This window comes from Kribbella sp. ALI-6-A, assembly GCF_001984195.1.
Taxonomy (GTDB): Bacteria; Actinomycetota; Actinomycetes; order Propionibacteriales; family Kribbellaceae; genus Kribbella.
Genome location: NZ_MTQN01000009.1, coordinates 1 through 227628 on the forward strand (window position 1 = coordinate 1; position 227628 = coordinate 227628).

General features: G+C 70.2%; 216 protein-coding genes, 8 tRNA genes and 2 riboswitches (1 of these 226 only partly in view). Of the genes, 81 read left to right on the forward strand and 143 right to left on the reverse strand.

Annotated elements, in window-relative coordinates:
• Positions 1 to 124: integrase core domain-containing protein (locus BWI15_RS08955; protein WP_143465395.1), on the forward strand; the 124-nt coding region annotated here is incomplete at its 5' end.
• Here the strand turns inward: BWI15_RS08955 and BWI15_RS08960 are convergent.
• The 3 genes from BWI15_RS08960 to BWI15_RS08970 are packed head-to-tail and all read right to left on the reverse strand — an operon-like array spanning position 121 to position 2683.
• A complete protein-coding gene (locus BWI15_RS08960) occupies positions 121 to 1368 on the reverse strand; it encodes a tetratricopeptide repeat protein (protein ID WP_077013882.1) in 1248 nt (415 codons plus the stop codon). The genes BWI15_RS08955 and BWI15_RS08960 overlap by 4 nt on opposite strands.
• Before the next feature lie 2 nt (positions 1369 to 1370).
• Complete coding sequence (locus BWI15_RS08965) at positions 1371 to 2240, reverse strand: tetratricopeptide repeat protein (protein WP_077013883.1); 870 nt, start codon at positions 2238 to 2240, stop codon at positions 1371 to 1373.
• Positions 2237 to 2683, reverse strand: coding sequence for a hypothetical protein (locus BWI15_RS08970; RefSeq protein WP_077013884.1), 447 nt, complete (start codon positions 2681 to 2683; stop codon positions 2237 to 2239). Before BWI15_RS08970 ends, BWI15_RS08965 begins: the two co-directional genes overlap by 4 nt.
• A gap of 165 nt (positions 2684 to 2848) precedes the next feature.
• Between BWI15_RS08970 and BWI15_RS08975 the strand changes: the two genes are divergently transcribed.
• From BWI15_RS08975 to BWI15_RS08990, 4 genes are all read left to right on the forward strand, one after another.
• The gene (locus BWI15_RS08975; protein ID WP_077013885.1) at positions 2849 to 3253 is read left to right on the forward strand and encodes an HIT family protein; all 405 of its coding nucleotides are present in this window, start codon (positions 2849 to 2851) and stop codon (positions 3251 to 3253) included.
• Positions 3254 to 3340: 87 nt separating this feature from the next.
• Complete coding sequence (locus BWI15_RS08980) at positions 3341 to 4600, forward strand: MFS transporter (protein ID WP_083750638.1); 1260 nt, start codon at positions 3341 to 3343, stop codon at positions 4598 to 4600.
• Positions 4601 to 4604: 4 nt separating this feature from the next.
• A complete protein-coding gene (locus tag BWI15_RS08985) occupies positions 4605 to 5243 on the forward strand; it encodes an RNA polymerase sigma factor (RefSeq protein ID WP_077013886.1) in 639 nt (212 codons plus the stop codon).
• Entirely contained in the window at positions 5240 to 5476 is a 237-nt protein-coding gene (locus BWI15_RS08990; protein WP_077013887.1) for an anti-sigma factor family protein, read from the forward strand. Before BWI15_RS08985 ends, BWI15_RS08990 begins: the two co-directional genes overlap by 4 nt.
• Before the next feature lie 28 nt (positions 5477 to 5504).
• On the opposite strand, the gene BWI15_RS08995 is transcribed toward BWI15_RS08990, so the two are convergent.
• Genes BWI15_RS08995 through pgsA form a run of 3 tightly spaced genes read right to left on the reverse strand, consistent with a single transcriptional unit; the run spans position 5505 to position 8304 of the window.
• Entirely contained in the window at positions 5505 to 6599 is a 1095-nt protein-coding gene (locus tag BWI15_RS08995; protein WP_077013888.1) for a glycosyltransferase family 4 protein, read from the reverse strand.
• A gap of 4 nt (positions 6600 to 6603) precedes the next feature.
• Positions 6604 to 7470: a phosphatidylinositol mannoside acyltransferase gene (locus BWI15_RS09000; protein WP_077013889.1), complete on the reverse strand. Its 867-nt coding sequence runs from the start codon at positions 7468 to 7470 to the stop codon at positions 6604 to 6606.
• A gap of 3 nt (positions 7471 to 7473) precedes the next feature.
• Positions 7474 to 8304 carry a phosphatidylinositol phosphate synthase gene (gene pgsA, locus BWI15_RS09005; RefSeq protein WP_083750741.1) on the reverse strand — a complete coding sequence of 277 codons (831 nt, stop codon included), beginning with the start codon at positions 8302 to 8304 and terminating at the stop codon, positions 7474 to 7476.
• A 150-nt stretch (positions 8305 to 8454) separates the two neighbouring features.
• On the opposite strand from pgsA, the gene BWI15_RS09010 reads away from it, so the two are divergent.
• Entirely contained in the window at positions 8455 to 9438 is a 984-nt protein-coding gene (locus BWI15_RS09010) for a hypothetical protein (protein ID WP_237771200.1), read from the forward strand.
• A 49-nt stretch (positions 9439 to 9487) separates the two neighbouring features.
• Here BWI15_RS09010 and BWI15_RS09015 read toward each other — a convergent pair whose 3' ends face one another.
• Both BWI15_RS09015 and thrS read right to left on the reverse strand, forming a co-directional pair.
• Positions 9488 to 10027: an HIT family protein gene (locus tag BWI15_RS09015; protein ID WP_237771275.1), complete on the reverse strand. Its 540-nt coding sequence runs from the start codon at positions 10025 to 10027 to the stop codon at positions 9488 to 9490.
• 182 nt (positions 10028 to 10209) lie between these two features.
• Positions 10210 to 12231 (reverse strand): threonine--tRNA ligase, encoded by a 2022-nt coding sequence (thrS, locus tag BWI15_RS09020; protein WP_077014784.1) that lies wholly within the window; start codon positions 12229 to 12231, stop codon positions 10210 to 10212.
• 222 nt (positions 12232 to 12453) lie between these two features.
• Here thrS and BWI15_RS09025 point away from each other — a divergent pair, with 222 nt between their 5' ends.
• Genes BWI15_RS09025 through BWI15_RS09035 form a run of 3 tightly spaced genes read left to right on the forward strand, consistent with a single transcriptional unit; the run spans position 12454 to position 14827 of the window.
• Positions 12454 to 13374: an ATP-binding cassette domain-containing protein gene (locus BWI15_RS09025; protein WP_077013892.1), complete on the forward strand. Its 921-nt coding sequence runs from the start codon at positions 12454 to 12456 to the stop codon at positions 13372 to 13374.
• Entirely contained in the window at positions 13374 to 14027 is a 654-nt protein-coding gene (locus BWI15_RS09030; protein ID WP_077013893.1) for a DedA family protein, read from the forward strand. Before BWI15_RS09025 ends, BWI15_RS09030 begins: the two co-directional genes overlap by 1 nt.
• Positions 14024 to 14827 (forward strand): ABC transporter permease, encoded by an 804-nt coding sequence (locus BWI15_RS09035; protein ID WP_077013894.1) that lies wholly within the window; start codon positions 14024 to 14026, stop codon positions 14825 to 14827. Before BWI15_RS09030 ends, BWI15_RS09035 begins: the two co-directional genes overlap by 4 nt.
• A gap of 49 nt (positions 14828 to 14876) precedes the next feature.
• On the opposite strand, the gene BWI15_RS09040 is transcribed toward BWI15_RS09035, so the two are convergent.
• The 4 genes from BWI15_RS09040 to BWI15_RS09055 all read right to left on the reverse strand — a co-directional run bounded on the left by BWI15_RS09040 (position 14877) and on the right by BWI15_RS09055 (position 20212).
• On the reverse strand, positions 14877 to 16394 hold the full coding sequence (locus BWI15_RS09040) for a MinD/ParA family ATP-binding protein (RefSeq protein WP_077013895.1): 1518 nt from the start codon (positions 16392 to 16394) through the stop codon (positions 14877 to 14879).
• Between the two features lie 212 nt (positions 16395 to 16606).
• Entirely contained in the window at positions 16607 to 17269 is a 663-nt protein-coding gene (locus BWI15_RS09045; protein WP_077013896.1) for a response regulator, read from the reverse strand.
• A 48-nt stretch (positions 17270 to 17317) separates the two neighbouring features.
• Complete coding sequence (locus tag BWI15_RS09050) at positions 17318 to 19021, reverse strand: sensor histidine kinase (protein ID WP_077013897.1); 1704 nt, start codon at positions 19019 to 19021, stop codon at positions 17318 to 17320.
• A gap of 69 nt (positions 19022 to 19090) precedes the next feature.
• The gene (locus tag BWI15_RS09055) at positions 19091 to 20212 is read right to left on the reverse strand and encodes a GntR family transcriptional regulator (RefSeq protein ID WP_077013898.1); all 1122 of its coding nucleotides are present in this window, start codon (positions 20210 to 20212) and stop codon (positions 19091 to 19093) included.
• A gap of 129 nt (positions 20213 to 20341) precedes the next feature.
• Between BWI15_RS09055 and BWI15_RS09060 the strand changes: the two genes are divergently transcribed.
• Both BWI15_RS09060 and BWI15_RS09065 read left to right on the forward strand, forming a co-directional pair.
• On the forward strand, positions 20342 to 21064 hold the full coding sequence (locus BWI15_RS09060; protein WP_077013899.1) for an SDR family NAD(P)-dependent oxidoreductase: 723 nt from the start codon (positions 20342 to 20344) through the stop codon (positions 21062 to 21064).
• A 39-nt stretch (positions 21065 to 21103) separates the two neighbouring features.
• Positions 21104 to 22588, forward strand: a complete 1485-nt coding sequence (locus tag BWI15_RS09065) for an ArnT family glycosyltransferase (protein WP_077013900.1) — start codon at positions 21104 to 21106, stop codon at positions 22586 to 22588.
• Here BWI15_RS09065 and BWI15_RS09070 read toward each other — a convergent pair.
• The 5 genes from BWI15_RS09070 to BWI15_RS09090 all read right to left on the reverse strand — a co-directional run bounded on the left by BWI15_RS09070 (position 22582) and on the right by BWI15_RS09090 (position 26697).
• A complete protein-coding gene (locus tag BWI15_RS09070; RefSeq protein ID WP_077013901.1) occupies positions 22582 to 25314 on the reverse strand; it encodes an ABC transporter substrate-binding protein in 2733 nt (910 codons plus the stop codon). The genes BWI15_RS09065 and BWI15_RS09070 overlap by 7 nt on opposite strands.
• Positions 25315 to 25406: 92 nt before the next feature.
• On the reverse strand, positions 25407 to 26240 hold the full coding sequence (locus BWI15_RS09075) for a phosphotransferase enzyme family protein (RefSeq protein ID WP_077013902.1): 834 nt from the start codon (positions 26238 to 26240) through the stop codon (positions 25407 to 25409).
• A gap of 177 nt (positions 26241 to 26417) precedes the next feature.
• A tRNA-Val gene (locus BWI15_RS09080) sits at positions 26418 to 26489 on the reverse strand.
• A gap of 31 nt (positions 26490 to 26520) precedes the next feature.
• Positions 26521 to 26591, reverse strand: a tRNA-Cys gene (locus BWI15_RS09085).
• A 33-nt stretch (positions 26592 to 26624) separates the two neighbouring features.
• Positions 26625 to 26697: transfer RNA gene (locus tag BWI15_RS09090), tRNA-Gly, on the reverse strand.
• Positions 26698 to 26888: 191 nt separating this feature from the next.
• Here BWI15_RS09090 and BWI15_RS09095 point away from each other — a divergent pair.
• Positions 26889 to 27713: an aminotransferase class IV gene (locus tag BWI15_RS09095; RefSeq protein WP_077013903.1), complete on the forward strand. Its 825-nt coding sequence runs from the start codon at positions 26889 to 26891 to the stop codon at positions 27711 to 27713.
• A gap of 203 nt (positions 27714 to 27916) precedes the next feature.
• Here the strand turns inward: BWI15_RS09095 and BWI15_RS09100 are convergent, their stop codons facing one another.
• Positions 27917 to 28477 (reverse strand): CGNR zinc finger domain-containing protein, encoded by a 561-nt coding sequence (locus tag BWI15_RS09100; protein ID WP_077013904.1) that lies wholly within the window; start codon positions 28475 to 28477, stop codon positions 27917 to 27919.
• Positions 28478 to 28595: 118 nt separating this feature from the next.
• On the opposite strand from BWI15_RS09100, the gene BWI15_RS09105 reads away from it, so the two are divergent.
• Positions 28596 to 28667 (forward strand) — tRNA-Val (locus BWI15_RS09105).
• A 339-nt stretch (positions 28668 to 29006) separates the two neighbouring features.
• On the opposite strand, the gene BWI15_RS09110 is transcribed toward BWI15_RS09105, so the two are convergent.
• Together BWI15_RS09110 and BWI15_RS09115 are read right to left on the reverse strand one after the other, a co-directional pair.
• Positions 29007 to 29627 (reverse strand): response regulator, encoded by a 621-nt coding sequence (locus BWI15_RS09110; protein WP_077013905.1) that lies wholly within the window; start codon positions 29625 to 29627, stop codon positions 29007 to 29009.
• Positions 29624 to 30814: a sensor histidine kinase gene (locus BWI15_RS09115; protein WP_077014785.1), complete on the reverse strand. Its 1191-nt coding sequence runs from the start codon at positions 30812 to 30814 to the stop codon at positions 29624 to 29626. Before BWI15_RS09115 ends, BWI15_RS09110 begins: the two co-directional genes overlap by 4 nt.
• Before the next feature lie 145 nt (positions 30815 to 30959).
• On the opposite strand from BWI15_RS09115, the gene BWI15_RS09120 reads away from it, so the two are divergent.
• Complete coding sequence (locus BWI15_RS09120) at positions 30960 to 31913, forward strand: SMP-30/gluconolactonase/LRE family protein (protein ID WP_077013906.1); 954 nt, start codon at positions 30960 to 30962, stop codon at positions 31911 to 31913.
• Positions 31910 to 33148 (forward strand): ankyrin repeat domain-containing protein, encoded by a 1239-nt coding sequence (locus BWI15_RS09125; RefSeq protein ID WP_237771201.1) that lies wholly within the window; start codon positions 31910 to 31912, stop codon positions 33146 to 33148. The genes BWI15_RS09120 and BWI15_RS09125 overlap by 4 nt, the downstream gene beginning before the upstream one ends.
• A 10-nt stretch (positions 33149 to 33158) precedes the next feature.
• Here BWI15_RS09125 and BWI15_RS09130 read toward each other — a convergent pair whose 3' ends face one another.
• Entirely contained in the window at positions 33159 to 33611 is a 453-nt protein-coding gene (locus BWI15_RS09130; RefSeq protein WP_077013908.1) for a pyridoxamine 5'-phosphate oxidase family protein, read from the reverse strand.
• A gap of 96 nt (positions 33612 to 33707) precedes the next feature.
• On the opposite strand from BWI15_RS09130, the gene BWI15_RS09135 reads away from it, so the two are divergent.
• The 4 genes from BWI15_RS09135 to BWI15_RS09150 all read left to right on the forward strand — a co-directional run bounded on the left by BWI15_RS09135 (position 33708) and on the right by BWI15_RS09150 (position 34743).
• A tRNA-Gly gene (locus BWI15_RS09135) sits at positions 33708 to 33780 on the forward strand.
• A gap of 29 nt (positions 33781 to 33809) precedes the next feature.
• Positions 33810 to 33880 (forward strand) — tRNA-Cys (locus BWI15_RS09140).
• A 30-nt stretch (positions 33881 to 33910) separates the two neighbouring features.
• Positions 33911 to 33982, forward strand: a tRNA-Val gene (locus tag BWI15_RS09145).
• 203 nt (positions 33983 to 34185) lie between these two features.
• Entirely contained in the window at positions 34186 to 34743 is a 558-nt protein-coding gene (locus BWI15_RS09150; RefSeq protein ID WP_077013909.1) for a GNAT family N-acetyltransferase, read from the forward strand.
• Here the strand turns inward: BWI15_RS09150 and BWI15_RS09155 are convergent.
• From BWI15_RS09155 to BWI15_RS09165, 3 genes are all read right to left on the reverse strand, one after another.
• A complete protein-coding gene (locus BWI15_RS09155; RefSeq protein ID WP_077013910.1) occupies positions 34728 to 35471 on the reverse strand; it encodes an SDR family NAD(P)-dependent oxidoreductase in 744 nt (247 codons plus the stop codon). The genes BWI15_RS09150 and BWI15_RS09155 overlap by 16 nt on opposite strands.
• A 259-nt stretch (positions 35472 to 35730) precedes the next feature.
• Entirely contained in the window at positions 35731 to 36804 is a 1074-nt protein-coding gene (gene rsgA, locus BWI15_RS09160) for a ribosome small subunit-dependent GTPase A (RefSeq protein ID WP_077013911.1), read from the reverse strand.
• Positions 36805 to 37056: 252 nt separating this feature from the next.
• Positions 37057 to 38331, reverse strand: a complete 1275-nt coding sequence (locus BWI15_RS09165) for a YihY/virulence factor BrkB family protein (protein ID WP_237771202.1) — start codon at positions 38329 to 38331, stop codon at positions 37057 to 37059.
• A gap of 72 nt (positions 38332 to 38403) precedes the next feature.
• Between BWI15_RS09165 and BWI15_RS09170 the strand changes: the two genes are divergently transcribed.
• A complete protein-coding gene (locus BWI15_RS09170; protein WP_077013912.1) occupies positions 38404 to 40035 on the forward strand; it encodes an acyl-CoA dehydrogenase family protein in 1632 nt (543 codons plus the stop codon).
• Positions 40036 to 40052: 17 nt separating this feature from the next.
• Positions 40053 to 40134: riboswitch (ZMP/ZTP riboswitch) on the forward strand.
• A gap of 24 nt (positions 40135 to 40158) precedes the next feature.
• On the forward strand, positions 40159 to 41607 hold the full coding sequence (locus BWI15_RS09175) for a glycine hydroxymethyltransferase (protein WP_077013913.1): 1449 nt from the start codon (positions 40159 to 40161) through the stop codon (positions 41605 to 41607).
• A gap of 141 nt (positions 41608 to 41748) precedes the next feature.
• Here the strand turns inward: BWI15_RS09175 and BWI15_RS09180 are convergent, their stop codons facing one another.
• On the reverse strand, positions 41749 to 42315 hold the full coding sequence (locus BWI15_RS09180) for an ArsR/SmtB family transcription factor (RefSeq protein WP_077013914.1): 567 nt from the start codon (positions 42313 to 42315) through the stop codon (positions 41749 to 41751).
• A 408-nt stretch (positions 42316 to 42723) separates the two neighbouring features.
• On the opposite strand from BWI15_RS09180, the gene BWI15_RS09185 reads away from it, so the two are divergent.
• From BWI15_RS09185 to BWI15_RS09205, 6 genes are read left to right on the forward strand one after another with little or no spacing between them, the layout of a single operon-like run.
• Positions 42724 to 44427, forward strand: a complete 1704-nt coding sequence (locus tag BWI15_RS09185) for a nitrite/sulfite reductase (protein ID WP_077013915.1) — start codon at positions 42724 to 42726, stop codon at positions 44425 to 44427.
• Positions 44424 to 44573: a hypothetical protein gene (locus BWI15_RS39275; protein WP_166665480.1), complete on the forward strand. Its 150-nt coding sequence runs from the start codon at positions 44424 to 44426 to the stop codon at positions 44571 to 44573. Before BWI15_RS09185 ends, BWI15_RS39275 begins: the two co-directional genes overlap by 4 nt.
• Complete coding sequence (locus BWI15_RS09190; RefSeq protein ID WP_077013916.1) at positions 44570 to 45256, forward strand: phosphoadenylyl-sulfate reductase; 687 nt, start codon at positions 44570 to 44572, stop codon at positions 45254 to 45256. The genes BWI15_RS39275 and BWI15_RS09190 overlap by 4 nt, the downstream gene beginning before the upstream one ends.
• Positions 45253 to 46179, forward strand: a complete 927-nt coding sequence (cysD, locus tag BWI15_RS09195) for a sulfate adenylyltransferase subunit CysD (RefSeq protein WP_077013917.1) — start codon at positions 45253 to 45255, stop codon at positions 46177 to 46179. Before BWI15_RS09190 ends, cysD begins: the two co-directional genes overlap by 4 nt.
• Positions 46179 to 47552 (forward strand): sulfate adenylyltransferase subunit 1, encoded by a 1374-nt coding sequence (locus BWI15_RS09200; RefSeq protein ID WP_077013918.1) that lies wholly within the window; start codon positions 46179 to 46181, stop codon positions 47550 to 47552. The genes cysD and BWI15_RS09200 overlap by 1 nt, the downstream gene beginning before the upstream one ends.
• On the forward strand, positions 47549 to 48331 hold the full coding sequence (locus tag BWI15_RS09205) for a sirohydrochlorin chelatase (protein WP_077013919.1): 783 nt from the start codon (positions 47549 to 47551) through the stop codon (positions 48329 to 48331). Before BWI15_RS09200 ends, BWI15_RS09205 begins: the two co-directional genes overlap by 4 nt.
• A 147-nt stretch (positions 48332 to 48478) precedes the next feature.
• Here BWI15_RS09205 and solA read toward each other — a convergent pair whose 3' ends face one another.
• From solA to zapE, 7 genes are all read right to left on the reverse strand, one after another.
• Positions 48479 to 49636 carry an N-methyl-L-tryptophan oxidase gene (gene solA, locus BWI15_RS09210; protein WP_077013920.1) on the reverse strand — a complete coding sequence of 386 codons (1158 nt, stop codon included), beginning with the start codon at positions 49634 to 49636 and terminating at the stop codon, positions 48479 to 48481.
• Positions 49637 to 49649: 13 nt separating this feature from the next.
• Positions 49650 to 50414, reverse strand: a complete 765-nt coding sequence (locus BWI15_RS09215) for an aminoglycoside 3'-phosphotransferase (RefSeq protein WP_237771203.1) — start codon at positions 50412 to 50414, stop codon at positions 49650 to 49652.
• A gap of 12 nt (positions 50415 to 50426) precedes the next feature.
• Positions 50427 to 51287 (reverse strand): PPK2 family polyphosphate kinase, encoded by an 861-nt coding sequence (locus BWI15_RS09220; RefSeq protein WP_077013922.1) that lies wholly within the window; start codon positions 51285 to 51287, stop codon positions 50427 to 50429.
• Positions 51288 to 51349: 62 nt separating this feature from the next.
• Positions 51350 to 52081, reverse strand: coding sequence for a hypothetical protein (locus tag BWI15_RS09225; protein WP_077013923.1), 732 nt, complete (start codon positions 52079 to 52081; stop codon positions 51350 to 51352).
• A 148-nt stretch (positions 52082 to 52229) separates the two neighbouring features.
• The gene (locus tag BWI15_RS09230) at positions 52230 to 52955 is read right to left on the reverse strand and encodes a hypothetical protein (protein ID WP_077013924.1); all 726 of its coding nucleotides are present in this window, start codon (positions 52953 to 52955) and stop codon (positions 52230 to 52232) included.
• 148 nt (positions 52956 to 53103) lie between these two features.
• The gene (locus BWI15_RS09235) at positions 53104 to 53835 is read right to left on the reverse strand and encodes a hypothetical protein (RefSeq protein WP_077013925.1); all 732 of its coding nucleotides are present in this window, start codon (positions 53833 to 53835) and stop codon (positions 53104 to 53106) included.
• Between the two features lie 145 nt (positions 53836 to 53980).
• Positions 53981 to 54991, reverse strand: coding sequence for a cell division protein ZapE (zapE, locus tag BWI15_RS09240; protein WP_077013926.1), 1011 nt, complete (start codon positions 54989 to 54991; stop codon positions 53981 to 53983).
• A 201-nt stretch (positions 54992 to 55192) separates the two neighbouring features.
• Between zapE and BWI15_RS09245 the strand changes: the two genes are divergently transcribed.
• From BWI15_RS09245 to BWI15_RS09270, 6 genes are read left to right on the forward strand one after another with little or no spacing between them, the layout of a single operon-like run.
• Positions 55193 to 56524, forward strand: coding sequence for an ABC transporter substrate-binding protein (locus tag BWI15_RS09245; protein ID WP_077013927.1), 1332 nt, complete (start codon positions 55193 to 55195; stop codon positions 56522 to 56524).
• Positions 56525 to 56528: 4 nt separating this feature from the next.
• A complete protein-coding gene (locus BWI15_RS09250; RefSeq protein WP_083750642.1) occupies positions 56529 to 57503 on the forward strand; it encodes a carbohydrate ABC transporter permease in 975 nt (324 codons plus the stop codon).
• Entirely contained in the window at positions 57500 to 58378 is an 879-nt protein-coding gene (locus BWI15_RS09255; RefSeq protein WP_083750643.1) for a carbohydrate ABC transporter permease, read from the forward strand. Before BWI15_RS09250 ends, BWI15_RS09255 begins: the two co-directional genes overlap by 4 nt.
• 22 nt (positions 58379 to 58400) lie before the next feature.
• Entirely contained in the window at positions 58401 to 59171 is a 771-nt protein-coding gene (locus BWI15_RS09260; RefSeq protein ID WP_077013928.1) for a VOC family protein, read from the forward strand.
• 38 nt (positions 59172 to 59209) lie between these two features.
• A complete protein-coding gene (locus tag BWI15_RS09265) occupies positions 59210 to 60166 on the forward strand; it encodes an aldo/keto reductase (protein WP_083750644.1) in 957 nt (318 codons plus the stop codon).
• A complete protein-coding gene (locus tag BWI15_RS09270) occupies positions 60163 to 61554 on the forward strand; it encodes a GH1 family beta-glucosidase (RefSeq protein WP_077013929.1) in 1392 nt (463 codons plus the stop codon). The genes BWI15_RS09265 and BWI15_RS09270 overlap by 4 nt, the downstream gene beginning before the upstream one ends.
• 57 nt (positions 61555 to 61611) lie before the next feature.
• Here BWI15_RS09270 and BWI15_RS09275 read toward each other — a convergent pair whose 3' ends face one another.
• Entirely contained in the window at positions 61612 to 62841 is a 1230-nt protein-coding gene (locus BWI15_RS09275) for an ROK family transcriptional regulator (protein WP_077013930.1), read from the reverse strand.
• 130 nt (positions 62842 to 62971) lie between these two features.
• On the opposite strand from BWI15_RS09275, the gene BWI15_RS09280 reads away from it, so the two are divergent.
• The 3 genes from BWI15_RS09280 (at position 62972) to BWI15_RS09290 (ending at position 65382) form a co-directional block, all read left to right on the forward strand.
• Positions 62972 to 63946, forward strand: a complete 975-nt coding sequence (locus tag BWI15_RS09280) for a zinc-binding dehydrogenase (protein WP_077013931.1) — start codon at positions 62972 to 62974, stop codon at positions 63944 to 63946.
• Between the two features lie 144 nt (positions 63947 to 64090).
• Positions 64091 to 64540 (forward strand): hypothetical protein, encoded by a 450-nt coding sequence (locus tag BWI15_RS09285; RefSeq protein ID WP_077013932.1) that lies wholly within the window; start codon positions 64091 to 64093, stop codon positions 64538 to 64540.
• A gap of 8 nt (positions 64541 to 64548) precedes the next feature.
• On the forward strand, positions 64549 to 65382 hold the full coding sequence (locus tag BWI15_RS09290; RefSeq protein ID WP_077013933.1) for a PIN domain-containing protein: 834 nt from the start codon (positions 64549 to 64551) through the stop codon (positions 65380 to 65382).
• Between the two features lie 34 nt (positions 65383 to 65416).
• On the opposite strand, the gene BWI15_RS09295 is transcribed toward BWI15_RS09290, so the two are convergent.
• Positions 65417 to 65950 (reverse strand): DUF1707 and FHA domain-containing protein, encoded by a 534-nt coding sequence (locus tag BWI15_RS09295; protein WP_077013934.1) that lies wholly within the window; start codon positions 65948 to 65950, stop codon positions 65417 to 65419.
• A gap of 229 nt (positions 65951 to 66179) precedes the next feature.
• On the opposite strand from BWI15_RS09295, the gene BWI15_RS09300 reads away from it, so the two are divergent.
• On the forward strand, positions 66180 to 68438 hold the full coding sequence (locus tag BWI15_RS09300; RefSeq protein WP_077013935.1) for a glycoside hydrolase family 3 C-terminal domain-containing protein: 2259 nt from the start codon (positions 66180 to 66182) through the stop codon (positions 68436 to 68438).
• A gap of 54 nt (positions 68439 to 68492) precedes the next feature.
• On the opposite strand, the gene BWI15_RS09305 is transcribed toward BWI15_RS09300, so the two are convergent.
• Positions 68493 to 69557 (reverse strand): ATP-dependent DNA ligase, encoded by a 1065-nt coding sequence (locus BWI15_RS09305; protein WP_077013936.1) that lies wholly within the window; start codon positions 69555 to 69557, stop codon positions 68493 to 68495.
• A gap of 67 nt (positions 69558 to 69624) precedes the next feature.
• Between BWI15_RS09305 and BWI15_RS09310 the strand changes: the two genes are divergently transcribed.
• Entirely contained in the window at positions 69625 to 70125 is a 501-nt protein-coding gene (locus BWI15_RS09310; protein WP_077013937.1) for a hypothetical protein, read from the forward strand.
• A 94-nt stretch (positions 70126 to 70219) separates the two neighbouring features.
• Here BWI15_RS09310 and BWI15_RS39280 read toward each other — a convergent pair whose 3' ends face one another.
• From BWI15_RS39280 to BWI15_RS09325, 4 genes are all read right to left on the reverse strand, one after another.
• Entirely contained in the window at positions 70220 to 70396 is a 177-nt protein-coding gene (locus tag BWI15_RS39280; protein WP_168197282.1) for a hypothetical protein, read from the reverse strand.
• 98 nt (positions 70397 to 70494) lie between these two features.
• Positions 70495 to 72381: an ABC transporter ATP-binding protein gene (locus tag BWI15_RS09315; RefSeq protein WP_083750645.1), complete on the reverse strand. Its 1887-nt coding sequence runs from the start codon at positions 72379 to 72381 to the stop codon at positions 70495 to 70497.
• 47 nt (positions 72382 to 72428) lie between these two features.
• On the reverse strand, positions 72429 to 73199 hold the full coding sequence (locus BWI15_RS09320; protein WP_143465458.1) for an enoyl-CoA hydratase/isomerase family protein: 771 nt from the start codon (positions 73197 to 73199) through the stop codon (positions 72429 to 72431).
• 64 nt (positions 73200 to 73263) lie between these two features.
• Entirely contained in the window at positions 73264 to 74862 is a 1599-nt protein-coding gene (locus BWI15_RS09325) for an ABC-F family ATP-binding cassette domain-containing protein (RefSeq protein WP_077013940.1), read from the reverse strand.
• 117 nt (positions 74863 to 74979) lie between these two features.
• On the opposite strand from BWI15_RS09325, the gene ypfJ reads away from it, so the two are divergent.
• A complete protein-coding gene (gene ypfJ / locus BWI15_RS09330) occupies positions 74980 to 75888 on the forward strand; it encodes a KPN_02809 family neutral zinc metallopeptidase (protein WP_077013941.1) in 909 nt (302 codons plus the stop codon).
• A 96-nt stretch (positions 75889 to 75984) separates the two neighbouring features.
• On the opposite strand, the gene BWI15_RS09335 is transcribed toward ypfJ, so the two are convergent.
• The 13 genes from BWI15_RS09335 to BWI15_RS09395 form a co-directional block, all read right to left on the reverse strand.
• Positions 75985 to 78975, reverse strand: a complete 2991-nt coding sequence (locus BWI15_RS09335) for a hypothetical protein (RefSeq protein WP_077013942.1) — start codon at positions 78973 to 78975, stop codon at positions 75985 to 75987.
• A 24-nt stretch (positions 78976 to 78999) separates the two neighbouring features.
• The gene (locus BWI15_RS09340; protein ID WP_077013943.1) at positions 79000 to 79911 is read right to left on the reverse strand and encodes a hypothetical protein; all 912 of its coding nucleotides are present in this window, start codon (positions 79909 to 79911) and stop codon (positions 79000 to 79002) included.
• Positions 79912 to 80017: 106 nt separating this feature from the next.
• Positions 80018 to 80665 (reverse strand): hypothetical protein, encoded by a 648-nt coding sequence (locus tag BWI15_RS09345; protein WP_237771204.1) that lies wholly within the window; start codon positions 80663 to 80665, stop codon positions 80018 to 80020.
• A 35-nt stretch (positions 80666 to 80700) separates the two neighbouring features.
• On the reverse strand, positions 80701 to 81582 hold the full coding sequence (locus BWI15_RS09350) for a pilus assembly protein TadG-related protein (protein ID WP_077013944.1): 882 nt from the start codon (positions 81580 to 81582) through the stop codon (positions 80701 to 80703).
• Entirely contained in the window at positions 81566 to 82000 is a 435-nt protein-coding gene (locus BWI15_RS09355) for a TadE/TadG family type IV pilus assembly protein (protein ID WP_083750646.1), read from the reverse strand. Before BWI15_RS09355 ends, BWI15_RS09350 begins: the two co-directional genes overlap by 17 nt.
• 8 nt (positions 82001 to 82008) lie before the next feature.
• Positions 82009 to 82455, reverse strand: a complete 447-nt coding sequence (locus BWI15_RS09360) for a TadE/TadG family type IV pilus assembly protein (RefSeq protein ID WP_083750647.1) — start codon at positions 82453 to 82455, stop codon at positions 82009 to 82011.
• 42 nt (positions 82456 to 82497) lie between these two features.
• On the reverse strand, positions 82498 to 82716 hold the full coding sequence (locus BWI15_RS09365) for a hypothetical protein (RefSeq protein WP_077013945.1): 219 nt from the start codon (positions 82714 to 82716) through the stop codon (positions 82498 to 82500).
• 100 nt (positions 82717 to 82816) lie between these two features.
• Complete coding sequence (locus tag BWI15_RS09370) at positions 82817 to 83737, reverse strand: type II secretion system F family protein (RefSeq protein ID WP_077013946.1); 921 nt, start codon at positions 83735 to 83737, stop codon at positions 82817 to 82819.
• Entirely contained in the window at positions 83734 to 84639 is a 906-nt protein-coding gene (locus BWI15_RS09375; protein WP_077013947.1) for a type II secretion system F family protein, read from the reverse strand. Before BWI15_RS09375 ends, BWI15_RS09370 begins: the two co-directional genes overlap by 4 nt.
• A gap of 9 nt (positions 84640 to 84648) precedes the next feature.
• Complete coding sequence (locus BWI15_RS09380; RefSeq protein WP_077013948.1) at positions 84649 to 85959, reverse strand: CpaF family protein; 1311 nt, start codon at positions 85957 to 85959, stop codon at positions 84649 to 84651.
• Positions 85956 to 86753: a hypothetical protein gene (locus BWI15_RS09385; RefSeq protein ID WP_077013949.1), complete on the reverse strand. Its 798-nt coding sequence runs from the start codon at positions 86751 to 86753 to the stop codon at positions 85956 to 85958. Before BWI15_RS09385 ends, BWI15_RS09380 begins: the two co-directional genes overlap by 4 nt.
• Positions 86753 to 87475: a hypothetical protein gene (locus BWI15_RS09390; RefSeq protein WP_077013950.1), complete on the reverse strand. Its 723-nt coding sequence runs from the start codon at positions 87473 to 87475 to the stop codon at positions 86753 to 86755. The genes BWI15_RS09385 and BWI15_RS09390 overlap by 1 nt, the downstream gene beginning before the upstream one ends.
• 63 nt (positions 87476 to 87538) lie before the next feature.
• Positions 87539 to 88012, reverse strand: a complete 474-nt coding sequence (locus tag BWI15_RS09395; protein WP_077013951.1) for a hypothetical protein — start codon at positions 88010 to 88012, stop codon at positions 87539 to 87541.
• A 177-nt stretch (positions 88013 to 88189) separates the two neighbouring features.
• Between BWI15_RS09395 and BWI15_RS09400 the strand changes: the two genes are divergently transcribed.
• Genes BWI15_RS09400 through BWI15_RS09410 form a run of 3 tightly spaced genes read left to right on the forward strand, consistent with a single transcriptional unit; the run spans position 88190 to position 96435 of the window.
• A complete protein-coding gene (locus BWI15_RS09400; protein WP_143465459.1) occupies positions 88190 to 95326 on the forward strand; it encodes a hypothetical protein in 7137 nt (2378 codons plus the stop codon).
• Positions 95323 to 95865, forward strand: coding sequence for a hypothetical protein (locus BWI15_RS09405; RefSeq protein WP_083750648.1), 543 nt, complete (start codon positions 95323 to 95325; stop codon positions 95863 to 95865). The genes BWI15_RS09400 and BWI15_RS09405 overlap by 4 nt, the downstream gene beginning before the upstream one ends.
• 24 nt (positions 95866 to 95889) lie before the next feature.
• On the forward strand, positions 95890 to 96435 hold the full coding sequence (locus tag BWI15_RS09410; protein ID WP_077013953.1) for a hypothetical protein: 546 nt from the start codon (positions 95890 to 95892) through the stop codon (positions 96433 to 96435).
• 6 nt (positions 96436 to 96441) lie between these two features.
• Here BWI15_RS09410 and BWI15_RS09415 read toward each other — a convergent pair whose 3' ends face one another.
• From BWI15_RS09415 to BWI15_RS09455, 9 genes are all read right to left on the reverse strand, one after another.
• Positions 96442 to 97059 carry an acVLRF1 family peptidyl-tRNA hydrolase gene (locus BWI15_RS09415; RefSeq protein ID WP_237771205.1) on the reverse strand — a complete coding sequence of 206 codons (618 nt, stop codon included), beginning with the start codon at positions 97057 to 97059 and terminating at the stop codon, positions 96442 to 96444.
• Between the two features lie 72 nt (positions 97060 to 97131).
• On the reverse strand, positions 97132 to 97515 hold the full coding sequence (locus BWI15_RS09420; protein WP_077013955.1) for a metal-sulfur cluster assembly factor: 384 nt from the start codon (positions 97513 to 97515) through the stop codon (positions 97132 to 97134).
• Entirely contained in the window at positions 97508 to 97966 is a 459-nt protein-coding gene (sufU, locus tag BWI15_RS09425) for a Fe-S cluster assembly sulfur transfer protein SufU (RefSeq protein WP_077013956.1), read from the reverse strand. The genes BWI15_RS09420 and sufU overlap by 8 nt, the downstream gene beginning before the upstream one ends.
• Before the next feature lie 2 nt (positions 97967 to 97968).
• Positions 97969 to 99225, reverse strand: coding sequence for a cysteine desulfurase (locus BWI15_RS09430; RefSeq protein WP_077013957.1), 1257 nt, complete (start codon positions 99223 to 99225; stop codon positions 97969 to 97971).
• A complete protein-coding gene (gene sufC / locus BWI15_RS09435; RefSeq protein WP_077013958.1) occupies positions 99222 to 99986 on the reverse strand; it encodes a Fe-S cluster assembly ATPase SufC in 765 nt (254 codons plus the stop codon). The genes BWI15_RS09430 and sufC overlap by 4 nt, the downstream gene beginning before the upstream one ends.
• Before the next feature lie 21 nt (positions 99987 to 100007).
• Complete coding sequence (locus BWI15_RS09440) at positions 100008 to 100343, reverse strand: non-heme iron oxygenase ferredoxin subunit (RefSeq protein ID WP_077013959.1); 336 nt, start codon at positions 100341 to 100343, stop codon at positions 100008 to 100010.
• A 2-nt stretch (positions 100344 to 100345) separates the two neighbouring features.
• Positions 100346 to 101536: a Fe-S cluster assembly protein SufD gene (gene sufD / locus BWI15_RS09445; protein ID WP_077013960.1), complete on the reverse strand. Its 1191-nt coding sequence runs from the start codon at positions 101534 to 101536 to the stop codon at positions 100346 to 100348.
• On the reverse strand, positions 101536 to 102948 hold the full coding sequence (gene sufB / locus BWI15_RS09450) for a Fe-S cluster assembly protein SufB (RefSeq protein WP_077013961.1): 1413 nt from the start codon (positions 102946 to 102948) through the stop codon (positions 101536 to 101538). Before sufB ends, sufD begins: the two co-directional genes overlap by 1 nt.
• Positions 102945 to 103655: a helix-turn-helix transcriptional regulator gene (locus tag BWI15_RS09455; RefSeq protein ID WP_077014792.1), complete on the reverse strand. Its 711-nt coding sequence runs from the start codon at positions 103653 to 103655 to the stop codon at positions 102945 to 102947. The genes sufB and BWI15_RS09455 overlap by 4 nt, the downstream gene beginning before the upstream one ends.
• 166 nt (positions 103656 to 103821) lie before the next feature.
• Here BWI15_RS09455 and BWI15_RS09460 point away from each other — a divergent pair, with 166 nt between their 5' ends.
• The 3 genes from BWI15_RS09460 to BWI15_RS09470 are packed head-to-tail and all read left to right on the forward strand — an operon-like array spanning position 103822 to position 106303.
• Positions 103822 to 104547: an ABC transporter ATP-binding protein gene (locus BWI15_RS09460; RefSeq protein WP_237771206.1), complete on the forward strand. Its 726-nt coding sequence runs from the start codon at positions 103822 to 103824 to the stop codon at positions 104545 to 104547.
• Positions 104544 to 105329 (forward strand): ABC transporter permease, encoded by a 786-nt coding sequence (locus BWI15_RS09465; RefSeq protein ID WP_077013963.1) that lies wholly within the window; start codon positions 104544 to 104546, stop codon positions 105327 to 105329. The genes BWI15_RS09460 and BWI15_RS09465 overlap by 4 nt, the downstream gene beginning before the upstream one ends.
• Before the next feature lie 44 nt (positions 105330 to 105373).
• The gene (locus tag BWI15_RS09470) at positions 105374 to 106303 is read left to right on the forward strand and encodes a COX15/CtaA family protein (protein ID WP_077013964.1); all 930 of its coding nucleotides are present in this window, start codon (positions 105374 to 105376) and stop codon (positions 106301 to 106303) included.
• A gap of 63 nt (positions 106304 to 106366) precedes the next feature.
• Here the strand turns inward: BWI15_RS09470 and BWI15_RS09475 are convergent, their stop codons facing one another.
• On the reverse strand, positions 106367 to 107470 hold the full coding sequence (locus tag BWI15_RS09475; protein ID WP_077013965.1) for a ScyD/ScyE family protein: 1104 nt from the start codon (positions 107468 to 107470) through the stop codon (positions 106367 to 106369).
• 188 nt (positions 107471 to 107658) lie between these two features.
• The gene (locus BWI15_RS09480) at positions 107659 to 108633 is read right to left on the reverse strand and encodes a heme o synthase (RefSeq protein WP_077014793.1); all 975 of its coding nucleotides are present in this window, start codon (positions 108631 to 108633) and stop codon (positions 107659 to 107661) included.
• Between the two features lie 402 nt (positions 108634 to 109035).
• Here BWI15_RS09480 and tkt point away from each other — a divergent pair, with 402 nt between their 5' ends.
• The 7 genes from tkt to BWI15_RS09515 all read left to right on the forward strand — a co-directional run bounded on the left by tkt (position 109036) and on the right by BWI15_RS09515 (position 118407).
• A complete protein-coding gene (gene tkt, locus BWI15_RS09485; protein WP_077013966.1) occupies positions 109036 to 111213 on the forward strand; it encodes a transketolase in 2178 nt (725 codons plus the stop codon).
• A gap of 30 nt (positions 111214 to 111243) precedes the next feature.
• On the forward strand, positions 111244 to 112353 hold the full coding sequence (gene tal, locus BWI15_RS09490; protein ID WP_077013967.1) for a transaldolase: 1110 nt from the start codon (positions 111244 to 111246) through the stop codon (positions 112351 to 112353).
• The gene (locus tag BWI15_RS09495) at positions 112350 to 113987 is read left to right on the forward strand and encodes a glucose-6-phosphate isomerase (RefSeq protein ID WP_077013968.1); all 1638 of its coding nucleotides are present in this window, start codon (positions 112350 to 112352) and stop codon (positions 113985 to 113987) included. Before tal ends, BWI15_RS09495 begins: the two co-directional genes overlap by 4 nt.
• Positions 113977 to 115527 (forward strand): glucose-6-phosphate dehydrogenase, encoded by a 1551-nt coding sequence (zwf, locus tag BWI15_RS09500; protein ID WP_077013969.1) that lies wholly within the window; start codon positions 113977 to 113979, stop codon positions 115525 to 115527. The genes BWI15_RS09495 and zwf overlap by 11 nt, the downstream gene beginning before the upstream one ends.
• Positions 115524 to 116714 carry a glucose-6-phosphate dehydrogenase assembly protein OpcA gene (locus BWI15_RS09505; RefSeq protein WP_077013970.1) on the forward strand — a complete coding sequence of 397 codons (1191 nt, stop codon included), beginning with the start codon at positions 115524 to 115526 and terminating at the stop codon, positions 116712 to 116714. The genes zwf and BWI15_RS09505 overlap by 4 nt, the downstream gene beginning before the upstream one ends.
• Complete coding sequence (gene pgl, locus BWI15_RS09510) at positions 116711 to 117448, forward strand: 6-phosphogluconolactonase (protein ID WP_077013971.1); 738 nt, start codon at positions 116711 to 116713, stop codon at positions 117446 to 117448. The genes BWI15_RS09505 and pgl overlap by 4 nt, the downstream gene beginning before the upstream one ends.
• Before the next feature lie 137 nt (positions 117449 to 117585).
• On the forward strand, positions 117586 to 118407 hold the full coding sequence (locus BWI15_RS09515; protein ID WP_077013972.1) for an isocitrate lyase/PEP mutase family protein: 822 nt from the start codon (positions 117586 to 117588) through the stop codon (positions 118405 to 118407).
• Between the two features lie 103 nt (positions 118408 to 118510).
• Here BWI15_RS09515 and BWI15_RS09520 read toward each other — a convergent pair whose 3' ends face one another.
• From BWI15_RS09520 to whiA, 6 genes are all read right to left on the reverse strand, one after another.
• Positions 118511 to 118870 carry an RNA polymerase-binding protein RbpA gene (locus BWI15_RS09520; protein ID WP_077013973.1) on the reverse strand — a complete coding sequence of 120 codons (360 nt, stop codon included), beginning with the start codon at positions 118868 to 118870 and terminating at the stop codon, positions 118511 to 118513.
• A gap of 11 nt (positions 118871 to 118881) precedes the next feature.
• Entirely contained in the window at positions 118882 to 119115 is a 234-nt protein-coding gene (gene secG, locus BWI15_RS09525; RefSeq protein WP_077013974.1) for a preprotein translocase subunit SecG, read from the reverse strand.
• Complete coding sequence (gene tpiA, locus BWI15_RS09530; protein WP_077013975.1) at positions 119112 to 119921, reverse strand: triose-phosphate isomerase; 810 nt, start codon at positions 119919 to 119921, stop codon at positions 119112 to 119114. Before tpiA ends, secG begins: the two co-directional genes overlap by 4 nt.
• Positions 119922 to 119928: 7 nt before the next feature.
• Positions 119929 to 121131 carry a phosphoglycerate kinase gene (locus tag BWI15_RS09535; RefSeq protein ID WP_077013976.1) on the reverse strand — a complete coding sequence of 401 codons (1203 nt, stop codon included), beginning with the start codon at positions 121129 to 121131 and terminating at the stop codon, positions 119929 to 119931.
• A gap of 89 nt (positions 121132 to 121220) precedes the next feature.
• The gene (gap, locus tag BWI15_RS09540) at positions 121221 to 122228 is read right to left on the reverse strand and encodes a type I glyceraldehyde-3-phosphate dehydrogenase (RefSeq protein ID WP_077013977.1); all 1008 of its coding nucleotides are present in this window, start codon (positions 122226 to 122228) and stop codon (positions 121221 to 121223) included.
• A gap of 208 nt (positions 122229 to 122436) precedes the next feature.
• On the reverse strand, positions 122437 to 123420 hold the full coding sequence (gene whiA, locus BWI15_RS09545) for a DNA-binding protein WhiA (RefSeq protein WP_077013978.1): 984 nt from the start codon (positions 123418 to 123420) through the stop codon (positions 122437 to 122439).
• Positions 123421 to 123573: 153 nt separating this feature from the next.
• On the opposite strand from whiA, the gene BWI15_RS09550 reads away from it, so the two are divergent.
• Positions 123574 to 124116, forward strand: a complete 543-nt coding sequence (locus BWI15_RS09550; protein WP_077013979.1) for a SigE family RNA polymerase sigma factor — start codon at positions 123574 to 123576, stop codon at positions 124114 to 124116.
• Complete coding sequence (locus tag BWI15_RS09555; protein WP_077013980.1) at positions 124113 to 124946, forward strand: hypothetical protein; 834 nt, start codon at positions 124113 to 124115, stop codon at positions 124944 to 124946. Before BWI15_RS09550 ends, BWI15_RS09555 begins: the two co-directional genes overlap by 4 nt.
• 47 nt (positions 124947 to 124993) lie before the next feature.
• On the opposite strand, the gene BWI15_RS09560 is transcribed toward BWI15_RS09555, so the two are convergent.
• The 4 genes from BWI15_RS09560 to uvrC form a co-directional block, all read right to left on the reverse strand.
• Positions 124994 to 125923, reverse strand: coding sequence for an NAD-dependent epimerase/dehydratase family protein (locus tag BWI15_RS09560; RefSeq protein WP_077013981.1), 930 nt, complete (start codon positions 125921 to 125923; stop codon positions 124994 to 124996).
• 80 nt (positions 125924 to 126003) lie between these two features.
• Positions 126004 to 126957: a gluconeogenesis factor YvcK family protein gene (locus tag BWI15_RS09565; RefSeq protein WP_077013982.1), complete on the reverse strand. Its 954-nt coding sequence runs from the start codon at positions 126955 to 126957 to the stop codon at positions 126004 to 126006.
• Between the two features lie 7 nt (positions 126958 to 126964).
• Complete coding sequence (gene rapZ, locus BWI15_RS09570; protein ID WP_077013983.1) at positions 126965 to 127831, reverse strand: RNase adapter RapZ; 867 nt, start codon at positions 127829 to 127831, stop codon at positions 126965 to 126967.
• The gene (uvrC, locus tag BWI15_RS09575; protein WP_077013984.1) at positions 127831 to 129882 is read right to left on the reverse strand and encodes an excinuclease ABC subunit UvrC; all 2052 of its coding nucleotides are present in this window, start codon (positions 129880 to 129882) and stop codon (positions 127831 to 127833) included. Before uvrC ends, rapZ begins: the two co-directional genes overlap by 1 nt.
• A gap of 95 nt (positions 129883 to 129977) precedes the next feature.
• Here uvrC and BWI15_RS09580 point away from each other — a divergent pair, with 95 nt between their 5' ends.
• Together BWI15_RS09580 and BWI15_RS09585 are read left to right on the forward strand one after the other, a co-directional pair.
• Positions 129978 to 130388 carry a DUF6194 family protein gene (locus BWI15_RS09580; protein WP_077013985.1) on the forward strand — a complete coding sequence of 137 codons (411 nt, stop codon included), beginning with the start codon at positions 129978 to 129980 and terminating at the stop codon, positions 130386 to 130388.
• Positions 130389 to 130516: 128 nt separating this feature from the next.
• Positions 130517 to 132094, forward strand: a complete 1578-nt coding sequence (locus BWI15_RS09585; protein ID WP_083750745.1) for a S8 family peptidase — start codon at positions 130517 to 130519, stop codon at positions 132092 to 132094.
• Here the strand turns inward: BWI15_RS09585 and BWI15_RS09590 are convergent.
• From BWI15_RS09590 to eccCa, 6 genes are all read right to left on the reverse strand, one after another.
• Positions 131994 to 132527 (reverse strand): Rieske (2Fe-2S) protein, encoded by a 534-nt coding sequence (locus BWI15_RS09590; protein ID WP_077013987.1) that lies wholly within the window; start codon positions 132525 to 132527, stop codon positions 131994 to 131996. The genes BWI15_RS09585 and BWI15_RS09590 overlap by 101 nt on opposite strands.
• 144 nt (positions 132528 to 132671) lie before the next feature.
• Positions 132672 to 134243 carry a MinD/ParA family ATP-binding protein gene (locus tag BWI15_RS09595; protein ID WP_143465460.1) on the reverse strand — a complete coding sequence of 524 codons (1572 nt, stop codon included), beginning with the start codon at positions 134241 to 134243 and terminating at the stop codon, positions 132672 to 132674.
• Positions 134244 to 134252: 9 nt separating this feature from the next.
• The gene (eccD, locus tag BWI15_RS09600; protein WP_077013989.1) at positions 134253 to 135578 is read right to left on the reverse strand and encodes a type VII secretion integral membrane protein EccD; all 1326 of its coding nucleotides are present in this window, start codon (positions 135576 to 135578) and stop codon (positions 134253 to 134255) included.
• 52 nt (positions 135579 to 135630) lie between these two features.
• Positions 135631 to 136677 carry a DUF6177 family protein gene (locus BWI15_RS09605; protein WP_077013990.1) on the reverse strand — a complete coding sequence of 349 codons (1047 nt, stop codon included), beginning with the start codon at positions 136675 to 136677 and terminating at the stop codon, positions 135631 to 135633.
• Positions 136670 to 137104, reverse strand: coding sequence for a hypothetical protein (locus BWI15_RS09610; protein WP_077013991.1), 435 nt, complete (start codon positions 137102 to 137104; stop codon positions 136670 to 136672). Before BWI15_RS09610 ends, BWI15_RS09605 begins: the two co-directional genes overlap by 8 nt.
• A gap of 1 nt (position 137105) precedes the next feature.
• Complete coding sequence (gene eccCa / locus BWI15_RS09615) at positions 137106 to 141125, reverse strand: type VII secretion protein EccCa (protein WP_077013992.1); 4020 nt, start codon at positions 141123 to 141125, stop codon at positions 137106 to 137108.
• Between the two features lie 101 nt (positions 141126 to 141226).
• Here eccCa and BWI15_RS09620 point away from each other — a divergent pair, with 101 nt between their 5' ends.
• A complete protein-coding gene (locus tag BWI15_RS09620) occupies positions 141227 to 142114 on the forward strand; it encodes a hypothetical protein (protein WP_077013993.1) in 888 nt (295 codons plus the stop codon).
• A gap of 10 nt (positions 142115 to 142124) precedes the next feature.
• On the opposite strand, the gene BWI15_RS09625 is transcribed toward BWI15_RS09620, so the two are convergent.
• The 16 genes from BWI15_RS09625 to uvrA form a co-directional block, all read right to left on the reverse strand.
• On the reverse strand, positions 142125 to 142652 hold the full coding sequence (locus tag BWI15_RS09625; protein ID WP_077013994.1) for a hypothetical protein: 528 nt from the start codon (positions 142650 to 142652) through the stop codon (positions 142125 to 142127).
• Between the two features lie 36 nt (positions 142653 to 142688).
• Positions 142689 to 143003 carry a hypothetical protein gene (locus BWI15_RS09630; protein ID WP_077013995.1) on the reverse strand — a complete coding sequence of 105 codons (315 nt, stop codon included), beginning with the start codon at positions 143001 to 143003 and terminating at the stop codon, positions 142689 to 142691.
• A 1-nt stretch (position 143004) separates the two neighbouring features.
• The gene (locus BWI15_RS09635) at positions 143005 to 143529 is read right to left on the reverse strand and encodes a hypothetical protein (protein ID WP_077013996.1); all 525 of its coding nucleotides are present in this window, start codon (positions 143527 to 143529) and stop codon (positions 143005 to 143007) included.
• A gap of 256 nt (positions 143530 to 143785) precedes the next feature.
• Positions 143786 to 144343, reverse strand: coding sequence for a hypothetical protein (locus BWI15_RS09640; RefSeq protein ID WP_143465461.1), 558 nt, complete (start codon positions 144341 to 144343; stop codon positions 143786 to 143788).
• Positions 144336 to 144959 (reverse strand): HD domain-containing protein, encoded by a 624-nt coding sequence (locus BWI15_RS09645; RefSeq protein ID WP_077013998.1) that lies wholly within the window; start codon positions 144957 to 144959, stop codon positions 144336 to 144338. The genes BWI15_RS09640 and BWI15_RS09645 overlap by 8 nt, the downstream gene beginning before the upstream one ends.
• Positions 144956 to 145222 (reverse strand): hypothetical protein, encoded by a 267-nt coding sequence (locus BWI15_RS09650; RefSeq protein WP_143465462.1) that lies wholly within the window; start codon positions 145220 to 145222, stop codon positions 144956 to 144958. The genes BWI15_RS09645 and BWI15_RS09650 overlap by 4 nt, the downstream gene beginning before the upstream one ends.
• A 39-nt stretch (positions 145223 to 145261) precedes the next feature.
• The gene (locus BWI15_RS09655) at positions 145262 to 145591 is read right to left on the reverse strand and encodes a hypothetical protein (protein ID WP_077014000.1); all 330 of its coding nucleotides are present in this window, start codon (positions 145589 to 145591) and stop codon (positions 145262 to 145264) included.
• Positions 145584 to 145865, reverse strand: a complete 282-nt coding sequence (locus tag BWI15_RS09660; protein WP_143465463.1) for a hypothetical protein — start codon at positions 145863 to 145865, stop codon at positions 145584 to 145586. The genes BWI15_RS09655 and BWI15_RS09660 overlap by 8 nt, the downstream gene beginning before the upstream one ends.
• A gap of 219 nt (positions 145866 to 146084) precedes the next feature.
• The gene (locus BWI15_RS09665) at positions 146085 to 146408 is read right to left on the reverse strand and encodes a hypothetical protein (protein WP_077014002.1); all 324 of its coding nucleotides are present in this window, start codon (positions 146406 to 146408) and stop codon (positions 146085 to 146087) included.
• Complete coding sequence (locus BWI15_RS09670) at positions 146405 to 146935, reverse strand: hypothetical protein (protein WP_077014003.1); 531 nt, start codon at positions 146933 to 146935, stop codon at positions 146405 to 146407. The genes BWI15_RS09665 and BWI15_RS09670 overlap by 4 nt, the downstream gene beginning before the upstream one ends.
• Positions 146929 to 152175 carry a toxin glutamine deamidase domain-containing protein gene (locus BWI15_RS09675; RefSeq protein ID WP_077014004.1) on the reverse strand — a complete coding sequence of 1749 codons (5247 nt, stop codon included), beginning with the start codon at positions 152173 to 152175 and terminating at the stop codon, positions 146929 to 146931. Before BWI15_RS09675 ends, BWI15_RS09670 begins: the two co-directional genes overlap by 7 nt.
• A gap of 18 nt (positions 152176 to 152193) precedes the next feature.
• Positions 152194 to 152607 carry a DUF6507 family protein gene (locus BWI15_RS09680; RefSeq protein WP_077014005.1) on the reverse strand — a complete coding sequence of 138 codons (414 nt, stop codon included), beginning with the start codon at positions 152605 to 152607 and terminating at the stop codon, positions 152194 to 152196.
• A gap of 144 nt (positions 152608 to 152751) precedes the next feature.
• Positions 152752 to 153060 carry a hypothetical protein gene (locus BWI15_RS09685; RefSeq protein ID WP_077014006.1) on the reverse strand — a complete coding sequence of 103 codons (309 nt, stop codon included), beginning with the start codon at positions 153058 to 153060 and terminating at the stop codon, positions 152752 to 152754.
• A 19-nt stretch (positions 153061 to 153079) separates the two neighbouring features.
• Positions 153080 to 153400 (reverse strand): hypothetical protein, encoded by a 321-nt coding sequence (locus tag BWI15_RS09690; RefSeq protein ID WP_077014007.1) that lies wholly within the window; start codon positions 153398 to 153400, stop codon positions 153080 to 153082.
• 133 nt (positions 153401 to 153533) lie between these two features.
• On the reverse strand, positions 153534 to 153881 hold the full coding sequence (locus tag BWI15_RS09695) for a hypothetical protein (protein WP_077014008.1): 348 nt from the start codon (positions 153879 to 153881) through the stop codon (positions 153534 to 153536).
• Between the two features lie 143 nt (positions 153882 to 154024).
• A complete protein-coding gene (gene uvrA / locus BWI15_RS09700; protein WP_077014009.1) occupies positions 154025 to 157048 on the reverse strand; it encodes an excinuclease ABC subunit UvrA in 3024 nt (1007 codons plus the stop codon).
• Positions 157049 to 157262: 214 nt separating this feature from the next.
• Here uvrA and BWI15_RS09705 point away from each other — a divergent pair, with 214 nt between their 5' ends.
• On the forward strand, positions 157263 to 157922 hold the full coding sequence (locus BWI15_RS09705; RefSeq protein WP_077014010.1) for an MBL fold metallo-hydrolase: 660 nt from the start codon (positions 157263 to 157265) through the stop codon (positions 157920 to 157922).
• A 61-nt stretch (positions 157923 to 157983) separates the two neighbouring features.
• On the opposite strand, the gene BWI15_RS09710 is transcribed toward BWI15_RS09705, so the two are convergent.
• The 16 genes from BWI15_RS09710 to BWI15_RS09785 all read right to left on the reverse strand — a co-directional run bounded on the left by BWI15_RS09710 (position 157984) and on the right by BWI15_RS09785 (position 172562).
• Positions 157984 to 158056: transfer RNA gene (locus BWI15_RS09710), tRNA-Pro, on the reverse strand.
• 72 nt (positions 158057 to 158128) lie between these two features.
• On the reverse strand, positions 158129 to 159508 hold the full coding sequence (der, locus tag BWI15_RS09715) for a ribosome biogenesis GTPase Der (protein WP_077014011.1): 1380 nt from the start codon (positions 159506 to 159508) through the stop codon (positions 158129 to 158131).
• Complete coding sequence (locus BWI15_RS09720) at positions 159501 to 160229, reverse strand: lysophospholipid acyltransferase family protein (protein ID WP_083750649.1); 729 nt, start codon at positions 160227 to 160229, stop codon at positions 159501 to 159503. The genes der and BWI15_RS09720 overlap by 8 nt, the downstream gene beginning before the upstream one ends.
• 46 nt (positions 160230 to 160275) lie before the next feature.
• A complete protein-coding gene (cmk, locus tag BWI15_RS09725) occupies positions 160276 to 160962 on the reverse strand; it encodes a (d)CMP kinase (RefSeq protein ID WP_077014012.1) in 687 nt (228 codons plus the stop codon).
• A 10-nt stretch (positions 160963 to 160972) separates the two neighbouring features.
• Positions 160973 to 162070 (reverse strand): prephenate dehydrogenase, encoded by a 1098-nt coding sequence (locus tag BWI15_RS09730; RefSeq protein WP_237771207.1) that lies wholly within the window; start codon positions 162068 to 162070, stop codon positions 160973 to 160975.
• 8 nt (positions 162071 to 162078) lie between these two features.
• Positions 162079 to 162447 (reverse strand): chorismate mutase, encoded by a 369-nt coding sequence (gene aroH / locus BWI15_RS09735; RefSeq protein ID WP_077014013.1) that lies wholly within the window; start codon positions 162445 to 162447, stop codon positions 162079 to 162081.
• Between the two features lie 184 nt (positions 162448 to 162631).
• A complete protein-coding gene (locus BWI15_RS09740) occupies positions 162632 to 163525 on the reverse strand; it encodes a bifunctional 5,10-methylenetetrahydrofolate dehydrogenase/5,10-methenyltetrahydrofolate cyclohydrolase (RefSeq protein ID WP_077014014.1) in 894 nt (297 codons plus the stop codon).
• A gap of 32 nt (positions 163526 to 163557) precedes the next feature.
• Positions 163558 to 163660, reverse strand: a riboswitch (ZMP/ZTP riboswitch).
• Between the two features lie 124 nt (positions 163661 to 163784).
• On the reverse strand, positions 163785 to 166361 hold the full coding sequence (locus BWI15_RS09745; protein WP_168197284.1) for an FtsX-like permease family protein: 2577 nt from the start codon (positions 166359 to 166361) through the stop codon (positions 163785 to 163787).
• On the reverse strand, positions 166358 to 167152 hold the full coding sequence (locus tag BWI15_RS09750) for an ABC transporter ATP-binding protein (RefSeq protein ID WP_143465464.1): 795 nt from the start codon (positions 167150 to 167152) through the stop codon (positions 166358 to 166360). Before BWI15_RS09750 ends, BWI15_RS09745 begins: the two co-directional genes overlap by 4 nt.
• A gap of 147 nt (positions 167153 to 167299) precedes the next feature.
• Entirely contained in the window at positions 167300 to 167947 is a 648-nt protein-coding gene (locus BWI15_RS09755) for a GNAT family N-acetyltransferase (protein WP_077014015.1), read from the reverse strand.
• 61 nt (positions 167948 to 168008) lie between these two features.
• On the reverse strand, positions 168009 to 168608 hold the full coding sequence (locus BWI15_RS09760) for an NUDIX hydrolase (RefSeq protein WP_077014016.1): 600 nt from the start codon (positions 168606 to 168608) through the stop codon (positions 168009 to 168011).
• On the reverse strand, positions 168605 to 169462 hold the full coding sequence (gene prcA / locus BWI15_RS09765; protein WP_077014017.1) for a proteasome subunit alpha: 858 nt from the start codon (positions 169460 to 169462) through the stop codon (positions 168605 to 168607). Before prcA ends, BWI15_RS09760 begins: the two co-directional genes overlap by 4 nt.
• A gap of 29 nt (positions 169463 to 169491) precedes the next feature.
• Entirely contained in the window at positions 169492 to 170331 is an 840-nt protein-coding gene (gene prcB / locus BWI15_RS09770) for a proteasome subunit beta (RefSeq protein WP_077014018.1), read from the reverse strand.
• Between the two features lie 8 nt (positions 170332 to 170339).
• Positions 170340 to 170549 carry a ubiquitin-like protein Pup gene (locus tag BWI15_RS09775; RefSeq protein WP_077014019.1) on the reverse strand — a complete coding sequence of 70 codons (210 nt, stop codon included), beginning with the start codon at positions 170547 to 170549 and terminating at the stop codon, positions 170340 to 170342.
• Positions 170550 to 170618: 69 nt separating this feature from the next.
• The gene (dop, locus tag BWI15_RS09780; protein ID WP_077014020.1) at positions 170619 to 172139 is read right to left on the reverse strand and encodes a depupylase/deamidase Dop; all 1521 of its coding nucleotides are present in this window, start codon (positions 172137 to 172139) and stop codon (positions 170619 to 170621) included.
• A gap of 57 nt (positions 172140 to 172196) precedes the next feature.
• Positions 172197 to 172562: a MerR family transcriptional regulator gene (locus tag BWI15_RS09785; protein ID WP_077014021.1), complete on the reverse strand. Its 366-nt coding sequence runs from the start codon at positions 172560 to 172562 to the stop codon at positions 172197 to 172199.
• Between the two features lie 86 nt (positions 172563 to 172648).
• Here BWI15_RS09785 and BWI15_RS09790 point away from each other — a divergent pair, with 86 nt between their 5' ends.
• Genes BWI15_RS09790 through BWI15_RS09805 form a run of 4 tightly spaced genes read left to right on the forward strand, consistent with a single transcriptional unit; the run spans position 172649 to position 175317 of the window.
• On the forward strand, positions 172649 to 173275 hold the full coding sequence (locus BWI15_RS09790) for an SDR family NAD(P)-dependent oxidoreductase (protein ID WP_077014022.1): 627 nt from the start codon (positions 172649 to 172651) through the stop codon (positions 173273 to 173275).
• Positions 173276 to 173285: 10 nt separating this feature from the next.
• Positions 173286 to 173783, forward strand: coding sequence for an NUDIX hydrolase (locus BWI15_RS09795; RefSeq protein ID WP_077014023.1), 498 nt, complete (start codon positions 173286 to 173288; stop codon positions 173781 to 173783).
• Between the two features lie 35 nt (positions 173784 to 173818).
• Positions 173819 to 174448: an RNA polymerase sigma factor gene (locus BWI15_RS09800; RefSeq protein ID WP_237771208.1), complete on the forward strand. Its 630-nt coding sequence runs from the start codon at positions 173819 to 173821 to the stop codon at positions 174446 to 174448.
• Positions 174448 to 175317, forward strand: coding sequence for a hypothetical protein (locus BWI15_RS09805; RefSeq protein WP_077014024.1), 870 nt, complete (start codon positions 174448 to 174450; stop codon positions 175315 to 175317). The genes BWI15_RS09800 and BWI15_RS09805 overlap by 1 nt, the downstream gene beginning before the upstream one ends.
• A gap of 31 nt (positions 175318 to 175348) precedes the next feature.
• Here BWI15_RS09805 and BWI15_RS09810 read toward each other — a convergent pair whose 3' ends face one another.
• The 12 genes from BWI15_RS09810 to BWI15_RS09865 all read right to left on the reverse strand — a co-directional run bounded on the left by BWI15_RS09810 (position 175349) and on the right by BWI15_RS09865 (position 188799).
• Positions 175349 to 175702 carry a hypothetical protein gene (locus tag BWI15_RS09810; RefSeq protein ID WP_077014025.1) on the reverse strand — a complete coding sequence of 118 codons (354 nt, stop codon included), beginning with the start codon at positions 175700 to 175702 and terminating at the stop codon, positions 175349 to 175351.
• A 261-nt stretch (positions 175703 to 175963) separates the two neighbouring features.
• Positions 175964 to 176728 carry an SDR family NAD(P)-dependent oxidoreductase gene (locus tag BWI15_RS09815; protein WP_077014026.1) on the reverse strand — a complete coding sequence of 255 codons (765 nt, stop codon included), beginning with the start codon at positions 176726 to 176728 and terminating at the stop codon, positions 175964 to 175966.
• A complete protein-coding gene (locus tag BWI15_RS09820) occupies positions 176728 to 177297 on the reverse strand; it encodes an ester cyclase (protein WP_077014027.1) in 570 nt (189 codons plus the stop codon). The genes BWI15_RS09815 and BWI15_RS09820 overlap by 1 nt, the downstream gene beginning before the upstream one ends.
• Positions 177298 to 177459: 162 nt before the next feature.
• Positions 177460 to 179202 (reverse strand): proteasome ATPase, encoded by a 1743-nt coding sequence (gene arc / locus BWI15_RS09825; protein WP_077014028.1) that lies wholly within the window; start codon positions 179200 to 179202, stop codon positions 177460 to 177462.
• 154 nt (positions 179203 to 179356) lie between these two features.
• Positions 179357 to 180283, reverse strand: coding sequence for a tRNA (adenine-N1)-methyltransferase (locus BWI15_RS09830; RefSeq protein WP_077014029.1), 927 nt, complete (start codon positions 180281 to 180283; stop codon positions 179357 to 179359).
• 63 nt (positions 180284 to 180346) lie between these two features.
• A complete protein-coding gene (locus tag BWI15_RS09835; RefSeq protein ID WP_237771209.1) occupies positions 180347 to 181498 on the reverse strand; it encodes a site-2 protease family protein in 1152 nt (383 codons plus the stop codon).
• Between the two features lie 35 nt (positions 181499 to 181533).
• Entirely contained in the window at positions 181534 to 182364 is an 831-nt protein-coding gene (locus BWI15_RS09840) for an intradiol ring-cleavage dioxygenase (protein WP_077014031.1), read from the reverse strand.
• A gap of 83 nt (positions 182365 to 182447) precedes the next feature.
• The gene (locus tag BWI15_RS09845; RefSeq protein WP_077014032.1) at positions 182448 to 183323 is read right to left on the reverse strand and encodes a carbohydrate ABC transporter permease; all 876 of its coding nucleotides are present in this window, start codon (positions 183321 to 183323) and stop codon (positions 182448 to 182450) included.
• A complete protein-coding gene (locus BWI15_RS09850; RefSeq protein WP_077014033.1) occupies positions 183320 to 184315 on the reverse strand; it encodes an ABC transporter ATP-binding protein in 996 nt (331 codons plus the stop codon). The genes BWI15_RS09845 and BWI15_RS09850 overlap by 4 nt, the downstream gene beginning before the upstream one ends.
• Positions 184312 to 185598: an ABC transporter substrate-binding protein gene (locus BWI15_RS09855; protein WP_237771210.1), complete on the reverse strand. Its 1287-nt coding sequence runs from the start codon at positions 185596 to 185598 to the stop codon at positions 184312 to 184314. The genes BWI15_RS09850 and BWI15_RS09855 overlap by 4 nt, the downstream gene beginning before the upstream one ends.
• Positions 185595 to 186362 carry an ABC transporter permease subunit gene (locus BWI15_RS09860; protein ID WP_237771211.1) on the reverse strand — a complete coding sequence of 256 codons (768 nt, stop codon included), beginning with the start codon at positions 186360 to 186362 and terminating at the stop codon, positions 185595 to 185597. Before BWI15_RS09860 ends, BWI15_RS09855 begins: the two co-directional genes overlap by 4 nt.
• A gap of 82 nt (positions 186363 to 186444) precedes the next feature.
• Positions 186445 to 188799: a WD40/YVTN/BNR-like repeat-containing protein gene (locus BWI15_RS09865; RefSeq protein WP_083750652.1), complete on the reverse strand. Its 2355-nt coding sequence runs from the start codon at positions 188797 to 188799 to the stop codon at positions 186445 to 186447.
• 117 nt (positions 188800 to 188916) lie between these two features.
• On the opposite strand from BWI15_RS09865, the gene BWI15_RS09870 reads away from it, so the two are divergent.
• The 7 genes from BWI15_RS09870 (at position 188917) to glpK (BWI15_RS09900) (ending at position 197825) form a co-directional block, all read left to right on the forward strand.
• Complete coding sequence (locus BWI15_RS09870; RefSeq protein WP_077014035.1) at positions 188917 to 189420, forward strand: hypothetical protein; 504 nt, start codon at positions 188917 to 188919, stop codon at positions 189418 to 189420.
• 67 nt (positions 189421 to 189487) lie between these two features.
• Positions 189488 to 190375, forward strand: coding sequence for a RecB family exonuclease (locus tag BWI15_RS09875; protein WP_077014036.1), 888 nt, complete (start codon positions 189488 to 189490; stop codon positions 190373 to 190375).
• Between the two features lie 111 nt (positions 190376 to 190486).
• A complete protein-coding gene (locus BWI15_RS09880; RefSeq protein ID WP_077014037.1) occupies positions 190487 to 192172 on the forward strand; it encodes a ribonuclease J in 1686 nt (561 codons plus the stop codon).
• 28 nt (positions 192173 to 192200) lie between these two features.
• Positions 192201 to 192965, forward strand: coding sequence for an ABC transporter ATP-binding protein (locus BWI15_RS09885; protein WP_077014038.1), 765 nt, complete (start codon positions 192201 to 192203; stop codon positions 192963 to 192965).
• Positions 192965 to 195484: an ABC transporter permease gene (locus tag BWI15_RS09890; protein WP_077014039.1), complete on the forward strand. Its 2520-nt coding sequence runs from the start codon at positions 192965 to 192967 to the stop codon at positions 195482 to 195484. Before BWI15_RS09885 ends, BWI15_RS09890 begins: the two co-directional genes overlap by 1 nt.
• 45 nt (positions 195485 to 195529) lie before the next feature.
• On the forward strand, positions 195530 to 196288 hold the full coding sequence (locus BWI15_RS09895; RefSeq protein ID WP_077014040.1) for an IclR family transcriptional regulator: 759 nt from the start codon (positions 195530 to 195532) through the stop codon (positions 196286 to 196288).
• A 22-nt stretch (positions 196289 to 196310) separates the two neighbouring features.
• Positions 196311 to 197825: a glycerol kinase GlpK gene (gene glpK, locus BWI15_RS09900; protein WP_077014041.1), complete on the forward strand. Its 1515-nt coding sequence runs from the start codon at positions 196311 to 196313 to the stop codon at positions 197823 to 197825.
• A 1-nt stretch (position 197826) separates the two neighbouring features.
• Here glpK (BWI15_RS09900) and BWI15_RS40015 read toward each other — a convergent pair whose 3' ends face one another.
• Positions 197827 to 198096: a GNAT family N-acetyltransferase gene (locus BWI15_RS40015; protein WP_237771212.1), complete on the reverse strand. Its 270-nt coding sequence runs from the start codon at positions 198094 to 198096 to the stop codon at positions 197827 to 197829.
• A gap of 54 nt (positions 198097 to 198150) precedes the next feature.
• Between BWI15_RS40015 and BWI15_RS40020 the strand changes: the two genes are divergently transcribed.
• Positions 198151 to 198411 carry a hypothetical protein gene (locus BWI15_RS40020; RefSeq protein ID WP_237771213.1) on the forward strand — a complete coding sequence of 87 codons (261 nt, stop codon included), beginning with the start codon at positions 198151 to 198153 and terminating at the stop codon, positions 198409 to 198411.
• Positions 198412 to 198713: 302 nt separating this feature from the next.
• On the opposite strand, the gene BWI15_RS09910 is transcribed toward BWI15_RS40020, so the two are convergent.
• Both BWI15_RS09910 and BWI15_RS09915 read right to left on the reverse strand, forming a co-directional pair.
• Positions 198714 to 199523, reverse strand: coding sequence for a hypothetical protein (locus BWI15_RS09910; RefSeq protein WP_077014042.1), 810 nt, complete (start codon positions 199521 to 199523; stop codon positions 198714 to 198716).
• A gap of 113 nt (positions 199524 to 199636) precedes the next feature.
• Positions 199637 to 200188 (reverse strand): TetR/AcrR family transcriptional regulator, encoded by a 552-nt coding sequence (locus BWI15_RS09915; protein WP_077014043.1) that lies wholly within the window; start codon positions 200186 to 200188, stop codon positions 199637 to 199639.
• Between the two features lie 73 nt (positions 200189 to 200261).
• Between BWI15_RS09915 and BWI15_RS09920 the strand changes: the two genes are divergently transcribed.
• Positions 200262 to 201257: a saccharopine dehydrogenase gene (locus tag BWI15_RS09920; protein WP_077014044.1), complete on the forward strand. Its 996-nt coding sequence runs from the start codon at positions 200262 to 200264 to the stop codon at positions 201255 to 201257.
• A gap of 66 nt (positions 201258 to 201323) precedes the next feature.
• On the opposite strand, the gene BWI15_RS09925 is transcribed toward BWI15_RS09920, so the two are convergent.
• The 3 genes from BWI15_RS09925 to BWI15_RS09935 are packed head-to-tail and all read right to left on the reverse strand — an operon-like array spanning position 201324 to position 205472.
• On the reverse strand, positions 201324 to 203036 hold the full coding sequence (locus BWI15_RS09925) for a glycerol-3-phosphate dehydrogenase/oxidase (RefSeq protein WP_237771214.1): 1713 nt from the start codon (positions 203034 to 203036) through the stop codon (positions 201324 to 201326).
• A 48-nt stretch (positions 203037 to 203084) separates the two neighbouring features.
• On the reverse strand, positions 203085 to 204602 hold the full coding sequence (gene glpK / locus BWI15_RS09930; RefSeq protein ID WP_077014045.1) for a glycerol kinase GlpK: 1518 nt from the start codon (positions 204600 to 204602) through the stop codon (positions 203085 to 203087).
• 27 nt (positions 204603 to 204629) lie between these two features.
• Positions 204630 to 205472: an MIP/aquaporin family protein gene (locus BWI15_RS09935; protein WP_077014046.1), complete on the reverse strand. Its 843-nt coding sequence runs from the start codon at positions 205470 to 205472 to the stop codon at positions 204630 to 204632.
• Between the two features lie 210 nt (positions 205473 to 205682).
• Between BWI15_RS09935 and BWI15_RS09940 the strand changes: the two genes are divergently transcribed.
• The 3 genes from BWI15_RS09940 to BWI15_RS09950 all read left to right on the forward strand — a co-directional run bounded on the left by BWI15_RS09940 (position 205683) and on the right by BWI15_RS09950 (position 207518).
• Positions 205683 to 206204 (forward strand): sigma-70 family RNA polymerase sigma factor, encoded by a 522-nt coding sequence (locus tag BWI15_RS09940; protein ID WP_083750653.1) that lies wholly within the window; start codon positions 205683 to 205685, stop codon positions 206202 to 206204.
• A complete protein-coding gene (locus tag BWI15_RS09945) occupies positions 206201 to 207133 on the forward strand; it encodes a hypothetical protein (protein ID WP_077014047.1) in 933 nt (310 codons plus the stop codon). The genes BWI15_RS09940 and BWI15_RS09945 overlap by 4 nt, the downstream gene beginning before the upstream one ends.
• Positions 207134 to 207248: 115 nt before the next feature.
• Positions 207249 to 207518 carry an RNA polymerase sigma factor gene (locus BWI15_RS09950; RefSeq protein ID WP_077014048.1) on the forward strand — a complete coding sequence of 90 codons (270 nt, stop codon included), beginning with the start codon at positions 207249 to 207251 and terminating at the stop codon, positions 207516 to 207518.
• A 71-nt stretch (positions 207519 to 207589) separates the two neighbouring features.
• Here BWI15_RS09950 and BWI15_RS09955 read toward each other — a convergent pair whose 3' ends face one another.
• From BWI15_RS09955 to BWI15_RS09985, 7 genes are all read right to left on the reverse strand, one after another.
• Positions 207590 to 208681: an ABC transporter ATP-binding protein gene (locus BWI15_RS09955; protein ID WP_077014049.1), complete on the reverse strand. Its 1092-nt coding sequence runs from the start codon at positions 208679 to 208681 to the stop codon at positions 207590 to 207592.
• 23 nt (positions 208682 to 208704) lie between these two features.
• The gene (locus tag BWI15_RS09960; protein WP_077014050.1) at positions 208705 to 209763 is read right to left on the reverse strand and encodes an ABC transporter ATP-binding protein; all 1059 of its coding nucleotides are present in this window, start codon (positions 209761 to 209763) and stop codon (positions 208705 to 208707) included.
• Positions 209760 to 210773, reverse strand: a complete 1014-nt coding sequence (locus BWI15_RS09965) for an ABC transporter permease (protein ID WP_077014051.1) — start codon at positions 210771 to 210773, stop codon at positions 209760 to 209762. Before BWI15_RS09965 ends, BWI15_RS09960 begins: the two co-directional genes overlap by 4 nt.
• Before the next feature lie 97 nt (positions 210774 to 210870).
• The gene (locus BWI15_RS09970; protein WP_077014052.1) at positions 210871 to 212658 is read right to left on the reverse strand and encodes an ABC transporter substrate-binding protein; all 1788 of its coding nucleotides are present in this window, start codon (positions 212656 to 212658) and stop codon (positions 210871 to 210873) included.
• Between the two features lie 55 nt (positions 212659 to 212713).
• On the reverse strand, positions 212714 to 213706 hold the full coding sequence (locus tag BWI15_RS09975) for an ABC transporter permease (protein ID WP_077014053.1): 993 nt from the start codon (positions 213704 to 213706) through the stop codon (positions 212714 to 212716).
• 180 nt (positions 213707 to 213886) lie between these two features.
• Complete coding sequence (locus BWI15_RS09980) at positions 213887 to 215458, reverse strand: ABC transporter substrate-binding protein (RefSeq protein WP_077014802.1); 1572 nt, start codon at positions 215456 to 215458, stop codon at positions 213887 to 213889.
• 59 nt (positions 215459 to 215517) lie between these two features.
• The gene (locus BWI15_RS09985) at positions 215518 to 216168 is read right to left on the reverse strand and encodes an HAD family hydrolase (RefSeq protein WP_077014054.1); all 651 of its coding nucleotides are present in this window, start codon (positions 216166 to 216168) and stop codon (positions 215518 to 215520) included.
• Positions 216169 to 216351: 183 nt separating this feature from the next.
• Between BWI15_RS09985 and BWI15_RS09990 the strand changes: the two genes are divergently transcribed.
• On the forward strand, positions 216352 to 217197 hold the full coding sequence (locus tag BWI15_RS09990) for a PAC2 family protein (protein WP_077014055.1): 846 nt from the start codon (positions 216352 to 216354) through the stop codon (positions 217195 to 217197).
• A 96-nt stretch (positions 217198 to 217293) separates the two neighbouring features.
• A complete protein-coding gene (locus BWI15_RS09995) occupies positions 217294 to 217938 on the forward strand; it encodes a hypothetical protein (protein ID WP_083750655.1) in 645 nt (214 codons plus the stop codon).
• Positions 217939 to 217955: 17 nt separating this feature from the next.
• Here BWI15_RS09995 and BWI15_RS10000 read toward each other — a convergent pair whose 3' ends face one another.
• Positions 217956 to 218318: a MerR family transcriptional regulator gene (locus tag BWI15_RS10000; RefSeq protein ID WP_077014057.1), complete on the reverse strand. Its 363-nt coding sequence runs from the start codon at positions 218316 to 218318 to the stop codon at positions 217956 to 217958.
• Between the two features lie 61 nt (positions 218319 to 218379).
• Between BWI15_RS10000 and BWI15_RS10005 the strand changes: the two genes are divergently transcribed.
• The 3 genes from BWI15_RS10005 (at position 218380) to BWI15_RS10015 (ending at position 221009) form a co-directional block, all read left to right on the forward strand.
• Entirely contained in the window at positions 218380 to 219246 is an 867-nt protein-coding gene (locus tag BWI15_RS10005) for a polysaccharide deacetylase family protein (RefSeq protein ID WP_077014058.1), read from the forward strand.
• Between the two features lie 63 nt (positions 219247 to 219309).
• A complete protein-coding gene (locus BWI15_RS10010) occupies positions 219310 to 220086 on the forward strand; it encodes a L,D-transpeptidase (protein ID WP_077014059.1) in 777 nt (258 codons plus the stop codon).
• Between the two features lie 23 nt (positions 220087 to 220109).
• The gene (locus BWI15_RS10015; RefSeq protein WP_077014060.1) at positions 220110 to 221009 is read left to right on the forward strand and encodes a choice-of-anchor P family protein; all 900 of its coding nucleotides are present in this window, start codon (positions 220110 to 220112) and stop codon (positions 221007 to 221009) included.
• Between the two features lie 12 nt (positions 221010 to 221021).
• Here the strand turns inward: BWI15_RS10015 and BWI15_RS10020 are convergent, their stop codons facing one another.
• Entirely contained in the window at positions 221022 to 221723 is a 702-nt protein-coding gene (locus tag BWI15_RS10020) for an SDR family oxidoreductase (protein ID WP_077014061.1), read from the reverse strand.
• Between the two features lie 120 nt (positions 221724 to 221843).
• On the opposite strand from BWI15_RS10020, the gene BWI15_RS10025 reads away from it, so the two are divergent.
• Positions 221844 to 222797, forward strand: a complete 954-nt coding sequence (locus BWI15_RS10025) for an AraC family transcriptional regulator (RefSeq protein ID WP_077014062.1) — start codon at positions 221844 to 221846, stop codon at positions 222795 to 222797.
• Between the two features lie 72 nt (positions 222798 to 222869).
• On the opposite strand, the gene mshC is transcribed toward BWI15_RS10025, so the two are convergent.
• Together mshC and BWI15_RS10035 are read right to left on the reverse strand one after the other, a co-directional pair.
• A complete protein-coding gene (mshC, locus tag BWI15_RS10030; RefSeq protein WP_077014063.1) occupies positions 222870 to 224090 on the reverse strand; it encodes a cysteine--1-D-myo-inosityl 2-amino-2-deoxy-alpha-D-glucopyranoside ligase in 1221 nt (406 codons plus the stop codon).
• Positions 224091 to 224209: 119 nt separating this feature from the next.
• The gene (locus BWI15_RS10035; protein ID WP_077014064.1) at positions 224210 to 225046 is read right to left on the reverse strand and encodes an NAD(P)H-binding protein; all 837 of its coding nucleotides are present in this window, start codon (positions 225044 to 225046) and stop codon (positions 224210 to 224212) included.
• Between the two features lie 111 nt (positions 225047 to 225157).
• Between BWI15_RS10035 and BWI15_RS10040 the strand changes: the two genes are divergently transcribed.
• On the forward strand, positions 225158 to 226057 hold the full coding sequence (locus tag BWI15_RS10040; protein WP_077014065.1) for an AraC family transcriptional regulator: 900 nt from the start codon (positions 225158 to 225160) through the stop codon (positions 226055 to 226057).
• Between the two features lie 11 nt (positions 226058 to 226068).
• Here the strand turns inward: BWI15_RS10040 and BWI15_RS10045 are convergent, their stop codons facing one another.
• The 3 genes in view from BWI15_RS10045 to BWI15_RS10055 are tightly spaced (at most 10 nt apart) and all read right to left on the reverse strand, a layout consistent with a single transcriptional unit that may run on beyond the window.
• Complete coding sequence (locus BWI15_RS10045; RefSeq protein WP_077014066.1) at positions 226069 to 226857, reverse strand: SCO1664 family protein; 789 nt, start codon at positions 226855 to 226857, stop codon at positions 226069 to 226071.
• 7 nt (positions 226858 to 226864) lie between these two features.
• Positions 226865 to 227440, reverse strand: a complete 576-nt coding sequence (locus BWI15_RS10050; RefSeq protein ID WP_077014067.1) for a DUF3090 domain-containing protein — start codon at positions 227438 to 227440, stop codon at positions 226865 to 226867.
• Between the two features lie 10 nt (positions 227441 to 227450).
• Positions 227451 to 227628 carry the final stretch of a histidine phosphatase family protein gene (locus BWI15_RS10055; protein ID WP_077014068.1) on the reverse strand. Its footprint extends 530 nt past the window's final position, so only the last 178 of its 708 coding nucleotides appear in the window; its start codon lies beyond the right edge, outside the window — the gene reads right to left on this strand; its stop codon occupies positions 227451 to 227453.

Genomic DNA, 227628 nt, shown 5'->3' on the forward strand with positions numbered 1-227628 from the left:
ACAAGCCCGCCGCGACGCCCTCCCCGCCTGGCTCCACCACTACAACCACCACCGACCCCACACCGCCATCGGCCAACTCCCACCCATCACCCGCCTAACCAACCTTCCTGGGCAGTACAGCTAGGACAGCCGGCGGCGGACGTCCTTCGACTTCAGGTACGCCGCGGCGTCGTCGTACCGCTCGGACTGGTTGGCGAACTCGATGTACGAGCGGACCCGGTGCAGCCAGTCCAGCGTCGACGGCTTGACCGCGGGGAGCGCTCTCTCGAGGTGCTGCATCGCGAGCGGCGGCTCGCCGCCGGTCGCCAGCGCCTCGTCGATCACGGCGTCCACCCCGCGCTCGACCAGCGCTCGGAGATCCGCGCCGCTGAACATCGGCGTCCGCGCGGCCAGCGACTTCAGATCCAGCCCGGCCGACGGCACGTCCTTGAGCACGACGGACAGGATGTCGGCCCGCGCCTGCTCGTCCGGCGGCGGAACGAAGATCACGCGGTCGAAGCGTCCCGGCCGCAGCATCGCCTCGTCGACGTCCCACGGCGCGTTGGTCGCGGCCATCACCAGCAGGCCGTCGTTGTCCGAACCGATCGCGTCCAGTTCCTGCAGCAGTACGTCGACCAGCCGCCGCGCCTCCGACCCGCCGTGCTTGTGCCGCGCGAACGCCAGCGCGTCGAGCTCGTCGAGGAACAGCACGCACGGTGAGTTCGCCCGTGCTCGCTCGAAGGCCGCGTGCAGGTTGCGCTCGGACACGCCGAGGTAGGGGTCCATCACGTCCTCGATCCGGACGTTGACGAACGGCAGCCCGCACTCCCCCGCGGTCGCCCGGGCCAGCAGCGTCTTGCCGCAGCCGGGCGGGCCGTAGAGCAATACGCCACCGCCGGAACGCCGGCCGTACTTCTGATACAGCTCCGGACGGCTCAGCGGCAGGATCACCATCCGGTGGATCACCCGCTTGATCTCGTCCATGCCGCCGACCTGGTCGAAGGTCGTCGCCTCCTTCGGCGCATCGCTGACGAAACCGTCGCCGGTCTCCTCCGGCCCGACCTTCACCTTGACGCCGGTCCGGGTCGAGATCATCTCGTCGACCAGTTGCTGGAGCCGGCCGGTGCCTTCGACGACTCCGGCCTGACGCGCCGCCTCGAGGCAGCTGCGCAGCAACGCGAGCCGGCCGTTGGCCGCGGCGAGCTCGCCGACCACGGTGAGCTGGTCCTCGGGCATGCCCTGCTGATCCAGCAGTACGACGTACTGGTCGAGCGCCGCCTCGGTCTCGCCGGCGGCAACGAGGGTCTCGGCCAGCACGAGCCGGAGCAGGACGTCGTCGGGGTTGGCCTCGACCGCCTTGCGCAGCGCGGAGATCCGGTCGTTCGTCATCGTCACCAGTTCCGGTTGATCCAGCGGCGCAGCAATGGCGGCGCCACCCACGAGTAGACACAGAAGGCGAACCAGCCGACGGCGGCGACCGCGGCGAGCGGCCACAGCCCGGCCAGGCGCAGCCCGTAGATGACGGCGACCGCACCGATCCAAACCACGAGCGGGTTGAACCGCTGGAACGGCCGGAGCGGACGCATCAGCGGGTGGTTCGCGAGCCGGGCTTCGCGGGCCGCCTCGCGCAGGTCGGCGTCGCCGGGATCGGCGGCGGCCGCGGACGCCAGAGAGCGGTATCCGGCGTTCGGGTCGCCCGTGAGCATGGCGGACGTGCCGTGCAGAGCCCGCGCGGCGGGATCCTCGGGATCGGCAGAGAGCGCTTTCTCCGAGTGCCGGTGCATGTCGCGGTCCTTGCCCAGGGCAAACGCCACCTGCGCGCGAGCAGCCGACACCTGGGCGCTCTCGGGAGCCTGCGAGGCGGCGCGCTCTACCAGTGCGCTCGCCTTCTCCGCCTGACCGGCCGACAGGCAGACCATCGCGTAGCCGAGCAGGAGGTCGGGGTCGTTCGGGTTCAGGCTGAGGCCCTGCAGGAGCGCTGCCTCGGCTTCGGGCAGCCGGCCCTCCGCGCGCAGCGCCGCCGCCAGGATTTGCAGCAGCGGCAGGAACGGGCCGTGGTGGCTGAGGCCGTCCCGCAGTACGTCGATCGCTTCGGTGTTCCGGTCGAGCGCGTGCAGGGCCGCGCCGCGGAAAAGGTAGGCCCGGTAGTCGAGGGCGCCGTCGCCCCAGAGGCTCTGCAGCTCCGCGAGAGCGCGTTCCGGGTGCCCGATCTGGAGCCAGTGGCCGGCCATCTGGAGCCGGGCTTCGGTCGGTTCGCTCACAGCGCCATCCCCAGGCCGGCGAGCAGTACGAGCTCGAGGAGGCCGAGACCGATCACCGCGGCGATCCCTGGTCCCCACAGCGACTTGTAGTCGGCGCCACGCAGCTGGAACGCGCGGTCCATCGGCCGCTGCAGCCGGAGCTGCACCAAGCAGCACAGGACCGCGACGATGCGGGTCGCGACGCGCAGCCCGCTGTCGGCGTCGTCGTCGGTCAGCAGCACGACCACGGCCGCGGAGACGACCAGGGCGATCCCGCCGACACCGAGGATCAGCCGCTGCTGAGCCGCACCGACGCCGAGCCGGCGGGCGTTGAGCCAGGCGATCACCGTCACCGCGATCACGCCGCCGAAGAACGCGACGTACGCCTGCGACATCAGCCGCCAGGGCCGCACCGACAGGTCGACGTTCGCCACGATCGTCGGCCGCAGCAACTCGTCCGCCATCCCATCCCCTTCTCCGCCTCACCCCGCCAGACCCAGCCGGCCACTCGACCAGCCTGGACCCCGGCCCGCGCAGTCTAAGCCAGCCCCAGTCCGCCTGTCGTCGGTCGTCCGGGCCGCCTCGTACAGGTGCACCGGGCCGGTGACGGGCGGCTCTAGGGTGGGGGCATGACCGAGAACTGTCTTTTCTGCGGGATCGTCGCGGGTTCGATCCCGTCGCAGCAGGTGGCCGAGAACGAGCGGGCCATCGCGTTCATGGACATCAACCCCGCGACGCGCGGACACCTCCTCGTCGTCCCGCGGGCGCACTCGACCGACCTGCGCGAGACCGACCCGGAAGACCTCACCGCCGCCACGCTGCTCGCCCAGTCGCTGATCAGCCGGGTGATCGACCGCCTGGACGCCGACGGCGCGAACCTGCTGAGCTGCATCGGCGCCGACGCCTGGCAGAGCGTCTTCCACACCCACCTGCACGTCGTACCGCGCTACAAGGACGACCCGCTCCAGCTCCCCTGGCACCCGGCGCCCGGCGACGCGGACAACATCGCGGCGACCGCAGCCGAACTCCGCTGACCGCTGACCGAACACCGCTGTAACGCCTCCGGGGTCTCCTGACACTGCACCGGTGACAGGAACTCTCGAACCCACCCCGGGGGCGTCATGCCGACCGCGACCAGCAACGCACCGACCGAAACCGTCAGCCGGACACGGCCGGAGAGCGCGATCTCCCGTTCTCTGCGGCGGCGCCTGATCCCGCTGCGGGTGATGGCGTTCCTGCAGGGGATCGCGTTCTGGGTCCCGGTCGAGAAGCTGTTCATGACCGAGATCGGCTTCGACGCGGCGACCATCGGCGTGATGGCCGCCGCGTACGCCGGACTGATCCCGGTCGCCGAGGTGCTGTCCGGCGTCCTGGCCGATCGCTGGTCACGCCGGGGAGTGCTCGGCCTGGCCGGGATCGCGCTGCTGGTCGCGGTCCTGATCGGCGCGCTGAGCCAGAACGTGGTCACCTACATCGTCGCCGCGCTGGTGCTGGGCCTGTACTTCGCGCTCTACTCCGGCACCGTCGAGGCGATCGTCTACGACACCGTGCTCGAGGAGACCGGCACCAGTACGGCGTACGAGCGGGAGATCGGCCGGATCCGCCTGATCGAGAGCGCCGCCCTGCTCACCAGCGCGCTCGCCGGCGGCTGGATCGCGGCCGCGGCGTCCACCCGGCTGACCTACTTCGTCACGCTCCCCTTCGTGCTGGCGTCAGTGATCGCGCTCTCCCGGTTTCACGAGCCGCGGCTGCACCAGGCGGGTGAGCGCTCTGGGCTGCGCGAACACCTCCGGACCACGGTTCGCGCGATCGTGCACCGTGGCCGGCTGATCCCGATCGCGGCGGCCGCGGTGACGGCGGCGGTGATCCTGCAGGCGATGTACGAGTTCGGGCCGCTGTGGTTGATCGAACTGTCCGCGCCGGCCGGGTTCTACGGGCCGTTCTGGGCCGGTGTCGTCGGCGCGCTCGGCCTCGGCGGGCTGCTGGCCGGGCGGCTGCACCTCCACAAACGTTTGCCAGCAGCAACAGTCGCGGCCGTGATGGTGGGTTGCTCCGTCGTGCTGCTGACCAGTGGCAGCCTGGCCGCACTGACCGCGGCGATCACAACGTTGACCCTGCTTGTCGTCGTGATCGGGATTCACGTCAGCCGCCTGGTGCACGACGCGGTGGACTCGACCATTCGCACCGGCGTCGCGTCCGGTATCAGCGCGGTCTCGTGGATCCTCTTCCTCCCGTTCGCGCTCGGCTTCGGCGCTGTCACGCAGCAGGTCAACGTGTACGCCGCCGGGTGGCTGCTGGCCGGCGTCGTACTGCTGGCGGGCGCAGCGCTGATCTGGGTCGCGCTCTCCCGGTCTCGTCCGGCCGCTCGGACACTAGCCTGAGTCGATGGACGACCTCCCCGTGGACAGCGTGCTGGTACGCCGGCTGTGCGACCGGGACGAGAGCGCGTTCGCACTCGTTCTCGACCGCTGGTCCGGCGGCATGCATCGCCTCGCCCGCAGCTACGTCTCCACGGAGGAGTCCGCCGCCGAGGTCGTGCAGGAGACCTGGCTCGCGGTGATCGAGGGCATCGACCACTTCGAGGGCCGCTCGTCGCTGCGGACCTGGATCTACCGGATCCTCACCAACACGGCCAAGCGCCGAGGTGTCCGGGAGCACCGGATGATCCCGTCCGACGAGGTGCAGGACACCGGTTCTGGCGAGCCGACGGTCGATCCGCGACGGTTCCAGTCGGCGGGCGATCCGTTTCCGGGGCATTGGTGGGAAGCCCCGGCGGTGTGGCCGGCCCCGGAGAGCGGGGTCCTGGGACAGGAAGTTCGCGAACTGCTGCTCGCGGCGCTGGCCGAACTGCCCGAGCGGCAGCGGATCGTGATCGCGCTGCGGGACGCCGAGGGCTGGCCGGCGGAGGAGGTCTGCGAGTTGCTGGGCATCACGGCGGCGAACCAGCGGGTTCTGCTGCATCGGGCTCGCGCGTTCGTGCGGGGCAAACTGGAGAAGTACTACACGCAGGAGGCGACGTCGTGAACGAACTCGAGTGCCGGCAGGTCGTCGAGCAGGTGACGGCGTACCTGGAGCGCGCTCTCACCCCGGCCGAGGAGCAGGCGTTCGTCGACCACCTGGCCGACTGCGACGGCTGCGACCGCTATCTCGACCAGATCCGCCGAACCGCCCAGGCGCTGGAGGCGCTGCCCGCCGACGCCCTCACTGCGGAGTCCCGGGCCGCGCTGCTCGAAACCTTCCGCACCCGCCCCAGCTGAGCTCGCACCCGGGCTCCCCCGAAGCCGGTCAGCGGGCAACGAGTTCGTAGACCGCGAGGATCTCCTCGGTGACGGTGGACCAGTCGTAACGCCGTACGGCGGCGAGGCCGGAGGCCCGGAACTTCTCGCGCTCCTCGGGCGCGGCGAGCAACCGGATACACGCGGCCACCAGCGCGTCCGGCGATCCGGGCTCGAAGAGTTCACCCAGCCGTCCCCCGTCGAGGACCTGCCGGAACGCCGCGAGATCACTCGCGACCACCGGCGCCCCCGCGGCCATCGCCTCCAGCAGCACGATCCCGAAGCTCTCGCCGCCGAGATGCGGCGCGACGAACAGATCCGATCCGGCCAACATGTCCGCCCGCGCCTCGTCGTCGATCGCGCCGAGAAAGATCACGTTGTCCCGGCAGTACGGCGGCAACGACCGCCGCGCCTCGTCCCCCTGGCCTGTTCCCGCGATCAGCACCTTCAGGTCGCGCCACCGTGTCACCAGCGCCGGCACCGCCGCGAGCAGCACAGCCAGTCCCTTGCGCGGCTCGTCCATCCGCCCGAGGAAGCTGATCGTGCCGTCCGCGCCCTGCCACTCCGGCCGGGCCCGGCCCGCGAACCGGTCGACGTACAGGCCGTTCGGGATCACGACGGCCTCGCCACCGATGTGCTGCACCATCATCGAGCGCGCGTTCTCCGACACCGCGATCCGGGCGTCGATCTTCTCCAGCGCCGGCCGCAGCAGTCCGGAGGCGGCACTCATCGCCCGCGAGCGGACCTGCCAGGTGTGGAAGGTCGCGACGAACGGTCCGTCGCCGGCCCACAGCGCGATGATCGACGCGCTCGGCGTGGTCGGTTCGTGCACGTGGACGACGTCGAAGTGGCCGTCGGCCAGCCAGCTCCGCACCCGGGCCGCCGTCCGCGGACCGAAGGTCACCCGCGCGACGGACCCGTTGTAAGGAACCCCGACCGCGTGCCCCGCCGACACCACGTACGGCGGCGCCTGGTCGTCGTCGACCGGCGCCAGCACGGACACCTGGTGACCCCGCGCGAGCAACGCTTCGGCCAGGTCGCGGACGTGGTTCTGCACTCCCCCCGGCGTCCCGAGCGAGTACGGGCAGACGATGCCGATCTTCACCCGGTCAGTCCAGGAAGATGCGCTGCAGCATGTGCCAGTCCTGCGGATGGGCGGCGATGCCGGTGGCGAACGCGTCGGCGCAGCGCTGGGTCATCGCCGCCAGTCCACCGGTGCGGTCGATCGCCGGGTGGAAGGTGATCACCAGATCAGGACCGTCGTAGTGCAGCGTCGCCGGGATCAGCGGTGCGCCGGTCCGAACGCTCAGCGCGGCCGGACCGGCCGGCATACGCGACTTGCGGCCGAAGAAATCGACCGGCACCCCACGCTCGGACAGATCACGATCGGCGACCAGGCAGACGAACCCGCCGGCCCGCAGCCGCTCAGCCAGTACGCCGAACACGTGCTCGTCGCTGCCGGTCAGCGGCAGGACCTCCATGCCGAGCTTCGCGCGGTAGGCAACGAACCGGTCGAACAGCGATTCCGGGCGAAGGCGCTCGGCGACGGTCGACACCGGCATCCCGGTCCGGCCGGCCCAGGCGCCGGCGTGGTCGTAGTTCGCCAGATGCGGCAGAGCGCAGATCACGCCCTTGCCGGCGGCATGCGCATCACGCAGCCGTTCCTCGTTGACCGCGCGGACCCGGCCGACGATCCGCTCGTCCGACCAATCGGGCAGGCGGAAGGCTTCCTGCCAGTAGCGCAGGTACGACCGCATGCCCGCCTGGACGAGCGCGTCCAGTTCCTCGGCCGACGCGTCCGGGCGGACCACCGACAGGTTGCCGCGCAGCCGGCGAACGCCCGAGCCGTCACGGCGTACGACGAGATCGGCGGCACGGGTGAACAACCAGGTCACCACTGGCTCGGGCAGGCGCCGTACCAGAGCCCAGCCCAGCGCGAAGGTCAGGTCGACCGCCCGCTGGCGCAGCCCGTCCACGACTCAGACGCTCGGAGAGGACCCGGGCACGTCCGGCCCGTCTCCCCGCTCGCCACCGCGACGGTCGCCGCCGAAGTCGGACCCATCAGCCTCGCGCGGCGCCGAGCCCGGCGCCGAACCGCTGTCCGACCGGGCCTCCGCGTTGCCCGATCCACCAGCCGAAGCCGGCGCGCCGCCCGCCGCGGTCGGTCCGGCGGGCGGAGTGCCGAGGCGTGCGTTGGCCGGATCCGCCAGGACCTGCTTGCGGACCGACAGGGTGCGCTGGACAACCGTGATCGTGCTGGCGACCGCCAGCAACCACAGCACGATGTCCAGCAGGATCGGCAGGTTCAGCACGTCGGAGAAGAAGCCGACGACAAGCACCGCGACCAGTCGGTCGGAGCGTTCGGCGAGTCCGCCGCTGGCGTGCAGGCCGAGGCTCTCCGCCTTCGCCCTCGCGTACGACGTGGTCGCGCCCATCACGAGTGCCCACAGCGTCACCCCCGTCATCACCGTCGAGTCGCCGGCCTCGGAGTTGGCGTAGAACAGCACCAGGCCGCCGAAGATCGCGCCGTCGCCGAGCCGGTCGAGCGTGGAGTCCAGGTACGAACCCCACTTCGAGGACGTGCCCGAGGTCCGGGCCATGTAGCCGTCGATCAGGTCGGAGAACACGAACAGCGTGATCACCACCGCGCCGAGCCACACGTGGCCGCGCGGGAAGAACGCCAGCGCGCCGGCGCACACGCCGATCGTGCCGACCAGGGTGACCGCGTCCGGGCTCACCCCGAGCCGCAGCAGAAGGTTGGCGATCGGGGCGATCACCTTGGTCCAGAACTGACGGAATCTGTTAAGCATGGCGACGCGATCGTAGTCCAGCCGGATCACCATCGGGTGACAGGAACACTCCGAACCCACCTCCAGCCGCTGCGAAGGCACTGGCGAACCGCTGCTTCGGAGGCGCACCATGGGCAGAGCCGGCCTCGCTCCCCGGCCGTGGAGGCCACCATGCCCACACCCCGACCGGTACGCCGAACCGCCCTGCGGCGACGGCTGACCGGAGTGGTCCTCGCCGTCGCCTTGCTGTCCGGGTGCTCCGTCGCACGCCGCGCCAGCGAGCCGCCGCCCGAGCCTCCCCGCCCAGCCGTCCCCGTGCCGACGGTGATCGCCCCGCCGCCACCAGAAGGACTCGACGGCACCGCCGGGCAACCCGGCAACCACGCCTGTATGGCGGTCGCCGGCCCTGCCAATCTCGTCAAACGACCGAGCAGCAGCTGGACGGCCAAGCCTTACGGGTGGAACGACGGCGGCCTGCCCGCCCTCGATCTGTGCACGCTCGTCGTCGGTGGCCTGCCGGTCGTCATCGGAGTCAGCGCCCTGCCCGTTGCCCCCGGCACCCTCGAACGGGTCGCCAACACGCTCGGCATGTTCGAACCGGCCGAGAAGCTCGGCGGCGCGGCCCGCGACCTCGGACCCGGCGCGCGGACGAGCGGCCGTGCCATCGTCTTCCAGGCCGCCGGCCGGATCGTCCGCGTCACCCCCACCTCCGGACTGCCCGACGGTGAGCTGCTCCGCGTCGCGGTCTCGGTCCGTCACGTCGTACGGGAGGTGGTCCGGCCGGCTCGGCAGTCCGACTCCGCGTGTCAGTTGGCCAACGCGATGGCGGAACGATTCATCGGGGTCCATGTCCAGCTGCGGCGTGACTACCGGGTGAACGGCGCGCTGACCTGCATCTGGGGAACTGACGACGCGACGGTCGCGATCGTCGAGTCCGTGCACACCGACTCGATTCCCGAAGCACGACAGACTCCCCTGCCGTGGCCGGCGCCGATCGGACAGCCCGGCTACTACCTGCCGGACCAAGGCGAGCTGGTCTTCCGGCAGGGACGGCGAGTGGTCCGGGTCAGTGCGCTGACCGCTCCACCGCGGGAGATTCCCCTGCAGGCGCTGCTCGACATTGTGGAGCCACTGCTGCCGCTGTTCCTCCGCTGACCGCGCGCCTTCCGTTGACCGGCCGCGGAACCAGCACTCCGACCTGCGGTCAGTCGCTCGACGGCCAGTGCTTGGCCAGCAGTGCCCGCGTGTCGGCGAGCAACTGCGGCAGGACCTTGGTCTGGCCGATGACCGGCATGAAGTTGGTGTCGCCACCCCAGCGCGGAACCACGTGCTGGTGCAGATGCGCCGCGATCCCGGCGCCGGCCACGTCGCCCTGATTCATGCCGACGTTGAAGCCGTGCGCGGCCGAGACCGTGCGGACGGCCCGCATCGCCTGCTGGGTGAGCCGGGCGACGTCGGTGACCTCGTCCGGGGTCAGATCGGTGTAGTCGGCGACGTGCCGGTACGGGACGACCATCAGGTGGCCGGGGTTGTACGGGTACAGGTTCAGCACCGCGTACGCCGCCTCGCCGCGCCGCGCGATCAGCCCGTCGGCGTCCGACAGCGCCGGGATCCGGCAGAACGGGCAGCCGTCCCCGGCGTCACCGCTGGTCGGCTTGTTCTCCCCGGCGATGTAGGCCATCCGGTGCGGAGTCCACAGCCGCAGGAACGGGTCAGGATCCCCGACCCCGTCCTGCCGCCCCACGTCCTCCGGCTCGTACGGCGAACCGGGCGCGCCTCCGCGGCCGCCCTCGCACCCGTCGGCCACGTAGCTCTCGTCCACCGATTCGCCGGCCGCCGACGCGCCCGCCGCGGGAGCGCCCTCCGCCCACGGCGGCGGCGGAGGTCCGGCCTCCCCGCCGCCCGGCGGTGTGGGTCCGCTCTCGGTCATACCTGAAGGCGCTTCTCGACCGACTCGACGATCTCGGAGATCGCGTCCGCGATCGGGATGCCGTTCTTCTGCGAGCCGTCGCGATACCGGAACGACACCGATCCGGCCGCCATGTCCTCGTCGCCGGCGATCAGCATGTACGGGACCTTGGCCTTCTGGGCGTTGCGGATCTTCTTCTGCATCCGGTCGTCGGAGGCGTCGACCTCGATCCGGATCCCCCGCGCCTTGAGCTGCCGGGCGACCTCGAACAGGTAGTCGACGTGCCCGTCGGTGATCGGGATGCCGATCACCTGGACCGGCGCCAGCCACGGCGGGAACACCCCGGCGTAGTGCTCGGTCAGCACCGCGACGAACCGCTCGATCGAGCCGAACAGCGCCCGGTGGATCATCACCGGCCGCTGCCGCGAACCGTCGGAGGCGGTGTACTCCAGCTCGAACCGCTCCGGCAGGTTGAAGTCCAGCTGGATCGTCGACATCTGCCAGGTCCGGCCGATCGCGTCGCGGGCCTGGACCGAGATCTTCGGGCCGTAGAACGCCGCGCCGCCCGGGTCCGGGACCAGCTCGAGACCGGACGACTCGGCGACCTCACGCAGCGTCTCGGTCGCCTCGTCCCAGACCTCGTCGGAGCCGACGAACTTCTCCGGGTTCTTGGTCGACAGCTCGAGGTAAAAGTCGTCCAGGCCGTAGTCGGCCAGCAGCCCGAGCACGAACGTGAGCAGGTTCTTCAGCTCGTCGCGCATCTGCTCGCGGGTGCAGTAGATGTGCGCGTCGTCCTGGGTGAAGCCGCGGGCCCGGGTCATGCCGTGGATCACGCCGGACTTCTCCAGCCGGTACACCGTGCCGAACTCGAACAGCCGCAGCGGCAGCTCCCGGTACGACCGGCCGCGCGCGTCGAAGATCAGGTTGTGCATCGGGCAGTTCATCGGCTTGAGGTAGTAGTCCTGCCCCTGCTTGCGGATCTCGCCGTCCGGTCCGCGCTCCTCGTCCAGGTGCATGGGCGGGTACATGCCGTCGGCATACCAGTCCAGGTGGCCCGAGGTCTCGAACAGCTGCGCCTTGGTGATGTGCGGGGAGTAGACGAACTCGTAGCCGTCCTCGACGTGCCGCTGGCGGGAGTAGTCCTCCATCACCTTGCGCAGCACGCCGCCCTTGGGGTGGAACACCGCCAGCCCGGACCCGATCTCGTCGGGGAAGCTGAACAGGTCGAGCTCCGTGCCGAGCTTGCGGTGGTCGCGCTTGGCGGCCTCCTCCAGCCGGGTCAGGTACGCCTTCAGCTCGTCACGCGACTCCCAGGCGGTGCCGTAGATCCGCTGCAGCTGCGGGTTCTTCTCGCTGCCGCGCCAGTACGCCGCGGCCGTCCGCATCAGCTTGAAGTTGCCCAGGTAACCGGTCGCCGGCACATGCGGCCCGCGGCACAGGTCCTTCCAGGCGACGCTGTCGTCACGCCGGACGTTGTCGTAGATCGTCAGCTCGCCGCCACCGACCTCGACCGAGGCGCCCTCGGCCGCGTCGGACGCGGAGCCCTTGATCCCGATCAGCTCCAGCTTGTACGGCTCGGCGGCCAGCTCGGCGCGCGCGTCGTCGTCGGAGACCACCCGGCGGCTGAACCGCTGCCGCTCCTTGATGATCTGCTGCATCTTCTTCTCGAGCTTGCCCAGATCCTCCGGCGTGAACGGGGTCGGCACGTCGAAGTCGTAGTAGAAGCCGTTCTCGACCGGCGGGCCGATGCCCAGCTTGGCCTCCGGGAACAGCTCCTGCACCGCCTGGGCCAGCACGTGGGCGGTGGAGTGCCGGATGATCGCCCGGCCGTCCTCCGACCCGGCCTTCACCGGCTCGATCTCGTCCCCGTCGGCGACGACCCGGGACAGGTCCCGCAGCTCACCGTTGACCCGAGCGGCGATGGCGGAGCGGTCCTGGCCGAACAGCTCGGCGAACAGCTCCCCGATCGTCGTCGTCTCGGTCACACTCCGCTCAGCCTCGCCCTCGACGCCGATCAGGTGGACCTTGACTTCCGACACGTTGCACTCCTCGGGTCCGTGACCGGCCCAGCTGCCGGTCACGCAGTGATGGTATCGAGTTCGGCGCGGCCGCCTGACACGCCATCCACAGGCCATGCCGCGATCCCCCGGTCGTAGCCCGCACCTGACGAAAGTCGGGGGTGCCTCCAGCCGTTGGTCCGATGTGCGCACCCGCCGGAATTCCTAGGTTCGAAGCACACTCCAGGAATCGGAAGGGCATCCGTGATCACCCTCGAAGGACTCACCAAGCGCTACGGCCCGACGACCGCCGTCGACGCGCTCGACCTGACCATCTCCCCCGGACGGGTGACCGGCTTCCTCGGCCCGAACGGCGCCGGAAAGTCCACCACGATGCGGATGATCCTCGGTCTCGACCGCCCCACCACCGGCCAGGCGCTGGTCGACGGCCGCCCGTACGTCGAGTGGCCGGTCCCGCTGGCCAAGGTCGGCGCGCTGCTCGACGCGAAGGCGCTGCACCCCCGGCGGACCGCCCGCAACCACCTGGTCGCGATGGCACGCAGCAACGGCATCTCCGTCAGCCGGGTGGACGAGGTGCTGCGCATCGTCGGTGTCGACGAGGTGGGTGGCAAGCACGCCGGGCAGTTCTCGCTGGGCATGGGCCAGCGGCTCGGCATCGCCGGCGCGCTGCTCGGCGACCCGGAGATCCTGATGTTCGACGAGCCGGTGAACGGCCTCGACCCGGACGGCGTGCGCTGGGTCCGCCAGCTGATGCGCTCGCTCGCCGCGGAGGGCCGGACCGTGTTCGTGTCCAGCCACCTGATGAGCGAGATGCAGCTGACCGCCGACCAGCTCGTGGTGATCGGTCGCGGCAGGCTGATCGCCGACGCACCGACCGCCTCGGTGATCGCCGGATCGTCCCGGGCCACCGTGCGGGTCCGCGTGCCCGACGCGGCGGGTCGCGGCGTACTGCGGGAGCGGCTGACCAGTGAAGCCGAGCAGGTGGAGTCCAAGGCCGACCAGCTGATCGTCAGCGGCGTACCGGTCGAGCGGGTCGGTGACCTGGCGTACGAGCTCGGCGTACGGGTGCATGAGCTGTCCACTCAGCAGGCGTCGCTGGAAGAGGCCTACATGGAGCTGACGGCCGACAGCGTCCAGTACGGCGTCGCTGCCGAGGTGGCGTGATGGGTGACGCGATCCTGCACTTCACCGAAGAGCTGATGTCGTCCTGGTGGATCTACCTGGCCCTGTTCGGCTTCGCGGCACTCGACGGCTTCTTCCCGGCGATCCCCAGCGAGACGCTGGTCGTCACGGCCGGCGTCTTCGCCGCCACCGGCGAGCCCAACCTGTACGGCGTGATCGCGATCGCCGCGGCTGGTGCGTTCGTCGGCGACCACGTGTCCTACTTCCTCGGCCGGGGCGCGGGCGGCCGCCTGATCGCTCGGACGAAGCCAGGCACCAAGCGGCACGCCATGACGCTGTGGGCCCGCAACGCCCTGGAAGAACGTGGCGGACTGGTGCTGGTGGTCGCCCGCTACATCCCCGGCGGCCGGACCGCCGTCACGCTGACCATGGGCGCGGTGCGCTACCCGGCTCGCAAGTTCAGCTTCTTCGCCGGGCTCGCGGCGATCAGCTGGGGCCTGTACTGCTCGCTGGTCGGCTATCTGGGCGGCAAGGCGTTCGAGGACAACCCGTTGAAGGGTGTCCTGCTCGGCATCGGCCTGGCGCTCGCGGTCACGGCGATCGTCGAGGTCGTCCGGCACCAGCGCCGCAAGCGGCGTACCCCTCGAGCTGAGGTCGAGGTCGAGACCGAGCTCACGACTGTAGGAGAACGATGAGTACGGCAACCATCACCGTGGACCACAGGTCGACACCCGGCGGCCTGCGCGGATCGATGGCCGCGGAGTGGACCAAGCTGTGGTCGGTCCGCTCCTCCTGGCTGAACGTGATCGGCGCCATCGCGCTGACCGGACTGCTGGGACTGCAGCTCGGCTTCAGTGCGGCGTACGAGCGTGAGAACCCGGGACCGGGTCAAGTGGTCGAGCCGGCCACGGTGGGTGCGATGGCGATCGGGGCGCTGATGATCGTGCAGGTGGTCATCGCCGCGTTCGCGATGGTCCCGGTCACGTCGGAGTATGCGACCGGCAGCATCCGCAGCACACTGCAGTGGACCCCGGTACGCCGTGACGTGCTGCTCGGCAAGGCCCTCGTACTCGCTCCGGTGCTCTTCGTGTACGGCGCTTTGCTCGGCCTGGTCGCCGCAATCGGAGCTGGACTCGCCGCCGGTCAGTGGGCCGACTGGAACGCGTCGGCGCTCGTCACAGACCTGGCGAAGATCGGTGCGTACTCCCTGCTGGCCGGGCTGTTCACCGCCGGCATCGCCTTCGTGATCAGAAACACCGCCGGTACTCTGACCGCCGCGTTCCTCCTGCTGCTGGTCGTGCCGTTGATGCTCGGGCAGAGCAGCATCCGGGCGCTGCAATGGCTGGCGGCTCTCCTCCCCGGTGGTGCCGGCGAGGCGTTCCTCAGCGGCTCCGGCGACCTGATGTCGCCGGCACTGAGCTTCGCCGTACTGGTGGCGTGGGCGATCGGCGGACTGGCCCTGGGGCTTCGGGTCCTTCAGCGCCACGACGCCTGACAACGGCAAAGGGCTCCGACCAGGTGGTCGGAGCCCTTCGTGCTGTCGGTCAGCGCGGGACGTTGAGCGCGATGGTGATCTGCTCGGCGACCCTGGCGGCCAGCTCCAGACCGGCGCGGCGGGTGGCCGGCTGCAGGGCCGAGTGGTCCAGCGCACCCTCGGCTGCGATGTGCGGGTCGGTCGGAATGTCGACGACCGCGGCGGCGCGCGACTCGAAGTACGGGCGCAGCTGCTTCTCGACCTCCTTGTTCACGTCGCCGGGACCGTTGCTGACGGCGATCACCGCACGCCGGATCAGGCGCTGCGCCTCCGGCCCCTGGTGGTCGAGCTCCTCCAGCATCTGTACGGCGGCCGCGCAGGACAGGCTCTTCCACTTGATCGGGATGACCAGCGCGTCGGACGCCTTCATCGCCTCCCGCCAGTTGCTGGAGCCCTCGTTGTTGCCGGTGTCGATCACCAGCACCTTGTAGAAGCGGCTCAGCAGCCGGTGGATCTGGTCGAAGTCCTTCGCCTCGATCTGCGAGTACGTCGTGGTCGCGGACGTCAGCACGTCGTACTGGCCGGCCACCTGGTGCCGCAGGTAGGCCGCGACGTCACCGAGCCGGGCGTCCGGCTGGGTCAGCATCGGCATCGCCTGCAGCAGGTCGGTGACGGTGGAGCGGGAGTTGGTGTCGTGGGTGCGCAGGTGCATGTTGCCGCGCAGCTCGTTGTTGTCCCAGGCGACCACACCGCCGCCGCGGGCCTGGCCGAGCGCACCGGCCAGCAGGAGCGTGGTCGGCGTCTTGCCCGAGCCGCCCTTCGGGTTGGCCACGGTGATCGTCACCGGACGGCGGAACGCGGTCGCGGCGGTCGCCCGGGCGATCCGCTCGGCCCGCTCGGCGCTGCCCGGACGCATCCGCAGGACGCTGCGGACGCCACGCTCGGCCGGAGCCTCCCGCGGCAACGGCAGGGCCTGGATCAGCTCGTCGGCGCGGTAGGAGACCTCACGCTGCGGCGGCTGGGGGTGCTGGTTCGGGATGCCCTGCGGGAAGAACTGCTGGGCGGTCGGCGACAGCTGCGGGGCCGCCGGCTCGGCAGGCTCGGCCGGCTGCGTCCAGGGGTCAGCGGCCGGGGTCGCGGTCGGCGCACCGCTGGCCGAGCCCGGGTTGGCGGTGCTCCAGGAGCTGGACTCCGGCGTGCTCGCCTTGGCGGAGCCCCAGGGGTTGGCCTCGGGCTTCTCAGGAGTGCTCGCGCTGTGAGCTCCGGCGGATCCGGCCGTGGAAGATCCGGCGCTGTGTGCACCGGCGCTGTGAGCGCCCGGCGTACCGGCGGTGCCGGGGTCGGACTGGGAGCCGTGGCCGCCGTACGGCGTGGCCTGGCCCGGCTGGCTCTGGGCCGACCACGTGTCGCCCGGGAACTCCTGGCTGAGCGCGTCCTTGCTGTCGTCGGCCGGCTCGGCCGGCTCAGGCTCGGGCGGCGCGCCGGGGTCCGGCTGGCTCCAGGACGGCGTGGGCTGCCACATCCTTCGGACCTCGGCCGCCGCCGCTTCCCGGTCCTTGTGCTGTCCGGAGTTGTGCGAGTCGGTCACGACCTGGGTCCCCTGATTCTCTCGACGAAGCGGTGCCGCCCGCCCCGGCTTGACTGGTCCATCCCGGGTCACGTTCCACCGGGAGGTCCCACTATCCCATGACCAAGTGTCCATCCGGTGTCACCCGCCGGAGCGTCGGCGGCCCCTTCCGGCCACGGGGACGCCGGTACCCGGTGGCGGCTTCGCCAACGGGCGGCGAATCACCTGCCGGCTCAGGACACCAGACCGGCTTCGTACGCGATGATCGCGGCCTGGACGCGGTTCTTCACGTTGAGGCGGGTCAGCACGGCGCTGACGTAGGCCTTCACCGTTCCCTCGACCAGGTACAGCCGGGCGGCGATCTCGGCGTTCGACAGTCCGGCACCGACCAGCGACAGCACTTCCCGCTCGCGAGGACTCAGCACGTCGACCTGCTCTTTGGCCTCCGCGGCGCGCGCCATCCGGCCTCCCCCGGCGCCCGCGCCGAGCTCGGCGATCACGCGCTGAGCGATCTTCGGCGACAGGTATGCCGCACCGTCGGCGACCGCCTTCAATCCGGCGATCAGCTCGCGCGGATCCCCCGACTTCAGCAGGAACCCGCTCGCGCCGTCGCCGAGCGCCTTCGCGATGTAGGCGTCCTCGGAGAACGTCGTCAGGATCACCACCGCGGTCTCCGGCACGCTCCGGCGGATCTCCGCCCCGGCGGCGAGCCCGTCCATCCGCGGCATCCGGATGTCCAGCACGGCGACGTCGGGCCGGTGCCGCTGCACCAGCTCGACCGCCTCGGCGCCGTCGCCGGCCTCGGCCACCACGTCGATCCCGTCGTCCGAGGCGAGGATCGCCCGCACCCCGGCCCGCACCATCGCCTCGTCGTCGGCCAGCAGGACCCGGATCATCGTGTTCCTTCCTTCACCGGCGCGACGCCGATCGCTGGACTTGCTCGGTCACCGTGGTCCGTCCTTCGCCGGGGTGGGATCGGTCGGGTCGGCCTCGATCGTCGGCTGGATCGAGCCGGTCTGCACGATCTCCTTGGCGACCAGGCGGTTGTCCTCGAAGCACAGCCGGTAGGCGTAGTTGATCGAGAACGGCCCGTCGGGCCGGTAGAACCGGCAGGTCCAGCCCTCGGGCTCGACCACTCGCTCGGACGGTGGGTCGATCATCTGCATCCGCGGCAGCGCCGGTTCGACCTCGTCGAGGCTCTGCCCGATCCGCAACGCGTCGAACCGCTCCGGCCGGAGCACGGAGTTGTACCCGGCCACCAAGTAGTAGCCCAAGGCAATCACCCCGATCGCCGCGCCGAGCACGGTCGGCACCAGCAGCGCCGTGATCAGCCCGCGCCGGGCGCGACGCCGTACGACGTCCCGCTCGTCCGCCGTCGCCGACCGCTCGTCCGGAGCGCCGACGACCACGTCCCGCCCGGTCTCCGGCCGCCCACCGGCCCGGGGAATCCGTGCGACCACCTCGAAGCCGCGCGCGGACCGAACGACTCCCTCATGCTCACCCCCGGAGCCGGACGAGCCGATCGACACATCACTCCCGTCCTCTCGCGGCCCCGCCGTCAGCGTGCCGCCGACCAGCCGGATCCGCTCCGCCAACCCAGCCAGGCCGGTGCCACTGGACGGGACTCCCTCCGGCACCGCGCGGGTCGCCCCGGTGTCGGTGATCCGGACGACCACCTCGTGCTCGCCGCGGGTCAGGGTGACGACGACCTCGGCGCCCGGTGCGTGCTTGCTCGCGTTGGTCAGCGACTCCTGCACGACCCGATGGATCGCCCGGTCCACCATCGGCGACGCCTCGGCCGCACCTTCCTGCACCAGTCGCACCGCCAGCCCGGACGCCGCCGCCCGGTCGACCAGCTCCGCCACCGACTCGTCGCTCGGGACGACCGGCGCCTGCGCGTCCGCGTCCCGCAGGACGCCGATGATCTCGCCGAGCCGCTCGGTCGCCGTGGCGGCCGCCTCGCGCAGTTCGGTCGCGGCCCGCCGGTGCCGTTCGGGCAGCTCGGCGTCGACCTCGAGCGCGGCGGCGCGGAGCGCGATCAGACTGAGCTCGTGGCCGACCGAGTCGTGCATGTCCTCGGCGATGCGAGAGCGCTCCCTGAGCCGGACCTGCTCGATCTCCATCCGCTGCTCACGCTCGATCCGCTCGGCGCGTTCCCAGCCCGCGGTCGCGAGCAAGGCCTGCTGCGCCCGGTAGCGGCCGATCAGCCACGGCAGCACGAACAGCACCAGCGCCAGCAGCACCATCACGAGCCAGCTCAGCAACGTGGTGGCGATCGCCTCGCTCCGCAGTAGGACCAGCCCCACCGCCAGCAGCAACACGAGGGAACCGCTGATCAACGCGACGAAGTACCTGAGCTGCGTCTCCCGCCGCCCGGCCAGATAGGCGAGCAGCGAGACCGCCGGCACCAGCGCGATCGGAGTCCCGTACGTCGTACTCATGGTGAATCCGACGATGACTGTCCCGGGCAGCAGCACCACGGCGAGCGCGAGCAGCGGCCGGGTCCGCCGCAGCAGGACGGCGGCCGCCAGCAGTGCGACGCAGCCGCCCATCAACCAGTAGGGATCACCGCGGGAACCGCTCTCCGCGATCACCAGGAACGACAAACCGGCCCACAGCCCGAAGTCGCCCGCGCGTCGCCACGTCACCCTCCGACGCTACACAGTCGCCGCGTCACGTCAGTACTGCCGAAAGTCAGCATCGGGCGTCGTCGCAGGTCAGTTGTCGTCGGCATCGATCAGCTCGAACGGGACCAGCGAGAGGCCCGGCACCGACTCACCCCGCACCCGCGCCACCAGCAGGTCGACCGCCTGCCGGCCCATCTCCTGCTGATCCTGCCGGACGTGCAGGTACGGCGAACCGGTGATCGGGTCACCGGGGGAATCGAAGCACGCGATGACCAGGTCGTGCGGCCGGTCGAAGGCCCGGTCCAGCATCCGCGCGAGGTTGTACTCGCAGGCGACGTACGCGGTCACCTCCGGCACCTCGGCGCGGAACGCACGGATCCGGTCGAGATCAGCGAGAACGCTCTCCCGGCTGAACGATCCCGGCAGCGTGCTGCGCAGGGACGTCAACTGATGGGCCTGATGCCGCCCGGGTTCGCGCCCGGCGAAGGCGGCCAGGAAACCCTCCAGCCGCTCCTCGATGCTCGACGTGTTCTGCGGAGGCGGCGAGACGAAGGCGATGTGGCGGTGGCCGAGTTCGAGCAGCCGTTCGGTCAGCGCCCGCGACGCCGCGACGTTGTCGGTGTGCACGGCCGAGACCGGGATCCCGGACAGGTGCCGGTCGACCAAGACGATCGGATACCCGTCGAGCACCTGCCGCAGCAGGCTCGCGTTGTAGTAGTCCCCGTGCACGGGGAAGACGATCATCCCGTCGACCTCGCCCGACGCCACCAGCGCGTCCACCGCCTGCTCCTCGTCGGACTGCCGGCCGCGCGTACGGCGTACGAGCAGGTGGGCGCCGTGCTCCGCGCAGCGTTCCTCGATCGCGCGCAGCAACTCGAGCCCGTATGCCTCGGACACGTCAGGGATGACCAGCCCGATCGCTCCCGGACGCGGCCGGGCCCGCGCCGGACGGGCCGCGATCCGGCCGCGCAACGGCGTGGTGACCCCTTCCAGGTCCGGCAGATCCTGGACGACGAACGACCCCTTGCCCCGGACCCGCTCGATCAGCCCCGCCTCACGCAGCACCTCGAGCGCCCGCTTGGACGTGATCCGGCTGACCTCGAACTGCGCCGCCAGCTCCGTCTCCGACGCAACCCGGTCCCCCGGCCCCAGCGCTCCGCTCCGGATCTCCTCGAGCACGTGCGCACTGATCCGCTCGTACAGCAGCGCCATCCGGTCCTCCTGTCAGGCGGCAGGTTGACATACCAAATCACCCCTACCGGAGCGCGGACAAGTCTCCTCCGGCATACCGGGACATACCAACCCGGGGAATCTGTCGGTGCCTCCCGACAGAGTGGGTCCATGGACATCCACGGAGCCCGGGCGGTCGTCACCGGCGCCGCCGTCGGGACCGGTCGCGCGATCGCGACCCGGCTCGCGGCCGAAGGCGCGTACGTCGTACTGGCCGACGTCAACGACGTAGCAGGCCGTGAAGCCGCCGAAGAGATCGGTGCCGCGGCCCGCTACGAGCACGTCGACGTGCGCGACGACCAGGCGCTCACGACGCTGCTCGCCGACTGCCGGCCCAGCATCCTGGTGAACAACGCGGGCGGCGGCGCGGTCCTCAGACCGTGTTTCCCCGAGGCCGGCGCCGACCGCTGGACGGCGTCCCTCGAACTCAATCTCCGCGCACCGATGCTCGCCACGCAGCTCGTGCTGGACCCGATGCGGCAGGCCGGCGGCGGCGCGGTCGTCAACATCGGCTCGACGGCGGGCACGGGACTCGGGCCGCACCTCTCGCCGGAGTACAGCGCGGCCAAGGCCGGTCTGATCCGCTTCACCGCCACGCTCGCGCCGCTGCGGGAAAGCCACCGCGTGCGCGTCAACTGCGTCGTACCGGACTGGGTGGCGACCGAACGCGGAGTCGCCGAACGCGAGGCCTTGCCGCCCGCCGAGCGCGGACCGGAGCTGGTTCCCCTCAAGGCGCTGACCGACTCCGTCGTCCGGCTGATCGAGGACGACGACCTCGCCGGTCGCGTCATCCGGCTCGACCGAGGCCGCGCGCCCGAACTTCTGTCCGAGTGACGTCTGGCCGGTGGCCTCCGCGACTGACAGCATTCCGACATGTCGCGCCCGTCGGTCCCCGCGTTCGCTCTCGTGCCGGTCACGTTCATCGCGCTGGCGGTCGCCGCGGCGCTCACTGCGCTGTCCGGCCGGTACGGCTACCACCGTGACGAGCTGTACTTCCGCGTCGCCGGCGAGCACCTGGCCTGGGGCTACACCGACCAGCCGCCGCTCACGCCGCTACTGACCCGGCTGTCCATCACGCTCTTCGGCGACACCCTGATGGGGATGCGCGTCGTCGCCACCCTCAGCGCCGCGATCACGGTGGTGGTCGTCGCGCTGATCGCCCGCGAGTTCTCCGGCGAACGCCGCGCGCAGATTCTCGCCGCCGCCGGTACGGCGCTCGCCGGCTTCGTGCTCGCCACCGGGCACATGGTCTCCACCGCGACGTTCGACCTGCTGGCCTGGATGGTGATCGCTCTTCTCGCGACCCGCCTGCTCCGCACCGCCGACGGCCGCTGGTGGATCCCGCTCGGGCTCACCGCCGGCATCGCGCTGGAGAACAAGTACCTCGTCGTCCTCCCTCTCGCGGCTTTGCTCATCGCCCTGCTGATCACCGGCCCGCGCAGCGTCCTCAAGACCTGGTACCTGCCGGCCGGCATCGCCGTCGCCGCCCTCGTCGCCGCCCCGAACCTGATCTGGCAGGCGACCCACGACTGGCCTCAGCTCACCGTTGCCGGCGGCATCAGCGAGGACGACGGCGCCGAGAACCGGATCATGTTCGTGCCACTGCAGATCCTGCAGCTGTCCCCGTTCCTGGTCCCGATCTGGATCGCCGGATTCCGCCGCCTCTGGCGACCCCCCGCGCTGCGCTGGTCACGCGCGATCGCGCTCTCCTACCCGATCTTGTGCGTGATCGTGCTCGCCGCCGGCGGCAAGTCGTACTACGCGCTTCCCCTGCTGCTGGTCCTGGTTGCCGCCGGCGCCCAGCCGACGATCGACTGGCTGCAGCGCGGCCGCCGGCCGGTACGTCGTGCCGTCCTGGCCGCGGGCGCCGTCCTCACCGCCGTCACCTCGGCCGCGTTCACGCTGCCCGTGCTCCCCGTCTCCGCCGTCAACCTCGTGCTGCCCGTCAACGCCGAACAGGGCGAACAGATCGGCTGGCCCGAACTCGCCTCGACCGTCACCGCGGTCTGGCAACAACTCCCTGCCGGAGAGCGCGATCGCGCCGTTGTCTTCGCGGGCAACTACGGCGAGGCCGGCGCTCTCGCGAAGTACGGGCGCGACCTGCCCACGGCGTACTCGGGGCACATGAGCTACGCCGACTGGCCGCCGCCGTCGGATCAGCAGGACGGCCCGGTCGTCCTGGTCACCCAGGAACGCTCACCCCGGTACGAGGCCCACTTCGGCACCTGCACCGAGGCGGCCCGCGTCGACAACGGCCACGACGTCGACAACGAGGAGCAAGGCGCCCACGTGCTGCGCTGCACCGGCCCGGTCGAACCGTGGTCGGCGCTCTGGCCGAAGCTTCGCCGCTACTACTGATCGACCGGGCACCACGGCTTGGTCAGCGCGCTCTCCCGGTCCGCGGGTGCGCCGCAGACCAGGTTGTCCTTGGCGGTCGCCTTCCCGTCCCGGAAGGTGACGATGTAGACCGGCTTGTTCACCGGAACCCGCTGGTCGATCCGGCCGCCGAAGTCGATCGTGCCGGTGACACCCTCGTAGCGGCGCTGCTGGCCGCCGGCGTCGGTGATCGACAACAGTGCCGGCCACAGCGTCGCGCTGCTGATCGCGATGTTGTTCTCGGCCAGGAACCGGACCGCGAGCACGGCCGTGTACCCGGCGTCGAAGCTCAGCGCCGCGTGACCGTCCAGCGTCCTGGACCGCTCGGGATCGCTCTCGTAGTTGAACAGCTCCTTGAGCCGCTGGTAGAAGTTCGCCGCCGCCGGTGACGCGGCACCACCCAGCTCGGGCGCGATCGCGAGCGACAGGTACTGGTACGGCACGGCCCGGTTCGCCGCGCTCACCTTGCGCTCGGCCACGTGCTTGGTGACGTCGTCCCCCGCCAGCACGTACGGCGGTTGCTTCGGGCATCGATCGGTGATGCCGTCCAGGAACGCCTGGAAGTCGACCAGCCCGCGGGCGGCGTACAGCACCGCCTCGCCCTTCGCGTCGCAGGCGTCCCGGCCGGCGCGCTCGGCGTCCAGCCCGTCCGTGCCCCGGCCGTCGGGCCGGATCGAGGTCGTCGTCACCGCGACCCCGCGGCGCGCGAGGCTCTGTTCGAGGTCGGCGGCGAGGTTCTGGCTGTAGGTGTCCTGGCTGTCGGCCGACTTGTACAGCCGCACCCGGCGGGTCAGCCGATGCCCGAACGGATCGTGCCCCTTCGTCATCAGCTGGTCGAGGTACGCCGCGGCGACCGCGGCCTCCCGCCGGTTCTGCGGCGAGATCTGGAAGTACAACCGGGACGTCTGCACCATCGTGTCGGCGGTCAGCGTCGCCGCGATCGACGGGATGCCGGCCGCCGCGAGCTCCTTCACCATCGCCTGCGTCGACTCGCGGCTCTCGTGCAGACCGGTCGCCGCGACGATGCTGGGATCGTCCTTCATCAGCACCCGCAACCGGTCGACGACGAACCGCGTGTGCCCCAGCTGCGGCCCGGCGTTCGCGATCAGGACCCGGAGCAGCGGCTCGCCGGCACGATCCCGGTCCAGCTGCCGCGCCTGGACGACGGCCATCCCCGCGAGCTGCTCACGTTGAGCGGCCAGGGCGTTGTCGACGCCCACCTGGTCGGCGACCGCCGCGATGAACACCAACGTCATCAGCGGACGCTGCGGCGCCTGCTCGTGCACCTGCCGGACCTGCTCGTTCTGCGCGAAGATCAGGCCCCGCACGTCGTCGAACTGCGTGCTCGGCAACAGCAGGCTGTTCGACCCGTCGGAGACCCCGACACAGGTCCCGTCGATCCGCGACACCGAGTCCGCGATCGGGTCCGAGCCGATCCAGCTGGTCCCGTCGCGCCACTGGAACCCGTCGCCGCAGCGACGTTCGTCGTCCACCATCCCGTACGCCGTGTAGCCGCCGCCGATCACCGCCAAGGCGACCAGGACCGAGACACCGCGCGCGACCCGAGTACGGCGCCACGGCGTCGGCGGCCGGCTCAGATAGCGGGCGGCCGGAGCCGGCGGTTCGCCGGCCGCCCGGTCGTGCACGGTGATCGGGATGATCCAGGCAACGATCTCCCGCCGGCGGCTCAACGCCTCACTGCGCTGGTTCCACCCCTGCAGCAGCTGCGCCGGGCTCTGACTCTCCAGCGACGAGTCCTCGGCCGGCGGCTCGGCCAACGGCGGAACCAGCCGGCTCGTTGTCATCAGCAGCAACGGGTCGAAGGTCCGCGTCTCGTTCCGTACGTCGGCGACCGCCCGGATCAGCGCGTAGCCGCCGTTCGAGCGAGTGATCCCGTCCAGCAGCACGATCGGGAACGTCGTCCGGTACCGCCGGAACCAGCCGCGCCGCGGATACGCCTCCCGAAGGTCCTGCAGGAAGGCGCCGACCAGCAGCCGGGCGATCTGCGCCGGATCCTGCGACTGCCACTGGTCGGCGGTGATCCGGTAGGCCAACTCGGCGAAGCTGTCGTCACCCCGCGGCAGGAAGTCCTGGGTCCGGAACCAGCGGTACGCCCGGCCGGGTCCTGGGATTCGCCCGCTGTGCAGCACCCGCAAGAACGCCGTGACGACCAGCAGCACCGCCGTACCGACGACGCGCGGCAAGCTGTCCAGCGCGTACCGGGCGGTGGCCGTCCCGTCGTCGCCCGCGGTCGCCAGCGCCCGCCGGAACATCTTCCCGCTGATCGCCGACGGCCCGCCGTCGGGCTCCGGCACCTCGATCTTCATCAACCAGTTGACCAGGAAGAACCGCCGGAACTTGTATTTGCCGCCGTTGCCGGTCCCGAGCTGTCCGGTCATCGCCGACAAGACCTTGCGCAGCTCCACCACGTCGTCGACGTCGATCGGCGCCAGATCGTGATCGGCTCCGGGCCGCACGCTGCGATCCGTGCCGAGATCGACGTACACGTACGGCACCGGCTTCTTGCGCCGATCCGCCGGCCGCAACTGCTCCGCGATCCCGGCCAGCAATCCCGGATGGTCGTGCAGACTCGGCTGCACACACGCCAGGATCGGCGGCGTGTCCTCCCGCCCCAACCGCCGCCGCAGCCGCCGGTACCGCAACCGCACCAGCTCGACCAGCGCCTCGAACCCCTCGAACCCGTCCACAGCGCCCGGCACTCGTGCCCCCAGGAGATCGCCACCAACACCGACTACCGAACGTCGCCATCTTGCTCACTTCCAGCAACCGGTAAACCCACTCAGCAGCCGGCGAGCGCCACCCGCAGCTGCTCCAGCCACTCCGTGCCTACCCGGCGCCCGTCCGGGAACTGGTCGTCCCGGTCCCAGCGCCACGTGATGATCATCGCCAGCATGAGAATCCGGCAGTCCCGCAGCAGCTCCTGGTCGACGCCCGGATAGTGCTCCGCCACGTCGTCGGGCGCATGGGCAAGATCGAACTCGACCGGCCCCCGGCAACACGTCTCGAAGTCGATGAACAGCAAGCCCTTCGAGGTCCTGAGCACGTTGCCCGGATGCGGTTCCCCGTGCAGCAGCTGCTCAGCAGGACCGCGCTCCACGACAGCTCGGCTGAACCGCCCCAACGTGTCGCTCAGCAACTCCCGCTCGGCATCGGCCAACTCCGGCGTGAGCCCCCGATCCGCCAGCAGCCGCTGAGCGTCTTCGACCCGCTCCAGGAAGTGCGGCGCCGGCACCTCCACCGCGCGCATCCCCGCATGCAACAACCCGAGCGCCTCGGCGTACTCACGCGGTGAGGCGACCTCAGCCGCGACCGGCTCGTAGTACGTCCACAACGTCACCACGAACCCGTCCCGCTCGTACGCCCGCGGCTCCACCCGGGGATCGAGAGCCCCCACCGGACTCCCCGCCGCGGCAAGACCCCGAGCAAGCTCGACCTCGAACGACGCGACCTGCTGATCGGCCGGCGCCACCCGAGCCACGGCGGAACACGGCACCAGCCGCACGATCAACTTGTTCGAGTTGTTCAGCACAACCGAATCGTCCACGGCCAACCCGAGCGACGAGCCGATCGCCACCGCCGCAGCCGACGCCCGCCGAGCCTGCTCCGCGTCCACGATCCGCCTCCACCCCAGCCCGACCCCGTCACGCCCCCAACAGCGCACCCCCGCCACAGCCGGAGGGGGGTGTGGGTGGCGAAGCCCCCACAACGCGCCAAGCGAAGCGCAGGCGCACAAACAACGAAAGCGACCCGGTCCACGCTCTCCGTGGACACAAGTCGCCTATCGCTTTCGTGGACGATACTGGGATCGAACCAGTGACCTCTTCCGTGTCAGGGAAGCGCGCTACCGCTGCGCCAATCGTCCAGTGTGAAGTTGTTGTGCAGGGGTTGATCAGAGGTGGAGACGGGATTCGAACCCGTGTACACGGCTTTGCAGGCCGTTGCCTCGCCTCTCGGCCACTCCACCAGGTGAGAAAGCTGGCCTGCCGAACCCTCTCCGAGCGGACGACCGGGTTCGAACCGGCGACCTCAACCTTGGCAAGGTTGCGCTCTACCAACTGAGCTACGTCCGCGTTGCGCCCGGTATGTCGTTCCCCCGGCGCGAGAAGAACATTAGCTCATCGGGGCGCGAACACAAAAATCGGGGTACCCCTTCGTCACCCTGTGTTCATGCCGCGATCACGCCTGAGCAGCCGAAATCCCAACGGTGTAAGACGAAACGGCGACGCACGGACTACTGTGTGGGCCGTTGGAAGGAGCAGGAATGATCGTCTGGCTCAACGGGGCCGTACTGCCGGACCCGGCCGCGGCGGGGTTGTCGGCACTGGATCACGGGCTGACCACCGGTGACGGAGTGTTCGAGACGCTGAAGCTGGTGAACGGGCGGCCGTTCGCGGTGACCAAGCATCTGGAACGGCTGGTCCGCTCGGCCACCGGACTCGGTCTGCCGGCTCCGGACGTCGCCGAGGTCGAGGACGCGATCGCGACGGTGGTCAAGGCCGACCCGGACATCGCGTTCGGCCGGCTGCGGATCACCTACACCGGCGGCGTCTCGCCGTTGTCCTCGGACCGCGGCACGACCGGCCCGACGCTGATCGTCGCGTCGCAGGCGATCAAGCCGCCGCCCCCGAGCTCCGCGATCGTCACCGTGCCCTGGGTCCGCAACGAACGCAGCGCCGTCGCCGGCCTCAAGACCACGTCGTACGCCGAGAACGTCCGGGCGCTGGCCTACGCCAAGGAGCGCGGCGCCAGCGAGGCGATCTTCGCCAACACCGTCGGCAACCTGTGCGAAGGCACCGGTTCGAACATCTTCTGCGTGTACGACGGCGAGTTGGTCACCCCGACGCTGGAGTCCGGCGCCCTGGCCGGCGTCACCAGGGGCCTGGTGATCGCCTGGTTCGGCGCGGTCGAGCGCGACGTACCGCTGGCCAAGCTCGCCGAGGCCGACGAGATCTTCCTCACCTCGACCACCCGGGACGTCCAGGCCATCCACCGCGCCGACGACCGCGACCTGGCCACTCCGGGCGAGGTCACCGCCGCCGTCGCGAAGGTCTTCGCGGAGCGCTCCGCCGAGGACATCGATCCCTGACCACCCCTGGTCGATTTCGTGGGTCAACCCACTAAATCGACCGTTGGCCCACCGGAATCCGATGGGTCAACGGTGCATTCGACTGGCCGGCCCACGAGCTGGACGGCGCGATCCCGGACTCGCGCTCGGCCTGACCGGCACAACGACAAGCCGCGCCGGTGCTCACACCGGCGCGGCTTGCGCGTACGTCGTACGGGGGCCTGCTACTCCCCCGACGCCTTGCGGCGCTCCCGGTACGCCGCCACGTGCAGGCGGTTGCCGCAGGTCCGGGCGTCGCAGTAGCGCTTCGACCGGTTGCGGGACAGATCGATCAACGCGTCGTCACAGTCCGGCGCCTCGCAGCGCCGCAACCGCTCCCGCTCACCCGCCGAGATCACCTGGGCGAGCGCGATCCCGCACTCGACCGTGATCCGGCAGGTCAGCGACGCGCCGTCGCGTGAGTAGTGGATGTGCCACGGATGACCGTCGTGGTTGGTCAGCCGCGGCGTCGTCGTACCGCGCGCGACGATCGCGTTGATCATCGCCGCCGCCTCCGCGTCCGAACTCGTCGTGAACACCGGCGAGAACAACGGCCGCAGATCCCGGACCTCCTGCAGATCCGTCTCGGTGAGCGTCCCGACCGCGCTGAACTCCCGCTCGTGGACGAACTTCTCCAGATCCTCGAGCGAGACCATCGTGTCGACCTGGCTGTTCGGCCCGGGCAGCGTGTTGACCAGCCGGACCAGCGTTCCGAGCGCGTGCTCGGTGTCGTGCGAGAAAGTCACAATCACGTCTCCAACGCGACGGGGTCTCCGTCCTGCAGCAAGAGTAGCCCGGCCGGTTTCGTACGTCGCCGTTCCATGCGCTATGGTTTCTCCCGAGCAACACGAGCAACACCCGAACGGGCGATTGGCGCAGTGGTAGCGCGCTTCGTTCACACCGAAGAGGTCACTGGTTCGAACCCAGTATCGCCCACGAAAGCGATAGGCGACTCGTGTCCGCGGAAAGCGCGGACCGGGTCGCTTTCGTCATTTGTGCGCCTGCGCTGCGCTTGGCGCTAGCGGGGGCTCCGCCACCCGCACCCCCTTGGGCCATCGCTTCGCTCGGCCGCTGTGGCTGGCCGCCGCGATCGGGTTGGCCTTCGCTTCGCTCGGCCGCTCTGGCTGGCGTTGCGGCCGCCGGGAAGCCTTCGCTTCGCTCGGCTGCTGTGTGGCTGGGGCCGGCGTCTGCTGGCAGCCTTCGCTTCGCTCGGCCGCTCCGGTTGAGCCGAAGCAACCTCGCTGCCGCCTCGGCACCACAGAACCGAAGACTTCGTCAGCTGGGTGGGCGGATGATGCGTTGCTCGATCGCCCGGGCCACGGCGGCGGCTCGGGTGTCCACTTCGAGTTTGGTGTAGATGTGGGACAGGTGGGACTTGACCGTCGCCTCGCTGACGAAGAGGCGGCGGGCGATTTCTCGGTTGGAGCCGCCGGTGGCGAGGTGGTTCAGGATTTCCACTTCGCGCTCGGTCAGGAGCGGGCCGGAGCGGCGGATCAGGCGGGCGGCTACGGCGGGGGCCAGGATGGTTTCGCCGCGGGCGGTGCCTCGGATGGCGCGGAACAGGTCTTCGGGCGGTGCGTCTTTCAGCAGGTAGCCCGAAGCGCCGGCGTCGATGGCGCTGGTGATGTCGGCCTCGGTGTCGTACGTCGTGAGGACGAGGACGTGCGGCGGGTCCGGGAGGGCGCGGAGGCTGGCGGTGACTTCGGCGCCGCCTGGGCCCGCGCCCAGGTTGAGGTCCATCAGTACGACGTCGGGCCGCAGGGCAGCCACGAGTTGGACGGCGCTGTGCGCGTCGGAGCCCTCTCCCACGACGGAGAGGTCGTCCTGTCCTTCGAGAAGCGCGCGCATCCCGGCCCGCACGACGGGGTGGTCGTCGACCAGCGCGACCCTGATCACGACGGTGCCTCGGTGGCCGGCTTCAGGGGAATCGACGCGGCGAGCGCCGTACCCTCGCCCGACTCGGTCTCCAGGATCAGCGTGCCGCCGAGCTCGCTCAATCGGTCGCGCATGCCGGACAGGCCCCGCCCGCGGTCAGGGTCGGCGGGTGAGGAGCTGGGTGTCAGGCCGCGGCCGTCGTCGCGTACGTCGAGGAATACCGCGTCCGGCTGGTAGGTCAGCGTGACGACGGCTGTTGTGGCATCGGCGTGCTCGATCACGTTGGCCAGTGCGCCACGGGCAGTACGCAGCAGAGCCGTGTCCACCTCAGGGCCGAGCGACACCGGTGTCCCATGCACCTGGACGCGGATGTCGACGCCGCTCGCCGCCGCAAGCCGCGCACATGTCTGCTGAAGCGCACCCGGCAGTGCAGGCCGGCCGGAGCCGGCCAACTCCGCCGGAGCCAGGTCCCTCACCACTCGTCGTACCTCGTCCAACGCGTCCCGAGCGGTCCCCGCCGCCTGCGCCGCATGCTCACGGGCGGCAGCTGGACGGTCGGCCCACTCGCGTTCCGCCGCCTGCAGAAGCAGGTTGATGCTGGACAGCCCCTGAGCGACGCTGTCATGCAGCTCCCGCGACAGTCGCGCCCGCTCGGCCAGCGCACCTGCCTGGTGCTGAGCGTCGGCCAGGTCGCCTTGCGTCGCATGGAGGTCGTCCAACAGCAGTTGCCGCGCCACCGCATCCCGCTCCAGGGCCCGGTACGCCCCAACGCACAGTACGGCGATACACGCCGGCCCCAGCACGATCGTCGGATCGAGCCGCTCCGCCATCCGGGTCCACTGCACCACCACGGTGACCACCATGCCGGCGACCACGGCACAGGCCGGCCGGAACGCCAGCACCCGCAGCGCGACAAACGACAGCGGCACCGCGCACCACGCGAACGAAGGCGCGAGCAGCACCAGCCCGAACCACACCACGACCAGCAACGCGAGCCACAACGGGCCAGGGAGCACCGCCCACGCGGCGTACGTCGCCAGCAGCGCCAGGGCGCCCGCGATCATCCACGGGGCCTGGTCGCCGAACCCGTGACCAGTCAGGTAGCGGACCGCGGAGGCGAGCACGAGGACGACGAACGTCGTGTGCAGCGCCTTCAGCAGCCCGCCGGCCTGGCCGAGCACGGCGGCTGGTGCGGGTGAAGTCGTCATGTTCTGCCGATGGTAGGCCGGGCACGCCCGCTTCTGAATCATCCGATCGGCTATCGCGCGGTGGCCGAACTCCCGTCGTCCGTACCGTTGCCACGGACCAGGCTGGAAGAGATCCAGAAACCCTTCCAGTGCAAAGAGGTTCCCGATGTCCGTCCGCTCCCTGTGCACCGCCCTCGTGCTGTCCGTCGCCCTGACCGGGGTCGTCGTCCCCACCGCATCCGCCCGGCCCGCGAGCTACGAACTGCCGGGCGATCCCGGCGGGTCGAAGTTCGAGGGCATCGGGTACGACGCCCACGCGCAGCGCTACTACGTCTCGGAGACCACCGGCGGCGAGATCCACCGCGGCTCGCTGCGCTCCGCGGCAGCGACCGAGTGGCTGGCCGGCGACGGTACGGACCAGCGCTGGACGGCCCGCGGCGTCACCGTCGACGCGCACGGCCGCGTGTACGTCGCGGGCGGCCCGAACGGCATCGACCACCCGGGCGCTCCGGATCTCTGGGTCTACGACCGCGCCGGGAAGCTGCTCGCGGCGCTGCGGACCGGCGTACCGAACGCGTTCCTCAACGACCTGGTGATCGGGCCGGACGGAGCGGCGTACGTGACGAACTCGAACGCGCCGCAGGTGTTCCGGGTCGCTGAACGGCACGGCCGCTGGACCATCCGGACCTGGGCCGACGCGACGGCGACGATCCCCACCCAGGCGGGCTTCAATCTCGGTGGGATCGTCCTGTCGCCGGACCGGACCGCGGTGATCGTGGCCCAGGGCAACGTCGGCAAGCTCTGGCGGTTCTCGCTGCGGACCGGCACCGTGTCGGCTGTGAACATCGGTTCGGCGGACCTCGTCAACGCGGACGGTCTCGTCCAGGACGGTCGCACGCTGTGGGTGGTGCGCAACTTCTCGAAGGTGCTGAGCACGCTCCGGCTGACGCCGGACGGACGCACCGCGCGACTCGTCGCCGCGACTCCCACCGATCCGGACCGCGTGCTCACCACCGCGAAGCTCGCGCAGGGCAGACTGCTTCTGGTCGACAGCAAGTTCGACGAGGCGACCGCGACCCCGCCGTACCAGGTCGTCACGCTGACCCCGCCGCGCCGATGAAGGTCTTCCGCGCACTGTCGCTGGCTACGGTCGCGGTGTCGATGGTCGGTGCCTGCTCGGCCACCGACGCCGCACCACCGTCCGCGGCGACGTCACCGACGACGTCCACGTCCCCGACCCCGAGGCTCACCGTGCCGACAGCAACCGCTCTGGACCAACAGCTCATCGCCTCCGCCTGGAAGAACGACGTCGAGGCCGCGCGCCGGCTGATCACCGCCGGCGCGGACGTCAACGCGGTCGACAAGACCGTGCAGAGCGCCTTCCTGATCGCCGCCAGCGAGGGGTACGTCGAGCTGCTCGACCTCACGCTCGAGCACGGAGCCGATATCCGGAGCCTCGACAGCTATCGCGGCACCGCGCTGATCCGCGCCGCCGAGCGTGGTCACGCCGCCGTGGTCAGCCGGCTGCTCCGGGCCGGGGTGACGGTGGATCACGTGAACAATCTCGGCTGGACCGCGCTGCACGAGGCCGTCCTGCTGGGCAAGGACACGCCGCAGTACGTCGAGACCGTGCGGCTTCTCGTCGCTGCCGGGGCCGACCGCGCGAAGCCGGCCGAGCGCGACGGCGTCACGCCGGTACAGGGCGCTCGGAAGCTCGGCCAGAACGCCGTGAGTGCCGTACTGGAGGCTGAACCCCCGAACTCCCCCGCGGCCGCGCTGCTCGCGGCGGCGACCTCGGGCGACGCGAACCAGGCAGCCGCGGCGCTGGCCGCCGGTGCGCCGGTCGAGTCGGCCGACAGCAACCGCCGTACGGCGCTCCTGCTGGCGTCGTTGAACGATCGCGTCGAGGTCGCTCGCATGCTGGTCGCGCTCGGCGCGGACCCGGATGCTCAGGACGACCGGCGGGACTCCGCGTGGCTTGTCACGGGAGTCACGGGCAGCGTCGCGATGCTCGAGACTCTTCTGCCGGCGCAGCCGGATCTCACCCTGCGGAATCGGTTCGGGGGCGTCTCGGTGATTCCCGCGAGCGAACGCGGCCACGTCGAGTACGTCCGGCGCGTCGTCCGGACCGGGATCGACGTCAACCACGTCAACGACCTCGGCTGGACCGCTCTGCTGGAGGCAGTGATCCTCGGCAAGGGCACCGAGCCCTGGCAGCAGATCGTCCGCATCCTCCTCACGGCCGGCGCCGACCCGTCCCGGCCCGACAAGGACGGCGTCACTCCCCTCCAGCACGCCCAGCAACGCGGGTATTCGGAGATCGCCGGCATCCTGCGCGCGGCCGGAGCGCGCTGACCGCCGCGGGTCAGGTCAACCACTGGCCGTTCAGCATCAGGTCGCGGTTCTCGAGTTCGTTGGCTTCGCGCCAGGACTGGATCCTGGTGGGCGTGACCTCGAAGTACGGGTACGTCGCTTTGATGGTTCTGGGGTCGAAGCCTGTGTGCTCGGCGAAGGCGTCGGCCTGCTCCTCGGTGGGCGTGATGACGACGGCCGTGCCGGTGACGAGAACGACGTCTCGGGTGTGGCCGATCGCGAGGTGGAGCTGGGGATTGGACTGCAGATTCAGGCTGGTCGGGTTCTTCGAGGCGGTCGACAGGATGAGGGTGCTGCCGGTCCAGAGGAACGACAGCGGGACCAGGTACGGCGTACCGTCGGGCGAGGCCGTGGCGACCCATGCGTCGACGTCGGTCGCCAGCCGCTGGAGGGCGTTTTCGACGCGAATGGCAAGGGGGCGCGCGGGTGGCGGAGGGTTGCTCATCGTCACATTGTCGCGGGGCGAATCTGATTTTTCTTCCGCGCCGGGAATGCGCTACTGTTCTGCTCTCGCAGGGAGCGAAAAGCTCGCGGCGAGAGTGCGGACGTAGCTCAGTTGGTAGAGCGCAACCTTGCCAAGGTTGAGGTCGCCGGTTCGAACCCGGTCGTCCGCTCGGAAGAGGTCAGCAGGCTGAGACTCTGTGGTGGAGTGGCCGAGAGGCGAGGCAACGGCCTGCAAAGCCGTGTACACGGGTTCGAATCCCGTCTCCACCTCGTGTGAATCCCCTTGAGAACTCCATACCTGGACGATTGGCGCAGCGGTAGCGCGCTTCCCTGACACGGAAGAGGTCACTGGTTCGATCCCAGTATCGTCCACGCGAAAGCGATGGGCGACTCGTGTCCGCGGAGAGCGCGGACCGGGTCGCTTTCGTCATTTGTGCGCCTGCGCTTCGCTTGGCGCGTTGTGGGGGCTTCGCCACCCACACCCCCTCCGGCTGTGGCCGGGGTGCGCTGCTGGGGGCGTGACCGGGCCTTAACCCGTAGAACTTATCGATGGGTGGCTGTTTCAATCTGTCGGCATGAGCTCTGTGTGGGTGGGTGAGCGGGTTCGGTTACGGGCGATCGAGCCTGAGGACTGGGCGGACTTCCTGCGGTTCGACCAGGACAGCGAGGTGCAGCGCAACGCCGACATGGTGCACGCGCCCCGGTCGGCGTTCGCGATGCAGGCGTGGGCCGAGGAGCAGGCCACGCACGGGGAGGCCGACGACCGGCTGCAGCTGGCGATCGAGTCGCTCGAGACCGACACCGTGGTGGGGGCGTGCTCGACCAACGACACCAGCCGGCGGTGCGGGCGGTTCAGCTACGGCATCGCGATCGGGCGCCAGCACCAGCGGCGCGGGTACGCGAGCGACGCGGTGAAGGTGTTGCTGCGGTTCATGTTCGAGGAACGCCGCTACCACAAGTGCGAGGCCGGGGTGTACGCGTACAACGACGCCTCGCTGGCGCTGCAGGAAGGGCTCGGGTTCCAGCGCGAAGGAGTGTTGCGCGATCACGAGTTCCTCGCCGGGGCGTACCAGGACCTGGTGGTCTTCGGGATCACCGCCGAGGAGTTCGCGCAGCGTCACATCCGCAGGTGAGAGCCGCCGTTGAAGTCCAGGACCGTGCCGGTGGCGAACTCGGCCGCCGGCGACGCCAGGTAGAGGATCGCCGCCGCGACCTCGTCGGGTGACGCGACGCGTTCGAGCGGGCTCTCGAGGCGGCGGCGGTCGTAGCCGTCGCCGGACAGCGCTTCGGCCGCCATGTCAGTGGTCGTCCAGCCCGGGGCGATCGCCGTGACCGCGATGCCCTCCGGGCCGAGCGCGCGGGCCAAGGACTGCGAGAGCGAGACCAGGCCCGCCTTGCCGGCGCCGTACGCGGGCTGGTTGGGCTCACCGCGGAACGCTCCGCGGGACGAGACGTTGACGATCCGGCCGCCGCGGCCCATGTGCTGGACGGCGCACCAGCAGGTGTTCGCGGCACCGACCAGGTTCACGCCGAGGGTGTCGGCCCAGGCCTGCTGCCATTCGTCGTACGCCGTCTGCCGGATCGGGTGCGGCGCGTAGACGGCCGCGTTGTTGACCAGTACGTCGATCCCGCCGAGCGCCGCCGCGGCTTCGTCGACCATCCGGCGGACCGCGTCGGCGTCCGCCAGATCGGCTTGAACGACGACGTGTCCTTCGCCGGGTAGGTCCTTCAGCACTTCCTCGGCCGCATCGAACGACGCGCCGTAGTGCACCGCGACCCGATCCCCCGCCGCGGCGAACGCCCTCGCCGTCGCCGCACCGATCCCGCGCGAAGCTCCCGTCACCAACACCGAACGACTCATGCGCCGAGTCTTTCATCGGCCCGGGCGCCGCCCGCGCGGTGATGTCGCCGGTCCGCACCGCTCGTCGCCATGGGAGGCGGACGTCCAGCACTCACCAACCACCCGAAACCACCCGCGCCCGAGGCGGCGCCCGCTCAGGCCGGTCCGGCAGAGCGCCTTGGTGAGTGCTGCACGTCCGCCTCGGCGATCACACCGACGGCACCTCCGGCTAGTCGCGACGAACCGGCCGGCGAAGCTGCTTGCTTCCGGCGGCGGTCTTTCACTGCCGCGGCGTGATGTCCCGGCGATAGCCCTTCGTCTGGCGGGCCCACTGCTTCTTCGCCTCGGCCCGCAGCCGCGCATCGGTACGCCGCGCCATGAACGCCGCTTCGCGCTGCAGCTTCACCCAACTCTCGTAGCGGCGCACCGGAAGGGTGCCATCGGCAAGGGCTTTCTGCACCGCGCACCCCGGCTCGGTCTGATGCACGCAGTCCTTGAACTTGCACTGGTCCGCAAGCCCGCTGATGTCCGGGAACGCGGCAGTCAGTCCCTCGCCGAACTCCTGTAGCCCGATCCCCCGCAAACCCGGAGTGTCGATCACGACGCCACCCTGCGGGAGCAGGATCAGCTCACGCCGTACGGAGGTGTGGCGGCCCTTGCCGTCTTCGCGGATGGCCTGGACGTCGAGCAGTTCGACGCCGGCCAGGGCGTTGACGAGCGACGACTTTCCGGCGCCGCTGACGCCGAGCAGGGCCATCGTGGCGTTGCCGTTGAGCAGCGCACGGACCGGTTCGAGGCCTTGGCCGGTGGTCGCGCTGCAGACCAGGACGTCGGCGCCGGGCGCGGCCGTGGCGACGTCCTCGGCGATCGAGTCCGCGTCGCCGACCAGGTCGGACTTGGTCAGCACGACGACCGGGCGGGCACCGCTTTCCCACGCGAGGGCGAGGAAGCGTTCGATCCGGCCGATGTTGGGTTCGGGAATCAGGCCGGCGACGATCGCGATCACGTCCACGTTCGACGCGAGCACCTGGCCGCGCGACGATCCGCCGACCTCGGCGCGAACGATCGCCGTCCGGCGTGGAGCGACCGCTTCGAGCGTGATCCGGTCGTCGGGCCAGCGCCGCAGCGCGACCCAGTCGCCGGTACATGGGGAGGCCTGGGCGTCGCCCGCCACAGCGGCGAGCACGCCGCCGGACCAGCTGGCGCGGACCGGGCCGTCCTCGGTGAGCACGGTGGACAGTCCTTTGTCGACCCGGACGACGCGTCCTGGGACCAGACCGGCCGCGCCGGGAAGAGTGGAGAGGAAATCGGCGGTGGGAGTGTCCAGGCCGAGAGAGACAAGCGCTGCTGACATGGTGCGACGAACCTTTCGGGAGGTCCGCCCGCGGAGATCAGCTCGGCGGTCGGACGGAGTGGGAGCGAGCGGGCACCTCGGCTCGGTGGTCCTGCGGGGCCAAATGGGAGTTCATGGTCGTCTCACTCCCTTCGGTGGTCCTTGCCGCCGGATCCGGCGGACTGTCGCGATACGAGAAGCGTAGGTCGAGTTCTCACCGGCCGCACCGGAATTACTCCACCCCGTACGACGGGTCGCCGGCACCGGCGAGTACTACCGGGTGGTGTCGGTCCGGTTCGCCTGGGCGACCTTGTCGGAGGCGGCGCGCGGCGCGGCATCGTCGGACCCTCCGACCGGCGCAGCCTCGACCTTCGACTCGGACTTGGGCTCGACGCTCGACTTGGACTTCGACTCTGACTTAGGCGCGGACTTAGGCGCGGACTTGGGCTCGGACTTGGGCTCGGCTTGCACAGCCGGTTCGGCGGCCGGCATGGCCTTGTCCCCCGGCCGCCGGCCGTCGTGTGTCGGATACCCGACCGTGTGCCCCGGCGGGTCCACCGGCGACCCCGGCGACATCGCCTCCACCGTGCGCGCGATCTTGACCTCCGGCCGCAGCTCGCCGGGGGTCAGCGGGTGGTCCTCGTGATGGCTCGGGTCCGGCTCGGCCTTCATCACCGGCTCCAGCGGGTCGCCCTTGCGCGCCTTGTGCGGCCACAACCGGTCCACCACAGCGTTCAGCGCCGCACCGATCAGCACCGCGATCGCCGTCATGTACAACCACAGCAGCACCGCGATCGGCGCCGCCAGCGGCCCGTAGATCGACGTGCCGCCGACGGTGCTCTGCAGGATCCACCGCAGCAGGAAGCTGCCGAGGATCCAGATCGACAAGGCCAGGAACGACCCCGGCAGGTCCGAGACCCATGGCGTCCGGACGGGCACCGACAAGTGGTAGAGCGTGTTGAGGAAGCCCGCGGACAGGATCGTGACGACCGGCCAGTACAGCTGGTTGAGGAAGTCCAGCCGCTCCGGCAGCAACGTCTCGACCGCGTCGGGTCCGGCCAGCACCAGCGGCAGCACGATCACGCCGATCACCAGCGCCGCGCAGTACAGGCTGAACGACAGCGCCCGGGTCCGGACGATGCCGCGCTTGCCGCCCATCCCGTACATGATCGTGATGGTGTCGACGAACACGTTCAGCGCCCGGCTGCCCGACCACAGCGCGAGCACGAAACCGATCGAGATGACGTCGGGGCGGCCGCCGTTGAGCACCTGGTTGAGGGTCGGCACGATCACGGTCTTGACCGAGTCGTCGGTCAGCGCCCGGGCCGCGAGCTCGGCGATCTGGAGTTTGATGTCCTCGATCGTCTCGACCTCGAAGTACCGGCTGGCGATGTAGCCGATACTGCCGGCCAGTCCGAAGATCAGCGGCGGCAGCGAGAGGATCGCGAAGAACGCTCCCTCGGCGGCCAGACCGGTGACCCGGTAGCGCAGACAGGTGCCGACGGTCTGCGTGATCAGCTTCCAGGTCGTCGCGGGGATACGTCGCACCCAGGCGAGAGAGACCGACGTCCCACCGCCTCGCGCTGACCCAGAGCGTGCCATACCGCTTACCGTACTGACATGGCGGACCCAAACGCTGTAACGAACCAGGCTCCCCCGCTTCAGGGAGTGAACTTCTTCACCCACGACCAGTCGCTCGGTGACGCACTGCGTCCGCACGCCGACCTGGCCGAGGACTCCACGCTGACCGCGATCGGAGAACTCGCGGGATCGCAGGAAGCGCTCTCTCATGCTCTCCCCGCGAACCACAACTCCCCCGTCCTGAAGACGCACGACCGCTACGGCCACCGCGTCGACGAGGTCGAGTTCCACCCGTCGTGGCACTGGCTGATGGACAAGGCGGTCGGCTTCGGTCTGCAGGCCGCGCCCTGGACCAGTACCGCACCCGCACCGCACCTCATTCGCGCGGCCGGCTTCTACGTGTGGTCCCAGGTCGAACCGGGCCACGGCTGCCCGATCTCGATGACGTACGCCGCCGTCCCCGCGCTCCGCACGTCGGAGGCACTCGCCGCCGAGTGGATTCCGCGCCTGGCCTCCACCCAGTACGACGTACGCCGGCTGCCCGTCGCGGACAAGTCCGGCGTGCTCGCGGGCATGGGGATGACCGAGAAGCAGGGCGGTTCCGATGTCCGCGCGAATCTGACGACGGCGACGCCGACCGGGAACGGCGGGGACGAGTACCTGATGACCGGGCACAAGTGGTTCTGCTCGGCGCCGCAGGCCGACGTGTTCCTCGTGCTCGCCCAGGCGCCCGAGGGGCTGAGCTGCTTCGTCGTGCCCCGAGTTCTTGCGGACGGCAACCGGAACGCCTTCGCGCTGCAACGGCTCAAGGACAAGCTCGGCAACCGCTCCAACGCCTCCAGCGAGGTCGAGTTCCACGGCACGGTCGGATACCGGCTCGGCGACGAGGGCGCCGGGGTTCGCACGATCATCGAGATGGTGGCCGCGACCCGGCTCGACTGCGTGCTCGGCTCGGCCGCGCTGATGCGTCGCGCGCTGGTCGAGGCGACCTGGCACACGTCGTACCGCAGCGCGTTCGGTGGGCTGCTGCGCGACAAGCCCGCGATGCGCAACGTGCTGGCGGATCTGGCGATCGAGAGCGAGGCGGCAACCGCTCTCTCGATGCGTCTCGCGGCCGCGGTCGACGCGTCCGAGGCCGGTGACGAGCAGGCGAAGGCGTTCCGCCGGATCGCGCTCCCGCTGGCCAAGTTCTGGGTCTGCAAGCGGACGCCGATGATGGTCGCCGAGGCGCTGGAGTGCCTTGGCGGCAACGGGTACGTCGAGGAGTCCGGGCTGCCGCTGCTGTTCCGCGAGTCGCCGCTGAACTCGATCTGGGAGGGTTCGGGCACGGTCAACGCGCTCGACGTCCTGCGGGCTCTGCGCCGGCCGGAGTCGTTGCAGGCCTGGTTGACGGAGGTCGGTGCCGCGCAGGGGGCCGATCCGCGGTTGGATGCGGCCGTGACCGATGTGCTGGAAGCGCTCTCCGACGTTTCTGAGGCCGAGGCGGGCGCGCGGCGACTGGCTGCGCGGATGGCGACGTGCCTGCAGGCTTCCTTGCTGGTCAGGTACTCGACGCCGGAGGTAGCCGACGCGTTCGTGGCGTCCCGGCTGGCCGGTGACTGGGGTGGCGTGTTTGGAACGCTGCCGCGCACCACGCCGTTCGGCGCGATCGTCGACCGCGTCCTGTCATGACGCTCTCCACACGCTAGGGTTACCACCGCGACTGGCGCGTGAGGTGGAGAACCACCGGGGAGCGAGAAGACGCCGGCACCGTGCGCCTGGGTGCCGCGCACAGGCGAACCTCAGGAGACAACGATGACTCAGCCCTTCGACGCCGCCACGGCGTCGGCCGCGTACCGCAACGCGCTCGAGGTGATCGGTGCGGTGGAGCCCACCATCGCCGGCGCGATCAAGGCCGAACTGGAAGACCAGCGCAGCTCGCTGAAGCTGATCGCCAGCGAGAACTACGCCTCCCCGGCGACCTTGCTGACGATGGGCAACTGGCTGTCCGACAAGTACGCCGAGGGTACCGTCGGCCACCGGTTCTACGCGGGCTGCCAGAACGTCGACACCGTCGAGCAGACCGCCGCGGACCACGCGAAAGCGCTCTTCGGCGCTCCGCACGCCTACGTCCAGCCGCACTCCGGCATCGACGCCAACCTGGTCGCGTTCTGGGCCATCCTGGCCAACCGGATCGAGGCCCCCGCGCTGGCCGAGGCGAGCGCCAAGCACGTCAACGACCTGTCCGACGAGGACTGGACCAAGCTGCGCAAGGCGCTCGGCGACCAGAAGATGCTCGGCATGTCGCTGGACGCCGGCGGCCACCTGACCCACGGCTTCCGCCCGAACATCTCCGGCAAGATGTTCCACCAGAGCTCGTACGGCACCGACCCGGAGACCGGGCTGCTCGACTACGACAAGGTCGCCGCCACCGCGCGCGAGTTCAAGCCGCTGATCCTGATCGCCGGCTACTCGGCGTACCCGCGCAAGGTGAACTTCGCCAAGATGCGCGAGATCGCCGACGAGGTCGGCGCGACGCTGATGGTCGACATGGCGCACTTCGCCGGCCTGGTCGCGGGCAAGGTCTTCACCGGCGACTTCGACCCGGTCCCGCACGCGCACGTCACGACGACCACCACGCACAAGTCGCTGCGCGGCCCGCGCGGTGGCATGGTGCTGTGCCAGCCCGAGTACGCCGACGCCGTCGACCGCGGCTGCCCGATGGTCCTGGGCGGCCCGCTCAGCCAGGTGATGGCGGCCAAGGCCGTCGCGCTGGCCGAGGCGCGCCGGCCCGAGTTCCAGACCTACGCGCAGGCCGTCGCCGACAACGCGGTCACGCTGGCCGAGGGCCTGATGAAGCGTGGCGTGAAGCTGGTCACCGACGGCACGGAGAACCACCTGGTCCTGCTCGACGTCTCGTCGTACGGCATCACCGGGCGGCAGGCCGAGTCGGCCCTGCTCGACGCCGGCATCGTCACCAACCGCAACGCCGTACCGCGCGACCCGAACGGCGCCTGGTACACCTCCGGTGTCCGGATCGGTACGCCGGCCCTGACCACCCGCGGCTTCGGCGCCGACGAGTTCGACCGCGTCGCCGAGCTGATGGTGGACGTCCTGTCCAGCGTCACGCCGACCTCCACGTCGACCGGCGCACCGTCGAAGGCCAAGTACGTGCTCGCCGACGGCGTCGCCGACAAGGTCCGCGCGGCCTCGGCCGAACTTCTCGACAAGCACCCGCTGTACCCGGGTCTCGACCTGAACTGACCCCGCCGAGAGCGCGTGTTGCCTCCGGGCAGCACGCGCTCTCTCGCGTTGTCCGGCGACCCGCGCCACCCTGAGAGCGTCAGAGGTTCAAGGCGTACACGGCGATCGCGGCGAACTCGTCGGCTCGGCTCACCCTCGCGCTCATGGCCGAGCCGGCACCGCGTGGCTGAAGACGAACACCGGCCGCGCCTCCTCGCCCGCCGACGGCGCGTCCACGTACTCCTGGACCAGCGCGCTCAACCGAGTCCCGAGTTCCTCCAGCCGGTCGGGGGTCAGTGTGACCCAATTCTCGGTCGAGAACGCCGCGCGGACCCAGCTCTCGTCGTATTCGGATCGCAGGCCGAACCACTGCCGCACCTTGGTCGTGTGATACGTGAGATTCGCCTCCTCGGCGGTCTCGGCGACCAGTTCCGCCGCGGGGTCGCCCCCGGCGTCCGCGACCGACCACGAGTACGACGCTCGCGCGCTGCGCCACCATCGCTCCCGCCGCGTTCGCGCGAGCTCCGGCGCCTCCTCGATCACCCCGGCGGCCGCCAGCACCTTGAGGTGATGACTGATGTTGCCGACCAGTTCCCCGGTCGCCTCGGCCAGCCGTGACGCGGTCGCCGGCCCGTTCACGCCGAGCAGGTCGATCAGGCGCCGGCGCAGCGGGTGATGGATCGCGGCGATCACGGACGGATCGGCGGTACGCCGGTTCGCGGGGCTCATGCGGCGACCCTAGCTCTGACAAGAACTCTTGCACAAGAGATCTTGCAGATCACGGATTGAGCGCGAAACAATGACAACCAGACTGGTGCACTTATCCACATCGCGAGATTGCGTCTCGCCATGCAGGATTGGGAGTTGATTTAACAGCTATCTGACCTGATCGTTGTGAGCATGCTCGCTGCCCTGACCACCCACCTCGTAGGTCGCATTCACGTCGACCTCGGGCGGATGCGCAGCGCCATCTGTTGTCCTTCGACGTTCTGACAGCCACCCCGCCGGGCCTGCCACGGCCCCCTGATCACCTGATCATCGCTGGGTGCGCACCGCGCAGACCGGATCGAACCGACGACGCTTCGAGCCCCCATCGCGAGAGCGCACCTGTCTGTAGAGACAAGGACACGCCCCCAGATGACTGGCGTCACCTCTGCTCCCCGACCTGACACCCCTCGCAAGGCGGCCCGCCCCCGCAAGGGCAAGGGCGAAGGCCAGTGGGCGCTCGGCTACCGCGAGCCGCTGAACAAGAACGAGGAGAACAAGAAGAACGACGACGGCCTGAACGTCCGGGCCCGGATCGAGAACGTCTACGCGCACGGTGGCTTCGACTCGATCGACCCCGCCGACCTGCGCGGCCGCTTCCGCTGGTGGGGGCTCTACACCCAGCGCAAGCCCGGCATCGACGGCGGCAAGACCGCGACGCTGGAGCCCGAGGAGCTGGACGACAAGTTCTTCATGCTCCGGGTCCGGATCGAGGGCGGCCAGCTGACCACCGAGCAGCTCGAGGTGATCGCGGAGGTGTCCACCACCTACGCCCGCGACACCGCCGACATCACCGACCGGCAGAACATCCAGCTGCACTGGATCCGGGTCGAGGACGTGCCGGCGATCTGGCAGAAGCTCGAAGCGGTCGGCCTCTACACCACCGAGGCCTGCGGCGACGTCCCGCGGGTGATCATCTCCAGCCCGGTGGCGGGCATCGCCGCCGACGAGATCATCGACCCGACGCCGGCCGTCAACGAGATCGTCGAGAAGTACATCGGCAGCACCGAGTTCTCCAACCTGCCGCGCAAGTTCAAGACCGCGATGACCGGCCACCCGTCGCACGACGTGGTGCCCGAGGTCAACGACATCAGCTTCGTCGGCGTCGTCCACCCCGAGCACGGCCCCGGCTTCGACCTGTGGGTCGGCGGCGGGTTGTCCACCACCCCGATGCTCGCTCAGCGGGTCGGGGCGTGGATCCCGCTCGACGAGGTGCACCTGGCCTGGAAGGGCGTCGTCAGCATCTTCCGCGACTACGGCTACCGCCGCCTGCGCAACCGGGCCCGGCTGAAGTACCTGGTCGCCGACTGGGGCATGGAGAAGTTCCGCGAGGTGCTGGAGAGCGACAAGTACCTCGGCCGGAAGCTGATCGACGGCCCGGCGCCCGAGGTCCCCGCCGTCCAGGGTGACCACATCGGCGTGCATCGGCAGAAGGACGGCCGGTACTACGTGGGCGTCGCGCCGGTGGTCGGCCGGGTGTCGGGCGCCAAGCTCGCGCAGCTGGCCAAGGTCGTCGCGGCGCACGGCTCGAACCGGATCCGCACCACCGCGCAGCAGAAGCTGATCGTGCTGGACGTCGAGGAGGCGCAGGTCGAGTCCCTGGTCGCGCAGCTTGCCGACCTGGGCTTCCAGGCCCGGCCGTCGGGCTGGCGGCGCAACACGATGGCCTGCACCGGGATCGAGTTCTGCAAGCTGGCGATCGTCGAGACCAAGGCGCGCGCGGCCCAGCTGATCGACGACCTGGAGGATCGGATCCCCGACCTCGACGTCCCGATCACGGTCAACCTCAACGGCTGCCCGAACTCCTGCGCCCGGATCCAGGTCGCCGACATCGGCCTCAAGGGCCAGCTGGTGATGGATGCCGACGGCAAGCAGGTGCCGGGCTACCAGGTGCACCTCGGCGGCGGGCTCGGACTCGACGCCGGCTTCGGCCGCAAGCTGCGCGGCCACAAGGTCACCTCCGACGGGCTCACCGACTACATCGAACGCGTCACCCAGAACTACCTGAAAGAGCGGTCCGAGGGCGAGCGCTTCGCCCAGTGGGTCGTCCGTGCCGACGAGGAGGCTTTGCAATGAGCGAGCGCGCAGCACCTCTTTACTGCCCGTACTGCGGGGACGAGGACCTTCGTCCGTCGGAGGAAGGGCACGGCGCCTGGGAGTGCCGGCCGTGTGCACGGGTGTTCCAGCTGAAGATGATCGGACTGCGGGTGACGGTGGAATGAGTACTGATCTGAAGACGGTCGCCGAGGAGGCGAACGAACGACTGGCCGACGCGTCGGCGCAGGAAATCCTGGCGTGGGCGCACGAGACCTTCGGGCCCGAGCTGGTGGTGACCGCGTCGATGGCCGACGGGGCCCTCCCCCACCTGGCCGCCGAAGTTGCCCCAGGCATCGACGTGCTGTTCCTCGACACCGGGTACCACTTCGCCGAGACGATCGGGACCCGCGACGCGGTCGCCGCGACGCTGCCGATCAACCTGATCAACGCGACGCCGAAGCAGACCGTCGCCGAGCAGGACGCGACGTACGGCAAGGACCTGTTCGCGACCGAGCCGGACAAGTGCTGCGCGCTGCGCAAGGTCGAGCCGCTGAACCGGGTGCTGTCCGGCTACAAGGCATGGGTCACCGGCGTACGGCGGGAAGAGGCGCCGACGCGCGCCAACACCCAGGTCGTCGAGTACGACGCCAAGCGCGACATGGTGAAGCTGAACCCGATCGCGCCCTGGACCCAGGCCGACCTGGACGGCTACATCAACGACAACGGCGTACTGGTGAACCTCCTGCAGTACGACGGCTACCCGTCCATCGGCTGCAAGCCCTGCACCAAGCAGGTCGCGCCGGGAGAAGACCCCCGCAGCGGCCGCTGGGCCGGCCAGGGCAAGATCGAATGCGGGCTCCACGTATGACCGCCGTTGATATGCCCCAGGCAACCATCTCTCCGGTGACCGAGCTGGACGCGCTGGAGAGCGAGTCGATCCACGTGTTCCGTGAGGTGGCGGCGGAGTTCGAGCGGCCGGTGATCCTGTTCTCCAGTGGCAAGGATTCGATCGTCATGCTGCACCTGGCCCGGAAGGCGTTCGCACCGGCCGGTGTGCCGTTCAGCTTGTTGCACGTGGACACCGGGCACAACTTCTCCGAAGTACTCGACTACCGCGACGCGACAGTCGACGCGCTCGGGCTGCGACTCGAGGTCGCGCGGGTCGAGGACTACCTGGCCGACGGGCGGCTGCGCGAGCGCTCCGACGGCACCCGGAACCCGCTGCAGACGATTCCGTTGCTCGACGCCATCAACGCGCACCGGTTCGACGCCGTGTTCGGTGGTGGCCGGCGCGACGAGGAGCGGGCGCGCGCCAAGGAGCGGATCTTCAGCCTGCGCGACGAGTTCGGGCAGTGGGATCCGCGCAACCAGCGGCCCGAGCTGTGGTCGCTCTACAACGGCAAGCACAAGCCGGGCGAGCACGTCCGGGTGTTCCCGCTGTCCAACTGGACCGAGCTGGACGTGTGGAGCTACATCGCCCGCGAGGGAATCGCGCTGCCGAGCATCTACTACGCCCACGAGCGGGACGTGTTCGAGCGCGACGGCATGCTGCTGGCCGTCGGCCCGTACTCGCAGCCGCGCAGCGGCGAGACGGTCGAGCGCCGGGTCGTCCGCTACCGGACCGTCGGCGACATGTCCTGCACCGGAGCCGTCGCGTCGACCGCCTCGTCCCCGGCCGAGGTCGTTGTCGAGGTCGCCGCGAGCGAACTGACCGAGCGCGGCGCGACCCGGGCCGACGACCGGGTCAGCGAAGCCGCCATGGAAGACCGCAAGCGGGAGGGGTACTTCTGATGAGCACCACTCAGGCACCGCAGGCCGGCGATCTCGCGCAGGCACTGGCGGGGACGCACGCCGAGGCCGACCTGGCCCAGCTCGCCCAGCGCCGGTTGCTGCGGCTGGCGACCGCCGGTTCGGTCGACGACGGCAAGTCGACGCTGGTCGGCCGGCTGCTGCACGACTGCAAGGCGATCCTCGCCGACCAGATCGCGCACGTGCAGACCGTGTCCGAAGCCCGCGGCGGCGACTTCGACTTCGCGCTGCTCACCGACGGCCTGCGGGCCGAACGTGAGCAGGGCATCACGATCGACGTCGCCTACCGGTACTTCGCGACCGACAAGCGCTCGTTCATCCTGGCCGACTGCCCCGGGCACGTGCAGTACACCCGGAACACGGTCACCGGCGCGTCCACGGCCGACGTCGTGATCATCCTGGTCGACGCCCGGCACGGCGTCTTGGAGCAGACCCGCCGGCACCTTGCCGTCGCCGGACTGCTGCGCGTCCCGCACGTCGTCCTGGCGGTCAACAAGATCGACCTGGTCGGCTACGACGAGCAGGTCTTCCGCGGCATCGCCAAGGACGTCAGCGAGCTGGCCGACCAGCTCGGCATCGCCGACGTCCAGGCCATCCCGGTCTCGGCCCTGGTCGGCGACAACGTGGTCGACCACTCCGCCAGCACCTCCTGGTACGACGGCCCGACGCTGCTGGAGTTCCTGGAGAGCGCCACCGGTCGTTCCGACGCCTCCGGGCAGCCGCTGCGCTTCCCGGTCCAGTACGTGATCCGGCCGCAGACCGACGACGAGTACCGCGACTACCGCGGCTACACCGGAACCGTCGCCTCCGGCACCGTCTCGGTCGGCGACCCGGTGATCGTGCTGCCGGCCGGCCGGCGGACGTCGGTGGCCGGGATCGACCGGGCCGTGATCACCGCGACCTCGACCGCCGTCGAGGAACGCCCCGCCGCGGTTGCCGGCGAGGCGGTCACGATCCGGCTGGCCGACGACATCGACGTGGCCCGCGGTTCGGTCATCGTCGCGGCCGACTCCTCCCCCGGCACCCGCCGGGAACTGTCGGCCACCGTGTGCTGGCTGTCCGACCGCCCGCTGTCGGTGGGCGCCCGGCTGCTGATCAAGCACACCACCACCACCGCCCAGGCGATCGTCACCAAGATCAACGGCGTACTCGACCTGGACACGCTCGGAGTCATCGACGCCGCCGGGCTCGACCTGAACGACATCGGCAAGGTGCAGCTCAAGGTCGCCGCACCGCTGGCCGCCGATCCGTACTCCAGCAACAACATCACCGGTTCGTTCCTGCTGATCGACGCCCACGACGGATGGACGCTCGCAGCCGGCATGATCGACGAAGAAGAAGGGGAACTGCTGTGACCGCTCCTGCGCTCGTAGTCCTCGCCCACGGCAGCCGCGATCCGCGTTCGGCCGCCACCGTCCACTCGCTGGTGAAGTGCCTGCGCGAGATGCGGGACGACCTGCGGATCGAAGCCTCCTTCCTCGACCACTGCCCGCCCACGCCGTACCAGGTGCTCGGCAAGCTCGCCGCGGAGGGCGTCGAGGAGGTCGTGGTCCTGCCGCTGCTGCTCTCGTCGGCCTTCCACGCCCGGGTCGACATCCCGGCCGTGGTCGACGAGGCGCGCAGCCGGTTCCCGGACCTGCGGATCATCGCCTCCGACGTACTCGGGTACGACGAGACGCTGCTCGACGTGCTCGACCGCCGGATGCGCGCCGAGCTGAAGGACGGCCGGGTCCGCGAGCTCGACGCGCTGGTGCTCGCCTGCGCCGGGTCCAGCGACACCCAGGCCAACGCGGCCGTCACCCGGCTCGCCCGGCTCTGGGGCCAGCGGCACAAGCTCCCGGTCACCGCGGCGTTCACCACCGCGGCGTCCCCGAGCCCGGCCGAGGCCGTGCTGCAGTGGCGGCTGGAGGGGCGCCGGCACGTTGCGGTCGGCTCCTTCTTTCTCGCGCCCGGCGTCCTGCCCGACCGTGCCGAGTCGACGGCCCGCAAGGCCGGAGCGGTTGCGGTCTCCCGCCCGCTCGGGGTGAGCGCCGAGGTCGCCCGCCTGGTGATGCTGCGCTACGGCGTCGCCGGCCTCGACCTGCTCACGTTGGCCGCCCCGGCTCCGCGCCCGCAGCTGGTCCGCACCGCCTGAGATCACGCGGTCGGCCCAGGGCTCGGCGCTCTGGGCCGATCGTGTGCGCGGATCTCCACCACTCACCAATCACGCTGCAGCCCGCTTCCCAGCCAGATCCTGGGCGTGAGGCCGAGCAACCGACGTCGGTTGGTGAGTGGTGCACGTTCAGCCGGCGAAGCGCCTCGGATCCAGGAACGTGGTGTCGCAGTACGGGGTCTCGTCGAGGGTGAGTTGCGCGAGCAGTTCGCCGAGACCGCCGGCGTGCTTGAAACCGTGGCCGGAGTCGCCGCCGGCGATCACCAGGCGTCCGGTGTCGTCCGGCCGGCCGATCAGGAACTGGCCGTCCGGGGAGTCGGTGACGATGCACGGGAGCAGCTTGACCGGGATCGGGTCGAGCCCGGGGAACGCCTCGGCGACCGCGGCCGAGATCTCGTCCACGTCGCCGCGGGGATGCACGTAGCGATCGACCTCGTCGGCGTCGGCGAACGGCGTACCGGCGACGCGGCCGTCGTGTTCCAGGCCCAGCTTCACGCCGTAGCCGTCGGCGGAGCCGTGGCCCCAGAAACCGATACCGCCCGAGCGCTGCCAGATGAACGCGGGAAAGCGCTCCAGCGTGAACTCGTCCGACGCCGGATCGCGCGGCTCGAACCAGTACAGCGGCGTCCGCCTCGGCATCAACGGCAGACCGGGAACGACCTTGCCGAGCCAGGCGCCGGTCGCCACGACGGCCCGCTCGGCGCGGATTTCGACGGTCGGCGTACGGACCAGGACGCCGTCGCGCTCGACCTCCACCGCTGTCACGAGCGTGTGCGCGAAAACGCGGGCGCCCGATTGCCGGGCCGCCTCGACCTGAGCCTGCACGATCGGCTCCGGAAAGCAGATTCCGGCACCGGGATCCCAGACGCCGACGTCGTCCGCACCGAGGGCCCCGTACTGCGGCTGGCGCGCGACCAGCTCCGCGTGATCGAGCTCGACGACCGGCACACCGGCCTTCGCGGCAGCGGCGAGCGCACCGGCGACCGGCTCGCTGCCGGGTGGTCCGGCGTTGAGCGATCCGGTCTGCTCGACGAGCACCTGGCCGGTCTGCGTTCCGAGTGCGGTCCACAGCTCGAGCGACTTCTGCGCGATCGGCGGCAGGCCGGGGTGCTCCATGCAGGCGATGCGGAACAGCCGGGTGATGCCGTGCGACGAGCCGAGCGCGTGCCCGATCGCCTGGCGTTCGACGCCGATCACGTCCACGCCGCGCGCGGCCAATCGCCACAGCGCGGCCGACCCGAACGCACCGAGCCCGACCACCACCACGTCGGTGCGCAACGTCTCCATGCCCAGCCTCCCGTCAGCCCCAGGTGAGCGGATCCAGCAACAGGTAGAAGTCCAGCCGGCGTTGGTCCGGCTCCTCCAGACCGTACGCGCGCAGAAAGCCGTCCGGCGGCAGATCCCACTCGTCGAGCAGCTGCACGGTGGTCAGCGCGAGATCGGTGTAGCGGTCGGCCCAACCGAGCCGGCCGAGATCGATCAGGCCGGTCAGCTCGAGCGTCTCGGGATCGAGCAGGACGTTCGGCAGGCAGGCGTCGCCGTGGCAGACGACCAGGTCGGCGACCTTCTCGGCGTACGGCTGCTCGTTCCTCACCCGCTGCAGCAGTTCCTCGGGACTCGAGTGCCGCGACTCCTCGCGGAGGAACTCCGGGTTCACCGCACCGCGCCGTACGACGTCCGCGGCCTGCTCGACGACCTCGCTCAACGGCCGGCTGAACGGGCAGTCGGTGAGCTCGTGCAACGCCCGGAACGCCTCCGAGAGACGAGACACCGCTCTCTCGCGTTTCCCGGGCGGCAGATCGACCGCCGCGACACCGGGCACGGCTGACGTGATCAGGCACGCGCCGTCGTCCGTCTCGATCCAGTCGAGCACCTCGGCACCCGGGATCCCGGTGCCGCTCAGCCAGATCGCGCGATCGCGCTCTCCGCGCAGCTCCTCGATCCCCTGAGCCGGCGCACACTTCGCGTACGCCGTACCGTCGACCCGCCGGAACACCTCGGTGTCGGACTCCCCCGAACCAGCCGGCGCCCACTCGCCGTCCGGCAACACCAGCGGCCGGCTCACCACGTGGAAAGGTCAGGTCGTCGCAAGGCGCGTTTTCTCCGTCTCGACGTCGAAGTCGGCCGCGGGCCACTGCGGATCGAGGTCGCGCAGCGTCTCGAGCAGCAGGGTCGTGACGGCCCAGTTCCGGTACCACTTGCGGTCGCTCGGGATCACGTACCAGGGCGCCGCCGGCCCGTTGCACTTCTCCAGCGCCGCCTGGTAGGCCTGAACGTACGCCGGCCAGAGCTCACGCTCGTCGATGTCGCCCGGGTTGTACTTCCAGTGCTTGGTCGGGTCGTCCAGCCGGGCGGCGAGGCGCTCCTTCTGCTGGTCCTCGGAGATGTGCAGGAAGCACTTCAGGATCGTGACGCCGCTGTCGGCCAGCTCCGCCTCGAACTCGTTGATCTGCTCGTAGCGCCGGTTCCAGACCGGCGGGGCGACCAGGTTCCGCACCCGGGCGATCAGCACGTCCTCGTAGTGCGAGCGGTCGAAGATCCCGATCATGCCCGGCTCCGGCAGGGCCTGCCGGACCCGCCACAGGAATCCACGCCGCCGCTCGGCCGGTGTCGGCGCCTTGAACGAGGTGATCCGCAGCCCCTGCGGATCCATCAGCCCGGCGCCGTGCCGGATCACACCGCCCTTGCCGGAGGTGTCCATGCCCTGCAGCACCAGCAGCACCGACCGGTTGCCGCCCTTGCGCCCCTCGGCGAACAGCCGCTCCTGCCAGTCCGACACCTCGTCGCCGAGCGCCTCCAGCGCGACCTTGCCGTCGTCCTTGGTCCCCTCGAACCCGGTCGTCGCGCGCGGGTCGTACGCACCCAGGTCGACCGGCCCCTCCGGCACTCGCAACGCGTCGAGCAGCTTCCCGCTCCCGTCAGCCCTGTTCTTCGCCATGACGCCATCCTGCCCCATCCGCACCGGCGAACCGGCGAGGACGGGGCAGGATTCGTACGACGTCAGCGCGTGGTGACGGCGCTGCCGAGGTCCCAGCTGATCGGGGTCGAGTACAGCGCGAAGCGGTAGTCGCGCACCTTGCTGTACCGGTACGACAGCGTGACCTCGCCCTTGGAGTTGGTCCACAGACCACCCTTGAGCGTCTGCCACACCGTCGATCCCTGCTCGCGGAACTGGAACACGCCCGCGGCCGAGCGCTTGAAGTACGAGTTGTTCGACACCGAGTACAGCAACGAGGTGCCCTTCAGCGTGACCACGTCACCGGTGCGCGACGACGAGATCCACGCGCCCGCGGCCAGCTTCACCGTGACCGACAGCTTGTTCTGGGTGTTCGCCGAACCGTCGGGGTTGGTGCTGCCGACGCCGTAGAACTCCTGCACGCCGATCGGGTGGTCGGCCGGGACGAACCAGGAGCCGTCGCCGAACTCGTAGTCCTTGTCGAAGACGACCTCGTTGACGATGCCCTTGCTCGGGTGCCGCAGCCACCAGCCCGACTGCGCGTCGGGGTTGGCCGCGCAGGTGCCGCTCAACTTGCCGTACAGCATCAGCTCCGGGCGGCCGATGGCGACCCGGGTCGGTACCGACAGGTTGCAGGTCCCGGCGGCGTCGCGGGAGGACGAGGCGTCCGGCTTCCAGTGCGCGCCCGGCTCGGGCCTGGCGGCCGACGCCGAGAGCGGCGCCACCGCGGCCAGCCCGACCACCGCGAGGGCGGCCGTCAGCGTACGACGAATCATGGGATGTGCTCCTTGGTGTCAAACGTGGCTGGCACTGGGACCCCCCTCAGCACCGACGATGACCGGAGCGTAGTGGCCGGGAGGGTCCCTCCCGGCCACCATCACGTCAGCTCAACCCGGCACTCGGCCGAATTGCAGCTTGTTGCAATCAGCGGGTGGTGACGGCGCTGCCGAGGTCCCAGCTGATCGGGGTCGAGTACAGCGCGAAGCGGTAGTCGCGCACCTTGCTGTACCGGTACGACAGCGTGACCTCGCCCTTGGAGTTGGTCCACAGACCACCCTTCAGGGTCTGCCACACCGTCGAACCCTGCTCACGGAACTGGAACACACCCGCGGCGGACCGCTTGAAGAACACGTTGTTCGACACCGAGTAGAGCAGCGACGTCCCCTTCAGCGTGACCACGTCGCCCGTGCGGGACGACGAGATCCAGGCGCCGGCGGCCAGCTTGACCGTGACCGGGACGCTGTTCTGCGTGTAGGTGGCGCCGTCGGTGTTGGTGCTGTACGCGGGCTTGAAGGTCTGGCTTCCGATCGCGTCGTCGGAGTTGACCCACCAGGTGCCGTCCAGGTCCGGGTCGGTCGCGTCCCAGCCGATGAAGTTCACGTTGCCCTTGGAGGGGTGGTTCAGCAGCCAGACCGAGCTGTTGCCGGTCCGGTTGCAGTCACCGCTGATCTTGCCCGGCAGGATCAGCAGCGGCTTGCTGATGGCCACGCGGTTCGGAACCGAGACGTTGCAGACGCCCGCGGCCTGCGCCGACGTGACGGGCGCCTTGACGGCCGGTTCCGGAAGCGGCCGGCCGGCCGAGGCCGCCAGCGGCGTCACGGCCGCGATGCCGAGCGCGGCAACCGCGGCCGTGAGGGTACGACGAATCATTCGATGCTCCTTGCGTCCAAACATGACGGCGCTGGGACCCCCCTCAGCACCTGGTGATGGGCGGAGCGTAAACCGTTGCAGCGCCATACCCCGCCCACCACCGCATTGAATGAGACCTGCGTCACCACCGACCTGCAGCTTGTTGCAATCAGCGGGTCGTGACGGCGCTGCCGAGGTCCCAGCTGATCGGGGTCGAGTACAGCGCGAAGCGGTAGTCGCGGACCTTGCTGTAGCGGTAGGACAGGGTGACTTCGCCCTTGGAGTTGGTCCACAGACCACCCTTGAGCGTCTGCCACACTGTCGAACCCTGCTCGCGGAACTGGAACACGCCCGCGGCCGAGCGCTTGAAGTACGCGTTCGTCGTGACCGAGTACAGCAGCGAGGTGCCCTTCAGCGTGACCACGTCACCGGTGCGCGACGACGAGATCCACGCGCCCGCGGCGAGCTTGACGGTGACCGGCACGTTGTTCTGGGTGAACTGGGTGCCGTCGGCGTTGATGCTGCCGATGCCCTGCCAGGTCTGGGTGCCGATCGGGTGCACGTCCGGGACCTGCCACCTGCCGTCGCCCAAGGGATCGACCGGGTCGAACAGCAGGCCGTTCACGTCGCCCTGGCTGGGGTGGTGAAGGATCCAGCCCGACGTGTTGTCGGGTACGGCGCATCCACCGCTGCGCTTGCCGTACAGGGTCAGGTTCGGCCGGCCGATGGCGACCCGGGTCGGGACCGACAGGTTGCACGGGCCGTCGGCTGCCGCGGCGGAGACCGGGCCCTTGAGGCTCGGCGGCATCACCGGGCCGGGGCGGGCGGCCGAGGCCGACAGCGGCGCGACGGCCGCGAGGCCGACGACAGCCACCGCGGCCGTGAGGGTACGACGAATCATTCGATGCTCCTTGCTCGAACCTGACCGGCACTGGGACCCCCCGCAGCACCATCTGATGCGGCTGAGCGTAGTGCGCGAGGAGCTCACCGCCGGCGGGAATCCGCGCCGGCTGCAGCATCGTGCAAGAGCCGTCCGTTGACCGGACTCAGTCCATCCCGGCGTGGGCCAGCGCGATCAGGCGGGAGAGCGCGCGCAGGTACTTCTTCCGGTAGCCGCCCTTCAGCATCGCGGGCGAGAAGAGCTGGTCGAGCGGCAGGCCACTGTGCAGCAGCGGGATGTCCCGGTCGTACATCCGGTCGGCCAGGACGACCAGGCGCAGCGCGATGTTCTCGTCGGTGAGCTCCCGGACGTCGGTGATGCCGACCGTCTCGACGCCGTCCAGGAACGCGCCGTACTTGCTGGGGTGGAGCTCGCCGAGGTGGTGGTAGAGATCGACGAAGTGGTCGCACGACGCGTTCGGAAGGTCGGCCGTCGCGCGCTCGACGGCGTCGTCGGACCACGGAGCCGGGGCGACCGGAAGGCCACGGTGGCGGTAGTCGGGCCCGTCGATCCGGCGTACGTCGAAGTGGCCGGCCAGGGCCTGGATCTCGCGCAGGAAGTCGGTGGCCTGGAAGCGGCCTTCGCCGAGCTTGTCGGGCAGCGTGTTGGAGGTCGCCGCCAGCTGGACCCCGGCGTCGACGAGCTGCCGGAGCAGCCGCGAGATCAGGACGGTGTCGCCGGGATCGTCCAGCTCGAACTCGTCGATACAGATCAGCCGGTACGCCGACAACGCCTCGACCGCCGTCCGCATGCCGAGCGCGCCGACCAGGTTGGTGAGCTCGACGAACGTGCAGTACATCTTCGGGCCGGCCGAGACGTGCCACAGCGACGCGAGCAGGTGCGTCTTGCCGACGCCGAACCCGCCGTCCAGGTAGATGCCGGGCTTGAGCGTCTCGGCCGGGGATTTGCGCCGCCACCAGGACTTCTCCCGGCGCGGCTCGGCCAGCACCTTGCCGCGCTCGACCAGTACGCCGAGCACCTCGGCCTGGCTCGGCTCGTCCGGCGCGGGCCGGTACGTCTCGAACCGCACAGGCGCGAACCGCGGTGGCGGCACGCACTCCGACAGCAGCCGGTCCGGACTCACCTCCGGCCGCCGCTCGACCAAACGGATCGGCATACCGCCACCCTACGATCCGGCCGCCAGTCGATCCGAATCCCGGGGCACCCCTATCCGGCTGCGCGGGTGGTTCGGCGTACGGGCCGTGCTGCGACCCGGGAAACTCCCGGGAAACTGCGATGTGATCTTGCGCGCTTTCTTACATTCAGTTAGGAAGTTGCCATCGGGGTCCGCAGCCGGCTGAACGACCGAGGAGTCAGCATGCAGGATGAACGGCAACTCCCATCCCTTTCCGCCACACCGTTTCGACGACGGAGCCTGCTCAAGGGCGCGCTCGGCGGTGCCGCCGCGCTCGGGCTCGGCTCCTCGCTGGCCGCCTGCAGCAACGACAGCGGCGGCAGCTCCGGCGGCGGCAAAGCCGTCGTCCGGGTCTGGTCCTGGTACGGCGACCAGGAGGACCAGTTCCCGAAGCTGATCGAGAAGTTCCAGGCCGCGCACAGCAACATCACGATCGAAAACCGGATCTTCGGCACGCCCGACCAGTACCTGCCGGCGCTGCAGGCGGCGGTCGCCGGCGGGGACGTCCCGGAGATCTTCGCCCCGCACACCCGGGCGCTGACCTACGGCACCGGTGGCGTGTCCGCCGACCTGAAGAAGGAGCTCGGCGACGACTTCCTGAAGGACTTCTTCGACTCCGCCAACCAGGAGTACACCCTGGACGGCAAGCAGTACGCCGTCGGCTGGATGGCGCAGACCTTCGGGCTGTTCTACAACCCCGACCTGCTGAAGCAGGCCGGCGTCGGCGAGGACGAGATCGAGACCTGGGACGACCTGATCGCGGCCGCGGCCAAGATCCGGGCCATCGGCAAGCATCCGGTCGCGCTGAGCTGCAACCCGACGACCAGCTCGCTGGACTTCTTCCTGCCGCTGCTGACCCAGGTCGCCGACGACCCGACGTTCTACCTCAAGCTCGACCAGCTCCAAGACGGACTGACCTACGAGGACCCGAAGGTCGTCCAGGCGCTGGAGCTGAACCAAAAGATCGTCAAGGGCGGCGTCTTCCAGCCCGGGACGACCGGCACCAGCGGCGACCAGGTCCCGCAGATCTTCTACACCGAGAAGTCGGCGATGCTGTTCAACGGCTCGTGGACGCCGCAGGGCCTGGCCAAGGACGCTCCCCCGGCGTTCGCGAAGAAGTACAAGGTGATGAAGACCCCGGCGATCGCGCCCGGCAAGCGGCACTGGTGCGCGAACCAGGCCGGCGCCGGCTGGGCCGTCTCGGAGACCAGCAAGAACAAGGACGCCGCACTGGAGTTCCTGCGCTTCCTGTACGCCGCCGACCAGTACTCCCCCACCATGAACGACTCCAACTCGATGCCCGCGACCAAGAGCGCCGCGGCCCGGATCGAGCTGCCGATCATGAAGCAGATGACGTCGTGGCTGATCGACGGCGACGGCTGCCCGCACATCCCGTTCGGGGCGGGCTCGGTGGCCGCCGGGGATCCGCTCTCCAAGATCTTCGACGGGACCGGCGAACCGGCCGCGGTGGCCAAGGAGATGCAGCAGGCGGTGCAGAACGCCAAGGGCGGCTGAGCGGGTGGCGACCACAACCACCACCCGGGCCGACCCCGGCGCCGCGCCGGTACGCCGTCCGCAGGTGCGGGCGAACCGCTTCGGATCGCCGCTGCGCCGGTCGCAGCGGGTCGCGGGCTACCTGTTCGTGCTGCCGACGTTCGCGCTGTTCCTGGGCTTCGTGCTCTGGCCGATCCTGCGGACCATCTACCTGAGCTTGACCGCGTGGGGCGGGTTCGGGGCGCCGCGGTTCATCGGAGCCGACAACTACACCCGGATGCTCGGCGACCCGGTCGCGCGGCGCGCGCTGATCGTGACGCTCGTGCTGACCGCGGTGACGACGGTGCTCCTGACTTTTCTCGGCCTGCTCACGGCGGTACTGGTGAACGTCGTGTGGAAGCACGTCGGCGTCCTGGTCCGGACCATCCTCTTCGTTCCCGGCATCGTGTCGTTCGTGGTGTCGGGCGTGCTGTGGAAGCTGATCTACGACCCGAACATCGGCACTCTCAACCAGGTGCTCGGCGCGATCGGTCTCGACTCGCTGCAGCATCCCTGGCTGGCCGACCAGACAACGGTGCTGCCGGCCATCATCCTGGTCACGATCTGGGGCGGACTCGGCTTCGCCATGCTGATCTTCTTCGCCGGGATCCAGGGCATCGATCCGAGCCTGTACGAGGCGGCGGCGGTGGACGGAGCCAATCCGGTCCAGCAGTTCTGGAACGTGACCGTGCCGAGCCTTCGCGTCGTGACCGGGCTGGTGATCAGCCTCGGACTGCTGAACGGGTTCAAGGCGTTCGACATCATCTACGTGATGACCGGTGGTGGGCCGAACCACGGCAGCGAGGTGCTCGGCACCTATCTGTACTCGCTGGCCTTCGGCTCGACGTCCGGGTCCATTCCCCAGCTCGGCTACGCCAGCGCGTTCAGCGTCGTGACGATGGTGCTCTGCACGCTCGCGGTGATCGCCCAGCTCTGGCTGACCAGAAGGGCGGACCGATGACCGCGCCCGCGCTACCCCGAATACGCCGTACGCCGGAGCAGGGCAGCAGGCCGTTCCGGTTTCCGCTGGGCAAGAGCTTCGCGACGTTCGTGCTGGCGCCGTTCTGCGTGCTGATGGCGTTCCCGTTCGTGTGGATGCTGCTCACCTCACTGCGGGAGCCGAACACGATCTTCGGTGGTCCGGTGATCCCGGACAAGCTGACCTTCGCCGGCTACTCGACCGCCTGGACCACGATCCAGTTCCCGCTGCACCTGTGGAACAGCGTGTGGATCACGTCGGTGACGGTGATCGGTGTCCTGGTGTTCGCGACGCTCAGCGGCTACGCGTTCGCCAAGCTCGACTTCCCGTTCCGCAACACGCTGTTCGTGCTGCTGCTGACCACGTTGATGATGCCGGCGACGGCGCTGATCATCCCGCTCTACCTGCAGCTGAAGACGCTCGGGTTGCTCGACAGCCAGACCGGGTTGCTGGTGCTCTACATCTCCGGGTCGGCGCCGTTCGCGATGTTCCTGATGCGGGCGTTCTTCCAGACGTTGCCCGACGAGCTGATCGAGGCCGCCCGGGTCGACGGCGGCTCGGAGTTCACGATCTTCTGGCGGGTGATCCTGCCGCTGACCCGGCCGGGCATCGCGACCGTCGTGATCTTCCAGTTCCTGCAGACCTGGAACGAGTTCCTGATCGCGAACACCGTGCTGCGCGACACCGACTCGCTGCCGTTGCAGCCGGTGCTGTTCACCCTGATGGGCCAGTACTCCACCAACTGGCCGGCGCTGACCGCCGGTCTCACGCTGTCGGTCGTCCCGGTCGTGGTGGTCTACGTCCGGATGCAGCGGCAGTTCGTCGCCGGGATGATGCTCGGCGCCGTCAAGAACTGACTCCCCCTACCGAAGGAGATCCATGCCGATCAAGAACGTCGTCGTCAACTGCACCGACGTCCAGCGCTCGGTCGAGTACTACGGGAAGTTCCTGGAGCTGCCGCTGATCGGTGAGGCAGGCGAAGATCGCGCTCTCCTCGACGCCGTGACCGCGACCATCGAGCTGCGCAGGGTGGAGCAGGGACGAGAGGCCAGCACGTGGGTCGGCGACGACCTGCAGAAGGGGTTCCGGCACATCGGCTTCAAGGTGGACCGGCTGGACGAACGCGCTGCCGTGCTGAAGGCGGCCGGCGTCGAGTTCACGCTCGATCCGCTGGACGCCGAGGGTGCGGTCCGGATCTGCTTCTTCTTCGATCCCGACGGGACGTTGCTGGAGATGATCCAGGGCGACCTGCAGTACGCCGCGGTGCTGGACGAGGACGGGGTCGCGAGAGAGCGCGCTCTCGGCGTTCCGACGCGTCCACGCTTCGACCACGTCGCGGTGACCGTCGAGGACCGGGAACGCACCCACGAGTTCTACCGGGACCACTACGGCTTCTCGTTCATCGGCACGATCGAGCAACCGCACGACCCGCGCGGCTTCAGCATCGGCTACCTCAAGGGCGGCGACACGGTGCTCGAGGTGTTCACCTACGAGCGCGAGAAGACCGCCCGCGAACCGCAGCTCGACGTGGCCGGTTTCTCGTACGCCGTGCTCGCGGGCGACCCGCCGGCCGGGCTGCCCACGCTGACGGCGCCGGACGGGACCGACGTCCAGGTCGATCCGGACGGATTCAGCTTCGCTACCATCTGACTTAACCGTTTCACCTGTCTTCCCGAAAGCGGGTTCCCGTGACCGATCCTTCGACCGGCGACTGGCTGCGCCCGCTCGGTTCCACCGGACTGACCGTGTCGGCCGTCTGCGCCGGCGGCGCGCTGCTCGCCGGAATGCCCGAGGTCTTCGGGTACGACGTGAGCCAGAACGAGGCGGTCGCCGTGATCGACCGGGTGCTCGACGGCCCGCTGACCTGGATCGACACCTCGAACGGGTACGGCGCCGGCGAGAGCGAGCGCCGGATCGGCCAGGCGCTCGCGGCCCGTCGCAGTGGACTGCCGGACGGGTTCCTGGTCGCGACCAAGGTCGACGCGCTCGGCGACGACTACTCCGGCGCCCGGGTCCGGGCGAGCGTGGCCGAGAGCAAGCAACGGCTCGGGCTCGATCACTTGCCGCTGGTGTACCTGCACGACCCGGAGTTCCACGACTTCGACAGCATGCGGGACGCCGTCGCGACGCTGATGAGGCTGCGCGACGAGGGCGAGATCGGGCACGTCGGTCTCGCCGGCGGCAACGTGCACGAACTCGCCCGTTACCTCGAGCTCGGCGGCTTTGAGGTGCTGCTCGTGCACAACCGGTGGAGCCTGGTCGACCACAGCGCCGACGAGCTGATCGAGAAAGCGCTCTCTGATGGTCTCGCGGTGGTCAACGCCGCGATCTACGGCGGCGGCATCCTGGCGAACCCCCAGAGCAGCTCCGGCAAGTACGGCTATCGCGACGCGCCCGCCGCGACCCTCGACGCGGTGGCACGGATGGACCAGGCCTGCCGCGAGTACGGGATCGACCTGGCCACGGCCGCGCTCCAGCACTCCGTGAACGACCCGCGGATCACGGGCACGGTCGTCGGCTTCAGCAAGCCCGCACGTGTCGACCAGCTGGTCGCCGCGCTGAAGACCGAGATCCCCGACGAGCTGACCGCCCGGCTGTCCGAACTGATGCCTGACCGTACCCACTGGCTGGAAGGAACCCGATGACCACTCCCTCGACCCCACCCGCGCCCGCGAACGCGCGATCCGGGTTTCCCGGCAGCTTCGTCTGGGGTGCCGCGACCGCGTCGTACCAGGTGGAAGGCGCGATCGCTGAGGACGGCCGGGGACCGAGCATCTGGGACACCTTCGCCGCCACGCCCGGCAAGATCGCCGACGGTTCGACCGGCGAGGTCGCCGACGACCACTACCACCGCTACGCCGACGACCTCCGGATCCTGGCGGACCTCGGGCTGAAGGCGTACCGGTTCTCGATCGCCTGGCCGCGGGTGGTGCCGACCGGAAGCGGCGCGGCCAACCAGGCCGGCCTCGACTTCTATCGCCGGCTCGCGGAGACGTGTCTGGAGCACGGCGTCACGCCGTACGCGACGCTCTACCACTGGGATCTCCCCCAGCCGCTCGAGGACGCCGGCGGCTGGCTCGTGCGCGACACCGCCGAACGCTTCCGGGACTACGCGGCGATCACCCAGGGAGCGCTCTCCGACGTGATCTCGCACTGGATGACGCTCAACGAACCCTGGTGCTCGGCGTTCCTCGGCTACGGCAACGGCGAGCACGCACCCGGCCGGACCGAAGGCGCCGACGCGCTCAAGGCCGTCCACCACCTGCTGCTCGGTCACGGTCTGGCCCTCGAGGCGATCAAGACGCCGGCCAACACGGTCGGCATCGCCCTCAACCCCGCCCCCGTGTACGCCGCGTCGGACTCGGACGCCGACCGTGACGCCGCTCGCCGCGTCGACGGGCTGCGCAACCGGATGTTCCTCGACCCGCTCCTGCTGGGCAAGTACCCGTCCGATGTCCTGGAGGACACCGGGATGGCGGAGTGGTTCGGCCGCTTCGACGCGGATCTGCCGGTGATCTCGGCACCGCTGGACTTCCTCGGCGTCAACTACTACTGCCCGTCCACGGTCGCCGCGCCTGACGAAGGGCCGGTCGCCGCACCGGGCGTCGCCACCACGCAACCCGGCAGCGAGAACGTCGTTGCCGTCGACACCGGTCTCGCCAAGACCCAGATGGGCTGGGGCATCGACCCCAACGGTCTGCGCGACATCCTGCGCCAGATCAACACCTTGGCCCCTGAGCTCCCGCTCTACATCACCGAGAACGGCGCGGCCTATCCCGACGAGGTCACCGCCGACGGCACGGTCGACGACACCGAACGGCAGGCGTACTTCGAGCAGCACCTGACCACGGCCGCCCAGGTCGTCGCCGAAGGCCTGCCGCTCCAGGGGTACTTCGCCTGGACGCTGCTGGACAACTTCGAGTGGTCGTGGGGATACACGCGCCGCTTCGGGCTCGTGCACGTCGACTACAAGACGCAGCAGCGCACGATCAAGAACAGCGGGCTCTGGCTGAAGAAGTTCCTCACCAGCTGACGTCCTGCGGATCGCGCGGGGACGGGCTCGGCCCTTCCCCGCGCTTCGCTCGCTGCCTCAGCTGGTCATCGCCCGGCTGGAGGTCTGATGCGGAGTGAGCTGGCTGTGCAGCACCAAGGAAGCGGCACCGAGGGCTGCGGCGCTCGGGCCCAGCTTCGAGAGTTCCACGCGGGTGGGGTGGATGGCCCGCACGAACGACAGCCGGTTGATCTCCTCGGTGGCGGCGCGGACGTAGATGTCCCCGGCCTCGCTGAAGCCCGGGCCGGCCAGGATGATCTGGGACAGGTCGAGCAGGTTGGTGATCGACAGCAACGCCTTGGCGAGGTAGCGGGCGGACTGCTCGATCAGCGGCAGGCAGCGGGGGTCGCCGTCCGCGGCGCGCTGGGCGATCCGGGCGAAGTCCGTGCGGACCGACGTGCGCTTGCCACGCAGGCCGAGATCCTTGGCGAGAGCGCGATCTTCCTGGGCCAGTTCGACGACGCGGGCCGGCGCGGCGAGCGCTTCCAGGCAACCGTTGCCGCCGCACCAGCACGGCGGGCCGTCGACCTCGAGCACCATGTGGCCGATCTCGCCGACGTTCGACGACGAGCCCCGGTAGACGTCGCCGTTGGTGACCAGACCGAGGCCGAAGCCCGCGGCCAGGTAGAGAGTCGCGAAGTCGTTGGCCGACGGGATACGGCCGGCCCAGAACTCGCCGATCGCGGCGCAGGTCGAGTCGTTCTCGACGACCACCGGATGGTCGATCGCCTGACTGAGCTGGCCCTGGACGGCGAACGGCTCCCAGGCGTAGCGCTCGCGATCGGCACGCAAGAGTTGTGCACCGCTCCCCTGCCGTCCGGCCAGCGCGACGCCGACTCCGACCAAGGTGCTCGGCTCGATGCCGGCGCGCTGGATCAGGTCGTCGAGCTCGCCGACGAGCCGGGTGATCACCGTGGCCGGGGTGTCACGGCCGATGCCCTTGGACGACAGCTGCTCGATCACCCGGCCGTTCATGTCGGTCACCACGTACGTCGTACTGAGGGTGTCGATCGAGATGCCGACCGCGTGCCGCGCGCGGGGGTTGAACTGCAGCAACGTCGCCCGCTTGCCGCCGGTCGGATCGCCCAGACCGGTTTCCACGATCAGGCCCTCGGCCAGCAGCTGCTTGACCACGCGCGAGATCGACGCGCCGGTCAGCCCGGACCGGTCGGCCAGCGCGACGCGGGTCACGGTGCCGCTGGAGCGGATCAGGTCCAGGATCGCGCTGTGCGTCTCCTGGGCGGTCGCACCCTTCAAGATCTTCGCCACGTCGTTCCTCCCGGACCGAACTTTAATACACAAGGTAACGAAGTGGAGGCCCAACCGTCGCACTTGACCTCAAGTGAAGTTCAGGTCCTAGCGTCGAGGCCGAGTCACACCGACGACAGGAGACAACACCATGCGGGCGATCAGGCTGCACGAATTCGGGCCGGCGGACAACCTGACGTACGAGGAGGTGCCTGATCCGGTCCCTGCGGCCGAACAGGTGCTGATCGCCGTCGAGGCCGCGGGAGTGCACCTGCTGGACACCGCCCTTCGCCAAGGCACCGCGGGCGGAGGACCGGTCGCTCCCCCGACGCTGCCGACGATCCCGGGCCGCGAGGTAGCGGGCACGGTCGAGGCAGTCGGCCCCGGCGTCGAGACTGGATGGATCGGCAAGCGGGTCGTGGTGCATCTCGGCCCGGTGCCCGGCGGGTACGCCGAGAGAGCGGTTGCCCGGGTCGAGTCGGTGCACGAGATCCCGGACCACGTCGACGCCGCCCACGCGGTGGCCTCGATCGGGACTGGCCGGACGGCCGCCGGGATCCTCGAGCAGGCCGCCATCACGGCCGAGGACGTCGTACTGGTCACCGCGGCGGCGGGCGGGATGGGCATTCTGTTCGTCCAGAGCGCACGCAACGCCGGAGCGACCGTGGTCGGCCTGGCCGGCGGACCCGAGAAGACCCACCAGGTCCGCGAGCTCGGCGCGCAAGTCGTGGTCGACTACCGGCAGCCGGACTGGGTGGAGCAGGTCACGGAGAACCTCGGAGAGCGCGATCTCACCGTGGTGCTCGACGGGGTGGGCGGGGAGAACGGGCGGCGGGCGTTCGAGCTGCTGGGGATCGGCGGGCGGATCCTGATGTTCGGGTGGTCGGGCGGAGGGCCGGTCGAGATCACCACCCAGGACTTGATGGAGCGCGGACTCAGCGCGACCTGGGCGATCGGACCGAAGTTGATGCGCCGGCTCCGGCACTTGGAGACCACGGCGCTCACCGAGACCGCCGAGGGACGTTGGGTGCCCCTGGTGACCACCTTCCCGCTGGCGAAGGCTGCCGACGCGCACCGCGCCCTGGAGAACCGTGAAACCACCGGCAAGGTGGTCCTGCTCACCTAGATCACGGTCGCGCCGGCGGACCGACCACATCACCCGGCAGGACGTCGACCGACGGTCCTGGATCCCCGCGGGTGAGTGCGGCGGTGGAGTGCACGCTGGTTTGCGGGGTCCCCGGTGGCCGTGCGCTCCCGTAAACTCCCCGGCATGAAGGTCCTGCCCAGCCAGTCCGAGGTGTTCCTGCTGTCCGAGCAGGACCGCCGCTTGGTGCTGGACGGCCCGGCGATCATCGATGCCCAGGGCAACCGGCACGAGGTGCCGCCGAAGGTGGTCGAGGCGCTGCTGTTCGTCGAGACGGCGATGCGCGAAGGCTTCGCCGTCCAGGTGACCGTGCTCCGGCACGAGCTGCCGATCCGCGAGGCGGCCGCGGCGATCGACATGGCCGAGGACGAACTGCGCTCGTACGTGGCCTCCGGTGAGGTCCCGTTCCGGTCCGACGAGTCGGTCGACTGGGTTCAGTTGGAGCACGTCCTCGCCTTCAAGCGGCGGCTGAAGGCCCGGCAGCGCGAGATCCTCGACCAGATGATGGCCGAGAGCGACTACGACGCGTACGGCGACGACGGTGACGGCCTCGAGCCGGGCGATCTCGATCGCTAGGCCGGCCGATGCCTGAACCGGACCGGCGCGCGTTCCTGGACGCCAACGTGCTGCGCGGGGCGTTGCAGACCGACGTACTGCTGACGCTCGCGTTCCGTGACGAGTTCCAGCCGCGGTGGAACGCCGAGGTGATGGACGAGGTCCGCCGCAACCGGCCGCCGGGGCTGTCCGAGGCGGCGATCGACCGGCGGCTCGGGCAGATGAACGCGGCGTTCCCGCAGGCGATGGTGCAGGGCTACGAACACCTCGAGCCGGCCATGCAGGCCGACCCGAAGGACAAGCACGTGCTCGCGGCGGCCGTGCACTCGCGGTCGACGGTGCTGGTGACGGAGAACGTCAAGGACTTCAGCCCACCGACGACCGGTCCGCACGCGATGCCGGTGCAGCGGTTGTCGAAGTTCCTGTCGGACCTGACCCGGGAGAACCCGGCGCGCATGGTCGACGCGATGCGGGACATGGTCGGCCGCAACCAGCGCGAACCGAACACGGTGTCCGCGCTGATCGACAAGATGGCGACGTTGCAGGATCTGCGGGGGTTCGCGCAGACGCTGAACTCGGTGGTGCCGGAGCAGGATCGCGGGACGGATCCGCGGTTGGCCGAGAGTCAGCGGGAGGCCGTGGTCTTGCAGGAGAGCGGGGCTGGGGTCGCGCAGTCGACCGGTCCTGGGGTGGCGCAGGAGGCGACGCGGCAAGGGCCGGACGAGCAGGCGCAGGCGGCCAAGGCGATCGCACTCGACGGCGTTGCCGGAGTCAGCAAGACAAGTGCACCGCGGGAGACGCCGTCCGCGGAGAAGAACTCGGGGACAGGGCGCGGTCCGCAGACGCCCGAACGGGAGCGGTAGGGCCGCACGAGGTGACCGGTACGGCGTACCGGGGTCAGCGGGGGTCGGTCCAGGTGAGGGTGTAGAGGACCGAGCCGAACTGGAGGATGTCGCCGGCGCGGACCGCCGTCGGCGAGGTGATGCGGGAGCCGTTGAGGTGGGTGCCGTTCATCGAGTTCAGGTCGCGGACCATCCAGCCGTTGCCGACGTGCCGCAGCTCGGCGTGGCGGCGGGAGACCGAGACGTCCGCAATCCGCAGCGTGGCGCCGGGACCCCGGCCGATCCTGATCGTGGGCGAACCGGGCGGCGGCAGGGCCAGGCCGGGCAGCGACGGCTTCGGAGTGAGGCTGACTCGCGGCAGCCGGGAGATCAGCTCGCGGAACCACTCGATCACCCGCGGCTCGCGGCCGGGCAGGTCGTGCGTCGCGGACCGCAGCTCGCGGCGGCTCTGGGCGCCGAGCACGAAGTTCATCCGGCGGACGAACGTGTCCTGCGAGAGACGTCCGGTGCCCGCGCCCTCGCGGAGGATCTCCAGCGCACGATCCCGCTCACGGTCCGAGGGACGTGAGAGTTCAAGGCCGGAGGTCATGCCGGAAATTGTCCGCTGAGCGGGGTTCACTGTCCAGCACGGCGGGTTCACACCGGGTTGGGTCGCCACGCGGGGAGGGGTCGCGGGTGGGTGGTGCGTGGTTGGCTGAGTTGAGCGGCTGAGCCGAAGGGCTGGGCTGGGCGGCCGGCCCAGCCGTTGGTCCGGCGGTCGAGCCGAGCGGCGGGACCGAGCGGCTGAGCTCAGCCGGCAGGCGACGAGGAGGAGCGGTATGGACGCGGACGGCGGGATCGTCGGGCGGCTGACGGTCGAGGAGAAGGCCGCGCTGTGCCTCGGGTCGGACTTCTGGCACACCGCGGCGGTCGAGCGGCTCGGCGTACCAGCGGTGATGCTGGCCGACGGGCCGCACGGGATGCGGCGGCAGCCGGACGAAGGCGATCACGTCGGCATCGGCGGGAGCCTGCCTGCGACCTGCTTCCCGACCGCGAGTGCGCTCGGCTCGTCCTGGGACGTCGAGGTCGTCCGGCGGGTCGGTGCCGCGATCGGCGTGGAGGCGCGCGCTCAGGGCGTGGCCGTCGTACTCGGGCCGGGGATCAACATCAAGCGATCGCCGCTGTGCGGACGGAACTTCGAGTACCTGTCGGAGGACCCGTTCGTCTCGGGCGTTCTCGGCGCCGCACTGGTCGAAGGGTTGCAGAGTCAGGGCGTCGGCGCGTCGGTCAAGCACTTCGCGGCGAACAACCAGGAGACCGATCGGCTCCGGGTCAGCGCGGAGGTCGACGAGCGGTCGTTGCGGGAGATCTACCTGGCCGGGTTCGAGCGGGTCGTCCGCAGCGCCCGGCCGTGGACGGTGATGTGCTCGTACAACCGGATCAACGGGATCCACGCGTCGCAGAATCGCTGGCTGCTCACCGACGTACTGCGCGACGAGTGGGGGTTCGACGGGCTGGTGATGTCGGACTGGGGTGCCGTGCACGACCGCGTAGCGGCCCTGGCGGCGGGGCTCGACCTGGAGATGCCGCCGAAACTGGGGATCAGCGACGCGGCGATCGTCGCGGCCGTCCAATCGGGCGAGCTCGACGAAGCGGTCCTGGATCAGGCCGTCGCACGCGTCCTACGGCTGGCCGAGCAGGCGCCCTCCGAACCAGGGCCCGACTTCGACGTCGCCGAGCATCACGCGCTGGCCCGGGAGGCGGCTGCCGCGAGCGTCGTACTGCTGAGGAACGATGACGCGGTGCTGCCGCTGGAACCGGCTGCCGGTGAGCTGGTCGCGGTCATCGGGGAGTTCGCTCGCTCCGCGCGCTATCAAGGCGCGGGCAGCTCGCAGGTCAATCCGACCCGGGTGGAGAACGCTCTCGACGAGCTGCGCGCGGCGCTGCCTGCCGGGGTCGATCTCGAGTTCAGCGCCGGATTCACGCTGGACGCTGTTGAGGACGCGGACCTGGCGAACGAGGCCGTCGATCTCGCCGCGCGGGCGGACCACGTGCTCGTTTTCCTCGGGCTGCCGGCCGCGGACGAGTCGGAGGGCTTCGACCGGACCCACCTGGACCTGCCGGCGAACCAACTGGCCCTGCTCCCCCGGCTGGCGACGGCGAACTCGCGGCTGATCGTTGTCTTGAGCAACGGATCGGCGGTGCGGCTGTCGACCTGGGAGCAGCACGCGGCCGCGCTCGTGGAGGGCTGGCTCGGCGGGCAAGCCGCCGGCGGCGCGGTGGCCGACGTGCTGCTCGGCACGGTCAACCCGTCCGGGCGGCTCGCCGAGACGCTGCCGCTGCGGCTCGAGGACACCCCGTCGTACCTCAACTTCCCCGGCGAACACGGCTCCGTCCGGTACGGCGAAGGCGTCTTCGTCGGCTACCGCGGCTACGACGCGCTCGGGACCGAGGTCAGCTACCCGTTCGGGCACGGACTGTCGTACACCACCTTCGCGTACGACGCCCTGGACGTTTCGGTGACCGGGAGCGCCGCCGACGGGGATCTCGGCATCAACCTCAGCTGCAGGGTGACCAACACCGGCGAGCGCACGGGTCACGAAGTCGTCCAGCTGTACGTCGGCGATCCGGTCGCGCAGGTGCGGCGTCCGGTGCGCGAGCTCAAGGGCTTCGCGAAGGTCAGCCTCGACCCCAGTGAGACCCTCAAGGTCGACTTCACCCTTACCTCACGTGACCTGTCGTACTGGTCGTCCGCGCACGGCGGCTGGGTCCTGGAAGGCGGAACCTTCGAGCTCGCCGTCGGCGCTTCCTCGCGCGATCTGCGCCTCACGACCAGCATCGACGTCGAGGCGCCGCCGCTGCTCCCTCACCTCGACGCGATGGCGACGCTCGAGGAATGGCTGGCACACCCGGCCGGCGCCGCCGCGCTCCGTGAGCTGGTCGGAGTCGATGCCGACGGCAACCCGCGGGGCATCCTCGCCGATCCTGGACTGCTGAAGCTGATCGGCAACTTCCCGATCAGCAGCATCGCGTCGTTCCCCGGCCTCGGGCTGAGCCCGGACGGCGTCGATCAGCTCGTGGAGAAAGTCGCGAACTGATCGCCGCGCTGGGGTCCGCAATCCCCACGCCCCGTCGAACACGTCGGCCGGCGTTCAGCCCAGCACGTCGTCCAGCGCGAACTTCACCGGCTCTTCCAACTGGTCGTACGTGCACGACTCCGGCGTCCGGTCGTCGCGCCAGCGGACGAACTGGGCGGTGTGGCGGAAGCGCACGCCCTCCATGTGGTCGTAGCGGACCTCGACCACCCGTTCGGGGCGGAGCGGGACGAAGCTCAGGTCCTTGCCGGCCTGCCAGCGGCTGCCCTCGGCGTTGCGCGGGGTGCGGTTGCCTTCCTCCTGCTTCGCCCAGGCCCACGGGTGGTCGTCGAAATCGGTGACCAGCGGCTGCAGCTCCTCGAACAGCTCCTCGCGCCGCGCCATCGGGAACGCGCCGATCACGCCGACGCTCGCCAGCACGCCCTCGTCGTTGAACAGGCCGAGCAGCAGCGAGCCGATCCGGTTCGGGCCGCTCTTGTGCACGCGGTAGCCCGCGACCACGCAGTCGGCCGTCCGCTCGTGCTTGATCTTGAACATCGTGCGCTTGTCCGGCTCGTACAGCCCCTGCAGCGGCTTCGCGATCACGCCGTCCAGCCCGGCGCCCTCGAACTGGTGGAACCAGTCGGTCGCCAGCGCCTTGTCGGTGGTCGTCCGGGTCAGGTGGATCGGCGCCTTCGCCGGTGCGAGCGCCTCCTCCAGCGCCGCGCGGCGCTCGGCGAACGGTCGCTCCATGTAGTCGGTGTCACCCAGCGCGAGCAGGTCGAACGCGACGAACCGGGCCGGCGTGGTCTCGGACAGCATCTTCACCCGCGACGCGGCCGGGTGGATCCGTTGCTGCAGCATCTCGAAGTCGAGCCGGTCCCCCGACGCGCCGATCACCACGATCTCGCCGTCGATCACGCAGCGCTCCGGCAGGTTCGCCTTGATCGCCTCGACCAGCTCGGGGAAGTACCGGGTCATCGGCTTCTCGTTGCGGCTGCCGATCTCGACCTCGTCGCCGTCGCGGAACACGATGGAACGGAAACCGTCCCACTTCGGCTCGAAGCTGACGTCCCCGTCCGGGATCTGCTTCACCGCCTTGGCCAGCATCGGCGGGACCGGAGGCATCACGGGTAGCTGCATGCGGCCATTCTGCCCGCGGACGGGGCATGATGGTCGTATACCGACTGGTAGGACCGGAGGTACCGCGATGTACGACGTCGTACTGCTTGTCGAGCAGGAGTTGTCGCAGGAGGACGCCCACCGGGTGGTCGAACTGCACCAGGACATGCCCGAGCCGGTGAGGTATCACGTGCTCGTGCCGTGTCACAACGCCGAGGCGGGGGTCGAGGCGTCGATCAGCGCGCTCGGAACGGCGGATCTGTACGGGACGGGGCTGGTGGACCAGCGCGAGGAGCTGGCCAAGGCGCAGGAGGCGATCGACAGCGAGGCCCGCGACTGCACCGGGCGCAGCGTGCAGCGGCTGCGGGACCTGGGCCAGGACGCCGTCGGCGGGATCTCGCACGACCGCCCGATCGACGCGCTGACCGCCACGGTGAACAAGGTCGGTGGGCAGGAGGTCATCATCCTGACCCGGCCGCACATCGTCGCGGAGTTCTTCCACCTCGACTGGACCAACTCGGCCCGCCGTCACCTCGGCGTACCGGTGCTGCATCTGCTCGAGCACGATCCGGAGAAGGCGAAGAAGTAGCTACGCCGCCCAGTCGGTGGGTCCGCTCGGTGTCGCGGCCGTCATGGTCGGGCGACCGCTGGGTGCTGCCGCGGCGCCAGCGGGATCGGCGCGCTCAGTGCAGGACGAGGGCCGCGTACGTGAGGCCACCGGCCAGGGCGGCGAAGAAGGCTGACAAGCCGCGGCGCAGAGTCTGCTCGCCGACCTTGCCGTAGTGGATGCCGTCCTCGGAGTTGTAGGCCAGCCTGAAACCGGTGTAGCTCGCGCCCAGGACCAGTGCGCACTTGATCATCCCGAAGTCCTTCCCTCACGTCAGGACAATGCCGTTCCCTATCACCAGTATGGCGGCTGATAGGCGTGTGCTTCGGCAGGTACCCGGAGGGTGGACGGCTACACGGCGGCGGGCGACTCCGCGAACTGGGTGCGGTACAGGTCGGCGTATTCGCCGTTCAGCGCGAGCAGTTCCTCGTGCGTGCCACGCTCGACGATCGTGCCCTGGTCGACGACCAGGATCTGGTCCGCGTTACGCACCGTGGAGAGCCGGTGCGCGATGACCAGCGACGTGCGTCCTTCGAGCGCCGTGTCGAGAGCTCTCTGCACGGCGACCTCGGACTCCGAGTCCAGGTGAGCCGTCGCCTCGTCCAGGACCACGATGTGCGGCGCCTTCAGCAGCAAGCGGGCGATCGCCAGCCGCTGCCGCTCGCCACCGGACAGCCGGTGCCCCCGGTCGCCGACGACCGTTTCGAGCCCGTCGGGCAGCGAGGACACCAGGTCCCACACCTGCGCCGATTGCAGCGCCTCGATCATCTCGTCTTCAGTGGCGTCCGGCTTGGCGTAGATCAGGTTGGCCCGGATCGTGTCGTGGAACATGTGCGCGTCCTGTGTCACGTACCCGATCGCGTCGTGCAGCGACTCCAGCGTCACCTCGCGGACGTCGTGGCCACCGACGCGGACCGAACCACCGGACACGTCGTACAGGCGGGCGACCAGGTTGGTGATCGTGGTCTTGCCCGCCCCCGAGGGACCGACCAGCGCGACCATCTGTCCGGGCTCGACCGAGAAGCTCACGTCGTGCAGCACCTGGGACGACGCCCGCTTGTCGAGTACGGCGACCGACTCGAGACTGGCCAGCGAGACCTGCTCGGCCGTCGGGTAGGCGAACTCGACCTGGTCGAACTGCACCGACGCGACGTCGGGCGGCAACGGCTTGGCGTCCGGCCGGTTCTGGATCATCGGCTCCAGGTCGAGCACCTCGAAGACGCGCTCGAACGACACCAGCGCGGTCATCACGTCGACCCGGACGTTCGACAGGGCCGTCAGCGGCCCGTACAGCCGGCCGAGCAGCGCGACCAGAGCCAGCAGGGTGCCGACGGTCAGCGAGTCCCGAACGGCGAGGTTGCCCCCGACGCCGTACACCAGGGCGGTCGCCAGCGAGGCGACCAGCGTCAGGGCGGTGAAGAAGACCCGGCCGAGCATCGCGGTCCGGATGCCCAGGTCGCGGACCCGCCCGGCGCGCTCGCCGAACTCCGCGTTCTCCGCGGAGGGCCGGCCGAACAGCGTCACCAGCAGAGCGCCGCCGACGCTGAACCGCTCGGTCATCGCCGTCGACATGTCCGCGTTGAGTTGCATCTGCTCACGGGTCAGCGCGGCCAGCCGCCGCCCGAGGATCCGGGCCGGGACCAGGAACACCGGCAGCAGCAGGATCGCCACCAGCGTCAGCTGCCAGCTCAGCAGCAGCATCGCGCCGATGACCAGGATCAGGCTGATGATGTTCGACACGACGCCGGACAGGGTGGAGGTGAAGGCCTGCTGCGCCCCGATCACGTCGGTGTTGAGCCGGGAGACCAAGGCGCCGGTCTGCGTGCGGGTGAAGAACGCGACCGGCATCTTCTGCACGTGCGCGAACACCTTCGTCCGCAGGGCGAAGATCAGCCCCTCACCGATCTGCGCGGAGTACCAGCGCTGGACCAGGCCGAGGCCGGCCTCCACCAGGGCGAGCAGCGCGACCAGCAGCGCCAGCCCGGTCACCAAGCCCGAGTTTCCCTTGCTGATGCCGTCGTCGACGATCTTCTTGAACAGCAGCGGCGACGCGATCACCAGGACGGCCGACACCACCACCAGCACCAGAAAGATCGAGATGTGCTTGCGGAACGGTTTCGCGAACCGGACGATCCGCTTGACCGTGCCCTTGGCGAGCTTCTGGTTCACCACCGACGCGTCCTGGCGGCGCCAGCTTCCCGCGCCACCTCGCCCGCCCTGCATCATGCCTGAAGACATCCGGCTCCTCCCCGCTGTACACCCGTCAACCTTGACAACACTTCAGGTCAGCCGATATTCCCCATCAGCTCGGCCAGCCGCCGCTGCTGCGCCTCCCGCTCGGCCCGCAACTGCTGCTCGTACGACGCGTCGGCCGCGCCCAGCAGCAGCGCCTTCGTCTCCCGGATCGCCCCCGGCAACGGCGTGAGCAGCGCGTCGGTCAGGTCCTTCACCGTCGCCTCGAGCTCCTCGGCCGGGACGACGATGTTCGCCAGGCCGAGCTGACGGGCCTCCTCGGCCTCGACCCAGCGCGACGTCGCACAGATCTCCAGCGCCCGCGAGTAGCCGACCAGTTGAACCAGCGGCTGCGTCCCGCCCAGGTCGGGCACCAGCCCGAGCGCGGGCTCCCGCATGCTGAACCGCACGTCCGGCGTCACCACCCGCAGATCGCACGCCAGCGCGAGCTGGAACCCCGCGCCGATCGCATGGCCCTGCACGGCCGCCACGCTGACGATCTCCGGGCGCCGCAACCACGAGAACCCGGCCTGGATCTCCGCGATCGTCGCGTGCACCTCCGCGGCCGGTTTGGTCCCCAGCGCGAGCAACGACTCCTCGCCGTCCACGGTCTCGCCCGTCATCAGGCGCCGGTCGAGACCGGCCGAGAACGACGGCCCCTCGCCCGACACCACGACCACCCGGACGTCCGTGGGCAGGCTCGCTCCGAACTCCGCCAGCGCCCGCCACATGCCGGGCGTCTGCGCGTTCCGCACCTCCGGCCGGTCGAGCACCACCCGGGCGACCGGCCCGTCCACCGTCAACCGCAGTCCACGTTGCTTCATGCCAGAGAACATACGGGAATCCGCCCCCGTTTCCGGGCGGTCCTGGCGGACTGTGGAAAACGCCTCAGGCCAGCGACACCAGGTCGGCGTACTCGTTGGTCCACAGGTCCTCGACGCCGTCCGGGAGCAGCAGCACCCGCTCCGGCTCCAGGGCCTCGACCGCGCCCTCGTCGTGGGTGACCAGCACGATCGCGCCGGTGTACGAGCGGATCGCGTTCAGCACCTCGGCCCGCGAGGCCGGGTCCAGGTTGTTGGTCGGCTCGTCGAGCAGCAGGACGTTGGCCGCCGAGACGACCAGCGTCGCGAGCGCGAGCCGGGTCTTCTCGCCGCCCGACAGCACGCGCGCCGGCTTGTCGGCGTCGTCCCCGCTGAACAAGAAGGAGCCGAGCACGCTGCGCGCCTGCGTCTCGTTCAGGTCCGGGGCGGCGGACTTCATGTTCTCCAGCACGGTCCGGTTCACGTCCAGGGTCTCGTGCTCCTGCGCGTAGTACCCGAGCTTGAGCCCGTGCCCGTCGATCACCTCGCCGGTGTCCGACTTCTCGATCCCGGACAGCACCCGCAGCAGGGTGGTCTTGCCCGCGCCGTTCAGGCCCAGCACGACGACGCGCGAACCGCGGTCGATCGCCAGGTCGACGTCGGTGAAGATCTCCAGCGACCCGTACGACTTGGACAGCTCCTTGGCCATCAACGGCGTCTTGCCGCACGGCGCCGGGGTCGGGAAGGAGATCTTCGCGACCCGGTCGGAGGCGCGCTCCTCCTCGAGCGAGCTCATCAGCTTCTCGGCCCGCTTCAGCATCTGCTGCGCCGCGGTCGCCTTGGTCGCCTTGGCGCGCATCTTGTTGGCCTGGTCGACCAGCTGCGACGCCTTCTTCTCCGCGTTCGCCCGCTCGCGCTTGCGGCGCCGCTCGTCGGTCTCGCGCTGGGTCAGGTACGCCTTCCAGCCGACGTTGTAGACGTCGATCTCGGCCCGGTTGGCGTCCAGGTGGAAGACCCGGGTGACGGTCTCCTCGAGCAGGTTCACGTCGTGGCTGATCATGATCACGCCACCGGGATACTGCTTGAGGAAGTCGCGCAGCCAGACGATCGAGTCGGCGTCCAGGTGGTTGGTCGGCTCGTCGAGCAGCAGCGTCTCGGCCTGCGCGAACAGGATCCGGGCCAGCTCGACCCGCCGGCGCTGACCACCCGACAACGTGCTCAGCGGCTGGCCGAGGACCCGCTCGGGCAGACCGAGGTTCGCCGCGATCCGGGCCGCCTCGGACTCCGCGGCGTACCCACCGGCCGCGTGCAGGTCGGCCTCGGCGCGCTCGTACCGGCGCATGCCCTTCTCGCGGGTCTTGTCGTCCGCACTGGCCATCTGCTTCTCGGCGTTGCGCAGCCGGCGGACCACCTCGTCGAGGCCGCGCGCGGACAGGATCCGGTCCCGCGCCAGCACGCTCAGATCACCGGTGCGCGGGTCCTGCGGCAGGTAGCCGATCTCGCCCGAGGAGGTGACCGAGCCGCTGGCCGGCAGTCCCTCGCCGGCCAGGATCTTGGTCAGTGTCGTCTTGCCGGCGCCGTTGCGACCGACCAGCCCGACCTTGTCACCGGGACCGACCCGGAACGACGCCGGCGCGAGCAACTGACGAGCGCCGACGCGGACCTCGAGGTTGGAGACGGTGATCATGACGGCGCAGGGGTCCTCAAGGGTCGGGGTCAAGGGGGGCGACACGGCAGGGCCGTGACACGACACTGCACGTCACGAGGCGGCCTCTACTCCGGGTCCGGGTCTAGTGTAGGCGCTGTGAAATTCAACCCGGACGCCGACTTGGACACCAGTGGCGTCGAGGACACCCGCGGCAGTGGTGGTGGCGGTGGCATGCTCCCGGGCGGGATGGGAATCCCGGTCGGCGGCGGCATCGGCGGCATCATCCTGCTGGTCGTGATCCTGCTGCTGAACGGCGGGATCCCCGGGGTCGGTGGCGGCGGCGCGGACGAGCCGACCGTGCGCAACACCGGCGCGGGCAATCTCGACACCTGTAAGAAGGGCACCGACCTCGCCCAGAACGAGGACTGCCGCTTCGTCTTCTACCAGAACTCGATCGAGGGATTCTGGGCGGCCGAGCTGCCGCGGCGGGGCAAGAAGTACACCCGTGCGCCACTGCGGATCTTCAGCCAGCAGGTGAACACCGCCTGCGGCGCCGCCTCGAGCGCGGTGGGCCCGTTCTACTGCCCGCCCGACAAGCGGGTCTACCTCGACATCAGCTTCTTCCAGACCCTGCAGTCCGAGCTCGGCGCCCAGGGCGGCAACTTCGCCGAGGCGTATGTGGTCGCCCACGAGTACGGCCACCACATCCAGAACCTCTACGGCTACCTGGACCGGATCAAGACCCGCGAGGGTCCGACGTCGGACTCGGTCCGCTCCGAACTGCAGGCCGACTGCCTGGCCGGGATCTGGACCAAGCACGCCACCACCGCCCAGGACAAGGACGGCGACACCTTCATCGAGGGCCTGACCGAGGACGACATCGTCCGGGGTCTGGACGCTGCCGCGGCCGTCGGCGACGACCGGATCCAGCAGAAGACCCAGGGCCGGGTCACGCCGGAGAACTTCAGCCACGGCACCGCCGAGCAGCGGATGCGCTGGTTCAAGACCGGGATGGACTCCGGCGACATGACCTCGTGCGACACCTGGGGCACCGACAGCCTCTGACCTCCGGTACGACGAAAGGCCCGCCCCCCTGGATTCCGGGGAGCGGGCCTTCGTTCGTTCGTGCGGCGAACCGAGCGGCCGCCGTACGGCGTACTGCTAAGCCACCGCGGCCGGGCGGCGGTAGCCCGGGAGGAGTTCGTCGACCAGGGCGTCGGTCTCCGCTTCGGCGCCGCGCGGGCCGCCGTGCTTGGCCAGGGCGGCGTACATCTGGGCGGCGATCGTGGTGACGTCTTCCGTCGTACCGAAGTGGGACGCCAGCCGCAGGGTCGCGCGCCACAGCTCCTCGGAGGCCGGCGCGAAGCTGAGGCCGGTCTGCAGGGCCGTACGGGCCAGCGCGCCGTCGTTGTGGCGCAGGCTCGCCTCGGCCAGCTTGAGCGACGCGTCGACGACCGACTCGGCCATCCGTCGCTCGATCCCGGAGGCCGCGAGCCAGGAGTACCGGCCGGCGGGCAGCCCGGACCAGGCCTGGCCGTGCACCAGGCTGAGCGCGGTCGACAGCGGCTGGCGCGGATCGTCCATCATCTCCGCCTGCTTGGCCAGCGTGCGGAACACGTCCCAGTCGACCCGGACGATGCTGCGGTTCAGCATCCAGCGGCCCGACTCGTCGGCGTACATGGCGTCGAGGCCGACCCACTGCCGGGTGTGCTCGAGTGCGGCGCTGCGCAGTTCGTCGCTGATGCCGCGCGGCCAGATCGAGCCGGCCAGCACGTTCGGGTGAACGCCGTAGTCCTGGCTGGCCAGGAACGCGACGATCTCGGTGGCGAGCTGGATCCGGCCCTCGTCGATCGGTCCGCGAGCGTCGACCTCGACCGGGCCGAGCAGGTCGACCTCGACCGGTGCCGCCTGGCTCAGGTCCGTCGAGGAGAACTCGTACGCCGGCATGTCCTGCTCGGTACGGCGCTTGTCCATCGCCTCCGCCTCGGCCGTCCGGAACAGCTCGACCAGGTCCGCGAACTGCGCCGGGTTGATGCTGTGGGCATCGACCTCGAGCCCGAGCAGCCGGCAGACCGCCTGGTTCTTCTCGTCCACGACGAAGCGCCAGGGCGCGTCCAGCACGTCACCGACGACCACGACGGCGACGCAGCGCTTGGGATCGGCCGCCAGCCGGGCCAGCTGCTGCTCCTCCTCCAGCGACGGCGGAGCGGACACGAAGATGATCTCCGGACCCCACAGCATCGGGTCGGGATAGCTCATCCGGGCGGCGGCGACGGACTCGGCGTTGCGGCGGGCGCAGGCCTGGACCTGGTTGTCGGTCCGCCGGGTCACCTCCTGCAGCGCCTCGTCCAGGCGGGTCCAGTAGCTCAGCCGGGCCGGGGCCAGCGAGGACAGGTCGTCGCCGAAGCCGACCATGCTGACGTGCGCGCCCTCGGACCACAGGTTCGTGGCCAGCTCGGCCGCGAGCGAGCCGACGACGTCGCGCGACGCGTTGGTGACACCGCCGAAGCTGACCACACCGCGTGCGGTGTCCAGGTCGACCAGCACGGTCGAGCCGTCCGCGTTGCGGCCGAGCGTGACCAGCGTCGGGTACGGCGAGGGCGCGGCCACGTCAGCGGCCGGTGCGTACGCCCGGCGCAGCACCCAGCGACGCCCGTCGGCGATGGCCTGCCAGGGCGCCGGCGGCGGGGCCTGGTTCTCCCCCGGCTCCAGCACCAGCGTCAGCGCCCGGTCGGTGACCAGCGCCGCCACGACGACCGGCATCGTCCGGTTCGCCTCGGTCATGCTCACGCCGAGCTGCCGCAGCGAGTTGTCGACGAACTGAGCCGTCGGTACGTCGGCCGCCAGGCGCAGGTTGACCTCGGTCTGCCGGTGGGAGGCCGACTTCGGTCCCGGGCCCAGCGCCCAGCCGCGACGACGCTTCAGCGCCACCGCGAGTCCGGCCGCGAGCAGGGTCGCGCCGAAGCCGTAGATCCCGGCTTCGGTCGCGCTGATCCCGCCACTGGACGTCGCCACCACATCGGGCACCTTCGTGCCACCCGCGGCCGGGTCGCCCGGCTGGGCGTCCGTCGTACCGGGGCCGTGCGGCTGAGTGACCTCGACGCCCGGCTCGTTCGGCTTGGCGTCCTTGGCGGTCGGGTCGGCGGCGGCACTGCCGATGTCGATCGACGAGGGCTTCTCGACGCCCTGCTCCTCGAACCAGCGGCTGCCGGGACCGGTCTCCGACTGGGTGGTCGCCTTCGCTGTCGGCTTGGCGGCGACCTTCGCCTTGGTCTCCTTGGTGTCCGGCGACGGCTTCTCGTCCTGCTGCTGCACGACCGGCCGGGCGGGACCGTCGATCGCGACCCGGACCGTGTGCACGCCCGGGCCCTTCGCGTCGGCCGGCAGCCGGACCTGCCAGCCCGGCATGATCAGGTCCGGGTTGGTCAGCCGTCGGCCGTCGGGCTGCAGCTTGTTCTTGTTGAGCTCGTAGATCTCCTTGTAGCGCCGGCCCTCGCCCAGGTAGCGCTCGGCGATGTCCCACAGGCAGTCGTAGTTGCGGCCCTCGGGCGGACGAACCTCGGTGAACTTGACCACCTGACCGGCCTGGTCGTTGTTCGTCCGTACGCCGGTGTGCCCGCCGATGACGACCTTGCTGCGCGCCTCGGTCTGCCGGTACGTCGAGGCCTGGTCGTCGCCGCCCTGCGTCGCGCTGATCGAGGTCGGCGCGACTCCGCTCGTGGTGACCGCGTTGGCGACCGGCAGCGTCACGCTCGCCGCGCCCGCGATCAGCACCACGCCCGACACCAGCCGGCGAGCCAGCGTCTGCGAGCCACCGCCGAGCGGAACCCGCGGCGACAACCCGTGCCCACGGATCTCGGCCACGGCCTCGGCCGCCAGGCAGATCACGAAGTGCAGCCAGGCCAGCCAGATGAAGAACCCGATGATGCCGAGCACCGTCTCGATGGTCAGCTCGCTGAACAGCACGTCACGGGTCGGCATCCGGTCCGGCCAGGGCTTGCCGAAGAACGTCAGCAGCACGTACGGCACGCCACCGACGATCGCCAGCACCGCCAGCAGCGACGCGAGCCCCTTCAGCCGGTCCGCCGCCCCACCGCCCGACCCCCGCTGCGGCAGCCTCGCCGCCCGCACCGGATCAGTCGTCTTCACCATCGTCGTCCCTCCGTCGCCCCACCGTCATCCACCGACAGCCTGAACTTCCTGCACCGGCAGCCGCTGCACCGCGTCGACCTCCGCGGACCCGAGTTTCTCCCACGTGTTCGTGGTCGTACGCCAGTACGAAACGTCCCAGTAGATCTTGAGTTTGATGGTGTACATGCCGTCCGGCTGCTTCGCGCTGGACCGTTTGTACACGTGTTTGCAGTTGCTGAGTTGGTGGAACGGGTCCTGCTTCTTGTCGTAGCTGTCCTTGCCCAGCGGCGCCACGCCGCCGATGCAGTTCACCGGCGCCGAACCGTCGCCGGGGTCCACCACGATCCGGCCGACTACGCCGCGCATGGTCAAGTTGTCACCGCCGGCCGCGAAGACCGCGACGTTCGACTCCTTCTTGATATAGGCGCTGTCCGGCGTGAGGTCGAAGTACGCCGGGACGTTGACCCGCGGTGTGAAGGTCGGATTCACCTGCAGCACCGGATCGGGGTACCCCTCGTCGAAGCGGGTCCAGAACGAATCCATGTACCCCAGAGTCGGGCACTGGTTCCGCTCCGCCTGACTTACCGGCACGACGGCACGCTCGACGTGGGCGTCCTCGCCGCCGGGCGGCTCGCCGGTGTCCAGGTTGTAGTCGACGATGGTCAGCCGCAGCACCCACTCCTTGCCCTCAGGAGCCGGACCGAGCGTGATTCCGGGCGGAACATCGAAGTCCCTGCACGGAACGAAGGGGCGGTTCTGGAGCAGGGTCCGCCAGCTGGCCAGCGGTGAACCATAGCCACCGGCCCCGCAGTACGCCCCGAACCCGTTCGAGTTGACGTACATGTTGCAAGTGCCGACCGGGTAGTGCACGGTCTCGGCACTCGCCGCCGGTGCGGTCGAGACGAGCAGCAGCACGGTGCTGAGGGCAATGAACCCGCGGCTGACCCGGTTGCGCATCCTCACTCCTGTGTCTTGTCCTACTGGGAGGTTATCGCCGCCCGGGAGCATCATGCCCCGTCCGCGCACCTCCGACGCCATCCCGTCGCGATCGTCGGTGTCCGGACTAGGCCGGAAAACGCACCTTTGCACAGCTGAACGGTTTGTCAGGCTTCATCTCGCGGTACATCGACCAGCCCATGCCGGTCTCTACCATCTCGATCACCTTCGGCAGACCTTGCGGCGCCGGCTTGACCCAGGTCCGGGACTTCGGCTTCCAGTACTGGGTGCGCTGGGACAAGCACAGGTTCAGGCGGACAACGCCGAACGGGCGCTGGACCACGCTCATCACGACGACGCTGCCCGGCGGCCGCATGACCCAACCGTTGCTCTTCGCCTGCTTGATGTTGTCGGTGACATCCAGATAGAAGTACGCCGGGAACGTTTCCTTGATCACGCTGTCGTTCCGGTCGATCTGCGCCTTGTAGTAGATCGGGTACTTCTTCACGAGGCCCTGGACGGCGGGGTTGCTCGCGTAGTTCCCGGGGACGACGGTGATCTGTGCCTTGGCGGCAGGCGGAGTCGTGACCGGCGTACTGGGCTCGGCGGTCGTGCCGGGAGACGACGGAGCCGGCGTACCGGGGGTGTTGTCGGTGGTCGAGCTCGTGTCCTCGACACCTTCGGGCATTGTGCCCTTGTTGGTGCCGCCCTCGCCGCAGCCGGTCAGCAGGACAGCTGTCGCCAGCAGGAAGGTTGGGAGGGTGAGTCGTCGCACGACGGCAACTCCTTGGAGGCGGGATGACATGCGGTTCACCGGCCAACCATCGGCGGGACGGAATTCCGCGGCGCGACGGTCGGCGCCGGTCCGCCGCCGCCGGGCGGCGGGCTGGTGGAGCTGGGCGGCGGTTCGGGCGGGTCGGTCGGGTCGGTCGGCGGGGTGTCCGTCGGGGTGTCGGTCGGGCTCGGGGTGACGTTCGGGGTGCAACTGTCCGGCAGCGGGATCGGAATGGTCAGCGTCGGCGCGGGCGCGCCGACGGTCCAAGTCGGGCAGCTGACGCTGATCGTCGGCGGCTCGGCGGTCTTGGTCGGTGCGCCCGGGCCCTCCGTCTTGGTGATGACCTCGATCGGAGGGATCTGCTGGGTCTCGTCCGGCTTGGTCACGCCCTGTTCGGCGTGCGCCTCACCGGTGCCGTGGGCGTCGAGGCTGGCGATGCCGACCATGCCGAGGAACGTCGTCTTGTTGCTGATCGTCACGTCGACCGCGAGATCCTCGTCGGTCAGTTTCGAGGTGCCGCAGGCGGTCACGGCGGGATCGTTCGCGGTGACCTGGGCGCAGAACTCGACGACCGCCGTATTGGCCTTGACGGTGTCGATCTTGGCCTCCGCGACCTTGAGGTCGATGGTGGCTGCGCCGGCCCGGGCGGCCTCCTGGGCGTAGCCGACCGCCCTGGAGCGGGCGCCCAGCTGGCGGCCGCCGTCGATCACCAGGCCGGCGAGAGTGAAGATCATCAGGGCGAGGATGACGACGGCCGGGCTCAGGGCGCCGCGGTCGTTGCTGGGGGCATCGACGCGGAACCACGCGGTGAGGCGGGCGACCGGGCCGCGGCTCGTCGGCGTACGGCGAGCGCTCGGACGGCGGGCGCGCGTACGGCGGGCGGGGCGGGCGCCCGCGGGGTCAGGGGTTCTCGCCATCTCGGACTCCGCGGTAGGGGTCGAGGGAGCTGGAGAACTTCTTGGTGATGGTGGTGTCGCCGCCGATGCCGAGCAGGCCGAGGTCGCGGTAGTCGATGGTGCAGGTGACCTCGACCGACAGCGGGGTGCCGGCGACGAAGCCGGTGGTGATACTGCCCGACGCGGTGGTCTTGCACGACTCGACGGCCTGGTCCATCGTCCGGGCGACCGCCTGGTCGATGCGGGCCTGGGCGTCGCCGAGCGAGCGGGCCTGGCTGGCGGAGCGGGCGCCGTCGCGGGCCGCGCCCTCGAGCAGCGACGAGGTCTGGAAGTAGCGGCCGCAGGCGAGCAGGAAGAAGAACAGGATCAGCAGGATCGGCGCGAGCACGACCATTTCCAGGGCCATCGTGCCGCGCTCGGTCCGGCGGTGACCTGACATCCGGGCGCTCACTCGTCGTCCGCTTCGAACTGCTCGATGGGACCGGTGGCCGTGCGGGACACGGTCAGCGTCAGGCCGGGCACCAGAGAGATGGTCTCGCCGGTCACCGTGAACGAGACCTGCCCCTCGGGATCGTTGTACGCCGGGGAGTCGACGTTCGCGTCGCCGAGGGAGTTGCCGCCGAGCTGCTGGGCGTAGGCCTCGATGTCGGCGCGGACCTTCTCCCCGATCGCCGGGCTGTACTGGGTCGGCTGGACCATGCGCAGGCGGGAGACGCCTTCCTGCGCGGCGTTCAGCGCGACCGAGCGGCCGTACAGCCACAGGGCGGTCTGGATCGAGACGAAGATCAGCGCCATGATCGTCGGCGCGAGGATCGCCAGTTCCAGCGAGCTCGCGCCCCGCTCCGAGCGCCGGCCGGTCCGAGGGGACGCCGAGAGACCGCCGGACCGGGCCAACAGCCCAGGGGCGGTGCTCCGGTGACGTCCCTGCGGCAACGCTCAGCCCTTCTGGATCTCGCCGGTCCGCCGGTCGATGACGCCCTTGACCACGGCGCCGATGGCGATCGCGGCGGCGACCAGGATGGCCGAGATGATCGCCCACTCCAGCGCCGAGGCGCCGAGCTCGCTCTCGCCCCGGCGGGCCCGCGCCCGTTGGTTGTCGGCCCGCGCCAGCGCGTACCCGACCATCGCGCGCACGAACTGCACTTCCAGGTTCATCCGATGACCTTTCCCACTCGTGAGCCCGAACCGGGCTCAGTATGCCCGGTACGACGACCGAGCTGCCTCGACGGATCCCTTGCCCGATCCGCCGTCACAACTAACTGCCCAGAATCGCGGCGCCCGCCGGGTAACCGAGGAACAGCATGAAGGCGGCGCACATCACCAGCTGCGCGACCAGCATGGACTGGGAGCGTTCGCCGGCCTTGCCCTCGACGTCGGCAAGTTCCTTGCGGCGCAGCGACGCGGCCCGCGAGAGCAGCGACGCGCGGATCTTGGCGCCCTCGTCGCCGGCCAGGGCCAGCGCGGAGGCCAGGTCGCGCAGTTCCTCGACGCCCAGGTCCTCGCCGAGGCGGGCCATCGCGTCCCACGGGGTGATGCCGATCAGGCGGGCGTTGGCCAGCGCCTGGCGGATCCGGGCCATCGCCCAGTGGTCGCCGATCGTGGAGGCCGTCATCAGCGCCTCGGGCAGACCGCGGCCGCCGGCCAAGTTCATCGCGACCAGGTCGAGGAAGCTGCCGACCACGTGGCGGAAGTCACGCCGGCGTTCCTCGGCCTCCTGGCGCAGCGCCAGGTCGGGCAGGAAGAACGCGAACGTCATACCGGCCAGCGTCACCACCGCCGGGGCCGCGCCCGGCGCCGGGAAGCCCAGGTACGACGCCGCGAACAGCACGAGCGGGAAGAAGATCAGCGCGCCCAGCGCGAAGAACACCTTCGTGGCAAGCATCGCCGCGAACGGCTGGTTCATCACCGCGAGGTCGCGGCGCAGCCGGCCGAACGTCCAGCCGCGCGCGTTGGCCTCGGCCTCCAGCCGCCGGCCGAGCGTCTCGCGGGCCTTGTCGACCCCGCCGAGCACCTTCTCCCCCGCCGCGCTCGCGGTGGAGGCGCTGGTGTAGCCGGACCGCCCGGCGTCGATCCGCGCGATCGTGGACAGCACGTTCGGGGCCGGCCGGACGAACATCCGGACCAGCAGGAACACGCCGAGACCCACCAGCCCGCCACAGATGAAGGCCCATGTCATCCGCCCACCACCTCCATCCGCTCGTCGCCGGCCCGCTTGGCCCGCTTGTCGCCGGCCCGGATCAGGAACCGCTCGGGCACCTCGATCTTGGCCAGCCTGCGCAGCCAGACCAGGCCCACGGCGTACAGGGCGATCACCAGGAACAGCACGAACTGGCCGACGAAGCTCGTGTACGGCTCGACGTACTGCGGGTTGAACAGCACCAGCGCGGCGGCGACCACCAGCGTGATCGCGACGACGACCTGGACCGATCGCCGGGTGGATCGCCGTTCGGCCGCGACCTTGCGTCGTACGTCGAGCTCCTCGCGGGCGGAGTCGGCCAGCGCGGTCAGCACCTCGCGCAGACCGGGTCCGCGCAGCCGCGCGTTCAGGACCAGGGCCGCGACGATCAGGTCGGCCGACGGGTCGTCCAGGTCGTCGGCGAACCGCATCAGGGCCGAGGGCAACGGTTCGCGGATCCGCAGCCGGTCGACCAGCAGGTTCAGGCCGGGCTTGATCGCCGGGGCGGCGTTGACCGCAGTCGCCGGGATCGCCTGCTCGAGGCCGACCGCGCCCGCGATCGTGTCGCGCAGCGCCTCGGTCCAGGTGGCCAGCGCTTCCAGCCGCTCGATCGCCCGGCGTTCCTCGCCGGTGCCACCGAAGAACCGGTCGGCCAGCGCGGCCAGCAGGCCGAGCGCGGCGGCCAGCACCAGCCAGCGGGTCACGACGAGCACGAGCAGGCCGACCACGAGTCCGGCGCCCAGCCGCGTCAACTGGCGACGGCTGTCCGCACTGCGGCTGCGCTTGAACAGCGACGGGGTTTCCTCGCGCGGCTCGGTGCCGCGCAGCGCGACGATCAGCAGCAGGATCCCGCCGCCGACCGCCGCGCCGCACAACAGCGCGATCAAGGTCCGGTCAGTCATGGGTTCCCCTCACGCCCACCGGCCGTGCACCATCGGCCGGTAGCCGAAGTGCTCGAGCTCGTCCATGCAGGCGATCGGCGCGTGCGCCGCGGCCCGGCCGTCCGGTCCCGGCGCGAACACCTCGCCGGACAGCACCCGGCCGTCCCAGCCGGTCACCTCGCGGATGCTCTCGATGTAGCGCGACAGCGTTCCGCCGTGCTGGTAGTCGTTGTGCTTGCGGACGAACACGACGAAGTCGAGCGCGCCGGAGATCAGCATCTGGGTGGCTTCCATCGGCAGCCGCTCGGACGCCTGGATCGCGTAGGTGCTGATCCGGTTGAACACCTCCATCGAGCTGTTCGAGTGGATCGTCGACAGCGAACCGTCGTTGCCCTGGCTCATCGCGTTCAGCATCGTGACGATCTCGTCGCCGAGCACCTCACCGACGATCACCCGGCTGGGGTTCATCCGCAGCGAGCGGCGGACCAGGTCGGCCATGCTGACCTCGCCGACGCCCTCGGAGTTCGGCAGCCGCTCCTCGAACGCGACCACGTTCGGGTGCAGGTCCTTGAACTCGCCGAGGCCGAGCTCGAGCGAGCGCTCGACGGTGATCAGCCGCTCGTGCGGCGGGATCTCGTTGGCCAGCGCGCGCAGCAGCGTGGTCTTGCCGGAGTTGGTGGCGCCGGCGATCATCACGTTCTTGCGGGCCGCGACGGCCGCCTTGAGGAACGACGCGATGTCGTCGGACATCGTCCCGTTCGCGACCAGGTCCTTGAGGAACACCCGGCCCAGCCGGGACCGCCGGATCGACACGGCCGGCCGCGACGTCACGCCCATCACGGCCGACAACCGCGACCCGTCCGGCAGCCGGAGGTCGAGCTGCGGGTTGGCGGAGTCGAACGGCCGGCTGGTCAGGCCGGCGTGCGCGGCCAGGACCTGGATCAGCTCGACCAGTTCCTCGTCGGACTCGGCGACCGGTCCGGGCCGTTCCTCCCGGCCGTCGCCGTACTGGACGAAGACCTGGTCGCAGCCGTTGATGTCGATGTTCTCGACCTCGGGGTCGTCGATCAGCGGCTGCAGCCGGCCGACGCCGAACAGCGCGGAGTGGATCGCGCCGGCGATCTGCGCGTCGTCCTCGGGCGTCGGCGGCGTACGGCCCTCGGCCAGCTCGTAGCGGGCGTGATCCTCCAGCACCTGGACGATCAGCGACCGGGCGTACTCCCGCTCGTCCTCCGCGCTCATCGGCGGTACGCCGTTGACCTGGTCGCGGCGGCGCTGCTCGTTCAGCCGCTCGGCGACCTGGACCCGCAGTTTGCGGACCAGTTCCTGGTCGGTGATCACCGCGATCCCTCTCCGAAGGCAGCCTGGGCCATGTCGTACTCGTACTGCGACGGCATGCCGACCGCGGCCGCCATCTCGGCGGCGATCTCGGTGGCGGACCGGATCAGCGCGGTCCGGTCCAGCCGGCCCTGGCCGCGGCCGTCGAAGAACGCGGCGCCGGCCGGGTCGTAGGCGAGGTGCCAGCGGTGCTGGATCTGGACCGACATCGCGTCCAGCACCGACCAGACCTGCTTGACGCCGTCGCGGCGCTTCGGGTCGGCGACGACGATCACGCCGAGCCGTGCGTCGACGTGGTGCACCAGCGACGACAGCCGCTCCCGCAGGTGGGCGACCGACGAGCCGGTCGCCGTACAGACCAGGACGACCAACCGAGCAGCCTGTACGACGGGCAGCTGCGGCGAGGCGGGACCGATCCGGCCGCAGTCGGCCAGCACATCGGCACTGTGCATCTGGTTGAAGGTGATGCCCAGCGGCGCCCACAGACCGCCCATGCCGCCGATCTGCTCCGGCGAGCGGACTCCGAGCATCACGTCGAGCCCGCCGTCGAGCTGCTGGCTGTGCGCGAGGATCACCTCGTCGCCGAGACCCTTGCGGCCCGCCGCGGCCAGGCTGATCAGACCGCGGTCCGAGTTCAGCGGCTGGCCACCGGGCGCGGTCATCCGGATCGCGACGTCGCTGCCGGCCGGGTCGCACTCGGCCAGCAGCACCGGCCGCGGCCAGAGCGCTCCGAGCACCAGTCCGGCCGTCGTCACTCCGGGCGAGCCCTTGGCGCTCGCCAACGCGACCAGAGCCATCAACGGGCTCCGCGGTTGGTGGAGATCTCCGGCTTGGTCGCCGCGGACAGCTTGACCAGCACGAGCGTCTTCGCCGCCGCCGAGGCGGCCACCGCGGTGGACTGATCTGTCGGTACCAGGACGGTGACGTTGACCGTGGTGTTGGCGCCGGTCTTGCCGTCGGTGAGCGAGGTCCCGTTCACAGCGGTCACCTCCGCCGCCGGGGCGATCACGGACGCGGGCCCGCTGTCCTGGTTGGCCGGCACCCGGACCAGGCGGACGATGTCACCGTCCTGGATCGGCTCGGCCGGCGCCCGGCCGCTCTCCAGGCTCACGCCGACCAGCGCACCGCCCTCGGGAACCGGGTCGGGAACGAAGTTCGACCTGGTCACGAACTGACCCTTGTAGATCCAGGACGTCGTGTACTTGCCGAACAGCTGGTCCCGCTCCGACCACAGCACGAGCGGGCGGGTCGCGCCGGCCAGGTCGCCGCGCGCCAAGTCCTTGTCGGCGATCTCGTAGCCCGGTGGCAGGTCCTTGTTGACCGCGACGAAGTACTGCCGGTCGCCGCTGCGCAGCGCGATCAGCGCGGACCCGGCGGCTCCGAGCAGGATGAGAATCACCGCCAGGGCGGCCAGCGCGGGACGGCGTTCGCGGCCGCCGGGCAGCCGCCTCGCGGTGCCGGCGGACTTGGCCGCGCGGGCTCCGGCGGCAGGGGGACGGTTGCTGGAGGAGAAACTCACGCGCCTACCGTAATGGCCAGAAGGTGCCAACCGCGCCGCCAGGTCCACGCCGAGCCGAGCCTGTTACCCCGCGGCGACCTCGGTCACCTCGTCCCGCGTCAGCAACTCGGTGAACGCACCGGGTCCGCCGTACAGCTGGTCCAGGTAGGTGTACAGAGCTTGCAGGCACCGGCCGAGCTCGCCCTGCCAGTCGGCCTGCGCGGCCAGCTCGGCGGCGAGCACGCGTCCCTCGGCCAGCGTCACGGCCGCGTTGACCGGCTGGTCGAGCCGCGATTCGCCCTCTGTCGTTGAAAAATCCACCGGTACGCCGTGCCCGCGCGCCGCCCGGATCCGCGCGGCCAGGGCCGAGCGCTCCGGCTCGGGCAGCAACCGGTCGAAGCCGGCGCCGCCGTACAGCTCGTCGAGGTAGTCGGTCAGCGCGCCGAACAGCTCCAGGGCGTCGTACTCCATGCCGGTGGTGGCGGTGTGCCGGAGCCGCGAGGTCAGGCTGCGGGCTTCGGCGACGGTCCACGACGAGGGCGACAGAACAGTGCTCACGCGGCCAGCCTCGCACACCAAGGTTGATGCGCCGGGCAACCAAAGTGGCCGGCGGATGTCAATCGCCCACCGTGTTCGGATCGAGATCGTTGGTCGGTTGCCCGCTGGAACCCCACCGGTTACTTTGCGGTCACAGTCACGTCACCAGGAGCTGATGAGGATCGGGGGCGACCAGCGATGACGCAGGCACCGGAAGTCACGTCGCCTGCCGGTCATCAGCGGTTCACACCCGCGGAGCGCGCGAGGGCGGCCCTGGGTGTAGCGCTCGGGGTGGTGACGCCGGAGGCCGTCGCGCTCGACGACGGCAGGGTCCGGCTCAGCGACGCGGGTGAGCTGCTGGAGCAGCCGGCGATGGCTCGGCTGGACACGCGGCTGGCGACGCTGGCCGCACGCGAGGACGTCACCGACCAGCGGCTGCTGGTCGAAGCGGTGGCCGCAGTGGGTGCCGAGGTCGACCACACGCGGGGCGGGTCGTCGCCGGTGGACGGAGCCACAGTCGCGCTGGACCAGCTTCTCGATCTGCCGGACGTGTCCGAGGACGTGCGCGACCAGGCCAGGACCGTGCTGCGGAACGTGCTGGAGACCAACCAGCTGACCACCGACGCCGCAGTACGACGCCTGGCGGCGGAGCGAGCCGCTCAGCGCGCTCCCCTGCTCGCCGACACCGTCCGGGCGTCGTACGAGATCCGTCGTGAGGCCGAGCTGCTCGGTCGGCCCGGCACTCCCCCGGCCGTTGTCCGGCCGCGCACCGGCACGGGCCGGCATCGCCGGCAGGTCGCCGCACGACACCGCCGCGCCGGAGCGCCCCGCACAGCCAGTACGCCGGCCGTCGGCGGGCTGACCCCGACCGGACGTCCGGAGTCCGAGCCGAGGCTGACGCCCAGCGAGGCGCTCGCCGCGCTCACTTCGGTCCAGCCCACCGACCTGCCCGGCGAGATCACCGCGCCGATCGAGGTCGTCGGCCGCCCGCACCTAGGCCTGGTCCCCACAGCCGAGCACGGCAGACAGCACTTCCGGGTGGTCGACGAGGAACCTCCACGCGGCCTGGTCGCGCAGACCACCGTCCGCGCAGGCAGTCTGGCCGACCCGCACGTGGTCCGGATCGCCAGTGGCGTGCCGGCCGGGCAACTCCTCCGCGTCTGGACCAGCCAGGTGGGCGAGGCGCTTCGCGAGGTCCACTCCCGCACCACGACGCCGACCAGTCTTGTCGGCGGGCTGCGAGCCCGGTTCCCCCGGCTTCAGGGCCGCGAGCGGCAGGCGGCCGCGCAGTACGACCAGTTCCGGCTGGTCAGTCGGAACTGGCGCGAAGAACAGCTCCGGCCAACGCCTGACCCCGCCAAACTGGCCGCACTGCGCAGCGACCTGGAGACCCTGGCCAGGGCGATCGAGCGCACCGGTCAGCCCGCGCCGGCCCTGCCCGACTCGGCCCGCGCGTTGCACGTCGTCGTACCGCCTCGGACAGCGCCGACACCGCCCGAGATCAGCAGGACTGGGCAGCTGCGCGAGCAGGTGCTCAAGCAGATCGCCGGATTGGAGAAGGCCGCCGAAGGGCAAGACTCTCGCGCGGAACACCACCGTACGACGGCCGAGAACGCGACGAAGGCGGCGGCCGACGCGCTGGCCAAGGCGGAGATCGAGGAGAGCCGCGAAGACTCGGCAGCGGGTCGTCGCGGCGGCAAGCTCCGGGACACCGCGCGATCGGCGACGGCGAAGTCCGGTCGGCACCTGACACTCGCCGCGACCTGTGACACCGCAGCCGCCAAGGCGCGCGAGGCGGGTCAGGCGTACGTGGCACTGCTCGACAAGCTGGACGAGCTGGAGGCCACCGGTGCCCAGCCCGGCCCGGAGATCCAGGCGTTGGCCCAGGCGGCGACCGAGCAGGTTTCGGCGTACCGGGCCGCGGTGGCGGCGACGCTGCCGTCGCAGGAGGTCCAGCACACCGCGATCACGTCCGGCCGGTTCCCGCACCTGACCAAGCTGACGCGGGAGCTCAACCAGGAGCTCGCCCGCCGGCAGAGCCCCTTCCGCTACACGCCGGAGGTGCTGCACAGGCGGCTGCGGTCGGCGACCCGCCGGGTGCTCTCACCGAACGGCGTACTGCTCACGGTCGGCAACAACCCTCGAGCGGACTCCGACGAGCTGATCCAGTTCAAGATCAAGCTGAGTCCCGGTGAGCTGCGCGAGGTCCAGTCGTCCCCACTGACCTTCGACGAGGGCGCCTTGGCCCAGCTGCGGCAGGGTGGTTTCAGCGTCGCGACGACGATCGTCGAGTCGCTCAGCTCCACCGGGGGCGTCACGCTGAAGACGCTCTTGCCCGACTCCAGCGCGCTGAAGGCCGCCACGGAGTTCGTCACCCCCGGCTTCGAGTACGCCGTGGGCCAGAGCCACTCGGTCACCGGCGGCGCGCAGGAGAACGGCCTGTCCGGCGCGGTCGAGGTGCTCAACGGCGAGATCCTCCGGTACGCCGCGGACGCACCGCAGTGGCGCTGGCAGGTCCGCGGCGGAGTGGGCGAGCCCTGGTCGCAGGAGAACGTCGTCGACTCCGGTGACCCGCAGGACGCCACCCAGCTGGTCATGGGCATCAGCCACACCTACACGGTCGCACCACCCCAGGACACGGTTCGGCTGGCGGACGTGAAGGAGCTCGGGGACCTCGACGTGGAGCCGGTCGAGGAGCTGCCCGAGCACGTCGCGTCCCGGGTCGACGGCATGGACGACCTGGCCGACAAGGGCATCGCCGGACTGCAGGCCCGGATCGGCAAGCTCGACCGGACCGCCCATGACCAGATCCGGGCGCTGTGTGTGGAGGACGCCCCCGCGGCCCTGACCGAAGCGACCCGGCCAGGCGGCTTCGGCCGGATCATCTCCAACGGCGGCCGCGCGGTCGCGTACGCACAGCTGGAGACGGTCGTCGTCCGGGAGACCGCGGAACTGCTCAGTGACAGCTCCCCCGAGCACAAGATCGAGCGGATCCGGGCCGGCTTCTCCGGCGCCTCCGGCGGCCAGTCCTTCGGTACGTCGACCTCGGCCGCGGCCACGCTCGGCTACGCCGGCACCGCGCTGTCCGACGTCGGCTCCGGAACGACGGACCTCGGGCCGACCGTGCGCGGCGGCCGGAACGTGTCCCGCGGCGACAGCCTCAACGTCAGCGACGTGGCCATCCACCCGAGTGTCCAGCGCACCGAGCAGACGATCGGAGTCAAGGTTCGGCTCGAGCACAAGCTCACCTTCCACCGCCTCGACAAAAACGAGTCGTTCGCGGTCGGCAACGACGGCGACGCCGTCCTGCGGCTGCCCGAGAACGAGGCGCTCGACTACGACCTCCCGGTGCCGAAGGCCGCGCTGGTGCTCGACGAGCACGGGAAGCCGCAGCTCAGCGCGGACGGCGGCGTACTCACCCGCGGCTGCGCCCAGCCCGGCGAGTCGCTGAAGCTGCCGGTCTGGATGGGCGACGAGGAGGGGCAGCTGCGCGGCGCCGGTCCCGCGCTGGTGCAGAAGCTGCGCGGCGCGACCCCGGCGTACCAGGCGTTCGTGCGGCACCTCAGTGACGAAGGCATGGTGCCGAAGCTCGACAGGAAGTTCCGCCCGATCATGAGCGAGCTGGCCGGCAAGGACCCGGCGCTGGTGGCCAGCCAACTCGCCAACCTCGAGCGGGTCGCGCAGCAGCTGTCGCGGCACCGGCTGGAGACCGGGTACGACCAGGCCTGCCAGGGCGGCTTCGTGTTCGCGCTGACTCAGCACCACACTGGTCACCCGCCACAGGAGCGCACCTACCGGGTCGCGATGCGGCAGGACGTCAAGAAGTTCAAGTGGCTCGGTCTGAACCGCTCGCAGACCGCGACCAACCTGCACATCGGGTCGAACACCACGAGCCGGTCCCGCAGCCGGTCCAAGGGCCTGCCCTGGCTGGCCAGGCTCGGCTTCAGCAACAATCCCCAGGAAGGCCAGTCCGGCAGTACGCCGAACGGCGGGGCGTCGTACGGGCGGGCCGCGCTCGGCCGCTTCTTCTCCTGGGTCACCGGGACGACGGTCAACGGGGTGTCGCTGACCGAGAGCACCGCGGCGCTCGCCGACTTCCGGATCCCGCACACGCTGACGGTCACCGAGGTCTTCGCCGACGGCGACTCCGAGCCGATCGTCGAGGTGGAGGGCAGCGCGAAGCTGTCGATCGACAGCGAGTTCTGCGACCGCGGCGAGGCCCCGTCCGTGGCGATCGACGGCGCGGTCGACCCGCACCTGCTGCAGTCGGCGAGCTGGCAGCACCTGGACGCCGGCGACCTCACGTCCCGCCTGTCGGCAGCGCTGCCTGCGGTCGCGCGCAGCGACTCCGCCGCGCTGCATCACCTGGCGGGCTTCGTCAACGTCCGCAACCTCAACGCGCACCCGGAGCTGCTGACCACCGAGTACCGGACCGACTTCGCGGTCAGCCCGGCGCCGCCGGACGCGCTCCAGGCGACTGCCCAGCGCGGTCTCACCCCGCGCCGCGGCAGCATCTCGCTGACCACCCGGATCGAGAACCTGCGATACGTCGGCAGCGGCCACCCGATCATCGGCGACATCAACCTGACCCTCGACAGCGCCGGGGCCACCACCGGCAGCTCGACCGGCAACACCGCGGGCATCGGTGGCGGCAGCGGCACGGTCGACCCGGCCGGCGACGGCGGGAACGCCTCGGTCGGCGTGAACCGGTCGGGCAACGTGTCCAGCTCGAGCAACCAGCTCGCGATCCGTGGGGTCGAGCGGCTGAACATCAAGGACGGGCAGCACTACCAGTTCGTCGGTGACCTGGTGCTGGAGGCCAGGGTGAAAGCGGCCGGTCTGGTGACCCCGAAGAACGTGCGGCTCGACAACGGCACGGTGGTGCTCACGCTCCCGGAGCGGGACGCACTGCGGATGTACGGCACCAACCAGCTGGACCTGCCGCTGGAGAAGGTGTCCGACGCGGTCGAGCGGCTGGTGGACGGCAATCTCAGCCTGGACCGGCGGACGTCCGCGAGCCTGATCCGCCGCTACCGGCAGGACAAGCAGGGCGTCACCACCGGGCTCGCCGGCACGCACACCGACGAGAAGCTGAAGGCGGCGCTGCGGCGGACGACGAAGATGTCACCGCCACGGTCGGAACGGGAAGAGTTCGAGCAGGTCGCCGTCCAGGCGGCGAAGGTCGCCGAGAAGCGCGCCGAGGCGGAACTGCCGGACCACTACCGCACCACGATGGGCGCCGGGCTGATCGACCGCGACCTGTTCGTCGATGCCGAAGGCAACGTCACGACGATGGAACGCGAGGTGCAGGCCGCGGTCGCCGAGGCGGTGCCGGACGCGGTCGGCGACCCGGCCGTCGGGGCGGCGATCCGCAGCCAGCTGGCCGGCAGCCGGTGGCGCGGGCACGCCGAGAAGCTGAAGGACCCGACCGGTCTCAACCTCGAGTTTCCGTTCGGCGGCGAGCAGCCGGGCACGACTGCGCCCGGGACCATCCGGATCCGGATCCGGATGGTCCGCACCGGCCCGATCACCATCGACGAGTCCCCGGACGCCACCGCCGCCGAGGGGGCTCCAGAGGCCGAAGCTCCCGAGCCCGGCGAGAACGCGCTGATCATCCTGCAGGGCTACGACTACACCGAAGCCGGTCGCGGGATCACCCGCAGCACCGGGTACGGCGCTGACCTCGGCGGCGGTCTCACCGACGGCGACGTCGGATCGGCGGGACTGAGCACCGAGCTGACCACCGCGGAGTCCGTCCAGGTCGTCGACCAGGACACGCATCTCAGTCGCGCGCTGTGGTCCAGGACCAAGCGGGTCGAACACGACTTCCGCCTCGTCATCGAGGTCGAGCAGACGCCGGGCGCCGGCGCCCAGACCAAGGGCGTACTCCGCCGGACCGCTGACCGGCTCCGCGACGACGACCAGCGACCGGCTCCAAAGCGCCGGGAGGCGACCGGCCGGCTGACCCTGCTCGTGCCGGCGTCGGACGTCAACCAGGTGCCGCTGCCGGCCCCGGAGTTCCCCGACCACCGGCCGGTCGTCCTGTCCACGCTGAAGTTCCTGCGCGGCATCCAGCTGCACGACGAGTTCGGTCAGCTGCCGGACGAGCAGGAGACGATCGACGACCCGGACTTCGACGACGCGCTCGTCACCAGGGTGACCCGCGAGCTGAGCAGCCGCCGCTGGCTGACCCAGGCCGGCGTCCAGCTGCACAAAGGCCTTTTGCGCGACGAGCTGAACGGCAGCGCCCGCCGAATCGCCTTCGAGCGTTCCGACGGCACCGGAAGCCCCTGGACGCCGGGTCTGCCGGTGCCCGGCCATGGGTCGCGCCAGGTCCAGCTGCGGCTCCGCGCCGAGCTCTCCGGTCTCCAGCTCGTCAGCGACAGCTCGGAGCACGCCCAGCTAGGTGAGGCCCACCGAGGCCAGGTCGCCGTGAACACCACCCAGGAAAGCACCAGACTCGCTCCCACCAGCCAATCCGTCGGGATCAGCGACCCGAACACCGGGCTGAAGGCCGCTGCGTCGTTCGGGGACCAGGCCAAGGAGAAGAGCACCGACACGACCGGCGTACGGGACGAGACCAACTCCAACGAGTCCGGTGAGCTGATCACCGCGCAGCTGCTGGTCACCTTCCACGTCGACGCCCGGCAGCAGCGCGTCACCCGCGACCACCGGGCCAAAACGGTGCGCGAGGCGACCTTCGAGAACGCCGCGACCGGCGTGGTGACGCTGAGCATGTTCCGGCACGAGTTCGAGGCGATGCAGGCGCGGGTCGAGGCCGGTCAGGCGCCGCTGCAGAACTGGAACCCCGACGAGCTCGCCAAGCTGGCCAAGCGCGTCCCGGTCCGCCGGGTCACCGCCAGCGAGGTCGTCACCCGGCCCGACGGCTCGCGGTCGGTCGAGCCGTACCGGCCGCTGGTCGAGGCGCTCGCCAGGGCGCGCAGCGAGCGGGTCGAGGTCGTCGTCACGATGAAGCAGCAGGACGGCAAGCGGCAGGTCTACCGTGCGCTGCCGAACGGGACGATGATCGGCAAGGACGACAACGGCTACGGCGCGGCGTTCGCCACTCTGCACCCGTCACTGGCGATGCTGGCCCAGGGCAAGGTCGATCTCCGCCGGCTGTACGACGCCAAGGGCATCGGCGAGCGATTCAGCGGGGCCGTGGTCCAGGCGCTGGAGGAGCACGGCGTACCGGCCTCGGCGCTGACCGGGCTCGAGCACAGCAGATCGGGACCGCGCAGCGAACCCGAGCGGGCGCAAGGCGCGAAGGCCCACGCCGCCCGGCACGTGGCGATGGCCCGCGGCAAGGGCGGCAGTGGAATGGGAGTGCAGTGAGCGACCACGACCCGAAGTACGCGATCGCACGGACGAACGACGAGACGCTGCTGTTCCTGGAGCTGCACCCGTGCCCGGACTGCGGCTCGATCGAGACGCCGTGGGACCACGGGCTGGCCGACGACGACGGCGAGCTGGTGATCAGGTACGCCGGCATCTGCCCAGGCTGCGGCGCCGAGCGGGAGTACCTGTTCGGTCTGCCCGAGCGGGAAGCACCGCTCGGGCCGTTCCCGAACTTCGGTGGACCCGAACCGTCCGAGCTGCTCGACGCCGGTCAGTGGATGTCGGTCGCGGACAGCGCGGCCGCGTCGGTGCCGGTGGACGCACCGGCCGGCGACGAGCAGGCCCGGACGGTGATGGCGATCGCCCGGGCGGCGGTCGAGGAAGTGATCAAATTCGTGCCGCCGGACGCCGCTGCCGTGCCGGACGACGCCTTCTGGACCGACGAGGGGCGCGCGGTGCGGGACGCCGAACCGGGTAGGTTTCGGGTCGACCGACTGCTCGTCGTCCGCGACAGCTACGGCGAAGACGACAGATGACACCGGGACCCGGGAGTTTCTTTGATGCTGACCGCGAGGACCTTGGCCGAGGCAGAGGTCTACCTCAGCGTGCTGGCCACCGCCGAGGACGCGCCACCCGTGACCGAGACGCCCGAGACGACCCGGACCGAGGGCCCGGACGGCTGGACGGTCCGATCGGCGGTCGGTGAGGTCCAGGTGCTGTACCGGACCGAGGAGGCCGCGCGATTGGCCGAGGCCCGGTTCGGCCTGGGCAACTCGCTGCTGCTCGATGCGGGCGCCTGGGTGCAGCTGGCGTCGGTCTGGGCCCGGCGGGCACAGGACGCCGACTTCGCGTACACCGGTCAGCCCGGCCAGGACCGGCGGACGGTCGAGCTGAACTGGGAGTTCGCCCGCGACGCGATGGCCGAGGCGCTGAAGTTCCTGCCCGACGGCGCCGACGAGGTGCCCGACGAGGGCTTCTGGACCGAGCTCGGGCTGCGCATGCACGCGCAGGACCGGGAGCTGTTCACCCGCGCGAAGCTGACCGAGGACTTCGAGTTCTACCGCGACATGCTGTCGGACTTCCGCGCCCTGTACGGCGAGCAGTAGGCCGGCTCACTCCGGATCGGTCAGCTCGATCCGGATCGCCCGGGCGTCGGCACCGGCCTGCTCGAGCACCTTCTGCTTCGGATCGGCCACCCCGAGGAACGGCGGCCGGACCAGCTCGCGCAGATCCTTCAGCCGGGGATCCTCGAGCACGGTGTCGATCGCCTTGCGGTCTCCCCCGGTCACCAGCACGTCCAGCCGGGCCGGCCCGAGAATCCGGACCGCGACCTCGGTCGCCGCCGCGAACGCCTCGCGGGCCTGGTTGTCCCGCCGCCGGGCGAACCGCTGCTGCGACCACCCGCCGGCCTTCGTCGTGCCCTGCACGTGCCGCGACCCGACCTTGGAGTCGGTCAGCTTGCCGCCGACGAAGACACCCGCGCCGTACCCACCACGCCGGACCAGCAGCAGCCCGAGCCGCCGATCCCGCAGCACATGCGCGACCAGTCCGTCCCGGGTCAGCTCGGCGAGCGGCCCGAACGGCACCACGATCTCCGCGACCGCCCCGTCCTCGGCCGACACGACGACCCGCTCCGCCCCCACCTCGTACGACGTACTGCCGTGCCGCTCGGCGAACCCGGTCAACCACCGGTCGAGCCGTTCCGGAGCCACCGACACGATACGAGTCACCCGGCTGACGCTAACGCATCCGGGCATGCGAAAGCCCGGGCCACCTGACCCGGGCTTTGCAGTACTGGCAGCTCAGACGTTGAAGCCGAGCGCGCGGAGCTGGTCGCGGCCGTCGTCGGTGATCTTCTCCGGACCCCACGGCGGCATCCAGACCCAGTTGATCCGGAAGTCGTTGACCAGACCGTCGAGCGCCATCCGGGTCTGGTCCTCGATCACGTCGGTCAGCGGGCAGGCCGCCGACGTCAGCGTCATGTCGATGATCGCCGTGGTGGTGTCGTCGACGGTCACGCCGTAGATCAGGCCGAGGTCGACGACGTTGATGCCGAGCTCGGGGTCGACGACGTCCTTGAGTGCCTCGGTCACGTCCTCGACGGCGACACTGCCACCAGCCGGCTTCGCGGCCGCCTCGAGGTCCACCTCGGGCAGCTCGATCTTCTCTTCGGTCTGGTCAGGCATTGCTCACTCCCTCTGATTTCGCCAGCGCCTGCGCGGTGGCGTCGCGCCAGGCCGACCAGCCCAGCAGCGCACATTTCACCCGGGCCGGGAACTGCGCGACACCCGCGAAGGCGACGCCGTCTTCCAGAACCTCTTCGTCCGGTTCGACATTCCCCCGGCCCTGCATCAGTTCCAGGAACTTCTCGTACGTCGCCATGCCCTCGGAGACCGGCTTGCCGATCACCAGGTCACTCATCACCGAGGTCGCCGCCTGGCTGATCGAGCAGCCGACGGACTGGTGCGTGACGCCGGCGACGGTCTCGCCGTCGAGCTCGACCCGGAGCGTGACCTCGTCCCCGCAGGACGGGTTCACGTGGTGCACCTCCACGTCGTACGGCTCCGCCAGGCCCGCGTGGTGCGGGCTGCGGTAGTGATCCAGGATGATCTCCTGGTACAGGCTGTCGAGCTGCATTATCAGTCCACCTTGAAGAATGACCGGACGAAGCCGAGGCCGTCGACGAGCGCGTCGACCTCCTCGGGTGTCGTGTACAGGTAGAAAGACGCCCTGGTGGACGATTGCATTCCGAACCGCTCGTGCACCGGCCGCGCGCAGTGGTGCCCGGCCCGGACCGCGATGCCCCGGGTGTCCAGCACGGTCGAGACGTCGTGCGGGTGCACGCCGTCCAGCTCGAAGCTGATCGCGCCACCGCGGTCGACCGGCTCGGTCGGCCCGAGGATCGTCAGCCCCGGCACCGTCTGCAGACCTTCCAGCGCGTACGCCGTGATCGCCTGCTCGTGCGCCGCGATCTTGTCCATCCCGATCCCGGACAGGTAGTCCAGGGCGGCGCCGAGCCCGACCGCCTGCGCGATCGGCGGCGTCCCGGCCTCGAACCGGGCCGGCGGCGGCGCGTAGGTCGAGCCGGTCATCCGGACGACCTCGATCATCTCGCCACCACCGAGGAACGGCGGCAGCGAGGCGAGCAGGTCGTAGCGGCCCCAGAGCACCCCGATGCCGGTCGGGCCGACCACCTTGTGGCCGGTGAAGACCAGCAGGTCGGCGCCCAGGGTCGAGACGTCGACCGGGAACTGCGGCACGGCCTGCGAGGCGTCGACCACCATCACGGCGCCGACCGCGTGGGCCTTGGCGGCGATCTCGGTGATCGGGTTGATCGTGCCGAGCGCGTTCGACACCCAGGTCAGCGAGACGACCTTGGTCCGCTCGGTGATCAGCTGCTCGACGTCGCTCAGGTCGAGGCGGCCCTCGTCGGTGACGCCGAACCACTTCAGCGTCGCGCCGGTCCGCTCGCAGGCCAGCTGCCACGGGACGATGTTGCTGTGGTGCTCCATCTCGGAGATCACCACCTCGTCGCCGGGCTTCAGGCCCGCGCCGAGCGTGTGCGCGGCCAGGTTGAGCGCCTCGGAGGCGTTCTTGGTGAAGACGATCTCGTCGCGGTTGGCCGCGCCGATGAACGCGGCCACCGTGTCCCGGCCACCCTCGTACGCCGCGGTCGCCTCGGCCCCGAGCTGGTGCATCGCGCGGGCGACGTTCGCGTTGTGCTGGAGGTAGTGCTCCTCCAGCGCCTTGACCACCTGCAGGGGCTTCTGCGAGGAGTTGGCCGAGTCCAGGTAGACCAGCGGGAAACCGCCCGCGAGCTCGCGGGACAGGATCGGGAAGTCCGCCCGGACCGACTGCAGGTCCAGCGGACTGCTGAAGGCCCGGGCGCCCGTCATGCCTTGGCGCCTGTCTTCAGGAACCGCTCGTAGCCGTTGGCCTCGAGCTCGTCGGCCAGCTCCGGCCCGCCCTCTTCGGCGACCCGGCCGTCGACGAACACGTGCACGAAGTCCGGCTTGATGTAGCGCAGGATCCGGGTGTAGTGGGTGATCAGCAGCACACCCTTGTCGCCGGCCTCGGCGAACCGGTTGACGCCGGTGGAGACGACCTTGAGCGCGTCGATGTCGAGGCCGGAGTCGGTCTCGTCGAGGATCGCGATCTTCGGGTTCAGCAGCTCGAGCTGGACGATCTCGTGGCGCTTCTTCTCACCACCGGAGAAGCCCTCGTTGACGTTGCGCTGACCGAAGTCGGCGTCCATGTCCAGGTCGGCGAGCGCCTTGTTGACGTCCTTGACCCAGGTGCGCAGCTTCGGCGCCTCGCCGTCGATCGCGGTTTTGGCGGTGCGCAGGAAGTTCGACACCGACACGCCGGGGACCTCGACCGGGTACTGCATGGCCAGGAACAGGCCGGCCCGGGCACGCTCGTCGACGGCCATCGCCAGCACGTCCTCGCCGTCCAGCGTGACCGAACCACCGGTGACGGTGTACTTCGGGTGGCCGGCGATCGAGTACGCCAGCGTGGACTTGCCGGAGCCGTTGGGACCCATGATGGCGTGCGTCTGACCACCGGCGATGGTCAGGTCGACGCCGCGCAGGATCTCCTTCGGGCCGTTCTCGGTGTCGACCGACACGTGCAGGTCGCGGATCTCGAGTGTCGCCATGGGGTTCTTCTATCTCCGTCGTTAGGAAGCTTGGTTCAGGGGGTTCTTGACGTCGACCAGCACGTCGTCGCCTTCCAGCCGCACCGGGTAGACCGGCACCGGGTCGTACGCGGGCAGGCTGGTCGGCTCACCCGTGCGCAGGTCGAACCGCGAGCCGTGCAGCCAGCACTCGATCTCGCAGTTGCCGACGTCACCCTCGGACAGCTGGATCTGCGCGTGCGAGCACTCGTCGCGGACGGCGAAGACCTGGCCCTCGCTCTTCACGACGGCCACCTCGACTCCGCCGACCTCGGTCGCCAGCACTCCCTCGTCGGGAAGGTCAGCGAGCGCACAAGCGCGTTCGAACGTGTCACTCATGCTCAGACCTTGGCCGCCGCGCTCAGCTCGGCCGTGCGGGCCAGCTTCTGCTCGATCACCGCGTGCAGGTGCTCGACCACCTCGGGGACGCCGATCCGGCCGATGATGTCGTTGAAGAAGCCCGACACCACCAGGCGGCGCGCCTCGTCCTCGGGGATCCCGCGGGCCTGCAGGTAGAACAGCTGCTCGTCGTCGAACCGGCCGGTCGCCGACGCGTGCCCGGCGCCCTCGATCTCGCCGGTCTCGATCTCCAGGTTCGGCACCGAGTCGGCGCGGGCGCCGTCGGTGAGCACCAGGTTGCGGTTCAGCTCGAAGGTGTTGGTGCCCTCGGCCGCGGCCCGGATCAGCACGTCGCCGATCCACACCGAGCGGGCGTGGTCACCGGCCAGCGCGCCCTTGTAGAGCACGTTGCTCTTGCAGTTGACGGCCTCGTGGTCGACGAACAGCCGGTTCTCGTGGTGCTGACCGGACTCGGCGAAGTAGACACCGAGCAGCTCCGCGTCACCGCCGGGACCGGCGTACCGGACGTTGGTGGACAGCCGGACGATCTTGCCGCCCAGGGTGACCGCGACGTGGTTGAGCTTGGCGTCGCGACCGATCACGGCGTCGTGCTGACCGATGTGGATCGACTCGTGGTCGCCCTGCTGGATCGACACGACCCGCAGCTCGGCGCCGTCACCGACGACGATCTCGACGTTCCCGGCGTACTCGCCGGTGCCGGTGTGGTCGATCACCACGGTGGCGCGGCTGTGCCGGCCGGCCTCGATCACCAGGTGGCCGAAGCCCCGGCCGCCGAGGCTCGCGACGTTCACGTGCACGGGCTCGGTCAGCTCGGCCTCGACCGGGATCCGCACGGCCAGCGCCTGGCCGGCGTGGGTCCACGCGACGGCGGCGATCCGGTCCTGCGGGGTGAGCGCCTTGACCGCGTCGGCCGCGATCGTCTCGACCACGACGCCGTCGGGGCCGGTGGCCTCGAGCTTCGGGGTCTCGGTGCCCGCCTCGTCGGCGAACAGGTCCTTGAGGGCCTTCACCGGAGTGAAGCGCCACTCCTCCTCGCGCCCGTTGGGCACCGGGAAGTCGGCGACGTCGTACGACGTGGTCCGCTCGCTCCGGGCCTGCAACGGCACCGGGGAACCCGGTCCGTGGGAGTGGCCCTGGTTGCCGGTCGCAACCAGGGTTTCGGTGGCGGTCATCAGCCGACGGCCCCTTCCATCTGCAGCTCGATCAGTCGGTTCAGTTCCAGCGCGTACTCCATCGGGAGCTCGCGGGCGATCGGCTCGATGAAGCCGCGGACGATCATCGCCATCGCCTCGTCCTCGGCCATGCCCCGGCTCATCAGGTAGAAGAGCTGGTCGTCACTGACCTTGGACACGGTCGCCTCGTGCCCCATCGCGACGTCGTCCTCGCGGACGTCGACGTAGGGGTAGGTGTCGGAGCGGCTGATCGTGTCGACCAGCAGCGCGTCGCAGCGCACCGTGGACTTGCTGTGGTGCGCGCCCGGCGCGACCTCGACCAGACCCCGGTACGACGTCCGGCCGCCACCGCGGGCCACGGACTTGGAGATGATCGAGCTCGAGGTGTGCGGCGCGTTGTGCACCATCTTGGAGCCGGCGTCCTGGTGCTGGCCCTCGCCGGCGAACGCGATCGACAGCGTCTCGCCCTTGGCGTGCTCGCCCATCAGGTAGACCGCCGGGTACTTCATCGTCACCTTGGAGCCGATGTTGCCGTCGATCCACTCCATCGTCGCGCCCTCTTCGCAGGTGGCGCGCTTGGTGACCAGGTTGTAGACGTTGTTCGACCAGTTCTGGATCGTCGTGTAGCGGCAGCGGGCGCCCTTCTTCACGATGATCTCGACGACCGCGGAGTGCAGCGAGTCCGACTTGTAGATCGGCGCGGTGCAGCCCTCGACGTAGTGCACGTAGGCGTCCTCGTCGACGATGATCAGCGTCCGCTCGAACTGGCCCATGTTCTCGGTGTTGATCCGGAAGTAGGCCTGCAGCGGGATGTCCACCTTGACGCCCTTGGGCACGTAGATGAACGAGCCGCCGGACCAGACCGCCGTGTTCAGCGCGGCGAACTTGTTGTCGCCGACCGGGATGACCGAGCCGAAGTACTCCTGGAACAGCTCCGGGTACTCCTTCAGGCCGGTGTCGGTGTCGACGAAGATGACACCCTGCTCCTCCAGGTCCTCGCGGATCTGGTGGTAGACGACCTCGGACTCGTACTGCGCGGCGACGCCGGCCACGAGGCGCTGCTTCTCCGCCTCGGGGATGCCGAGCTTGTCGTAGGTGTTCTTGATGTCCTCGGGCAGCTCTTCCCAGCTGGTCGCCTGCTTCTCGGTCGACCGGACGAAGTACTTGATGTTGTCGAAGTCGATCCCGGACAGGTCCGCACCCCACGACGGCATCGGCTTGCGGTCGAAGAGCTTCAGGCCCTTCAGCCGCAGGTCGAGCATCCACTCCGGCTCGTTCTTGAGGGTGGAGATGCCCCGCACCACGTCGGCGCTGAGACCGCGCTTGGCGATCGCGCCGGCGGCGTCGGAGTCGGCCCAGCCGTACTGGTAGTTGCCGAGGCCTTCCAGTTCGGGGTGAGCGGTTTGCGTCATCGTGCAGTCCTCGCAGATTCGCCGTCGGATACAGGAGAAACCGGCCCGTTCACAGGGGACGCGCCGGGGATGTGCGTCGTACAGACACCGTCGCCGTGGGCGATGGTGGCCAGTCTCTGGACGTGCTTGCCGAGCAACCGGGAGAAGACCTCGGTCTCGGCCTCGCACAACTGGGGGAACTGCTCGGCCACGTGCGCGACCGGGCAGTGGTGCTGGCACAGCTGGGCGCCGGCACCGGCCTGCTGGGTGGAGGCGGCGTATCCGTCGCCACTCAGCGCCTGGGCCAGGACCTGCGCCTTCTCAGCCTCGGGAGCCGCGTCGAGCAGATCGCGGTAGCGCTCCTCGACTTCGGCGACCCGCCGCCGGGCGAACTCGGCGACCGCCTGGTCACCGCCGGCCTCGGCGATGAACCGCAGCGCGGTCGTGGCCAGGTCGTCGTAGGCCTGGTGGAACGCGTGCCGGCCGGAGTCGGTCAGCACGAACACCTTCGCCGGACGGCCCCGTCCGCGCGGGCCGTAGACCCGCTCCTCGCGGGACTCGACCAGTCCCTCGGCCAGCAGGTGGTCGAGGTGCCGGCGGACCGCCGCCGGGGTCAGCTCGAGCCGCTCGGCCAGAGCCGCGGCGCTGGACGGGCCGTTGGTCAGGATCGAGCGGGCGACCCGGTCGCGGGTGGACTCGTCGCGCGCCTGCGAGCTGCCGCCAGGCAGACCGGTTCCCCGGGACGGGGTGGGCGCGGGAGTTTTCACAACATCAGTGTCGCGTAATTCCGGGGGGCCTTCAAATAAGGCTGCCCTAACCGGTTCACGCCGTTCCGCCTCAGCCCGAGGGCGACCGTGAGCAGCGTCACGTCGGCGCGTTTCCTACACTGCACACGTGCCAGTCGCGGTGGAGATCGACAACCTAGTCGTCCGGTACGGCGAGAAGACCGCTGTGGACGGCCTCACTCTCACCGTAACGGGCGGAACTGTGACGTCCGTGCTCGGCCCCAACGGCGCTGGCAAGACGACCACGGTGGAAACGTGCGAGGGCTTCCGGCGTCCGGATTCCGGTGCGGTCCGGGTGCTCGGGCTGGACCCGATCGCCGACCACGACGAGCTGATGCCGCGGATCGGCGTGATGCTGCAGGAGGGCGGCGCCTGGTCCGGCGTCCGCGCCCTGGAGATGCTCCGGTACGTCGCGTCACTGCACGCCCATCCCCTGGACCTGCCCGCGCTGGTCGAGCGGCTCGACCTCGGCACCTGCGGCAAGACGCCGTACCGGCGGCTGTCGGGTGGTCAGAAGCAGCGGCTGTCGCTGGCGCTGGCGATCGTCGGGCGGCCGGAGATCGCGTTCCTGGACGAGCCGACCACCGGCCTCGACCCGCACGGCCGCCGGGAGATCTGGCAGCTGATCCGCGACCTGCGCGAGGACGGCGTCACCGTGGTGCTGACCACCCATGCGATGGACGAGGCCGAGCAACTGTCCGACCAGGTGCACGTGCTGTCGGCCGGCAAGGTGATCGCCTCCGGCAGTCCCGACGTCCTCACCGAGCACGGCGCCAAGTCGCTCGAGGACGTCTACCTGGCGCTCACCGCGCCCTCGGCTGGAGAGACGACATGAGCACCCGCACTGTGTACGCCCCGCAGCCGGGAAGTACGTCGTGGCCGCGCAAGGTGCTGGCGCACGCGCGGATGGAGTTCCGCCTGCTGCTGCGCAACGGCGAGCAACTCCTGCTGGCCCTGGTGATCCCGCTCGGACTCCTCCTGCTGCTCGGCGGCACCGGGCTCGGCGACCGGCTGCCCCTGGGCGACGGCCCCGCGATCGACCTCGCCGTACCGCGGGTGCTGGCGCTGGCCGTGCTCTCCACGTCGTTCACCTCGCTGGCGATCGCCACCGGCTTCGAGCGCCGGTACGGCGTGATCAAGCGCCTCGGCGCCTCACCGCTGTCGCGTACCGGACTGCTGGCCGGGAAGATCGGCTCGGTGCTGGCCATCCAGCTGGTCCAGCTGATCGTCCTGACCGGCACCGGCTTCGCGCTCGGCTGGAAGCCGGTCGGCGGCGTCGACGCGGTGATCGGCATCGTTTTGATGGTCCTGTGCGGTACGGCGGCGTTCGCGTCGCTCGGGCTGCTGATGGCCGGCGTACTGCGCGCCGAGGCGACCCTCGCGGCCGCCAACTTGCTCTATCTGTTGCTCCTGGTCGGCGGCGCGGTCATGACGCCGGTCGACGAGTATCCGGCGGGCCTGCAGGGAATCGTCCGGCTCCTGCCGAGCGCGGCCCTCGCGAACGGCTTCGCCCACTCCACCCTCGAGGGCGTCATCCCGTGGGCCGCTGTGCTCTCGCTCACGCTCTGGGCCGCCGTCCTCGGGTATCTGGTCTCGCGGACCTTCCGCTGGGACTGACCAGTCACGACCCGCGGGTAGCCGCAGATTAGAGTGTGCCGGTGATGAGCACCGAGACCCCGGCCCCCGCCACCGAGCCGCCCGTCACCGGATTGTGGCGCCTGGTGCCCGAGCCGAGCCTGGACACCGTCCGGCGCTGGGGCTGGGCGTCGGTCGTGGCGAACATCGGCATCGTGGTGACCGGCGGACTGGTCCGGCTGACCGGCTCCGGCCTCGGCTGCCCGACCTGGCCGCAGTGCACCGACTCGTCGTACGTGCCGCACCCGGAACTAGGCATGCACGGCGCGATCGAGTTCGGGAACCGGCTGCTCGGCTTCATCGTCGCCTTCGTCGCGATCGGCACCTGGCTGGCCGTGATGCGCTACCGGCCCAAGCGCAAGGACCTGCGCCGGCTGGCGACCGCGGCCGCGCTGGGCGTGCCGCTGCAGGCCGTGATCGGCGGCATCAGCGTGCTGACCGGGCTGAACCCGTGGATCGTGTCCGCGCACTTCCTCGTCTCGCCGATCATCATCACGCTGACCGTGTCGATGATGCGGCGCTCCCGGACCAGTCCTTACCCGCACACTCCCCCAGTGGTTCGCGCGCTGGCGACCGCCTCGGTGGTGGCGGTCTGGCTGACCGTTGCCCTCGGCACCCTTGTCACCGGGGCCGGCCCGCACTCGGGCGATCCCGAGACCGGCCGCAACGGCTTCGACGAGGAACTGATCAGCCAGTTGCACGCGGACGTGGTGTTCGCCTTGCTCGGCGTCTCCATCGCGCTGGTGATCGCCACCCGCGTCACCGCGACCTCCCGCACGCTGCGCAAGCTCGCCGCCTGGCTGCTGGCGATGGAGCTGCTGCAGGGTGTCGTGGGCTTCACCCAGTACTTCACCGGCCTGCCCTGGGTGCTCGTGCTCATCCACATGTTCTTCGCCGCCGTGCTGATCGCCCTTGTCACCGCCGTGTACGGCGAACGCGGCACACCGGCCACCTAGTACGACGCCCGGGGCGTCCGGTCGGGTGAGACGACCGAACGCCCCGGGCTGCTCAACGCACCGCTATCTCACGCGGTAGATGGCGCCTGGACCGAACACCGGTGCCGACACGTACAGGTGACCCCACCTGCTGAACGCGACGCCACCGGGCAGTTGCAGCTTGCCGCGCGCGACTTCCTTGCGCGGACCGCCGTAGCGCCACTTGTTGGGCCACTGGACGATCAGCGAGCCGACAGCGGTCGGCTGGCCACTGACCTCCCACTTCAGCCAGCTGTCCCGTGCCAGCTGGACGGCGGCGATCGCACCGCGCGGACCACCGGCCAGGTCGACGATCGACGTGTACCCGTCGGCCCAGCGCTTGCAGTTGCCCGAGTACGGCTTGTACGGGTCGCAGACCGCGTTGTACGAGCCCGGCTTGATCCGCCAGATCTGCGACGTGCCCGGCGTGGCCGGGAAGCCGCGCAGCTCACCGACGTACCAGTAGCCGTCCGAGCCGACGGTGACCGACGTCGGGACGGCCTCGCTGTTGACCGGCGTACCGGCCGGCGGGAAGGCCGGGGGTGCCGGCAGACCCGATGGCGTCTTGACCCAGCGCGGCTTCAGCCGGGCGACCGTCCTGATGTGGCCGTTCGGCCAGACCCGCAGCAGGTCGTTACCCGCCGCGTCCGCGACCAGCACCGTCCCGTCGCGCAAGGCCGCGACACCGAACGGGTTGCTCTCGGTCGGGTTGTTCTCCTGGTCGTACTTGTCCGGATCCTTCAGCTGGTACTTGCCGATGTCGGCGATCTTCAGCGGCGCCTTGCCCGGCCGCATCTTGTACAGCGTCGTCGACCCCGGCGTGGGGGGTGAACCCGGCTCCCCTCCGGCGCCGGTCACCGCGTACGTCGTCCCCCAGACGTTGGTGTCGACGGCGGGCGCGAATCCGCCGGGCACCGTCCCGAGCTTGCGGATCTTCTTGCCGCTGGACCAGGCCTCCCAGACCGAGCCGTCGCCGGTGCTGTAGATGATCTTCGACCAATGCGTGGCGACTCCCCGCGGCGAGTTCAGCCCCGTGACGACCGGCACCAGACTGCCCCCGCCGTGCGCCTCGGCGGGAGCGGCCACCAGAACCGATCCGACCAGCGCGGCCGCCGAGACAGCGGCCAGACGTGCTTTTGTGACCCCCACTAGTTCCCCCTAGTGTCCCCGTCCCCCCAGGGTGGAGCGGCCTCCACGGACCACCCCATGGCAGCACTGCTCGGCGACCAGGTCAACGGGAGAACACACCGCGTCCGGACGAATACCGCGCGCAGCAACCACTGGTGCGGCAGCGACGACGGACCGTGGAGATCCGGGCCGTGGGCAACGACCGGCGCTCAGTGCAGCAGCGGGTCGATCGCGGCGGCGATGAACAGCAGCGCCAGGTAGATGTTCGAGAAGTGGAACAGCCGCATCGGCCGCAGGGCCGCGCCGTCGGCGCCGGTGTGGGCCCGGGCCAGCAGCGCGAACGCCTCGCGCAGGAACACCGCACCGAGCACGACGGCGGCCAGCGGGTAGACGAAGCCGGTGTCCGCGACCGGCCAGAGCGCGATCGAGGCGATCACCATCGCGATGCTGTAGGCCAGGATCTGCCGCGCGGTGGCGACCGGGGTGGCGACCACCGGCAGCATCGGGACGTCGACCGAGGCGTAGTCCTCGCGGTACCGCATCGCCAGCGCCCAAGTGTGCGGCGGCGTCCACAGGAACACCACGCCGAACAGGACCAGCGGCGTCCAGGCCAGCTCGTTGGTGACCGCGGTCCAGCCGATCAGGGTCGGGAAGCAACCGGCGATCCCGCCCCAGACGATGTTCTGCACGGTCCGGCGCTTGAGCACCATCGTGTAGACGAACACGTAGAACAGGTTGGCCACCAGCGCCAGCACCGACGACAGCCAGTTGACGAAGAAGCCGAGCTCCAGGGTCGCCAGCACCCCGAGCGTGATGCCGAACACCATCGCCGAGCGCGGACTGACCGCGTGCCGCGGCAACGGCCGGCGGCGGGTCCGGCGCATCTGCTCGTCGATGTCGCGATCGAGCACGCAGTTGATCGTGTTCGCGCTGCCGGAAGCCAGGATCCCGCCGACCAGGGTGGCGGCGACGACGCCCAGCCCGGGGACTCCCCCGGCGGCCAGGAACATCACCGGGATCGTGGTGACCAGCAGGAGCTCGATGATGCGCGGCTTGGTCAGACCGACGTACGCCTTGATCACGTCGCGTACCGACGGGCCGGCCACCTCGTGGGGAGCCGGTTCGGTCGGCAGCGGCGCCGGGTACGACGTCGTCGCGGCTGGACGCGGGTCGACGGCCGTCACGAACACCTCGAACTTCGGAGATTGACGCCGGGCGACCGGCGCTGACGGTTCGACAGTCTACGACGGCCCGTAGGAGGACCGAACCACCCCCCTGCGGCGGCAGGGATACGGCCGCACCGGAGGGGCACCGGGGTGCTGCCCGCCGGACCCCCGACAGCCACTTCGCCGGGTGCCGCAAGGCGCCACCCCGGGTGAAGGTGGGTGACATGCCTCGCGCCTGGGCCGGGAACAACTTACCGCCGATCCGGGTTGGCGAGGTATGGAAGGCAATGAGCACGTTGGCGAGTAGGCTCGCACACGGTGACGCGCGGGGGCGCGACCGGCATGCGGGCTGCCCGGCCGGCCGAGCCTCGGAGCCGACCAGACGAGTGTTTCGCAGCCATCGAGAGGAGCGCCGCCGGCGTGACGGAGAAGACCAGCCCCAAGCTTGAATGGACCGACGTGGATCAGCGCGCGGTCGACACCGTGCGGGTGCTCGCGCTGGACGCGGTGGAGAAGGTGGGCAACGGCCATCCGGGGACTGCGATGAGCCTGGCCCCCGCCGCGTACCTGCTGTTCCAGAAGGTGATGCGGCACAACCCGGCCAATCCGCACTGGGCCGGCCGGGACCGCTTCGTCCTGTCGGCCGGGCACTCCAGCCTGACCCTCTACATCCAGCTCTACCTGGCCGGTTTCGGCCTGGAGCTCGACGACCTCAAGTCGCTGCGGACGTGGGGCAGCTCGACCCCGGGCCACCCGGAGTACAGCCACACCCCCGGCGTCGAGACGACCACCGGCCCGCTGGGTCAGGGCGTCGGCAACGCGGTCGGCATGGCGATGGCGGCCCGCCGCGAGCGCGGCCTGCTCGACCCCGACACGGCCCAGGGCGAGAGCCTGTTCGACCACCACATCTACGTGATCGCCTCGGACGGCGACCTCGAAGAGGGCGTCTCGGCGGAGGCCTCCTCGCTGGCCGGCCACCAGAAGCTCGGCAACCTCACGGTGATCTACGACGCCAACAAGATCTCGATCGAGGACGACACCAACATCGCGTTCTCCGAGGACGTCGCCGCCCGCTACGCGGCCTACGGCTGGGACGTGCACGACGTCGACTGGACCAACAGCGGCACCGGCTACGAGGAGAACGTCCAGGCCCTGTACGACGCGATCGAGGCGGGCAAGGCGGTCACCGACAAGCCCACCTTCATCCGGCTGCACACGATCATCGGCTGGCCGGCCCCGAACGCGCAGAACACCGGCAAGATCCACGGCTCGGCCGCGGGTGCCGACGAGGTGGCCGCGACCAAGCAGATCCTCGGTTTCGACCCGGAGCAGTCGTTCCAGGTCGCCGACGAGGTGATCGCCCACACCCGCCAGGCGGTGGAGCGGGGCAAGGCGGCCGAGCAGGAGTGGTCGCAGAAGTTCGACGCGTGGCGCGAGGCGTCGCCCGAGCGGGCCGAGCTGCTCGACCGGCTCGACAAGCACGAGCTGTCGCCGGGCTGGAAGGACGAGCTGCCGACGTGGGAGGCCGACGCGAAGGGTGTCGCCACCCGGTCCGCCTCCGGTGAGGTGCTGACCAAGCTGGCGCCGGTGCTGCCCGAGCTCTGGGGCGGTTCGGCCGACCTGGCCGGCTCGAACAACACCACCCCGAAGGGCCAGCCGTCGTTCGTGCCGGCCGAGCACGCCACCAAGGCGTTCCCGGGCAACGAGTACGGCCGGGTCCTGCACTTCGGTATCCGCGAGCACGGCATGGGCTCGGTGCTGAACGGCATCGCCCTGCACGGCGGCACCCGCCCGTACGGCGGCACGTTCCTGGTCTTCAGCGACTACATGCGCCCGGCCGTCCGGCTGGCCGCGCTGATGAAGCTGCCGGTCACCTACGTGTGGACGCACGACTCGATCGGCCTCGGTGAGGACGGCCCGACGCACCAGCCGATCGAGCACCTGGCCGCGCTGCGCGCGATCCCGGGTCTGGACGTGGTCCGCCCGGCCGACGCGAACGAGACCGCGGCCGCCTGGGCCACCATCCTGGAGCACAGCGACCGCCCGGCCGGCCTGGTGCTGACCCGGCAGAACGTGCCGACCTTCCCGCGCGGCACCGACGGCTACGCCACCACGGAGAACGTGCACAAGGGCGGCTACACGCTGCTCGACACCGACGGCACCCCCGACGTGATCCTGATCGGCACCGGCTCCGAGGTCCAGCTGGCCGTCGAGGCCCGGGCCACGCTCGCCGAGCAGGGCATCAAGGCGCGCGTCGTCTCGCTGGTCTCCCGCGAGTGGTTCGACGAGCAGGACGACGCCTACCGCGACTCGGTGATCCCGCCGCAGGTGAAGGCGCGGGTCTCGGTCGAGGCCGGCATCAAGCTCGGCTGGCGCGAGATCGTCGGCGACGCCGGCCGCAGCGTGAGCCTGGAGCACTACGGCGCTTCGGCCGACTACAAGCGCCTGTACTCGGAGTTCGGCATCACCGCCGACGCCGTGGTCCAGGCCGCGAAGGACAGCATTGCCGCGGCAGCCGAGCTCGGTGGCAGCGGTGTACCGGCAGGACGTGCCGCGGCCGGACCGGTCGGTCCGGCGGACACCTACGCCGCCAACTGAACAACCACAACAGAACATCGGAGCTTGGACATGAACGACCGTTTGAAAGACCTCGCCGACGCCGGCGTTTCCATCTGGCTCGACGACCTGTCCCGGCAGCGGCTGACCAGCGGCAGCCTGGCCACGCTGATCCACGACCAGCACGTCAGCGGGGTGACCACCAACCCGACCATCTTCGCCAAGGCGATCTCGGACAAGAACGCCTACGCCGAGATCGTCTCCCGGCTGGCCGCCGAGGGCGTGTCGACCGACGAGGCGATCCGGGTGATCACCACCGACGACGTCCGGGACGCCGCCGACCTGTTCAAGCCCGTGTACGACGACACCGACGGTGTCGACGGCCGGGTCTCGATCGAGGTCGAGCCGGGGTTCGCGCGCGACACCGAGAAGACGATCGGCCAGGCCAAGGAGCTGTGGGAGATCGTCGGCCGGGAGAACGTGTTCATCAAGATCCCGGCCACCAAGGAGGGCCTGCCGGCGATCACGGAGACCCTGGCCGCCGGGATCAGCGTGAACGTGACGCTGATCTTCTCCCTGGAGCGCTACAAGGCGGTCGCGGACGCGTTCCTGACCGGCCTGGAGAAGGCCCTGGACAACGGCCACGACGTGACCAAGCTGGCCAGCGTTGCCTCGTTCTTCGTCAGCCGGGTCGACAGCGAGGTGGACAAGCGCCTCGACGCGATCGGCACGGACGAGGCCAAGGCGCTCAAGGGCAAGGCCGCGATCGCCAACGCGCGGCTGGCCTTCGAGGCCTACGAGGAGATCTTCGCCTCCGACCGCTGGCGCGAGCTGGAGACCGCCGGAGCGAAGCCGCAGCGCCCGCTGTGGGCCTCGACCGGCGTCAAGGACCCGGCGTACAAGCCGACCATGTACGTCGAGGACCTGGTCACCCGCGGCGTCGTCAATACGATGCCGCAGGCAACGATCGACGCGGTGGCCGAGGGTGCCGACATCACCGGCGACACCGTGCGCGGAAACTACGACGCGGACCGCAAGGTGATCGCGGACCTGGAGAAGCTGGGCATCTCCTACGACGAGGTCGTCCAGGTGCTCGAGGACGAGGGCGTCAGCAAGTTCGACGCCTCCTGGTCGGAGCTGCAGGACACCGTCACCGCGGCCCTGAAGGCGGCGGCCAAGTGACCGAGCAGACCACCGCGAAGGCCTACGGCGAGGGCTGGCAGGACGTCGTCGACCGGCTGGTCAGCGAGAAGATCGCCTCCCGGATCGCCGCCAAGGACGCCAAGATCTGGGGTCCGGACGCCGAGTCCGAGTCCTCGATCCGGCTCAGCTGGGTCGACCTGTACGACTCGTCGCGGCCGCTGCTGGCCGAGATCGAGGCGCTGCAGGCCGACCTGCGGGCCGAAGGCCTGGACCGGATCGTGCTGGCCGGCATGGGCGGCTCGTCGCTCGCGCCGGAGGTGATCACCCGCACGGCCGGCGTCGAGCTGGTCGTGCTGGACTCCACCAACCCGAGCGTGATCGCCCGGGCCCTGGCCGGGGATCTGCAGCGCACCGTGCTGGTGGTGTCCAGCAAGTCCGGCGGCACGGTCGAGACCGACAGCCAGCGCCGGGCGTTCGTCAAGGCGTTCACCGACGCGGGCATCGACGCCGCGTCGCGGATCGTCGTCGTCACGGACCCGGGTTCGCCGTTCGAGAAGCTCTCGGCCGACGAGGGCTACCGCAAGACGTTCCTGGCCGACCCGCACGTCGGCGGCCGCTACAGCGCGCTGACCGCCTTCGGCCTGGTGCCGTCGGCGCTGGCCGGCGCGGACGTGGCCGAACTGCTGGACCAGGCCGCCGAGGTCGCCCCTGCCTTGCAGGCCGACAGCCCGGACAACCCCGCGCTCGTGCTGGCCGCCGTACTGGCCGGCAGCCCGGGCCGGGACAAGGCGATCATCGCCGCCGGTGGCTCGTCGATCGTCGGGTTCCCGGACTGGGCCGAGCAGCTGATCGCCGAGAGCACCGGCAAGAACGGCACCGGCGTCCTGCCGGTCGCCGTACAGAGCCTGAAGGCACCGGAGCTGCACAGCGGCGCGGGCGACCTGGTGCACACGCTGCTCGCGGCGGACACCAGCTCCGCCTCGGTCGCCTCCGGTACGCCGACCGTCGTCACCACCGGCTCGCTGGGCGCGCAGATGCTGCTCTGGGAGACGGCGACCGCGGTGGCGGGCTACCTGCTCGGCATCAACCCGTTCGACCAGCCCGACGTCGAGAGCGCCAAGCAGGCCGCCCGCGGTCTGCTCGACGCCCAGCCGGAGCCGGAGGCCGCGGCCTTCACCGACGGTGCCATCGAGGTTCGCGGCACCGACGGTCTGCTCGACGGAGTGGACAGCGTCAAGGGCGCGGTCGACGCGCTGCTCGGCCAGCTCGCCGACGACGGCTACCTGGCCGTGATGGCCTACCTGGACTCCGAGCGCGACGAGAGCCTGGTCGCGATCCGGCCGGCGCTGGCGGAGCGGACCGGACGCCCGGTCACCTTCGGCTGGGGTCCCCGGTTCCTGCACTCGACCGGCCAGTACCACAAGGGCGGCCACCCGCAGGGCGTGTTCCTGCAGATCACCACGTCGGAGTCCACCGACGTCGAGATCCCGGACCGGCCGTTCAGTTTCGGCACGCTGATCTCCGCGCAGGCCGCGGGTGACGCCGGCGTGCTCGCCGAGCGCGGGCGCCCGGTGCTGCGGCTGCACCTGACCGACCCGCAGGCCGGCGTACAGCAGCTCATTTCTCTACTCGACGCACACGACAAGTCGGAGGCAAGCGGCGATGACCGCTGAACTCGAAGAAGAGCCGACCGGCCCGGTGAACCCGCTGCGGGATCCCCAGGACCGGCGGCTCCCCCGGATCGCCGGGCCGTCCAGCCTGGTGATCTTCGGTGTCACCGGTGACCTGGCCCGCAAGAAGCTGATGCCGGCGATCTACGACCTGGCCAACCGGGGGCTGCTGCCGCCGGGCTTCGCGCTGGTCGGGTTCGCCCGGCGCGACTTCAGCAACCAGGATTTCGCGCAGATCGTGCACGACTCGGTCAAGGAGCACGCGCGCACGCCGTTCCGGGAAGAGGTCTGGCAGCAGCTCGCCGAGGGCTTCCGGTTCGTGCCGGGCGACCTGACCGACGACGAGGCGTTCAAGAAGCTGCGGGAGACCGTGGACGAACTGGACGTCAACCGCGGCACCGGTGGCAACCACGCGTTCTACCTGTCGATCCCGCCGAGCCTGTTCCCCAAGGTGGTCGAGAAGCTCAAGCAGCACGGGCTGGCCGACGAGGTGGCAGGCTCGTGGCGGCGGGTGGTGATCGAGAAGCCGTTCGGCCACGACCTGAAGAGCGCGCGTGAGCTCAACCACGTGGTCGAGTCGGTCTTCCCGCCGGAGGCGGTCTTCCGGATCGACCACTACCTGGGCAAGGAGACCGTGCAGAACATGCTGGCGCTGCGGTTCGCCAACGCCATGTTCGAGCCGGTCTGGAACAGCCACTACGTCGACCACGTCCAGATCACGATGGCCGAGGACATCGGCATCGGCGGCCGGGCCGGGTACTACGACGGCATCGGCGCGGCCCGCGACGTGATCCAGAACCACCTGCTCCAGCTGCTCGCGCTGGTCGCGATGGAGGAGCCGGTCAGCTTCGACGCCTGGTCGCTGCGGCAGGAGAAGAAGAAGGTGCTGGCAGCGGTCAAGCTGCCGGACCGCCTCGACCTGCACACCGCCCGCGGCCAGTACGCCGCCGGCTGGGCCGGTGGCACCAAGGTCAAGGGCTACCTGCAGGAGGACGGCATCCCGCAGCACTCCGCGACCGAGACCTTCGCCGCGATGCGGGTCGACGTGGACACCCGCCGCTGGGCCGGCGTCCCGTTCTACCTGCGCACCGGCAAGCGGCTCGGCCGCCGGGTGACCGAGGTCGCGGTGATGTTCAAGCGCGCCCCGCACCTGCCGTTCACCGCGACCGAGACCGAGGAGCTGGGGCAGAACGCCCTGGTGATGCGGATCCAGCCGGACGAGGGCATCACGATGCGGTTCGGCGCCAAGGTGCCGGGCACGATGATGGAGATCCGCGACGTGAACATGGACTTCGCCTACGGCGGGTCGTTCACCGAGTCCTCCCCGGAGGCCTACGAGCGGCTGATCCTCGACGTGCTGCTCGGCGACCCGCCGCTGTTCCCCCAGCACACCGAGGTGGAGCTGGGCTGGAAGATCCTCGACCCGGTGATCAACTTCTGGGCCGAGCAGGGTCAGCCGGAGCAGTACGACTCCGGCGGCTGGGGACCGGACTCCGCCCACGAGATGCTCGCCCGCGACGGACGCGCCTGGAGGCGGCCATGATCATCGACCTGACCAGTACGACGTCGAGCGAGATCGCGTCGGCGCTGCTGAGGGCCCGCCGCAACGCGGGCTCGCCGGCCATGGGCATGGTCGGCACGATCGTGGTGGTCGTCGACGAGGCGTCCCACCACGACGCGATGAAGGCCGCGAACGAGGCCGGCCGTGAGCACCCCTCGCGGGTGCTGGTCGCGATCCTGCGGCCGGGCCGGGGCGAAGGCGGACTGGACGCGGAGGTCCGGGTCGGCGAGGGCATTCCGGGTGAGGCGGTGCTGCTGCGGCTGCACGGCGAGCTCGCGAAGGTTCCCGAGTCGGTCGTGACTCCGCTGCTGCTGCCGGACTCCCCCGTCATCGTCTGGTGGCCGGGCGGTGGGCCGAAGGTGCCCGCCGCCGACCCGCTGGGCAAGCTCGGCCGGCGCCGGGTGACCGACGCCGCGGCGACGCGGCGCGCCTCGGTCGACTTCTCGGCCCGTGCCGAGGGGTACCAGCCGGGCGACACCGACTTCGCGTGGTCACGGCTGACGCCGTGGCGCGCGTTGATGGCGGCGGCGCTCGACCAGTACCCGGCGCACGTCACCGGCGCGGAGGTGGTGTCGGCGAAGGGCAACCCGAGTGCCGACCTGATGGCCGCCTGGCTGCAGTGCAAGCTGGGTGTGGCCGTCGAGCAGAAGACCTCGCGAGGTCCGGGCCTGACGGCGGTTCGGCTGTTCACGCCGGCCGGTCCGATCGTGCTGAGCCGGCCGGACGGGTCGATCGCGACGTTCAGCGTTCCCGGTCAGCCGGACCGCCCGGTCGCGCTGAAGCGGCGTACGCCGTCGGAGCTGCTGAGCGAGGAGCTGCGGCGGCTCGACCCGGACGACGTGTACGCGCAGACGCTGGCGTGCATGGTCGAGCGGGAGTCGATGCCGGCCGACGCGAAGAAGGTCAGCGCGGCCGACCGGCGTTCGGCGCAGTCCGCCGCGGAGAAGGCAGCGGTGCGGACGGCAGCGGTGGAGGGCAAGGCCGCGTCGCCGGAGCTCGAGGCACACGCCGCCGACGCCAAGAAGAAGGCGCCGGCCAAGAAGACCTCGGCCGCGGCCTCGGCGAAGAAGACCAGCGCGGCGAAGTCGGCGACCAAGAAGACCGCCGCGCCGGCGGCCAAGAAGACGGCGAAGAAGGCCACCGGCAAGAAGGTGGCCGGGCGGTCATGAGCACGCCCGAGATTCTGGTCAACCGCGACGCCGAGGGCCTGGCCCACGCCGTCGCGGCCCGGCTGATCACCCGGCTCGTCGACGTCCAGAGCACCGGCAGGGTCGCCCAGGTCGTGCTCACCGGCGGCCGGGTCGCGGCAGTCGTCCACCGGGCCGTGGCGGAGTCCCCGGCCCGGACGGCGATCGACTGGCGACGGGTCGAGTTCTGGTTCGGCGACGAGCGCTTCCTGCCCGAGGGAGATCCCGAGCGCAACGCCACCCAGGCGTGGGACGCGCTGCTGTCCAAGGTCGACGTGGATCCGGCGAAGGTGCACGAGATGGCACCCGACACCGGACAGGGCCCGGAGGCGGCTGCCGCGGCGTACGCGGAAGAACTGGCCGCCGTTGCGGGTGGCTCGGACGGGCTCGCTGTTCCGGCGTTCGACGTACTGATGCTGGGTGTCGGGCCGGACGGGCATGTCGCGTCGCTGTTTCCCGGGTATCCCGAGCTGAAGGTCAACGACCGGACGGCGGTTGCGGTGCACGACTCGCCCAAGCCGCCACCGACCCGGGTCTCGCTGACGTTCCCGGTGCTGGCGCGGGCGGCGGAGGTCTGGTTCGTCGTGTCGGGCGAGGACAAGGCGGACGCCGTCCAGACGGCACTGGCTGGTGGCGAGGTCCCCGCGGCCAGTCCGAAGGGCACCGAACGAACGCTGTGGCTGCTCGACGACGCCAGCGCGTCGAAGCTCAGCTGACAAAACGAACACCAGCAGCCCCGGTTGGCCTCGCGCCTGCCGGGGCTGCTTGGTTTCAGCTGGTCAGGTCTCGGTCCATCGGCGGATGGGCAGTCGGTACGGCGTCCGCCGAACCGTTCGCCCGGCATGATCGGGGCATGACGGACTTTCGTGAGCTGCACAGCGGATCTTTCGTGATGCCGAACGCCTGGGACGCCGGCAGCGCGGTCGTCCTGGCCGAGGCGGGTTTCCCGGCGCTGGCGACGACCAGCGCGGGCATCGCGTTCTCGCTCGGGGCCGGCGACCACACGGTGCCCGACGGCGCGCCGACGGTCCCGCTCGAGGTGATGTTCGAGCGGATTCACCAGATCACGCAGGCGGTCGGCGTACCGGTGAACGGTGATCTGGAAGACGGGTACGGCGCCTCGCCGGACGACGTCGCGCGGACGATCCGGCGGGCGCGGGACGCGGGTCTGGCCGGTGGCAACATCGAGGACTACGACGGCCGCGCGCTCTACGACGAGCAGTTGTCGGTCGAGCGGATCGTGGCCGCGCGGGAGGCGGCCGGGCCGGACTTCGTGCTGACGGCTCGCACGGACGGGCAGTTGCTCGACGGGCTCGTTCCGCTGGCTGATTCGATCCGGCGGGCGAACTTGTTCCGCGAGGCGGGTGCGGACTGCCTGTACGTGCCGGGGGTCAACGATCTCGAACAGCTGCGGACCCTGGTGGCGGAGATCGACGGCCCGCTGAACGTCGTACTGGGGCTGGGCAGCTCGAAGCTCACCGTCGCGGACGTCGTCGGCGCGGGAGTCACCCGGGTCAGTCTCGGGGGAAGCATCGCGCGGTCCGCGCTCGGGTTCGTCCGGCGGGCGGCCGAGGAGCTGCGCGAGCACGGCACGATGACGTTCGCCGACCAGCAGATTCCGCAGGGCGAGCTGAACCAGCTCTTCGCCCGGTACGCCGCACGCCCGTCGCGCTGACCGGCGACCGCGCAGAGCTACCGCGGACCGCCGAGCGCCGACCCGCGGCAACGCGAACACCCGGGCGGTCCGCCGTGGACTGCCCGGGTGTCGCGAGGACCAGCTAGAAGATGATCTCGCCGTTGGCGCGGCGGGCGCGCAGGCGCTCCAGGGCCTCTTCGAGGATCTGGGCGGCCTCCTGCTCGCTGCGCCGTTCCTTCACGTACGCCAGGTGCGTCTTGTACGGCTCGATCTTCGGCGGCGGTGGGGGGTTGTTCACGTCGGTGCTGGTCGGCAGACCGCACCGCGGACAATCCCACGCCTCCGGGATGGCCGCCTCGACCGCGAACACCGTCGCGGTCTCGTGACCGTTGGCGCAGAAGAACACGATGCGCTGCCGGGGCGCGGACTCACCGCGCTCCGCCTCGCCCATCGGTCCTGCTCCGACCCTGCTGCCACGAATCGCACCGCCACTGCCAGCCACGACTACGCCTCTCAGCCGAGCTTGTACAGCAGGCCGAGCGCGACGATGGCCGCGAACCAGATCAGACCGACACCGATCGTGATCCGGTCGAGGTTCCGCTCGGCGACCGACGATCCGCCCAGGCTGGACGAGACCCCACCACCGAACAGGTCGGAAAGGCCACCACCGCGGCCTTTGTGCAGCAGCACGAGCAGCGTGAGGATCAGGCTGCAGATGACGACGACGATCTGAAAAGCGAGAATCACGAGGAGTAGCCTAACTGAAGGTCCAGGTAACGGCAGATACCGGCGAACTCGTCCACCTTGAGGCTCGCTCCCCCGACCAGGCAGCCGTCGACGTCCGGCTGGGACATGATGCCACCTGCGCTGCTCATCTTCACCGACCCCCCGTACAGAATCCGCACCGCGTCGGCCACGGCGGGTGAGATCGAGTCCTCCAGCCGGCCCCGGATCGCCGCGCAGACCTCCTGCGCGTCCTCGGGAGTGGCCACCTCACCGGTGCCGATCGCCCAGACCGGCTCGTAGGCGATGACGACCTTGCGGACGTCGTCCGGCTTGAGCCCGGCCAGCGCGCCGTCGACCTGGGCCAGCGTGTGCGCGACGTGCTCGCCGGCCTTGCGGACCTCGAGGCCCTCGCCGACACAGACGATCGGGACCAGCCCGGCCGCCAGCGCCTTGGTGGCCTTGGCGTTCACCAGCGCGTCGTCCTCACCGTGGTACTGCCGGCGCTCGGAGTGACCGGCCAGCACGTAGGTGCAGCCGAGCTTGGTCAGCATCGCCGCCGAGATCTCGCCGGTGTAGGCGCCCTCGTCGTGCACCGACACGTCCTGCGCGCCGTACACGATCTTCATCCGGTCGCCGTCGACGAGCGTCTGCACGCTGCGGATGTCGGTGAACGGCGGCAGCACCGCCACCTCGACCCGCTCGAAGTCGTGCTTCTTGTCCTGCAGCGTCCAGCTGAGCTTCTGCAGCAGGTGCACGGCCTCGACGTGGTTGACGTTCATCTTCCAGTTGCCCGCCATCAACGGCGTGCGGGCAGCAGTGTCAGCCATATCGGTGTCAGTCCTCTTCCAGCACAGCGAGTCCTGGGAGCTCCTTGCCCTCCAGGTATTCCAGCGACGCGCCACCTCCGGTGGAGATGTGCCCGAACTGGTCGTCCGCGAAGCCCAGCTGCCGTACGGCGGCGGCCGAGTCGCCACCTCCGACGACACTGAGTCCGTCCACCTCGGTCAACGCCTGCGCGACGGCCTTGGTTCCACCGGCGAAGGCCTCCATCTCGAACACGCCCATCGGGCCGTTCCAGAACACGGTCTTCGCGGCCGCGACCTCGGCGGCGAACGCCTTGCCGGACTCCGGGCCGATGTCCAGACCGAGCTGGTCGGCCGGGATCGCGTCGGCGGCGACCACGGTCGCGGGCGCGTCGGCCTTGAACTCGGGCGCGACCACGATGTCGGTCGGCAGCACGATCTCCACGCCCTTGGCCTTCGCGGTCTCCAGGTAGCCCTTGACCGTCTCGAGCTGGTCTTCCTCGAGCAGGCTCTTGCCGACCTCGTGGCCCTGGGCCTTGAGGAAGGTGAACACCATGCCGCCACCGATCAGCAGCTTGTCGGCCTTGGCCAGCAGGTTGTCGATCACCGCGAGCTTGTCCGACACCTTGGCGCCACCGAGCACGACGACGTACGGGCGCTCGGGCGACTCGGTGAGCTTCTTCAGCACCTCGACCTCGGCGAGCACCAGGCCGCCGGCCGCGTGCGGGAGCTTGCTGGCCACGTCGTACACGCTGGCCTGCTTGCGGTGCACGACACCGAAGCCGTCGCTGACGAACACGTCGGCCAGCGCGGCCAGCTCGTCGGCCAGCGCGGCCCGCTGGGTCTCGTCCTTGCTCTCCTCGCGCGGGTCGTACCGCACGTTCTCGAGCAGCAGGACCTCACCCTCGTCCAGCTCCTGGACGGCCTCCTGGGCGCTCTCGCCGGTCACGTCGCTGGCGAACCGCACCCGGACGCCGTCGGCCTCGAGCAGCTCGCCGAGCCGCTTGGCCACCGGGGCGAGGGTGAACTCCGGGTTCGGCGTGCCCTTGGGGCGGCCGAGGTGCGCGGTGACGATCACCTTGGCGCCGGCCTTGGCCAGCGTCAGCAGGGTCGGCACCGAGGCGCGGATACGGCCGTCGTCGCCGATCGTCTCACCCTTGATCGGCACGTTCAGGTCGGAGCGGACCAGCACCCGCAGGCCGGCCAGGTCCCCGAGGTCTTCGATCGTCTTCACAATCACTGTCCTTCGACACAACCGCTAACGTCCGAAGAACCGTGCGCTACCGGCCACAGTTCTTCGGACGCAACGTGAGGGATGGAACGTCAGAGCGAGGCGCCGACGTGCTTGACCAGGTCGACGAGGCGGTTGGAGTAGCCCCACTCGTTGTCGTACCAGCCGACGACCTTGACCTGGTCGCCGATCACCTTGGTGAGGCCGGCGTCGAAGATGCAGGAGGCCGGGTCGGTGACGATGTCGCTGGAGACGATCTCGTCCTCGGTGTAGGTCAGGTAGCCCTTCAGCGCGCCCTCGGCGGCCGCGGCCTTGTAGGCCTCCTTGACCTCGTCCACGGTGACCTCACGGCCGACGGTGACGGTCAGGTCGGTGGCCGAGCCGGTCGGGACCGGAACGCGCAGCGCGTAGCCGTCGAGCTTGCCCTTGAGCTCGGGCAGCACCAGGCCGATCGCCTTCGCGGCGCCGGTCGAGGTCGGCACGATGTTCAGCGCGGCGGCGCGGGCGCGGCGCAGGTCCTTGTGCGGACCGTCCTGCAGGTTCTGGTCCTGGGTGTAGGCGTGGATCGTGGTCATCAGGCCACGCTCGATGCCGAAGGCGTCGTTCAGCACCTTCGCCAGCGGGGCGATGCAGTTCGTGGTGCAGGACGCGTTCGAGATCACGGTGTGCTTGTCGGCGTCGTACAGGTCGTGGTTCACGCCCATCACCACGGTCAGGTCCTCGTTCTTCGCCGGGGCGGAGATGATGACCTTCTTGGCGCCGTTGTCGGCGTGCGTCTTGGCCTTGGTGGCGTCGGTGAAGAAACCGGTGGACTCGATCACCACGTCGGCGCCGACGTCGGACCACTTCAGGTTGGCGGGGTCGCGCTCGGCGAACGCCTTGAACGTGTGGCCGGAGACGGTGATGTCGTCCTCGGTCGCGGTCACGTCGCCCGGGAAGCGGCCCAGGATCGAGTCGTACTTCAGCAGGTGGGCCAGGGTCTGGTTGTCGGTCAAGTCGTTGACGGCGACGACCTCGATGTCGGCACCGGACGCCTGCACGGCGCGGAAGAAGTTACGGCCGATCCGGCCGAAGCCGTTGATACCTACGCGTACGGTCACGGGACTACGTCTCCTTGAACTAGCTGTCGAGCACTGCCGCTACAGCCGAAACACTAGCCCAACAGCCCACTTGCTCCACTGGTACCGTCCACATCAGACCACCACCTCCGGCCCGAAGACCACCGGACCAGACCACCACACGCGCCGCGGCCCCGGAGATCCTCCGGGGCCGCGGCGTGAATACCAGTGGTCGTGCTGGTGGTGTCGATCAGGCGGGATCGAGCATCTCCGGGGTCAGGTTGGCCTCGGTGTTGGGGATGCCGAGGTCGGAGGCGCGCTTGTCGGCCATCGCCAGCAGGCGGCGGATCCGGCCGGCCACGGCGTCCTTGGTGAGGGCCGGCTCGTGCAGCTGCCCGAGCTCCTCGAGGCTGGCCTGCTTGTGCTCCAGCCGCAGCCGCCCGGCCACCTGCAGGTGATCCGGTACGTCGTTGCCGAGGATCTCCAGCGCGCGCTCCACCCGGGCGCCGGCGGCGACCGCGGCGCGGGCCGAGCGGCGCAGGTTCGCGTCGTCGAAGTTGGCCAGCCGGTTCGCCGTCGCGCGGACCTCGCGGCGCATCCGGCGCTCCTCCCAGGCCAGCACCGACTCGTGCGCGCCGAGCCGGGTCAGCAGCGCGCCGATCGCGTCGCCGTCGCGGATCACCACGCGGTCGACGTTGCGCACCTCGCGGGCCTTCGAGCCGATCCCGAGCCGCCGGGCCGCTCCGACCAGCGCCAGCGCCGCCTCCGGGCCCGGGCAGGTCACCTCGAGCGACGAGGAGCGCCCCGGCTCGGTCAGTGAGCCGTGCGCCAGGAACGCGCCCCGCCAGGCCGCCACGGCGTCACAGGACGCGCCGGAGACCACGGCGGGCGGCAGGCCCCGGACGGGACGGCCGCGGTTGTCCACCAGGCCGGTCTGCCGGGCCAGCGCGTCGCCGTCGCGGACCACGCGCACGACGTACTTGGTCTGCTTGCGGATGCCGGACGGGGAGATCACCACGACCTCGGACGGGTGGCCGAAGATCTCGGCGATGTCCTTGCGCAGCCGGCGGGCGGCGCGGGCGCTGTCCAGCTCGGCCTCCACCACGATCCGGCCGGACACGAGATGCAGCCCGCCCGCGAAGCGCAGGACCGAGGAGACCTCGGCCTTGCGGCAGCAGGGTTTGGTGACCTGGATGCTGGTCAGCTCGGACTTCACCTGTGCTGTCATCGCCATGAACGAAATCCTCCCACTGCTGTCAAAGACCCTCGGGCCGGTACCCGGTGCAACTCCCCCGCCCGGATCAGTGTTACGCGCCGACCCAACCTTCGTGGCAACCTTTCGGGGTCCGGCTGTCGTTCCTCTTCCGACAGCCACGGGAGGAGCACGATGCGACGACGCAGTGAGGCGGACTTCACCGAGTTCGCCGCCGCGGCCCTGCGCCGGCTGCGCCGTACGGCGTACCTGATGTGCGGGGACTGGCATCGGGCGGAGGACGCGGCCCAGGACGCCCTGGTCCGCATCTACCGAGCCTGGGACCGGCTCGACCACGACGCCGGCCTGACCACCTACGCGCACCGCGCGGTGGTGTCGGTGGTCCTGGACCAGGCCAAGCGGCCCTGGCGCCGGGAGTACTCCGACGACGCGGTCCCGGACCAGTTGCTGGCCGACCACTCCGGTGCCGTCGACGAGCGGCTCCTGGTGATCCAGGCGCTGGCCCAGCTGCCGCCTCGGCAGCGGGCCTGCGTGGTCCTGCGGCACTACGCCGACCTCAGCATCGAGGAGACCGCCCAGGTGCTCGGCATCGGCACCGGCGCGGTCAAGAGCCAGACCTCCCGCGGCCTCACCGCACTACGCGAGCAGCTGAATCGGCCGGCCCCGGCCGACGACCCGGCTGTTCACGTCAACGACAACGAAGGGGTGCTGTCATGAGCAGCGACATCAAGGACCCGCTGGACTCCGCGGCGGACGACTCGGCCCAGCCGATGCGTCACACCGTCGACGACGTCGTCCGGCGGGGCCGTCGCGGGCAGCGGGTGCGCAGGATCGGCGCGGTCGCGGGCAGCGCCCTCGCCGTCGCCGGCGTCGCCACGGCGATCACCGTCTGGCCGGGTCAGTCCGACCATCCGCCGGTGGCCGGGCTCGGCCTGCCGGAGTCCACAGTCACCCAGGACGTGACCACCGGCGAGATCATCCAGCCGGCCAAGAGCGCGCTGTCCGACGCGCAGGTGATCGCGCGCTGCCAGTCGTTCGACAACCAGTACCGGCAGAGCGCCCTGAAGGCCGGTGGCGGCTCGGAGGCGATCGACAGCTGGAAGGTCGCGCTGACCCAGGGCACCGGAAGCTGGTTCCAGGCGATTCTGGTCTCGCCCGACCGTCAGCGCTACGCGTACTGCCTGGACAACACCGGCGCGACCGGGCCGAAGGACGACTACCAGCGCCAGTCGGTCACCGCCGACAAGCCCTACGTCGTCTGGGCCGACGGCAACGGGTCCCGGGGCGTCGTCCCGCGCGGTGTCGCGAAGATCGAGTTCCGGACCGCCGACGGGATCACCTCACCGGCGGTGATCAAGGACGGCTTCTTCCTGTGGCACTCCGACCGGACCACCGCCGGTCGCCCGACCGAGCCGATCTGGGCGATCTTCTCCGACGCCCAGGGCCGCGAGATCGCCCGCTTCGACGCCAACCCGTTCCAGAACGACCAGGTCGGCGTACCCGGCGGCACGACCTTCGAGCGCCGGCCGATCTTCGCCAAGCGCTGAGCCCGGTGATCCGGCGCGCTCGGCTGCGCGCCGGATCACCGGGGTGCTCACACCTGGATGCCCTGGCGCCAGGTGGGATGCGCGGGCTGCCATCCCAGCTCACGCTTGGCCTTGGCGTTGGACGCGCCGCGCAGTTCGGTCATCAGGACGACGCCGGCAGGCCCGGCGGCCAGCCGGCCGATGAACCGCGGTACGCGCATCGGCTTCTTCGCCCCCAGCATCGCCGCCAGTTCCGGCAGCCACTCGGCGACCGGGGCGGGGTCGTCGTCGACGATGTTGTAGACGCCGCGGCCACCGTGCTCCACCGCCGCGACCGTGGCCTCGGCGGCGTCGGCGATGTGGACGAACGACCACACCCCGCCGCCGTCGCCGACCACCGGAAACTTGCGTTTGCGGATCAGTTCGAGCTGCTCCGACCCCGGCGCCATCGACGTCCCGGGCCCGTAGAAGGCGCCGTAGCGCAGCACGATCCCTTCGATCGGGCCGGCGCCCAGCACGGCGTTCTCCAAGTGCTCGACCGCGGCGATCATCCGGGCCATCGGGGCAACCGGCGCGCGGTCCAACGGATCTTCCTCGGTCTTGACCGGCCCACCGGTCCGGGCGTAGGTGAAGGCACCGTTGCTCTGAGCAACGAAGCGCCGGACGCCGGCGCTGCGGGCCGCCGCGAGCAGGTTGTCGGTCCCCTCGATCCGCAGCCGGTCGGTGGCGGCGAAGCTTTGTTCGAACCGGCGGGTGTCGATGTGCCCGATGGCGGTCAACTGGTGAACGATCACCTCCGGCGCCGCCTCGCGCACCGCGGCCTCCACCGCGGCGCGATCGAGCGCGTCGGCGATCACCGGAACCGCGCCCAGCTGCGCCACCCGGCTTTTGTCCCGCTCCTTGCGGATCATCGCGAACACCTCGTGGCCCGCCTCGATCAGTCGCGGCACCAACTGCGCTCCCATCGCTCCGGTGGCTCCTGCAACCAGCACTCTCATCGTCAGCTCCTGTTCGTTCGGATCTGACTCCTGAACCGGATGGCCTGCCGTTTCCTGACAGGCCCACAGGGTGATTCAGCTCACAGCGGGAGCTCCGCGAAGACCTCGCGGTAGACCTTCGCCAGTTTGGCGGGATCGTGATGCAGCAACTGGTGGTCGTCGGCGATGTCGGCGACCACCAGCTCCGCTCCGAGCGAGCTCGCCGTCCGGCGCAGCGACGCCGGATCGGGCACGTGTTCCTCGTCGGCCAGTACGACGTCGATGCGCAGCTCGGGCGCGTGAGCGGCGAGCACCTCGAGGTGGGTCTCCGGCGAGAAGCCGTCGGTCTCGCCCTTCTGCTCGCCCAGGTTGAGCGTCACCAGGCGACGGGCGCTGGTCTGCTCGAGCCCACGGCACAGCGCCGGGACCAGCAGATTCGGGATCACGGAGGTGAACCACGAGCCGGGACCGACCACCACCCAGTCGGCCTCCGCGACCGCGACCAGCGCTTCCGGGCAGGCCGGCGGGTCGGCCGGATCGAGCGCGACGTCGACGACGTGGCCGTTGGTCGTCGCGACCTCGGTCTGGCCGCGGATCTCGGTGATCGCCCCGGGGTGGTCCGGATCCGCCCCGAGCACCCGCGCGGTGATGTCCAGCGGTACGGCGGACATCGGCAGCACCCGCCCCTGCGCCCCGAGCAGCCGCGCGACCCAGTCCAGCCCGTCGACGGCCTCGCCGAGCAGCTCCCACAGCGCGACGATCAGCAGGTTGCCGACCGCGTGGTCGTGCAGGGCGCCGTCACTGCGGAACCTGTGCTGCAGCACGTCGGCCCACGTCCGGCCCCACTCGTCGTCGCGGCACAGCGCGGCCAGCGCCATCCGCAGATCGCCGGGCGGCAGCACGCCGAGCTCCTGGCGCAGCCGGCCGGAGGACCCGCCGTTGTCAGCGACCGTGACGACAGCCGTCAGCTGGTCGGTGACCTGTCGCAGGGCGGACAGTGAGGCGGCGAGACCGTGCCCGCCGCCGAGTGCGACAACGCGGGGAGACCGTGACACTACGCGGTCACTCCCGCCCCAGATCCCTGTGCACCACCAAGGTCGGTGACCCCTTCTCCCGCAGCCGGCGCCCGATCTCCTCGGCCATCGCGACGCTCCGGTGCTTTCCACCGGTGCAGCCGATCGCGACCGTGACGAACCGCTTGCCCTCGTTCAGATAACCGGTCCGCAGGGTGTCCAGCACGTCCACGTAGTTCTGCAGGAACTGCTGGGCCAGCGGATGGCCGAGCACGAAGTCTGACACAGGCCGGTCCTGCCCGGTCATCGGGCGCAGGTCGGGCTGCCAGTACGGGTTCGGCACGAACCGCATGTCGGCCACCACGTCGGCGTCGACCGGGATGCCGTACTTGAAGCCGAACGAGACCACGGTGGCCCGCAGCTCGGCGTTCTCCTCGTCGCCGAAGGCGTTCACGATCTTCGCGGCGAGCTGGTGGATGTTCAGGTTCGAGGTGTCGATCACCAGGTCGGCGCCGGCCCGGATGTCGCCGAGCAGCGCGCGCTCGCGCTGGATCCCGGTCAGCAACCGGCCCTCGCCCTGCAGCGGGTGCGGGCGGCGGACACTCTCCTGCCGGCGCACGATCACGTCGTCGGAGGCCTCCAGGAACAGCGTCAGCGGCCGGTATCCCTTGGTCCGCAGGTCTTCGAGCGCCGCGCCGAGCTCGTCGAAGAACATCCCGGTCCGGACGTCGACGACCACCGCCAGCCGCGGCGACGCGCCGGTGCCGACCACCTGCTCGACGATCGTGGTCAGGAACATCGGCGGCAGGTTGTCGACCACGAACCAGCCGAGGTCCTCCAGCACGTCGGCGACCGAGCTCCGGCCCGCGCCGGACATGCCGGACACGATGATCAGGTTGCCGCTGGACTCGTCCATCAGTTTCGGTTCTCCCCGTTCGGCGGACCGGCGGGCCCCGGTTCGTCGTCGTCCAGTATCTCGCCTGTCGCGGTGTTCACCGACGGCGCCCGGCCGGTGTCGGCCTTCGTTGCGGCAGCGTTCACGGCCAGGACCACCGACTCCGCCGTACGCCGGCCGAAACCGGGCAGCTCGGCCACCTCGTCGACGCTCGCCTGGCGCAGCTTGCGCAGCGATCCGAAGTGCCGCAGCAGCGTCTTGCGACGGACCTCCCCGAGCCCCGGTACGTCGTCCAGGACGCTCTCCACCATCGACTTGGAGCGGCGGCTGCGGTGATGGGTGATCGCGAACCGGTGCGCCTCGTCGCGCAGCCGCTGCAGCAGGTACAGGCCCTCGGAGGTCCGGGAGAAGATCACCGGGTCCTCCTCGTCGGGCAGCCAGACCTCCTCCAGCCGCTTGGCCAGGCCGCAGACCGGGATGTCGCCCAGGCCGAGCTCGTCCATCGCCTGCCGGGCGGCCGCGACCTGCGGCGGACCACCGTCGACGACGACCAGGCCCGGGGCGTAGGAGAACTTCTTCGCCCGGCCGGTCTCGGGGTCGATCAGCGCCGCGGCGGCGTCCGTCTCGCCGGCCGCCGCGTCCTCGCCGGCGGTGTCACCCGACAGCGTCGCGCGCTCGTCCAGCAGCCGCTTGAACCGCCGGGTCAGCACCTCGGCGATCGAGGCGACGTCGTTCTGGCCCTCGACGCCGCGGATCACGAACCGGCGGTACTCGCTCTTGCGCGGCAGGCCGTCCTCGAAGACGACCATCGAGGCGACCACCTCGGTGCCCTGCAGGTTCGAGACGTCGTAGCACTCCAGCCGCAGCGGCGCCTCGGGCAGGTCGAGCGCGGTCTGGATCTCCTCCAGCGCCTGGTTGCGGGTGGTCAGGTCGCTGGCCCGCTTGGTCTTGTGCATGGTGAGGGTCTGCAGCGCGTTGCGCTCGACGGTCTGCATCAGCGCCTTCTTGTCGCCGCGCTGCGGAACCCGGATCGCCACCCGCGAACCGCGCAGCTCCGACAGCCACTCGGTCAGCGCCGCCTCGTCGTCCGGCACGACCGGCACGAGGATCTCGCGTGGGATCGCGTCGGCCGTCTCCGCGGCGTACATCTGCTGGATGAAGCGCGAGACCAGGTCACCGGTGGTCGCGGTGCCGTCGGCCTTGTCGGCGATCCAGCCGCGCTGGCCGCGGATCCGGCCGCCGCGGACGTAGAAGATCTGTACGGCGACCTCGAGCGGGTCCTCGCTGAGCGCGACCACGTCGGTGTCGGTGCCGTCACCCAGCACCACCGCGTTCTTGGCCAGGGCCTTCTCCAGCGCGGCCAGGTCGTCGCGGATCTTCGCGGCCCGCTCGTACTCCAGCTCGGCCGCGGCCGCCTTCATCTCCTTCTCCAGGCGCCGCACGTACGTCGCGGTCTGGCCGGACAGGAACGCCGAGAAGTCCTCGACGATCTGCCGGTGCTCCTCCTGGCTGACCTGACCGGTGCAGGGCGCGGCGCACTTGCCGATGTAGCCGAGCAGGCAGGGCCGGCCGATCTGGCGGTGCCGGTTGAACACACCCTTGCTGCACGAGCGCATCGGGAACACCCGCAGCAGCAGGTCGACGGTCTCCCGGATCGCCCAGGCGTGGCTGTACGGGCCGAAGTAGCGGATGCCCTTCTTCTTGGAGCCCCGGCCGACCATCACCCGCGGGTAGTCCTCGTTGAGGGTGATCGCCAGCCACGGGTAGGACTTGTCGTCCCGGTACTTCACGTTGAACCTCGGGTCGTACTCCTTGATCCAGGAGTACTCCAGCTGCAGCGACTCGACCTCGGTCGAGACCACCGTCCAGTCCACCTTCGCCGCGGTGGTCACCATCGACTGGGTCCGCGGGTGCAGGTTGGCCAGGTCCTGGAAGTACGACGACAACCGGGCCCGCAGGTTCTTCGCTTTTCCGACGTAGATCACCCGGCCGGCGGCGTCGCTGAAGCGGTACACCCCGGGTGAGTCGGGAATGGAGCCCGGAGCCGGGCGGTAGGACGATGGATCAGCCACCGCACCACCCTAGTTCGCCCCGCCGACAGCGCCCGCCGGGACGGGCTCCGGCGCACAAAAGTCTCTATTGCAGCTTCAATGAGACGCTTGAAGGCATGGATTTCCTCGAGTATCTCGACCGGCCCGGTGTCCGGACCCTGACCGCCAACGGCGACACCTTCTGGATCTACGACCCCGACCACGACCTGCCACCCCAACGCCAGATGCCGTTCGCGACCGTGGTCACCTCCGACGCCTACGACACCGCCTCCGACCTCGACCGCCCCGGCGTCGAACGGCTCAACCTGGGCCTGTCCAAGGCGGACTATCTCCGGCTCTTCCCCACTCCCCCGGACGGCGTCGACCACACGGCGCTCGACGTCCTGATGCCACACCCGGTCTACGCCCCGCAGTACTGGATCTGCGTCGTCTCGCCGTCGGCCGGCACCTTGCGGCAGCTCGAGCCGCTGGTGGACGCGGCGTACGAGTTCGCGGTCCGCAAGTACCGCAACCACCGGAACCGCTGACGTCTCGGCCGGGCTGAGATCGTGTTACGGATTGCACTCTGCGCCCGGCCGTCGGCGCGGCCGGGCGCCGGGGCGGTTCTAGCGTCGATCGTGAACCGCTGTGTGCCGATTCCCAGGGAGTGTCGTCGATGACGCTGTTCACGATCTCGCGCCGGCTGCCGGCCGCGCTCGCCGCCGTGGTGGTCTGTGCCCCGGCGCTGGTCGCGCTGCCCGCGTCGGCGCGGGTCGCGCCGGAGGCAGAGCGCTTCGAATCCTCCATCCGGCAGGCGAACAGCCCGACGGCCGTGCCCGGCAGCTACATCGTCGTGCTCAACGGGGCGCCGTCGGCGGAGATGACCCGGGCGACCAACCGCAGCCTCGCCGCGACGTACGACGTGACCGTACGCCGGGAGTACCACGCGTCGGTGCGCGGGTTCTCCGCGGCGATGAGCGAGGAGCAGGCCAAACGGGTCGCGGCCGACCCCCGGGTCGGGTTCGTGCAGCAGAACCAGGTGCTGAAGGCCACCCAGGACGATCCGCCGTGGGGGCTCGACCGTACCGACCAGCGCACGCTGCCGCTGGACGCGAAGTTCCTGTCGGAGACCACGGCCGAGACGGTGCACGCGTACGTGCTCGACTCCGGCATCTATGCCGACCACAAGGACTTCGGCGGGCGCGCCTCGGTCGGCACCGACACCATCGGCGACGGCCAGAACGGCGTCGACTGCGCCGGCCACGGCAGCCACGTCGCGGGCACCATCGCCGGCAGCAAGTACGGCCTCGCGAAGTCGGCGAAGGTGGTCGGCATCCGGGTGCTCAACTGCGTCGGCAACGGCACGACCGAGACCGTCGTGGCGGGCGTCGACTGGGTCACCGCGAACGCGGTCAAGCCGGCGGTCGCGAACATGAGCCTGGGCGGCGGAGTCGACCCGGCGCTGGACGCGGCGGTCAAGGCGTCGGTGGCCGCCGGGATCAGCTACGCCGTTGCCGCCGGCAACGAGAGCATGGACGCCTGCGGGTCGTCGCCGGGCCGGGAGCCCGCGGCGCTGACGATCGGCGCGACCGACCGCAACGACACCCGGGCGGACTTCTCGAACTTCGGGCCCTGCGTGGACCTGTTCGGACCGGGCGTCGACATCGAGTCGGTCGCGATCACCGATCCCGAGGCGAGCACCGTGAAGAGCGGAACGTCGATGGCCACCCCGCACGTCGCCGGGGCGATCGCGCTCTACCTGGCCGGCCACCCGGACGCCACGCCGGAGCAGGTCTCGACGGCGTTGCTGGGCGCGGCGACGTCCGACGCGGTGAAGAATCCGGGCGACGGTTCGCCGAACAAGCTGTTGTACCTGGTCCCGCCGGAGCCGCCGACCACCCCGACCCCTACCCCCACGCCGACTCCCACACCGAGCCCGACGCCGACGCCCTCTCCGACACCGACGGAGACGCCAGCCAGACCCCGAGCCAAACGCCCAGCCAGACGCCGGGTGTCACCCCGAGCTCCACGCCGGTCGTCGGCCCCAGTTCGACACCGCCCTCCCCCGCGCGGTAGTCCGGCCGCCCGCAACCAGCACACCGATGACGAAAGACCCGGCCCCCGTTGCCGGGTCTTTCGCCGTACGCCGTCGGTCAGGCCGAGCCGACGATGTTGCCGCCCTGCACCGAGACGGTCACCGCGGCCAGCGGCTCGCGGGCCGGGCCGCTCTTCACGCTGCCGTCGGTGGCGCTGAACTTGCTGCCGTGGCAGTTGCAGTCGATCTCGCCGTTCTCCACCTTGGCCACCAGGCAGCCCTGGTGCGTGCAGACCGCGGAGAAGCCCTTGTACTGACCGGCGGTCGGCTGGGTGACGACCACCTTCGCGTCCTTGAACACCGCGCCGCCGCCGACCGGGACGTCCGAGGCCGGGCCGAGCACCGGGCCGCCGGCGCTGGACGGTGCCGACGACGGCGCCGAGCTGGGCGCGGACGTCGGAGCCGAGGACGGGGCCGCGCTGGTCTGGCCGCCGGTCGCCGTACCGCCGGCGGCGCCGTCGTCACCGCACGCGGCGAGCAACGGCACGCCCACGCCCGCGAGGCCGACCACGGCGGCGCCGCGCAGGACCGATCGGCGGTCCCGCACATCGGCGATCACCCGGTCGAGATTGGCCGTTCTGTCGTCGCTCATGAAATCCGGACCTCCAGGAAATTTGCTGGGCGGAAAGTAGTTGAACGCTCTGCTACTGCTGTTGTACCCGACCGGGGCAAACCAGGTCGTACCAGCAGAAACGAGCCGTTGGCCGGATCGGTTCAACGGAGGCCGGAACGGGACTCAGCGGGTGGCGCGCTCGACCAGCCGCGCGGCCATCTCCAGCGCGGCTCGCCGGGTGGCCGGCTCCAGCATCTCCGGGCGCAGCGGCCAGGCGTGCTGGAAGTGCGCGTCGAACGGCAGTACGACGTACCCGAGGCCGCGATCGGAGACCGCCGACTGCAGCCAGCGGACCGGCTCCGGATCGTCGGCTCGGTTCTCCGCGATGATCACCAGGCCCTTGCGAACCAGCATCTGCTGACCCTCGGGGGTGAGCTGGTCGAGCTGGCCGATGCTGGCCAGCGCGTCCTCGCGGGCCGACGGGATGACCAGCGCGACCGCGTGCGACGAGCTCGCGACGTACGCCGTGGCCTCCTCGAACAGGCCGGCCGGGCAGTCGACCAGCGAGATCGGGATCTGGTTCGCACCGCCGACGTTACGGGAGGCCAGCACGTCGCTGATCGCGTCCGCGGTCGACTCCGCGCGGGCCAGCTGGACCCGGGAGTTCGGCGTGTTCGCGATGCCCCGGTCGAGCCGGTGGGTCAGCTTGCCCTCCAACGGGAACGCGTCGACCGCCAGCACCAGGTCGGTGCGCTGCGACGCGATCGTGTCCGCCAGCAGCGCGGTCACCGTCGACGTACCGCTCTGCGGGACCGGCCCGATCACACCGATCATCCGGCCGATGCCGATCGGGCGGCGGATCACCGCGATGTTCTCGACGTCGCGCTGCATCCGGCCCGAGGCGCCGGCGATGTAGGCCGCCTCGGCCGCGAACCGGCCGATCTTGCGGAAGAAACCGCCGGGACGTTCCTCGTGCTGCAGGCCGACCGCGTTGGTTGCCACCGGCAAGGTGCCGGCCAGCGGGTCCTGGTACTGCGGCGTGTAGGCCTGGCGGCCCGGTCCGCCGTCCGGGGTCGGATCGTCCCAGCCGGTCGACTCCTGTGCCGGGGGCGCGTTCCAGCTGCCGTCGCCGACGGGCTGCTGGTACTGCGGCGGTGGGCCGTAGTTCGGGTCGTACTGCTGCTGGGCGTACGGCGGTGCTGCCGGCTGCTGGTAGGTCTGCTCGTACGGCGGTGGAGTCACCGGCGGCGCCGCGCCGTACGGGGGCTGCTCGTACTGCTGTACGGGCGGCTGCTGGTACTGCGGGTAGGGCGGCTGCTCCTGGTACTGCTGCGGCGGCGGCTGTTGCCATTGCTGCTGCTGTGGCGGCGGGCCGTACTGCTGCGGTGGCGGGTAGTACGGCTGTTGCTGCGGCGGCGGCGCGTACTGCTGAGGAGGCGGCGGCTGCTGCCACTGCTGCTGCGGAGGCGGGTACTGCTGTGGGGCGTACTGATGGGGAGCCTGCGGCTGCGCGTACTGCTGCGGCTGCTGCTCCTGCGGGGGCACAGGTGCGCCCCACCCAACGCCGGTCGGCGCGGGTGGTGGCGGCATCGTCGGCTCCGCCGGTGCCTGCGCCGGGGGCTGGGCCTCACCCTGACTCTGGGGGTGCCCCTGCCCCTGGCCCTGCGCCGGGCCGGAAGCGGGCGCGGCCGAGCGGCCCGCCGACGTGTCATCGAGGCGGTCCATCATGTCCGCCTGCCAGTTCGGCCCGGTCATACCATCCGATCAGAAGACGTCGAGCAGATCGCTGAACACCCCGAGAGCTCCGAGCACCAACGGGATCAGCGCCACCACGGCCAGCACCTGGATCTGGTCCAGGACCTGGCCGAGCCGGACCTGCACGTGGTCCTGCGGGGTCCAGGCGAGGCCGAAGCCACCGACCATCGCCACCACCACGAGTAGTCCGACTGCCACCAGTGTGCCACCCACCGACTCCTGAGACAGATCCTGGACCAGCGCGGCGATCACGACTCCGGCGGCGGTGAACAGCCCGAGCACCTCGGCGGCCAACGGGTACAGCCGCGAGCGCGAGCACAGCAGCAGCGCCAGCAGGGCCGCGATGCTGACCGTCCAGGCCGATCCGTGCATCGCGAGCACCACGCCCGCCGCGGCGGACCAGAGCGCGATCGCCGTCGCGGCCAGCGCCAGGCCGACGTGCGCCGCGTTGAGCGCCGCCTCGACGTCCGGGCGGGCGATCTCGTCACCCCGCGCCCGTACGTCGTCCAGGGCGGTCAGCCCGGACAGCGAGAGCGCCAGCCGGGGCAGCACACCGAGCAGCAGCACGGCCACGACCGCGATCAGCGCGCTCAGCTTGTGCGCGGAGACGCCCCCGCCGACGCCGATGATCCAGATCACCGCGAAGATCATCGCCGTACCGCCACCGACCAGACCGCCGCCGGCCAGCCCGGCCATCGCGAACAGCAGCGGTCCGACCGCCAGCGCGAGCGCGATGATGCCGCCACGCATCGGCACCGACCAGCTCTCCGAGACACCGAGCGACCAGGCCACGATGGCGAGCAGGATCGGAGTCACCACCAGCAAGGTGATCGCGGCCGCCCGCTGGTCCGCCCGGCCGAGCACGACACCACCGAGACCGGTGATGATCGCGACCACCAGCACCACGAACGCCGCGATGTCCGGCTCGGTCCCCCGGGCCAGCGCGATCGCACCGGCCAGCAGCGCGAAGATCAGCGCCGCACCCGCGGCCCACTGGCGGTGCTTGCGCTGGAAGGTGGTGCCGCGCCGTTCGAGGTCGTCCACCGCCTCCTCGGCCACGTCGTACACGGTCGGCGGCGGCGGGACCTCGCCCTCCGCGGCCAGCCGGAGCACCGCGCCGTCACTGATCTGCGCCGACCCCAGCGTCAGCTCCAGCGAGACCGTCTGCCCGGTCGGGGTGGTCAGGTACCGGCGCCGGGGCGACGGATCGACCGGTTCGCCGAGCATCCGCAGCAGGTCCGGCATCAACCGGCCCAACGGCTCGTCGACCGGCAGTACGGCGTCCATCTGACGCTGCCTGCCGATGATGGTCACCCGGCTGTAGACCGCAGCCACCCGTCACACCTCTCTGATCGTCACTACTAGCTAGCGAGTACTGCTGCGCGGTTCAGCCGCGTACCGGCGCCCCCGGCGGCACCAGCCGGCCGAGCAGCGCGCTGTAGATGTTCCAGTCCAGCTGGTTCTTGCCGTCGCCGATCGGGTACCACACCGCCGGTGTGGCGGACGGGCCGATCTTGACCGGCGTGATCTCGGCGACGCCGGTCAGGTCCAGCGCCTTCTCCGCGCCGGTGCCGCGCAGCGCCTCGTTGCCGACCGCCATCGCCATCGGAGCCGGTACGCCGGTCCAGTGCGGGATCGCGTTGGTGTCGGTCCCGTTGCCGCGGGCGCCCTGGGCGAAGAACGAGACCAGCGTGAACGCGTTGGCCAGCCGCTCCCCCACCTTGCGGACGTCGTCCTGGGTCGGCAGCCCGTCCGGCGTGGAGACGGCCATCGTGATGACCTCCTCGAGCCCGGCCGGGCGGCGGTGGATCTCGACCGCACCGGCCGCACTGAGCCCGGCGCTGCCACCGCTGACCGACAACCAGGTCGGCTTCGGTGCGCGCCGCCGGCAGTACGCCGTGAGCTGGCCGACGTTCCAGGGCTGGGTCACCGGCTCGGCCGTGCCCCAGCCGGCCGGCTTGACGCCGGTCAGGTCGGTGAACAGCTGCTCGGCGGCCTTGCCGACCACCGTCGTCTCCAGCGCCTGGTAGCGGACGCGGGCGGTGATCATCAGCTGCCAGGGCAGCTCCAGCTCCACCGCGGCGAAGGTCGGGCTCATGTCGACCTTGTCCTGCTCGCCGGCGGCGACCGCAGCGAACATCTGGCCGTCCCAGTGCAGCTTCGAGCCGCCCAGGCCGTCGTACGCGCCCTCGCCGTTCGGCTCGGTCACCACCCAGCGCGACTCGTAGCCGCTGAACAGGGTGGCCCGGGCGTTGAAGGTGAGCTGTGTGGTCGCCGGGGTGACCAGCTGCAAGCCGAGGCCGGCCGACTCCGCGGCCGCGAGCGCGTCCACCAGCCAGGCGGACATGCCGACCACCGGGCGGTCCTGCATGATCACGACGACCTTGTCGGTCCGGATGTCGATCGCCGGACTGAGCTCGATCGGGTTAGGCATTCTGGCCTCCAGCGCCGTGCGGGGCGGCGGACGTCTCGGCAGCGGGGGTCTGCGGGGCGGGCGGGTCGAACGGCGGCGGCGCCGGCTTCCAGACCCGGCCGCCGAGGCGCTCGACCAGCTTCTCGGCGTACCGGTCGGCGAGCTCCGGGGCGCCGTCCTGCGGCTTGGCCCGGACCTCCATCCACCACACCGGAGTCTCCGTGCCGGCCAGCTCCGGACCGAGCAGCCGCTCGACCTCACCGGGGACCTGGATCAGGATCGGCGCCTCCAGCGAGGCCAGCGGAACCCCCTCCGGGTCGCACAGCTGCAGCACCGCGCCGTCGGAGACCTCACGCACCAGCCAGTCCGGTCCCGCGGCCATCATGCCGGCGAGCACGTCCTGGTACGACGGCCTGCCGTCGATCAGTGCCACCACGTCGTAGCTCACTTCACTCCGCCTTCTCGTCGGCGGCGGACGTGGTTCCGTCCGCCAGTGCGGTCTGGATCAGGGAGGGGCGTTCGCCCCGCCGGACGAACAACCCACGGCCGGGCGGGTAGTTGCCCGGGGCGGCGCCGGTGAACAGCGCGCCCTCGCTCTTGTCTCCCGACAGCACCAGGCCGGCGGTGCCGGACTCCATCACGGTGGTCAGGAACGGTTCGTACAGCGCGCGACCGGCGCCGGCGGCCCGGCGGGCGATCACGAAGTGCAGGCTGATGTCGCGGCCGGAGGCGATGTAGGGCAGGAACGGGTCCATCGGCGCCTGGCCACCACTGGTGAGCAGGTCGTAGTCGTCGGCGACGACGATCACCTTCGGCCCGTCCACCGGCGGCGGGGCAGCGTCGCTGAGGTCGTCCGGCAGCCGCTTCTCCAGCTCGCCGGCCACTCCCCCGGCCAGCCCGGCGCCGACCCGGCCGCTGGTCGCGTAGCCGCCCAGGTACTTGTCCGGCAGGAACCCGCGCAGACCGCGCCGCGGGTCCATCACCGCGAACACGATCTCGTCCGAGGTGTACCGGTCGGTGAGCTGCTCCATGATCAGCTTCAGCAGGTTGGTCTTGCCCGACGCCGTGTCGCCGAAGATCACCAGGTTGCCGTCACGCTCGAACAGGTCGAGCAGGACCGGCGCCATCGCGGTCTCGTCCAGACCGATCGGCACCCGGACCGGCTCCTGCTGCGGACCGGGCATCGTCGACCGCTCGAGCCGGTGCGGCAGCACCCGGACCGGCGGCGCGACCGGCCCCTGCCAGGCCGAGCTCAGCGCCAGCGCCTGACCCTGCATCGCATCGGTCAGGTCGTCGTCCTGCAGCAGGCTGTCCACTCGCGGCAAGGCGAGCTGGGCGAACAGCTTGTTGCGCGGCGTCAGCACCCGGCCCGGCCCGGCGTTGCGCATGGTCTCCTGCAGCCGGCGGTCGATGTTGGAGTCCGACGGGTCGTTCAGCCGCAGCTCCAGCACCGTGCCGAACAAGGTCTGGGTGGCCATCCGGACGTCGCTCCAGCGCAACATCGCGGTGACCATGTGGATGCCGTAGCTGCTACCCCGCTGGACCAGATCCGCGATCGGTTCCTCCAGCTCGTCGAACGTGGTCTTGATCGCGCCGTAGTTGTCCAGCACCAGCACCACGTCGGCGACCGGCAGCTCCGGCACCTCACCGGCGGCGTGCATCGCGCGCAGCCGTTCCATCGTGTCGATGCCGCGGTCGCGGAAGACGATCTCGCGCTGGTCGAGCATGCCGCGGACCTCTTCCAGCGTCCGCCGGATCTTCTCCCGGTCGGTCCGGATCGCGACGCCACCGACGTGCGGCAGGTCGGCCAGCGGCTGCAGACCACCACCCGCGAGGTCGATCGCGTAGATCGCGACCTCCTTCGGCGTGTAGCTGTGCGCCAGGGAGGTGACCAGCGTGCGCAGGAACGTCGTCTTGCCCGACGACGGGCCGCCGATCAGCGCGCAGTGACCACCCGTGTGGGTCAGGTCGAGGCGGAACACGCTCTGGCTCTGCTTGCGCGGATCGTCGATCACACCGATCGCCGGCGCCATCGGCGGACTCGGTACGGCGTACTGGAGACCGCGGGCCGCGGTCAGGTCGATCGGGCCGCCGACCTGGTCCAGCGTGCAGACCTTCGGCAGCGGCGGCAGCCACACCTGCGGGACCGGCGTAGCGGCCGGCTTGACCTGCTCGACGAACACGCCGAGCACGGTCGGTCCGGTGGTGCGTTCGGTCGAGTCGTCCTTGTCGTCCTTCTTCTCGTCCTCGGCCGCCAGCTTCGCCAGGTCCGGCTGCTGGTACGGCGTGACCAGGTACGGGCGAACCGCCGGGCCGTCCTTGTCCTTGTCCTGGTCGGGCACCACGCGGCCCTTGTACGGCCCGGACACGTACGCCGCGCGGAACCGCTGGTACACGCTGGTGTCGACCTTCAGGTACCCGAAGCCGGGCAGCGGCGGCAGGTGGAACGCGTCCTCGGTGTCGAGCACGGTTCGGCTCTCCTCCTCGGAGAACGTGCGCAGACCGAGCCGGTAGGACAGGTAGGTCTCCAGGCCGCGCAGCTTGCCCGCCTCGACCCGCTGACTGGCCAGCAGCAGGTGGACACCGATCGACCGGCCGATCCGGCCGATCGACAGGAACAGATCGATGAAGTCCGGCCGCGCGGTGAGCAGCTCGCCGAACTCGTCGATCAGCACGAACAGGTGCGGGAACGGCTTCATCTCCGGCCGCTGCTGGCGCAGCAGTCGGTAGTCGGTGATGTTGGCGACGTTCCCGGCGTCCTTCAGCATCTGCTGGCGGCGCTGCACCTCACCGGCGAGGCTGGCGTAGGCGCGCTCGGTCAGGCTCGGGTCGTCGACCAGGTTGGTGATGATGCCGGCCACATGCGGCACACCGTCGAACGGCGCGAACGTCGCACCACCCTTGTAGTCGATCAGCACCATCGCCAGGTCCTCCGGCGAGTGCGTGGCGAGCAGGCCCATCACCAGCGTGCGCAGGACCTCGGACTTGCCGGAACCGGTCGCACCGATGCACAGACCGTGCGGCCCCATACCGAGCTGGGCCGACTCCTTCAGGTCCAGTACGACGGGCTGGCCGTGGCTGTCCAGGCCGAGCGGCACCCGGAGGAACGCCCGCTCGTGCCGCGGCACCCACATCCGCTCCAGGTCGAGATCACCCGGGTCCTCGATGTGCAGCAGGCTCATGAAGTCGACGGTCTTCAGCGACGCGTCCTCCTCGAGCGACTCCTCCGACAGCCGCAGCGGCGCCAGCGAGCGAGCCAGGCCTTCTGCGGTCGCCAGTGGGGTGTCGTCGAGCTGCCCCTCGGCGGTCAGGTAGCCACCGCCGCGCAGGTCCTCGACCAGGACACGGCCCTCGTGCACAGTGATCCGGATGGCGACGTTGCTCGGCTCCTGCATCCGGTCCTGGACCAGGTGCAGCACGGTCACGCCTACCTCGCCGATGCTCAGCGTGGGGTCGGCCGGGACAACTTCGGTCGCCACGTCACCGTACGTGTCGTGCAGCACGAGCATGCGCTGGATCATCCGGCGCTGGTCCTTGCCGAGCGAGCCGCGGCGGGCCTCGCTGGCCAGCGTGACACGGGCGGCGACGTCGTCGCGGATCAGCTCGGCCAGGTCACCCGGCTTCGCCGCGACCCGGCGGAACGGGTGCGGCCCTTCCCGGCGTTCCGGGTCGACGGTGTGCGGGAGCCAGCCGACCCACTGCCACTGGTCGAGCGCACTGGCCGGGAAGCTGGCGGCCATCTCGAGGTCGTCCGGCGCGTGGAACACCGCCGCCTGCAGCAGCAGCGCCCGCGCGATCCGTACGACGCCGTCGCGGTCGCCGACGATGCTGACGTTGCCGGCCAGGTCCAGCGGGATGGTCAGCGGCATGTCCGGCATCAGCGCGAACCGGCGGGCCAGCGCTTCGGCCTCGGCCAGCATGAACGGGTCCGGCGGGTCCATCATCGAGCCCGACTGCGCCAGCGTCGCCGGAACCACGGGCATCCGCCCGGTCGCGCAGCGCACCAGCAGGAAGTCGGGGTCGCTGCGCCGCCGTTCCCACAGCCGGGCCGGGTCGCGGACGCAGTCCACCAGGGCGTCGGCCGGCGGGTTCAGCGCGAGCGCGGTCTTGCGGGTCTGGCGCTCCATCTTGCCGAACTCCTCGCGCAGCCGCTCGAGGTAGTCCAGGTACCGGTTGCGCTGGTCACGGCTCTCCTTGCCGGAGCGGCCGCGCTGGGAGAACATCATCCCGAACGTGCCGATCACCGTCAGCGCCAGCACCCCGACGCCGATCACCGCGGACGTACCGGTCCGCATCGTGCTCATCATCCCGACCGAGCCGAGCACACCGACCGCCGGCATCAGCGCCTGCGCCGCGTTGCCGCCGGCCTTGCCTCGTGCGCCGGGCGGCGGGGTCTCGATCACCCGCGGCTGCCCGGTGTCGATACTCCGGGTGCTCCGCGCCGGGCGGTGCACGAGTCGTGTCGACACTGTCTCTCCTCAGCTGGGCCCGACCGGCCCCTCGACTGCACGACATGAACGCCTCAGATGGCATGCTGCACCGGACTCTAGTGGAGGGGCGGCTCATACCGATGACCGAGACACCGTTCGACCCGCGGCAGGTGCTGGACCTGGTCGCCGACCTGCTGCCCGTCCTGCTGCCGGACGCCGAGCTGGACCCGGCGGGGCCGATCGTCAAGCTGCGCTGGAGTCGCGGCGGTCTGGTGTCCAGCGCCGAGGTCGGCCTGACCGAGCTCGTCGATCGATGCCGCCAGCAACCGAATCACCTGTGGCCGCGCACCGTCGACGACTGGCTGCGCGCGGTCGTCGACGAGATCGGCGTCGCCACCGACGAGCACCTGTACGGCGCCGTCGCCGAACGCCAGCGGGTCACGCTGCGCCCGCAGGGCTGGTCGGCGGCGTACGACAGCGTGCTGGCCGGCCTCAGCGTCCCGTTCGGCCGGTACTTCGAGATCGTCTTCGGCATCCAGAGCGGCCCGGACTGGCACCGCCTCACCCAGGTCCGCCGGGTCATGCACGGCCTCCACCTGCCCGGCAGCCCGTCCGGCCTGGAGATCACCCTGAACGGCCTCGCGGGCCTGACCCTACAGGAAGTCCCCGGCACCCCGTGGCGCCGCTTCATCCGGCCCGGCGACCAGACCGTCGGCCTGGCTTTGGTCGACCACGAAAAGCTCCTCCCCAACGGCGGCAAGGGGCGCGGCTCACTGCTCGCCCTGCCCTCCACCGACCAGTTGGTCCTCTGTCCCGTCGACCGCAAGCAGGACATGCAGGCCCGCGTCGACGAGTTCGCCCACTGGGTCGCCAAGGCCCACGCCGACGCGGCCGACCCCTGCTCCCCGGGTGTCTACTGGCTGGTCGGCGAACTGCTCGCCGAACTCCCGGTCGACCTCGGCGTCACCCCGTCGGTCACGTTGCCGAAGGCCCTCAAATCCCCGTTCTGGCGCCGTCGCCGTACCTGACTCGCCCCGCTCAGCTGCGCTCGCCGTCCAACGCATCCAGCGACGCCCCATCGATCGGCACCGGCTCCAGCGCAGCCCGCTCGGCCAGGGTGCGGATCGGGTAGGTCCCGTACCCCAACTCGATCTGCCGGCCACCCACCGTGTACGCGCCACCACGCTCGAACAGCGCGACGAGCGGCTCGTACGGGTCGTCCAACTCCGGGAACCGCTGCCGGGGCAGACCACCGAGCCCGGCCCACCGCACGATCGCCAGCGCCATCGCGGGCGGCACCGGGAACGACTCCGCCGACGACGTGTCGAGCTGAAGCTTCTCGACCAGCGTCGGATCCACCTCGGAACCGGGATCCAGCACGGCAGCCAAATCAACGAACGGCCACTGGTCCTCGACCCCCAACGCCTGCGACCACAGCGCCGTACGGCGAAGGAACTCCCGAGTCAACCTGAACCGGGACCGCTGCCGCGCGAACGCCTCGTCCTCGTCGAAGACGACGGCCCGCAACCGATCGGCCATCCGTTCGGCCGCCGCAGTGTCGGACATCGGCCCACTCTCCCTCTCCCGATCGAGACGGTCTCCTCAAAACGGCGAAGCCTGCGGCGGCTCCGGCTGAACCAACCCGTCCCGCTCAGCCCGCGCGGCCTCAAGGGCACCCTCGTGCGTCTCGTACGCCGGCGAGTACGGCCGGACAACTCCCGCGCCCACCAGATACAGCTGATTCGACTGTCCACCGGCAGGCGCCATCACCAGAAACTCCTCCCGCCGACCCACCTGCCAATCCACGAACGACTTCGCCGTGTACTCCGGACCGTCCCCGCCGGCCCGCGCATTCCACCACGCCGCCAGCAACTCGTGCGCCTGCGCCAGCTCGTCCTCACCGATCTCGTCGCTCATCTCAGCTCTCCTCGTCCAACGCATCCAACGTCGCTTCATCGATCGGCGCGGGCTCCAGCGCTGCCCGCGCGGCCATGTCGCCAATCGTGAAAGAGCCGTAGCCGAGCTCGATCAGGCCATTTCCCACCGTGAAGGCACCACCGCGCTCGAACAGCGCGATCAGCGGCTCGTACGGATCGTCCAACTCCGGGAACCGCTGCCGAGGCAGATCGCCCAACGCAGCCCAACGCACGATGTTCACCGCCACCCCAGGCGGCACCGGGTTCGTCCCTGCGGTCGCCGGATCCAGCTGAAGCTTCTCGACCAGAACCGGATCAACCACCACCTCCGGATCCAGCACCTCGGCCAGATCGAAGAACGGCCAGCGCGCCGTCACACCCAGAGACTGTCCCCACAGCGCCGTACGCCGCAAGAACTCCCGGGTCAGCCGGAAACGAGACCGCTGCGCATCGAACGCCAGGTCGTTGTTCCAGCTGACGGCCAGCAGCCGATCGGCCATCCGTTCGGCCGCGGCGGTGTCGGTCATCGGGCCACTCTCTCTTTCCGATCGGGAACGGCGCTCAGGTTCTCCTCAAAACGGCGAAGAGTGCGGCCGGGCGCACCCAGGTACAGCTGGTTCGACTGTCTACCAGCCGACGCCATCACCAGAAGCTCCTCCCGGCGACCCACCTGCCAGCCACGAACGACTCCGCCGTGTACTCCGGACCATCCCCGCCGGCCCGCGCGTTCCACCACGCCGCCAGCAACCCGCCAGCTCGTCCTCACCGATCTCATCGTTCATCTCAGCTCGCCTCATCCAACGCATCCAGAGTCGGCTCATCGATCGGCAGCGGCTCCAGCTCAGCCCGCTCGGCCAGCTTCCCGACCGGGAACGCCCCGTACCCCAGCTCCAGAAACCCGTTGTACTGCAGGTAGCCGCCACTGCGCTCGAACATCAGCAGCAACGGCTCGTACGGGTCGTCCAACTCCGGGAACCGCTGCCTCGGCAAGTCCCCCAGCGCCGCCCAGCACACCATCGGGTAGACGATCTCCCGCCGGAGCGGAAACTCACCGCGGGTCCCGGAGTCGAAGTCGATCTTCTCCTCGATCAACGCGGCATCCAGCGCCAGATCCGGTGCCAGCGCCTTCGCCAGGTCCGAGTGCGGCCACCTGTCCTCGGCACCGAGCGCCAACGCCCACCGTGCCGTACGCCGCAAGAACTCGTGGACCAGCCGGCCCCGGGACTCGCGCTGCTCGTAGGCCTTCTCGTCGTTGTACCGGACGACCGCCAGCCGTTCGACCATCCGCTCAGCGGCGGCGATGTCCACGACCGGCATATCCTGCTCGATGCCTTCAGGCATCGCGGGTTTCCTCCTGGTCGTCGTCGGCCAGCCGGCTGAAGTGCTGCTGCCACTCGTCGAACAATGGCACGAACTGCGGCGCCCCGACCGTCAACGGCACGATCTGCCGCACCGTCTCCGCGTAGTACCGGCGTTGCTTGTCCGGCCTCGGGTGGGTGTCGAGCGCCTGCACGTTGCTGTAGCGGTCGGACAGCTTCACCAGCAGGACGTCCGGCTCCGCGTTCTCGAACGACCGCAAGTACGCCGTCCGGACGGCCGCGGGATCCTCGCCGTCGCGGGGCTCGGGCTTGGTGACAGCCGCGACGAGGTCCGCGGTCCGCGACCCGAAGCGGTCCCGGATCTGCTCCACCGTGCCGGACGTGTCCTCCGCGACGTCATGCAGCAGGACGGCGGCCAGGACGTCGGGATCGGTCGCCCCGCCGGCCTCGACCGCGACCTGGAGCGCCTGCAGCAGATGCTCGACGTACGGCTCACCGGCCGGGCGAACCTGATCACCGTGCCAGTCCGCCGCCGCCCGGTAGACCTCGGCCAGGTGCTCGACGGTCCCGGCCGGCAGGCGGTCGCGCAGCGGCTGGTCGGCGTCGGTCCACGTCCGCCACGCGTCGAAGACCTTCACGCGGTACCCCGATCTCCTTCAGCAGCGAGCATCGCGCGGTACTCGTCCCAGGACGGCAGCCGCGACGGCGGTTCCGTCGGCGACACCTCGCGGGTCACCAGCTGGGCCGGGATCCGCGCCTCGTCGAGCGCCTCGAACGCGCCCTCGACGGCCGCCTCGAAGCTCGCCCGGTCCGGGTAGGTGCGCCCGTCGATGACGGCCACCGCCTTCCAACGGTCCCCGGCCCTGACCTGGACGACGCTCAGGTCCACGGCATCAGCCATTGTCCAGCCCCTCGCTCGGCGATCTGACTGACGGTGCTGTCAGTCGTCGTCGTCATAATCATCGTCGTCCGGCTCCTCGGGGCGGCGGGTCGCGCCGGCTGCCTTCAGGGCCTTCGCCTCGGCCAGGGCATCCTCGTACGACTCCCAACCCGGCGACTCGTAGATCATCGGGTCGCTGACCAGGAAGCTCTGGTTGGTGAAACCGTCGGGCGAGACGAAGATCAGCCAGTCCTCGAAGGGATGGACCTGGTAGCTCTTGAAGTCGGCCGCGGTGTAGCGCCGCATCCCCTCGGGCAAATCCTCGTTGTGATACTCGGCCAGGCGCGCGCACGCGCGGTCCAGAACGTCCTGCTCGATGCCCTCAGGCATTGCGGGTTTCCTCCTGGTCGACGTCTGCTTTCGTGGCGAGCATCCCCTTGTAGTCCTCCCAGAACGGCAGCTGCGACGGCGGTTCGTCCGGCCTGATCTCCTCGCGCTGCAACTGCGCCGGGATGCCCGCGTCATCGAGCGAGTCGAACGCGTCCAACACCGCCGCGTCGAAGGCCGCCCGGTCGGGGTATCGGCGGCCGTCGATCACCGCCACCGCCTCCCACCGGTCGTTGCGCCGAACCTGGACCACGCTTTGCATCAAGCGGTCAGCCATTGCTCAGCCCTCGGTTCTCGGTACAACGCACGAGCGGCCTCGATCGCCTCGGTGCAGTCCCCCAGCGTGGTACGGCGTACACCATCTGATCGCCGACCAGATCCGGCGCCTTCGCGAGCGACCGCATATTCCCTCGCGAACCTCGACGGGGCGAAGGTCGAAGAACCGCCAGCAACCGATTGATCATCGGCTCAGCAGCGGCCAGGTCCGTCGCCGGTGTCAATCGCCCCAGGTGATAGCTGGACCCGGACGCTCCGGCGGTTCGGTGCCGTCACGTTCGGCACGCGCCTCACCGGCCGCGGACTCCAGCGTGTGGGTCGTCAGTGCAAACGGCTTCACCAGCCCTTCCTGCACCAGGTACGACTGGTTCGTGTATCCACCGGCCGAGGTGAAGACCAGGAACTCGTCGTACGACGTGACCTCCCATTGGTCGAAGTAGGAGGCGTCCAGGCGCATGCTCGGGTCCAGCGCCCGGGCGTTGCTCCAAGCGGCCAGGGTCTCCTGGGCCGCAGCCCGCCGCTCGGGATCGACCGTCTCGGTCATACCAGTTCCTTCCGGTCCAGTTCGTCCAGGGCCGCGGGATCGATCGGTCGTGGCTCCAGCGCGGCCCGGTCCGCGACGGTCCGGATCTGGAACTCGCCGTAGCCGAGCTCCATCGCGCCGTTGTGCTCGATGAAGGCGCCGTCGCGTTCGAGCAGCAACACGAGGGGTTCGAACGGATCGTCCAGGTCGGGGAATCGCTGTTTCGGCAGCTGGCCCGCCGCGGCCCATTGCAGGATCGGGTACGACACGGTCGGGCGGACGGGGAACTCACCGTTTGCTGTCGCAGCGAAGACCTTTTCCGCCAGAGCCGGGTCCACCGCCAGCGACGGCTCGATCGCCTTCGCCAGATCCGGATGCGGCCAGCCCTCCGTCAGGTCGAGCGCCTGCATCCACACGGCGGTCCGGCGCAGGTACTCGCGGGCCAACCGCAGCCGCGACCGTTGCCGGCGGTAGGCCCCGGCGTCGTCGTACCGGACAGCCGCCAGCCGGTCGGCCATCTGCTCGGCGGCAGTCACGTCGTTCACCATCCCATTCCCTCCTTCGCTGCGCGGACGACGTCGTCCAGGTTGGACAGGTCGGCGGCGATACCGCCAGGTGGCGGCGTCAGGTCGAGGAAGCTGCCCCAGTGACGCAGCAGGTCGGCCTCTGCCCACGACTGCAGCGGCCTGGGCGACACGAGGTGTGCGCGAGCGGCTCCACGAGTTGCGAGTCGACCGCCGTCCTCGTCCCACGCCGACGGGTGCGCCGAGTCGTACGGTACCCCGGACTCCATCAACCTGGCCTCGACGTACTCGTGCGCGACCAGACTGCGGAGTTCGTTGACCTCGTTCGGCGTCAACGACTTGCCGTCGAGCACCTTCTGCCACAGGCCGGCGACATGGCCGAGCGGGGTGAAATTGCCATGCCGAAGATCACCCGGTCCGACCGCGACGTCATGCGTCCGGACGAACAGATGCTCCTTGACCAGCGCGACCATGTCCGGGTCGACACCGGTGAGTTCCGCGACCCGCGGCACGTCGTGCGTCGCCGTCCGCGCCTGACGATAGGTCTCCGCGTGCTCCGGGGAGTCCGGGGCCTCGACGAACTCGTCGCTCTGCGGCGGACCCGCCTCGAACCGGTCCTTGGCGAACGGATCGGAGTCGCCGGGCGCCTGCTGGTCGGACGAGCCGTACCCGTCGGACGCCGAGGACTGGTCACCGTGCTCTCCGGGCGGATCCTGCCGGACGTCCTCCCGCGGATCCCGGGGGCCGTCCTCCCGCATGAAGTCTTCCCGCGGGTCCCGAGGACGCTCCTCCGGCCGCTGCATGAAGTCCTCCCGCGGATCCCGCACGGGCGCGGGCCGCTCAGGATTCAGTGCGTTGTCGATCCGGTTCGGATCGTGCGGAGCCGGCGGACCGTCGGGGTGCAACGTGTTCTCGATCCGGTTCGGATCACGCGGCACCGGCGGACCGTCCGGGTGCAGGCGCTGATCAACCGAAGGTCCGTCGCCGGGACGATCCTGCATGAACTCCTCCCGCGGATCCCGCACACGAGGAGCCGGCGGACCGTCGGGGTGCAGCGCGTTCTCGATCCGGTTCGGATCACGCGGCTCATGCGGAGCTGGCGGACCATCAGGATGCAACGCGTTCTCGATCCGGTTCGGATCACGCGGCGCATGCGGAGCCGGCCGACCATCCGGATGCAAACGTGCGTCGAGGTCACCTGGGTTCCGTGGCGCGTTCGGCTGGTCGTGCATCGGCCGTGCGTCCTGCGGCGGCGGCGGACCATCCCGCCGGGTCGACGGATCGGGAGCCCTGTCGTGCGCCGACGGCACCTGGTCGCCCGGCCCATGCTCCTGGTGCGGCGTAGACGGCTGCGCAGGCTGGTGAGCTGGCTGGTGCTGAGCCGGCCCATGCTCCTGGTGTGGCGCAGACGGCTGCTGCTGGTGCTGAGCCGGGCCATGCTGCTGATGCGGCGCAGACGGCTGCTGGTGTTGCGCAGGCTGGTGCGGGCCCGGCTGCTGCTGGTGCTGGTGCTGAGCCGGCCCGTGCTCCTGATGCGGCGCAGACGGCTGCTGATGCTGAGCCGGCGCCTGCTGGTGTTGCACAGGCTGGTGCTGAGCCGACTGCTGGTGCTGAGCGGGCCCCTGCTGCTGATGCTGAGCCTGCGGCTGCTGGTGTTGCACAGGCTGGTGCTGAGCCGGCTGCTGCTGGTGCTGAGCCGGCTGCTGCTGCGGTGCATGCTGCTGGTGCTGCGCAGGCGGGTGTTGCGGAGAGTGCTGCGGCTGCGGCGGGTTCTGGTGTTGAGCCGGCGGATGTGGCGGCGCCGGCGGGGCGTTGGGCGGCAGGGGGTGCTGCTGGGCCGGCGGGTGCGTGGGCATCGGCGGAGCGTTGGGCGGCAGCGGGTGCTGATTAGTGGCGGCAGGAGGAACGTTCGGAGTTTCCACGCGGAAGCCGTTGACGTTTTCCACCTTCATGCTCGGGGCGAGCGGGGACTCCCAATCGCCGCCGGGTCGGCGGACCATTGCCTCGAGCTTGGTGAACGTACCCGTGTACGGCGGGACGTCGCTGATCGTTCCGGTCTGCATGTCGGCCCAGCGGACAACGCCGTCGGTATCGACGAAGGCGTTGAACCAGTGCCCACCGGGGCCGTCCCACTTGCCGCCGATGATCGCGGCAGTACCTGGCGGCTGACCTTCGAGCGCCTGGCGGATCTGCTGGTACGCGCCGTCGGTGTACTCCTTCGAGTTCTTCGCGCCGGGGACGTGGATGCCCTCCGGACGCACGCCCGTGTACTCGTGCATCTCCGGGTACTCACCGGGCGGCACCCTGCCGTCGGCGTTGGCGAGCCGGGGCTCCTTGCCCTGGAGGGTGTCGACGAACGCCCGGGAGTTGTCGCCGCAGTTGTTGGTCACCGACGGGTGCTGCGTGTGGAAATGCGGGTTGCCGTCGGTGATCCAGCGCCGCACGTTCTTCAGCGGGTTCGCGCCCACCTTGGCCTTGAACCGCTGCAGCAGGCTTCCGTCGGGGTCGTATGTGTTGTACCGGCCGGGCTCGGCGTCGTGCCGGTGCTGGCCGGGGTGCCCCGTCATCGGCTGCTGCGGCGGCTGCGGCGGCTGCTGCTGGTTGGGGTTTTGCTGGTTCGGGTTGTGCTGGTTCGCGTTTTGCTGGTTCGGCTGGTGCTGGTTGTTCGGCTGGCTGGGAGTCGTGCCGTGCGGCGTGTCCGGTCCATTGCCGCCGGACCGGCCGTGACCAGCGCCGATGTGGGGTGCAACGACCGGTGGGACCGCGTCGCCGGTGTGCGGCGTCGTGGCGTCCGGGGCGCGCGAGGTCGACCCATCCGGGGTGTGGGTCCGCGGCGCGTCCGGCGCGTGGTGCGCGGCGGGAGCGTCCGGCGTCCGCGTGTGCGGTGCGTCGGGGGTGTGCGGCGCGTCCGGGGTGTTGGTCCGCGGCACGTCGGGGGTGTGCGGAGCATCCGGGGTGTGAGTGCGCGGTGCGTCGGGCGTGTGGGTCCGCGGTACGTCGGGCGTGTGCGGCGCATCCGGAGTGTTGGTCCGCGGCACGTCCGGCGTGCGCGGGGCGTCCGGGGTGTGCGGCGCATCTGGAGTCCGGGTGTGCGGCGCGTCCGGCGTGTGCGTCCGCGGAGCGTCCGGCGTGTGGGTGCGCGGGACGTCGGGGGTGTGCGGCGCATCGGGCGTCCGCGGGGCGTCCGGGGTGTTGGTCCGCGGTGCGTCCGGCGTGGTCTGACCGTCGGCGCGGGTGGTCGACGGGCTGTCTCCACGGGAGGTCGGTGAGTCCGCGTGCGAGGTGTTCGGGCTGTCGCCCCGCGACGTGGGTGCGTCGGCATGCGAGGTGTTCGGGCTGTCCCCACGCGACGTGGGCGCGTCGGCATGAGACGTGTTGGGGCTGTCCCCACGCGACGTGGGCGCGTCGGCATGAGACGTGTTGGGGCTGTCCCCACCACGAGACGTCGGCGCATCCGCGTGCGACGTGTTCGGACTATCCCCACGAGATGCCGGCGCATCGCCGCGCGTCGGCGTCGGACCGTCCGGGTTCGACGCCGGGCTGTCGCTCCGGGAGGTCGGCGCATCGTTGCGCGTGCCGCTCGGGCTGTCGGTGTGCGTCGCCGGGCTCTCGTTGCGCGACCCCGGGCTGTCCGTACGCGGCGCGTCCGAATTCGACGTCGAGCTGTCCGCCCGCGACGGGCTGTCCGTGTTGTTCGCCGGGGCGTCGTTCGTCGGCCCGTCCTGGCGGCCCGTCGGAGAGTCCGTGTGGCTCGGCGAGTCCGTGCGAGTCGCAGGAGCGTCCTGGTTCCCGCCAGACGAACTGTCCGAGTCTCCACTTGAAGAGCTGTCCGAGCCTCGGCCCGTCGGCGCGTCCGAGTTTCCTCCGGTCGGCGAGTTCGGGCTGTCCGAGCGGCCGCCGGACGGGAAGTCCGAGCCGCTGGAGGAACTGCTGGAGGTGGACGTCGAACCGGAGTTGTGCGAACCGGATCCTACCGAGACCGGCGTGTGGTCGCCGCTCGGGACGTCGACGCCGCCGGTGTGCGGCAGGCTGACCCTCGAGGTCGGGATGTCCAGGCCGCTGAACTTCGCCATGCCGCCGATCACCGGGGCGTTGCCGACCTTGATCACCAGGTCGGAGACCTTCGGCAGCTTCAGCGCGGTGTTCACCGCGAGCTGGCCGGGGCGCAGCTTGCCGGCGATGTCGACCACGACATCGGCGCCCTTGGCAACCTTCGCGGCAGCCGAGCCGTACTTACCGGCGATCGCCGTCGCACGCACCGCGCCACCCGCACCACCGGTACCGATCGTGGTGATCACGTTGAAGCCGACCTGGCCGAGCGCGCGACCGGGGTCCTCGCCCCACATGTCCCACGCAACCATGCCCTTCAGCACGGTCAGACCGACGTTGTCCAGGTACGCCGCGGTCTCGGGGAACATGGCGTGCATCAGCAGGTTCGCGCCGGGGACCGCCCACATCGCGGCGGAGGCGAGCGTCAGGCCGACGCCCTTCCAGGCGTTGCCGGCGTCGCTCCAGCCCTTCAGCTCGTAGCCGAAGATGCTGTTCACGCCGAGCGACTTCAGCAGCGGCTGGATCGGGATCAGCGTGGTCAGCGCGTCCAGCGTGCCGAGCAGGCCGTCGACGAAGATGCCCTTGAGCACACCGCCGGCGAAGTCAACCGCGTCCTCGTACCACGGGGCGTCGTATTCCAGCGGCTTGCCCCACGCCGGGTCCTTCTCCTCCTCGCCGTTGTCCTCCGGCGGCTTCTCGCCCTGCCGCAGGCCGCTGTCCTCCCACTTCTTGCCGCCGTAGAGGTCGACGATCTTGTTCGCGCACCGGCGCTCGGCGGCGCTGATCGCGTCGAGGTGACCCTGCAGGTCCTTGTGGAGCTGGTTCTCCTCCTTGACCCAGTCCTCGTTGTCGTCGATCTCGTCCTCGGGGGTGTCGCCGACCTTGGCCTTCCAGGCGTCGGCCCGGGTCCGGACCGACGCGAGGCCGGTCTTGTGCTGGCTGACCTCGGAGACGAACGTGTGCAGCGCCGAACCGATCGTGCCCAGGTTCGGGCCGAACAGTTCACCCTCTTTCTTGACCGGCTCCATCGCCCGCGCCAGCAGATGGGTCTCCGGACCCTTGGCGTAGTTGGTGTTGATGTTCTGCCGGAACCTGCGCTCGAGGTTCACACCGATCGTGGTGATCTCGGTGCCGACCGCGGTCAGGTCGTTGGCCGCCTGGGTGACCTGCTCCAGGTTGCCTTCGAACTTCGGGATGCCTTCGGGCTTGATCATCTGTTCGTGTCCCCGGGATCAGACGGCGCGGGTGGTGGACGACGGCTGCGGCTGCTGCTCTGCTCGCGCGGCGGCGGCCGCGTTCCGGATCACCTGACGAGGATCGACGCCCTCGGTCAACTGGATGCCGCGCTGGGCGGCCAGAGCCATCTCCTGCTGGCCGTTGGCCAGGGCGGTGAGCGCGGCGGCGGTGCCCTGCATCACGTCACCGGTGTGCTTGACCATGCCGGGCAGCGAGTCCTTCCACTTCTCCACGAACTCGCTGATCGCGATGCCGATCGGGCCGCCCTTGCCGTTCAGCGAGGCTTGCGTGCCGGCCGTGGTCAGGCCGTTGCTGAGCTTCGTGCCGATGGCCTCGAAGGCCTTCGCGTCGGTCTGCATCCCCTGCAGGTCCGCCATCGCCGCCGCTGCTTCAACAGTCCAGTTGACCATGCCTCTACCTCTCGCCGCCCCACGCAGGGCTCACCCGTGAAACTCTCGTCCGAACGCGATCCAGCCGTCGTGCCCCGACGGCACCCCGGACGACCAGCGCGCGGCACCGCGCGCCGGCCGTGGGCCTGCTGACTACCCGATCGATCAGGTGTTGCCGATGTCCGTCACGGCCTTCGACGCGGCCTTGAACGCGGTGTCCGCGTGGGTGTCGAACTCGGCCAGCGTGCTCGCCAGCGACTTGATGATGTTCTGCACCTCGGTGGCGGCGGCGTTGAACTTCGCCTCGACCGCGCCGTACTCGTCCAGCACCTTGGTCATCGTCGCGTCGCCGCGCATGGCCTTCACGTTCGCCTGGTGCTGGGCGATCAGCGACTCGATCTGCGCGGACAGGCTCTTGATCGCCGCCTGGGTCTCGCCGCTGGCGCCGCTGTCGTAGCTGTTGCGGTTGCTCATCTGTCTGTGTCTCCCCGTATCAGCGCTTGTTGAACTTGGCGCCGTCGAAGTTCGCCGCACCTTCGGACTTCTTGGCGGCCTGGGCCATCTCGCTCATACCGGTCTGGGTGGCGGCGTCCATGCCCTGCTGACCCTTGTTGATCGCGGCCAGGCCGGCGTTCAGGTCTGCGGCGATGCCGTCGACGCGGCTCTTGAAGGACATGAAGGCGTCGTGCCCGCTACCGCGGAGCTTGCCCTCCAGCGGCTGAGCGGCCGCGGCCAGGCGCTTGACCAGACCGCCGAGGTCCTGGGTCTTGCCGCCCGTCTTCTTGGCCAGGGTGCCGAGGGTGTCCTTACCCATGTCCCAACGCTGTCCACTCACAACTGCTATCCCTCCGAAGTGATGGTGCCGGCTGCCGACTCCCCACCATAGACGCGGCCGGGGTCGCGTCCGGTTCCCTGCCGGCGGCCGGAATCGTGGTGGGAAAGGTGGTTCAGGACCGCGGCGGCGTCGGCGGCGCCGGGGTTCGGCTCGACACCGGAGTGCCGGTCGGCGACGGCGTACCGGTCGGCGAACTGCTCGGGTCACCGCCCACCGTGGAACTGGGGCTCGGGGCAACGGGTCCGTTGCCCGGCCCTTTGCCCCGGGAGTCCTGGATGAACGAGTAACCCACGCAGCCGGCGCAGATCACCGCGGCGACCGCCACGCTGGCGAACAGCTTGGTGATGCCCTCGTCGAGCGTCTTGCGCGAACGGGCAGCACCGAACAGCCACGCCTCCCGCAACCGCCGGCGCCGGACCGCCACCGACTCGATCAGCTGGGAGTCGTACTGCCGTGACACGTGTTCCCCTTCGGTCCGCCACCTGGTTCGCGCCTAATCTAAACGCTCAGAGGTTCTCCGCGCCGACCGGCCCGCACCGTTGCGGCAGCACGCAAAAGTGAGCGCGCCAGTACGTTCGTACCGGCGCGCTCACCCGTGCTTCGTCAGCTCGCGGCGCGCTTGGCCGCCGTCTTCTTCGTGGCGGTCTTCTTCGCGGCCACGGTCTTCTTGACGGCCGTCTTCTTGGCCGCGACGGCCTTCTTCGCCGGCGCCTTCTTCGCGGCCGTCTTCTTGGCCGGGGTCACCACCGTGGGCGCTGCCTGCTTCGCGCTCGGCTTGGCCGCCCGCCCGTGCAGGATCTCGGCCAGGAACTGCCCGGTGTACGACGCGGGGTTGGCCGCGACCTCCTCCGGAGTGCCCTCGGCCACCAGCGTGCCGCCACGGCGCCCGCCTTCGGGCCCGAGGTCGACGATCCAGTCGGCGGTCTTGATCACGTCGAGGTTGTGCTCGATCACCAGCACCGAGTTGCCCTTGTCCACCAGCCCACCCAGTACGCCGAGCAGCTTGCGGATGTCCTCGAAGTGCAGACCGGTGGTCGGCTCGTCCAGCACGTAGACCGTCTTGCCGGTCGACCGCTTCTGCAGCTCGGAGGCGAGCTTGACCCGCTGCGCCTCACCGCCGGACAGCGTCGGCGCGGGCTGACCGAGCCGCACGTAGCCCAGGCCGACCTCGTTCAGCGTCTTGAGGTGCCGCGAGATCGCCGGGATCGCCTCGAAGAACTCAGCGGCCTCCTCGATCGGCATGTCCAGCACGTCCGCGACCGTCTTGCCCTTGTAGTGCACCTCGAGCGTCTCGCGGTTGTACCGCGCGCCGTGGCACACCTCACAGGGCACGTACACGTCGGGCAGGAAGTTCATCTCGATCTTCAGCGTGCCGTCACCGGAGCAGGCCTCGCACCGGCCGCCCTTGACGTTGAACGAGAACCGGCCCTGCTGGTACCCGCGGACCTTCGCCTCCGGCGTCTCCGCGAACAGCTTGCGGACGTGGTCCCAGACCCCGGTGTAGGTCGCCGGGTTGGACCGCGGCGTCCGGCCGATCGGCGACTGGTCGACGTGGATCACCTTGTCGACCTGGTCGAGGCCGGAGATCTTCGTGTGCCGGCCGGGCACCGCGCGGGCGCCGTAGATCTGCCGGGCCAGCGAGGTGTAGAGGATGTCGTTGACCAGCGTCGACTTGCCCGAGCCGGACACCCCGGTCACCGCCACGAACACCCCGAGCGGGATGGTCACGTCGATGTCCTGCAGGTTGTGCTCGCGCGCGCCGTACACGGTCAGTTCGCGGCCCTCGGTGAGCGGGCGGCGGATCGCCGGGATCGGGATCTCCTTGCGGCCCGACACGTACGCGCCGGTGATCGAGTCCGGGTGGTTGCGCAGGTCCTCGACGGTGCCGGACACGACCACCTGGCCGCCGTGCTCACCGGCGCCCGGGCCGATGTCGACCACCCAGTCGGCGTGGTCGATGGTGTCCTCGTCGTGCTCGACGACGATCAGCGTGTTACCCAGGTCCTTGAGCCGGACCAGCGTGTCGATCAGCCGCCGGTTGTCCCGCTGGTGCAGACCGATCGACGGCTCGTCCAGCACGTACAGCACGCCGACCAGCCCGGAGCCGATCTGCGTCGCCAGCCGGATCCGCTGCGCCTCGCCGCCGGACAGTGAGCCGGCGGGCCGGTTCAGCGCCAGGTAGTCCAGGCCGACGTCGAGCAGGAACCGCAGCCGCTCACCGATCTCCTTGGTGACCCGCTCGGCGATCTGCTTCTCGCGCGGCGTCAGGTCCAGGTCGACCAGGAAGCCGTGCACCTCGTCGATCGACATCGCGCTGATCTCGGCGATGTTCTTGCCGCCGAGCGTGACCGCCAGCGAGATCGGCTTCAGCCGCGCGCCGTTGCAGGTCAGGCACGGCACCTCGCGCATGTACTCCTCGAAGCGCTCCCGGCTGGTGTCGCTGGAGGCCTCGGCGTGCCGGCGCTCGACGTACGGGATGACGCCTTCGAACGTGGTGTAGTACGACCGCTCGCGGCCGTAGCGGTTCTTGTACGAGACGTGGACCTGGCGGTCGTGACCGCTCAGCAGCGCCTTCTGCGCCTTCGCCGGCAGCTCGCCGAACGGCGTCGTGGTCTTGATCTTCAGGTCCTTGGCCAGCGCGCTCAGCAGCCGCTCGAAGTACTGCGAGACGTTCGCGCCCGACCAGGGCTGGATCGCGCCCGCGTCCAGCGACTTCGACGGGTCCGGGACCAGCAGCTCCGGGTCGACCTCCATCCGGGTGCCCAGACCCGAGCAGGCCGGGCACGCGCCGTACGGCGAGTTGAAGGAGAACGAGCGCGGCTCCAGCTCGTCCAGCTGCAGGGGGTGGTCGTTCGGGCAGGCGAGCTTCTCGCTGAACCGGCGCTCGCGCTGCGGGTCCTTCTCGTCGAGGTCGACGAAGTCGAGCGTGACGATGCCGCCGGACAGGCCGAGCGCGGTCTCGACCGAGTCGGTCAGCCGCTGCTTGGCCGACGCCTTGACCGCCAGCCGGTCGACCACGACGTCGATCGTGTGCTTCTTCTGCTTGTCCAGCTTCGGGGGCTCGGTCAGCTGGATCGTCTCGCCGTCCACCCGGGCCCGGGAGAAGCCCTGGCCGGTGAGCTGGCGGAACAGGTCGAGATACTCCCCCTTGCGGCCGCGGATCACCGGCGCGAGCACCTGGAACCGGGTGCCTTCGTCGAGCTCCATCACCCGGTCGACGATCTGCTGCGGGGTCTGCTTGGCGATCGGCTCGCCGCACTCGGGACAGTGCGGCCGGCCGGCGCGGGCGAACAGCAGCCGCAGGTAGTCGTACACCTCGGTGATCGTGCCGACGGTGGAGCGCGGGTTGCGCGAGGTGGACTTCTGGTCGATCGAGACGGCCGGCGACAGGCCCTCGATGAAGTCGACGTCGGGCTTGTCCATCTGACCGAGGAACTGCCGGGCGTAGGCCGACAGCGATTCGACGTAGCGGCGCTGGCCCTCGGCGAAGATCGTGTCGAAGGCGAGGCTGGACTTACCGGACCCGGACAGGCCGGTGAAGACGATCATGGCGTCGCGCGGCAGGTCGAGCGAGACGTCCTTCAGGTTGTGCTCACGCGCTCCACGCACGATCAGACGGTCAGACACAAGCTCACTCTCAGCCGTTCGAAGGGTTCAGGGACATGCCCGATCTAGGCTAACCAGGCCCACCGACAAAAACTTCCACGCCGGATCCCGGGGGCTCCGCGTTCGAAAGTCTATTCGATCACCTCATGCTCTCCGAACGAGCGGTACCCGGATCAGGTCACGCCAGTCCCCGCGCTCGTACCGCCGGCCGGCCGATGGGTGCGAGGATCGTCACATGACGGATTACCACGGCAACGTCCGCGTCGGCGGCCCCGCGCAGACCCACGAACTCGCGCAGCTGATGATCACCAAGGTCGCGGTCGGCCCGATGGACAACAACGCCTATCTGCTGCGCTGCCGGCAGACCGACGAACAGCTCCTGATCGACGCGGCCAACGACGCGCACACCCTGCTGACCCTGATCGGCAGCGGCGGAATCAGCCGGGTCGTCACCACCCACCGCCACGGCGACCACTGGCAGGCGCTCGGTGAGGTCGTCGCCGCCACGGGCGCGACCACGCTCGCCGGCCGGTACGACGCGGAAGGCATCGAGGTCCCGACCGACGAGCTCGTCGACGACGGCGACACCATCTCCCTCGGCACCGTCGGCCTCCGCGTGATCCACCTGACCGGCCACACCCCCGGCTCGATCGCGCTCCTGTACGACGACCCGAAGGGCGCCCCGCACCTGTTCACCGGCGACTCGCTGTTCCCCGGCGGCGTCGGCAACACCCGCGGCGACGCGAAGAACTTCGAGTCGCTGATCAACGACGTCGAGTCCAAGCTCTTCGACCGGCTCCCCGACGAGACCTGGGTCTACCCCGGCCACGGCGCCGACACCGCGCTGGGCACCGAACGCCCCCACCTCCCGGAATGGCGGGCGCGCGGTTGGTGAGTCCTACCTGCTGAGCGAAACACGAAGGGCACCGGCGTGATGCCGGTGCCCTTTCGCACTGTCGGGCTGGCCAGACTTGAACTGGCGACCCCCGGTCCCCCAGACCGGTGCGCTACCAACTGCGCCACAGCCCGAACCGCTGCTCCCAGGAGGAGCGAGCGGGTAAACCTTACCCCATCAGCGGCAGTGCTTTCGCACCGGTGGGGTCAGCGTTTCGCCTTCTTCTGCCGGGCCCGGATCTGCACGTGCACCGGGCTGCCGACGAAGCCGAAGTCCTCGCGCAGCCGGCGTTCGATGAAGCGCTGGTAGGACGGCTCGATCTGCCCGGAGGTGAAGATCGCGAAGGTCGGCGGCATCGTCGAGGCCTGGGTGCCGAACAGGATCTTCGGCTGCTTGCCGGAGCGGACCGGATGCGGGTGCGCGGCAACCAACCGGCCGAGGAACGCGTTCAGCTGGCCGGTCGGGACGCGGGTCTGCCAGCCGTCCAGCGCCGCCTCGATGGCCGGCACCAGCTTCTCCATGTGCCGGCCGGTCAGCGCGCTGATGTTCACCCGCGGCGCCCAGCGCAGCTGGACCAGGTCGCGGTCGATCTCCTTCTCCAGGTAGTAGCGCCGGTCCTCGTCGACCATGTCCCACTTGTTGTAGGCGATCACGAGGGCCTTGCCGGCCTCCTCGACCGTGTTCATGATCCGCAGGTCCTGCTCGGTCATCGGCTCGGAGGCGTCGACCACCACCACGACGACCTCGGCGCGCTCGATCGCGCTGTTGGTCCGCAGGCTGGCGTAGTACTCGTGGCCCTGGACGTTCTTCACCTTGCGCCGGATACCGGCGGTGTCGATGAAGCGCCACTGCTTGCCGGCCAGCGTGATCAGCTCGTCCACCGGGTCGACCGTGGTGCCGGACACGTCGCTGACGACGACCCGGTCCTCCTTGGCGACCTTGTTCAGCAGCGAGGACTTGCCCACGTTCGGCTTGCCGACGATCGCGACCCGGCGCGGTCCCCCGCTCTCGGGATCGCGCTCCGGCGGCGCCTCCGGCAGGGCGGCCAGTACGGCGTCCAGCATGTCGCCGGTCCCCCGGCCGTGCATCGCCGAAATCGGGTGCGGCTCGCCGATGCCGAGGCTCCACAGGTTCATCGCCTCGGCCTCGACCCGCTGGTCGTCGACCTTGTTCGCGGCCAGCACGACCGGCTTGCCGGACTTGCGCAGCACCCGGACGACGGCCTCGTCGGCGTCGGTGATGCCGACGGTCGCGTCCACCACGAACAGCACCGCGTCGGCCGCGTTGATCGCGACCTCGGCCTGGGCGGCGACGAGCGCGGCCATGCCGACCGCGTCCGGGTCCCAGCCGCCGGTGTCGACCACCGTGAAGGACCGGCCGGCCCAGTCCGCGTCGTACGAGACGCGGTCCCGGGTGACGCCCGGGGTGTCCTCCACGACCGCCTCGCGGCGGCCGATGATCCGGTTCACCAGCGTCGACTTGCCGACGTTCGGGCGGCCTACGATCGCCAGAACGGGCACGGGGCCGGTGTCGTCGCCGCGCGACGGCTCGGCGTCGTACTCGTAGCCCGTGGGCAGGTCACTCATCACGATCCTTCTTCTCTGGCTTGCCCGGAAGCGGGTGGCCGGTGGCTGCGACGGCGGCCTGGACATGCGCCCGCAAGACGTCGCCGATCTGGTCGGCCACCGCCCGTACGTCGGTGTGCCTCCGAGGAAAGGGTACGCGGTCCACCGTGAAAGGTGTGCCGTACACGACGTCCACCCGGCTCCCCCACGGCGGGAACCGCTCCACGTCGCCGCCGGGCAGCCGGGTGCCGAGCAGGGCCACCGGCAGGATCGGCGCCCCGGTGACCATCGCCAGGTAGGCCACCCCGACCCTGACCTTGCGGAAGTCGCCGCGGCCGCGGGTGCCCTCGGGGTAGATGCTCATCACGTGGCCGTCGCGGAGCACCTTGATCGCCTTGCGGATCGCCAGTACGTCGTACGTCGAACGGTCGACCGGGATCTGCCCGGCCAGGTGCAGGATCTTGCCCTGCAGGCCGCCGAACGCCTCGATCTTGCCGAGCTGGTGCAGCATTCTCGGCGCCGTCGCGCCGAGCAGTGGTCCGTCGAGCAGGCCGAGGTGGTTCGGCGCCACCAGCACCGCACCGGTCCGCGGGAACCGGTCCTCGTGGTGGATCGTCAGGTCGTAACGCAAGCGGAAGTACGGCCGGACGACGTGCCGGATGACCCCGCCGAGCCGGTACGGCAGGGTCTGCAGGTCGTCCGTTCGGGGCAGCTCCTGGTGCCCGGTCAGTTCCGCGGTCATGGGGACTCCCGGCCTGGACTGAGGAGCGGAGGGAGCATCAGTACCCTCATGACTCCCGGTCGCGCGGCGCGGCCTCGGCCTCCTTCGCGAGCCGGCTGATCACGTCGATGACCTCCTCCAGGGACAGGTGGGTGGAGTCGATCGTCACCGCGCCGTCCGAGGCGACCTCGAACTGCGAGACGGTGGCGTCGTCGGCGTCGCGGCGCACGATCTGGTCACGCAGCTGCTCGGCGGTCAGCGCGCCCTCGGCCAGTTCGGCCTTGCGGCGGGCCATCCGGGCGTCCTGGTCGGCGGTCAGCAGCACCTTGAGCTCGGCGTCGGTGGCCACCACGGTCGCGATGTCGCGGCCCTCGACCACGATCCCGCCGCCTGGCTGGGCGTCGTCGATGATCTCCCGCTGCCGCCGGATCAGCTCCTTGCGGACGTCCAGGTTGGTGGCGATCTTCGACACGTGCTCGCTGATCCGCGGGTCCCGGATCGCCTCGGTGACGTCGGTACCGTCGGCGGTGAAGTGCGCCCGTTGCGGGTCGGTGCTGATCCCCAGCTCGACCGCGCGGGCGCGGTCCGCGACCGCGGCGGTGTCGGCAAGGTCGAGCCCGGCCTCCAGCGCCGACCAGGTCACCGCGCGGTACATCGCACCGGTGTCGAGGTACTTCAGGCCCAGTCTGGTGGCCACTCCGCGGGCCGTGCTCGATTTACCGGAACCGCTCGGGCCGTCGACAGCGATGATCATGGCCCGAAGGTTACCGGTGCACGGTCCAGCCACGCTCGGTCAGTACCTCGACCAACTGCTCGACCGAGGCCGGTTTGACCGCCAGCTCGACCTCACCGACCGGCCGGCCCGGGCTGTGGTCGATCCGCAGGTCCTCGACGTTGGCGCCGGACGCCGCGGCGTCGGCGAACAGCCGGGCCAGCTGGCCCGGACGGTCGGGGATCGTGACCAGGACGGGAACCAGCTCGATGTGCGGGGTGCCGTGCTTGCCCGGGACCCGGACCGCGCCGGAGACGCCGCGCCGCAGGACGGCGGTCACCTCGTCGTCGGGGTAGTTCCCATTCGGCTTCTCCTTGCTCAAGGCAATCAAAAGCCGATCGAGTTCGTCCCGGATCTGCTCCAGCAGGCCGCTCAGCGCGGGCGAGTTCGCCGCGACGATCTGGGTCCACAGCCCCGGGTCGCTCGCCGCGATCCGGGTGACGTCGCGGACGCCCTGGCCGGACAGCTCCAGGTGTTCGGCCGGTGCGTCGACCAGCGTCCCGGCCGCCAGCGACGACATCAGCTGCGGCAGGTGCGAGACGCGTGCGACTGCCAGGTCGTGGTCGGGCACGGACAGCTCGACCGTTCGCGCGCCACAGGCCTCCGCGAGCCGGCGTACGAGCTCGACCGCGGCTGGATCGCTCGTCTCGTGCGGGGTGATGGCCCAGGTCGCGCCCTCGAACAGGTCGGCGCGACCCGCGAGCGGGCCGTTGCGCTCGGAACCGGCCATCGGGTGGCTGCCGACGTACCGGGCGAGGTCCCCCGCTTCCGCCAGTGCCTTCGCGTCGGCCAGCGGCTTGCCCTTCACGCTGGCGGCGTCGGTCACGACGGCGTCGGTCTGCGCGAGCTGCTCGGCGATCACCGCGCCGACGTGGTCCGGCGGTACGGCGACGACGACCAGTTGCGGCTCGAGCTGGACCAGCCGCGCGCCGGCGCCGATCCGCTCGGCCATCAGCGCGTTGTCCGGGTCGCCGTCGACGAGCTCGACGACCACGCCGAGCCGGGTCAGCGCCAGCCCGATCGAGGTGCCGATCAGGCCGGTGCCGACGATCCGGACCGGGCCGCGCAGTTCGTTCATCGAGTCGCTCACGGTGTCTTTCACTGGGCGCCGGTCAGGTCCGGGCGCAGCGCGACCGCACCGTGCAGGTAGACGTGCTGGATCTTCTCCCGCGACCGTGGCGACTCGGTGTGCAGCATCATCCGGACCACGCGCGGCAACGCGTGCGGTACGGCGATCTCCTGCATGCACATCAGCGGTACGTCGGTGAGCCCGATCTGCCGGCCGGCCACCGCGGGAAACTCCGAGTGCAGGTCGGGCGTCACGGTGAACAGGATGCTGATCAGGTCCTCGGACCCGAGGTCGTTGGCCTCCAGCACCGCCCGGACCAGCTCGGCCGTCCGCTCGAGCAGGTGCTCCCGCTCGTCCACGTCCAGCTGGGTGGCACCCCGGATCGCCCGTACCGCCACTGTCCTGCCTCCTCGATCACCTGGTCCCGCGCCGCTGGTCGGCGCTGGACACTTGTCTCAACATTAGGTCAGACCGCGCTGGCGTCGCTCGCCCGTCTCGCCGCCGAACCCTCACCGAGCGGTTACGTCCGAAGAACAGAGCGCTATTGCCTCGGGTTCTTCGGACGTTCGGTGTTCGGTGTCGTCAGGGCTTGGCGGTCTGGGACTCCGCGGCGTCGACCGTCTGCTCCAGGAGGAGGGCGATCGTCATCGGGCCGACACCGCCGGGGACCGGGGTGAGCAGGCTCGCGACCTGCGCGGCCTCCTCGGCGTGCACGTCGCCGATGTTGCCCTCGTTGTATCCGGCGTCCACCACGACCGCGCCCGGCTTCAGCCACGCGCCGCGGACGAAGTTCGGCTTGCCGACCGCCGCCACCACGATGTCGGCCTGGCGGACCAGCTCGGGCAGGTCCTGGGTGCGGGAGTGGGTGTAGGTGACCGTGGCGTTCGATGCCAGCAGCAACATTCCGGCCGGCTTGCCGAGAATCGGGCTGCGGCCGATCACCACGGCGTGCGCGCCGGCCAGCGGGACGTCGTACGCCTCGAGCAGGCGCAGGATGCCGCCGGGGGTGCAGGAGCGGAAGCCGGGTTCGCCGAAGGCCATCGCGGCGAACGAGTGCATGGTGACGCCGTCGACGTCCTTGGCCGGCGCGATCGCCTCGAACGCCGCGCGTTCGTCGATCTGGTCCGGCACGGGGTGCTGCAGCAGGATGCCGTGCACGGTCGGGTCTTCGGACAGCCTGGTCAGCTCTGCGACAAGCTCTTCGGTCGTCGTGGTTGCCGGGAGCACCACACTGACCGAGGCGATGCCGGCCTTCTTGCTCCGGTTCTGCTTCATCCGGACGTACGTCGCGGAGGCGGGGTCGTCGCCGACCAGCACCGTGGCCAGGCACGGCTGGACGCCGGTCTCCTCGCGCAGTTTCGCGGCCCGCTCGGCGGCCTGGGCCACCATCGCCGCGGCGAGGTCGGTCCCGATCATCGGACGGGCGGTGTCCGCGAACCCGGCGGACGAGGTGGTGGTGGTTTCTGGCGTGGTCATGCGGCGCGCTCCTTCGGGCGTCGGCGAACAGATCGTCGTGCCCAGGCGCGCGGCTTCGGCCGGAACCGCGGTGCGGGACTCCGGCGGGCCGTTCCCCGGTGGTGACCCACCTGAACGCCAGTAGCGGCCCGCCGGTCAGTTTACCCGGCCTGTGTCAGCCCTCCGCGCGGTGCAGGATCACCTCGGCGACCTGCGGCGGGCCGGGCCCGCGGTCCAGCGGACCCGAACGGCGTCGACCGTGCCAGAGACGCAGTCCGAGTCATTCGCGCAGACCGATCGCGTCCACCGGCCGGTGACGGAGCACCCGGCGGGTCGGGAGCATGATCGAGAGCAGGCCCAGGACGACCACCCCACCCGCGGTGAGCGCGGTGGTGACCGGCGAGATCGTCGGCACCACGGTGGCCGCCTCGCTCAGCCCGACCGTGACGCCGATCATCGGCGGCAGGCACAGCAGCGCGCTGAGCACCAGCGCCAGCCCGATCACTACGGCCGACTCGAACAGCATCATCCGGCGCACCTGGCGCCGGCCGATGCCGACGAGCCGGAGGAGTGCGAACTCGCGCCGCCTGGCCGTCGTACTCATCACCAGGCTGTTGGCCACGTTGATCGCGACGTACCCGAAGAGCGCGGCGAGCAGGATGAGATTCGTCCAGCGGTTGAGGTCGAGACCCGCCTGCTGGGCCTCCGCCATCGTCGTACGGTCGGCGAGCACCACCCCCAGGTCGCCCGCGAACTGCTTCGTCAGCGTGGCGGCCAGCGCGCTCGCGTCGACCCCCGGCTCGGCCCGGACGAGCACCGAGTTGTCCAGAGGCGTGGACAGGTGGTCGAGCAACACGTCGCGCGGCAGCGTCACGTCACCGAAGCCCATGCCGTTGTGGTAGATCGCCACCACCACCGGTGTCAGCCGGGTGCCGTCACCGAGGAACAGCTCCACCTGACGTCCCAGGCCGGTCCTGCTCTGCTGCGCCGCGGACTCGCTCAGCGCGACGGTCCCCTGATCCTTCAACCCACCGAGGTCGCCTTCGCGGACATCGAGGTCGAGCGTGTCGGCCAGATCCTTCACGACCACACCTTGCGCCGCGAAGCCGAGAACGGACTGCGCCGAACTGTCGCCGAGGTCGGCGTACTTGATCGTCGCCGGTCCTCTGGTCACAGCCGTCGCGGTCCGTACGCCCGCCGTGTCGCGGATCCGGTCGGCCAGGTCGGCCGACAGCCCCGCGCCGGCGCTGGCCACCACCAGATCGGCGACGACCCCTTGGTCCGCCTGCCGGCCGGCCTCCTTCACCTGCGCGGCTCCGACCGAGACCTGCACGATCATGATCGTGATCGCCAGCACGAGCGGTACGACGGCGCTGGCGACGCGGCGCGAGTTCTGGGTGAGGTTGGCCGCGGCCAGGTAGCTAGAGGCACCGCCGGAACGCCGCAGGACCGGGCCGACGAACGTCAACGCCCCTTGGACGATCCGCGGGCCGAGCAGCGCCACGGCGATCACCAGGATCAGTGACGAACTCGCGGCCACAATCGTGCCGACCTCGCCGGCGACGAACACCGGTACCGCGCACATCACCAGGCCGCCGGCCAGCAGCAGGAGTCCGATCAGCGTCCGGACCGGACCGAGCTCCGGCGTCTCCACACTCGACTCCCCGAGTGCTTCCACCGGCCGGATCTTCACCGCGCGCCGAGCCGACATCCAGCCCGCCAGCGCGGCGGTCAGGACCGACAGCAAGACCGCGGCCAGGATCGGGACGGGCAGCAGCGAGAGTCCGAAGTCCGCCGGGATCACGCCGATCCGGACGAAGGCCGCGCGCAGCAACCACACCAGCCCGTAGCCGAGCATCGCGCCCGGCACCGACGCGGCGAGCGACACGATCAGGATCTCGGCACCGATCAGCCGGTGCACCTGCCGGGGCGTGGCGGCGACCGCACGCAGCAGAGCGAACTCGCGCCGCCGCTGCTGGATCGATAACCCCAGGGTGCCCGCCACCACGAACATCGCGACGATCGCCGCGATCCCACCGAACGAGCCCGCCACCGCCATCAACAGACCGGAGGCAGCCGACGAGTCCTGGAACTCCAACTTGCCCCTGTCGTCACCGGTTGCCGTGGTCACCGATTCGCCCAGCCGCTGCTCGATCGAGTCCGCCAGGTCGTTCTGGTCGACGCCGGGTGCCGCCAGCACGCCCACGGCGTACAGGTGACCGGGCCGGCCGGACAGTTGCCTGGCCACGTCGTCGGTGAACAACACGACCGGTTCGCGGAAGGAACCGTCCGGCGGATCGACGATCCCGCTCAGCCGGTACGTCGCCGGATGCGATCCGATCGCGATCCTGACCTGGTCGCCGAGCACGAAGCCGCCGGCTGCCGCGGCGTCCCGGTCGAGCGCGACGTCGGACCGGCCGGTGGGCAGCGCGCCCTCCCGCACGGACAACGGGCCGAGGGCAACCGAACTGCGACCGTGTCCGGACGGCGACCTGCCCTGCTCGCCCTGGACCAGGCCGCCGGACTTGCCGGCCAGCGTCAGGCGGAACGAGTAGTCCGGTACGGCCTGGGCCACACCGGGCACCGCCGCGATCTCGGCGAGCCGGTTCGCGTCCAGCGGTACGTGGTCGCCGAGGTCGGCGTCCGGCGACTCGGCGACGGCGAGCTTCTGGTTGCCGGCGACGACCACCGAGGCGCCGGCGTACCGCTCGGGGTTGATGCCGGCGAGCAAGCCGGACTGCAACAGGAACCCGCACGCGGACAGCAGCGCGGCACCGCAGAACAAGGCGATGAAGGCACCGGCGAAACCGGTCCAGCGCGCCTTGATCGTGCTCCAGGCGAACGAGAACACGGTCACCACTCCCCGAGGTGGGTCAGGTGCGCGGCGACGCTGTCAGCGGTCGGGTCGGTCAGCTCGCCGGCCAACCGGCCGTCGGCGAGGAACACGACGCGATCGGCCCAGGCCGCGGCGATCGGGTCGTGGGTCACCATCAGGATCGTCTGGCCGAACGAGTCGACCAGCGATCGCATCAGCCGCAGTACCTGCTTGCCCGTTCTCGAGTCGAGCGCGCCGGTCGGCTCGTCGGCGAACACCGCTTCCGGCCGGGTGATCAGCGCCCGCGCGATCGCGACCCGCTGCTGCTGACCGCCGGACAGCTCGCTGGGCCGGTGGGTGAGCCGATCGGCCAGGCCGACCTCCCGCACGACCTCGGCGAACCACGCCTCGTCCACCGGTACGCCGGAGAAGCGCTGCGGCAAGGTGATGTTGTCGCGGACGGACAGCGACGGGATCAGGTTGTAGGCCTGGAAGACGAAACCGATCCGGGTCCGGCGCTGCACGGTCAGCTGCTTCTCGTCGAGCCGGGTCAGCTCGGTGTCGCCCAGCCAGACCCGGCCCGAGGTCGGCTGGTCGAGCCCGGCCGCACAGTGCAGGAAAGTGCTCTTGCCCGACCCCGACGGCCCCATCACCGCGGTGAAACTCCCCCGCCGCAGACCGAGCGAGACGCCGTCGAGCGCCCGCACCTCGGTCGCTCCGGTTCGGTAGGTCTTCGTCACCGAGTCCAGCGTGACCGCGTACGCCGGGGCGTCCGCGACCAGGACGCCGCCGCCTCCGGTCTGCTTGTCGCGCCCGCTGCGTGCCTTGAACATGGTGCCAACCTTCCGAACCGTGCGAGACGTACCAGGACGCCTCTCACGCTAGAAAGATCGGGCCACGAACACAGTCCAGCCGGAACCCGGCTTCGGGGTACAGCCAGCTCCACCATCGGGCAGGCCCGCGGATCGCATCCGCGTGAATCAGCTCGGGCCGACGAACCAGTCCCGGCACTCGGCCAGTCCGGTGATCTCGACCTTCGGGTGCCCGGCGCGCAGCCAGTCCGCCCGGGTCAGGCGCAGGCGGTCCGAGACGACAGCCTTGCCGTGCAGGACGTCGCGCGAGATGCCGTCCGGCTGGTAGCCGAGCTTGCGCGACACCCCCTGCGAACCGGCGTTGTCCTGGAAGACCTCGGTGCGGGCTGCTTCGGCGTCCAGGCCGTCGAAGGCGAGCTGCAGGAGCGCAACGCGTGCTTCGGTGCCGTAGCCCTGCCGCTGATGCCGCAGGCCGAGCCACGACCAGGTCTTCACCTCACGCAGTACGGCGAACTCGCTGCCCATCAGACCGACCAGGCCCAGCGGTTCGCCGTCGCGGAAAACGCCGAGCTCCAGCTCCCAGTCGTTCTGGGTCCACGTCCCGAGGTGACGCCAGTGCTGCTGCATCACGTGCCGCGCGCGCTCCGCCGGGGGCAGATCGGTCCACGCGGTGAGGAAGGGCTGCTCGCCCGGCTCGTGCACTCCTTCGGCGGCGAGCTCGGCGAGGGCCGCGAGCTCGTCCTCGGTCGGCGGGCGCAGGACCAGCCGCTCGGTGGTCAGGCGGAGTTGCCGCAGAGGCCAGACGGTGGTCAACACGCTCGTCATCCTGCGGGGGCCGAGTCGCGGCCGCAAACGGTTTTGCGTCGCTCGCAGCGGGTCAGAGCAGGCCGGCGTGGTCGAGCGCCAGGTAGGCGGCGTCGGTGCCGGTCATCGCCCCGGGGGTCCGCAGCTCGCGGCGGAGCTCGTCGACGGTGAGCTCGATCGGCACGATGTCCTCGAAGTCGCGGGCGATCGCGACGTACTTGCGGTACGTCGAGGAGGCCGCCGACCACATCCACCCGACCACCTCGATCGAGCCGCAGGTGTAGCCGGTTTCCTCGGTCAGTTCGCGACGACCCGCCGCGGCCGGCTCCTCCCCGGGGTCGATGACGCCGCCGGGGAGATTCGTGACGATGCGATCGGGGCCCGCGCGGAACAGCCGGATGGCAACAACCCGGCCGTCGGGAGTCAGCGGCAGCACGGTGATTCCTCCGACGACACCGGAGGTCTGCCGGGGCCCGAAGACGTCCCACTCCGCCGGCCGCCCGGACGGCATCCGGTACTGCCGGACGTTCACGGTGAGGAAGCCGTCGTAGACGTTCTTCTCCCCCAGCAGCTCCCACGGTTCGGGATCACCGGGCCGTGCCAGCCCGGGCAAAGCGCCGTCCGCCGCCGGAGAACTCCCGGCGGCGGACGGCGTCTGGTCCTGCTGGGTCACAGCGGACGGTTGTCGGTCGGGTCCTCCGGCGGCGCGATGGGGGCATCGTCGTCCGCCGGGGCGACCGGGGCGTCGTCCGCGGTGCTCTCGTAGCCGCCGTCGACGGTCTCCGCGCCGTCGGCGTGTGCCGAGGGCTCGGAAGGTGCCGTGTCGGGTCGCGACTCGGACAGGATCCGGGCCAGTGTCTGCTCCGAGATCCGCTTGAACTTGCGGACCTGGGTGCGGGTCCGGTCCAGCACCGCGACCTCGATCTGGTCCGGCTCCAGCTGACGGACCTCGCTGGAGTCGTGCCCGAGCGCGTCCACCGCGAGCCGCAGCGCGCCGGCCAGCGAGATGCCCTCGGAGTAGTGCTCGCCCACGTAGTCGGCGACCTGCTCGGCCGGACCACCCATCACGGCGTAACCCCGGACGTCGGCGATCGAGCCGTCGTAGGTCAGCCGGTAGATCTGGTCGTCGGCCGAGGTCGCGCCGACCTCGGCGACCAGGATCTCCACCTCGAGCGGCTTCTCGCCGCCGGAGGAGAAGATCGCGCCGAGCGTCTGCGCGTACGCGTTGGCCAGTGCGCGGCCGGTGACGTCGCGGCGGTCGTAGGAGTACCCGCGCATGTCGGCCAGCCGGACGCCGGCGATCCGCAGGTTCTCGAACTCGTTGTACCGCCCGACGGCCGCGAAGGCCATCCGGTCGTAGATCTCGGCCACCTTGTGCAGCGCGGGCGACCGGTTCTCCGCGACGAACAGGATGCCGTCGGCGTACTGCAACGCGATCGCGCTGCGGCCCTTGGCGATGCCCTTGCGGGCGAAGTCGGCCCGGTCCCGCATCAGCTGCTCAGGTGAGACGTAGAACGGAGTGCTCATCGTGATCCTCTACTCGCTCGTCAGCCGGCTCAGGACAGCGGGGCGGCGGGGCCGTCGGGGCGCTGCAGCCGGGCGCCGACCACGGAGTCGACGATCTCGCCGACCTCCGCCTCGGGCATCCGCTGGTAACCGTCGGCCGTGACCACCCCGATCACCGGGAAGATCCGCCGGGCCATGTCCGGTCCACCGGTCGCGGAGTCGTCGTCGGCCGCGTCGTACAGCGCCTGGATGGTCGCCGTCACGCACTCGGTCGCCGACATGCCCTCGCGGTAGAGCTTCTTCAGCGAGCCGCGGGCGAACAGCGAGCCCGACCCGACGCTGTGGAAGGCCTGCTCCTCGTAGCGCCCACCGGTCGGGTCGTAGGAGAAGATCCGGCCGCCGGAGATGTCGTGGTCGTACCCGGCGAACAGCGGCACCACGGCCAGGCCCTGCATCGCCATCGCCAGATTGCCGCGGATCAGCGCGCTGAGCCGGTTGGCCTTGCCGTCCAGGCTGAGCGTGGTGCCCTCGAGCTTCTCGTAGTGCTCGAGCTCGACCTGGAACAGCCGGACCATCTCGATCGCCAGCCCGGCCGAGCCGGCGATCCCGACGCACGAGTACTCGTCGGCGGGAAACACCTTCTCGATGTCGCGCTGGGCGATGATGTTGCCCATCGTGGCGCGCCGGTCGCCGGCCATCACGACACCACCGTCGAAGGTGGCGGCGACGATCGTCGTACCGTGCGGGACGTCCTTGGACAGGTCACCTGTCCCCAGGGACCGTCGTCCGGGCAGCAGGTCGGGCGCGTGCCCGGCCAGGAAGTCCATGAACGACGAGCCACCTGGGGTCAGGAAGGCTTCCGGCAAGCGGCCGGAGGCATCGAATGTCATCTAGCGGTTCACTCCCCACCCTTTTGCACGAAGCCGCGGACGAACTCCTCCGCGTTCTCCTCGAGCACTTCGTCGATCTCGTCGAGAATCGAGTCGACGTCCTCGTCGAGCCGCTCCTTGCGCTCGGCGACGTCTTCCGACGCCTCGACCTGCTCGACCTCTTCCTCGGTGGTCGAACGCTTGGGCTGCTTGTGCTGCTGCCCGCCGTCCTTCGCCATGGCACACACCTCCTAGAACCGCACTGAAAGAGACGCCCAACCGGCCCTTTCGTTGCTTCTAGTGCGACCCTACCCGGCGGCGCCCCCAGTAATGGTGCGAACCAGGTCACTCGCGGTGTCGCACTGGTCGAGAAGTGCTCCGACATGGGCCTTGGTGCCGCGCAACGGGTCCAGCGTGGGAATCCGCTGCAGCGACTCGCGACCTGGCAGGTCGAAGATCACCGAGTCCCAGGAGGCGGCCGCGACCTGGCCGGCGTACTGCTGCATGCAGCGGCCGCGGAAGTAGGCGCGGGTGTCGGTCGGCGGGTGCGAGACGGCCATCCGGATCTCCTCGTCGGTGACGAGGCGCTGCATCCGGCCGGACTTCACCAGCTTGAAGTACAGGCCCTTGTCCGGGCGCAGGTCGGCGTACTGCAGGTCGACCAGGGCCAGCTTGGAGTCGTCCCAGGCCAGGCCGTCGCGGTCGCGGTAGGACTGCAGCAGCTTCAGCTTGGCGACCCAGTCGAGCTGGTCGGCCAGCCGCATCGGGTCGATCGCGAGCTGGTCGAGCACGTGCTCCCAGCGGTGCAGCACGTCCTTGGTCTGCCGGTCCGCGTCGTCGCCGTACTTGTCCTCGACGTACTTGCGGGCCTGCTCCAGGTATTCGGTCTGGAGCTGGACGGCGGTCAGCTTGCGGCCGTCCTTGAGCGTCATCAGGTGCGTGCAGGTCGGGTCGTGGCTGACCTCGTGCAGCGCGGTCACCGGACGGTCGACGCTCAGGTCGTCGGTCAGCCAGCCGTCCTCGATCATCGACAGCACCAGCGACGTGGTGCCGACCTTGAGGTACGTCGAGATCTCCGACAGGTTCGCGTCGCCGATGATCACGTGCAGCCGCCGGTACCGGTCGGGATTGGCGTGCGGCTCGTCGCGGGTGTTGATGATCGGCCGCTTCAGCGTGGTCTCCAGGCCGACCTCGACCTCGAAGTAGTCGGCCCGCTGGCTGATCTGGAAGCCGTGGCCGGCGCCGTCCTGGCCGATCCCGACCCGGCCCGCGCCGGTGACCACCTGGCGGCTGACGAAAAACGGCGTCAGGTGCCGCACGATCGACGCGAACGGCGTGGACCGGCGCATCAGGTAGTTCTCGTGCGACCCGTACGACGCGCCCTTGTTGTCGGTGTTGTTCTTGTACAGGTTGAGTGGGGGCGCACCCGGGATCTGACGGGCCTGCCGGGCACCCTCCATGATCACCAGCTCGCCGGCCTTGTCCCACACCACCACGTCGCGCGGGTTGGTGCACTCCGGCGCGGAGTACTCCGGGTGGGCGTGGTCGACGTACAGCCGGGCGCCGTTGGTGAGGATCACGTTGGCCAGCCCGGTCTCCTCGTCGGTGAGCTGGCTGGAGTCGGCCACCTCCCGGCTCAGGTCGAAGCCGCGCGCGTCCCGCAGCGGGTGCTCCTCGTCGAAGTCCCACCGCGTCTTGCGCGCCAGCGGCTGCGTCTGGGCATAGCCGTTCACCACCTGGCTCGAGGTCAGCATCGGGTTCGCCCCGGGCTGACCAGGCACCGAGATCCCGAACTCGGTCTCGGTCCCCATGATCCGCCGAACACTCATGCGAACGAGCCTACGCGGTCCCGCCGACGAAGGGCGTGCTCCGAGCCGGTGACGACGTCATCGAGGTCCGTGAACGGCCGCTTCCAGCAGGGTGTCCAGCACCTTCTGGGACGTGCTCAACCGGCTGATCTCGGCGGCGACGCGAGCTCGCTCGGCCTGCAGACCGTCGACCATGCCGGGGCAGCCGGACAGCACCGGCTGCTCGGGATCGCCGTGCACACACTGCAGCAGTCCGGCGATCGTCGCGGTCGGAAGGCCGGCGGCCAGCAGCTTGCGGATGTGACCGACGACGACCGGAGCCTGGTCGTCGTACTCGCGGTAACCGTTGGCGGTGCGGGCCGACGCGAGCAGGCCCTGCTGTTCGTAGTACCGGATCATCCTGCGGCTCACACCGGTCCGCGCCGCGAGCTCACCGATCAGCATTGCCACGCTCCTCCGTCTTGACCTTCACACCGATGTCACGGCCTACCGTCCCTGATGAACATGACAACACAGCCGAAGGAGCGGACATGCCGGGAGTCGTGGTGATCGGGGCGGGACCGGGGATCGGGCAGGCGGTGGCGCGCAGGTTCGCGCGGGAGGGACTGCCGGTCGCGCTGATCGCCCGGCAGCGGCCGGCGCCGGACCTGGGCAGCATCACGCTGGCCGCCGACAGCACCGACGAATCAGCACTGCGGACCGCGTTGGACAAGGTGGTGGCCGAGCTGGGGACGCCGGATGTGATGGTCTACAACGCGGCGAAGATCGCCGCGGACCGGATCGGCGACCTGTCCCTGCGCGAGCAACTGGACGCCTGGGCGGTCAACGTCGGCGGGGCGATCACCGCCGCCGCGCACCTGGCTCCTGCGATGACAGCGAACGGCGGAGGGTCGTTCCTGATCACCGGAGGAATGCCCGAGACCAAACCGGCGTACGTGAGTCTCTCGCTCGGCAAGGCGGGGGTCAGGGCGCTCGTCAGCCTGCTCGACCAGACGTACGGCGAAGAAGGCCTCCATGCCGCCACAGTGACGGTCTACGGCCCGGTCGCACCCGGTACGGCGTTCGACCCGGATGCCATCGCCGAGGAGTACTGGGCGCTGCACCGGCAGCCGCGGGACCAGTGGATCCACGAGGTGCACTACACCGGTGCCGTGTGAGACTTCGGGCATGGACGAACTCGTGGCCCTGGTGGATGCCGACGGTGTGGTCTGCGGGTCGGCGCCGCGCTCGGTGATGCGACGCGACAACCTGCGGCACTCGGCGACCGGCGTACTGGTGCGCAACTCCGCGGGCGAGGTCTACGTGCACCGCCGGACGCCGACCAAGGACGTCTACCCGGCCCGGTACGACTTCATGGCCGGGGGCGTGATCGCGGCCGGTGAGGACCCGTACGACGCGGTGGTGCGCGAGCTCGCCGAGGAGCTCGGGATCAGCGGGGTGGAGCTGCAGAAGCTGCCCGAAGGCGACTACGCCGACGAGTTCACGAACTACCACGCGTACCTCTACACCTGCCGATGGGACGGCCCGATCCACCACCAGCCCGAAGAGGTCGACTGGGGAGCCTGGATGACGGTGCCCGACCTGATCGGCCGTCTCGACGATCCGTCCTGGCCCTTCGTGCCCGACACCACCGCCCTGCTCGGCGACCACCTCCGGCAGCTGTAGGCAACCTTTTGCGGCTCGGGCGGTCATCAAAGGGTGTGAAGATCATCCTGACCGACGAGACGGAGTCCCCGATGGCTGCCGGCCCACCCGCCGGTCCCGGGGACGGCGTGCTCTGGGACCGCCTGCGCGACGGGGACCGGGAGGCGCTGGGCCTGCTGTTCGACCGGTACGCCGACGACGTGCACGCGTTCGCGTTCCGCCGTACGGCGTCGTGGGCGGCGGCCGAGGACGTCGTGCAGACGACGTTCCTGACGACCTGGCGGCGGTTCCAGCACAACCCACCCGGGCCGCTGACCGGGGCGTCGGCCCGAGGCTGGTTGCTGGTCGTCGCCGCGAACGAGTGCCGCACCCTGCACCGCACAACCCGGCGCTTCCGCAGCCTGCTCGACCGCCTGCCCGAACCCGGCATCCACCCCGACCACGCCGCCTCGGTAGCCGGCCGGCTGGACGACGAACGCCGGATGTCCGCCGTACGCCGTGCGCTGGCCAAGCTCCCCCGGCACGAGCAGGAGACGCTCGAGCTGGTCGTCTGGGCCGGCCTGACCGTCGCCGAGACCGCGGCCGCCCTGGGCGTTGCCGAAGGCACCGTCAAGGCCCGCCTGCACCGCACCCGCCGCCGCTTCCCCGACCTGCTGTCGCGGGTCGCTCTGTCCGAGGAGTTGTGATGACCACGAAGCTCGATCCCCCGCCGGTGCCGCCGCTGAGCCCGTCACAGCGCGAGGAACTGCGTCGCCGGGTGATGACCGCGGTCGACGAAGCGCCGGCGACTCACCGTCGCTGGGTCGCGCCGCTGATCGCCGTGGCTGCCGTGAGCGGAGTCGTCGCCGGAACGCTGGCGATCACTAACCGTGCGGAAGATGTGGTGCCTGCTCCCCCGGCCGCCGCCTCGCCGTCGACGCCGGTGGTCGAAAGGACCAAGCTCGTCAGGGTCGGGAAGGAGTTCCGCATCGATCTGGGACCTGCGACTGCCGCGGAGGCCGCCCGGGCGGCGCGGGACTGTCGGTTGCCCGGAGTGAAGCGCACCTCCGTGCTGTGGAGCCGCAAGGTCGGTACGCCGTCGCCCGGCCGGCCGAACTCCGGTGTGATGGTGCTGACTCAAACGACGCCGGGACAGCCCGGGGCGACGTACAAGCTCGGGATGTTCGCCTGTTTCGTGGGCGGAGGGACGAGAGCGGTGCGCGACAGCGCGTGGCGCGAGCAGCCGTCAGCAGCCAGGGGCGGGGTCACGCTGGCCTTGGCGGGATCGGTCGCGGGTGACGGGCGAGGCGGTCCGAACTTGGCGGACTTCCAGGCGCTGCACCGAGTCCGGCCGGGGATCGCGCGGGTGCAGTCGCGGATTGTCTGGGGCGATGGACACGGGCAATGGATCGACGGCGTCGTGACAGGCGGGTTCGCCTTCACGCACAGCGCTGCCCTGATCCCGTCCGGGCAGTACAAGCCGCCGGCCGGCGACGGTCAGCCTCGCCCCGGCGATCCGCAGGAGGAGTACCGCGCCTGGGACGCCGAGGGTCGCGTGGTGCCGCTCACGCCGTAGCCGACGGGTCAGCCGGGGTGCGCGGAACGGCTCAGCGGGTGGTGAAGCGGGCCACCGCGCGGGCCAGGTTGACGCCGACCAGGCCGCCCCAGCAGATGATCACCGCGATCGTGCCCTCCATGTTGGCGGCGATCGCGGTGATCGGGATGCCGGCCACGACCGACACGATCGCCAGCGCCAGGCCGCCCGGGTCGTTGTCCGGCTTGCCGGCCGGCGGCCTGGGCGCGGCGGGCTCGGGCAACGGCCCCTGCCCGTACCGGGCGGCGGCGCGCGCGTCGAGCTTGTCCAGGAACCCGTCGATGATCTCGGGTTCGTATTCCGCCCCCAGGTCCTGCCGCGCCGCGACTGCCGCCCGTAGGTCCTTGCGCATCTCGTCCGTCGCCATACCCCGACCGTACGGCGGCCGGCTCCGACCCGGAATAGGGGGAAACCCCGGCCCGACCCCTTGCGACGACCAACCCGTCCCAGGGCCACCGGTAGACCCAGGCCCCTTGCGCGCCGGCCGCTCCGGTACAGGTCGCGCTTGCAGCGCGACCGATCCCGGTGCAGCACCGAGGTCGTGCACAACGACGGGCCGCCCCGAAACCCGTGAGCTCCGAGGCGGTCAGCAGGTTCGAGCCGATCGGGCATGCCCGGCTCGGATCGGTTACCAGGCGCTCGCCCCACCGTCGACCGCGTAGTTGGCGCCGGTGATGTAGCCCGCTCGGTCGGACGCCAGGAACGCCGCCAGTTCGACGACCTCCTCCGGCCGGCCGAAGCGCTTCAGCAGCGTCTTGGCGGTGATCGCGCTGCGCACCGCCTGGTCGTCGCCGAGATCCCGGTCGCTGGCCGGGGTCAGGATCGGGCCGGGGCTGATCGCCACCGCGCGGATGCCGTGCGGCGCGCCTTCCAGCGCGAGTTGCCGCGTCATGCCGATGACGCCGGCGTTGGCGGCGGTGTGCGCGACCATCGGAGGCGTCGCGCCGCCGATCAGGCCCGCCACCGAGGCGACGTTGATGATCACCCCGCCGCCGCGCCGTACCAGGTGTGGCCAGGTGAACTTCGAGACGTAGAACGGGATGTCGAGCTCGCCTGCCTGCGTCACCCGCCAGTCCTCCACGGAGAAGTCCGGCATCGGCCCGAAGCGCTGCAGGGCCGCGTTGTTGTAGACGATGTCGAGGCCTCCGTAGGCGTCCGCGGCGTCCTCTGCGAGTTGCCGCACCTGGTCGGCGTCGGTGAGGTCGACCGGCGCGATGCTGGTCATCTCCCCGCCCGCACGGCGTACGAGCTCGGCAGTCTCTTTGTCGGCCTCGGCCTGGATGTCGGTGCCGATGACCCGTGCACCTTCTCTGGCGAAGATCTGCGCCGCGACACGACCCATGCCACTTCCGGTACCGGTGATGAGTGCGATCTTGCCGTCAAGCGTGCCCATCACGCACCGCGCAGCTCGTCGAGCCACCGGCCGAAGTTGCCTTCGGACCAGTGCTCGATGGACTGGCCCTTGATCACCCGGTCGATGGAGATACCGCTGAGCTTCACCGTGCGGCCCGAGGCCGGGATGCCGAAGATCGTGCCGGTGTGCACGCCGCCGAAGCTCCAGCGGGTGACGACCTTGGTGCCTTCCACGATCTGGTCGAGCACGGTCAGCTCGTAGCCGGTCAGGCCCTTCTTGATGCTCAGATCCCCGGCGATCCAGTCGTCGCGGTTCTCCGGGCCGTTGAACCCGTGCAGCAACAGGTCCTTGGAGATGTAGCGCTCGAAGCCGGCCGCGAGGTCGCCGTTGTAGCTGGCGTAGAACCCGGCGGCGACCTGCAACGGGGTCAGGTAGCGGCTTGTGTCCTCACGACCCTGCGCCGCGGCCGGTACGGCGGCCGAAGCGGGTACGGCGGCCGCGGCCAGAGCGGCTGCTCCGGCAACGCCGGCGGCGGCCCCGAACAGCCTCCGGCGCGACGGCGCGAAGGTGGCGGTGGCCTGGGTCTGAGGGTCGTTCTCGGTGGTCATGCGGTGCTCCTCACCGGCAAGTGGCGTCGCGATCGACGCCCGTTGGTTGACACGTCATCATCTTAGGTTGACGTGTCACCCTAAGCAAGCCGGAGGGTCCGCACACGCGACAGCCGCCCCGGTCCGAGGTTCCGGACCGGGGCGGCTGACGTCGAGCCTGGGTTACAGGTACTGACCGGTGTTGGTCGCCGTGTCGATCGAACGGCCCGGCTCGGTGCCCTGCTTGCCGGAGATGAGCGTGCGGATGTAGACGATCCGCTCGCCCTTCTTGCCGGAGATGCGGGCCCAGTCGTCGGGGTTCGTGGTGTTCGGCAGGTCCTCGTTCTCCTTGAACTCGTCCACGCAGGCCTGCAGCAGGTGCTGCACCCGCAGCCCCTTCTGCCCGTCGTCGAGGAACGCCTTGATCGCCATCTTCTTGGCCCGGTCGACGATGTTCTGGATCATCGCGCCGGAGTTGAAGTCCTTGAAGTACAGGACTTCCTTGTCACCGTTGGCATACGTCACCTCGAGGAACCGGTTCTCGTCGGCCTCGGTGTACATCCGCTCGACGGTGCGCTGGATCATCCCGTTGACGCACTCGGCCCGGTCGCCGCTGAACTCGCTGAGGTCCTCGGGGTGCAGCGGCAGCGTGGTGGTCAGGTACTTGGAGAAGATGTCGCGGGCCGCCTCGGCGTCCGGACGCTCGATCTTGATCTTCACGTCCAGCCGGCCCGGCCGCAGGATCGCCGGGTCGATCATGTCCTCACGGTTCGAGGCGCCGATCACGATCACGTTCTCCAGGCCCTCGACGCCGTCGATCTCGCTCAGCAGCTGCGGCACGATGGTGTTCTCCACGTCGGAGGACACCCCCGAACCACGGGTCCGGAACAGCGAGTCCATCTCGTCGAAGAAGACGATCACCGGCATGCCCTCGGAGGCCTTCTCCCGGGCCCGCTGGAAGACCAGGCGGATGTGCCGCTCGGTCTCACCGACGTACTTGTTCAGCAGCTCGGGACCCTTGATGTTGAGGAAGAACGACCTGCCCTCGACACCGGTCCGCTCGGCCACCTTCTTGGCCAGCGAGTTCGCGACCGCCTTGGCGATCAGCGTCTTGCCGCAGCCGGGCGGGCCGTACAGCAGCACACCCTTCGGCGGCTTCAGCTCGTGCTCCAGGAACAGGTCCTTGTGCAGGTACGGCATCTCGACCGCGTCCCGGATCTGCTCGATCTGGCCGAACAGGCCGCCGATCTGGGTGTAGTCGATGTCCGGGACCTCTTCGAGCACCAGCTCCTCGACCTCGGACTTCGGGATCTTCTCGTAGACGTAGCCGGAGCGCGGCTCCAGCAGCAGCGAGTCGCCGGCCCGCAGCGGCTCGTCGAGCAGCGGCGACGCGAGCCGGACGATGCGTTCCTCGTCGGCCTGCGCGATCACCAGCGCCCGCTCGCCGTCGGCCAGCAGCTCCTTCAGCATCACCACGTCGCCAACGACCTCGAAGTCGCAGGCCTCGACCACGTTCAGCGCCTCGTTCAGCATCAGTTCCTGGCCGAGCTTGAGCGCGTCCAGGTCAACCGAGGGGCTCGCCGCGACCCGGAGCTTGCGGCCTCCGGTGAACACGTCCAGCGTGTCGTCGTCGTTGCGGCCGAGGAAGGTCCCGAAGCCGGACGGCGGTTGCGCCAGCCGGTCGACCTCCTCCTTCAAGGCGATGATCTTCTCTCGGGCCTCGCGCAGCGTGTCCGCCAACCGCTCGTTCTGCGCGGTCACGCTCGCCAAGGACGCCTGGGTTTCGGACAGCCTGCTCTCGAGCGACCGGCTGTCAGCCGGGTGCTCCAGCAAACGACGCCGCAGCGCTGCGACCTCGGCCTCCAGGTACCGGACCTGGTTGCGCAGCTCTGCCGCGGTAGGACTCTCGTCTCCAGCCACGATCATCACCTCACCATGTGGGGCTCGACCCTATGGACCTTACCCAGAAAACCTCGCCGGGCAAGCTGAATCCCATCACGTGTCGGTTGCGGATGAAACCGTTGCCTGGTCGAGCCTGTTGCGCCTTAATACAGCACGGCGCGGACAGAATGGCGCGACGTCAGGGCGTGTCCTGCGCGGATTCGGACCGGCGCGGTCCGGAATAGTCGTCGCCGTAGGCCCCGGGCGCCGGGCGGCGCTTCTTCAGCGGCGCCTTCACGCCGGGCGCCATCCGCCGCGCGGTGACCAGGAACGCGGTGTGACCTTGCATCCGGTGGCCGGGCCGGACGGCCAGTCCCTCGACGTGCCAGTCGCGCACCAGTGACTCCCAGGCCCGCGGCTCGGTGAACTCGCCGTGGGCGCGCAGGGTCTCGACGAAACGGCTCAGCTGGGTCGTGGTGGCCACGTACGCGCAGAACACCCCGCCCGGGGCCAGGGCCGCCGCGACGGCGTCCACGCACTCCCAGGGGGCCAGCATGTCCAGCACGACGCGGTCCACGTCGGTCTCGTCCAGCTTCTCGACCAGGTCGCCGACCTCGAGCCGCCAGGCCGGGTGCTCGCCGCCGAAGAAGCCGGTGACGTTCTTGCGGGCCACCTCCGCGAAGTCCTCGCGGCGCTCGAACGAGATCAGCTCGCCGTGCACGCCGACCGCCCGCAGCAGCGCGGTGGTCAGCGCACCGGACCCGGCCCCGGCCTCGACCACCTTGGCGCCGGGGAAGATGTCGGCCATCGTGACGATCTGGGCGGTGTCCTTGGGGTAGATCACCTGGGCGCCGCGTGGCATCGACACCGAGTAGTCGGCCATCAGCGGGCGCAGGGCGAGGTACTCCACGCCGCCCTTGGAGCGGATCGTGACCGCGTCCGGGCCGTCGATCAGCTCGTCGTGCTCGATCCCGCCCTTGGTGGTGTGGAAGACCTTCCCGCGCTCGAGGAACACCGAGTGCCGGCGCCCCTTGGAGTCGGACAACGTGATCCACTCCCCCGGCTGCAACGGCCCATGATGAACCCCGGAAAACGCCACATCGGGAAAATCGCGCAGATCAGACATAAGGGGCTCACCCTACTTCGCACCCCCGCCGCGCCCCGAATCCGAGGCTCGTACGGCGTACGGTCAGCGGCCGCGGAAGGCGCGTTCGACGTCGGCGGTCGCAAGGACGCCGTACACCTGGCCCTGGGCGTCGAGCACCAGGTACTCCGAGGCGGGGTTCTTGCGCAGCGTGGCCAGGATCTCCTCGCCGGTGTCGTTGACGCCGATGATGTGGCCGGCGCTGATCCGGGTGGCGACCTCGCCGATCGTCGTCCACGGGCGCTGGTTCGGCGCGACGGCCGTCACGGCGGCCTCCTGGACCAGCGCGTGCGGCTTGCCCTCGCCGTCGATCACGACGACCGCCCCGGCCTGGCCCTCGGCGGCGAGCCGCACGGCCTCGGAGATCGGCGTCCAGGCGTGCACCGCGATCGCGCGGCGGGCCAGCGTGCGAACCTGCAGGGCGGGCAGCTTGCGCCGCAACCGGGCCTGCATCAGCGACGCGGTCGATCCCATCCAGAGGAAGAACCCGACCGCCAGCGCGATCACGAAGTCGATCAGCGTCGGGTTGCGGTCGAAGACCTCTTCCAGGATCACCGGTGCGGCCAGGACCGCGATCGCGATCAGCCGGCCGGCCCACGCGGCCACGACGGTGCCGGTGTGCATGTTGCCGGTGGCCTTCCAGACCGCGGCCCGGACCACCCAGCCGCCGTCCAGCGGCAGCCCGGGCAGCAGGTTGGTGACGCCGACGATCAGGTTGGCGACCGCGAGCTGCATGACCACGGCGTACGCGACGCCCTCGTCCAGCGCGCGCGAGCCCAGGTACGCCGCGCCGCCGACCAGCAGCGAGGCGACCGGGCCGACCACGGAGATCGCGAACTCCTCCAGCGGCGACTTGCGCTCACCCTCGATGTGCGTGCCGGCCGCGAAGAAGCCCAGGTTGATTTCGGTCACCGAGATCCTGAACCGCAGCGCCATCAGCGCGTGCGCCAGCTCGTGCAGCAGCACCGACAGCGTGAACGCGACCACGAACGCGAACGACGCGAAGTAGCGCCAGCCGCCGGACAAGTACGGGAACTGCTGCGCGATGATCGCCGAGAAGCCCAGCGCGAGCAGGATCGCGACCGGGAGCCAGGTGAACCGCATGGTCAGCTGGATCCCCCGGACACGACCGAGGACCCAGGTACCGGGCGGCGGCGCCGGCTGGGCGGGATTCTGAGGTTCACGCGGCTCTGACATCGGAGTAAACCTACTGGGCCGCCGGTAACTCCGCGCTACACGCCCACGGTGAGCCGCGCCTGGTAGCCGCTCTGGACGTTCCCGCCGACGGTCGCGAGCTGTCGCGCGGCGCCGTCGTCGCGGAACACCAGGTCGCGTTCCAGCGACGTCCGGGACATGTTCTCGGCGCTGCCGTCGTACCCGCTGGTGGCGTACACGGCCCGGCAGACGTCCTCCGGCAGCGCGAGCTGGGACGTGGCGCTGATCTTCCCGGCGGCGGTCGCTTCGGTGAGCGACGCGTAGACCTCGAAGTGGATGTGCGGCCAGCGTCCGTCGTACGCCGCGGGGAAGATCGTGCGGAAGGTGACCTTGCCGCTCGCGTCGGCGGCCTGGACACCGCGCAGGTAGTTCTCGTTCTCGGCGCCGTCGGAGTAGAGCGAGTAGCGGCCCTCGGCGTCGCAGTGCCAGACGTAGACGGCCGCGCCCGCCAACGGTGTGCAGTTGCCCGCGTCCTGGACGATCAGCTCGACCGTCAGCGGTACGCCGGCGGCGACGCCCGAGGCCGATCCGAACGACTTGGTCAGGTCGCTGCGGACGATGCCCGACTCGGTCAGCACGTTCGGTCCGTTCGTGCCGTCGCCCGGGAACGGTCCGGCGGTCTCCGCGGGGATCTCGTCGACGCAGTCGCCCGCCGTGGTCGGGCTGCTGGTGCCGCCCGGGCTCGAGCCGGTGCTCGGGCTTGCGGACGGCGTACTGCTGCTGTCGTCGGTCGCGCAGCCGGCCACCACCGCCAGTCCCGCCCCGGCCAGCAGTCGCAGGACGTTGCGCCGGCGCAGGGTCCCGAGGTCGTGGACCAGTCCCAGGTCGTGTTCGTGCGGGGGCTTCATCTGCTTCTCCTCGTCTCCGGTGGAACCAGAGTGCCGAGCCGGACCGATGGTTCGCCGAAAGTCCGCTGGGAGTCGGCTGGGACTTACCGCCGGCTCCGCTGCCGGGCGCTGAGCCGGGCGGCGATCCAGAGCGGGATCGCGGCCGCCGCGGCGGTGAGCACGAGCAGGGTGAGCGAGAGCGTGCTCGCATAGCCCAGTTCGCCGTACTCGAAGGCTCGGCGGTAGATCAGCAGCGGCGCGGTGAGGGTGGCGTTGACCGGGCCGCCGCCGGTCACCAGCAGCGCGGGCACGAACGCGTTCTGTACGACGACGACCACGTCCCGGACGGCGAGCACGATCACCACCGGCGCCATCAGCGGCAGCGTCACCCGGGTCATCGCGAACCAGGCGGAACCGCCCTCGACCTCGATCGCCTCGTGCAGGTGCACCGGGATGGCGATGCGCGCGGCGAGGGCGACCGTGAACGCCTCGCCGACCTGGAACGCCAGCACCAGCGCGAGCCCGAGCCGCGCGCCCCACGGCGTCGTGAGGAACCCGGGGTCGGGCACGCCCAGTGCGCCGAGCAGGGCCGGCAGCGGACCGTACAGCGGGTTCAGGATCCACAGCCACAGCAGCGCCCAGGCCGCGTCGGGGATCGTCGACGGCAGGTACGCCGCGACGCGGCCGACCGTCGTCAGGGGTCCACGGCGTCGGGCCAGGAGCAGCGCGGCGCCGATCGCCAGCAGCAACCGCAGCGGTACGACGATCAGAGCGATGAGCGCGCTGACCCCGACCGCGTCCCAGAACGGCCGGTCGCCGGCGAGGCGGACGAGGTTGCGGAAGCCGCTGAACTCCGGGGCGCGGAAGCCGTAATAGTCGGTGAACGCGAGTGCACCGGCCAGTGTGAGCGGGGCGAGGACGAGCAGGAGCGATCCCAACAGGTACGGAACGGCCAACGGCGACCGCCATTGCCTGCTCATCGACGACGACCGCTGGCGGCGTCGAAGTGGTGCTCGTCCTCCGGCCGCCAGGCCACCGACACCCGCTCACCGACCTTCGGCGCAGCAGTCCACGGCAGCCGAGCGAGCAACTCCTCGTCCACCAGCACCCGGACCAGGCACTCCTCCCCCGCCGGCTCGACCGAAACCACTGTCCCGACCCGTCCGCCCTCGTCCTCCCGGCACACCCGCACCCGCTCCGGCCGCACCCCCACCACGATGCCGTCGGCAACGGGCAGCAGGTTCATCGGCAGCGGCCCGACGATGCGGGCGACCGCGGTCGTCGCGGGCTGCGCGTACAAGACCTCGGGGCGATCGCACTGCAGCACCCGGCCGCCGTCCATCACCGCGACCCGGTCGCCCATCGCCATCGCCTCGAACTGGTCGTGCGTGACGTGCACCATCGGCACGCCCAGGGACCGCTGCACCGCCCGGATCTCGCCGCGCATCCGCAGCCGCAACTCGGCGTCCACCGAGGCGAGCGGCTCGTCGAGCAGGCAGACCGCGGGCACCCGGACCATCACCCGCGCGAGCGCCACCCGTTGCCGCTCGCCACCACTCAGCTCGCCCGGCATCCGCTCGAGCAGGTGCTCGACGTCGAGCGTGCGGGCCACTTCGCGAACCCGGACCTCCACGTCGCGTCGCCGCGCTCCCCGGGCGCGTTCGCCGATGCCGATGTTCGCCGCGACGCTGAGGTGCGGGAACAGCGCCCCTTCCTGGAACACCATCGCGACGTCCCGCCGGGCCGCGGGCACGGCCGTGACGTCCCGGTCTCCGATCACGACCCGCCCGGCGTCAAGGGTCTCCAGTCCGGCCACGGCACGCAGCAGCGTCGACTTGCCCGACCCCGACGGCCCCACGATGACCAGGAGCTCGTCGTCGGCCGCCGTCAGGTCGACGCCGTCGAGCGCCACGACCCGCGTCCCGGAATGAGCCCGGAAGCTCTTGTGCGCGGCCTCGACCCGCAGGCTCATCGGCGCCGCAGCAGCGGGTCCGCCTCGGCGCGGATCGCCGCGAGGACCTCGTCGAGCGGTACGCCGTCCTGGAAGGCCCGCTGCAACTGGTTGCCGATGACATCTTCGACCTCGGGCCACGCCGGCGTCACCGGGGTGTGCCGCAGCTGCGGGATCGCGTCGAGGAACACCTGGGACGACGCCGGCGGCCGGGACGGGCTGAGGAACGCGGGCGAGGTCGCGACCGACCGCAGCGACGGGACGGTGCGGCCGCCGAGTGCGGTGATGGTCTGACCCTGCTGCCCGACGGCGTAGGCGATGAACTTCGCGGCGGCGTCCTGGTGCTGCGAGCTGCTCGCGACGCAGTACGCGTCGGAGTGCAGCACCGAGGCCGGCGTCCCCAGTACGGGCAGTCCGGCGACGTCGAAGTCGAGGCCGCGCTGCTCGCGCAGTGCCGGGACCTCGACGCGCGAGCTGAGGAACATCGCCAGCTTGCCGGTCATGAACTGCTCGTCGACATCCTGCGCGGCCAACTGCTCCTTGCTCGGCGTCGCGCCGCTGCCGACCAGGTCGACGACCGCCTGAAGGGCGGCCCGGGCCCGGGGCTCGTGCAGCGTGGTCCGGGTCGGCGTCGCGTCGTCGTCGACGATGCTGCCGCCGCTGCTCCAGATGAACGGCGCCATCCGGGTGATCGACGGGTCGATGCCGACGCCCTTCACCGATCCCTTCGACAGCGCCTTGGCCGTCGCCACGAACTCGGCCCAGCTCCAGCCCGCCTTCGGCGGCTTGAGTCCCGCCTTCCGGAACAGCGCACGGTTCCAGTACACGACGAGGGACGAGATGTTCTGCGGCATGCACTGCAGGGCGTCCTGGTAGCTGAACGCCTTCAGCGGCTCCTCGTAGTAGTCGGCGGTCTTCAGCCCCTGCCGCTCCAGCAGCGGTCCGGCCGGCGCCACGGCTCCGCGCTGCACGAACGGGGCGTACTCGCGGTAGTTGATCAGGAACACGTCCGGTGCGTCGCCCGATGTGAAGGCGGTGGACAGCCGCGTCAAGTGGTCGCCACGAGCCACCGTGACCAGCTCGACCTCTCCCCCGCCCGCTTTCTGGTACGCCGACACGAGGCTGCGGTAGACCGCTGCCTCTTCCGGGTCGGCCCCGACCTGGACGGTGATCCGCGCGGGCGGCTGCGATTCGCCGGCTGCGGTGGGCTCACCTGAGCACGCACCGACGGCCAGCAGGGCCGCCAGCGTCGGTACGGCGACCAGCCGGCGTACCGGCAGACGGGCCGACAGACGGGCCGTCACGGGCGCTCCACCGAGGCGAAGAAGGACCGCTGACCGACGGCGAAGGCGAGCACCGCGGGCGCGGTCACCACGACCGCGGCGGCGAGGTAGATCGGGTACAGAGCAGCCTCCATCTCGCTGAGGCTCCGCAGTCCCAGCGCCACCGGCCAGTTGGCGGGTGACGACACGAGGGTCAGCGGATCCATGAACGTGGACCAGTAGAACAGCCCGGACAGCGCCGCGACCGCAACCACCGCGGGACGGACCAGGGGAAGTGCGATCTGCCGCCAGACGCCGTACGGGCTGAGGCCCTCCAGCGTCGCGGCTTCGAGCAGTGCGCCGGGGATCCGCGAGCACGCCAGCGCGAACAGCAGAACGTAGAACGGCGTCGTCCCGGCCAGCGCCAGCAGGGCGACGGTGAGCGGCGTGTCGGCGAGGCCGAGCGCACGCAGCAGAACCACTCGCGGCACCCACAGCGCCGCAGCCGGCACCAGCAGCATGAACACCGAGAGACCGACCAGCAAGCGGCGCGTCCGGCCCCTCGCCGTCACGATCGCCAGGCCGGCCATGGAGGTGACGACCACAGTGATCGGTACGGCGACCACGACGAGCAGCAGCGAGTTCAGCAGCAGCCGGGTCAGGGGCATGAACCGCGGCACGGTCGAGTAGTTCGACCACTCCGCCGGGTTCGGCCACAGGTCCAGCCCGTCAGGTGGCGGCTGGAGAGGCCGTTGCAGGGACCCGAGCACCATCACCACGAGTGGCGCGAGAAACAGCGCGGACAACGCGACCAGCCCGAGGGTCCGCCAGAAGGCGGGCCGTCGGGCCGGTCGGGTGCCGGATTGCCGGGTCAGGGCTCGGCTGATCTCAGTTGGCGTCCGCGATCGAGGTCGTCCAGATGCTCCGGCCGTACGTCGCGGCGTACAGCGTGGAGCTGCCGGCCGGCAGGTCGATGTCGTTGATCGGCACCAGCGGCAGGTTGGCGCCCACCTTGACCCAGGTCTTGCCCAGGTTGGTGGTCCGGAAGACGCCGACGTCGGTGGCGATGAACAGCCACGACTTCTTGCTGGGGTGCCGGATGACGTCGTTCACCGGCGCCTGCGGGATCTTCTTGCCTGCGATGTCGGCCCAGGTGCGGCCGCCGTCCCTGGTCATCACCAGGTGCGGGTACTCCTCACCGGAGCGCCAGCCCGAGAAGCTCGCCCAGGCCACCGCGGGGTCCTGCGGGTCGACCGTGATCCGGGTGACCCAGCGACCCGGGAAGACCGGGCTCTGCAGCTTCTCCCAGGTCACCTGGTCCGGTGCGGCCATGGCGTTGCGGCTGACCCACATCAGTCCGCTGTCGGTCCCGGCGTAGACCAGGTTGGGGTCGGCCGGCGTCGTCCCGATCGCGGTAACCGTGCCGAAGCCCGGTGCGCGCGGCTCGGTGCCCTCGGTCAGGTCGGGGCTGATCCGCTGCCACACGCGCTGGCCGGCGTCGGTGTTGATCCGGCTGACGTACTCGCTGGCGCCGAACAGGTGCCGCGGGTCGGCGGCGAACTCCAGCGGAGCGACCCAGTTCTTCCGCGCGCCGGGGATCGTCATCGTGTAGCCGGCCCCGTCGACGAACCCGCGGCAGCCGCCGTTCTGCGAGCAGCCGTAGTACTTGCGGTCGTTGGTCGGGTCGATCCGGTTCATCATGCCGTCGCCGCCGACGAAGTTGAACCAGTCGCCGTTGACCGAGTTGTCGGACGCCCAGGACTTCAGCGAGCCGTTGTCCTGCGAGCCCGCGTTGAGCCGCCGGCCGTCCTGCACCGAGACGTCCATCGCGTAGAACTGCGTCACCGGCAGCTTCGGGGTCTTGGCCCACAGGCCGCGGGCGGCGCCGTTCTCGGTCGACCAGTAGAAGCCGCCGTCGTTGCCGAGGTACACCTTGCCCGGCGTGAACGGGTCCCACTCGAGCCCGTGCTGGTCGGCGTGCGGGGTCTGCGACGTCGTCCAGGTGAGACCGCCGTCGCGGCTCTCGGCCAGGCTGACACCGGCGGCGAAGACGTGCTTGGGGTCGGCCGGGTCGACGTACACGCGCCCGAACCACCAGGCGAACCCGCCGCTGATGGACTGCAGCGTGCCGCCGCTGGTCGGGCCGACCGCGGTCCAGGTCGCGCCGGCGTCCGCGCTGGTGAAGAAGCCGTTGAAGTTGCCGCCGGCCGTGCTGGAGATCAGGTACGCGCGGTTGGGATCGCTGTCGCTGAAGTCGACGCCCATCCGGCCGACGTACGTCGCGGTGACCGGCTGGCCCTCGACGTCCACGCTCTGCGGCAGCGGCGGCTGGTGGATGTTCGCCCAGGTCCGGCCGCCGTCGGTCGAGCGGTACAGGAACGAGTTCTTGCCGTAGATGCGGGACTTCTCGTCGCGGATCTTGTCCCAGGTGGTGGCGAGCATGACGTCGGGGTTGTTCTTGTTGATGCTGACGTCGATGGCGCCGGTCGAGGCGCTGCCCGGAACGATGACGCGGGTCCAGCTCTGGCCGCCGTTCTCGGTCATGAACAGGCCACGGGTCGGCTCGGTGTCGTGCAGAGCACCCATCACGGCGACGAACACGCGGTTGTCGTTGCGCGGGTCGATGACGATCTGGCCGATCGTGTCGCCGTCGCGCAGCCCCATGTTGGCCCAGGTCTTGCCGCCGTCGGCCGACTTGTAGACGCCCTTGCCGTAGTACGCCGAACCGCCGCCGTGGTCGGGCTCGCCGGTGCCGGCCCAGACGACCCCACGGGAGTCGACCGCGACGGCGCCCATCGACTGCGGCAGCTGGTCGTTCCACGCGGTGGCGAAGGTCGCGCCGGCGTCGTTGGACCTCCACAAACCACCGGTCCCGGTGGCGATGTAGACGACGTCCTTGGTGGTCGGGTCGGCGGCGACGTCGCGGATCCGGCCGCCGATGTTGCTCGGGCCGAGACCGGACCAGACCTGGTCGGTGCTCGGTGACGCCTTCGCCGCGGCGCCGAGCTGGTCGGATTGGGCGATCGCCTGGCTGACCGCCGCGTCCGGGATGGTGCCGTCGGGGTTGGCCCGCTGGAGGTACATCCACTCCTCCGCGCCGACCGGGTTGGCGGTGGCCGGCTCGGAGGTCGCGGCCAGCGCACCGGAGCCGGGAGCGCTGGACGACAGGGAACTGGGGCCGACAAGGGCGGCGAGTGCCACCGCGGCGATGATCGGAACAAGGGGTATCTTGCGCAGGGCCACGCGTGCCTCCGGAACAGGGGGCGCCTCACACGCCACGGTGGGCGTCACCGTAACCGGCAGTGGGCTGGTTCCACCAGCGTTCGGTGCAAATGAACCTGACCTCCTAGAGTGGCTGCCATGGCCGAACGGGCACTGAGGGCAGTCGTGGTGGCCGTCGGCGTCGTCCTGCTGGGGTGTTCGAGTCCGGCCGCCGAAGGGTGCCCGCCGCCGCAAGCAGCGCCGGCGACGCAGACCGCGCTGATGCCTGCCGGGCTCTCCCTCACCGAGGTCGGGACGGTGACCGGTGTCGAGAAGACCCAAGGGCACCTGACGGTCCGGGCGGTCACCAGCAAGCCGATCGACGAGGTCACCGTGCTCATCCAGGACGCGGTCACCGCCGCCGGCTACCGGCCCGCGGGCATGGACAACGAGGGCTTCGAGGCCGAGGTGTTCTTCACCTCGGGGAACTACGCGGCCGGCCAGGCCCTCGTCCGGCGTGCGGCCTGCGAGGGGCAGTGGGACGTCGAACTGGTGCTGATCGATCCGAAGGCCGTACCGACACCGACCGCCACACCTGCTCCGAGGTTGACGCCGGCCCCGACCGAGACTCCGGCGCCGAGGCCGACCGGGGCCGGAAGCTGAGCGACGTTGTCCACAGGGACGGCGTCGGCCGTCCGCAGTGTCGGTGGTCTCACCTAGGGTTTCCGGTATGAGCGTTGCAGCCGCAGTCGAGGTGCACGGCCACCCGCGGGGAGCCCTGTCGCCTTCCCGCGCCGCCGACTTCATGAGCTGCCCTTTGAAGTACCGCTTCCGCGTCGTCGACCGGCTGCCGGAGAAGCCGTCTGCGGCAGCTGTCCGCGGCACCGTCGTGCACGCCGTACTGGAGCGCTTGTACGACCTGCCGCGCGGCGAGCGCACGCTGGAGCAGGCGGCCCAGATGCTCGAGCCGCAGTGGCAGCGCATCCTCGAGGCCGAGCCCGAGGTCGCCGAGCTGTTCGCGGACGACGCCGAGGGCGAGGAGCTGGCCGCGTGGCTGGCCGAGGGACACAAGCTGCTCGGCAAGTACTTCACCCTCGAAGACCCCAACGCGCTGGAGCCCGCAGAGCGCGAGCTGTACGTCGAGACCGAGCTCGAGTCCGGCCTCACGCTGCGCGGGTACGTCGACCGCCTCGACGTCGCGCCGACCGGCGAGATCCGGGTCGTCGACTACAAGACCGGCCGATCGCCGTCGGAGTTCTTCGAGGCCAAGGCGCTGTTCCAGATGAAGTTCTACGCGCTGGTGCTGTGGCGGCTGCGCGGCGTCGTGCCGTCGATGCTCCAGCTCGTCTACCTCGGCAACGGCGAGATCGTCCGCTACGTGCCCGACGAAGCCGATCTGCGCGCCTGTGAGCGCAAGATCGCGGCCCTGTGGAGCGCGATCACGCGGGCGCTGGAGTCCGGCGACTGGCGTCCCAGCCCCGGACCGCTGTGCGAGTGGTGCGACCACAAGGCGTTGTGCCCTGCCTGGGGCGGCACCCCACCGCCGCTGCCGAACCGATCGGTGGAAGAGGTCGCCGAGGAGTCGGCCGGCGTGGACCTGGTGGGCGTCGACGGCTGAGGCCGGTGGGGCTCCGGCGTACCGCCGGAGTTTGTTCTGAGGTGCTGGTCACACCCCGATAAGTGAGGTCGGTGCCACGGGGTGTCGGCCGCCTCGGATAACGTCGAGGCTATGAGTCATCCGCATCCCGATCTCGGTCAACCGCCCCGCCTTCCCGACGACGCACTGCGCGTGGTCGCTCTGGGCGGGCTGGGTGAGATCGGCCGGAACATGACCGTGTTCGAGCACCGTGGCAAGTTGCTGGTGGTCGACTGCGGTGTGTTGTTCCCCGAGGAGCACCAGCCCGGCGTCGACGTGATCCTGCCCGACTTCAGCTGGATCCGGGACCGGCTGGACAAGATCGAGGCGATCGTGCTGACCCACGGGCACGAGGACCACATCGGCGGGGTGCCGTACCTGCTGAAGGAGCGCGGCGACATCCCCGTGGTCGGCTCGAAGCTGACCCTGGCCTTCATCACCTCCAAGCTCAAGGAGCACCGGATCAAACCGGTGACCGTTGAGGTCAAGGAGGACGAGAAGCGGCGGTTCGGCCCGTTCGAGTGCGAGTTCCTCGCGGTCAACCACTCGATCCCGGACGGTCTCGCGGTCGCGATCCGGACCCAGGCCGGCCTGGTGCTGCACACCGGCGACTTCAAGATGGACCAGTTCCCGCTGGACCGCCGGCTCACCGACCTGCGGGGCTTCGCCCGGCTCGGTGAGGAGGGCGTCGACCTGTTCCTGACCGACTCGACCAACGCCGACGTCCCGGGCTTCACCACCGCCGAGAAGGACCTCGGCCCGGCGATCGACCAGGTCTTCCGGACCGCGCCCGGCCGGATCATCGTGTCCAGCTTCGCCAGCCACGTGCACCGGATCCAGCAGGTGCTGGACGCGGCGAAGGCGGGCGGCCGCAAGGTGGCGTTCGTGGGGCGTTCGATGGTGCGCAACATGGGCATCGCCCGCGACCTGGGCTACCTGAACGTGCCGAAGGGCCTGATCGTCGACCTGAAGGAGCTCGAGCAGCTGCCGGACCGCAAGGTCACGCTGGTCTGCACCGGATCGCAGGGCGAGCCGATGGCCGCGCTGGCCCGGATGGCCAACCGTGACCACATGATCCGGATCGGCGAGGGCGACACCGTCCTGATGGCCAGCTCGCTGATCCCGGGCAACGAGAACGCGATCTACGGGCTGATCAACGGCCTGATCCGCTGGGGCGCGAACGTCGTGCACAAGGGCAACGCCAAGGTGCACGTCTCCGGCCACGCCAGCGCCGGCGAGCTCGTCTACTGCTACAACCTGGTCGAGCCGCGCAACGTGATGCCGGTGCACGGCGAGTTCCGGCATCTGAAGGCGAACGCGGCGCTGGCCGTCAGCACCGGCGTACCGGCCGACCGGGTGATCATCGCCGAGGACGGCGTGGTGGTCGACCTGCACAAGGGCCGCGCCAAGATCACCGGCAAGGTCGAGGCCGGCTACGTGTACGTCGACGCGATGACGGTCGGCGGGGTCACCGAGGCCAATCTCAAGGACCGCCGCACGCTCGGCGAGGAGGGCGTCGTCACCGTCGTCCTGCTGGTCGACGCGAACACCGGCAAGCTGGCCGAGGCGCCGGACTTCCTGGCCCGCGGGTTCGTGCACGACGACACCACGTTCAAGCCGGTGATCCCGGTGATCGAGGAGACGCTCGCGAAGGCGGCGTCCGAGGCGATCGGCGACGCGAGCCAGCTCGAGCAGCTGGTCGGCCGCGCGGTCGGCAACTGGACGTACCGCCACTGGCGCCGGCGCCCGGTCGTCATCCCGGTCGTCATCGACGCCTGAGGAACCTTCGCACGTTAGCGTTCCTCCCATGACCGCACCACCCGTCCAGCAGGCTGCTGCGATCACGACGTTCGGGCTCGGCCGGAGCTACGGCTCCGGCCCGACCCGGATCGACGCGCTGGCCGACGTCAGCGTCGAGTTCGGGCAGGGACGGTTCACCGCGATCATGGGGCCGTCCGGCTCCGGCAAGTCGACGCTGCTGCACTGCCTGGCCGGGCTCGACCGGCCGACCAGCGGGCAGGTCTTGCTCGGCGACGTCGACCTGACCCGGCTGGACGAGAAGGCGCTCACGCACCTGCGCCGGGACCGGATCGGCTTCGTGTTCCAGGCGTTCAACCTGGTGCCGACGCTGACCGCGCTGGAGAACATCACGCTCCCGCTCGACCTGGCCAATCGCAAGCCCGACCAGGCCTGGCTCGACGTCGTCGTACAGACCGTCGGCCTGAAGGATCGCCTGCACCACAAGCCGGCCGAGCTGTCCGGCGGGCAGCAGCAGCGCGTGGCCTGTGCCCGGGCGCTGGTGTCCCGCCCGCACGTCGTGTTCGCCGACGAACCGACCGGCAACCTGGACTCCCGCGCCTCGGCCGACGTGCTCGGATTCTTGCATCGATCGGTGCGGGAGTTCGGCCAGACGGTGGTGATGGTGACGCACGACCCGACCGCCGCCGCGTACGCCGACCGCGTGCTGTTCCTGGCCGACGGCCGTCTGCACGAGGAACTCGCCGACCCGACGGCCGAGTCCGTGCTCGACACGATGAAGCGGCTCGACAGCAGCAGCGCCCAGGCCGGCTGATGCTCAAGCTCGGCTTCCGGTCGGTGCTCGCGCACCGGCTGCGTTTCGTGCTCTGCACGGTCGCCGTGCTGCTCGGCATCGGTTTCGTCAGCGGCGCCATGGTTTTCAGCGACACGTTGTCGGCCGCCCTGAAGAAGAACTTCGCCGCCGCCACCGCCGACATCACCGTCACCCCGCTCTCCCCCCTGTCCGGTACGCCGAACCGCCCGCCGACGCTGTCGAGCGACGTCGCCAACCGCATCGCCGCCGTTCCCGGCGTCGCCGCGACCGACGGCCAACTGCTGGTCCCGGACATCGAGATCCTGGCCAAGGACGGCCGGCCGATCGACACCTACAGCCTGGCGACGTTCGGCGCGAGCTGGCCGCACGACGACCGGACCGCGCCGTTCAAGCTCGTCGCGGGTTCGGCGCCGTGGGGCACCGAGCAGCTGACCCTCGACCGCAACACGGCCGACCGCGAGGGCTACGAGCTCGGCCAGAAGGTCAAGGTCGTCACCCCGGTTCGTGCCGTCACCGCGACCCTCACCGGCTTCACCACCCCCGGCCGGTCCGGTACGTCGGCCGGCGCACCGCTGGTCTCCTTCGACGGCGCCTCGGCTCAGCTCCTCCTGCTCGGCGAGCCCGGCTGGACGTCGATCGCCGTCGCCCTGCAGCCCGGTCAGAACCCGGACGCCGTCAGCCGCGCGATCCAGACCGCGATCGGCGACACCGTCCAGGTCCGCACGGCGGCGCAGGTGTCGGCCGACGGCGAGAGCGCCCTGGACGACACCTTCGGCGGTCTCACCGCCGCCCTCCTGCTCTTCGCCGGCCTGGCCCTGTTCGTCGGCACGTTCCTGATCGTCAACACGTTCGCGATGGTCGTCGCTCAACGCAGCCGCGAACTGGCGCTGCTCCGCGCGGTCGGCGCGTCCCGCGGCCAAGTCACCCGCACGGTCCTCGCCGAGGCACTCGTGATCGGCGTGGTCGGATCCACCCTCGGGCTCCTGCTCGGCATCGGTGTCGCAGGCCTCATCCAGTACCTGTACCAGCGGCTCGACCTCGCGATCCCGTCGGCGACCCTGCAGGTCAGCGCCGCCACGATCATCGCGTCGTACGTGCTCGGCGTCGGGATCACCGCGGCTGCGGCGTACCCGGCGGCCCGTCGCGCGGGCAAGCTCCCGCCGGTGGTCGCGCTGCGGGCCGACACCACCGTGCCGGAGCGCAGTCTGCTCGTCCGGATCCTGCTCGGCGGCTTCCTGCTGCTGATGGCGGTTTTGATGTTCCTGATCGCCCTGACGGCCAACGGACTTCCCGCCGCGATCCTGGTCGGCCTGGCCACGGCGTTGATCCTGCTCGGGCTCGTGATGACCCTGCCCGTCCTCAGCCGGTACGCCGTCCGCGCGCTGATGTCGCCGCTCGGTCGCCAGGCCCCGATCGTGCTCGGCCGGCGCAACGCCGAGCGCAATCCCCGCCGGACAGCGGCCACGGCGTCCGCGTTGATGATCTCGCTCGCCCTGGTCAGCGGGCTGGTGACGATCGCCGCCTCGGCCAAGGCTTCCGTCGACCGGGGCATCGCCGATGCGATCGGTACGTCGGAGCTGGTCGTGACCGGGGACGGCGGCCGCCCGTTCAGCACCGCTGTCGGCGACCGGTTGGCCAACGTGCCGGGGATCTCGGCGGTGCATCGCGTTCGGCAGTCGGCCGGTGAGGTCGGCGATCAGCGGGTCACTCTGGCCGGGGTCTCCGACCGGACGCTGGACGGCCCGATCACGGTGGAGGTGACGAACGGCGAACTCGGCAGCCTCGCCCAAGGCCAGGTAGCACTCCCCCGCAACCTCGCGAACCAGCTCGAACTGGCGGTCGGCAAGACCTTCGACCTGACCACGACCACCGGCAAGCACCGGCTGACCGTCGGCGCGATCATCGAGCCCAACCATCAGCTCGACGCCGTCGTCACCAGCCTGCCGCGGTTCACGGAGCTGGGCGGCGGTCAGATCGACGCGACGCTCTACCTCGAGGTTGCCGACGGCACCGATCTCGCGACGGCCCGGCAGGCGGTACTCGGCGCCATCCAGGACTACCCGTCCGTGGCGGTCCGCGACCAGCAGGCGTACGCCGCGGCCGAGCGTGGCCCGATCAACGGTGTGCTCGGCGTGGTCGGGGCGCTGCTCGGGTTCGCCGTACTGATCGCGCTGCTCGGGATCGTCAACACGCTCGCGCTCGGCGTGGTCGAGCGGACCCGGGAGATCGGACTGCTGCGCGCGATCGGGATGGACCGCCCGCAGCTGCGGCGGATGCTGCAGGTCGAAGCCGTCGCGATCGCGGTGTTCGGTGCCGTCCTGGGACTGCTCGTCGGCGTGCTGGCCGGAGTGGCGGTGCAGCACGTGATGGTCGACGACGGGTTGAGCGTGCTCGACGTACCGGTGCTGCAGCTGGTCGGGGCCGTGGTGATCGCTGCGGCGGTCGGCGTACTGGCTGCGATCTGGCCGTCACAGCGGGCAGCGCGGCTGGACGTGTTGCGGGCGATCGCGACGGAGTAGTGCTGAGGTCCTCCGTTGAGCGGTGATCACCGGTAGCCTGCCGGTGTGCCGGGCAGTGTCCAGTCGATCGAGCGAGCTGCCGCAGTGCTGCGCCTGCTCGCCGCCGCGCCGAACGGCCTGGGCGTCGCCGACCTCGGCAACGCCCTGGGGCTGGCGAAGGCGACTGTGCACGGGATCGTCCGGACGCTGCATCAGGTCGGCTTCGTCGAGCAGGACCGATCCGGCGCGCACTACCGGCTGAGCGACGCCTTCGGGCGCCTCGGCGAGACCTATCTCGATCCGAACGAGCTGCGCAGCCGAGCGATCAACTGGGCCGACTCGCTGGCCTCGCGCAGTGGTGAGGTGGTCCGAGTCGGCCGGCTGGTCGAGGGCAAGGTGGTCGTCGTGCACCACGTCTTCCGGCCGGACGACAGCGACCAGGACCTCGACGTCGGTACGACGCTGCCGCCGCACGCGTGCGCGCTCGGCAAGGCGGTGCTCGCGTTCGACACCAGTGGTGCCTCGAAGCCGAAGGCCCTCGAGGCCTTCACCACCCGCACCATCGTGGACCCCACGCGGCTGGCCGACGAACTGGCCGCGGTCCGGGCCAAGGGCTGGGCCGGTGAGTTCGAGGAACACACCGTCGAGCTGGCCGGCATCGCAGCCCCGATCCGCGGCCTCGGCGGTCTCGTCGTCGGAGCGGTCGGCCTGACCGGGCGGATCGAGCGGATCTGCGACTCCCGCCTGCGTCACCGCACCGACCTGGTCACGATGGTCCGGGCCACCGCCGAAGCCATCGGCCGCGACCTGCGGGACGACCGATGACCGGCGTCCGGAGAGACCGCTGATGGCCGAGCAGTACGTCGCGGCCGTCGACCAAGGCACGAACTCGACGCGGTGCATCCTGTTCGACCGGCGGGGCCGGCTCGTCTCGGTGGCCCAGCGCGAGCACAGGCAGTACTTCCCCAAGCCCGGCTGGGTCGAGCACGACGCCGCGGAGATCTGGCGCAACGTCACCCGCGTCGTCCCCGCGGCCGTGCGGCAGATCGGCGCCGACCCCGGCCAGATCGTTGCCATCGGCATCACCAATCAGCGCGAGACCAGTCTGTTGTGGGACCGCCGGACCGGACAGCCGATCGGGCACGCCGTCGTCTGGCAGGACACCCGCACCGACCGCCTGATCACCGAACTGGCCGGCGACCAGGGCGCGGACCGGTTCCAGGATCTCTGCGGCCTGCCGCTGACCACCTACTTCTCCGCGCCCCGCCTGCGCTGGATGCTCGACCACACCCCCGGCCTGCGAGCCCGCGCCGAGCGCGGCGAGGTCCTGTTCGGCACGATGGAGAGCTGGCTGATCTGGAACTTCACCCGCGGCGCCGACGGGACAGGTGGTCTGCACGTCACCGACGTGACCAACGCCAGCCGCACGATGCTGATGAACATCGAGACGCTGGAGTGGGACGATCAGTTGCTCGCGGCGTTCGACGTACCGGCGGCGGTGCTGCCGGAGATCCGGCCTTCGTCGGGAGTGTTCGGGACCGCGACGACGGTGCTGCCCGGCGTACGGATCGGGGCGGCGCTGGGTGATCAGCAGGCGGCGCTGTTCGGGCAGACGTGCTTCAGTCCGGGCGAGGCGAAGTGCACCTACGGCACCGGCTCGTTCCTTTTGCTCAACACCGGCAAGGAGATCGTCCGGTCGACGCACGGCATGCTGACCACGGTCGCGTACCAGATCGGCGACCAGCCCGCGGCGTACGCGCTGGAGGGCTCGATGGCGGTCACCGGCTCGCTGGTCCAGTGGTTCCGCGACGGGCTCGGCCTGATCCACACCGCCGCCGAGATCGAGACGCTGGCCAGGACCGTCGAGGACAACGGCGGAGCGTACATCGTGCCGGCCTTCTCCGGCCTGTTCGCGCCGCACTGGCGCAGCGAGGCACGCGGCGTGATCGCCGGGCTCACGTCGTACATCACCAAGGGCCATCTGGCCCGCGCGGTGCTGGAGGCGACCGGCTTCCAGACCCTCGAGGTGGTCGACGCGATGAACGCCGACTCCGGCATCGCGCTGAAGGCGCTCAAGGTCGACGGCGGCATGACCGCGAACAACCTGCTGATGCAGTTCCTCGCCGACCTGCTCGACGTCCGCGTGGTCCGGCCGATGGTGACCGAGACGGTCTCGCTCGGCGCCGCGTACGCCGCGGGCCTGGCGGTCGGCTACTGGCCGGATCTCGAAGGACTGCGCAGCAACTGGCACCGGGCCGGCCAGTGGCTGCCCAACATGGACCCGGAGCGCCGGGCCACCGAGTACGCCAACTGGCAGGCGGCGGTCCAGCGCACGTTCGGGTGGATCCGGCCGGAGCAGTAGGTCAGTCCTCAGCGCGCCAGATCCAGTTCTTCCGGGCGTAGCGGATCTCGAAGCCGGTCCGCAGCATGTTGTTCAGCGAGGAGTTCTGCCCGCCGTCGTCCGGCTTTCCGGTCTCGGCGCTGAGCCACTTCGCGCCGTCGGCCGCGGCCTGACGCGCCCGCGCCGCGAGCAACGCCGACTGCGCGCCCCGGCCCCGGTACGCCGGCAGCACGGCCGCGCCCGCGAACGATGCCACCTGCTCGTGCATCGACAGCGACGCAGCTCCGACCATCGTGTCCCCGTCCCACGCCGCGTACGCCGTGAAGCCGGGCCGGCCGAGACGCCGGTGACCATCGGCACGATCTTGTCGACCGGCATCCCGAAACCGCGGGTCAGCGTCGTCGCCCACTCCTCCGCCTGCTCGGGCTCGACCTGGCCGATCCGCAGATCGGTGTCGGCGGACTCGACCAGCCCGGCCAGGCGGGCCAGCTTCAGCCAGGTACCACCGGCGCTCAGACCGGTCTTCTCGCGGATCGCCTCCCAGTCGGCGGGCAGCACCGACGGCGCGAACTGCAGCGTCGCCTGCCGGACGCCGTGGGCGCGGTAGAAGTCGATGATCTGCTCGACCAGCTCGAGCGTCACCGGCGACTCGAAGCCGAAGCCGAGCGCCTTGCTCCAGTAGTTCGTCACGTCGCCGGGCATCGCCAGCACGACCCCGCCGGCGATCCGGCGGCTCGCCAGCCCGAGCGACTCCGCCACCGCGGGCGGCGCCGAGTTCTCGTAGCCCCACACCGCCTCCGCCTCCGCTGCCTCGATCAGCTCGGCGATCCGATCCATTCGACCCTCCTGGCCACAACCCCGTGACGATGTTCCGACCCGACACTATGCCGGTCGGCCAAACGATTCGGTTCAGGCTTTCCAGGTCCAGATCGGGCGGTCGTAGATCACCTCGAAGCCGGCCCGGCGCAGGTTGTCCAGCGACGGATTGTGCTGCCCCGGCGCGGGCTTGCCGGTCTCCGACAGGAACCATCGGCAGCCCGCCGCCAGGCCGTCCCGCACCCGCCGCGCGACCAGCGCGGACTGGGCCCCGCGACCCCGGTACCGCGGCCGGGTGGCGCCGCTGACCAGCTCACCGGCCTCGCCGTCGACGAACAGCGCGCCGGTCGCGACCAGTAGGTCGCCGTCCCAGGCGCCGTACGCGGTGATCGCCTCGATGTCGTTGACCGAGGCAAGCATCTCGGCCATCCGGCCGTCCGGGTCGTCGAACTCGAACGCCTCGATCTGCACCGCCGCCCAGGCCGCCAGGCCGGCGTCGCCGACCGGGCCGACGCGCAACGTCGTCGGGGCCGGCGCGACCGGACGGTCGTCACGCAGTGTCTTGACCAGCACGTCGCCCCGGGTCAGCCCGTACGCCGCGGCGATGTCCGGCCAGTCCGGCGGCAGCACCTGGTCGGGAAGGTGGAAGTTCGCGCTCGGCGTGCCCTCGGACCGGTAGAAGCCGATTGCCTCGGCGATCACCTTCTCGGTCAGCGGTTCGCTGAACCCGAAGCCTTGTGCCTTGGACCAGAACCCCGACGGGTCGTTGCTGGCCGACACCACGACCCCGCCGCTGAGCCGGCGGACCGCGATCCCCATCCGGTCCCGCACCGGCGCGCCGATCTCGTCCAGCTTGAGCATCAACTCTCGTTCGGCGGCCTCCGCCAGTGCGACCATGTCCATGCCGAAAACCCTAACCCGGCAGGAAAACAGCAGCTGACCATTTGGTTGCCTTCAGCATCGTCCGACCCGGCGAGAACTCGCCACCGCCGCTCGGCGGGCACCGTCGTCGCCGGCTAGATCCCGCCGGCGATCAGCGCCGCGAGGGCCGGGACCGCCTTGGCCGCAGGCGCGTTCTCGCGCGCGATCGCGTCGGCCGCACCCAGGATGCCGACGCAGCGCAGGCGCAGCGCCGCGGGCGCGAGCTCGGAGTACGGCGACAGCGCGGCGGCCATCAGGTCGACGTAGCCGCCCAGCAACTCGTGCTGCACGGACTCCATCTCCGGGCTGCCCTTCAGCGCGGCCGAGATCGCGGTGAGCTCCGGCATGTCCGCGGCACAGGCGAAATAGGCCGCGCTGATCACTCGCGCAACCTCGTCGATCGTCGGCGGCGCCTCTTGTACCGCAGCACTGATCGCGGTCCTGTACCGCTCGTCGAGCTGCCGGTAGAGCTCGATCAGCAGGCCGGACCGGGTGCCGAAATGGTCGTAGACGATCGGCCGGCTGACCCCCGCGGCCTCCGCGAGCGTGACGAGCGTCAGCCCGTCGGCGCCCTGCGTACGGACGATCGTCGTCGCGGCGTCGAGCAGTTGCTCACGCCTGGCCTGCTTGGTCAACCGGACCGCCATGTCCCTCCCTTGTCCACCACCCCGACTCTATGCTACAAAACGTAACCTACACAATGTAGCTAAGGAGATCCTGATGGACGCAGTACTGATGCTGGGCGGAACCGGTCAGGCGGGAGCCGACACGGCCGCACTGCTTCGCCGCTGGCACCCGGACCTGCCGCTGACGATCGCCGGCCGCGATCTCGGCCGCGCGCAGAAGGTCGCCGACGAGCTCGGCGGAGCCACCGCTGTGACGACCGACCTGAGCCGCCGCGATCTCGGCCTGCCGACCGACCGGCGCCACTCGGCCGTCGTCGCCACCTTGTGGGACGCCCACCACAACGGCTTGCAGTACGCGCAGGATCGCGGTGTCCCCTACACGAGCATCTCCAGCGCGCTCGTCGACACCTCGCCGGAGCTCGTCGCGGTGGCTCAACGGCCGACCGCGTCACCGGTCCTGGTCGCCAGTCACTGGTGCGCCGGCACCGCCGTACTGGCGGCCCTTGCGTCGGCACAGGAGTTCGGCCGCGTCGACCGCATCCGGGCCGGCGCGATCCTGGACGAGCTGGACACCGGTGGCCCGGCCGGCAACGCCGACCTGGAGCGCTGGTCCACTGCGACGACCGCAGGCCTGGTACGCCGCAGCGGCCGCTTCACCTGGATCGCCGGAGCGGACGTCGAGGCGGACGTGGTCAGCCTCGACGGCACGGCGCATCCCGGCCAGAGCATCGCCATCCTCGACGTCACGAGTCTGGCGCTGGCGACCGGGGCCGCCGACGTGCGCTTCGACATGGCGATCGGCGAGTCCGCGGGACGGCGTACCGGTGGGCGCGCGTCGGTCGAGGTCCGGATCGAGCTCGAAGGGTCCGACCAAGCGGGCAATCCGCTGACCAGGAACCGTTACCTGGTTCACCCCGAGGGCCAGCGCCCCTTGACCGCACTCGGCCTCGCGCTCGGGGTCGAACGACTGCTCGGGCTCAGCGGTGGTGATCCGGTCGCTCCCGGTCTGCACACCCCGGAATCACTCGTCGATCCGGCGTACGCGGTGCGGCGGATCGAGGAACTCGGCGGCACGTTCGTCGACCGCTAGAACGCCCGACCGCCAGAACGTCCGAGAACCCGGAGCACCCCCACGGAGGTGCTCCGGGCCAGGACATCAGACCGGCGAGACGATGTCCGGCGCTTCCAGCCGGACCTTGTCGGCCGACTCGTCGTCCGGCTGGTCCTGGGAGTCGCGCTCGGACTGGACCCGGCGCTGGTAGAACGAGACCTCCCGCTCGATCGTCGCCTCGTCCCAGCCGAGCACCGGCGCCATCAACCGGGCCGCGGCGTCCGCCGCACCGACGCCGCGGTCCCAGGCCTCGATCGAGATCCGGGTCCGCCGAGCCAGTACGTCGTCCAGGTGCCGCGCGCCCTCGGACCGGGCCGCGTAGACGACCTCGGCCTTCAGGTAGTCCTGCGTGCCCGGCAACTGCTCACCCAGCGACGGGTCCTCTTCGACCAGCTGGAGCACCTCGTGGATCAGCGCGCCGTACCGGTTGAGCAGGTGCTCGATCCGGGCCACGTGCAGCCCGGACTGCCGCGCGATCAGGTGCCGCTGGTTCCACAGCGCCGGGTAGCCGTCCGCGCCGACCAGCGGGATCGTTTTGGTCGTGCACTTCGGCACCCGGCCGTCGAGCGCGTTCGCCACCGCGTCGATGGCGTCCTTGGCCATCACCCGGTACGTCGTGTACTTGCCACCGGCAACCACCACGAGACCCGGCGCCGCGTGCGCGACGACGTGCTCGCGGGACAGCTTCGACGTGCTCTCCGACTCCCCCGCCAGCAGCGGCCGGAGCCCGGCGTACACGCCCTCGACGTCCTCGCGGGTCAGCGGCGTGGTCAGCACCGAGTTCACGTGCTCGAGCAGGTACTCGATGTCCTTGCTGGTCGCGGCCGGGTGGGCCTTGTCCAGGTTCCAGTCGGTGTCGGTGGTGCCGATCAGCCAGTGCCGGCCCCACGGGATCACGAACAGCACGGACTTCTCGGTCCGCAGGATCATCCCGGTGCTGGACTGGATCCGGTCCTTCGGCACGACCAGGTGGATGCCCTTCGACGCGCGCACGTGGTATTGCCCGCGCTCGCCGACCATCGCCTGGGTGTCGTCGGTCCACACCCCGGTCGCGTTCACCACCTGCTTGGCCCGGACCTCGAACTCGCGGCCGCTCTCCAGGTCCTTGGCCTGGACGCCGGTGACCCGCTCGCCCTGGCGCAGGAACCCGGTCACCTTCACCCGGTTCGCGACATGAGCGCCGTACGACGCCGCGGTGCGGGCCAGCTCCATCGTGTGCCGGGCGTCGTCGACCTGGGCGTCGTAGTACTGCAACGCGCCGACCAGGGCCGACTTCTTCAGGCTCGGCACCAGCCGCATCGCGCCGCGCCGGGTCAGGTGCCGGTGGATCGGCAGGCCCGCGCCGAGGCCCGAGCTGACCGCCATCGCGTCGTACAGGGCGACGCCGGCGCCGGCGTAGATCCGCTCCCACCAGCGGTGCTGCAGCGGGTAGAGGAACGGCACCGGCTTGACCAGGTGAGGTGCGAGGCGTTGCAGGAGCAGCCCGCGCTCCTGCAACGCCTCGTGCACCAGCCGGAAGTCGAGCATCTCCAGGTACCGCAAGCCGCCGTGCACCAGCTTGCTGGACCTGCTGGAGGTGCCGCTGGCGAAGTCCCGCGCCTCCAGCAGGCCGGTGGTCAGGCCCCGGGTCGCGGCGTCCAGGGCCGACCCGGTGCCGACCACCCCGCCACCGATCACCAGGACGTCCAGTTCGCGGCCGTCCGCCATCGCGTCGATGGCCTCCGACCTCGCTTGCGGGGACAGAGCCACTACAGCCACTGTGCTGTTCCTTCCGGTTGTCTCTCTACTGCTGACTGCTTCTTGCTGCTAGTCGACGTCGACCCAGTCGAGCGTGCGCTGGACCGCCTTCTCCCAGCCCTTGTATCCGTCGGCGCGCTGCTCGTCGTTCCACTGCGGTGTCCAGCGCTTGTCCTCGTTCCAGTTCTGCACCAGCTCGTCGGTGTTGTTCCAGAACCCGACCGCCAGCCCCGCCGCGTACGCCGCGCCGAGCGCCGTCGTCTCCGCGACGACCGGCTTGCTCACCGGTACGCCGAGGATGTCGGCCTGCATCTGCATGCACAGCTCGTTCGCCGTCACCCCACCGTCGACCTTGAGGACCTCGAGCTTCACCCCGGAGTCCTTCTCCATCGCGTCGGCGACGTCCTTGCTCTGGTAGCAGATCGCTTCCAGTGTTGCTCGGGCCAGGTGGGCGTTGGTGTTGAACCGGGACAGCCCGACGATCGCGCCGCGCGCGTCGGAGCGCCAGTACGGCGCGAACAGGCCGGAGAACGCCGGGACGAAGTACACGCCGCCGTTGTCCTGGACCTGCCGGGCCAGCGTCTCGGTCTCGCTCGCGCCGGAGATGATGCCGAGCTGGTCGCGCAGCCACTGCACGGCCGACCCGGTGACGGCGATCGAGCCCTCCAGCGCGTAGACCGGTGCCTCGTCGCCGAACTTGTAGGCCATCGTGCTGAGCAGCCCCGCCTTCGAGCGGACCAGCTCGGTGCCGGTGTTCAGCAGCATGAAGTTGCCGGTGCCGTAGGTGTTCTTGGCCTCGCCCGGGTTGAAGCAGACCTGGCCGACGGTCGCGGCCTGCTGGTCGCCGAGGTCACCGGTGAGCGGGACGACGCCGCCGAGTGGGCCGTTCGCCAGCGTTTCGCCGTACTTGTTGGGGTCCGACGACGGCCGGATCTCCGGCAGCATCTGCCGGGGGATGTTGAAGAACGAGATCAGCTCGTCGTCCCAGTCGAGCGTCTCCAGGTTCATCAGCATCGTGCGGCTGGCGTTGGTGACGTCGGTGACGTGAACCCCGCCGTCGACGCCGCCGGTGAGGTGCCACAGCAGCCAGGTGTCGGTGTTGCCGAACACGGCGTCACCGGCCTCGGCGGCCTCGCGGACCCCGTCGACGTTCTCCAGGATCCACTGCACCTTGCCGGCCGAGAAGTACGTCGCCGGCGGCAGCCCGGCCTTCTGCCGGATCACGTCGCCCTTGCCCTCACGCTCCAGCGCCGACGCGATCCGGTCCGTCCGGGTGTCCTGCCAGACGATCGCGTTGTAGTACGGGCGGCCGGTCTTGCGGTTCCAGACCACGGCCGTCTCGCGCTGGTTGGTGATGCCGAGCGCCGCCAGATCGCTGGCCTGCAGGTTGTTGGCGTTCAGGGCGGTCCTGATCACCGAGCTCGTGCGCTCCCAAATCTCCACCGGGTTGTGCTCGACCCAGCCCGCCTGCGGCAGGATCTGCGAGTGCTCCAGCTGGTGCTTGCCCACCTCGTTGCCGGAATGGTCGAAGATCATGAAGCGGGTGCTCGTGGTGCCCTGGTCGACGGCGCCGACGAAGTCAGCCATGGAAGGTCCTCTCCTCACAGGTCGATGTCATGCGGTGGTGTTCTCCTCGGGGATCCGGCCCGGCTCCTCGTCGTCGTCCGCGATCGGCAGGTTCCGCCCGACCAGCAGGTCGTACAGGAACGCACCGATCAGCGCGCCGATGATCGGTGCCACGATCGGCACCCAGAAATAGATGTCCCCGAACTGATCCTTGAACGCTCCCTCGTACCCGGTGAAGAACGAGGCCAGCCGCGGCCCGAAGTCGCGCGCCGGGTTGATCGCGTAGCCGGCGTTGGTGCCCCAGGCCATCCCGATGCCGACCACCAGCAAGCCGACGATGAACGGCGCCAGGTTGGCGGCCGGGGCGGTGTTGCGCAGGTCGGTGATCGCCAGGATGACCAGCATCAGGATCGCGGTCCCGATGATCTGGTCGCGGAAACCGCCCCACATGCCGACCCCGAGATCCAGGCTCCCGTTGCCCGGCAGCGTCGAGAACACGCCCTGGCTCTTGATCGTCAGCCCCGGGTCGAACTTGTTCAGCGCCTCGGTGTAGTTCCAGCGGACCACCAGCGCCGCCAGAAACGCACCGAGCAACTGGGCCACCGAGTACGGCAGCACCTTCTTCCAGGAGAAACCGCGGAACGCCGCCAGCGCGATCGTCACCGCCGGGTTGAGGTGCGCGCCGGTCATCCGGCCCGCGACGTAGATGCCGAGGGTCACCCCGATGCCCCAGGCCCAGGCGATCGAGTCGTGGTCACCCAGTCCCTCGCCGCCGGCGACCACCTGCGCCACCACACCGCATCCGAACAGGATCAGGATGAACGTGCCGGCCAGTTCGGCGGAGCACTCCCCCAGAAGGGTCTTAGCCTTGACGGCTTCAGTCGTAGCCATGCTCTGTCTCCCTTCCACCCCGTGACGACCACGGAGGTCTGGAATGTAGGAGCGATTGCGAGGCGGCACAACGCCGTACGTTCGACATTGTCGAACGGCGAGTCCCGGGTCACCCACTGCGACACTCGGACAACCTTTTGAAACGCTCATCGCGTCAGGGCGGGTGACAAGGGGACGCGCTGGGTGTCCCGACGGGGCGAGAGGACACAGATGGCGACCGGACGTGACACCGGGGAGTTCGAGCAGTTCGCCGTCAGCAGGCACCGGGCACTGTTCCGGTTCGCGTATCTGCTGGCCGGTGAACGCGGACTGGCCGAGGACCTGGTGCAGGAAGCGCTGACCAAAACCTACGTCAACTGGCACCGGCTGCGGGACTCCGCGAACGCCGAGGCCTACACCCGCAAAGCGATCACCAGTACGGCGATCGGCTGGTGGCGGCGCAAGTCATGGCACGCTGAGCGCCCGCGGGACGACGTACCGCCGCTGGCCGGGCCGACCGAAGACGTCGCCGCGCGGGTCTGGCTCTGGCAGGAGCTGTCCCACCTGCCGCCGCGGCAACGCGCGGCGCTGGTGCTGCGCTACTACGAGGACCTGACCGAGGTGGAGACCGCGCGGATCAGACCTGACCGAGCACGCCGACGACGTCACCGAGCCGGCCCTCGACCTGGACGCGGTGATGCGCACCGGCGAGCGCCGCCGTACTGGCGGGCGGCGTCACGGCCGTCCGCGTGAACGACGACCCGTCCCAGCCGGCCGGGCAGTCGATGAACTTCACCGAACGGCGTCCGACGTACGCCGAGGGCGACGTGATCCACTTCGGCTCGGAGTCCCTCCAGCTCGGTGACGACGAGCTCACGACCTTCGTGCAGACCGACGCCGGGTTCGTCTACGTGACCGCCGACGGCACGGTGAAGGTCGCCGACGGCCGCCGGACCACGAAGATCGGCACCGGCGACACCACTCAGCGACTCACCGTCGACGACGCCGGCACCCTGGTCGGGTGGGTGGACAGCAGCGCGAAACGCCCTGAGTTCGTCGTGTACGACGTGGCCGCGCGCCGCGAGATCGTCCGGACGGCGGAAGGCACCGCGAACGCCCCCGAGGACAAGGCGCCGCGGGTCTCCGCGATCGACGACGGGTTCGCCTACTTCTCCACCGGCACCACCATCTACCGCTGGCACCTCGCGACCGGCACCGGCACGGTGATCGATTCGCAGGCCGGTCCGGACAAGTTGCACTCCGTGGACGCGGGCCGGTTCACCTGGGAGGTGCACCGGGCCTCCGACGACATGAGCCAGATTGCCGTCGGCACCGATCTCCGGCGGCCCCCGGCGAAGGTCTACCCCGGCTGGGACACCAACGTCTCCCCCGATGCCCGGTACCTGATGACCGACATGGCCGACGAGGTCCGGCTGTTCGACCTGCGGACCGGCAACCAACTGCCGCTGAAGTTCCCCGGCTACATCCTGATCGTGCCGACCCAGTGGCAGGGCGACGCCGCCTTCTACGCCGTCGGCTTCAAGAAGAGCACCGACGAGCGGCTCGACCTGCTGAGATGCTCCACCAGCACGCTGACCTGCCAGGTCGTCAGCGCCGGCTTCGCACCCACGCCGGTCGACCTGCCCGAGTTCCAGCTCCCGGTGGGCTTCGTCCTCGATTGACAGGAAACCCGGAAAGAAATCCACGGAACGGATGCAACCGATCGCAGGTCCCACAGCGTCTTGTTGTCGGGAGACCACGGACGGACGGCGTCCGCAGGGGGACAAGGGGAATCAAATGACGCAGGTGGATCAGCACGGCACGGTGAAGCACCGCGACGACGTGACGGCTCGGCACTGGCTCTGGACCGAGCTGCAGAACCTGCCGGCCCGGCAGCGCGACGTCCTGGTCCTGCGCTACTACGAGTCCCGCACCGAGTCCGAGGCAGCCAGCATCCTCGGCTGCTCGATCCCCGCGGTGAAGCGCCGCACCAACCACGGCCTGCGCCGCCTCACCTCACACCTGGGCCCCGACGCAGTCCTGATCATGCAGCGCGTCGCCCGCTGACCCCGGTACGCCGAACGGCCGGGAACCCCAGTCACGGGGTTCCCGGCCGAGACGTCGGTGCAAGCGGTCGCTCAGACCCGGGTGGCGTCGGCGGTGCCGACCTGCTCGGCGGCCTTGAGGGCTCGGGCGGCCTGCTCCTCGGTGGCGTTCTCCGGGAAGTGGCAGGCGCTCTGGTGGCCGGGGGCGATCTCCAGCAGCGGGGGCGCGATGGTCTTGCAGATGTCCTGCGCCTTCCAGCAGCGGGTGTGGAAGCGGCACGCCGGCGGCGGGTTGATCGGGCTGGGGACGTCGCCCTGGAGCCGGATCCGCTCGCGCTGGGTCTTGCGCTTGGTGTCCGGGATCGGCACGGCCGACAGCAGCGCCAGCGTGTAGGGGTGCATCGGCTTCTCGTACAGGCTGACGCGGTCGGCCAGCTCGACGATCTTGCCCAGGTACATCACCGCGACCCGGTCCGACACGTGCCGGACCACGGACAGGTCGTGCGCGATCATCACGTAGGTCAGGTCGAACTCGGTCTGCAGGTCCTCCAGCAGGTTCACCACCTGCGCCTGGATCGACACGTCCAGCGCCGAGACCGGCTCGTCGGCGACGATCAGCTTGGGCCGCAGCGCCAGCGTCCGGGCGATGCCGATCCGCTGCCGCTGACCACCGGAGAACTCGTGCGGATACCGGTTGTAGTGCTCCGGGCTCAGACCGACCAGCTCGAGCAGCTCCTGGACGGTCTTCTTGACGCCGCCCTCGGGCTTCACACCCTGCAGCCGGTACGGCGCCCCGACGATCTTGCCGACCGTGTGCCGCGGGTTCAGCGAGCCGTACGGGTCCTGGAAGATCATCTGGATGTCGCGCCGCAGCGGCCGCATCTTGCCCTCGGACAGGTGCGTGACGTCGTGGCCCTCGAAGACGATCTTGCCGGCGGTCGGCTCGAGCAGCCGGGTGAGCAGCCGGCCCGTGGTGGTCTTGCCGCAGCCGGACTCGCCGACCAGCGACAGCGTCTCGCCCTTGCGGACCGAGAAGTCGAGCCCGTCGACGGCCTGGACCGCGCCGGACTGCCGCTGCAGCAGTCCCTTGCGGATCGGGAAGTGCTTCACCAGCCCCTGGACCGAGAGCAGTTCCTCGCCCAGCTTGGGCAGTGCCGAGGCCGGCTCGGTGTTGGCAGTGGTCACAGTGTTCGCTCCGTCAGTTCCGGTCACAGCTTCGGCAGAATGTCGGTCTCCCACGCGGTTCTGCGCTGCTCCGGGGAGAGGTGGCAGGCGACCTTGTGGCCGTCGCCGATGTCCAGCAGCTCCGGCCGTTCGGTCTCGCTGCTGCCGCCGTTCAGGTGGGCGTAATTGCACCGCGGGTTGAACGGGCATCCGGTCGGCACGTTGATCAGGCTGGGCGGGCTGCCCTTGATCGGGATCAGCCGCTCGGTGCGCTCCCGGTCGATCCGCGGCATCGAACCGAGCAGACCCCAGGTGTAGGGGTGCTGCGGCCGCTCGAAGATGTCGTCGGCGTTGCCGTACTCGATCGCGCGGCCGGCGTACATCACCTGGATGTCGTCGGCCAGCTCGGCGACCACCCCAAGGTCATGGGTGATGATGATGACCGCGGAGTTGAACTCGCTCTGCAGGTCCCGGATCAGGTCCAGGATCTGCGCCTGCACGGTCACGTCGAGCGCCGTGGTCGGCTCGTCGGCGATCAGCAGGTCGGGGTCGCACGACAGCGCCATCGCGATCATCGCGCGCTGCCGCATACCGCCGGAGAACTGGTGCGGGTAGGCGTCCACCCGCTTGTCCGGCTGCGGGATGCCGACCCGGTCGAGCATCGCGATCGCGTGCTTGCGCGCGACCTGCTTGCTGACGTCGTTGTGCACCCGGTAGGCCTCGATGATCTGGTGGCCCACGGTGTAGAAGGGGTGCATCGCCGACAACGGGTCCTGGAAGATCATCGCCATCCGCTTGCCGCGCAGCTTGCGGACCTCCTCCGCGCTGGACGAGATCAGGTCCTGGCCGTCGAGAAAGACCTCACCGGTGATCTTGGCCGAGCCGGCCTTGTGCAGCCCCATGATCGACAGGCTGGTGACGCTCTTGCCGGACCCGGACTCCCCCACGATGCCGAGCGTCTTGCCGCGCTCGAGCTGGAAGGAGATCCCGTCGACCGACTTGACCACGCCGTCGTCGGTCGGGAAGTGCACCTTGAGATCGCGGACGTCGAGGAACGCCTCGCCCCGCTCGATCCGCTGGACGGGGGCTTGGGATTCGGTCACGAGATTCGCACCCTCGGGTCGACGACGGCGTACAGGAGATCGACGATCAGGTTCGCCAGCACGATGAAGAACGCGGCCACCAGCGTCACGCCGAGCACCTTGGGAAGGTCGTTGGCACGCAGCGCGATGACGGCGTACTGGCCGATGCCCGGCAGTGAGAACGTCGTCTCGGTCAGGATCGCGCCACCCAGCAGCAGACCGAGGTCGAGGCCGAAGATGGTCAGGATCGGCGTCAGCGCGGACCGCAGTCCGTGCTTCATCACGACGGTCCGCTCGGTCAGGCCCTTGGCCCGGGCGGTCCGGACGAAGTCCTCGTTCATCGTCTCGAGCATGCCGGCCCGGGTCAGTCGTGCGTACGCCGCGGCGTACAGGAAGGCGAGCGTGACCCACGGCAGGATCAGGTCGTAGGCCCACCAGGCGGGATTGGCCGCGTCCATCGGGTTCGTGCCGCCCTGCGCCGTCCAGCCGAGGCCGTAGCTGAAGATCGACAGCGACAGCAGACCGGTGAAGAAGATCGGCAGCGAGACACCGGCCAGCGCCACCGACATCAGCGACCGGTCCAGCGCCGACCCGCGTCTGAGCGCGGAGACGATGCCGGTACCGACTCCGGTGACCAGCCAGATGAACGCCGCACCGAAGGCCAGTGACGCGGTCACCGGTAGTCGGTCGACCAGGTCCGGCCAGACCGGTTGCTGGGTCAGGAAGGAGTAGCCGAAGCACGGCGCGGGGCAGTGCTCCGTCGCCGGGCCGTAGTTGTACTCCTGCCCGACGAACAGGCCCTTGAGGAAGCGGCCGTACTGCTCGTAGAGAGGGTCGGTGAAGCCGAGCCTGACTGCGGTCTCGTGGATCTGCTCCGCGCCCGCGCTCTTGCCGACGTAGCGCGAGGCCAGATCGTCGGCGCTCGCGCCGCCGAGTTTGGGAACCAGGAAGAAGATCGAGAACGTGACTGCCGTGACGATGAAGAGCAGGACTACTGCTCCGATCACCCGGCGGACCAGATATGCGAACACCGTGCTCGGCGTGGTGGCCGGTGATCATCGCTGATCACCGGCCACCGTCAGCCTTCACCTACCTCTGCTGCGGAATGTTGGTCAGGGCAACCGAGAACTACTTCTGGGCCACACCGATGCCGGCGTAGTCGTACATGTTCTGGCTGTCGCTCACGTACACGTTCGCCAGGGTGTCCGGCCGGTACAGCAGACCCTTGGCCCAGATGCCCGGCAGCACCGCCGCCTGCTCCATGACCTTCTTGTCGACGTCGACCCAGATCTTCTCGCGCTCGGCCTTGTCGGTGGTCACCAGCGCCTTGTCGACCAGCTGGTCGACCTCCGGGATCCGGATGCCCAGGTTGGTGTTGCCACCGGTGGCCCGGATGGTCCGGCTGTCGACGATCTGGCTCAGGAAGCCGAAGCCGTCCGGCCAGTCCGCACCCCAGCTGTAGACGATCATGCCGAGGTTGTTGGCCTTGGCGTAGTCCGGCTTGCCGGCGTACAGCTTGGTGTAGTCACCGGTCGGGAAGCCCTTCGGGGTGACGTTGATGCCGACCCGCTTCAGCGACTGCTGCAGCGACTCCGCGACCGCCTTCTCCTTCGGCCGGTCGGCCCGGTAGGCGATGTTGGTGCTGAAGCCGTTCGGCAGCTTGCACGCCGTCAGCGCTTCCTTGGCCTTGTCGACGTTGCCGTTCTTGTCGGCCTCGAAGCCGTAGGTGTCGAACTTCTCCGCGCCGGTGACCAGCGGCGGCATCATGTTGGTGGCGATGTCGCCACCGACCGGACCGCCGTACGCGCGCTGGTAACCCTCGTGGTCGGCGGCGTACAGGATCGCCTTGCGGCAGTCGATGTTGTCCAGCGGCTTGACCTCGCTGTTGAACACGGTGAAGTTCAGCCGCGGCGCCGGCACGTTGTCGGTGTGCGCCTTGAGCTCCGGGTTCGCCAGCAGCTTGGCCTGGGTCTCGGCCTGCACGCCGGTACCGGCGATGTCGACGTCGAGGTCGCCGGCCTGCAGCCGGTTGTCGATGTCGGCACCGTTGACGTTGTAGGCCACGGTGATCTTGTCCGGCAGCGCCTTACGGCCCGAGTTCGGGTCGGTCGCCGGGTCGTACTGGTCGTTGCGAATCAGCGTCAGACCCTTGTTCGGGTCGTGGCTCTCGAACTTGTACGGGCCGGTCGAGATCGGGTGCAGCTGGTACTTCGACCCGTTGTCCTTGGCCTTCGGCACCGGCGCGGTGGCCGGCAGCTGGGCGAAGTAGTCGAAGCCGGAGAACGACTTGTTCAGGTGGAACACGATCGTGTAGTCGTCCGGCGTCTCGATCGCCTTGGCGACCCCGGCCAGCGTCGGGTCCTTGTAGACGCTGTAGCCCTTCGGCACGTCCAGCAGGAAGTCGTTGAAGTACGTCGGGCCGTTCGGCAGCGTCGCCTTGTCCAGCGAGCGGGCGACGGCGTACTTGACGTCCTGCGCCTTGACCTCGGTGCCGTCCTCGAACTTCACGCCCTTGCGGATCTTGTAGGTCCACGTCTTGGCGTCGTTGCTCGGCACACCCGCGGCCTCGGCGAGGTCCGGAACGACCTCCGTACCCTCCTGGCCCGGCGCCGACTTGAACACCATCAGCGGCCGGACGTAGTTGCGCACCAGGTTCCAGGACAGGCCGTAGTAGGTGTCACCGGGGTCGGTGGAGTCCCACTTCTCGGTGATGGCCATCCGGAGCGTGCCACCCTTTTTGTCGCTCGGGTTGAACACCTTGGTCAGCGCCGCGTTCGCCTCGGCCTTGGTGGCGTCACCGCTGCCACTGCCGCCGCCCGACCCTCCGGAGCCGTTCCCGCTGCCCCCGCAAGCCACCAGGCTCAACGCGACGGCCGCACTGACGGCGGTGGCCGTCGTGATGCGATTCCATCTCATCTTTTGTTGCACCCCTTTTTTCGTGAGAGCCAGGCTCCCTGGTTGGGAAGAAGTCTTAGCGCGAGCGTGGGTCGAGTGCGTCCCGCAGCCCGTCGCCGAACAGGTTGAAGGCCAGCACCGTGATGAAGATGGCCAGGCCGGGCGGGACCATGTACAGCGGCGCGACCTGGTACCAGTTCGCCGCGATCGACAGCATGTCGCCCCAGCTGGCGGTCGGCGGGCGAACGCCGACGCCGAGGTAGGACAGACCCGCCTCGAACAGGACGTTGGTCGGGATCAGCAGCGTCGCGTAGACCAGGATCGGCGCGATCAGGTTCGGCAGCAGTTCGGTGAACAGGATGTACGGCCGGCGGGCGCCGAGGCTGCGGGCGGCGTCGACGAACTCACGCTCGCGCAGCGACAGCGTCTGGCCGCGGATGATCCGGCCGATGTAGGGCCAGCTGAAGAACCCGATGATGAACACGATCAGCGCCACCCGCAGCGGGTCACCGGACAGCCCGAGCACCGAGTCCGGGATCGCGCCGACCAGCGCCAGCGCGAACAGCACGAGCGGGAAGGCCAGGAAGATGTCCATCAAACGGCTGATCAGCGTGTCCACCCAGCCGCCGAAGTAGCCGGCCACGATGCCCATCACGGTGCCGATCACCACCGACAGCAGCGTGGCCAGGAACGCGATCAGCAGCGAGATCCGGGCGCCGTACACGATCCGGGCGAAGATGTCGCGGCCGTTGACCGGCTCGATCCCCAGCGGGTGGTCGGCGCTGATGCCGTTCCACTTGCCGATCGGCGTCTGCAGCGAGGGGTCGACCAGGTCCTGGTGGAAGTCGTTCGGAGTGACGCCGATGATCTTGCAGATCAGCGGGGCGAAGATCGCGACCACGATCAGCAGCAGGACGACCGCGCCACCGGCCAGGGCGACCTTGTCACGCTTCAGCCGCATCCAGGAGATCTGCCACAGCGAGCGGCCCTCGATCTTGCGGACGCCCTCGAGAACGGCTTCCGGCTGCGCCGACGACGATCCGGGTTCGACCTCGAGTGGCGTGCTCACGCGTTGTGTTCCCCTGCCTTGTGGTGGTGACCGGCCGAAACCGGACATGGCTGCCGCCTTAACCTGCCGCCAGAACCGGCCGGAGTCAAACGCGCAAACTAGGCGTTGCCCGATCGTGATGCCGTGGAGATCGTCCCGTATCGTGGACAGATCTCTGGGTCGCGCAGAGCTTCCGGACAGTTACTTCCGTAATGTCGAGAAGGTCAGGTAAGACAGCGGATTGAGGATACTGGTTGGATTTTTGATCTCTTTACCGGCCACCACTGTCAGCCGACCCTGCCATCCGGGAATCACCGGGGCGTCATGGGCGATCACAGCCTGCGCCTGCTCCAGCACCTGTTCGCGCTTCAATTGGTTCTGCTCGGCGACCTCCTGGTCGAGCAGCTTGTTCGCCGTTTGCGAGCGGTAACCGTTCTGGTAGATCGCGCCCTCGCGGACGAACGGCACCAGGTAGTCGTCGGAGTCCGGGTAGTCCGGCAGCCAGCCCGAGTGGTACAGGTCGAAGGCGCCGCCACGGGCGAGCTGCTGGTAGCGCGGCCAGGGCACGCTGCGCAGCGTCACCCGGAACAGACCGGACGCGTCCAGCTGCCGCTTCAGCTCGGTCACCTCCGCCTTCGCGCCGGCGCCGTACCGGGTGGGCGTCCAGCCGAGCGTCAGCGGGACCGGCGTGGTGATCCCGCCCTCGCGCAGGATCGTCGCGGCCGCCGCCTTGCTGGGTTCCTTGTACTCCGCGCGGAACGCGTCGACGTGACCACCGAACCCCGGCGGCACCACCGAGTACAGCGGGGTCACCTGGTCGCCGTACGCCTTCTTCGCGATCGCGGAGCGGTCGATCAGCTGCGCCACCGCTCGCCGTACCGCGGGACGGCGGGAAATCGCCGACTTGAAGTGGAAGGAGAAGTAGCGGATCTCGGCCGACGGCGCCTCGACCACCTGGACCTTGTCGCCGGCTCGCAGCTTGTCCAGATCGGTCGCGCCGAAGCCGTGGAAGGCGAGGTCGGCCTTGCCGGTGGTGACGGCGTCGCTGAGCGCGGCCGAGTCCGGCAGCAGGGTGAGGTCGATGCCGTCGTTCTGCGCGGCCCGCGGGCCTTTGTACTTCTTGAACTTTGTCAGCGCCGCGCTCACCCCCGGCTTGTACGCCGTCAGCTCGTACGGGCCGCTGCCGACAGCATTTGCCCCGAGCAACTTGTTGGCCGGGTAGATCTCCTCGTCGACGATCGACGCGGCCGTGGTGGTCAGCAGGTACGGCAGCCGGGCGTCCGGCTTCTTCAGCGTGAAGGTGGCGGTCAGTTCGTCCGGCGTACTGATCGCGGCGATCGAACCGAACAACCCGGCGATCCCGCCCGGCGTCTTCAGCCGCATCATCCGGTCGAAGCTGAACTTCACGTCCGACGAGGTCAGCGGATGCCCGTTCGGGAACGACAGTCCGCTCTTCAGGCTGCACGTGTAGATCGTCGGCGCGTCGAACTGGCAGTCGGCGGCGTCCGGCACGGGAGTCGGCTTGTCGCCGGTGATCGTCAGCAGGGTCTGGTACAAATTCGCCTGCAGAGTGCGCGAACCGATCTCGTACGGACCGGCCGGATCGAGCGAGGTCACGGTGTCGGTCGTGGCGACCTTGAAGGTCAGCTGGCGCTGCGGCTCACCGGTCTGCTGCGGCGCCGAGCCACCGGTCTTGTCGCCGCACGACGCCAGCGATCCGGCCAGTACGCCGGCGACCGCGACCGCCACCACCCGGCGCTTGGACAACGTCACCACAACCACCCTCTCGTCCCCGGTCCCGCCCCCGCGGGCACGCAGAAGACGGTAGCGCCTCAGCGGAGCAGATCGCGCAGCGCCTCCGGGGTCAGCGGCTCGAGGGACTTGACGATCAGCCGGCGCGGTGCTTCCGGGATCGTCACCCACTGCGGCACGGCCACGACGAACGCGCCCGCCGCCGTACCGGCCGCGGTGCCGCCCGGGGAGTCCTCGATCACGACGCAGTCGGCCGGGTCGACGCCGAGCGCCTTGGCGGCGGTCAGGTACGGCTCGGGATGCGGCTTGCCGTGCTCCACCTCGTCACCGGCGACGATCACCGTGAACAGGTCGTCGGGCAGGTGCCCGAGCACGGCGTCGATCATCACCCGATACGACGCCGACACCAGCGCGCAGGGGACGTCCTCCTTGACGCAGGCCTGGAGCAGCTCCAGTGCCCCGGGCCGGAACTCGATCTCCTGCTTCAACGACTCCAGCACCTGGCCGAACATCCGCTCGGCCAGCTGCTCGGCGGTGATCGCGCCCTCGGGGATCCGGGACATCCAGGCGACCAGCGCGTCGCTCAGGTCGGAGCCGACCAGGCTGATGCAGTCCTCCAGCGTCCACTGGGCGCCGAGTGAGGCGAGCAGGTCCATCTGCACCCGGGCCCAGACCGGCTCGGTGTCGACCAGCGTGCCGTCCATGTCCCACAGCACCGCGCGCAGCGTCAAGGGAAACTCTCCTCGGATCAGGTCGTGCGGAATCGTGGGTCGCTCGAATTTTAGTCGGTCCCGCCGGTAGTTCCGCTGCGCGTGAAACCGGACGCCCAGGCCACGCACCGTGCACGCCGGAGACGTAGGCTGGCAGTCCGGTACGAACCCGTGCCGGGAGACGAGTAGGACAGGGGGTGGCGAGTGGTCGACCTCGCGAACCTGCGGGACCCGGTCGTGATCGCCGCGTTCGAGGGCTGGAACGACGCGGCCGACGCGGCCACCGGGGCGGTGGACCACCTGATCGAGCAGTGGGACGCCGAACTGGTCACCGCGATCGACCCCGAGGACTACTACGACTTCCAGGTCAACCGCCCCACCGTCGGGTTCGACGACGACAGCGTACGGCGCCTCACGTGGCCCACCACCCGGGTCTTCCTGGCCCGCCCGGCCGACACCGACCGTGACGTCCTGCTGATCCGCGGCATCGAGCCGAACATGCGCTGGCGCACCTTCTGCCGCGAGCTGCTCGCGCTGGTCGACGAGTCGAACGCCCAGCTGGTCGTCGTACTGGGTGCGCTGCTCGCCGACTCCCCGCACACCCGGCCGATCCCGGTCAGCGCTTCGTCGTCGGACCCGGAGCTGACGGCGTCGTGGAGCCTGGAGCCTTCGACGTACGAGGGGCCCACCGGCATCACCGGCGTCTTCGCCGATCTGTGCGGCGCGCTCGGCGTACCGGCGGTGTCGATCTGGTCCGCGATCCCGCACTACATCGCCGGCAGCCCGTGCCCGAAGGCGTCGCTGGCGCTGCTGGGCAAGGTCGAGGCGCTGCTGGACCTGCCGATCCCCGAAGGCGAACTGCCCGAGCTGGCCCGCGCCTGGCAGCGCGGCGCCGACGAGCTGTCCGAGGAGGACCCCGAGGTCGCCGAGTACGTCGCCACCCTCGAGGAACAACGCGACACGACCGACCTCCCCGAGGCCTCCGGCGACGCCATCGCCGCCGAGTTCGAGCGCTACCTCCGCCGCCGCAACAAGAACCACCCGGAGTAGGCGACGCTGCACTGGACCGGCCCACCGACCACCGAGGAGGGCGTCACCGAGCGGCCCTTCCAGCTGCTTCGGGACGAGCACGTTGTCCCTGGGGTCATGTGGTCACCCGAGCGGGTCAACGGCTTGCCGCCGCTGGTCCTGCTGGGCCACGGCGGCAGTGGCCACAAACGAGGGAAACGTCAGCTCGACCTCGCCCGGTGGTTCGCGACCGAGGCCGGCGCAGCCGCCGTCGCGATCGACGGCCCGTACCACGGCGACCGCGCGCTCGCGCCCGGCGCTGACTACCAGCGCCGGATGGCCGACACCGGGATCGCGAAGGTCACCGACGGCATGGTGGCCGACTGGCTCGCGACCTTGAATGCGGTGACCGCCTTGGACGACGTCGACGGCGACCGCGTCGCCTACCTCGGGCTGTCGATGGGCACCCGCTTCGGCCTGCCGTTCGTGGCGGCGGCGGGTTCGCGGCTGCGGTGTGCGGTGCTCGGCAAGTACGGGATGCAGCAGCCCGCCGGGATGCCCGCGGAGATCGACATGGGACCGCGCTTGGCCGAGGACGCGCCCGGGATCACCGTGCCGGTGCTGTACCACGTGCAGTGGGACGACGAACTGTTCCCGCGAGCGGGACAGCTCGCGCTCTTCGAGCTGCTGGGTTCACCCGGCAAGCAGCTGATCGGGTTCCCGGGCAAGCATGCGGAGACCTCTGCGGTGTCGATCGATGCGTGGCGGGAATTCGTCAGGTGACACGTCGTCGACTGAGCTCACAGTTCGCGGCTGGCGGTGGTGATGACCTCGTCGAGCACGGAGCGGGACGTCAGGAGGGCGGCGATGCGCTGGTCGATGCGGTCGCGTTCGGCGGTGAGCTCGGTGACCAGTTTCGGGGTGGCGCGTTCGTTCGGGGCGCCGTCGGGGTCGCGCATGCACGGCAGGAGCTCGGCGATCTTGCGGCTGTTGAGGCCGGCGGCGTACAGCTCCTGGACGAGGATCACGCGGTCGACGGCGCGCTCGGAGTAGGTGCGCTGGCCGCCGGGCGTGCGGTCGGACACCAGCAGGCCCTGCTGTTCGTAGTACCGCAGGGACCGCTCGCTGACGCCGGTCCGCACGGCCAGTTCTCCGATGCGCATGGGCACGAACCTCCCGAACGGACTTGAACCTGACACTGACGTCAGATTTTACCGTGACGGCATGACACTCGAACTCTTCGACTACAGCCCCATCACCGAGCGCCCCGCGATCAGCTGGCCGGACGGCAAGCGGGTCGCGTTCTACGTCGGTCTCAACGTCGAGCACTTCCTCGTCGACCGGCCGTCCACCAGCATCTGGCCGCTCGACGTCGTGCCCGACGCGCTCAACCACGGCTGGCGGGACTACGGCGCGCGGGTCGGGATCTGGCGGACGATCGACATCCTCGACCGGCACGGGATCCGGGCCAGCACGCTGCTCAACTCGACGGTGGCCGAGCACAACCCGCAGATCATCCGCGCCGGCGTCGAGCGCGACTGGGCCTGGCTGGCGCACGGTTCGACCAACTCGATCCTGCACGCCGGCTACGAGCGCGACGAGGAACGCAAGGTCCTGGCCGACATCGCGGACACCATCGAGTCCGCCACCGGTCAACGGCCGAAGGGCTGGATGGGCCCGGCGCTCACCGAAACCTTCCACACCCCGGAGCTGCTCGCCGAACTCGGCTTCGGCTACGTGCTCGACTGGACCAACGACGACCAGCCGTACCACCTCAACGTCCCCGGCATGCTCAGCGTCCCGTACACGGTCGAGCTGAACGACCTCGGCCTGTTCCTGCGCGGCCTGACCGGCCCCGACTTCCTGCAGATGGTCAAGGACCAGTACGACGTACTGCGGGCCGACTCCGAGCACAGCGGCCGGGTGATGGCGCTGGCGCTGCATCCGTTCGTCATCGGCCAGCCGTTCCGCGCGAAGTACCTGGACCTCGCGCTGAAGTACCTGGCCGCCCAGCCGGACGTCTGGCTGACCACCAGCGACGAGATCGCCGATGCCTATCGGCGGCAGCAGGGGTCACATACTGTGGCGTAACCATCGCAATCGTCCTATTCTCGTCGGGCGACGGCAGCCGCCGAGGGACGACGGAGAGCGGAAATGGGCAGGGCAGCACGGAACCAGCGGGGTGGTAGTTCCGTCCCGGCGCTTGCCGTGCTCGCGCTGCTGGGTGGCGCCGGGGTGTTCGCGCTGCTCGACGACGGCACGCCCGACATCGACCTGACCACGCTGGCCGCCTCGTCGACCCACGCCACGATCAGCGCCGCACCGCTGGACAACCAGCCCTTCGCCGGGACCGACGGAGTGGTGGTACATCCTCGCGAGGAGACGGCCGTCTACTCGGCGCCGGACGCGGAACCGTTCGCCAAGATCGGGCCGACGCAGTTCGGGGCGACCTGGCTGCCGGTGGTGGAGCGGACCGACGGCTGGGTACGGGTGCTGTTGCCGTCGAAGCCGAACCGGTCGACCGGATGGCTCCAGGAGGAAGACCTCGAGCAAGCCTCCTCGCCGTACCTGATCCGCGTGCACACCGGGTCGCGCACGCTCGAGCTGTTCGAGCGGGGCAAGCGGCTCGGGAAGTGGAAGGCCGGAGTGGGCGCGCGCAAGACACCGACGCCGCCCGGGCGGACCTTCCTGCTCGGGTCGATCGTCGACCCGAAACGCTCGGCCTCCCCGGTGGTGCTGCCGCTCGGGGCGCACAGCCCGACGTTCGACACGTTCGGCGGCGGTCCCGGCACGGTCGCGATCCACGGCTGGCCCCGGCCCGATGTCTTCGGCGCGGCGGTCAGCGCCGGTTGTGTCCGCGTACCGCAGACCGCGCTGAGGCGTCTGCAACGCGTCCCGCTCGGGACGCTCGTCTTGATCGACAGCAAGTGATTCCGAGGGTGAGGATCTCCCAGATGCGACGAAACATCGTGCCGACGACGTTGACGGCCGCGGCTGTGGCCGGGCTGGTGGCCCTGACGGTGGTGGCCAGCGCCCCGGCCGGCAACGCGGCCGACCGGCCGTCCTCGGCGTACGCGATCGGCGCCGACGGGCAGGTCCCGATCACCAAGACCCCGTACGTCGAGTCGCGGTACGGGCGCGAGCGCAGTTCCTCGGCGTTCGAGCTGCCCAAGAACGCGCTGCTGTCGGCCCGGACCGCGACTGTCACGGCCGGCAACGACAAGGCCGCGGTCGAGCTGCTCGACGTGACCGTCGGCAAGGGCGCTCTCGACCAGGTGAAGCTGCCGCCGGACCTGAAGAAGTCCTGCGCTTCCCTCCCGGCCACGGGCGCCGAGGACCTGCCGGTGCCGGATCTCCCGCTGCCCGACCTCGGCCTGCCGCTGCCGGACCTGACCACGGGCGACCTACCGGCGAAGAACCTCCCCCAGCTGTGCGACCTGCTGCTCACGCCGCCCAGCTCGGTGCTCGGCATCGACTCGGTCAACGTCTGGTGCGCCGGCGACCGCGGCGGGGTCGACATCGGCTCGCTGACCCTGCTCGGTCAGCGCATCCAGGTCCCGAGCACCGAGCAGGGCACGGTCATCCCCGCCGCGCCGCTGGCCACCATCACCGTCAACGAGCAGACGCAGCGCGCGGACGGTTCGTTCACGATCACCGGCCTGACCATCAACCTCGGTGACGGCGCCCAGGTGATCCGGCTCGCGTCGGCCACCTGCGCCAAGCCGGCCGCCGCGGCCAAGCCGACCCCGAAGCCGACCGACCGGCCCACCCTGGTGCCGTCGACCGACGTCGGCTTCCCGCCTCCCGCGCCGGTGCCGACGCCGGTCAAGACCCACCATCCGGTCACCGGCTGACCGGGCCTGGCGTCAGGACAGCTCGGGGTACCTCGCTCGCACATCGCCCGACAGGGCTGCCTTGGTCGCGACCGCCGCGTCGTCGGCGAGGACCTCCAGCAGGTCCTGCTCGACTCCGTCGAGAACGGTCCGGACCACCTCGGCCGGATCGTTCTTCGGCACGTCCCAGGCCGCCATCATGTCGGTGTCGGTCGCGCCGAGGATCACGCCGGTGACCAGCGTGCCCTGGCCGGCGAGCTCCAGCCGGGTGCTGTCGGTCAGGCTCCACTGGGCCGCCTTCGCCGCGGCGTACCCGCCCGAGCCGGCGAACGTCCGCCAGGACAGCACCGAGAGCAGGTTGACGATCGCGCCGCCGCCGTTGGCACCGAGCACCGGCGCGAAGGCGCGGATCATCGACAGCGTGCCGTAGAAGTGGGTGTCGAGTTCGCGGCGGATCTCGCCGAGATCACCGGTCATCAGCGGCTGCGGCGTCGTGATGCCGGCGTTGTTGATCAGGACGTCGACGTCCCCGGCGGCACGAGCGGCGGCCGCGATCGCGTCGGGGTCGGTGATGTCGAGCGGCAGCACCTCGACACCGGGCAGGTCGACCTGCTCCGGCCTGCGGGCGGTGGCGTAGACCTTCGTCGCGCCGCGCTCCAGCAGGGCGGCGGCGAAGTGCCGGCCGAGGCCGCGGTTGGCGCCGGTGACCAGGGCGGTGCTTCCGGACAGTTTCACAGCTGAACTCCTCGTTCGTGGTGGTTGGTGAGACCACGGTAGGAACCAGCACCTGCACCTCACGATGATCATTCGGCGCAGATTGATAACCGCTTGGTGCACGCGAGCTACTGTTGCCGCATGGACCTGCTCGCGGATGTGCTCGCTGTCGGAGGGGTGCGAGGCGCCCTCGGTGCCCGGGTCGAGGGCGCCGAGCCCTGGGCGCTGACCTGGAACGACATACCGGGCGCGGCGTTCTACGCGCTCACGACCGGTTCCGCCTGGCTCATGGTGCCGGGGCACGAGCCGCTGCGACTGCTGCCGGGCGACGTCGTCCTCCTGCCGACCGGTGCCGGCCACACGATCGGCAGCACCCCCGGCGCCAAGGCTCCCCAGTGTGACGCGGCCGCCGCCGCGCATGCCCGGCTCACCGGCGACGTGCTGCGGTTCGGCAGCGGCGAGGTCCACAGCCACCTGCTCGCCGCGACGTACTCGCACGATCCGGCCGTCTCCACCCAGGTGCTGTCCCAGCTTCCGGAAGTCGTGCATCTCCCGGCGGTCGACGGCGCGAGCTGCCTCGACGACTCGGTCCGGCTGCTGGCTCGCGAGCTGGCCTATCCGCAGCTCGCCACCGCCGTCGTTCTGAATCGGATGGTCGACATCCTGCTGATCCAATTCCTCCGCGTCTGGCTCGCGCGCCGCCCGGAGGAAGCGAAGGACACCTGGTTCGGCGTACTCGACGATCCGCTGCTCAGCGCCGCCTTGACCAAGCTGCACGCCGATCCGGCCCGGCCGTGGACGACCGAGCTACTCGCGGCCGAGCTCGGGGTCTCCCGCGCGACACTCACCCGCCGCTTCGCCAGTACGACGGGCCAGGCGCCCGGCGCCTACCTCACCCAGTGGCGGATGGACCTCGCCGCCCGGCGTCTGCGCGACACCACCGACACCCTGGACTCGATCGCCCGCTCGGTCGGCTACACCTCGGCGTACGCGTTCAGCCGGGCCTTCAGCCGCGACCGGGGCCAGTCCCCCGGCCGCTACCGCCTCACCGCCCGCGCCGCCGACGACGCGACGAAGGCGTACAGCACCGCCTGACCGCCGTCCGGCGGCGCGGACGCACACCCGGGTCGCGGGCGGCGCGCCGGTGAACGATCGCGGCTGAGCGAGCTAGAGCTTGATGCCGAGCAGGGCGTCGACGGCCTGGGCGACCAGGGCGGCCGACTCGGGGTCGTCGCCGTTGGACTCGGCCCACGCGTCGACGGCCGCGAGAGCCGCCGCGGTGTCGAGGTCGTTGGTCAGCGCGGCCCGCAGCGCGTCGACGGCCGCCGCGCCGTCAGGACCGGTGCCGCGGGTGATCGCGCCGCGCCAGACATCCAGCCGGTTCTGCGCGTCGAGCAGGTCGGAGTCGGTCCAGAACCACTCGGTCCGGTAGTGGTGCGCGAGCAGCGCCATCCGGATCGCCATCGGATCCGAGCCGGCCTGGCGCTCGCGCGACACCAGGACCAGGTTGCCCTTCGACTTCGACATCTTCTCGCCGTCCAGGCCGACCATCGCCTGGTGCACGTACGCCCGCGCGAACGGGTACTGCCCCGTCGCGCACTGCGCCTCGCTCGCCGACATCTCGTGGTGCGGGAAGATCAGGTCCGACCCACCGCCCTGCACGTCGATCGTCATACCGAGGTAGTGCAGCGCGATCGCCGAGCACTCGATGTGCCAGCCGGGCCGGCCGCGGCCGAACTGCGAGTCCCACGCCGGCTCGCCGGGCCGCTCGCGCTGCCAGACCAGGCAGTCCAGCGGGTCCCGCTTGCCGTCGCGGTCCGGGTCGCCACCGCGCTCGGCGAACAGCGCCCGCATCGTCTCGGCGTCGTACGACGAGATGCTGCCGAACGCCGGGTCCGCCTTCACCGCGAAGTACAGGTCGCCGTCGACGTCGTAGACCGCGCCCGCCGCCTGCAGTTCCGCGATCCGCTCGACCACCAGCGGGATCGACTCGACCACGCCGACGTACTCCTGCGGCGGGATCACCCGCAACGCGGTCATGTCGTCGCGGAACAGCTGGATCTCCCGCTCGGCCAGGTCGGTCCACTCGACCCCGGTGGCGGTCGCGCGCTCCAGCAGCGGGTCGTCGACGTCGGTGATGTTCTGCGTGTAGTGCACGGCGTACCCGGCGTCGCGCCAGAGCCGGTTGATCAGGTCGAAGGTCACGTACGTCGCCGCGTGGCCCATGTGGGTCGCGTCGTACGGCGTGATGCCGCAGACGTACATCCGGGCCGTGCCGTCGTCGCCGGGCGGCACCTCGACCAAACCGCCGGACGCGGTGTCGTAGAGGCGAAGACGCCGGGCCGGCCCGGGTACGACCGGGATATCTGGATTCGTCCACGCCTGCATGGGACGGAGCCTATCCAGTCAGCGAACCGGGCCGGCCCGGAGGTTCCACTCTCCGGTCCTCCGGGCCTTTTCCGGGTCTCACCGTCGACCCCGCATCACCCTCGACCTCTCGTTGACGGTCAGCCCCCGAAAACCCGCTCGGCGTACGCCGCGAAGCTGCCCGGCCGGCGTCCCAGCACCTGCTCGACGCCGTCGGCCGGCTCGCTCAGATGCCCGGCCCGCATGATCGTGAACATCGCGTCGAGCGTCTGCACGAACTCGCCCGGATACCCCTCGGCCACCAGCTCCTCGACGTACTGCTCGGGCGTCAGCTCGACGTACTCGATCGGCTTGGTCAACGCGCCGATCACCTCGGTCGCCTCGGCGAAGGTCAGCGACTCCGGCCCGGACACGTCGTAGATCCGGCCCGCGTGCCCGTCCTGGGTGAGCACCGCGGCCGCCACCTCGGCCACGTCCTCGACGTCGACGAACGGCTCCCCCACCGCACCCATCGGCAGCGCCAGCCGCCCGGCCGCGACCGGCGCCGCCCAGACGTCCTCGGAGAAGTTCTGATCGAAGTTGTTGGCCCGCAGCACCGTCCACTCCGCACCCGACGCCGCGACCGCCCGCTCGGCCTCGACCATGCCCGGACCGAACACCCCCGGCGACCCGTCCGCCTGCGGCCCCATCGCCTCCGCGGCCCGGTCGATCCCCCGCCCGGACAGGACGACGAACCGGCCGGCTCCGGCGGCGACCGCCTCGGTCACGAACGGCTCGATCACCGCGGGCTCCTCCGGCGCGACCACGTAGACCGCCGTCACATCCCGGACGGCGTCCGCCCACGTCGACCGGTCGTCCCAGTCGAACCGGGTCTCCCCCGACCTCGACGCGGCCCGGACCTCGACGCCGTCCGCCCGCAGCCAGGGGACGATCCGCCGCCCCGTCTTACCGGTTGCTCCCAGCACCAATATCGTCATGGCCCGAGTCAATCCCGGCGGGCAGGCCGTCCCCATGGGCGAGCGTCCGGACCCCATGTCCGTGCGTCCCATCCGCGCCCACGCGGCCCGCGACCTGCCTATCGTGGTCGGGTGGAACCTCTCGACGATCTGCTCCGCGGCATCCGCGCCGACGGATCCGTCCTCGGTACGCCGGTGCTCGCCGCTCCCTACGCTCTGCGCTTCACCGACGGCGCGGCGCTCACCCTGATCGCCCCGCTGCGCGGCGAGGCGTGGATCGTCGCCGACGACACCCCACTGCTGGTCCAGCCCGGCGACACGGCGGTCGTCCGCGGTGCCGCGCCGTTCGTCGTCACCGACGACCCCGCACGCGAAGGCCCGGTCGTCGACGTGCTCTGCGACGGCACCGTGCTGGGTGCCAAGGCGCCGTACGACGAGACGGCCGGCGGCACGGTGCTGCTCGCCGGCGCGGCGCACGTGCGGGCCGACGTACCCGCGCGGCTCCTCCGCGAACTGCCGCGGGCGCTCGTCGTGGCGTCGGATCACGATTGTTCGCCGCTGCGGGACTACCTCGAGGAGCGGATCGTGGCCGGGGCGCACGGTCAGCGGGTCGTGCTCGACCGCCTGATCGACTGGCTCCTCGTCTGCGCGATCCGCGACTGGTTCGAGCAGACCATGCCACCGTGGTACCGCGCCGTCGGCGACCCCACCGTCGGCCCGGTCCTGCAAGCGCTGCACACCACACCGGCGGCGTCCTGGACCTTGGCCTCGCTGGCGCGACTGGCCAACGTCTCCCGCACGACGCTCGCCCGCCGCTTCACCGAGCTCGTCGGTGAGCCGCCGCTGACCTACCTCACCGACCTACGGATGTCGCTGGCCGCCGATCTGCTCACCGAGCCCGACGCGACCGTCGCCGCGGTCGCCCGCCGGGTCGGGTACGCCGACGCGTTCAGCTTCAGCACCGCCTTCAAGCGCGAGCGCGGCACCAGCCCGAGCGCCTACTCACAACCGGCCCAAGAGCAACCGGCCTAGAAGCAACCGCTCTAGAAGGCGGGCCAAGGGATCGCCGGCCAGTCGTCGCTCGGGAACGGAAAGGTCCCGGTCTTCAGCAACGTCGCACAGCGCTCCCGCGTCGCGGACAGCTCGACCGACGTGATCAGCTCGCACAGCTGCTGCCCCAACGCACCGGCCAGGCCGTCCGCGAGCTTGCGGACGTCGTCGAGCAGCTCACTCGGGACCGGCTCACCGGCCCAGCCCCACAGCACCGTGCGCAGCTTGTCGTCGGCGTTGAACGTCACGCCGTGGTCGACGCCGAAGACCCGGCCGTCACCGGGGTTCAGCACGTGGCCGCCCTTGCGGTCGGCATTGTTGACCACGGCATCGAACACCGCCATCCGGCGCAGCTGCTCGTTGTCGGCGTGCACGAGCGTGACCGGGTTGTGCCGTCCGTCGAGCGCGTCCAGCACGCCGACCCAGCCCGCGGGCACCCGGCCCTGCGGCACGATGTCGACCAGCTCGGTCTCACCGGGTGGCAGCTCGGCCTCGTCGATCCACAGCTGCACCATGCCCTCGCCGAGCGGCCCGTCGCGCAGCAGCGTCGGCGGTACGACGGACCAGCCGAGCGCCTCGGACACGACGTACGCCGTGTACTCGCGCTGGGCCAGCGTGCCGTCGGGGAAGTCCCACAGCGGGCGCTCGCCCTGGACCGGCTTGTAGACGACCGTCGCGGTCTCGCCGTCCAGGCTGACCGTGCCCTGGAAGGTACCGTTCGACGCGGCCATCAGGCGCCCGGTCAGGGACAGCTCACCGCGCGCGAGCAGGTCGGGATTCATCGGCCGATCATTCGCGGACGTGCCTGCGGTAGCCGTTGGCGCGCGGGCAGATGTGGCCCTCCGGGTCGATCGGGCGGCCGCAGAACGGGCAGCTCGGCCGGCCGGACGCGACCAGCGCGACCGCCCGGCGGGCGAACGCGCGGGCCTGCTCCTCGCTGATCCGGACGATGAACACCTCGGAGTCCTCCGACTCCAGCGCCGCGGCGACCGGGTCAGCCTCCTCCAGCTCGGCCTGCTCGCCGGTGACGACCGCGAACACCTCGATCACCACGCGCTCGGAATCGGCCTCCCAGGCCAGCGTCATCGTGCCGGCCCGGAACTCCTCCTCGATCGGCTGCTCGAGCGGATCGGTGTCGTCCACCCCGACCTGCGGAGCCGGCTCCCGGTCGAACCGCCGGGCCACCTCGTCCAGCATCACGTCGAGCCGCTCCGCGAGCGCCATCACCTGTTCCTTCTCACAGGCCACCGAGGTCAGCCGGGTGCCCGACCGGGCCTGCAGGAAGAACGTCCGGGCACCGGGTTCTCCGACGGTGCCGGCGACGAACCGGTCCGGGTCGTCGTACGAATGCACTACGCGCGCCATACCTCAGACCCTATCTGCCGCCGACGACAGCGTCGGAGGACGGTACGGCGGACTTGCGGCTGCCCTTCTTCGCCTTCGGTGGCGGCGGCACCAGCGAGGCCAGTTCGCTGCCGGAGTCGTTCAGCCGGACCAGGAACGGGCGGGTCGGGGTGTAGCTGATGATCGTCGTACTGGCGGTGTCGACGACG

Bases quoted from the DNA above. Each gene is read 5' to 3' on its own strand.
- BWI15_RS08960 (WP_077013882.1), bottom strand. From the start codon at position 1,368: ATGACGAACGACCGGATCTCCGCGCTGCGCAAGGCGGTCGAGGCCAAC.
- BWI15_RS08970 (WP_077013884.1), bottom strand. From the start codon at position 2,683: ATGGCGGACGAGTTGCTGCGGCCGACGATCGTGGCGAACGTCGACCTG.
- BWI15_RS08975 (WP_077013885.1), top strand. From the start codon at position 2,849: ATGACCGAGAACTGTCTTTTCTGCGGGATCGTCGCGGGTTCGATCCCG.
- BWI15_RS08980 (WP_083750638.1), top strand. From the start codon at position 3,341: ATGCCGACCGCGACCAGCAACGCACCGACCGAAACCGTCAGCCGGACA.
- BWI15_RS08985 (WP_077013886.1), top strand. From the start codon at position 4,605: ATGGACGACCTCCCCGTGGACAGCGTGCTGGTACGCCGGCTGTGCGAC.
- pgsA (WP_083750741.1), bottom strand. From the start codon at position 8,304: ATGCTTAACAGATTCCGTCAGTTCTGGACCAAGGTGATCGCCCCGATC.
- BWI15_RS09010 (WP_237771200.1), top strand. From the start codon at position 8,455: ATGCCCACACCCCGACCGGTACGCCGAACCGCCCTGCGGCGACGGCTG.
- BWI15_RS09030 (WP_077013893.1), top strand. From the start codon at position 13,374: ATGGGTGACGCGATCCTGCACTTCACCGAAGAGCTGATGTCGTCCTGG.
- BWI15_RS09035 (WP_077013894.1), top strand. From the start codon at position 14,024: ATGAGTACGGCAACCATCACCGTGGACCACAGGTCGACACCCGGCGGC.
- BWI15_RS09045 (WP_077013896.1), bottom strand. From the start codon at position 17,269: ATGATCCGGGTCCTGCTGGCCGACGACGAGGCGATGGTGCGGGCCGGG.
- BWI15_RS09055 (WP_077013898.1), bottom strand. From the start codon at position 20,212: ATGGCGCTGCTGTACGAGCGGATCAGTGCGCACGTGCTCGAGGAGATC.
- BWI15_RS09060 (WP_077013899.1), top strand. From the start codon at position 20,342: ATGGACATCCACGGAGCCCGGGCGGTCGTCACCGGCGCCGCCGTCGGG.
- BWI15_RS09065 (WP_077013900.1), top strand. From the start codon at position 21,104: ATGTCGCGCCCGTCGGTCCCCGCGTTCGCTCTCGTGCCGGTCACGTTC.
- BWI15_RS09095 (WP_077013903.1), top strand. From the start codon at position 26,889: ATGATCGTCTGGCTCAACGGGGCCGTACTGCCGGACCCGGCCGCGGCG.
- BWI15_RS09115 (WP_077014785.1), bottom strand. From the start codon at position 30,814: ATGACGACTTCACCCGCACCAGCCGCCGTGCTCGGCCAGGCCGGCGGG.
- BWI15_RS09120 (WP_077013906.1), top strand. From the start codon at position 30,960: ATGTCCGTCCGCTCCCTGTGCACCGCCCTCGTGCTGTCCGTCGCCCTG.
- BWI15_RS09125 (WP_237771201.1), top strand. From the start codon at position 31,910: ATGAAGGTCTTCCGCGCACTGTCGCTGGCTACGGTCGCGGTGTCGATG.
- BWI15_RS09130 (WP_077013908.1), bottom strand. From the start codon at position 33,611: ATGAGCAACCCTCCGCCACCCGCGCGCCCCCTTGCCATTCGCGTCGAA.
- BWI15_RS09150 (WP_077013909.1), top strand. From the start codon at position 34,186: ATGAGCTCTGTGTGGGTGGGTGAGCGGGTTCGGTTACGGGCGATCGAG.
- BWI15_RS09155 (WP_077013910.1), bottom strand. From the start codon at position 35,471: ATGAGTCGTTCGGTGTTGGTGACGGGAGCTTCGCGCGGGATCGGTGCG.
- rsgA (WP_077013911.1), bottom strand. From the start codon at position 36,804: ATGTCAGCAGCGCTTGTCTCTCTCGGCCTGGACACTCCCACCGCCGAT.
- BWI15_RS09170 (WP_077013912.1), top strand. From the start codon at position 38,404: ATGGCGGACCCAAACGCTGTAACGAACCAGGCTCCCCCGCTTCAGGGA.
- BWI15_RS09175 (WP_077013913.1), top strand. From the start codon at position 40,159: ATGACTCAGCCCTTCGACGCCGCCACGGCGTCGGCCGCGTACCGCAAC.
- BWI15_RS09180 (WP_077013914.1), bottom strand. From the start codon at position 42,315: ATGAGCCCCGCGAACCGGCGTACCGCCGATCCGTCCGTGATCGCCGCG.
- BWI15_RS09185 (WP_077013915.1), top strand. From the start codon at position 42,724: ATGACTGGCGTCACCTCTGCTCCCCGACCTGACACCCCTCGCAAGGCG.
- BWI15_RS39275 (WP_166665480.1), top strand. From the start codon at position 44,424: ATGAGCGAGCGCGCAGCACCTCTTTACTGCCCGTACTGCGGGGACGAG.
- BWI15_RS09190 (WP_077013916.1), top strand. From the start codon at position 44,570: ATGAGTACTGATCTGAAGACGGTCGCCGAGGAGGCGAACGAACGACTG.
- cysD (WP_077013917.1), top strand. From the start codon at position 45,253: ATGACCGCCGTTGATATGCCCCAGGCAACCATCTCTCCGGTGACCGAG.
- BWI15_RS09200 (WP_077013918.1), top strand. From the start codon at position 46,179: ATGAGCACCACTCAGGCACCGCAGGCCGGCGATCTCGCGCAGGCACTG.
- solA (WP_077013920.1), bottom strand. From the start codon at position 49,636: ATGGAGACGTTGCGCACCGACGTGGTGGTGGTCGGGCTCGGTGCGTTC.
- BWI15_RS09220 (WP_077013922.1), bottom strand. From the start codon at position 51,287: ATGGCGAAGAACAGGGCTGACGGGAGCGGGAAGCTGCTCGACGCGTTG.
- BWI15_RS09225 (WP_077013923.1), bottom strand. From the start codon at position 52,081: ATGATTCGTCGTACGCTGACGGCCGCCCTCGCGGTGGTCGGGCTGGCC.
- BWI15_RS09230 (WP_077013924.1), bottom strand. From the start codon at position 52,955: ATGATTCGTCGTACCCTCACGGCCGCGGTTGCCGCGCTCGGCATCGCG.
- BWI15_RS09235 (WP_077013925.1), bottom strand. From the start codon at position 53,835: ATGATTCGTCGTACCCTCACGGCCGCGGTGGCTGTCGTCGGCCTCGCG.
- zapE (WP_077013926.1), bottom strand. From the start codon at position 54,991: ATGCCGATCCGTTTGGTCGAGCGGCGGCCGGAGGTGAGTCCGGACCGG.
- BWI15_RS09245 (WP_077013927.1), top strand. From the start codon at position 55,193: ATGCAGGATGAACGGCAACTCCCATCCCTTTCCGCCACACCGTTTCGA.
- BWI15_RS09255 (WP_083750643.1), top strand. From the start codon at position 57,500: ATGACCGCGCCCGCGCTACCCCGAATACGCCGTACGCCGGAGCAGGGC.
- BWI15_RS09260 (WP_077013928.1), top strand. From the start codon at position 58,401: ATGCCGATCAAGAACGTCGTCGTCAACTGCACCGACGTCCAGCGCTCG.
- BWI15_RS09270 (WP_077013929.1), top strand. From the start codon at position 60,163: ATGACCACTCCCTCGACCCCACCCGCGCCCGCGAACGCGCGATCCGGG.
- BWI15_RS09280 (WP_077013931.1), top strand. From the start codon at position 62,972: ATGCGGGCGATCAGGCTGCACGAATTCGGGCCGGCGGACAACCTGACG.
- BWI15_RS09285 (WP_077013932.1), top strand. From the start codon at position 64,091: ATGAAGGTCCTGCCCAGCCAGTCCGAGGTGTTCCTGCTGTCCGAGCAG.
- BWI15_RS09290 (WP_077013933.1), top strand. From the start codon at position 64,549: ATGCCTGAACCGGACCGGCGCGCGTTCCTGGACGCCAACGTGCTGCGC.
- BWI15_RS09295 (WP_077013934.1), bottom strand. From the start codon at position 65,950: ATGACCTCCGGCCTTGAACTCTCACGTCCCTCGGACCGTGAGCGGGAT.
- BWI15_RS09300 (WP_077013935.1), top strand. From the start codon at position 66,180: ATGGACGCGGACGGCGGGATCGTCGGGCGGCTGACGGTCGAGGAGAAG.
- BWI15_RS09305 (WP_077013936.1), bottom strand. From the start codon at position 69,557: ATGCAGCTACCCGTGATGCCTCCGGTCCCGCCGATGCTGGCCAAGGCG.
- BWI15_RS09310 (WP_077013937.1), top strand. From the start codon at position 69,625: ATGTACGACGTCGTACTGCTTGTCGAGCAGGAGTTGTCGCAGGAGGAC.
- BWI15_RS39280 (WP_168197282.1), bottom strand. From the start codon at position 70,396: ATGATCAAGTGCGCACTGGTCCTGGGCGCGAGCTACACCGGTTTCAGG.
- BWI15_RS09315 (WP_083750645.1), bottom strand. From the start codon at position 72,381: ATGTCTTCAGGCATGATGCAGGGCGGGCGAGGTGGCGCGGGAAGCTGG.
- BWI15_RS09320 (WP_143465458.1), bottom strand. From the start codon at position 73,199: ATGAAGCAACGTGGACTGCGGTTGACGGTGGACGGGCCGGTCGCCCGG.
- BWI15_RS09325 (WP_077013940.1), bottom strand. From the start codon at position 74,862: ATGATCACCGTCTCCAACCTCGAGGTCCGCGTCGGCGCTCGTCAGTTG.
- BWI15_RS09335 (WP_077013942.1), bottom strand. From the start codon at position 78,975: ATGGTGAAGACGACTGATCCGGTGCGGGCGGCGAGGCTGCCGCAGCGG.
- BWI15_RS09340 (WP_077013943.1), bottom strand. From the start codon at position 79,911: ATGCGCAACCGGGTCAGCCGCGGGTTCATTGCCCTCAGCACCGTGCTG.
- BWI15_RS09350 (WP_077013944.1), bottom strand. From the start codon at position 81,582: ATGGCGAGAACCCCTGACCCCGCGGGCGCCCGCCCCGCCCGCCGTACG.
- BWI15_RS09355 (WP_083750646.1), bottom strand. From the start codon at position 82,000: ATGTCAGGTCACCGCCGGACCGAGCGCGGCACGATGGCCCTGGAAATG.
- BWI15_RS09365 (WP_077013945.1), bottom strand. From the start codon at position 82,716: ATGAACCTGGAAGTGCAGTTCGTGCGCGCGATGGTCGGGTACGCGCTG.
- BWI15_RS09370 (WP_077013946.1), bottom strand. From the start codon at position 83,737: ATGACATGGGCCTTCATCTGTGGCGGGCTGGTGGGTCTCGGCGTGTTC.
- BWI15_RS09375 (WP_077013947.1), bottom strand. From the start codon at position 84,639: ATGACTGACCGGACCTTGATCGCGCTGTTGTGCGGCGCGGCGGTCGGC.
- BWI15_RS09385 (WP_077013949.1), bottom strand. From the start codon at position 86,753: ATGGCTCTGGTCGCGTTGGCGAGCGCCAAGGGCTCGCCCGGAGTGACG.
- BWI15_RS09400 (WP_143465459.1), top strand. From the start codon at position 88,190: ATGACGCAGGCACCGGAAGTCACGTCGCCTGCCGGTCATCAGCGGTTC.
- BWI15_RS09410 (WP_077013953.1), top strand. From the start codon at position 95,890: ATGCTGACCGCGAGGACCTTGGCCGAGGCAGAGGTCTACCTCAGCGTG.
- BWI15_RS09420 (WP_077013955.1), bottom strand. From the start codon at position 97,515: ATGCCTGACCAGACCGAAGAGAAGATCGAGCTGCCCGAGGTGGACCTC.
- sufU (WP_077013956.1), bottom strand. From the start codon at position 97,966: ATGCAGCTCGACAGCCTGTACCAGGAGATCATCCTGGATCACTACCGC.
- BWI15_RS09430 (WP_077013957.1), bottom strand. From the start codon at position 99,225: ATGACGGGCGCCCGGGCCTTCAGCAGTCCGCTGGACCTGCAGTCGGTC.
- sufC (WP_077013958.1), bottom strand. From the start codon at position 99,986: ATGGCGACACTCGAGATCCGCGACCTGCACGTGTCGGTCGACACCGAG.
- BWI15_RS09440 (WP_077013959.1), bottom strand. From the start codon at position 100,343: ATGAGTGACACGTTCGAACGCGCTTGTGCGCTCGCTGACCTTCCCGAC.
- sufD (WP_077013960.1), bottom strand. From the start codon at position 101,536: ATGACCGCCACCGAAACCCTGGTTGCGACCGGCAACCAGGGCCACTCC.
- sufB (WP_077013961.1), bottom strand. From the start codon at position 102,948: ATGACGCAAACCGCTCACCCCGAACTGGAAGGCCTCGGCAACTACCAG.
- BWI15_RS09465 (WP_077013963.1), top strand. From the start codon at position 104,544: ATGAGCACCCGCACTGTGTACGCCCCGCAGCCGGGAAGTACGTCGTGG.
- BWI15_RS09470 (WP_077013964.1), top strand. From the start codon at position 105,374: ATGAGCACCGAGACCCCGGCCCCCGCCACCGAGCCGCCCGTCACCGGA.
- tal (WP_077013967.1), top strand. From the start codon at position 111,244: ATGAACGACCGTTTGAAAGACCTCGCCGACGCCGGCGTTTCCATCTGG.
- zwf (WP_077013969.1), top strand. From the start codon at position 113,977: ATGACCGCTGAACTCGAAGAAGAGCCGACCGGCCCGGTGAACCCGCTG.
- BWI15_RS09505 (WP_077013970.1), top strand. From the start codon at position 115,524: ATGATCATCGACCTGACCAGTACGACGTCGAGCGAGATCGCGTCGGCG.
- pgl (WP_077013971.1), top strand. From the start codon at position 116,711: ATGAGCACGCCCGAGATTCTGGTCAACCGCGACGCCGAGGGCCTGGCC.
- BWI15_RS09515 (WP_077013972.1), top strand. From the start codon at position 117,586: ATGACGGACTTTCGTGAGCTGCACAGCGGATCTTTCGTGATGCCGAAC.
- tpiA (WP_077013975.1), bottom strand. From the start codon at position 119,921: ATGGCTGACACTGCTGCCCGCACGCCGTTGATGGCGGGCAACTGGAAG.
- whiA (WP_077013978.1), bottom strand. From the start codon at position 123,420: ATGGCGATGACAGCACAGGTGAAGTCCGAGCTGACCAGCATCCAGGTC.
- BWI15_RS09550 (WP_077013979.1), top strand. From the start codon at position 123,574: ATGCGACGACGCAGTGAGGCGGACTTCACCGAGTTCGCCGCCGCGGCC.
- BWI15_RS09555 (WP_077013980.1), top strand. From the start codon at position 124,113: ATGAGCAGCGACATCAAGGACCCGCTGGACTCCGCGGCGGACGACTCG.
- BWI15_RS09560 (WP_077013981.1), bottom strand. From the start codon at position 125,923: ATGAGAGTGCTGGTTGCAGGAGCCACCGGAGCGATGGGAGCGCAGTTG.
- rapZ (WP_077013983.1), bottom strand. From the start codon at position 127,831: ATGGACGAGTCCAGCGGCAACCTGATCATCGTGTCCGGCATGTCCGGC.
- BWI15_RS09580 (WP_077013985.1), top strand. From the start codon at position 129,978: ATGGATTTCCTCGAGTATCTCGACCGGCCCGGTGTCCGGACCCTGACC.
- BWI15_RS09585 (WP_083750745.1), top strand. From the start codon at position 130,517: ATGACGCTGTTCACGATCTCGCGCCGGCTGCCGGCCGCGCTCGCCGCC.
- BWI15_RS09590 (WP_077013987.1), bottom strand. From the start codon at position 132,527: ATGAGCGACGACAGAACGGCCAATCTCGACCGGGTGATCGCCGATGTG.
- BWI15_RS09595 (WP_143465460.1), bottom strand. From the start codon at position 134,243: ATGACCGGGCCGAACTGGCAGGCGGACATGATGGACCGCCTCGATGAC.
- BWI15_RS09605 (WP_077013990.1), bottom strand. From the start codon at position 136,677: ATGCCTAACCCGATCGAGCTCAGTCCGGCGATCGACATCCGGACCGAC.
- BWI15_RS09620 (WP_077013993.1), top strand. From the start codon at position 141,227: ATGACCGAGACACCGTTCGACCCGCGGCAGGTGCTGGACCTGGTCGCC.
- BWI15_RS09625 (WP_077013994.1), bottom strand. From the start codon at position 142,652: ATGTCCGACACTGCGGCGGCCGAACGGATGGCCGATCGGTTGCGGGCC.
- BWI15_RS09630 (WP_077013995.1), bottom strand. From the start codon at position 143,003: ATGAGCGACGAGATCGGTGAGGACGAGCTGGCGCAGGCGCACGAGTTG.
- BWI15_RS09635 (WP_077013996.1), bottom strand. From the start codon at position 143,529: ATGACCGACACCGCCGCGGCCGAACGGATGGCCGATCGGCTGCTGGCC.
- BWI15_RS09640 (WP_143465461.1), bottom strand. From the start codon at position 144,343: ATGCCTGAAGGCATCGAGCAGGATATGCCGGTCGTGGACATCGCCGCC.
- BWI15_RS09650 (WP_143465462.1), bottom strand. From the start codon at position 145,222: ATGGCTGATGCCGTGGACCTGAGCGTCGTCCAGGTCAGGGCCGGGGAC.
- BWI15_RS09655 (WP_077014000.1), bottom strand. From the start codon at position 145,591: ATGCCTGAGGGCATCGAGCAGGACGTTCTGGACCGCGCGTGCGCGCGC.
- BWI15_RS09660 (WP_143465463.1), bottom strand. From the start codon at position 145,865: ATGGCTGACCGCTTGATGCAAAGCGTGGTCCAGGTTCGGCGCAACGAC.
- BWI15_RS09665 (WP_077014002.1), bottom strand. From the start codon at position 146,408: ATGACCGAGACGGTCGATCCCGAGCGGCGGGCTGCGGCCCAGGAGACC.
- BWI15_RS09670 (WP_077014003.1), bottom strand. From the start codon at position 146,935: ATGGTGAACGACGTGACTGCCGCCGAGCAGATGGCCGACCGGCTGGCG.
- BWI15_RS09675 (WP_077014004.1), bottom strand. From the start codon at position 152,175: ATGATCAAGCCCGAAGGCATCCCGAAGTTCGAAGGCAACCTGGAGCAG.
- BWI15_RS09680 (WP_077014005.1), bottom strand. From the start codon at position 152,607: ATGGTCAACTGGACTGTTGAAGCAGCGGCGGCGATGGCGGACCTGCAG.
- BWI15_RS09685 (WP_077014006.1), bottom strand. From the start codon at position 153,060: ATGAGCAACCGCAACAGCTACGACAGCGGCGCCAGCGGCGAGACCCAG.
- BWI15_RS09690 (WP_077014007.1), bottom strand. From the start codon at position 153,400: ATGGGTAAGGACACCCTCGGCACCCTGGCCAAGAAGACGGGCGGCAAG.
- BWI15_RS09705 (WP_077014010.1), top strand. From the start codon at position 157,263: ATGACGGATTACCACGGCAACGTCCGCGTCGGCGGCCCCGCGCAGACC.
- der (WP_077014011.1), bottom strand. From the start codon at position 159,508: ATGAGTGACCTGCCCACGGGCTACGAGTACGACGCCGAGCCGTCGCGC.
- BWI15_RS09720 (WP_083750649.1), bottom strand. From the start codon at position 160,229: ATGACCGCGGAACTGACCGGGCACCAGGAGCTGCCCCGAACGGACGAC.
- cmk (WP_077014012.1), bottom strand. From the start codon at position 160,962: ATGATCATCGCTGTCGACGGCCCGAGCGGTTCCGGTAAATCGAGCACG.
- BWI15_RS09740 (WP_077014014.1), bottom strand. From the start codon at position 163,525: ATGACCACGCCAGAAACCACCACCACCTCGTCCGCCGGGTTCGCGGAC.
- BWI15_RS09750 (WP_143465464.1), bottom strand. From the start codon at position 167,152: ATGTTCAAGGCACGCAGCGGGCGCGACAAGCAGACCGGAGGCGGCGGC.
- prcA (WP_077014017.1), bottom strand. From the start codon at position 169,462: ATGAGCACTCCGTTCTACGTCTCACCTGAGCAGCTGATGCGGGACCGG.
- prcB (WP_077014018.1), bottom strand. From the start codon at position 170,331: ATGACATTCGATGCCTCCGGCCGCTTGCCGGAAGCCTTCCTGACCCCA.
- BWI15_RS09775 (WP_077014019.1), bottom strand. From the start codon at position 170,549: ATGGCGAAGGACGGCGGGCAGCAGCACAAGCAGCCCAAGCGTTCGACC.
- dop (WP_077014020.1), bottom strand. From the start codon at position 172,139: ATGAGTGTTCGGCGGATCATGGGGACCGAGACCGAGTTCGGGATCTCG.
- BWI15_RS09785 (WP_077014021.1), bottom strand. From the start codon at position 172,562: ATGCTGATCGGTGAGCTCGCGGCGCGGACCGGTGTGAGCCGCAGGATG.
- BWI15_RS09790 (WP_077014022.1), top strand. From the start codon at position 172,649: ATGCCGGGAGTCGTGGTGATCGGGGCGGGACCGGGGATCGGGCAGGCG.
- BWI15_RS09795 (WP_077014023.1), top strand. From the start codon at position 173,286: ATGGACGAACTCGTGGCCCTGGTGGATGCCGACGGTGTGGTCTGCGGG.
- BWI15_RS09805 (WP_077014024.1), top strand. From the start codon at position 174,448: ATGACCACGAAGCTCGATCCCCCGCCGGTGCCGCCGCTGAGCCCGTCA.
- BWI15_RS09810 (WP_077014025.1), bottom strand. From the start codon at position 175,702: ATGGCGACGGACGAGATGCGCAAGGACCTACGGGCGGCAGTCGCGGCG.
- BWI15_RS09815 (WP_077014026.1), bottom strand. From the start codon at position 176,728: ATGGGCACGCTTGACGGCAAGATCGCACTCATCACCGGTACCGGAAGT.
- BWI15_RS09820 (WP_077014027.1), bottom strand. From the start codon at position 177,297: ATGACCACCGAGAACGACCCTCAGACCCAGGCCACCGCCACCTTCGCG.
- arc (WP_077014028.1), bottom strand. From the start codon at position 179,202: ATGATCGTGGCTGGAGACGAGAGTCCTACCGCGGCAGAGCTGCGCAAC.
- BWI15_RS09830 (WP_077014029.1), bottom strand. From the start codon at position 180,283: ATGTCTGATCTGCGCGATTTTCCCGATGTGGCGTTTTCCGGGGTTCAT.
- BWI15_RS09835 (WP_237771209.1), bottom strand. From the start codon at position 181,498: ATGTCAGAGCCGCGTGAACCTCAGAATCCCGCCCAGCCGGCGCCGCCG.
- BWI15_RS09840 (WP_077014031.1), bottom strand. From the start codon at position 182,364: ATGAAGCCCCCGCACGAACACGACCTGGGACTGGTCCACGACCTCGGG.
- BWI15_RS09845 (WP_077014032.1), bottom strand. From the start codon at position 183,323: ATGAGCAGGCAATGGCGGTCGCCGTTGGCCGTTCCGTACCTGTTGGGA.
- BWI15_RS09850 (WP_077014033.1), bottom strand. From the start codon at position 184,315: ATGAGCCTGCGGGTCGAGGCCGCGCACAAGAGCTTCCGGGCTCATTCC.
- BWI15_RS09870 (WP_077014035.1), top strand. From the start codon at position 188,917: ATGGCCGAACGGGCACTGAGGGCAGTCGTGGTGGCCGTCGGCGTCGTC.
- BWI15_RS09875 (WP_077014036.1), top strand. From the start codon at position 189,488: ATGAGCGTTGCAGCCGCAGTCGAGGTGCACGGCCACCCGCGGGGAGCC.
- BWI15_RS09880 (WP_077014037.1), top strand. From the start codon at position 190,487: ATGAGTCATCCGCATCCCGATCTCGGTCAACCGCCCCGCCTTCCCGAC.
- BWI15_RS09885 (WP_077014038.1), top strand. From the start codon at position 192,201: ATGACCGCACCACCCGTCCAGCAGGCTGCTGCGATCACGACGTTCGGG.
- BWI15_RS09890 (WP_077014039.1), top strand. From the start codon at position 192,965: ATGCTCAAGCTCGGCTTCCGGTCGGTGCTCGCGCACCGGCTGCGTTTC.
- glpK (WP_077014041.1), top strand. From the start codon at position 196,311: ATGGCCGAGCAGTACGTCGCGGCCGTCGACCAAGGCACGAACTCGACG.
- BWI15_RS40015 (WP_237771212.1), bottom strand. From the start codon at position 198,096: ATGGTCGGAGCTGCGTCGCTGTCGATGCACGAGCAGGTGGCATCGTTC.
- BWI15_RS09910 (WP_077014042.1), bottom strand. From the start codon at position 199,523: ATGGACATGGTCGCACTGGCGGAGGCCGCCGAACGAGAGTTGATGCTC.
- BWI15_RS09915 (WP_077014043.1), bottom strand. From the start codon at position 200,188: ATGGCGGTCCGGTTGACCAAGCAGGCCAGGCGTGAGCAACTGCTCGAC.
- BWI15_RS09920 (WP_077014044.1), top strand. From the start codon at position 200,262: ATGGACGCAGTACTGATGCTGGGCGGAACCGGTCAGGCGGGAGCCGAC.
- glpK (WP_077014045.1), bottom strand. From the start codon at position 204,602: ATGGCTGACTTCGTCGGCGCCGTCGACCAGGGCACCACGAGCACCCGC.
- BWI15_RS09935 (WP_077014046.1), bottom strand. From the start codon at position 205,472: ATGGCTACGACTGAAGCCGTCAAGGCTAAGACCCTTCTGGGGGAGTGC.
- BWI15_RS09940 (WP_083750653.1), top strand. From the start codon at position 205,683: ATGGCGACCGGACGTGACACCGGGGAGTTCGAGCAGTTCGCCGTCAGC.
- BWI15_RS09950 (WP_077014048.1), top strand. From the start codon at position 207,249: ATGACGCAGGTGGATCAGCACGGCACGGTGAAGCACCGCGACGACGTG.
- BWI15_RS09970 (WP_077014052.1), bottom strand. From the start codon at position 212,658: ATGAGATGGAATCGCATCACGACGGCCACCGCCGTCAGTGCGGCCGTC.
- BWI15_RS09995 (WP_083750655.1), top strand. From the start codon at position 217,294: ATGTGGTCACCCGAGCGGGTCAACGGCTTGCCGCCGCTGGTCCTGCTG.
- BWI15_RS10000 (WP_077014057.1), bottom strand. From the start codon at position 218,318: ATGCGCATCGGAGAACTGGCCGTGCGGACCGGCGTCAGCGAGCGGTCC.
- BWI15_RS10005 (WP_077014058.1), top strand. From the start codon at position 218,380: ATGACACTCGAACTCTTCGACTACAGCCCCATCACCGAGCGCCCCGCG.
- BWI15_RS10010 (WP_077014059.1), top strand. From the start codon at position 219,310: ATGGGCAGGGCAGCACGGAACCAGCGGGGTGGTAGTTCCGTCCCGGCG.
- BWI15_RS10015 (WP_077014060.1), top strand. From the start codon at position 220,110: ATGCGACGAAACATCGTGCCGACGACGTTGACGGCCGCGGCTGTGGCC.
- BWI15_RS10025 (WP_077014062.1), top strand. From the start codon at position 221,844: ATGGACCTGCTCGCGGATGTGCTCGCTGTCGGAGGGGTGCGAGGCGCC.
- mshC (WP_077014063.1), bottom strand. From the start codon at position 224,090: ATGCAGGCGTGGACGAATCCAGATATCCCGGTCGTACCCGGGCCGGCC.
- BWI15_RS10035 (WP_077014064.1), bottom strand. From the start codon at position 225,046: ATGACGATATTGGTGCTGGGAGCAACCGGTAAGACGGGGCGGCGGATC.
- BWI15_RS10045 (WP_077014066.1), bottom strand. From the start codon at position 226,857: ATGAATCCCGACCTGCTCGCGCGCGGTGAGCTGTCCCTGACCGGGCGC.
- BWI15_RS10050 (WP_077014067.1), bottom strand. From the start codon at position 227,440: ATGGCGCGCGTAGTGCATTCGTACGACGACCCGGACCGGTTCGTCGCC.